210 protein-coding genes, 1 tRNA gene, 1 other RNA gene and 3 pseudogenes (1 of these 215 cut by a window edge) are annotated in these 230,686 nt (G+C 40.9%); 120 read left to right on the top strand and 95 right to left on the bottom strand.

From position 1 onward, the window contains the following. A protein-coding gene (locus tag OFO00_RS01070; RefSeq protein ID WP_270864543.1) for an ammonia-forming cytochrome c nitrite reductase subunit c552 crosses the window boundary here: on the bottom strand, positions 1–1,043 show its 5' portion. It extends 145 nt beyond the left edge of the window; the window shows 1,043 of its 1,188 coding nt (coding positions 1–1,043); it begins with the start codon at positions 1,041–1,043; the stop codon falls past the left edge of the window. 145 nt (positions 1,044–1,188) lie between these two features. Between OFO00_RS01070 and OFO00_RS01065 the strand changes: the two genes are divergently transcribed. The 6 genes from OFO00_RS01065 to OFO00_RS01040 all read left to right on the top strand — a co-directional run bounded on the left by OFO00_RS01065 (position 1,189) and on the right by OFO00_RS01040 (position 4,607). Next, entirely contained in the window at positions 1,189–1,572 is a 384-nt protein-coding gene (locus OFO00_RS01065; RefSeq protein WP_270861882.1) for a CidA/LrgA family protein, read from the top strand. Further along, positions 1,569–2,261 (top strand): LrgB family protein, encoded by a 693-nt coding sequence (locus tag OFO00_RS01060; protein ID WP_270864542.1) that lies wholly within the window; start codon positions 1,569–1,571, stop codon positions 2,259–2,261. The genes OFO00_RS01065 and OFO00_RS01060 overlap by 4 nt, the downstream gene beginning before the upstream one ends. Positions 2,262–2,270: 9 nt before the next feature. Further along, complete coding sequence (locus OFO00_RS01055; RefSeq protein ID WP_270864541.1) at positions 2,271–2,846, top strand: cytidylate kinase-like family protein; 576 nt, start codon at positions 2,271–2,273, stop codon at positions 2,844–2,846. A 217-nt stretch (positions 2,847–3,063) separates the two neighbouring features. Further along, complete coding sequence (gene exbB, locus OFO00_RS01050) at positions 3,064–3,477, top strand: TonB-system energizer ExbB (protein ID WP_270861880.1); 414 nt, start codon at positions 3,064–3,066, stop codon at positions 3,475–3,477. A gap of 1 nt (position 3,478) precedes the next feature. Continuing rightward, positions 3,479–3,862 (top strand): TonB system transport protein ExbD, encoded by a 384-nt coding sequence (gene exbD, locus OFO00_RS01045; protein WP_270864540.1) that lies wholly within the window; start codon positions 3,479–3,481, stop codon positions 3,860–3,862. After that, positions 3,855–4,607, top strand: a complete 753-nt coding sequence (locus OFO00_RS01040) for an energy transducer TonB (RefSeq protein ID WP_270864539.1) — start codon at positions 3,855–3,857, stop codon at positions 4,605–4,607. The genes exbD and OFO00_RS01040 overlap by 8 nt, the downstream gene beginning before the upstream one ends. A 293-nt stretch (positions 4,608–4,900) precedes the next feature. On the opposite strand, the gene OFO00_RS01035 is transcribed toward OFO00_RS01040, so the two are convergent. The 7 genes from OFO00_RS01035 to glmU all read right to left on the bottom strand — a co-directional run bounded on the left by OFO00_RS01035 (position 4,901) and on the right by glmU (position 12,163). After that, complete coding sequence (locus OFO00_RS01035; protein ID WP_270864538.1) at positions 4,901–5,716, bottom strand: hypothetical protein; 816 nt, start codon at positions 5,714–5,716, stop codon at positions 4,901–4,903. Positions 5,717–5,808: 92 nt separating this feature from the next. After that, the gene (gene truA / locus OFO00_RS01030; protein ID WP_270864537.1) at positions 5,809–6,510 is read right to left on the bottom strand and encodes a tRNA pseudouridine(38-40) synthase TruA; all 702 of its coding nucleotides are present in this window, start codon (positions 6,508–6,510) and stop codon (positions 5,809–5,811) included. A 1-nt stretch (position 6,511) separates the two neighbouring features. Continuing rightward, positions 6,512–7,543, bottom strand: a complete 1,032-nt coding sequence (locus tag OFO00_RS01025; RefSeq protein ID WP_270864536.1) for an LptF/LptG family permease — start codon at positions 7,541–7,543, stop codon at positions 6,512–6,514. Then, positions 7,536–8,288: a prepilin peptidase gene (locus OFO00_RS01020; RefSeq protein ID WP_270864535.1), complete on the bottom strand. Its 753-nt coding sequence runs from the start codon at positions 8,286–8,288 to the stop codon at positions 7,536–7,538. Before OFO00_RS01020 ends, OFO00_RS01025 begins: the two co-directional genes overlap by 8 nt. A gap of 718 nt (positions 8,289–9,006) precedes the next feature. Then, positions 9,007–9,684 (bottom strand): polyprenyl diphosphate synthase, encoded by a 678-nt coding sequence (gene uppS, locus OFO00_RS01015; protein WP_270864534.1) that lies wholly within the window; start codon positions 9,682–9,684, stop codon positions 9,007–9,009. 3 nt (positions 9,685–9,687) lie between these two features. Then, the gene (gene coaBC, locus OFO00_RS01010; RefSeq protein ID WP_270859075.1) at positions 9,688–10,869 is read right to left on the bottom strand and encodes a bifunctional phosphopantothenoylcysteine decarboxylase/phosphopantothenate--cysteine ligase CoaBC; all 1,182 of its coding nucleotides are present in this window, start codon (positions 10,867–10,869) and stop codon (positions 9,688–9,690) included. Continuing rightward, positions 10,862–12,163, bottom strand: coding sequence for a bifunctional UDP-N-acetylglucosamine diphosphorylase/glucosamine-1-phosphate N-acetyltransferase GlmU (gene glmU, locus OFO00_RS01005; RefSeq protein WP_270864533.1), 1,302 nt, complete (start codon positions 12,161–12,163; stop codon positions 10,862–10,864). The genes coaBC and glmU overlap by 8 nt, the downstream gene beginning before the upstream one ends. 167 nt (positions 12,164–12,330) lie before the next feature. Between glmU and OFO00_RS01000 the strand changes: the two genes are divergently transcribed. From OFO00_RS01000 to OFO00_RS00930, 15 genes are all read left to right on the top strand, one after another. Beyond that, positions 12,331–13,188 (top strand): EamA family transporter, encoded by an 858-nt coding sequence (locus OFO00_RS01000; RefSeq protein WP_270864532.1) that lies wholly within the window; start codon positions 12,331–12,333, stop codon positions 13,186–13,188. Positions 13,189–13,318: 130 nt separating this feature from the next. Continuing rightward, positions 13,319–14,503 carry an efflux RND transporter periplasmic adaptor subunit gene (locus OFO00_RS00995; protein WP_270864531.1) on the top strand — a complete coding sequence of 395 codons (1,185 nt, stop codon included), beginning with the start codon at positions 13,319–13,321 and terminating at the stop codon, positions 14,501–14,503. A 16-nt stretch (positions 14,504–14,519) separates the two neighbouring features. Then, positions 14,520–16,448 (top strand): MacB family efflux pump subunit, encoded by a 1,929-nt coding sequence (locus tag OFO00_RS00990; protein WP_270864530.1) that lies wholly within the window; start codon positions 14,520–14,522, stop codon positions 16,446–16,448. A 2-nt stretch (positions 16,449–16,450) separates the two neighbouring features. Beyond that, positions 16,451–17,809 carry a TolC family protein gene (locus OFO00_RS00985; protein WP_270864529.1) on the top strand — a complete coding sequence of 453 codons (1,359 nt, stop codon included), beginning with the start codon at positions 16,451–16,453 and terminating at the stop codon, positions 17,807–17,809. Positions 17,810–17,910: 101 nt separating this feature from the next. After that, entirely contained in the window at positions 17,911–18,045 is a 135-nt protein-coding gene (rpmH, locus tag OFO00_RS00980; protein WP_270859069.1) for a 50S ribosomal protein L34, read from the top strand. After that, a complete protein-coding gene (gene rnpA, locus OFO00_RS00975) occupies positions 18,033–18,365 on the top strand; it encodes a ribonuclease P protein component (protein WP_333720327.1) in 333 nt (110 codons plus the stop codon). Before rpmH ends, rnpA begins: the two co-directional genes overlap by 13 nt. Next, positions 18,362–18,691, top strand: coding sequence for a membrane protein insertion efficiency factor YidD (gene yidD / locus OFO00_RS00970; RefSeq protein WP_270859068.1), 330 nt, complete (start codon positions 18,362–18,364; stop codon positions 18,689–18,691). The genes rnpA and yidD overlap by 4 nt, the downstream gene beginning before the upstream one ends. Positions 18,692–18,693: 2 nt before the next feature. Further along, positions 18,694–20,277, top strand: a complete 1,584-nt coding sequence (yidC, locus tag OFO00_RS00965; RefSeq protein WP_442867899.1) for a membrane protein insertase YidC — start codon at positions 18,694–18,696, stop codon at positions 20,275–20,277. Next, a complete protein-coding gene (locus tag OFO00_RS00960) occupies positions 20,267–21,004 on the top strand; it encodes a Jag N-terminal domain-containing protein (protein ID WP_270864528.1) in 738 nt (245 codons plus the stop codon). Before yidC ends, OFO00_RS00960 begins: the two co-directional genes overlap by 11 nt. Beyond that, entirely contained in the window at positions 21,004–22,335 is a 1,332-nt protein-coding gene (mnmE, locus tag OFO00_RS00955; RefSeq protein ID WP_270864527.1) for a tRNA uridine-5-carboxymethylaminomethyl(34) synthesis GTPase MnmE, read from the top strand. Before OFO00_RS00960 ends, mnmE begins: the two co-directional genes overlap by 1 nt. Positions 22,336–22,392: 57 nt before the next feature. After that, positions 22,393–23,274 carry a lysophospholipid acyltransferase family protein gene (locus OFO00_RS00950; RefSeq protein ID WP_270864526.1) on the top strand — a complete coding sequence of 294 codons (882 nt, stop codon included), beginning with the start codon at positions 22,393–22,395 and terminating at the stop codon, positions 23,272–23,274. Further along, positions 23,274–24,167 carry an ELM1/GtrOC1 family putative glycosyltransferase gene (locus tag OFO00_RS00945; protein ID WP_270864525.1) on the top strand — a complete coding sequence of 298 codons (894 nt, stop codon included), beginning with the start codon at positions 23,274–23,276 and terminating at the stop codon, positions 24,165–24,167. Before OFO00_RS00950 ends, OFO00_RS00945 begins: the two co-directional genes overlap by 1 nt. Next, positions 24,164–25,255: a glycosyltransferase family 4 protein gene (locus OFO00_RS00940; protein ID WP_270864524.1), complete on the top strand. Its 1,092-nt coding sequence runs from the start codon at positions 24,164–24,166 to the stop codon at positions 25,253–25,255. The genes OFO00_RS00945 and OFO00_RS00940 overlap by 4 nt, the downstream gene beginning before the upstream one ends. Continuing rightward, complete coding sequence (locus tag OFO00_RS00935; RefSeq protein WP_270864523.1) at positions 25,252–26,448, top strand: O-antigen ligase family protein; 1,197 nt, start codon at positions 25,252–25,254, stop codon at positions 26,446–26,448. Before OFO00_RS00940 ends, OFO00_RS00935 begins: the two co-directional genes overlap by 4 nt. Then, positions 26,445–27,422 (top strand): glycosyltransferase, encoded by a 978-nt coding sequence (locus OFO00_RS00930; protein WP_270864522.1) that lies wholly within the window; start codon positions 26,445–26,447, stop codon positions 27,420–27,422. The genes OFO00_RS00935 and OFO00_RS00930 overlap by 4 nt, the downstream gene beginning before the upstream one ends. A 154-nt stretch (positions 27,423–27,576) precedes the next feature. Here the strand turns inward: OFO00_RS00930 and OFO00_RS08025 are convergent. Continuing rightward, positions 27,577–27,735: pseudogene (locus OFO00_RS08025) on the bottom strand (DapH/DapD/GlmU-related protein); the annotation flags it as partial. Positions 27,736–28,047: 312 nt separating this feature from the next. Here OFO00_RS08025 and OFO00_RS00920 point away from each other — a divergent pair. From OFO00_RS00920 to OFO00_RS00890, 7 genes are all read left to right on the top strand, one after another. After that, complete coding sequence (locus tag OFO00_RS00920) at positions 28,048–29,043, top strand: glycosyltransferase (protein WP_270864520.1); 996 nt, start codon at positions 28,048–28,050, stop codon at positions 29,041–29,043. Then, complete coding sequence (locus tag OFO00_RS00915; protein ID WP_270864519.1) at positions 29,040–29,831, top strand: polysaccharide deacetylase family protein; 792 nt, start codon at positions 29,040–29,042, stop codon at positions 29,829–29,831. The genes OFO00_RS00920 and OFO00_RS00915 overlap by 4 nt, the downstream gene beginning before the upstream one ends. Next, entirely contained in the window at positions 29,828–30,580 is a 753-nt protein-coding gene (locus OFO00_RS00910; RefSeq protein WP_270864518.1) for a glycosyltransferase family 2 protein, read from the top strand. The genes OFO00_RS00915 and OFO00_RS00910 overlap by 4 nt, the downstream gene beginning before the upstream one ends. A gap of 53 nt (positions 30,581–30,633) precedes the next feature. After that, entirely contained in the window at positions 30,634–32,826 is a 2,193-nt protein-coding gene (gene purL, locus OFO00_RS00905) for a phosphoribosylformylglycinamidine synthase subunit PurL (RefSeq protein WP_270864517.1), read from the top strand. A gap of 2 nt (positions 32,827–32,828) precedes the next feature. Next, a complete protein-coding gene (locus OFO00_RS00900; protein ID WP_270864516.1) occupies positions 32,829–33,719 on the top strand; it encodes a DnaJ domain-containing protein in 891 nt (296 codons plus the stop codon). A gap of 34 nt (positions 33,720–33,753) precedes the next feature. After that, positions 33,754–35,286 carry a bifunctional phosphoribosylaminoimidazolecarboxamide formyltransferase/IMP cyclohydrolase gene (gene purH / locus OFO00_RS00895; protein ID WP_270864515.1) on the top strand — a complete coding sequence of 511 codons (1,533 nt, stop codon included), beginning with the start codon at positions 33,754–33,756 and terminating at the stop codon, positions 35,284–35,286. 678 nt (positions 35,287–35,964) lie between these two features. Beyond that, positions 35,965–36,987: an acyltransferase family protein gene (locus OFO00_RS00890; RefSeq protein ID WP_270864514.1), complete on the top strand. Its 1,023-nt coding sequence runs from the start codon at positions 35,965–35,967 to the stop codon at positions 36,985–36,987. 54 nt (positions 36,988–37,041) lie between these two features. Here OFO00_RS00890 and OFO00_RS00885 read toward each other — a convergent pair whose 3' ends face one another. Further along, entirely contained in the window at positions 37,042–38,379 is a 1,338-nt protein-coding gene (locus tag OFO00_RS00885; RefSeq protein ID WP_270864513.1) for a sodium-dependent transporter, read from the bottom strand. 26 nt (positions 38,380–38,405) lie between these two features. After that, the gene (locus OFO00_RS00880; RefSeq protein WP_270864512.1) at positions 38,406–39,758 is read right to left on the bottom strand and encodes a sodium-dependent transporter; all 1,353 of its coding nucleotides are present in this window, start codon (positions 39,756–39,758) and stop codon (positions 38,406–38,408) included. Positions 39,759–39,887: 129 nt separating this feature from the next. On the opposite strand from OFO00_RS00880, the gene thyX reads away from it, so the two are divergent. Beyond that, on the top strand, positions 39,888–40,511 hold the full coding sequence (gene thyX / locus OFO00_RS00875; protein ID WP_270864511.1) for an FAD-dependent thymidylate synthase: 624 nt from the start codon (positions 39,888–39,890) through the stop codon (positions 40,509–40,511). A 478-nt stretch (positions 40,512–40,989) separates the two neighbouring features. Here the strand turns inward: thyX and OFO00_RS00870 are convergent, their stop codons facing one another. The 5 genes from OFO00_RS00870 to radA are packed head-to-tail and all read right to left on the bottom strand — an operon-like array spanning position 40,990 to position 46,113. Next, positions 40,990–41,763 (bottom strand): hypothetical protein, encoded by a 774-nt coding sequence (locus OFO00_RS00870; protein WP_270864510.1) that lies wholly within the window; start codon positions 41,761–41,763, stop codon positions 40,990–40,992. Further along, a complete protein-coding gene (locus OFO00_RS00865; RefSeq protein WP_270864509.1) occupies positions 41,744–42,118 on the bottom strand; it encodes a hypothetical protein in 375 nt (124 codons plus the stop codon). The genes OFO00_RS00870 and OFO00_RS00865 overlap by 20 nt, the downstream gene beginning before the upstream one ends. After that, complete coding sequence (gene ccoS / locus OFO00_RS00860; RefSeq protein WP_270859044.1) at positions 42,115–42,339, bottom strand: cbb3-type cytochrome oxidase assembly protein CcoS; 225 nt, start codon at positions 42,337–42,339, stop codon at positions 42,115–42,117. The genes OFO00_RS00865 and ccoS overlap by 4 nt, the downstream gene beginning before the upstream one ends. After that, positions 42,336–44,720, bottom strand: a complete 2,385-nt coding sequence (locus OFO00_RS00855) for a heavy metal translocating P-type ATPase (protein ID WP_270864508.1) — start codon at positions 44,718–44,720, stop codon at positions 42,336–42,338. Before OFO00_RS00855 ends, ccoS begins: the two co-directional genes overlap by 4 nt. Before the next feature lie 43 nt (positions 44,721–44,763). After that, a complete protein-coding gene (gene radA, locus OFO00_RS00850; protein WP_270864507.1) occupies positions 44,764–46,113 on the bottom strand; it encodes a DNA repair protein RadA in 1,350 nt (449 codons plus the stop codon). Positions 46,114–46,258: 145 nt separating this feature from the next. On the opposite strand from radA, the gene brnQ reads away from it, so the two are divergent. From brnQ to OFO00_RS00825, 5 genes are all read left to right on the top strand, one after another. Next, positions 46,259–47,575 (top strand): branched-chain amino acid transport system II carrier protein, encoded by a 1,317-nt coding sequence (gene brnQ, locus OFO00_RS00845; protein WP_270864506.1) that lies wholly within the window; start codon positions 46,259–46,261, stop codon positions 47,573–47,575. A gap of 162 nt (positions 47,576–47,737) precedes the next feature. After that, complete coding sequence (locus OFO00_RS00840) at positions 47,738–49,426, top strand: acetolactate synthase large subunit (protein WP_270864505.1); 1,689 nt, start codon at positions 47,738–47,740, stop codon at positions 49,424–49,426. Positions 49,427–49,435: 9 nt separating this feature from the next. Beyond that, entirely contained in the window at positions 49,436–49,906 is a 471-nt protein-coding gene (gene ilvN / locus OFO00_RS00835) for an acetolactate synthase small subunit (RefSeq protein ID WP_270859039.1), read from the top strand. Positions 49,907–49,914: 8 nt separating this feature from the next. Then, the gene (lpxD, locus tag OFO00_RS00830) at positions 49,915–50,868 is read left to right on the top strand and encodes a UDP-3-O-(3-hydroxymyristoyl)glucosamine N-acyltransferase (protein WP_270864504.1); all 954 of its coding nucleotides are present in this window, start codon (positions 49,915–49,917) and stop codon (positions 50,866–50,868) included. 9 nt (positions 50,869–50,877) lie between these two features. Then, a complete protein-coding gene (locus OFO00_RS00825) occupies positions 50,878–51,033 on the top strand; it encodes a hypothetical protein (protein ID WP_270859037.1) in 156 nt (51 codons plus the stop codon). Positions 51,034–51,058: 25 nt separating this feature from the next. On the opposite strand, the gene OFO00_RS00820 is transcribed toward OFO00_RS00825, so the two are convergent. The 9 genes from OFO00_RS00820 to OFO00_RS00780 are packed head-to-tail and all read right to left on the bottom strand — an operon-like array spanning position 51,059 to position 58,691. Beyond that, complete coding sequence (locus OFO00_RS00820) at positions 51,059–51,820, bottom strand: TIGR02757 family protein (RefSeq protein ID WP_270864503.1); 762 nt, start codon at positions 51,818–51,820, stop codon at positions 51,059–51,061. Positions 51,821–51,848: 28 nt separating this feature from the next. Continuing rightward, the gene (gene rsmD / locus OFO00_RS00815; RefSeq protein ID WP_270864502.1) at positions 51,849–52,424 is read right to left on the bottom strand and encodes a 16S rRNA (guanine(966)-N(2))-methyltransferase RsmD; all 576 of its coding nucleotides are present in this window, start codon (positions 52,422–52,424) and stop codon (positions 51,849–51,851) included. Beyond that, complete coding sequence (locus OFO00_RS00810) at positions 52,411–52,767, bottom strand: hypothetical protein (protein WP_270864501.1); 357 nt, start codon at positions 52,765–52,767, stop codon at positions 52,411–52,413. The genes rsmD and OFO00_RS00810 overlap by 14 nt, the downstream gene beginning before the upstream one ends. Beyond that, positions 52,767–53,723, bottom strand: coding sequence for an SAM-dependent methyltransferase (locus OFO00_RS00805; RefSeq protein WP_270864500.1), 957 nt, complete (start codon positions 53,721–53,723; stop codon positions 52,767–52,769). The genes OFO00_RS00810 and OFO00_RS00805 overlap by 1 nt, the downstream gene beginning before the upstream one ends. Further along, positions 53,720–54,886, bottom strand: a complete 1,167-nt coding sequence (locus OFO00_RS00800; RefSeq protein WP_270864499.1) for an aspartate aminotransferase family protein — start codon at positions 54,884–54,886, stop codon at positions 53,720–53,722. The genes OFO00_RS00805 and OFO00_RS00800 overlap by 4 nt, the downstream gene beginning before the upstream one ends. Further along, positions 54,883–55,506 (bottom strand): trimeric intracellular cation channel family protein, encoded by a 624-nt coding sequence (locus OFO00_RS00795; protein ID WP_270859031.1) that lies wholly within the window; start codon positions 55,504–55,506, stop codon positions 54,883–54,885. The genes OFO00_RS00800 and OFO00_RS00795 overlap by 4 nt, the downstream gene beginning before the upstream one ends. A gap of 49 nt (positions 55,507–55,555) precedes the next feature. Continuing rightward, positions 55,556–56,146, bottom strand: a complete 591-nt coding sequence (locus OFO00_RS00790) for an NUDIX domain-containing protein (RefSeq protein ID WP_270859030.1) — start codon at positions 56,144–56,146, stop codon at positions 55,556–55,558. Continuing rightward, positions 56,131–57,513, bottom strand: coding sequence for a magnesium transporter (gene mgtE / locus OFO00_RS00785; protein ID WP_270864498.1), 1,383 nt, complete (start codon positions 57,511–57,513; stop codon positions 56,131–56,133). Before mgtE ends, OFO00_RS00790 begins: the two co-directional genes overlap by 16 nt. A gap of 8 nt (positions 57,514–57,521) precedes the next feature. Next, a complete protein-coding gene (locus OFO00_RS00780) occupies positions 57,522–58,691 on the bottom strand; it encodes a peptidoglycan DD-metalloendopeptidase family protein (protein WP_270864497.1) in 1,170 nt (389 codons plus the stop codon). A gap of 129 nt (positions 58,692–58,820) precedes the next feature. On the opposite strand from OFO00_RS00780, the gene OFO00_RS00775 reads away from it, so the two are divergent. The 3 genes from OFO00_RS00775 to OFO00_RS00765 all read left to right on the top strand — a co-directional run bounded on the left by OFO00_RS00775 (position 58,821) and on the right by OFO00_RS00765 (position 61,666). Next, entirely contained in the window at positions 58,821–59,546 is a 726-nt protein-coding gene (locus tag OFO00_RS00775; protein WP_270864496.1) for a plasminogen-binding N-terminal domain-containing protein, read from the top strand. Beyond that, positions 59,539–60,918, top strand: coding sequence for an FAD-linked oxidase C-terminal domain-containing protein (locus tag OFO00_RS00770; RefSeq protein ID WP_270864635.1), 1,380 nt, complete (start codon positions 59,539–59,541; stop codon positions 60,916–60,918). Before OFO00_RS00775 ends, OFO00_RS00770 begins: the two co-directional genes overlap by 8 nt. Before the next feature lie 112 nt (positions 60,919–61,030). Continuing rightward, complete coding sequence (locus tag OFO00_RS00765) at positions 61,031–61,666, top strand: hypothetical protein (RefSeq protein ID WP_270864495.1); 636 nt, start codon at positions 61,031–61,033, stop codon at positions 61,664–61,666. A 532-nt stretch (positions 61,667–62,198) separates the two neighbouring features. On the opposite strand, the gene truD is transcribed toward OFO00_RS00765, so the two are convergent. Further along, the gene (truD, locus tag OFO00_RS00760) at positions 62,199–63,299 is read right to left on the bottom strand and encodes a tRNA pseudouridine(13) synthase TruD (protein ID WP_270864494.1); all 1,101 of its coding nucleotides are present in this window, start codon (positions 63,297–63,299) and stop codon (positions 62,199–62,201) included. 111 nt (positions 63,300–63,410) lie between these two features. Between truD and OFO00_RS00755 the strand changes: the two genes are divergently transcribed. Continuing rightward, positions 63,411–64,451 carry an HdrB C-terminal domain-containing protein gene (locus OFO00_RS00755; protein ID WP_270864493.1) on the top strand — a complete coding sequence of 347 codons (1,041 nt, stop codon included), beginning with the start codon at positions 63,411–63,413 and terminating at the stop codon, positions 64,449–64,451. Between the two features lie 69 nt (positions 64,452–64,520). Next, positions 64,521–64,862 (top strand): LPXTG cell wall anchor domain-containing protein, encoded by a 342-nt coding sequence (locus OFO00_RS00750; protein WP_270864492.1) that lies wholly within the window; start codon positions 64,521–64,523, stop codon positions 64,860–64,862. A 33-nt stretch (positions 64,863–64,895) separates the two neighbouring features. Here the strand turns inward: OFO00_RS00750 and OFO00_RS00745 are convergent, their stop codons facing one another. Next, positions 64,896–67,472: an ATP-dependent Clp protease ATP-binding subunit gene (locus OFO00_RS00745; RefSeq protein ID WP_270864491.1), complete on the bottom strand. Its 2,577-nt coding sequence runs from the start codon at positions 67,470–67,472 to the stop codon at positions 64,896–64,898. A gap of 184 nt (positions 67,473–67,656) precedes the next feature. Here OFO00_RS00745 and OFO00_RS00740 point away from each other — a divergent pair, with 184 nt between their 5' ends. From OFO00_RS00740 to OFO00_RS00700, 9 genes are all read left to right on the top strand, one after another. Next, positions 67,657–69,003: a S41 family peptidase gene (locus OFO00_RS00740; RefSeq protein WP_442867901.1), complete on the top strand. Its 1,347-nt coding sequence runs from the start codon at positions 67,657–67,659 to the stop codon at positions 69,001–69,003. Between the two features lies 1 nt (position 69,004). Then, positions 69,005–69,721 (top strand): phosphoribosylaminoimidazolesuccinocarboxamide synthase, encoded by a 717-nt coding sequence (gene purC, locus OFO00_RS00735; protein WP_270859019.1) that lies wholly within the window; start codon positions 69,005–69,007, stop codon positions 69,719–69,721. Between the two features lie 3 nt (positions 69,722–69,724). Then, positions 69,725–69,961 carry a phosphoribosylformylglycinamidine synthase subunit PurS gene (purS, locus tag OFO00_RS00730; protein ID WP_270859018.1) on the top strand — a complete coding sequence of 79 codons (237 nt, stop codon included), beginning with the start codon at positions 69,725–69,727 and terminating at the stop codon, positions 69,959–69,961. Then, positions 69,958–70,623, top strand: coding sequence for a phosphoribosylformylglycinamidine synthase I (gene purQ, locus OFO00_RS00725; protein ID WP_270864490.1), 666 nt, complete (start codon positions 69,958–69,960; stop codon positions 70,621–70,623). Before purS ends, purQ begins: the two co-directional genes overlap by 4 nt. Next, positions 70,617–71,909 (top strand): hypothetical protein, encoded by a 1,293-nt coding sequence (locus OFO00_RS00720; RefSeq protein WP_270864489.1) that lies wholly within the window; start codon positions 70,617–70,619, stop codon positions 71,907–71,909. Before purQ ends, OFO00_RS00720 begins: the two co-directional genes overlap by 7 nt. After that, on the top strand, positions 71,896–72,663 hold the full coding sequence (locus OFO00_RS00715) for a lysophospholipid acyltransferase family protein (RefSeq protein WP_270864488.1): 768 nt from the start codon (positions 71,896–71,898) through the stop codon (positions 72,661–72,663). Before OFO00_RS00720 ends, OFO00_RS00715 begins: the two co-directional genes overlap by 14 nt. Positions 72,664–72,686: 23 nt before the next feature. Then, positions 72,687–73,760, top strand: a complete 1,074-nt coding sequence (locus OFO00_RS00710; protein ID WP_270864487.1) for a CapA family protein — start codon at positions 72,687–72,689, stop codon at positions 73,758–73,760. Between the two features lie 21 nt (positions 73,761–73,781). Beyond that, on the top strand, positions 73,782–74,543 hold the full coding sequence (locus tag OFO00_RS00705) for a TSUP family transporter (RefSeq protein WP_270864486.1): 762 nt from the start codon (positions 73,782–73,784) through the stop codon (positions 74,541–74,543). 91 nt (positions 74,544–74,634) lie between these two features. Further along, on the top strand, positions 74,635–75,009 hold the full coding sequence (locus OFO00_RS00700; protein WP_270864485.1) for a RidA family protein: 375 nt from the start codon (positions 74,635–74,637) through the stop codon (positions 75,007–75,009). 77 nt (positions 75,010–75,086) lie between these two features. Here OFO00_RS00700 and OFO00_RS00695 read toward each other — a convergent pair whose 3' ends face one another. From OFO00_RS00695 to OFO00_RS00630, 14 genes are all read right to left on the bottom strand, one after another. Continuing rightward, positions 75,087–77,171 carry a pentapeptide repeat-containing protein gene (locus OFO00_RS00695; protein ID WP_270864484.1) on the bottom strand — a complete coding sequence of 695 codons (2,085 nt, stop codon included), beginning with the start codon at positions 77,169–77,171 and terminating at the stop codon, positions 75,087–75,089. A gap of 4 nt (positions 77,172–77,175) precedes the next feature. Further along, positions 77,176–77,820, bottom strand: a complete 645-nt coding sequence (locus tag OFO00_RS00690) for a YggS family pyridoxal phosphate-dependent enzyme (RefSeq protein ID WP_270864483.1) — start codon at positions 77,818–77,820, stop codon at positions 77,176–77,178. Then, on the bottom strand, positions 77,817–78,935 hold the full coding sequence (gene rseP, locus OFO00_RS00685) for an RIP metalloprotease RseP (RefSeq protein WP_270864482.1): 1,119 nt from the start codon (positions 78,933–78,935) through the stop codon (positions 77,817–77,819). Before rseP ends, OFO00_RS00690 begins: the two co-directional genes overlap by 4 nt. Before the next feature lie 3 nt (positions 78,936–78,938). Then, positions 78,939–79,511, bottom strand: a complete 573-nt coding sequence (gene pgsA, locus OFO00_RS00680; protein WP_270859450.1) for a CDP-diacylglycerol--glycerol-3-phosphate 3-phosphatidyltransferase — start codon at positions 79,509–79,511, stop codon at positions 78,939–78,941. A 14-nt stretch (positions 79,512–79,525) separates the two neighbouring features. Continuing rightward, complete coding sequence (locus tag OFO00_RS00675; protein WP_270864481.1) at positions 79,526–80,314, bottom strand: enoyl-ACP reductase; 789 nt, start codon at positions 80,312–80,314, stop codon at positions 79,526–79,528. After that, a complete protein-coding gene (gene dapA, locus OFO00_RS00670) occupies positions 80,314–81,210 on the bottom strand; it encodes a 4-hydroxy-tetrahydrodipicolinate synthase (protein ID WP_270864480.1) in 897 nt (298 codons plus the stop codon). Before dapA ends, OFO00_RS00675 begins: the two co-directional genes overlap by 1 nt. Further along, positions 81,203–82,456 carry a M16 family metallopeptidase gene (locus OFO00_RS00665; protein WP_270864479.1) on the bottom strand — a complete coding sequence of 418 codons (1,254 nt, stop codon included), beginning with the start codon at positions 82,454–82,456 and terminating at the stop codon, positions 81,203–81,205. Before OFO00_RS00665 ends, dapA begins: the two co-directional genes overlap by 8 nt. Positions 82,457–82,463: 7 nt before the next feature. Next, positions 82,464–83,522: a quinone-dependent dihydroorotate dehydrogenase gene (locus OFO00_RS00660; RefSeq protein WP_270864478.1), complete on the bottom strand. Its 1,059-nt coding sequence runs from the start codon at positions 83,520–83,522 to the stop codon at positions 82,464–82,466. A 489-nt stretch (positions 83,523–84,011) separates the two neighbouring features. Then, a complete protein-coding gene (locus OFO00_RS00655) occupies positions 84,012–84,455 on the bottom strand; it encodes a hypothetical protein (RefSeq protein WP_270864477.1) in 444 nt (147 codons plus the stop codon). Further along, a complete protein-coding gene (locus OFO00_RS00650; protein WP_270859456.1) occupies positions 84,452–84,748 on the bottom strand; it encodes an AtpZ/AtpI family protein in 297 nt (98 codons plus the stop codon). The genes OFO00_RS00655 and OFO00_RS00650 overlap by 4 nt, the downstream gene beginning before the upstream one ends. Positions 84,749–84,771: 23 nt before the next feature. Continuing rightward, positions 84,772–86,043, bottom strand: coding sequence for a glutamate-1-semialdehyde 2,1-aminomutase (gene hemL / locus OFO00_RS00645; protein WP_270864476.1), 1,272 nt, complete (start codon positions 86,041–86,043; stop codon positions 84,772–84,774). After that, positions 86,027–86,410 carry a c-type cytochrome gene (locus OFO00_RS00640; protein ID WP_270864475.1) on the bottom strand — a complete coding sequence of 128 codons (384 nt, stop codon included), beginning with the start codon at positions 86,408–86,410 and terminating at the stop codon, positions 86,027–86,029. Before OFO00_RS00640 ends, hemL begins: the two co-directional genes overlap by 17 nt. Before the next feature lie 51 nt (positions 86,411–86,461). Beyond that, complete coding sequence (locus OFO00_RS00635) at positions 86,462–87,697, bottom strand: ArsS family sensor histidine kinase (RefSeq protein WP_270864474.1); 1,236 nt, start codon at positions 87,695–87,697, stop codon at positions 86,462–86,464. A 16-nt stretch (positions 87,698–87,713) separates the two neighbouring features. Then, positions 87,714–88,394: a response regulator transcription factor gene (locus tag OFO00_RS00630; RefSeq protein WP_270862425.1), complete on the bottom strand. Its 681-nt coding sequence runs from the start codon at positions 88,392–88,394 to the stop codon at positions 87,714–87,716. A gap of 254 nt (positions 88,395–88,648) precedes the next feature. Here OFO00_RS00630 and OFO00_RS00625 point away from each other — a divergent pair, with 254 nt between their 5' ends. From OFO00_RS00625 to OFO00_RS00585, 9 genes are all read left to right on the top strand, one after another. Beyond that, positions 88,649–88,945 (top strand): HU family DNA-binding protein, encoded by a 297-nt coding sequence (locus tag OFO00_RS00625; protein ID WP_270859461.1) that lies wholly within the window; start codon positions 88,649–88,651, stop codon positions 88,943–88,945. An 84-nt stretch (positions 88,946–89,029) separates the two neighbouring features. Further along, positions 89,030–89,116 (top strand) — tRNA-Leu (locus OFO00_RS00620). 103 nt (positions 89,117–89,219) lie between these two features. After that, on the top strand, positions 89,220–90,650 hold the full coding sequence (locus OFO00_RS00615) for an acetyl-CoA carboxylase subunit A (RefSeq protein ID WP_270862426.1): 1,431 nt from the start codon (positions 89,220–89,222) through the stop codon (positions 90,648–90,650). 9 nt (positions 90,651–90,659) lie between these two features. Then, entirely contained in the window at positions 90,660–90,884 is a 225-nt protein-coding gene (locus tag OFO00_RS00610; RefSeq protein ID WP_270859463.1) for a hypothetical protein, read from the top strand. Beyond that, positions 90,884–91,600 (top strand): arginyltransferase, encoded by a 717-nt coding sequence (locus OFO00_RS00605; RefSeq protein WP_270864473.1) that lies wholly within the window; start codon positions 90,884–90,886, stop codon positions 91,598–91,600. Before OFO00_RS00610 ends, OFO00_RS00605 begins: the two co-directional genes overlap by 1 nt. A gap of 143 nt (positions 91,601–91,743) precedes the next feature. Beyond that, positions 91,744–92,508, top strand: a complete 765-nt coding sequence (locus OFO00_RS00600; protein WP_270864472.1) for an ABC transporter ATP-binding protein — start codon at positions 91,744–91,746, stop codon at positions 92,506–92,508. Next, positions 92,508–93,428, top strand: a complete 921-nt coding sequence (locus tag OFO00_RS00595; protein WP_270864471.1) for an ABC transporter substrate-binding protein — start codon at positions 92,508–92,510, stop codon at positions 93,426–93,428. The genes OFO00_RS00600 and OFO00_RS00595 overlap by 1 nt, the downstream gene beginning before the upstream one ends. Continuing rightward, positions 93,421–95,286, top strand: a complete 1,866-nt coding sequence (locus tag OFO00_RS00590; protein ID WP_270864470.1) for an iron ABC transporter permease — start codon at positions 93,421–93,423, stop codon at positions 95,284–95,286. The genes OFO00_RS00595 and OFO00_RS00590 overlap by 8 nt, the downstream gene beginning before the upstream one ends. 24 nt (positions 95,287–95,310) lie before the next feature. Further along, a complete protein-coding gene (locus tag OFO00_RS00585) occupies positions 95,311–97,380 on the top strand; it encodes a TonB-dependent siderophore receptor (RefSeq protein ID WP_270864469.1) in 2,070 nt (689 codons plus the stop codon). Between the two features lie 169 nt (positions 97,381–97,549). Here OFO00_RS00585 and lptB read toward each other — a convergent pair whose 3' ends face one another. The 3 genes from lptB to OFO00_RS00570 are packed head-to-tail and all read right to left on the bottom strand — an operon-like array spanning position 97,550 to position 98,922. Then, entirely contained in the window at positions 97,550–98,290 is a 741-nt protein-coding gene (lptB, locus tag OFO00_RS00580; RefSeq protein ID WP_270864468.1) for an LPS export ABC transporter ATP-binding protein, read from the bottom strand. Then, positions 98,283–98,693, bottom strand: coding sequence for a tRNA (adenosine(37)-N6)-threonylcarbamoyltransferase complex ATPase subunit type 1 TsaE (tsaE, locus tag OFO00_RS00575; RefSeq protein WP_270864467.1), 411 nt, complete (start codon positions 98,691–98,693; stop codon positions 98,283–98,285). The genes lptB and tsaE overlap by 8 nt, the downstream gene beginning before the upstream one ends. Continuing rightward, positions 98,677–98,922: an RNA-binding S4 domain-containing protein gene (locus OFO00_RS00570; RefSeq protein WP_270862526.1), complete on the bottom strand. Its 246-nt coding sequence runs from the start codon at positions 98,920–98,922 to the stop codon at positions 98,677–98,679. Before OFO00_RS00570 ends, tsaE begins: the two co-directional genes overlap by 17 nt. 339 nt (positions 98,923–99,261) lie before the next feature. Here OFO00_RS00570 and OFO00_RS00565 point away from each other — a divergent pair, with 339 nt between their 5' ends. After that, positions 99,262–101,427, top strand: a complete 2,166-nt coding sequence (locus OFO00_RS00565; protein ID WP_270864466.1) for a TonB-dependent receptor domain-containing protein — start codon at positions 99,262–99,264, stop codon at positions 101,425–101,427. 61 nt (positions 101,428–101,488) lie between these two features. Here the strand turns inward: OFO00_RS00565 and OFO00_RS00560 are convergent, their stop codons facing one another. Then, entirely contained in the window at positions 101,489–102,466 is a 978-nt protein-coding gene (locus OFO00_RS00560; RefSeq protein WP_270864465.1) for a putative transporter, read from the bottom strand. Between the two features lie 172 nt (positions 102,467–102,638). Between OFO00_RS00560 and OFO00_RS00555 the strand changes: the two genes are divergently transcribed. From OFO00_RS00555 to OFO00_RS00465, 20 genes and pseudogenes are all read left to right on the top strand, one after another. After that, entirely contained in the window at positions 102,639–103,856 is a 1,218-nt protein-coding gene (locus OFO00_RS00555; RefSeq protein WP_270864464.1) for an argininosuccinate synthase, read from the top strand. 18 nt (positions 103,857–103,874) lie between these two features. Further along, on the top strand, positions 103,875–104,318 hold the full coding sequence (rplI, locus tag OFO00_RS00550; RefSeq protein WP_270864463.1) for a 50S ribosomal protein L9: 444 nt from the start codon (positions 103,875–103,877) through the stop codon (positions 104,316–104,318). Next, complete coding sequence (hslV, locus tag OFO00_RS00545) at positions 104,318–104,863, top strand: ATP-dependent protease subunit HslV (RefSeq protein ID WP_270858759.1); 546 nt, start codon at positions 104,318–104,320, stop codon at positions 104,861–104,863. The genes rplI and hslV overlap by 1 nt, the downstream gene beginning before the upstream one ends. After that, positions 104,864–106,180, top strand: a complete 1,317-nt coding sequence (gene hslU / locus OFO00_RS00540; protein ID WP_270864462.1) for an HslU--HslV peptidase ATPase subunit — start codon at positions 104,864–104,866, stop codon at positions 106,178–106,180. Between the two features lie 18 nt (positions 106,181–106,198). Further along, on the top strand, positions 106,199–107,068 hold the full coding sequence (gene era, locus OFO00_RS00535; RefSeq protein WP_270858761.1) for a GTPase Era: 870 nt from the start codon (positions 106,199–106,201) through the stop codon (positions 107,066–107,068). A 63-nt stretch (positions 107,069–107,131) separates the two neighbouring features. Continuing rightward, positions 107,132–108,652 (top strand): hypothetical protein, encoded by a 1,521-nt coding sequence (locus OFO00_RS00530; protein WP_270864461.1) that lies wholly within the window; start codon positions 107,132–107,134, stop codon positions 108,650–108,652. Continuing rightward, positions 108,652–109,308, top strand: coding sequence for a type 4a pilus biogenesis protein PilO (pilO, locus tag OFO00_RS00525; RefSeq protein WP_270864460.1), 657 nt, complete (start codon positions 108,652–108,654; stop codon positions 109,306–109,308). The genes OFO00_RS00530 and pilO overlap by 1 nt, the downstream gene beginning before the upstream one ends. Before the next feature lie 107 nt (positions 109,309–109,415). Then, entirely contained in the window at positions 109,416–109,742 is a 327-nt protein-coding gene (locus OFO00_RS00520) for a hypothetical protein (protein WP_270864459.1), read from the top strand. Beyond that, positions 109,720–111,303 (top strand): pilus (MSHA type) biogenesis protein MshL, encoded by a 1,584-nt coding sequence (gene mshL, locus OFO00_RS00515; protein WP_270864458.1) that lies wholly within the window; start codon positions 109,720–109,722, stop codon positions 111,301–111,303. The genes OFO00_RS00520 and mshL overlap by 23 nt, the downstream gene beginning before the upstream one ends. After that, a pseudogene (locus OFO00_RS00510) lies at positions 111,303–112,134 on the top strand (AAA family ATPase). The gene mshL and the pseudogene OFO00_RS00510 overlap by 1 nt, the downstream one beginning before the upstream one ends. Continuing rightward, the gene (locus OFO00_RS00505; RefSeq protein WP_270864457.1) at positions 112,127–113,149 is read left to right on the top strand and encodes a tetratricopeptide repeat protein; all 1,023 of its coding nucleotides are present in this window, start codon (positions 112,127–112,129) and stop codon (positions 113,147–113,149) included. Before OFO00_RS00510 ends, OFO00_RS00505 begins: the two are co-directional and overlap by 8 nt. Further along, a complete protein-coding gene (locus OFO00_RS00500) occupies positions 113,146–113,685 on the top strand; it encodes a hypothetical protein (protein ID WP_270864456.1) in 540 nt (179 codons plus the stop codon). The genes OFO00_RS00505 and OFO00_RS00500 overlap by 4 nt, the downstream gene beginning before the upstream one ends. Before the next feature lie 5 nt (positions 113,686–113,690). After that, the gene (locus OFO00_RS00495) at positions 113,691–115,439 is read left to right on the top strand and encodes a GspE/PulE family protein (protein WP_270864455.1); all 1,749 of its coding nucleotides are present in this window, start codon (positions 113,691–113,693) and stop codon (positions 115,437–115,439) included. After that, positions 115,436–116,677, top strand: a complete 1,242-nt coding sequence (locus OFO00_RS00490) for a type II secretion system F family protein (protein WP_270864454.1) — start codon at positions 115,436–115,438, stop codon at positions 116,675–116,677. Before OFO00_RS00495 ends, OFO00_RS00490 begins: the two co-directional genes overlap by 4 nt. Positions 116,678–116,836: 159 nt before the next feature. Then, a complete protein-coding gene (locus tag OFO00_RS00485) occupies positions 116,837–118,990 on the top strand; it encodes an FtsK/SpoIIIE family DNA translocase (protein WP_270864633.1) in 2,154 nt (717 codons plus the stop codon). Positions 118,991–119,044: 54 nt separating this feature from the next. Beyond that, on the top strand, positions 119,045–120,211 hold the full coding sequence (locus OFO00_RS00480) for an FtsW/RodA/SpoVE family cell cycle protein (RefSeq protein ID WP_270864453.1): 1,167 nt from the start codon (positions 119,045–119,047) through the stop codon (positions 120,209–120,211). Positions 120,212–120,213: 2 nt separating this feature from the next. Continuing rightward, complete coding sequence (murG, locus tag OFO00_RS00475) at positions 120,214–121,296, top strand: undecaprenyldiphospho-muramoylpentapeptide beta-N-acetylglucosaminyltransferase (protein ID WP_270864452.1); 1,083 nt, start codon at positions 120,214–120,216, stop codon at positions 121,294–121,296. A 90-nt stretch (positions 121,297–121,386) separates the two neighbouring features. Continuing rightward, entirely contained in the window at positions 121,387–123,231 is a 1,845-nt protein-coding gene (gene htpG / locus OFO00_RS00470; protein ID WP_270864451.1) for a molecular chaperone HtpG, read from the top strand. A 290-nt stretch (positions 123,232–123,521) separates the two neighbouring features. Then, a pseudogene (locus OFO00_RS08020) lies at positions 123,522–123,605 on the top strand (IS1/IS1595 family N-terminal zinc-binding domain-containing protein); the annotation flags it as partial. Between the two features lie 30 nt (positions 123,606–123,635). Further along, positions 123,636–123,797 (top strand): hypothetical protein, encoded by a 162-nt coding sequence (locus OFO00_RS00465; protein ID WP_270864450.1) that lies wholly within the window; start codon positions 123,636–123,638, stop codon positions 123,795–123,797. A 442-nt stretch (positions 123,798–124,239) separates the two neighbouring features. Here the strand turns inward: OFO00_RS00465 and OFO00_RS00460 are convergent, their stop codons facing one another. From OFO00_RS00460 to OFO00_RS00445, 4 genes are all read right to left on the bottom strand, one after another. Further along, positions 124,240–126,408 carry a heavy metal translocating P-type ATPase gene (locus tag OFO00_RS00460; RefSeq protein WP_270864449.1) on the bottom strand — a complete coding sequence of 723 codons (2,169 nt, stop codon included), beginning with the start codon at positions 126,406–126,408 and terminating at the stop codon, positions 124,240–124,242. Between the two features lie 6 nt (positions 126,409–126,414). After that, positions 126,415–126,624, bottom strand: a complete 210-nt coding sequence (locus tag OFO00_RS00455; protein ID WP_442867897.1) for a heavy-metal-associated domain-containing protein — start codon at positions 126,622–126,624, stop codon at positions 126,415–126,417. A gap of 64 nt (positions 126,625–126,688) precedes the next feature. Then, a complete protein-coding gene (locus OFO00_RS00450; RefSeq protein ID WP_270864448.1) occupies positions 126,689–129,415 on the bottom strand; it encodes a DEAD/DEAH box helicase family protein in 2,727 nt (908 codons plus the stop codon). Next, the gene (locus tag OFO00_RS00445) at positions 129,409–131,835 is read right to left on the bottom strand and encodes a site-specific DNA-methyltransferase (RefSeq protein WP_270864447.1); all 2,427 of its coding nucleotides are present in this window, start codon (positions 131,833–131,835) and stop codon (positions 129,409–129,411) included. Before OFO00_RS00445 ends, OFO00_RS00450 begins: the two co-directional genes overlap by 7 nt. 198 nt (positions 131,836–132,033) lie before the next feature. Between OFO00_RS00445 and OFO00_RS00440 the strand changes: the two genes are divergently transcribed. From OFO00_RS00440 to OFO00_RS00425, 4 genes are read left to right on the top strand one after another with little or no spacing between them, the layout of a single operon-like run. Then, a complete protein-coding gene (locus OFO00_RS00440) occupies positions 132,034–132,771 on the top strand; it encodes a YebC/PmpR family DNA-binding transcriptional regulator (protein WP_270864446.1) in 738 nt (245 codons plus the stop codon). Positions 132,772–132,780: 9 nt separating this feature from the next. Continuing rightward, the gene (locus OFO00_RS00435) at positions 132,781–133,269 is read left to right on the top strand and encodes a peptidylprolyl isomerase (protein ID WP_270864445.1); all 489 of its coding nucleotides are present in this window, start codon (positions 132,781–132,783) and stop codon (positions 133,267–133,269) included. Further along, entirely contained in the window at positions 133,270–133,626 is a 357-nt protein-coding gene (gene acpS / locus OFO00_RS00430; protein WP_270864444.1) for a holo-ACP synthase, read from the top strand. Next, complete coding sequence (locus OFO00_RS00425; RefSeq protein ID WP_270864443.1) at positions 133,623–134,603, top strand: DUF3137 domain-containing protein; 981 nt, start codon at positions 133,623–133,625, stop codon at positions 134,601–134,603. Before acpS ends, OFO00_RS00425 begins: the two co-directional genes overlap by 4 nt. Here OFO00_RS00425 and OFO00_RS00420 read toward each other — a convergent pair. The 3 genes from OFO00_RS00420 to hcp all read right to left on the bottom strand — a co-directional run bounded on the left by OFO00_RS00420 (position 134,597) and on the right by hcp (position 138,599). Further along, positions 134,597–135,688: an AI-2E family transporter gene (locus tag OFO00_RS00420; protein ID WP_333721406.1), complete on the bottom strand. Its 1,092-nt coding sequence runs from the start codon at positions 135,686–135,688 to the stop codon at positions 134,597–134,599. The two genes, OFO00_RS00425 and OFO00_RS00420, sit on opposite strands and share 7 nt — an antisense overlap. Before the next feature lie 689 nt (positions 135,689–136,377). After that, on the bottom strand, positions 136,378–136,869 hold the full coding sequence (locus OFO00_RS00415; protein ID WP_270864441.1) for an EexN family lipoprotein: 492 nt from the start codon (positions 136,867–136,869) through the stop codon (positions 136,378–136,380). A gap of 98 nt (positions 136,870–136,967) precedes the next feature. Beyond that, positions 136,968–138,599, bottom strand: coding sequence for a hydroxylamine reductase (hcp, locus tag OFO00_RS00410; RefSeq protein ID WP_270864440.1), 1,632 nt, complete (start codon positions 138,597–138,599; stop codon positions 136,968–136,970). Positions 138,600–138,689: 90 nt separating this feature from the next. Here hcp and OFO00_RS00405 point away from each other — a divergent pair, with 90 nt between their 5' ends. Continuing rightward, positions 138,690–139,340, top strand: coding sequence for a Crp/Fnr family transcriptional regulator (locus OFO00_RS00405; RefSeq protein ID WP_270864439.1), 651 nt, complete (start codon positions 138,690–138,692; stop codon positions 139,338–139,340). Between the two features lie 298 nt (positions 139,341–139,638). Here the strand turns inward: OFO00_RS00405 and OFO00_RS00400 are convergent, their stop codons facing one another. From OFO00_RS00400 to panB, 4 genes are all read right to left on the bottom strand, one after another. Continuing rightward, positions 139,639–141,024, bottom strand: a complete 1,386-nt coding sequence (locus tag OFO00_RS00400; RefSeq protein ID WP_270864438.1) for a phosphoethanolamine transferase — start codon at positions 141,022–141,024, stop codon at positions 139,639–139,641. 113 nt (positions 141,025–141,137) lie between these two features. Then, on the bottom strand, positions 141,138–141,386 hold the full coding sequence (locus OFO00_RS00395; RefSeq protein WP_270864437.1) for a hypothetical protein: 249 nt from the start codon (positions 141,384–141,386) through the stop codon (positions 141,138–141,140). An 84-nt stretch (positions 141,387–141,470) separates the two neighbouring features. Then, positions 141,471–142,484: a Holliday junction branch migration DNA helicase RuvB gene (gene ruvB / locus OFO00_RS00390; protein ID WP_270864436.1), complete on the bottom strand. Its 1,014-nt coding sequence runs from the start codon at positions 142,482–142,484 to the stop codon at positions 141,471–141,473. A gap of 9 nt (positions 142,485–142,493) precedes the next feature. Continuing rightward, on the bottom strand, positions 142,494–143,288 hold the full coding sequence (gene panB / locus OFO00_RS00385) for a 3-methyl-2-oxobutanoate hydroxymethyltransferase (RefSeq protein ID WP_270864435.1): 795 nt from the start codon (positions 143,286–143,288) through the stop codon (positions 142,494–142,496). A gap of 103 nt (positions 143,289–143,391) precedes the next feature. Between panB and ssrA the strand changes: the two genes are divergently transcribed. Together ssrA and OFO00_RS00375 are read left to right on the top strand one after the other, a co-directional pair. Beyond that, positions 143,392–143,752: a transfer-messenger RNA gene (gene ssrA, locus OFO00_RS00380) on the top strand. Positions 143,753–143,816: 64 nt separating this feature from the next. Continuing rightward, entirely contained in the window at positions 143,817–144,575 is a 759-nt protein-coding gene (locus tag OFO00_RS00375; protein WP_270864434.1) for a metallophosphoesterase family protein, read from the top strand. A 134-nt stretch (positions 144,576–144,709) separates the two neighbouring features. On the opposite strand, the gene OFO00_RS00370 is transcribed toward OFO00_RS00375, so the two are convergent. The 6 genes from OFO00_RS00370 to OFO00_RS00345 all read right to left on the bottom strand — a co-directional run bounded on the left by OFO00_RS00370 (position 144,710) and on the right by OFO00_RS00345 (position 151,788). Then, the gene (locus tag OFO00_RS00370) at positions 144,710–145,477 is read right to left on the bottom strand and encodes a hypothetical protein (RefSeq protein WP_270864433.1); all 768 of its coding nucleotides are present in this window, start codon (positions 145,475–145,477) and stop codon (positions 144,710–144,712) included. Positions 145,478–145,635: 158 nt separating this feature from the next. Then, positions 145,636–146,454 carry a ferritin-like domain-containing protein gene (locus OFO00_RS00365; protein ID WP_270864432.1) on the bottom strand — a complete coding sequence of 273 codons (819 nt, stop codon included), beginning with the start codon at positions 146,452–146,454 and terminating at the stop codon, positions 145,636–145,638. A gap of 14 nt (positions 146,455–146,468) precedes the next feature. After that, positions 146,469–148,484, bottom strand: coding sequence for an ATP-dependent helicase (locus OFO00_RS00360; protein ID WP_270864632.1), 2,016 nt, complete (start codon positions 148,482–148,484; stop codon positions 146,469–146,471). 203 nt (positions 148,485–148,687) lie between these two features. Beyond that, positions 148,688–150,025 carry a M48 family metalloprotease gene (locus tag OFO00_RS00355; protein ID WP_270864431.1) on the bottom strand — a complete coding sequence of 446 codons (1,338 nt, stop codon included), beginning with the start codon at positions 150,023–150,025 and terminating at the stop codon, positions 148,688–148,690. Positions 150,026–150,037: 12 nt separating this feature from the next. Next, positions 150,038–150,631 carry a LemA family protein gene (locus tag OFO00_RS00350; protein ID WP_270864430.1) on the bottom strand — a complete coding sequence of 198 codons (594 nt, stop codon included), beginning with the start codon at positions 150,629–150,631 and terminating at the stop codon, positions 150,038–150,040. A gap of 65 nt (positions 150,632–150,696) precedes the next feature. Beyond that, positions 150,697–151,788 (bottom strand): D-alanine--D-alanine ligase, encoded by a 1,092-nt coding sequence (locus OFO00_RS00345; protein WP_270864429.1) that lies wholly within the window; start codon positions 151,786–151,788, stop codon positions 150,697–150,699. A gap of 124 nt (positions 151,789–151,912) precedes the next feature. Between OFO00_RS00345 and OFO00_RS00340 the strand changes: the two genes are divergently transcribed. From OFO00_RS00340 to msrB, 9 genes are all read left to right on the top strand, one after another. Further along, positions 151,913–154,453 carry a transglycosylase domain-containing protein gene (locus tag OFO00_RS00340; RefSeq protein WP_270864428.1) on the top strand — a complete coding sequence of 847 codons (2,541 nt, stop codon included), beginning with the start codon at positions 151,913–151,915 and terminating at the stop codon, positions 154,451–154,453. A gap of 72 nt (positions 154,454–154,525) precedes the next feature. After that, positions 154,526–159,679 (top strand): alpha-2-macroglobulin family protein, encoded by a 5,154-nt coding sequence (locus tag OFO00_RS00335; protein ID WP_270864427.1) that lies wholly within the window; start codon positions 154,526–154,528, stop codon positions 159,677–159,679. A 124-nt stretch (positions 159,680–159,803) separates the two neighbouring features. Then, on the top strand, positions 159,804–160,949 hold the full coding sequence (locus OFO00_RS00330; RefSeq protein ID WP_270864426.1) for a hydrogenase small subunit: 1,146 nt from the start codon (positions 159,804–159,806) through the stop codon (positions 160,947–160,949). Positions 160,950–160,951: 2 nt separating this feature from the next. After that, positions 160,952–162,676, top strand: coding sequence for a nickel-dependent hydrogenase large subunit (locus tag OFO00_RS00325; RefSeq protein WP_270864425.1), 1,725 nt, complete (start codon positions 160,952–160,954; stop codon positions 162,674–162,676). A gap of 2 nt (positions 162,677–162,678) precedes the next feature. After that, positions 162,679–163,347, top strand: a complete 669-nt coding sequence (cybH, locus tag OFO00_RS00320) for a Ni/Fe-hydrogenase, b-type cytochrome subunit (protein ID WP_270861780.1) — start codon at positions 162,679–162,681, stop codon at positions 163,345–163,347. After that, positions 163,344–163,892 (top strand): HyaD/HybD family hydrogenase maturation endopeptidase, encoded by a 549-nt coding sequence (locus tag OFO00_RS00315; RefSeq protein ID WP_270858957.1) that lies wholly within the window; start codon positions 163,344–163,346, stop codon positions 163,890–163,892. Before cybH ends, OFO00_RS00315 begins: the two co-directional genes overlap by 4 nt. Then, positions 163,889–165,460 carry a hypothetical protein gene (locus tag OFO00_RS00310; RefSeq protein WP_270864424.1) on the top strand — a complete coding sequence of 524 codons (1,572 nt, stop codon included), beginning with the start codon at positions 163,889–163,891 and terminating at the stop codon, positions 165,458–165,460. The genes OFO00_RS00315 and OFO00_RS00310 overlap by 4 nt, the downstream gene beginning before the upstream one ends. After that, positions 165,450–167,732: a carbamoyltransferase HypF gene (gene hypF / locus OFO00_RS00305; RefSeq protein ID WP_270864423.1), complete on the top strand. Its 2,283-nt coding sequence runs from the start codon at positions 165,450–165,452 to the stop codon at positions 167,730–167,732. Before OFO00_RS00310 ends, hypF begins: the two co-directional genes overlap by 11 nt. A gap of 84 nt (positions 167,733–167,816) precedes the next feature. Next, complete coding sequence (gene msrB / locus OFO00_RS00300; protein ID WP_270864422.1) at positions 167,817–168,848, top strand: peptide-methionine (R)-S-oxide reductase MsrB; 1,032 nt, start codon at positions 167,817–167,819, stop codon at positions 168,846–168,848. 382 nt (positions 168,849–169,230) lie between these two features. Here msrB and OFO00_RS00295 read toward each other — a convergent pair whose 3' ends face one another. From OFO00_RS00295 to OFO00_RS00250, 10 genes are all read right to left on the bottom strand, one after another. After that, positions 169,231–170,217 carry a DUF3137 domain-containing protein gene (locus OFO00_RS00295; RefSeq protein WP_270864421.1) on the bottom strand — a complete coding sequence of 329 codons (987 nt, stop codon included), beginning with the start codon at positions 170,215–170,217 and terminating at the stop codon, positions 169,231–169,233. A 9-nt stretch (positions 170,218–170,226) separates the two neighbouring features. Then, entirely contained in the window at positions 170,227–171,171 is a 945-nt protein-coding gene (locus OFO00_RS00290) for a carbon-nitrogen hydrolase (RefSeq protein WP_270864420.1), read from the bottom strand. Positions 171,172–171,187: 16 nt separating this feature from the next. Beyond that, positions 171,188–172,168, bottom strand: coding sequence for an agmatine deiminase family protein (locus OFO00_RS00285; protein ID WP_270864419.1), 981 nt, complete (start codon positions 172,166–172,168; stop codon positions 171,188–171,190). A gap of 69 nt (positions 172,169–172,237) precedes the next feature. Next, the gene (locus OFO00_RS00280) at positions 172,238–173,029 is read right to left on the bottom strand and encodes a DUF3298 and DUF4163 domain-containing protein (RefSeq protein WP_270864418.1); all 792 of its coding nucleotides are present in this window, start codon (positions 173,027–173,029) and stop codon (positions 172,238–172,240) included. Positions 173,030–173,053: 24 nt separating this feature from the next. Next, entirely contained in the window at positions 173,054–174,763 is a 1,710-nt protein-coding gene (locus tag OFO00_RS00275) for a proline--tRNA ligase (RefSeq protein ID WP_270864417.1), read from the bottom strand. Further along, on the bottom strand, positions 174,753–176,060 hold the full coding sequence (gene hemA / locus OFO00_RS00270) for a glutamyl-tRNA reductase (RefSeq protein WP_270864416.1): 1,308 nt from the start codon (positions 176,058–176,060) through the stop codon (positions 174,753–174,755). The genes OFO00_RS00275 and hemA overlap by 11 nt, the downstream gene beginning before the upstream one ends. Then, a complete protein-coding gene (locus OFO00_RS00265; protein WP_270864415.1) occupies positions 176,060–176,962 on the bottom strand; it encodes a polyprenyl synthetase family protein in 903 nt (300 codons plus the stop codon). Before OFO00_RS00265 ends, hemA begins: the two co-directional genes overlap by 1 nt. 60 nt (positions 176,963–177,022) lie before the next feature. Beyond that, complete coding sequence (locus tag OFO00_RS00260) at positions 177,023–177,643, bottom strand: HAD family hydrolase (protein WP_270864414.1); 621 nt, start codon at positions 177,641–177,643, stop codon at positions 177,023–177,025. Next, entirely contained in the window at positions 177,624–178,337 is a 714-nt protein-coding gene (locus OFO00_RS00255; protein WP_270864413.1) for an SIR2 family NAD-dependent protein deacylase, read from the bottom strand. The genes OFO00_RS00260 and OFO00_RS00255 overlap by 20 nt, the downstream gene beginning before the upstream one ends. Positions 178,338–178,346: 9 nt before the next feature. Further along, a complete protein-coding gene (locus OFO00_RS00250; RefSeq protein ID WP_270864412.1) occupies positions 178,347–178,679 on the bottom strand; it encodes a hypothetical protein in 333 nt (110 codons plus the stop codon). 201 nt (positions 178,680–178,880) lie between these two features. Here OFO00_RS00250 and OFO00_RS00245 point away from each other — a divergent pair, with 201 nt between their 5' ends. From OFO00_RS00245 to OFO00_RS00230, 4 genes are all read left to right on the top strand, one after another. Next, positions 178,881–180,173 carry an O-acetylhomoserine aminocarboxypropyltransferase/cysteine synthase family protein gene (locus tag OFO00_RS00245; RefSeq protein ID WP_270864411.1) on the top strand — a complete coding sequence of 431 codons (1,293 nt, stop codon included), beginning with the start codon at positions 178,881–178,883 and terminating at the stop codon, positions 180,171–180,173. 9 nt (positions 180,174–180,182) lie between these two features. After that, positions 180,183–180,596 carry an RrF2 family transcriptional regulator gene (locus OFO00_RS00240; RefSeq protein ID WP_270858939.1) on the top strand — a complete coding sequence of 138 codons (414 nt, stop codon included), beginning with the start codon at positions 180,183–180,185 and terminating at the stop codon, positions 180,594–180,596. Positions 180,597–180,737: 141 nt separating this feature from the next. Continuing rightward, positions 180,738–181,652 (top strand): cysteine synthase A, encoded by a 915-nt coding sequence (gene cysK / locus OFO00_RS00235; RefSeq protein ID WP_270864410.1) that lies wholly within the window; start codon positions 180,738–180,740, stop codon positions 181,650–181,652. Between the two features lie 411 nt (positions 181,653–182,063). After that, positions 182,064–182,660 carry a hypothetical protein gene (locus OFO00_RS00230; protein WP_270864409.1) on the top strand — a complete coding sequence of 199 codons (597 nt, stop codon included), beginning with the start codon at positions 182,064–182,066 and terminating at the stop codon, positions 182,658–182,660. A 415-nt stretch (positions 182,661–183,075) separates the two neighbouring features. Here OFO00_RS00230 and cmoA read toward each other — a convergent pair whose 3' ends face one another. The 12 genes from cmoA to cmoB form a co-directional block, all read right to left on the bottom strand. Further along, positions 183,076–183,780: a carboxy-S-adenosyl-L-methionine synthase CmoA gene (gene cmoA / locus OFO00_RS00225; protein WP_270864408.1), complete on the bottom strand. Its 705-nt coding sequence runs from the start codon at positions 183,778–183,780 to the stop codon at positions 183,076–183,078. After that, on the bottom strand, positions 183,770–184,690 hold the full coding sequence (locus tag OFO00_RS00220) for a bifunctional riboflavin kinase/FAD synthetase (protein WP_270864407.1): 921 nt from the start codon (positions 184,688–184,690) through the stop codon (positions 183,770–183,772). The genes cmoA and OFO00_RS00220 overlap by 11 nt, the downstream gene beginning before the upstream one ends. Continuing rightward, the gene (locus tag OFO00_RS00215; RefSeq protein WP_270864406.1) at positions 184,672–185,187 is read right to left on the bottom strand and encodes a lipocalin family protein; all 516 of its coding nucleotides are present in this window, start codon (positions 185,185–185,187) and stop codon (positions 184,672–184,674) included. The genes OFO00_RS00220 and OFO00_RS00215 overlap by 19 nt, the downstream gene beginning before the upstream one ends. Further along, entirely contained in the window at positions 185,188–185,892 is a 705-nt protein-coding gene (gene tlyA, locus OFO00_RS00210) for a 23S rRNA (cytidine-2'-O)-methyltransferase TlyA (RefSeq protein WP_270864405.1), read from the bottom strand. Then, on the bottom strand, positions 185,882–187,828 hold the full coding sequence (gene ligA, locus OFO00_RS00205; RefSeq protein WP_270864404.1) for an NAD-dependent DNA ligase LigA: 1,947 nt from the start codon (positions 187,826–187,828) through the stop codon (positions 185,882–185,884). The genes tlyA and ligA overlap by 11 nt, the downstream gene beginning before the upstream one ends. Position 187,829: 1 nt before the next feature. Next, the gene (gene kdsB, locus OFO00_RS00200) at positions 187,830–188,543 is read right to left on the bottom strand and encodes a 3-deoxy-manno-octulosonate cytidylyltransferase (RefSeq protein WP_270864403.1); all 714 of its coding nucleotides are present in this window, start codon (positions 188,541–188,543) and stop codon (positions 187,830–187,832) included. Next, positions 188,540–189,991: a threonine synthase gene (gene thrC, locus OFO00_RS00195; protein ID WP_270864402.1), complete on the bottom strand. Its 1,452-nt coding sequence runs from the start codon at positions 189,989–189,991 to the stop codon at positions 188,540–188,542. Before thrC ends, kdsB begins: the two co-directional genes overlap by 4 nt. Positions 189,992–190,000: 9 nt before the next feature. Then, positions 190,001–190,849 carry an acetylglutamate kinase gene (gene argB / locus OFO00_RS00190; protein WP_270864401.1) on the bottom strand — a complete coding sequence of 283 codons (849 nt, stop codon included), beginning with the start codon at positions 190,847–190,849 and terminating at the stop codon, positions 190,001–190,003. A 14-nt stretch (positions 190,850–190,863) separates the two neighbouring features. After that, positions 190,864–191,805 (bottom strand): tetraacyldisaccharide 4'-kinase, encoded by a 942-nt coding sequence (locus tag OFO00_RS00185; RefSeq protein WP_270864400.1) that lies wholly within the window; start codon positions 191,803–191,805, stop codon positions 190,864–190,866. Next, the gene (locus tag OFO00_RS00180; protein WP_270864399.1) at positions 191,798–192,934 is read right to left on the bottom strand and encodes a DegT/DnrJ/EryC1/StrS family aminotransferase; all 1,137 of its coding nucleotides are present in this window, start codon (positions 192,932–192,934) and stop codon (positions 191,798–191,800) included. The genes OFO00_RS00185 and OFO00_RS00180 overlap by 8 nt, the downstream gene beginning before the upstream one ends. Before the next feature lie 8 nt (positions 192,935–192,942). Next, positions 192,943–193,746, bottom strand: coding sequence for an NAD(+) synthase (gene nadE, locus OFO00_RS00175; protein WP_270864398.1), 804 nt, complete (start codon positions 193,744–193,746; stop codon positions 192,943–192,945). A 163-nt stretch (positions 193,747–193,909) separates the two neighbouring features. Then, complete coding sequence (gene cmoB, locus OFO00_RS00170; protein WP_442867896.1) at positions 193,910–194,803, bottom strand: tRNA 5-methoxyuridine(34)/uridine 5-oxyacetic acid(34) synthase CmoB; 894 nt, start codon at positions 194,801–194,803, stop codon at positions 193,910–193,912. A 135-nt stretch (positions 194,804–194,938) separates the two neighbouring features. Between cmoB and OFO00_RS00165 the strand changes: the two genes are divergently transcribed. The 5 genes from OFO00_RS00165 to OFO00_RS00145 are packed head-to-tail and all read left to right on the top strand — an operon-like array spanning position 194,939 to position 198,174. Next, on the top strand, positions 194,939–196,024 hold the full coding sequence (locus tag OFO00_RS00165; RefSeq protein WP_270864397.1) for a transglutaminase-like domain-containing protein: 1,086 nt from the start codon (positions 194,939–194,941) through the stop codon (positions 196,022–196,024). Beyond that, positions 196,021–196,344, top strand: coding sequence for an aryl sulfotransferase (locus OFO00_RS00160; protein WP_270864396.1), 324 nt, complete (start codon positions 196,021–196,023; stop codon positions 196,342–196,344). The genes OFO00_RS00165 and OFO00_RS00160 overlap by 4 nt, the downstream gene beginning before the upstream one ends. Next, positions 196,337–196,612: a heavy-metal-associated domain-containing protein gene (locus OFO00_RS00155; protein WP_270864395.1), complete on the top strand. Its 276-nt coding sequence runs from the start codon at positions 196,337–196,339 to the stop codon at positions 196,610–196,612. The genes OFO00_RS00160 and OFO00_RS00155 overlap by 8 nt, the downstream gene beginning before the upstream one ends. Before the next feature lie 8 nt (positions 196,613–196,620). Further along, positions 196,621–196,893: a cation transporter gene (locus OFO00_RS00150; RefSeq protein ID WP_270864394.1), complete on the top strand. Its 273-nt coding sequence runs from the start codon at positions 196,621–196,623 to the stop codon at positions 196,891–196,893. Between the two features lie 9 nt (positions 196,894–196,902). Continuing rightward, a complete protein-coding gene (locus OFO00_RS00145) occupies positions 196,903–198,174 on the top strand; it encodes a M20/M25/M40 family metallo-hydrolase (protein ID WP_270864393.1) in 1,272 nt (423 codons plus the stop codon). A gap of 5 nt (positions 198,175–198,179) precedes the next feature. Here the strand turns inward: OFO00_RS00145 and OFO00_RS00140 are convergent, their stop codons facing one another. From OFO00_RS00140 to nth, 4 genes are read right to left on the bottom strand one after another with little or no spacing between them, the layout of a single operon-like run. Next, on the bottom strand, positions 198,180–198,551 hold the full coding sequence (locus OFO00_RS00140; RefSeq protein WP_270864392.1) for a GtrA family protein: 372 nt from the start codon (positions 198,549–198,551) through the stop codon (positions 198,180–198,182). Beyond that, positions 198,548–200,413, bottom strand: coding sequence for a glucosyltransferase domain-containing protein (locus OFO00_RS00135; RefSeq protein ID WP_270864391.1), 1,866 nt, complete (start codon positions 200,411–200,413; stop codon positions 198,548–198,550). Before OFO00_RS00135 ends, OFO00_RS00140 begins: the two co-directional genes overlap by 4 nt. Before the next feature lie 10 nt (positions 200,414–200,423). After that, positions 200,424–201,473, bottom strand: a complete 1,050-nt coding sequence (locus OFO00_RS00130; protein ID WP_270864390.1) for a glycosyltransferase family 2 protein — start codon at positions 201,471–201,473, stop codon at positions 200,424–200,426. A 36-nt stretch (positions 201,474–201,509) separates the two neighbouring features. Then, positions 201,510–202,142, bottom strand: a complete 633-nt coding sequence (nth, locus tag OFO00_RS00125; protein WP_270864389.1) for an endonuclease III — start codon at positions 202,140–202,142, stop codon at positions 201,510–201,512. 77 nt (positions 202,143–202,219) lie between these two features. Between nth and OFO00_RS00120 the strand changes: the two genes are divergently transcribed. The 8 genes from OFO00_RS00120 (at position 202,220) to OFO00_RS00085 (ending at position 212,971) form a co-directional block, all read left to right on the top strand. Further along, positions 202,220–203,029, top strand: coding sequence for a peptidylprolyl isomerase (locus tag OFO00_RS00120; RefSeq protein WP_270864388.1), 810 nt, complete (start codon positions 202,220–202,222; stop codon positions 203,027–203,029). Positions 203,030–203,154: 125 nt separating this feature from the next. After that, the gene (locus OFO00_RS00115) at positions 203,155–203,976 is read left to right on the top strand and encodes a peptidylprolyl isomerase (RefSeq protein ID WP_270864387.1); all 822 of its coding nucleotides are present in this window, start codon (positions 203,155–203,157) and stop codon (positions 203,974–203,976) included. 20 nt (positions 203,977–203,996) lie between these two features. Then, positions 203,997–205,061: a class II fructose-bisphosphate aldolase gene (fbaA, locus tag OFO00_RS00110; RefSeq protein ID WP_270864386.1), complete on the top strand. Its 1,065-nt coding sequence runs from the start codon at positions 203,997–203,999 to the stop codon at positions 205,059–205,061. Between the two features lie 10 nt (positions 205,062–205,071). Beyond that, positions 205,072–206,355 (top strand): MotA/TolQ/ExbB proton channel family protein, encoded by a 1,284-nt coding sequence (locus OFO00_RS00105; protein WP_270864385.1) that lies wholly within the window; start codon positions 205,072–205,074, stop codon positions 206,353–206,355. Then, the gene (locus tag OFO00_RS00100) at positions 206,345–207,355 is read left to right on the top strand and encodes an OmpA family protein (protein WP_270864384.1); all 1,011 of its coding nucleotides are present in this window, start codon (positions 206,345–206,347) and stop codon (positions 207,353–207,355) included. Before OFO00_RS00105 ends, OFO00_RS00100 begins: the two co-directional genes overlap by 11 nt. Next, positions 207,342–208,322 carry a 1-aminocyclopropane-1-carboxylate deaminase gene (locus OFO00_RS00095; protein WP_270864383.1) on the top strand — a complete coding sequence of 327 codons (981 nt, stop codon included), beginning with the start codon at positions 207,342–207,344 and terminating at the stop codon, positions 208,320–208,322. Before OFO00_RS00100 ends, OFO00_RS00095 begins: the two co-directional genes overlap by 14 nt. Further along, a complete protein-coding gene (locus OFO00_RS00090; protein WP_270864382.1) occupies positions 208,323–211,427 on the top strand; it encodes an Eco57I restriction-modification methylase domain-containing protein in 3,105 nt (1,034 codons plus the stop codon). A 341-nt stretch (positions 211,428–211,768) separates the two neighbouring features. Next, the gene (locus tag OFO00_RS00085; protein WP_270864381.1) at positions 211,769–212,971 is read left to right on the top strand and encodes an MFS transporter; all 1,203 of its coding nucleotides are present in this window, start codon (positions 211,769–211,771) and stop codon (positions 212,969–212,971) included. A 464-nt stretch (positions 212,972–213,435) separates the two neighbouring features. On the opposite strand, the gene sdhE is transcribed toward OFO00_RS00085, so the two are convergent. The 3 genes from sdhE to OFO00_RS00070 are packed head-to-tail and all read right to left on the bottom strand — an operon-like array spanning position 213,436 to position 217,135. Beyond that, a complete protein-coding gene (gene sdhE / locus OFO00_RS00080) occupies positions 213,436–214,293 on the bottom strand; it encodes an 8-methylmenaquinol:fumarate reductase membrane anchor subunit (protein WP_270864380.1) in 858 nt (285 codons plus the stop codon). Positions 214,294–214,304: 11 nt separating this feature from the next. After that, on the bottom strand, positions 214,305–215,276 hold the full coding sequence (locus tag OFO00_RS00075) for a succinate dehydrogenase/fumarate reductase iron-sulfur subunit (protein WP_270864379.1): 972 nt from the start codon (positions 215,274–215,276) through the stop codon (positions 214,305–214,307). After that, complete coding sequence (locus OFO00_RS00070) at positions 215,276–217,135, bottom strand: FAD-dependent oxidoreductase (RefSeq protein ID WP_270864378.1); 1,860 nt, start codon at positions 217,133–217,135, stop codon at positions 215,276–215,278. Before OFO00_RS00070 ends, OFO00_RS00075 begins: the two co-directional genes overlap by 1 nt. Positions 217,136–217,273: 138 nt before the next feature. On the opposite strand from OFO00_RS00070, the gene OFO00_RS00065 reads away from it, so the two are divergent. Then, positions 217,274–218,179, top strand: coding sequence for a LysR family transcriptional regulator (locus tag OFO00_RS00065; RefSeq protein WP_270864377.1), 906 nt, complete (start codon positions 217,274–217,276; stop codon positions 218,177–218,179). Positions 218,180–218,354: 175 nt separating this feature from the next. Here OFO00_RS00065 and OFO00_RS00060 read toward each other — a convergent pair whose 3' ends face one another. The 4 genes from OFO00_RS00060 to murJ form a co-directional block, all read right to left on the bottom strand. Beyond that, positions 218,355–219,506: an MFS transporter gene (locus tag OFO00_RS00060; RefSeq protein WP_270864376.1), complete on the bottom strand. Its 1,152-nt coding sequence runs from the start codon at positions 219,504–219,506 to the stop codon at positions 218,355–218,357. 258 nt (positions 219,507–219,764) lie between these two features. Then, complete coding sequence (locus tag OFO00_RS00055) at positions 219,765–221,480, bottom strand: ABC transporter ATP-binding protein (protein ID WP_270864375.1); 1,716 nt, start codon at positions 221,478–221,480, stop codon at positions 219,765–219,767. 19 nt (positions 221,481–221,499) lie between these two features. Beyond that, positions 221,500–222,903, bottom strand: a complete 1,404-nt coding sequence (cysS, locus tag OFO00_RS00050; RefSeq protein WP_270864374.1) for a cysteine--tRNA ligase — start codon at positions 222,901–222,903, stop codon at positions 221,500–221,502. Beyond that, the gene (gene murJ / locus OFO00_RS00045) at positions 222,890–224,287 is read right to left on the bottom strand and encodes a murein biosynthesis integral membrane protein MurJ (RefSeq protein WP_270864373.1); all 1,398 of its coding nucleotides are present in this window, start codon (positions 224,285–224,287) and stop codon (positions 222,890–222,892) included. Before murJ ends, cysS begins: the two co-directional genes overlap by 14 nt. A gap of 81 nt (positions 224,288–224,368) precedes the next feature. On the opposite strand from murJ, the gene OFO00_RS00040 reads away from it, so the two are divergent. Genes OFO00_RS00040 through OFO00_RS00005 form a run of 8 tightly spaced genes read left to right on the top strand, consistent with a single transcriptional unit; the run spans position 224,369 to position 230,294 of the window. Continuing rightward, the gene (locus tag OFO00_RS00040; RefSeq protein WP_270864372.1) at positions 224,369–225,472 is read left to right on the top strand and encodes an MlaE family ABC transporter permease; all 1,104 of its coding nucleotides are present in this window, start codon (positions 224,369–224,371) and stop codon (positions 225,470–225,472) included. Further along, complete coding sequence (locus OFO00_RS00035) at positions 225,469–226,209, top strand: ABC transporter ATP-binding protein (RefSeq protein WP_270864371.1); 741 nt, start codon at positions 225,469–225,471, stop codon at positions 226,207–226,209. Before OFO00_RS00040 ends, OFO00_RS00035 begins: the two co-directional genes overlap by 4 nt. Positions 226,210–226,218: 9 nt before the next feature. After that, on the top strand, positions 226,219–227,124 hold the full coding sequence (locus OFO00_RS00030) for an MlaD family protein (protein ID WP_270864370.1): 906 nt from the start codon (positions 226,219–226,221) through the stop codon (positions 227,122–227,124). A 2-nt stretch (positions 227,125–227,126) separates the two neighbouring features. Next, on the top strand, positions 227,127–227,687 hold the full coding sequence (locus tag OFO00_RS00025; protein ID WP_270864369.1) for a hypothetical protein: 561 nt from the start codon (positions 227,127–227,129) through the stop codon (positions 227,685–227,687). After that, on the top strand, positions 227,684–228,238 hold the full coding sequence (ruvA, locus tag OFO00_RS00020; protein WP_270858847.1) for a Holliday junction branch migration protein RuvA: 555 nt from the start codon (positions 227,684–227,686) through the stop codon (positions 228,236–228,238). The genes OFO00_RS00025 and ruvA overlap by 4 nt, the downstream gene beginning before the upstream one ends. Before the next feature lie 24 nt (positions 228,239–228,262). Beyond that, a complete protein-coding gene (locus tag OFO00_RS00015) occupies positions 228,263–229,300 on the top strand; it encodes a D-alanine--D-alanine ligase (protein ID WP_270858848.1) in 1,038 nt (345 codons plus the stop codon). A gap of 51 nt (positions 229,301–229,351) precedes the next feature. Continuing rightward, the gene (locus tag OFO00_RS00010) at positions 229,352–229,576 is read left to right on the top strand and encodes a prevent-host-death protein (RefSeq protein WP_442867895.1); all 225 of its coding nucleotides are present in this window, start codon (positions 229,352–229,354) and stop codon (positions 229,574–229,576) included. Continuing rightward, positions 229,566–230,294 (top strand): alpha/beta fold hydrolase, encoded by a 729-nt coding sequence (locus tag OFO00_RS00005; protein ID WP_270864368.1) that lies wholly within the window; start codon positions 229,566–229,568, stop codon positions 230,292–230,294. Before OFO00_RS00010 ends, OFO00_RS00005 begins: the two co-directional genes overlap by 11 nt. Positions 230,295–230,686: the final 392 nt, after the last annotated feature.

Raw genomic sequence — 230,686 nt, 5'->3', positions numbered from 1 at the left:
TCCCTGCTCTCCCCAGCGTTTAATCTCGTATCTTCCTTCAAAGTTTTTGCGGCATACGATAGGGTTTCATCGCCTTTGCTGTCTGTATAGATCGCACGAAGTGCGCCTAAATTTTGCGTTGATAAAATTTTACCGAGCCTGTCTTTGAATCTGACATGCACTTCAACCGAGCGTCCGCTAAATCCTGTCGGAACCTTGTGAGTGGTTAAATTTTTTAAATTTATCACCGCTTTATCGCCGCCTAAGCGATTAAATCTAAGCTCAATCGCCTCTTTTAGGATATCTGAATTGCGCGCGCCGTTGAAAAAGTGAGATCTGATATCTCTGATAACCGCGCCCTCCCTAGGTGCGCCAGGGGCGATGATTTTTTTGGTCGATTTGCCCATGTGGCAATCCACGCAAAGTTTGGCGTTTTGCACGCCTGCGCCCTCAGCCTGTGTATTATAAATAGATAGCTTAGATTTACCGCCTTGTCCTTGGTGGCAAGAGTTGCAAAGCTCGTCGTTGTTTTGGAAAAAATCTCGTTTTTGGCTTTGGTGATACAGCGCATCAGCCTCGCTCACATCGTATGGGCCAGTCACATAATCCTCACTCCACGAGAAGCTTTTGTATCCAGAGATGCTTGGATCGCTTTGGTCTGGTTTGATTTTATCGACATTGTGGCAAATGTAGCACGAAATGCCGTTTTTGACATCTTCGCTTTTGGTAAATTCTTTGACCTTTGACTTTTCGTCCAAATCAAGCGACAGCGCCACGCTCATTGACACATCGAGCTCTTTGATTTTCATTTTTGCGTTGTGGCATTGACCGCATGATAGCGTTAGACTCTCTTCTAAATTTCCCGTTTCTTTGGCGATTAATGAAATTGATTTTTTGTAAAGTTCGTTAGAATCCTCGTGTGATAGCGCGTGTAGGGATTTGACCCATGCTTCATGCACATCGCTGTGGCAGGTGGCACAGACATTTGGATCGGCGAAATCAGCCTCGGCGGCAAACAAAAATGAGAAACCTAGTCCCAAAAGCCCTAAAAATTTAAACCTCATAATCTCCCTCCAAGTCGAAATTTGGGCTATTCTAGCAAAAGAATTCTTAAAATATTCTATTAGTTAAATTACACTTTTTAGATAAATTTAATATTTTATTTATCCGAATTGCGCTAAATTTCGACGAATTTTTGGAGGTTGAAATTTGAAATTTTTGGAGCAATTTAGCATTATTTTAGGAATTTCTCTGTGCGCTGAAATTTTATCCAAACTTATCCCGCTTAGCATACCAGCTAGTATTTACGGGCTGATACTTATGCTTTTGGCTTTGATTTTTAGGGTGGTTAAAATCTCGCAAATCAGGGAGAGCGCGTCGTTTTTCATGCAGATAATGCCTGTGATTTTTATCCCGGCAGGGGCTGCTATCATCGTAGCTGGCGATGTTTTGATGGCGAATTTTTGGGCGATAATCGTGATTGTGGTGATTTCTACGATTTTGGTAATGGGTGCTAGCGGATTTGTAACGCAGATTTATTACGAAAAAACGCTAGAAAAAGAGCGCAAAAAGCTCTACGAGGACGAAAAATGAGAGAGATACTCATAAATTCGGCGTTTTTTGGCGTTTTTTTGTGTTTGATTTCGTTTCAGGCTGGAATTTATCTGAAAAAACGCTTCAAACTAGCGATTTTCAACCCGCTTTTGGTGGGGACGATTTTGACGGTTTTGACGCTCGTGATAGTGGATATCCCATACGATAAATTCAACGCCAGCGCCGCGCATGTGAGCTTTTTCCTCACGCCGATTACGGTGTGTTTGGCGGTGCCATTATACGAGCAACTCTCGCTCTTGCGCAAAAATTTTGTTGCGATTTTTGCGGGGCTGTTTGCGGGCGTGCTGGCTGGGACTTGCAGTATTTACGCGCTGGCTTTGATTTTTGGCATTGATCATGCGCTCTATGTGACACTGCTACCCAAATCCGTAACCGCGCCCATTGGTATGGGTATTAGCGAGAGTTTGGGCGGAATCGTAAATTTGACCATGGCGTGCATAATAGCAACAGGGATTTTAGGAAATATATTTGGAGAAGCGATTTTAAGGCTATTTCGCATAAAAAAATCCGTAGCAAAGGGGATTGCGCTTGGGTGCGCAAGCCATGCTATGGGGACAGCAAAAGCCCTTGAAATCGGAGATATCGAGGGCGCAATGGCGTCTTTGGCGATGGCTGTAACTGGGCTTTTTACCGTGGTTGGGGCCAGTATTTTTGCAAACTTTATTTAAGGAAATTTTATGGTAATCACAATCGCTAGACAAACAGGGGCAGGTGGGCGCGAACTAGCCCAAAAATTGGCAGCTAGGCTGGGATACACTTACCTCGAAAAGGCCGATTTGCTCAAACGAGCTGATTCTTTGGGGTGCTTTGAGATGATGTATGAGTTTTACAACGAAATGCCCATAAATATGCTCTTGCACGCCATTTCGCACAACGAAATCGCAAACGAAGAGAAGCGCGAACGCATAGCCAAAATTTATCGCCAAATCGCACATGACGGAAATATCATAATTTTGGGGCGTTGTGCTGGGTATTTTTTGCGCAGTAGGGGGGATTTGCTGCGTGTGTTTTTGCGCGCGGAGGACGAGTTTAAGCTCACTCGCCTTGCTAGCGAAACCAAGGGCGATGTCAGGGAGTTTATGGAAAACTCAGACGCTGGCAGAGCGAGCTTTCACAGGTATTACACGAACGAAATTTGGGGCGCGTCGCAAAACTATGATATCTGCATAAATACATCGTTTTGCGGTGTCGATGGCGCGGCGCAAATCGTGGAAAATTTGATTAAATTTAAAGAAAATTTGGGCGATAAATGATTTAAATTTTCAAAACTTATAGCGCGTAGTATAAAATTTTATACAATCAATTTTGAGAGAATTTATTAAAAATTTTGCTTTCAAAATTGATTGATATTGATAAAAGTTATTGACTTATATTCTAAATTTCGTTAAAATACCCCGATTTTTCGCTATTTTCAAAATCACTGTATTTTTGATAAGCAAAATTTACAAATTTTATCCACGGGGGAAATTTATGGATTTTCTAAAAGACTATATTGATTATATAATTATTTCTATTTTGGTTTTTATGAGCTTTTTGGTCGTTTGGTTTAGCATAGAGCGGGTGCTGTTTTACAAAAGAGTATCGCCAAAAGACTACAAAAGCAAGGCGCTGTATGAGGAGGCGCTGAGCAAAAATCTCACCGCACTTTATATCGTGTATTCTAACGCCCCGTATATCGGGCTTTTGGGCACTGTGGCTGGCATTATGATTACATTTTATGACATGGGCGCTAGTGCCAATATCGACGCGAAGGCTATCATGCAAGGCCTCTCTCTCGCGCTCAAAGCCACTGCGCTGGGGCTTTTGGTCGCTGTGCCTACGCTGATGATTTATAACTGCTTTTTGCGCAAAGTCGATGTTATGCTCAATCGCTACGAGGGCTGAAATGCGACTACCTAGGAAAGAGGGGCTAAATATCGTCCCATTTATCGATATTATGCTGGTTTTGCTAGCAATCACGCTTAGCGTTTCGACCTTTATCGCACAAGGGTTAATCAAGGTCGATTTGCCAAGTGCCAAAAGCGCGCAAAGTCCAAGCGAAGAGAAGAAAATCACCATTAAAATCGACGAGCACTCGCAAATTTTCGTCGATGATATCGCCGTGGATAGCGAGGTTTTGAAGTCAAATTTGGAGCATTTGCAAAAGCATGATTTGATTGTTTTAGAAAACGACAAAAACTCCAAATTCGAGGCTTTCGTCATCGTAATGGACGCCTTAAAAGAGCTAAATCACGAAAATTTCGCAATTGTGACGAAAAAAGATGAATAGTGTAATCGGATTTTTTACTTCGCTGATTTTGCATATTGCCTTGCTTTGCTACGCTTTTGCGAATTTCAGGGCGCCAAATTTGATGCAAGATGAAGCTTTAAGCGTGATTAGAATTGAAAATTTCGTCGCTTTGAGTGATACTGCGCCCGAAAATTTGGAAAATTTAGCCGAGCAAAATTCACAGCCTGAGCCTGCCCCTGAACCTGCCCCAGAACCAGAACCATTGCCCGAGCCTGCGCCCGAGCCTGAACCTGAACCTACACCAGAGCCTACGCCTGCGCCCGAACCGCTACCTAAACCTGAGCCAAAACCAAAACCAAAACCAAAAAAAATCGCAAAAGAAAAGCCTGTAAAAAAGAATTTCGATAGCAACAAAACTAGCTCAAATTTGCCAAATTTAGCCCAAGCTAATGCTAGCGCAGGCGCACCAAAAGCGGGCATGGCAAACATACAAGGCAACGCCAAGAGCGATAATATCGGTGGCATGATACAAAAAATCATCGCAGCCTACGCGCAAAAAAACTACCCAAAAAGCGCGAAAATGCGTAAGCAAACCGGCATGGTAAAGGCGGAGTTTTCGTATTTGCCAGGTGGCGCGGTGCAGGGCGCAAAGATCACGGCTAGTTCTGGTGTGGAGGCGCTCGATGAGGCTGTTTTGAAGGCGATAGAGCGCACGAAATCGAAATTTCCGCCCACGACAAGCGCGCGAACTTTTGTCGTAAATGTGCGCTTTGTGCTGAAATAAATTTCAAAATTTTGCAAATTTAGCGACTTTAAATTTTAAATTTGTAGATTGCCACGCTCGTTTCACTCGCTCGCAATGACAGATTAAGGAAAATTTGCCAGCCATTGTCATTGCGAGCTTTCGCAGAAAGTGAAGCAATCTACGAGATTAAATTATGATTTGGTTTTTTAGTAAAGCTTTGCAAAGCAAAGAAGCTTTATTTAAATGATTATTAAATTATTTTATCTTTTTTTTGTGGGCAAGGACGCCACCCTACGATACTCATAGTTCTCTCCTTTAAAAAAAATTTGTTATTAAAATACTTTGTAACTTTTTGGTAAATTATCAATATTTATATTTTTTTGTAAAAAATATTTTTTTACTTCCTTATAAATTTCATCGTTATATAAATAAATCATAAAATATCTACCTGAAACCGGGGTAGCATACATAGATACAGTAAAGACTTCATTTGATATTCTTATAAAAGGTAATGCCGTAAAACATTTTAAATTTTTATTTATAAATAAGTAAAAGATGAATTTAAACATCAAATTTGAAAGATAGAGCAAAATAAAAGGCAACAGCAATTTACCGCCACCTACAATTAATAAAATGATTGCTATAAAATACACGATTATATGAAAGGTCTCTGTTTTAACACAAGAATTAGAAAAAAATGTTCTGCCTAATTCATCTTCTACAATTTTACATTTTCTTTTTAATTTTCCATAATCATAAAATTCGATATGATGATTTGTAAATTTAATTTTATGATTTTTAAATTTGAATTTTTGCAAAATCGCAACAATAACAATATAACCTATTGGTATCAAACTTAACCAAAGCAACTCTTGTGGCACTTTACCCCAACGCAATTCGTTGAGTATTCCAGCAAATATTCCAGCAAAAACGAAAGATGAAATCCATAGCGTTAGCACAAAAAATTCTTCATAACTTTGTATAATGAGCGGCTCTTTATCATAATCCCTAAAATTTGGATCGGTTTGTTTTTTATTTTCTAGCCATTGTTGATATTTAGCTTCTTTTTCTTTTGCTTGTTGAATTTTCATTTCGGCTTTTTTAGTCATTTGCTCTGCTTTTTCTCGCATTATTTTTTCATTATCCAAATTTAATCCTTTTTATAAAATCCCAGTCAGTATCTGTGATACTGAATTTATCAAATTTTACAAATTCAACCCCGCTTAATCAAATGTAAAATTTAGTAAATCACATTTGCAAGATAAAGTCCATTTGGTGGGGCTGGTATGCGGGTGAGGGCGTGGGAGAGGTCTATGGGGCGATTTGATTTGAGTGAGGCAAGGGCGTTTGCTAGCATTAATCGCACTTGCGCGCGCAAAAAGCCGTTTGCGACGAAATTTACCACGCTGAGATTTCCATGCGAATACGCACGCGCTACGAAAATTTCACGAACCGGGCTTTTTATCTCGCTTCCAACCTTCATAAACTCGCTAAAATCGTGCTCGCCGATAAATTTCGCAAGAATTAAATTTAGCTTTTCGGTGTCAAATTTGGGCATAAAAATTTGAAAATCGCTTAGAAATGGGTTAAATTCGCCGTGGTTGATGATGTATCGATACGCCCTAGCTTTGGCGCTGTATCTTGGGTGAAATTCATCGCTTACCACGCGCAGGTCGCGCACGAAAATATATGGCGCGCAGTGGCGATTGATGAGCTCTTTAAGGCGCGGTAGGCTTTGGTAGAGTTCGCATTTTACGGTGCTTGTTTGGCGCAGGGCATGCACGCCCTTGTCGGTGCGAGAGCTAGTGGTGAGCGCGCCAAAAATCCCGACTCTGCCTAGCGCGATTTTGAGCGCGTCCTCGACGCTACGACCATGTGGCTGGGACTGCGAGCCACAAAATCGCGCGCCGTTGTAAGCGTAGGTAAGAAGTAAATTTTGCATTTTAATATCGCGGTTTGATTTTGAAGTTATAATAAATCCAAGATAGGATAAATGTCAGCAAAAATGTCACGCTAATGGCGATTTGTGGGCGTTTGGCTAGTATCATAATCAGCGCAAAATAGCTAAAAAGCACCCCAAAAATCCCAGCGTAAATAAAGCCCTTTTCGTAGCGGTAAGTTACGATTCCAAAGCTTAGCGCAAAAAGCACGCTTGCTAGCGGAAATAGCGAAACAAGCACATAAATGCTGAAATCTTTTTTGCGTTTGTCGTTTTTGCGCATTTCGCGCCAGTATCCTAGCACATCGCTCCCTGTGCGGATATTGCTCTTAGAAAGTGTGCGTATGATAAGCTCGTCAAACTCAGTAATATGCCACTCGTCGCTATCCACGGTGTAGATTTTGCCATCGCGTAAAAGTGCGGAAAAACTTTGATTTTCGCTTACAAACTCGCCTTTTTTGGCGATGATTATGCGCTCATCTTCGCCCTTTTTGCCGTGGTTGTAAAATACTAAATTTTTATAAATTTTGCCGTTTTCGCCCTCGTCTTCGCCCTCGATGAAAACCATCCACTCCGAAAATTTCTGCCCAAATTCGCTAGCTTTGATATTTAGTGTGGCATTGACTTTTTTGTAGTCGATGAAATTGTCTTTGAGATTTTCGGCGATTGGCATCATTACAAGCGAAATAAAGAGCAAAAGAACCGAAAAAATCGCCGCAATCACGCCGAAAAACACAGCGATTTTGCGCGTAACATAACCGATAGTAAAAAGCACGATTGTCTCGTTCTCTTTTGAAAGGCGGAAAAGCGCCATGCTAAGGGCGACAAAAAAGGCAATCGGCACGGTGAAAATGAGAATTCGCGGCAGCATAAAAAGGTAGAGTTTGATTAGCTCTATCAAATTTATCTCGATAAAAGAGGTAATGCGCGCAATCTGCAAGAAAAACACAATCGACATAATGATAAAAAGCGTGCTAAATAGCGACGCAAACGAGCTTATGAAGTTGCTAAATAGGTATTTTTGAACTCTATCCATAAATCATTTCCAAAAGCTCTAAAATTTGAGCTTTGAATAAAATCGTAAGCAAAAGTCCAGCTGATAAAAACGGCACAAACGGCAGTTCGTAGCCTTTTTTGTTGGCGATTGCGTATGCTGGCAAGGTCAAAATCGCGCCGATATAAATCGCGATACCGCCTAGCTTCCAGCCCAAAATCGCGCCAATGATTATGGCGATAAAAATATCGGCTGAGCCCATGGCTTCGCGCTTTAAAACCTTTGTGATGATGAGGCGAAGCGCGAAAAACGCTAGTCCATACCCAGCGGCTGGATACAGCAAGCTAATGTCAAAATCATAAAGCAAAGGATAGACTAAGCTAAGTGCGGTAGCTGTGAAAAGCAGGCTATCTGGCACGGCCTTGAACTCGAAATCGATCGCCGAAAGCGCTAGTAAAAGTATGAAAAGTAGCGCTAAAATGGCGGCTTTGATGATATCTGGCTCGCAGATGTAGGCGCACAGGGCTAGCGCGCCGGCTAAAAACTCCACTATGGGATAGCGGATAGAGATTTTTTCCTTGCAAAATGCGCATTTTCCGCCCAAAAACAGCCACGAAAACAGCGGGACATTGTGGTAAAATTTCAGCGGAGTGCCGCATTTAGGGCAGTGCGAAGCAGGGAAGTTGATACTCTCGCCACGCGGAAGCCTGTGGATTAAGACATTGCTAAATGAGCCGACACAGATGCCAAAAAGGGCGAAAATCGCCATATAAAGGTAGTATTCCATAAAAATCCATTATTAAATTGATAAATTTTGCAAACGGCTATTTTACAATTTTTTGGCTAAATTTTGGGCAAATTCGGGAGTGAAATTTAAAATTTACGAAATTTGCTGTCATTGTGTAAATTAATAGTGTTGCTAAATTTGTCATTGCGAGGAGCTGTGTGACAGCGACGAAACGAAACAAGCGAAGTACTGGCGTGTGGAGTTGGGTAGATTTGGACAAGCCATAGGCGAAGTCTAATCTGTGAGTTGAAAATTAAAAGCGCAAAATTCTCTGTCATTGCGAGAAATACGAAGTATTTCGAAGCAATCCAGTAAATTTTAAAGCGAATTAAAATTTATCTAAATTCCCACTGGATTGCTTCGTCAAGGCTTCGCCTTTCCTCGCAATGACACGGATTAGAGCGACTGATTATTTGCGCTCGTAGATTGCCACGAATTTTGCTAATGCAAAATTCTCGCAATGACAGTGGCGAGCAAAATTTGTTTAATCTGTCATTGTGATGAGCTGTGTAGCAGCGACGAAGCAACCTACGAGTTAAAAATTTAAAGCATGCAAATTTGCACTCGTTGCGAGCTTTCGTAGAAAACGAAGCAATTTGGAAAATTATCATTTAATTTTGGAATTTTATTTTGGAAATACTGCGCCGAAATTTTAAAATTCAAAATCTTTTAAATTTTCTTAGATTGTTAGAATTTTGTGTATTTTTGTTTTGTGATATTATAAACCACCAAATCTTCGGTTTTTGTTTTTAAATTCGCTGATGATTTGCGACAATTCTGCGTTAGAAAATTCTGGCCACAAAGTATCGCTAAATGCTAGTTCGGCGTAACTTGCCTGCCAGAGCAAGAAGTTTGAAATGCGCTTTTCGCCACCTGTGCGGATTAGCAAATCCACATCGCCACTGCGCGCAGTATCCAAATGCGCTGAAATTTCGCTCTCGCTAAATTCGCTCCCAGAGCGTGAAATTTCACGACACGCTCGCACGATTTCATTACGCGCGCCGTAATTTATCGCCAAATTTAGATTTAAATTCGCACAATTTTGCGTAAAATTTTGCAAATCATAAATTTTGCTTTTCAAATCATCGCTAAATTTCTCTATATCGCCGACGGCTTTGAAATTTATCCCATTTGCCAAAAAACTCTCTTTTTTATCAACCAAAAATTTCGCCAAAAGTTTCATCAAAAACTCAACTTCGCTTTTTGGTCGCTTCCAATTTTCGGTGCTAAATGCGTAAAGAGTTAGATTTGGGATTTTTTCTTTTATGCAAAATTCGCAGATACTCTGCACGACCTGCGCGCCCACTTCGTGCCCGCCAGTGCGCAATAGGGCGCGTTTTTTAGCCCAGCGCCCATTGCCGTCCATAATGATTGCTAAATGGTTTAATTGATTCACGATTTAGATTTTTTTAAGTTCGTTTGCTAGTTTTAGCGCGATTTCATCTTTGCTCGCAGTATCTAGCTCGGTAATAAAATCGTTTGTCAAAAGCGTGATTCTCGTGACATCGCCACCTAGTTTTACCACATCATCTAGCGTATTTAGGCATACTGCGTCAAGATTTTTCTCATCTAGCATGCGTTTTGCTTCGTTTAGTGCGGTCTCTTTGTCAGTTTCTAGCTTGAAGCCGATTTTTTTGATATTTGCATGCACTGAGCTTAAGATATCATCGGTCTTGCCAAGGCGCAGGTTCCACACATCGCCGATTTCTGTCTTTTTGACCTTGCCTTTGTAGCGGACTTTTGGAGTGTAGTCGCTAACAGCTGCTGCCATTATCAGGTATGAGCCATCAGGGAATTTCGTGCTATCAAGGGCTGATTTTAGGCCGATTGTGCTCTCAAAAATCGTAAGTTTATAAGGCAAATTTGGATAATCCACGCTCGAAATCAGCGTTACATTTGCGCCTAGATAATAAAATGCGTCCGCGATTGCCTTTGAGGTTTTTCCGCTAGAAAAATTTGTAATTCCGCGGATATTGTCGATTTTCTCGGTTGTTGGACCGCCTGTGATGACGACATTTTTGCCTTCCCAAAATTTATCCTTATGGATTGCGCGTTTTACGGTTTGAAGTATCGCCTCTGTGGTCGCAAGGCCGCCTTTGCCCTTTTCGCCACAAGCTAGCATTTTTTCGATAGGCTCGACAAACAAGGCTTTGACATTACTTTTTAAAATTTCAATGCAGTTTTGGGTTATGTTGTTTTCAAGTAGCGCAGGATTGGCTGCTGGTGCGATTACGACCTTGGCTTTGGCGAAGGCTGCGTTTATGGTTTGTAAAAATACATTATCACAAACTCCCCAAGCAAGCTTGTTTATCGTATTTGCCGTAGCAGGAGCGATTAAGACTAAATCTACTTTTGAGTAGTTTATGTGATTTACCCCTTTTTGCCAGTCTTCGTTGCCGCTGCATAGCACAGGGTGATCGCACAAAGCCTCGAAAGCCTTGTAGCTCACAAACTCGCTCGCACCCTCGCTAAGTGCGACATAAACATCGAAATTCGCCTTTTTAAGCGCAGAGAGAATTTCAAATGCTTTATAAAAACTAATGCTTCCACAAACTGCTAGTAAAATTTTCTTCTTACTCATTGTTGCTCCTAAAAAATTTATAGAAAAATTCAGCTTTGTTTGTTTGTTTTGATCTAGCTATCGCTAGTGCGCCATTTGGGACATCTGAAACGATAGTTGAGCCCGCTGCTATGATGACATCATTGCCTATTTTAACTGGGGCTACGAACTGCGTATCAGAGCCTACGAAGACATTTTTTCCGATTATGGTTTTGTATTTTTTCTTGCCGTCATAATTGCATGTAATCGTGCCGCAGCCGATATTTGTGCCACTATCAATCTCGCAATCGCCCAAATAGCTTAAATGGCCTGCTTTGATATTATTTACTTTTGCATTTTTTAGCTCGACGAAATTTCCGATATGAGTGCCCACAATCTCGCATTTTGGGCGTATGTGCGCCATAGGGCCAAGGTCGGAATTTTTGATAAGTGAGCTTTCGACTACGCTTGAACTTTTGATTATAGAGTTTTCGATCACACACTCGCCGATGATACTGACATTTTCTTGCAACTCGCACTCGCCGATAAATTTCGCCCTGCAATCGATATAAATCGTGCTAGGAAGGCGCATTAGCACGCCAGCTTTCATCAAGCGCTCTTTTATGCGATTTTGCATGATTTCCTCAGCCACGCTTAGCGCAAATTTATCATTTATTCCCATGAAATTTTGCTCATCAACCCACACGGCAGAGCATTTTAGCCCCATATCCTTGGCGATTTTTATGCTATCTGTGAGGTAATACTCTTTTTGGGCGTTGTTTGGTGTGATTTGAGGCAGTATTTTTTCTAGCACCTTTGTGTTGAAGCAGTAGCACCCAGCATTTGCGTCGCAAACTAGCTTTTCTTCCTCGCTAGCGTCCTTTTGCTCGACGATTTTTAAAATTTCGCCATCTTTTGTGATAACTCTGCCATATCCAAATGGATCTTTTGCGCGAAATACGCTTAGGGCGACATCTGCGTCGCTACTGCAAAGCGAGCGCAAATCTGCGCTGTCGATTAGTGGCATATCGCCACATACGATTAGAGTTTTTTGGCTATCAAATTTGATATCTTTTAGCGCGCCTGCGGTGCCAGGGAAGTTTTCGTGGTCTTGTTTGTAAATTTTGGTGTTTGGATACTCGCTCAAAACTGCCTCTTTGACACGATCAAATTGATAGTGCAAAATCACGCTCACATCATCGCTAATCTCATACGCGCGCTCCAAAACATGGCTTAACATCGACTTTCCGCAAAGCTCAAATAGGACTTTTGGGCGGTCTGACTTCATACGCGTGCCAAAACCAGCGGCTAGAATTACTACTGAAATTTCACTCATAATTTTCCTAAAAAATAAAAATTTAGGGATTTTATCACAGCAAAGATTAATAAAAGATTACTTTTGCGCGCTGAAATTTTAAAATTTGCCATTAATAAAATTTGTAATATAAATTTAAACTCAAATTTTATAAAATCCTTAGAATTTTTAAAATTTTGGGGTAAATTTTGACAAAACTTATCATCGTTACATTTATTTGGGCGTTTAGCTTTTCGCTGATTGGCGAGTTTTTGCGCGGGATTGATAGCGCGTATTTGGCGCTTTCGCGCGTGGCTTTGGCGTTTGTGTGCTTCGTGCCGTTTATGAAAATTAGGGGTGTAAATTTGCGTCTAGCAGGGCAAATTTGCGCGATTGGCGCAGTGCAAATCGGCATAATGTATATTTTTTATTACAAAAGTTTTGCGTATCTCAAAGTCTATGAAGTGGCGCTTTTTACGATATTTACGCCGTTTTATGTAACGCTGATATATGACGCGTTTGCTAGGCGTTTTCGCTCGCTTTATCTGCTTAGTGTTTCGCTTGCGGTTTTGGGGGCATTTGTGATTAAATTTAACGGCATAAACTCTGAGTTTTTAACCGGATTTTTGCTGATTCAAGGGGCGAATTTGTGCTTTGGCGCAGGTCAGAGCGCGTATAAATACCTCTGCGAAAGCAAGGGCCTTGGCGAGCAAAAAGAGCTTTTTGGCTATTTTTTCCTAGGCGCAGTGATTGCTTGCGCGCTTGTGGCGGCGCTTTTTGGAAACGCGGCGAAATTTAATCCAAACGCAGAGCAGGTTGCAATCATAATTTTTATGGGCGTGGTAAGCTCCGCGCTTTGCTATTTTTTGTGGAACAAAGGCGCTTGCGAAGTCGATGCTGGCGTGCTTGCGATTATGAATAACGCTCTAATCCCAGCCGCGATTATCGTAAATTTAGCCCTTTGGCATAAAGACGCCGAGCTTGGCAAATTCCTAATCGGTAGCGTGATAATCGCATTTTCACTAATCCTACACAAAAAAATAATGAAATTTTACGCAAAAGCCTAAATTTGGTTAGTTTTGATTAGCTTTTGTAAAATTTAGAGATAGAATTTGTAATTAAAATTTCGCAAAATTTCATTAGGTTTAAATTTGTTCGCTAAAATTGCGGATTTGAATTTAAAAAAAGTTGGAGAAGATGAAAAAAATAGTCAAAATTTTAGTTATTTTAGCCCTGATTTTGGGCGGATATTTCGCGTATAAAAAGCTTGGCGCAAAAGACGAAGCCCCAAAAATCCTAACCACAAAAATGCAAAAAGGCAATATCCGTGGCACCGTGACAGCCACTGGCGAGGTTTATGCGCAAGAGTTAGTCGATGTGGGTGCGCAAGTAGGCGGTCAGATCAAAAAGCTCTATGTCAAAGTCGGCGATGTGGTCAAGGCTGGCGATATGATAGCCCAAATCGACTCAGTTACCCAAGAAAACAATATCGCCAAGGAAAAGGCGCAGTTAAATATCTATGAGGCAAATTTGGTTTCAGCCAAAATCGCAAGTGATAACGCACAGACGCAGTATAATCGCGAGCTTAAACTCTACAAAGCAAACGCGACTTCGAAAGAAGCCTTAGAAAACGCCAAAAACAATCTCGCTGCAAAAAAGGCAGCCAAAAAACAGATCGAAGCGCAAATCGAGCAGACCAAACTCTCTTTAAGCACAGCTGAGACAAATTTAGGCTACACCAAAATCACAGCCCCTACTAGCGGGACAATCGTATCAGTCCCAGTCGAAGAGGGAAAGACGGTCAATGCCAACCAAACCACGCCAACAATCGCAAAAATCGCGGATTTAAGCAAAATGGAGATAAAAATGGAAGTCGCCGAGGGCGATATTTCTAAAATCAGCGTCGGCACGCCGGTAGAATACTATATTCTCTCAAATCTCAATGATGTGCGCCAAGCCCATGTCTCTCACATAGACCCAGGTCTTACTACGCTAAGTGACGGCAGCTACGACAAGGCTAGCACGAGCGCGAGCTCATCAAAAAGCGCTGTTTATTTTTATGTCAAATCCCTAATAGATAATAGAGATAATTACCTAAAAATCGGCATGACGACAGAGTGCGAAATCATCGTAAATCACGCAGAAGACACAAACTATCTGCCAACTTCTGTGATTAAACGCGATGAAAATGGGGATTATGTCATGGTAAAAAGGGCTTTTGGCTCAGAGAAAACCTATATTAAAAAGGGTATTAGCGATGATTTAAATACCGAAATTTTGGGCGGTTTGAGCGATGATGACGAGATTATTATCGCAGATGGTTCAAACGCCAATCAAATCGGCGATGGCAGAGGCGGACGCGCTCCTAGAATGAGATTTTAAAATTTAAAATTTAGCCATGATAAAGTTAGAAAATATAAACAAAAAATTCAAACTCGGCGACGATGAGGTTCATATCCTAAAAGATATAAATTTGCATATAAAAGCCGGCGAATTCGTATCAATCATCGGTCAAAGCGGTAGTGGAAAATCCACGCTGATGAATATCATCGGCTGTATCGATACCCCAACTAGCGGAAGCTATAAAATCGATGATAAAGAGGTTGCTAAGCTTAGTTCAGATGAGCTTGCAAGCCTTAGAAGCAAGAAATTTGGCTTTGTTTTTCAAAAATACAATCTCATCGCCTCAATCGACGCTACCGAAAATGTCGCCCTACCAGCCGTGTATGCAGGCGTGCCATCTCATGCTAGGATTAAGCGCGCAATAGAGCTTTTAGAAGGTTTAGAGCTAGGTGATCGCACGAAAAATTTGCCAAACAAACTCTCAGGCGGACAGCAGCAACGCGTCTCTATCGCAAGGGCTCTCATAAATGGTGGCGAGATAATCTTGGCTGATGAGCCAACAGGCGCGCTTGATAGCAAATCTGGTGTCATGGTAATGGAGATTTTAAAAAAACTCCACGAAGAAGGTCATACCATAATCGTCGTAACCCACGATAGCAATGTCGCCTCAATCGCTGATAGAATCGTGGAGATTAAAGATGGTCAAATTTTAAGCGATAATGTCAAAATGGGGCGCACCTTTGATTTACATAAAGAAAAGCTAGAAAAAGAAAGCTCGCTTTTTTCTGCCAAAGATCAATTTATAGAGAGCTTTAAAATGTCGGTCAGCGCGATATTTTCGCATAAGTTGCGCTCGATTTTGACAATGCTTGGAATTATAATCGGAATTGCCTCAGTTATCTGCGTCGTTGCCCTAGGAAACGGCTCAGAGGAGAGGATTTTATCAAATATCCGCTCGATTGGCACGAATACCATTAGCGTCTATCCGGGGCGAAATTTCGGCGATATTAGAGCAGGCGGGATAAATACTCTAACCAAAAACGACTCCCTAGCATTAGCGCACCAGCCTTATGTGGATTATTCTACGCCAAATTCGCGCACGAGCGGAACGCTAACTTACGCTAGTATGAGTGCGACGGGGCAGGTTTTTGGCGGTGATGTAAATTCGCTCGCAGTCAGCGGAATAGATGTGGTAGAGGGGCGAAATTTCAACGAAGATGATATAAAATACTCAAATTCTGTCATCATCATCGATCAAAACACCAAAAAAACGCTATTTAAAGGCGTGGAACCACTTGGAAATACGATTTTATTCAACGGCAGGGCTTTGCGCATAATCGGCATAGCTGGCGAGGATAAAAACGCCTTTGGCAGTAGCGAGAGTTTGCGCGTGTATGCGCCATATACGACCGTGATTGATAAAATTTCAGGCGATAGGCAGATTAGCTCGATTACGGTCAAAATCAAAGACGATGTCAGCACCGCAATGGCTGAGGAGAGTATCACACAGCTGCTAATCCAGCGCCACGGCACGAGGGATTTTCACACGCGAAATTCAGATACGATTAAGCAAACGATAGAGAGCACGACAGGCACGATGAAAATTTTAATCGGCTCAATCGCCTTTATTTCGCTAATCGTGGGCGGAATCGGCGTAATGAATATCATGCTAGTCTCAGTTACCGAGCGCACCAGAGAGATCGGAATCCGCATGGCAATCGGTGCCAAAGAGGGCAATATCTTGCAACAATTCCTAATCGAGGCGATTTTGCTATGCTGGTTCGGCGGAATTTTGGGAATTTTGTTTGCGCTTTTAATTGGATTTAGTTTTAATTCGCTAAGCCCTGATTTTTCGATGAAATTTACCATTGCGCCGATAATCGTATCCTTTGCGGCTTCATCTGCTATTGGGATAATTTTCGGGTATTTGCCAGCAAGAAGTGCAAGCAAACTAAACCCAATCGACGCATTAGCACAGGAGTAGAGATGAAATTTAATATATTTGTAAGCGCAGTTTTCGTGGCGTTTTTTGGCGGGTGTGCCGCGATAAATAGCAATCTTGATTACGAAGTGCAAGATAGCTTTATAGACGAAAACGAAACCTATGAAATCGCGCAGGATTGGTATAAGGGATACAATCAGCCATATTTAAATGCCCTTGTTGATGAGGCTTTGGCGAAAAACCATGATTTGCGCGCAGCAGCGTTAAATTTAGAGCGCGCGTATGCGAATTTAGGTCTTAGCAAAGAAGATTTATTCCCCACGCTTGGGGCTTCGTGGGGTGCTAGCGCAAACCGCGATATCAGCAGAAGCGATGAGTGGAGCAAGACTTATAGCTCTGGCTTTAATGTCAGCTATGAGCTAGATCTTTTCGGGCGGATTCGCTCGAACATAAATGCAAGCGAGTGGGACGCGAGTGCGAGTGTGTTTGACTTGCAAAATGCTCGTTTGACGCTGATAAATTCGGTCGTGAGTGGGTATTTTGAGATGCTTTATCTAAATGATGCGCTAAAATGGACGAAGCAAAATTTAAAAGATTATGCGCAAATCGAGCAAATCGTCAAGGCAAAATACGATTATGGCAGATCCGAGCTCATCGAATACAAGCAGGTGCAAAACAGCATTTTGAATCTCAAAAACCGCGTTTTGGAAATCGAGAAAAATATCGAGGATAACCGCAAATTTATGCGTGATTTAATCTCGCCTGAATTGGAGTTTCGCGCAGATTTGCCAAGCATTGAGAGCGTGAAATTTCTAGGCGCAGACCTTAGCGTGCCTTACACTGCTTTGCATAATCGCCCAGACATTAGAGCTGCGATTTCTAGGCTGAATGCGGCGTTTTATGACCACAGACGCGCAAGGCTAAATTTCTTCCCGCGCGTAAATTTGGGCGCAGGGTTAAATTCGGCAAATGCAGATAAATTTAGCGATGGATTTGATTTGAAATTTTTGAGCGGAAATGTCAGCATTAGTCTGCCGTTTTTGGACTATGGACGGCTAAAATCGCAGTTAAGGATAGCTGAGGTGGATTTTTACGCTTACCGAAATTCTTACGAAAAAACCCTAAGCGGCGCAGTAAATGAGACGCTAAATTTGTATAGAATTTACGAAATCAACCGCGCAAGGCTCGCAAATTTAGCCGATACTTACAAAACAGCCAGCGAGATTGAGCGCATTTACCGCGTCAAATACGACGCAGGTGCTAGCGAGCTAAAAGATTTTTTGGAGGCTAGATCGAGTGCGATTTCGGCGCGAATAAATCTACTTGCGCAAAGATATGCGAGTATGCAAAATGAAATTTCAATCTACCGCGCTATGGCTGGTAAATTTCGCCAAAAATTTTAAATTTTAAAATTTGTTTAGCATTGAAAAATTTAGTTTTTCAATGCTTTTTAAGTAAAATTTTTGTAAAATCCACACCTTAAATTTTTTAAAAAAGGAAGAATATGAAAAGAACATATCAACCACACAACACCCCTAGAAAGCGCACACACGGCTTTCGTGTAAGAATGAAAACAAAAAATGGACGCAAAGTTATCAACGCAAGACGCGCCAAAGGTAGAGCAAGATTGGCTGCGTAGGTAGTTTCGCTCCGATAAGCGAAAATCAGGTTTTTTCAGAAGTTTATAAAAGTGCTGCGAAATGGCACTGTGATTGCGCTGTCGTGTATTTTATGGACGGCGAGCGCAGATTTAGTGCGATAGCTAGTAAAAAGATTGGAAATGCGGTTAAGCGAAATCGCACCAAACGCCTGCTAAGAGCGGCGTTTTATAATCAGCAAAATTTATTAAAAGATGGCACTTTTATCATTATCGCAAAAAAACAGATTGAAAACATGAGTTTTAAAGAGATAGAGCGAAGTTTGCGTTGGGCTTTTAAAAAGATAGGTTCGATAAAATGAGAAATTTTTGTGTTTTTTTGATTAAATTTTACAGAGCCTTTATTTCACCTCTTTTACCTGCGAGTTGTCGCTACTATCCCACATGCTCTACTTACGCGCTCTATCAGTTTAAATTTAACCACCCCTTACACGCATTTTTTGCTACATTAATTAGAATTTTAAAGTGCAACCCTTTTTTCAAGGGCGGAATAGATCACCCTATCATCAAGCATAATTTTAAATTTAATTTTTTTTGGGCATGCAAAAACAGTGCTTTGGGCGTAAAACCAAAAATTTGGTTTATACCATATTCAAAAAATCAGTATTATATAATATTTAGGAGATAATCGTGTTAGATCAAATATCCCAACAAAAACGCCTAGGACTAGCTATTTTGCTAGCTTTTTTGTTTTTTGTGGCATACGACCATTTTTATATGTCAAAAGTCAGAGCCGCTATTGAGGCGAACAAAACAGCCACTGCCGCGCAAAGTGCGCAAAGCGTGGCAAAACAAGCCCCAACTAGCGCAAGTGCTAGTATAACTCCAAGCGCAAGCGCGGGTGCGAGCACACAAAATCAGTTAGTCAAAATCGTCGGCAAAGAGGCGAATTTTACGATTGATAATTTTGGTCGCATTAGCTCATACACGCTAAATGATAAAAAATTTACAAAAGAGGGCGAACCGATAAATTTAATCAGCAAAGATGGCGATTCAAAACCACTTGAAATCAGATTTGAAGACGCTAATTTAAATGAGTTAGCATTTTCTACTCCATACACTGCCTCTGCGGATAGGTTAGATATCACAAACGGCGCAGCTAGCGTGGTTTTGACGCAAAATTTAGGCGATTTTGTCGTTAGCAAAAATTTGAAATTTAACCCAAATGGAAGTTACGAAATCGATATCAAATTTAACCGCCCGACTTCGTATTTTATCACACCTGGCTCTCGCCCTGATGTCGAGGTAGATGGATACACAATCCACGGAATCACAGTGGGCAAAAGCGACGATACAGTCGAGATTTTCGAAGACGGCGATGTGAGCGAAAACGAACGCGTCGAAAACGCTATATTTGTGGCTAGCTCAGATAGATACTACACAAGCCTATTTTTTGGCGAAAATTTAAACACCACGATTACTAGCGCAAACGATATTTCGCAAGCCTTCATTAGAGCAAACGGCGATTTTAAGAGCATTGGCTATATTGGACCGAAGGATTATGTAACCCTAAAAGAGGTAGATCCAAAGCTAACTAATGTCATTGAGTATGGCTGGTTCACCTTCATCGCAAGACCTATGTTTAAATTTTTGCGCTGGATTTACAGCCATGTAGGCAACTGGGGCTGGGCGATTGTGATACTTACGCTAATTATTCGCGCAGCACTCTTTCCACTTAGCTACAAGGGTATGTTATCAATGAATAAGCTAAAAGATTTAGCCCCAAAAATGAAAGAGTTGCAAGAAAAATACAAAGGCGATCCGCAAAAATTGCAAATGCACATGATGGAGCTATATCGCAAAAACGGCGCGAACCCAATGGGCGGATGTTTGCCGATACTACTTCAAATTCCGGTATTTTTCGCGATTTACCGCGTGCTTTTAAACGCAATCGAGCTAAAAGGCGCCGAGTGGGCTATGTGGATCCACGATCTATCGCTAAAAGATCCATATTATATCTTGCCGATTTTGATGACAGCACTTATGTTTTTACAGCAAAAAATCACGCCTACTTCATTTACAGACCCAATGCAAGAGAAGGTAATGAAATTCTTGCCACTAATGTTTGGTGTGTTTTTCCTAATGTTCCCAGCTGGCTTGACGCTGTATTGGACTGTGAATAATATGTGTTCGATAGTGCAACAATATGTCATAAACAAAATCTTTGCTCGCCAAAAGCAAGCCCAAATTTCGGAGAAAAAACATGAAAATTGAAGCGATAAATTTAACGCAAGCTTACCAAAAAGCAGCAGATGAGTTTGGGTGTTCGATTACCGAGCTAAATATCAGGGTAATTCAACAGCCAAGTAGCGGATTTTTGGGCTTTTTTAAGAAAAATGCCATTATCGAGGTTGTCAAAAAGGGCGAGAAATTTCCACAAAGCGAAAATTTAAGCCAAAAACCAAATGACGAGAAAAAACCGCAAAATTCGCAAAAAACTAGAAGCGCAAATTCGCACAAAGTCCGCAAAGAAAAGCCAAAAGCTACCATAAATGATGAAATTTGCAAAGATATCGAGCAAAAAATCACAAATTTGATCGCACAAAGCGGATTTAATCTTAGCGTTTGCGAGGTTAAAATTTACGATGAAAACAGCGTCTATATCAAAATCGACGGCGATGATAGCGCGCTTTTAATCGGTAAGGAAGGCCACAGATACAAGGCGTTTTCATATATGATTTATAACTGGATTAGTATGAAATACAATCTCTCTGTCGTTTTCGAAGTGGCTGAATTTTTGCAAAACCAAAGCAAACATATCGACTCGTATGTGGGCGCATTAAAGGCGAACGCAAATGGCTCAAAAATCGTAACCAAGCCATTTGACGGGGCATTTGTCAAAATCGCTAGCGACAAGATTAAAGAAAGCTTCCCAGATCGCACGATCGGTATCAAATCCACTCGTAACGGCAAAATCATCATAATCGACGAAAAAAATTAATGAATCAAACAATCGCTGCTATCGCCACTGCTCATGGAGTCGGTGGAATATCAATCGTGCGCATAAGTGGGGCAGGCGCCCTGCAAATCGCGCGCGAAATTTCGCATAAAAATGACTTCGCACCGCGCCACGCCACACTAGCGAATTTATACGGCACTGACGGGGTGAAATTTGGCGAGGCGATTTTTATATATTTCAAAGCCCCGCATAGCTTCACTGGCGAGGATGTCGTGGAGATCCAAACACACGGCGGACTTATTAGCTCATCTATGGCGCTTGATAGCGTGGTTGCGCTAGGAGCGCGTATCGCTGAGCCTGGCGAGTTTAGCAAAAGGGCGTTTTTAAACGGCAAAATTGATTTAAGCAAGGCTGAGGCGATTAGCGATTTGATACTTTCTCGCTCAGAAAGTGCGGCTAAGATTTTGTCTCGTAACCTGCACGGCGAGCTTGAAGGCTTTGTAAATGACCTGCGCGCTAAGCTTGTCAAAACTCTTGCATTTGCCGAGGTTTGCATAGATTACGCCGAAGAGGATTTGCCACACGATGTGCTTGAAAATTCGCTAAAAATGCTAAATGAAAACATAGAAAATTTAGAAAAAATCACCCAGATTAGCAAGAGCAGAAAAGGGCTAATCGAGGGCTTTAAGGTCGCGATCGTAGGCAAACCAAATGTGGGCAAAAGCAGTATTTTAAACGCACTTTTAAACTACGAGCGCGCAATCGTCAGCGATGAGGCGGGCACTACTAGGGATAGAATCGAAGAGAGCCTTAAAATCGGCACTCACCTAATCCGTATCATTGATACAGCAGGCATTAGGCATGGCGAGAGCAAGACCGAAAATATCGGTATTTCATACTCAATCAAGGCGATTGATGAGGCTGATATTATCCTGGCTGTGTTTGATAGCTCTGCGAAATTTGAGAACGAAGATGAAAAAATCGTCCAAATTTTGGAGCAAAAAAGCGATAAAAAAATATTTTATATCTTAAATAAATCTGATTTAGCGCAAAATTTTGCATATAATTTTGCGCAAAAACCGCTTAAAATTTCGGCCAAAAACGGCGTCGATGAAATTTTAAAAGAGCTTGAAATTTACCTAAATTCGCAGAATTTCGACGGACTTATGCTAAGTAATACTCGCCAAATCAATGCTTGCCAAAACGCACTAAACGCCCTAAAAAGTGCGCGCGAAAAGTTAAACGAGGCCGAGCTTGAAATTTTCGCTTATGAAATGAATCGCGCCATAGAGCAGATTTCGTCGATTTCTAGGCCCTTTGAGAGGGACGAAATTTTAGATGAAATGTTTGGGAATTTTTGCCTAGGAAAGTGATTTTATATCTTATTTAGCCAAAATTTATTATAATCATCCCTTTTAATAAGGGTGAAAATGAGAGAAAAATTTGAATATTTCCTAGTCGTAATTTTAATAAAATTAGCCAAAATTCTACCGACAAATTTCTTATATTTTTTCTTTGATTTCTTGGCGAAATTCGCCTTTTTCGCGCTAAAATCACGCGCAAAAATCGCTATAAAAAACCTTAGCCTTGCCTACCCACAAAAATCAGCTGGCGAGATTAAAACCCTAGCGCGCGAAAATTTCCGCTCTGTGGCCAAAACCCTAACCCAAACCTTGCTTTTCTACCACGAAAGGCTCGATTTTAGCGCGCTTATTGCTAACAAAGACGAGGCACTAGAAAAGGTAAAAGCGCTAAAAGGCGATAGCAAAAACGGCATTTTGTTTTTCACGGCGCATTTTGGAAACTGGGAAGTTTTAGCCCATTTTTACGGCGCGAACGGCTTTCCTGTGGCGGTTGTGGGGCGCAGGGGAAATAACGAACTCATCGAAGACCGCCTAGTTACGCCATTTCGCAAAAAATACGGCAACGAGCTAATCTACAAAGATGACGCCATGCGCGGGCTTGTCGAGTGTCTAAGGGCGGGCAAAAATGTAGGAATCCTGCCAGATCAAAAACCAGGCGGAAAAAACAGCCTAAAAACCACATTTTTTGGGCGCGAGTGTTACACCACAAAGACGATTGCGTCGCTGTATTTGAAATTTAACCCAGTCCTAATCCCCGTTTTCGCGCGTCGCATGAGTGATGGTCGCTACGAAATCGTCATCAAAGATTTCACCCCGCCAAACGCGGATTTGGAAAAATCACAGGCTGAGCAGTTCATAACCCAGCAGTGCAACGATATCTTCGAAGAGGTCGTGCGAAGCGCACCCGAGCAGTGGTTTTGGATGCATAATCGCTGGAAAGTTGATTGATGAGAGCGCTTATCTTTACCGACGGGCGCAAGGGGCATGAGAGCCAAAGCGTGGCGTTTTGCGAATTAAAAGGCTTGGATTTTGAGCTTTGCAAGGTTGGCTATAAAAACAAAATTTTAAAAATTCTCTCATATTTTTTGGATTTTTTGGGGCTAAAATTTAAAATTTTCGAGTGCGAAAACAAAATTTTTGCGAATTTTGACATTTTTGTGGGAGCTGGGTCTGTGACATACTATCCCTTAAAATACTGCGCCGCGAAATTTGGCAAAAAAAGCGTCGCGCTAATGTATCCAAAAGGCTATAAAAAGGACTTTTCGCTCATTTTCGCAAACGCTCACGACACCACGCAAACTGCGCCAAATGTGGTGATTTTGCCGACGAATTTAAACCTTAGCAAAACGGGGAATTTCTACACTCCCAAAAAAAGCGCGATTGGCTTTGTTATCGGTGGGCCAAACGCTTCGTTTGATATGAGTAGCGAAATTTGCGACATTGTAGAAGAGATTAAGGCGAAATTTCCACGCCACGAATACGCCCTGACCACTAGCCCACGCACCCCACGCGATATCGAGGCGCAGTTTGAGCGCGCGAATTTCGATTTTAGCGTGATTTATAGCAAAAATCAGATCAATCCAATCGGCGATTTTTTGGAGGGTTGCGAGTGGATTTTTATCACCCAAGATTCTGTTTCGATGATAAGCGAGGCTGTGTGCAATGGTCGCGCAAATGTCGCTGTTTTGACACTTCCACGCAAAAATTCGCACAATAAATTTGACGATTTTATCGCAAATTTAACGCAAAATGAGTGTTTGCGAATTTACGCTAAAAACAGCGAGTTAAAACCGACAAAAAAGATAAATTTAAGCCAAATTTTACAAGGAATTAGCCTATGAGAGTGGTGCAAATACTGCCCGAACTTAACGAAGGTGGCGTCGAGCGCGGTGTGGTCGAGCTCACGCGCGAATTTGCGAAATTTGGCGTGGAAAGCGTGGTGATTAGCAATGGCGGAAAGCTAGTAAGCGAGCTAGAAAAAAACGGCGTGCGCCACATAAAATTCGATGTTTGCTCCAAAAATATATTCACAGCATTGTCACGCGCTAGTGCGCTAAAAGAAATTTTGCGCGAGATCGCCCCAGATATCGTGCATGTGCGCTCTCGCGTGCCTGCATGGCTAGTGAAATTCGCCAAAGGGGGGCTAAATTTTGGGCTAGTTAGCACCGTGCATGGGCTAAATTCTGTGAATTTTTACAGCAAAATCATGGTAAAAGCCGATAAAATCATCTGTGTCAGCAATGCTACGAAGGATTATGTAGTGCGAAATTTCGGCGCAGATGTCAGCAAAATCAGGGTGATTCCGCGCGGAATTGATTTGGAAAAATTTAATCCTAGCAATTTAGACGCCGAATTTATGGCGAAATTTCGCGCCGAATTTGGGCTAAAAGATAGCGATTTCATCGTCGCAAGTGTGGGCCGTATAACGCAACTCAAAGACTATGAAACGCTCATAAAAGCGGGGCAAATTTTAAAGCAAAGCTTTGGTGAGGGGCTAAAAATTTTAATCGTGGGCGGTGTGCGCGATGATAAAAAAGAGTATTTTTTGGGGCTACAAAATTTAGCGCGTGAGTTAAATTTGGCGCAAAGCGTGATTTTTGCGGGTTCGCAAAGCAAAATCCCTGAGATTTATGCGCTAAGCAATGTCGTCGTGAGTGCGTCGAAAAAGCCTGAGAGTTTCGGGCGAAGCGTGGCTGAGGCGATCGCGCTAAATGCGCCTGTGGTGGCCTCTAATCACGGCGGCGTGCTAGATATAATCAGATCTGGCGAAAATGGCGAGTTTTTTGCTGTGGGCGATGAGAGGGAGCTAGCCGTGGCGATAAATCGTGCGAAGGATTATAAATTTGACGGATACGGCTATATAGCGGAGAATTTCAGTTTAGCGCAAATGGTGGAGAAAACTATGAGTGCCTATAAGGAGATGGTGTGAGTAAAATTTTGGATTTTATCAGATTAAATCCTTGGCAAAGTGCGCTAAAATTTGGGCTTATAATTTGGCTTTGTTCGATTGCATTTGAAAATAGCGTGTATCAAATTTCGACGATTTATATAATAGTTTTGGCGATTTTGCATGTTGTAATTTACAAAAATTTCAGCGTTTTAATCGCAAATTTAAAAGAAGTCAAGCTTTTTTCGTTTTTTGTCTTTTTAATCATTGTTTCTATGGTTATCGCAAATCTCCTAAACCCCGAGCTTTTGACAAAAAAATCGTGGCGAAATATCATTATTTTTGTCACTAGATATGGTTTTGTTTTTATCGCATTGGCTTATTTTTATAAGTTGAAATTTTTCTCCAAAAAAGAGATTATTTTATATTTATTGCTTGGAACATCGATTTTATTGGTATCGGCGATTTATCAGGCGATAAATAATCCAGACTTAATCCTAAGCAAAAAGGTAAATAATATTAAAAAAACAGGTCTAACTGGGCTTTTGGATAATCGCAACAGACTAGGGCTTATGATGGGTATAGGGGCTGTGTTTAGCCTGATTTTTACAAAATACAAGCCAAAGCTTGGCATAGTTTTGTTTTTATTGCATATTAGCGTTTTGGTTTTTACATATTCGCGTTCGTCGTGGGTCGGCGTGAGCGCGGCTATGCTTTTGTGGGTGGCTTTAAATTTGAGAAAAAATATAAAATTTATACTTTTAGTTTTGATTTTATTTAGCCTTATTGTTTTGGGGATTTATTTTTATTTTGACGCCGTTGCGATTAGATTTAATCATCTTTTAACTGGGCACACTAGTTACAGAGATATTATCTGGGAATATACTATTGCTCAAATCCAAAACAATCCTATTTTTGGGCATGGTGTGCAAACTTGGATTAGTTTAGAAAAACCAAAAAAACTTATGAGATTTCTCATGGTGCATAATGCTGAGCTTGAAATTTTGCTTTTCACTGGAATTTTTGGTCTTCTAGCATGGCTTGGGGTGCTGTTTTGCGCTATCAAAGAGATATTTAGAAGTAAAAATTTCATCTATTTTTGCGCTTTGGCATATTTTTGCATTGTAATTCAATTTGATTTTAGTCTGTTTGATACAAAAAGGCTGATGAGCTATCTAAGCTTATTTGCGTTTTTGATTTTTGCTGATAAATTTACACAAAAGGCCGATGCGTGAAAATAGCCTATTTTTCGTGCTCTACAATCTATGGTGGTGTAGAAAAAATCGTTTGCGATAGCATAAATGAGCTATGTCAAAATGACGAAGTGCTTTTAATCGTGCCAAACGGGTGTTTGTATAAAGATAAAATTTCGCCAAAAGTTAGAATTTACGAGTATAAAAACTATGATAAAAGGTGGAATTTACTTTTATATTTTGAAATTTTAAAAGTATTGAAAAAATTTGGCGTCCAAATTTTACACACTCACGGCGCAAAAGCTTCGCAAATGGGATTTTTGCTGAATAAATTTATGGATTTTACGCAGGTTGCGACTAAACACAATGTGCGAAAGGGCAAAATTTTTAATAAAATTTCAAATGTCATTTCGGTATCAAAGAGCGTAGCCCAAACTATAAATCACAAAAGTGAAGTTATATATTTTGGTATTAAACAAAGGCAAATTTCACGAAATTTAGGCGATAAATTTAGCATTATTGCGGTTGGAAGGCTAGATTTTATCAAAGGTTTTGATGAGTTGATAAAATCTGTTAGTAAGCTTGATTTTGACTTTGTTTTGCAAATTGTCGGCGAAGGAAAAGAGAGAAAAAATTTGCAAAATTTAATAAATTCTCTAAATTTGCAAAGCAAAGTGGTGCTCCTCGGATTTAAAGACGATGTCGCGCAAAGGCTAGCAAATTCGCACCTGCAAATCATATCATCTCGTAGTGAGGGGCTTTCGATTAGTTTAATTGAAGGGATTTTTTATGCTAATGTTTTACTTGGCACCAAAGTTGGTGGAATTAGTGAAATTTTAGATGAGGAATTTTTTATCGATTATGAAAATATGAGCGCAAAAATTAGTAAAATTTACAAAAATTACGATATGTATTCGCAAAAATTTAGCGAAAAACACAAAGAGATAAAAAATGGTCTGAAATTTGAAAATTATATATCCACTCTAAAAAATTATTACGAAAACTGCCTAAAATAGGCTAAATTTATACGCTAAACCCCAAGCTAAAATCACTCAATGCTCTTGTTTGCTCTAAAAGCTCATTTTGGCTCATATTTTTTGGGTGTTTTTCGCTTTTGTGTGAGGTTTGTAGCGCTTCTTGCATTTTTTGCATATATTCATCGTATGTGCAAATCAACCTTGCTGGATTTCCGCCGACAACCGAATTTGGGGCTACATTTTTTGTGATTACGCTTCCGGCTGCGATTATGACCTTATCGCCGATTTTTGTGCGTGGTAAAATAATGCTTCCATAACCGATAAAAACATCGCTTCCTATCTCGACTTTGCCGATTTTAGAGTAGCCAAGGGCCTTTTTTGTGCTTGCATCATGGGCTAAAATTGTAGCGTTTGTAATGGTTACATTATCGCCGATACTGATGAGATGACCGAACGCCTCATCGATGCAAGAGTTGATAATATGGACATTACTGCCCATTTTTATATTTTTGTATGTGGGTTTGCCTTTTAGCTTTTTTATCAAATTTTTAAACATAAATTTTCCTTAAATTTTTTGCCCATTATATAGAAAAAATAATTAAATTTAACGAAGTATAAAGCGGTAATATGAGATAATCGCAGGATTTAAAATTTAGGAAATGGTTTGAAAATCTTACACGCTCTTAATTGGATAAAATTTGCAGGAACAGAAAACGCTTGTGTCCAGCTATGCAACGAATTAGTTAAAGAACACAAAATTTATCTAATGAGCGATAAAAATATTTTAAAATACATAGACAAAAATGTAAAATTAATAGAGATAAATTTTAAAAAAAACAGATACAACCCCATTTTTTTGCATAAAATTGCTAAAATTTTAGATGAAATTAGCCCAGATATCATACACGCTCACAATGCAAAAGTGATAGAGATTATCTATAATGCTAGATTTTTTATGAAAAAGAAAATTCCGTTAATCGCCACAAAACACACTTTGGAATTCAAAAAAAATTATAAATTAGCTGATTTGTGTGTGGCAGTGTTAGATGAGACAAAAAAGATTTTACCGCCAAATTCTATAATTATCGAAAATGGAATTTTGTATAAAAAGCCAGAAAAGATTAAAAAACTAGATAAATTTCACATCATTAGCTCTGGCAGATTAAGCGCTATTAAGCAAATGGATGTGGTCATCAAAGCGCTTAGTTTGGTAAAATTTGACTTTGTGTGCGAGATATTTGGTCAGGGCGAGAAGCAAGGTGAGCTAGAAAGGCTAATTAGCGAGCTAAAACTTGATAAAAAGGTCTTTTTGCGCGGTTTCGTGGATAATATAAATGATCATTTAGCAAGCTGCGATTTGCAAATCATCGCTTCGAAATTCGAAGCTTACGGACTTGTGGCGATTGACGGGGTTTATTATTCGCCACTTATGATTTCGACGAATACTGGCATTTGTGAGCGAATTTTGCCTAGTGAGTTAAAATTTAGCGCCACGCCAGAAAATTTAGCTCACAAACTAGATGAAATCCACGCAAACTACGATAAATTCGTGCAAATTTTCGCCCCTATCAAAGCCAAAAAGGACGAATTTAGCGTAGAAAAAATGGCGCAAAATTACATAAATGCTTATAAAAATTTGATAAAGGATTTTAAAAAATGATATATTTTTTCGCAATTTTAGCCGTGGCGATTATAGCCTTTTCGTGCAGGTATAACTGGTGGCGGATCCAGCAGGGCTGGGATAAGGCGCGCGTGCTGATGTATCATAGCATAAGCGAGCATAAGGGCGATAAATTTGATAAATGGCGCGTTCGCCCAGCCGATTTTGAAGCGCAAATCGCGTGGCTAGCCAAAAACGGCTTTACGACTTTCACGCTTAGCGAGTTAGCAAATTTAGCCCAAATCCCGCCAAAATCGGTCTGTATTACCTTCGATGACGGCTTTATGGATAACTACACAAACGCCTTTGAAATTTTGAAAAAATATAATTTCAAAGCCACGATTTTTGTGGTAGCAGGTGCTACACAAAATGATTGGGAGCGCGGAAATACCGAGCATTTAAGCCAAATTTTAACTAGCGATGAGATAAATTTAATGCACCGCTCAAATTTAATCGAGTTTGGCTCGCACACGCTAAGCCACGCGAATTTAGAGCGTTTGTGGGCGAGCGAGCCAGAAAAAGCGCGAGATGAAATCGAAAAATCCAAAAAAGAGTTAGAGAAAATCACCGGGCGAGAGTGCAGGGTTTTTGCCTATCCTTATGGCAAATTTAATGATGAAATTTTGTCATTTACTAGGAGTGTGGGATACTGCGCCGCGGTCGTGGTAAAGCGCGGACTTTACGAAGCGGGCGATGATAAATTTGCCATTAAGCGAATTGGTGTTTTGGGGACGGAGAGTTTTTTTGATTTTTGGCTGAAATTTACGCGCATAAGGAATAAACTATGATAAATGCAAGTGTCTATGCAATCGTGCAAAACGAAGAAAAACATATCGAACGAATGCTAAAAAGTGTCGCGGATTTCGCAGAAATCATCATCGTCGATAGTGGTAGCACCGATAAGACACTTGAAATTGCGCAAAAATACGGCGCGAAAATCCACCACCACGATTGGCAAGGCGAGGGCGTGCAAAAAAACTACGCTTTTTCGCTCTGCTCACACGAGTGGGTGCTAAATTTAGACGGCGACGAGGAAGTAAGCGCTGAGCTAAAAGCTGAAATTTGCGAGTTTATGGAGCAGAGCGAATTCGACGGGCTTGATATTAAATTTCACGAATTTTACATGGGCGGAATCGTCGATGATAGAGTGCGAAAAAACACCCATATCAGATTTTTTCGCAAAAGCTCTGGCGAATACCGAAATTTGGGCGTGCATGCGCAAGTCAGCATAAATGGCAAGGTGCGAAAATCTCGTGGCGTGATTTATCATTTCAGCGATAAACCAATCAAAGAGCTAGTGAGCAAAAACAACAACTATTCGAGCCTGCGCGCACAGCAAAAATTTGAAAAAGGCAAAAAACCGAGCCTAGCCAAACTGCTTTTTATCTTTCCGCTTGTCTTTTTCAAATCGTATTTTTTAAGGCGAAGTTTTTTCGACGGCAAAAAAGGCTTCATAATCGCCGTTATAAACGCATTTTACGCATTTATGAAAGAGGCGAAATTGTATGAAATTTGGCTTAACAAAAAAGGAAATTAAGCAAAATTTAGCTATTATAAAAAGTTATTAAATTCCACTAAAAGGGCGATAAAATGGATAAAAAAACCATTGCGGCACACAAAATCAGCGAAGACGAATATGCGAAAATTTTAGAAATTCTAGGGCGTGAGCCAAATTTGCTAGAACTTGGCATTTTTTCGGCTATGTGGAGCGAACACTGCTCATATAAATCAAGCAAAAAATACCTAAACGGCTTTCCGACCAAGGCTCCATGGGTCATACAAGGTCCCGGTGAAAATGCCGGTGTCATCGACATTGGCGGTGGCATGGCGGCTGTTTTTAAAATGGAAAGCCACAATCACCCTAGCTACATCGAGCCGTTTCAAGGCGCAGCTACGGGCGTGGGCGGAATACTGCGTGATATTTTCACAATGGGCGCAAGGGTCGAAGCAAATCTAAATTCGCTTCGTTTTGGCGATGTCGTGGGAAATTCCAAAACAAATCGCTACCAAAGATATTTAGTCAAAGGCGCAGTTAGCGGTATCGCACACTACGGCAACTGCATGGGAATCCCTACAATTGGCGGCGAAACGACATTTGATAGCAGTTTTAATGGAAATATTTTGGTAAATGCCTTTGCTCTTGGAATTGTAAAAAGTGATGAAATTTTCTACGGCAAGGCAGAAGGCGTGGGCAACTCAGTCATTTATGTAGGCTCAAAAACAGGCAGGGACGGGCTTGGTGGAGCTGTTATGGCAAGTGATAGCTTTAACGATGAGAACAAATCTCTTCGCCCAACCGTGCAAGTTGGCGATCCGTTTGCCGAAAAGCTTTTAATGGAAGCTTGTTTGGAGCTTTTTAAGACTGATTTTGTCGTTGGAATTCAAGACATGGGAGCAGCAGGGCTAACTTCAAGTAGCTTTGAAATGGCAGGGCGAAGCGGAAGCGGTATGAAAATGCACCTTGATCGTGTCCCTATGCGTGAAAGCGGTATGACGCCATACGAGCTAATGCTAAGCGAAAGCCAAGAGCGTATGCTAATTTGCGCGAAAAAAGGTTGCGAAGATAAGATAAAAGAGATTTTTGCGAAGTGGGATTTAGATGCAGAAGTCATCGGCGAAGTAACAAATACTGGTAAAATGGAGCTTTACTGGCATGGCGAGCTAGCTGGCGAGATTCCAATCGAGCCTTTAAGCGAAGCAGCTCCGATTCTAGACCGCCCTACAAAAAGACCAGCATATTTGGACGAAATCGCAAACCAAAATTTATGCACATGCTCTGATAAATTTGACATAAACGCCGATTTTGACAAGGTTTTTTCGCACCCAGATGTGCTAAATAAATCACTCATTTACGATCAATACGACGCAAATGTGGGGTTGAACTCAGCCAAACGCCCGGGCAAACTAGGTGCTGCGGTAATGAGAGTCAAAGAAAATGGCGCAAAACTCGCAATCGCTATGGATTGCAACACCCGCATGAACTATATCGATCCTTTCACTGGCGCAGCACTTGCTGTGGCTGTGAGCGGGCGCAAGGTGGCTCTTAGTGGCGCGACACCGCTAGCCATAACTGACTGCCTAAACTACGGCAATCCGCAAAACCCAGAGGTTATGTGGCAGTTCGCACAGGGCGCAGAGGGTATCAAAGAGGCCTGCAAGGCTCTAAATACGCCAGTTGTGAGCGGAAATGTGAGCTTGTATAACGAAACAGAGGGTGTGAGTATCCAGCCGACCCCAGCTATCGTAACTGTGGGTGTAAATAATGGCGAGATTATCCCTAGCGATTTCACTCAGGCTGATACTAGCGTCTATTTGGTGGGCGATACACACGGCGTGTTTTCAGGTTCGCTGTATCAACAAGCCGTAAAAGGCGCAATCGGAGGCATGCTACCGAAGCTAGATTTAGCCAAAGAGCGCAAACTTTGGGACTTTGCTATTAAAGCGGGCCAGCAGGGCGCATTGCGCTTCGCAAACTCCGTAGGAATCGGTGGCGTGGCAATCACCTTAGCCAAAATGGCGTGTGTGGGTAAAATGGGTGGCGAGTTTAAAATGCCGTGCGATGATGAGAGAGATATTTTTGACGAGAGCTTTACGAGGGCTGTTTTTGGCGTGAGCGACGAGGCGAAATTTGAAAGTTTGGCGCGCGAAGCAGGGTTAAATTTCGTAAAACTAGGCATTACTGGCGGTAAAATTTTCCAAATCAATAGCATTTCACGCGATTTGGGAGAGTTGAGCGAAATTTATTTCAACGAATTTGCAAAAATCATTAGAAGCGAAGATTAATAGTGTCGAGTATTTTTTATCTATTTTTGGCTTTTTTGCTTTATCATTTTATAAAGGGATTTATAAGCGGTATTAGCGGAAATTCCGGCTATGAGAGAAAAGAGCCAAAAATGAGCCTTGAAGAGGCGAAAATTTTAATCACCCTAACTGCAAAGGTCGCCAAAAGCGACGGCGTGGTAAATGAGACAGAAGCCACGATGATAGGCGAGATTTTGGACGATTTGGTTCGTAAAATGGGTGGTGGCGAAAACGAGAGAAAACTTTTGAAGCAAGTTTATAAGATAAACAAAGACAAAGAGCATGATATCTACTCTCTCGCGTTTCATTACAATCAAAAATTTCACCTAAGTTCTAGCCGAAAAGCGGCACTAATTTATTTTTTCTTAAACATAGCCTATATCGATCGTTCATTTAGCGAGCAAGAGCGAGATATAATCGCCAAAATCGCGCGCGGATTTGGTATGCCGTCTCATGTGGTAAGTCAAATTTTTGCTATGTTCGAGGCGAGTTATTATGGCACATACGGCGGTTCTAGCCAAAACTACGACAACCGCGGGCGTGGTAGCTACCAAAATAGCCGAAATTCTAGTGGTTACGGCGATAGTCGCGGTGGCAGTTATGGCGGCGGATATCAAAATTCTAGCTCTGGCGGCGGATATGGTGGCTCTGCGCGAAATACAAGCTCGAAAAAAGACCCTTACGAAGTCTTGGGTGTAGATAAGAGTGCTAGTTTTGGCGAGATAAAGAAAAAATACCGCGAACTAGTCAAAAAATACCACCCAGATATTTTAATGGGCAAGGGCGCAGATGACGAGATTATCCAAGAAGGCACAAAAAAGCTTCAAGAAATCAACGAAGCGTATGAGAGCCTAAAAGAAAAATTCGGCGAGTAAAATTTAAATAAATTTCAATTCATAAGGAGTGAGCATGAGAGCGTTAATCAGCGTTAGCGACAAAGACGGCGTAGTGGAATTTGCAAAAGATTTGGCAAATTTGGGTTGGGAAATTTTAAGCACGGGTGGCACTTATAAGCTACTTTGCGAAAACGGCGTAAATGCTGTGGAAGTGAGTGCTTACACAGGAAGCCCTGAGATGTTTGAAGGCAGAGTAAAAACCCTGCACCCTAAAATTCACGGCGGAATTTTGCACAAAAGAGACGACAAAAATCACGCCGAACAAGCCGTAAAACACGGCATTGGCGGGATTGATTTGGTTTGTGTAAATTTATATCCTTTCAAGCAAACCACGATTCGCACAGATGATTTTGATGAGATTATCGAAAATATCGACATCGGCGGACCTGCCATGGTGCGAAGTGCCGCGAAAAATTTCAAAGATGTTTTGATTGTAACGGACATTTTAGATTATGATTTAGTCATCGAAAAAATCAAAGCAAAAGCCGATGATTTGGAATTTCGCCGAAGCCTTATGATAAAAGCCTACGAGCACACTGCTGCGTATGATAGTATGATAGCAAACTATATGAACGAGCGATTTAACGGCGGTTTTGGCGCTAAAAAATTTATCACAGGCTCAAAAGTCATGGCGACAAGATACGGCGAAAACCCGCATCAAAAGGGTGCTTTGTATGAATTCGAAAACTTTTTTAGTCTAAATTTCAAAGCCCTAAAAGGCGAAGCAAGTTTTAACAATATGACCGATATTCACGGCGCAGTTATGCTAGCAAGTAGCTTTGGCGAAGCCCCAGCAGTAAGTATCTGCAAACACGCAAATCCATGCGGGTTTGCCATAAAATCAAATTTGCTAGAAAGCTATACCGAAGCGCTTAAATGCGACCCTGTTTCAGCCTATGGTGGCGTGGTGGCGATAAACGGCACACTTGATAAAACACTCGCAGAGAAAATCAATGAAATTTTTGTGGAAGTCATAATTGCAGCTAATGTCGATGACGCCGCGCTTGAAGTATTTGCAAACAAAAAACGCATTAAAATTTTCACGCAAGAGAATAAATTTTTAATGCGTGAAAATGATAAATATGACTTTAAATTCATTGACGGGGGATTTGTCTATCAAGAACGCGACTATGTGGGTGCTGATGAGGTTAAAAATGCTAAATGCGTTACGAAGCGTTCGGCGAATTCTGGCGAATTTACCGATTTGCAAATCGCTTGGCAGGTCGCAGCACTAACCAAATCAAACTGCGTTGTGTATGTGAAAAACTCGGCAATGGTGGCGATTGGTATGGGTATGACAAGCCGTGTCGATGCTGCGCGCGCAGCTGTGGCAAAAGCAAGGGATTTGGGCTTAGATTTGCAAGGTTGTGCGCTGGCAAGTGAAGCGTTTTTTCCATTTAAAGATAGCATAGAAATTGCTAATGAAGTGGGCGTAAAAGCGGTGATCCAACCGGGTGGCTCAATTCGTGATGATGAAGTAGTTGCAGCAGCAGATGAGTTTGGTATGGCGATGTATTTTACGGGAATTCGCCACTTTTTGCATTAAAATATTATTTGCAATTAAACGAGCCTAGCTTTTTCACGGCGTGGGCTAGGACAGACGAGCCAGTCTAGTCCGTCGCCCACTCCGCGAAAAATCGTCGGCATTTGGTTATCAAATTTAAGTTGAATTTGCCTAGCTTCTAATTCCCCATACCGGCTAGATTAAATGTTTAAATGTTTCGCATTTCGTGCTCACTACCGACAAGGTAGCAATGCTTGAAATGCGAAATTTACTAAATTTGCTTGATTTGTCATTGCGAGAGCCAACGGCTCGAAGCAATCCAGAGAAATTTAAAGGGCTCTTGAATTTTAAAATTTTTGAATTTAAAAATTTCGGAGCAGTGTTACTGGAATAAAAATTTTAAAATTCAATAGATTATTTTTTGGATTGCTTCGTTTTGTTTGCAATGATAAATTAGAGATTATGGAATTTTACTGGATTGCCACGGCGACAAGTCGCCTCGCAATGACAAACTATGCAAATTTTCGCAATTACAAACCAAACAACTAAGCCCAAATTCCTTATAAATTTATCTCATTTCTAAGCCATAGCATTTCACTACGCTATTAAGTAAATTTAAACTTATAAAAGGCTATAATTTTGGCTTTTTCAAACCAATAAAAAGAGGGTTTTAAGCAGATGAATTTCTTATCATTGCCCAATGCTGGGCGACAAAACGAGTTGGATATAGCGAGGGGTCTTGCTGTAATCTTTATGGTGCTAATCCACTGCGTGGAATACTTCTACAATGGCGAAGATTCCGTGTTTTTCAAGGTCGCAAACTTCCTAGGCTCACCGCCTGCTGCGCCTGTTTTTATGTTTATTTTGGGTTGCGGTATTGTGTATTCTAGGCGTAGTGCGCCGGGGCTACTTTTTAGGCGCGGTGTGATATTTTTGGTGTTATCTTATGTCTTTAATGCGCTTGTGTATGTGCTTCCATACTACATTAGCTCTAAGCTAAACGATGACGCTGAAATTTTCGAAGAAAACTGGACGCAGATTTACGATGCGGACATTTTGCAGTTTGCGGGACTTGCATTTATATTTTTTGCGCTAATGAAAAAGCTAAATTTATCAAATTTAGGCTATCTCATAGTGGGAATCATCTGCTCAGGCGTGGCAATGTATCTAGGCGAGAATTTCGCAGAGTTTGAATCTGACGCAATGTTGGCAGTAACAGGGCTATTTTGGGGCACACACGAGGGAAGCTATTTTCCATTTTTAAGCTGGATTGCCTATCCGATAGCTGGATATTTATTCGCTGATATTTTAATCTACACTCGCCCAGAAGATAAAGGCGCACTATATACAAAACTAAGCCTTATTTGCGCGGTTATCTTTATCGCATCTGCTGTGGTATTGGCTAAGTTTTATGCGTGGGACGATATGATGGACGGCGATCCATACTACCACCAAAACATATTTTTTAACATAATGTTTATCGCCTTTGTTTTGGCGTGGATTGGGCTAATGTATCTGGTAGCCAAAGTGCTTCCAAATCTCATTATGTCGTGTTTAAAAACGATAAGTGTGCTTGTAACGCCGTTTTATGTGTTGCAATACATTTTCATCATTTATATTGCTGTGCTTGTTTTTGGCGACGAAGCAGAGTGGGAGATGACGCCTGTGCTACTAATGTTTGTAGCTGTGAGCGTGCTATCATACATCGTGGCGGTAATCTACTCAAAAATTCGCAAAGCATAAAAAAAGGCTACCGAAATTTCGGTAGCCTAAATTTTAAAATTTTACTCTCCAAATTTAACTAAAAAACAGCAAATTTACCATTATTATGATTATTGCAAATGGTGCGATAAATCTTAGCGAAAAATACCAAAGCTCAAATGCACCATTGCCCATATCTTCGCCAAAAAATTCCGCCAAAATGGATTTTTTCATCACAAATCCGACGAAAATCGCCGAACTTAGCGCGCCAAGAGGAAGCATGATATTTGAGGTCAAAAAGTCTAAAATATCGAAAAATCCCTTGCCAAAAAATGTAAAACTCTCGCCAAATTCCGCGTTCATTGATAGCGTGCAGCACGCTCCTAGCGCGCCTACGACTATGCCTGATAACCCACACGCTCTGTTTCTAGAAATGCCAAAATGATTGACAAGATATAAAATAAATGGCTCTATCATCGAAACTGCGCTCGTAATCCCAGCAAAAAACAGCGACACAAAAAACAAAATCGCTAAAATTTGCCCCATAAAGCCAAGTTTGGCAAACATTGTGGTAAGCGATACAAACACCAATCCTGCACCCTGAGATGGGCTAGCGTTAAATTCAAAGATAAATGTAAATACGATTAGCCCCATCATTAGCCCGATTGCGATATTGATAAATACGATATTTACGCAACTTTTCACTAGCTTTACTCCCTCTCCTAGGCTAGCAGCATACGCAGCGATACAGCCAATCCCGATACAAAGGGTAAAAAGTGAAAGCCCAAGCGCGTCTAGCACGCTAGCGACGGTGATTTTGGAAAAATCAGGCGTGAATAAAAACTTCACCGCCTCGCCAAACCCGTCCATAAAAACCGCATATCCTAGCATTAAAAGCAAAAGCACGAAAAGCAGGGGCATCATTATCAAATTTAGCTTTTCTATGCCACTTTTGATTCCGCGCGATACCACAAAAAGTGTCAGCACAAGCCCTAACGCATAAAATGCAAGATTTGAAAATAGCGAGTGCGAAATCACGCCCCCAAAGAGTGCGCCAGCCTCATCTACTGAGGCAGGAAGTGCGCTAAAACCGATGAAAATATATCTCATAACCCAGCCAAGGATTACGAGATAAAATGACAAAACAAAAATTCCGCCTACTATGAAAATTCCAGCGAATTTCCACTTTTCGCCGTTTTTGGGGTCGAGATATCTATACGCGCTAGGCAAATCGGCTCTGCTAATGCGCCCAATCGCCATTTCGGCTAAAAATAGGCTAAATCCAATCCCGAGTGTGAGCACGAGGTATAAAAGCACAAACGCGCTTCCGCCGTTGCTACCGACTAGGGTTGGAAACTTCCACGCATTTCCAAGCCCCACAGCACCGCCGGCGACTGCTAAAACAAAGCCGATTTTGCTAAATTTATCGTTCATAATCTTTCTTTAAATTTCAAATTTGACTATCCAAAATTTACGATTCCTAGCTCTCTTAGCGCGATTACAAAAATCGCAAGTGGAGATACCACGCGAAGTAGGACGAAGTACCAAATTTTAAATCCGAAATCTCCCATATATGGCGAAAGTAGGGCATAAACGCCGTCTTTTTTGATGACATATCCTACGAAAATGACGATGATTAATCCGCCAAGTGGCATTAAAATTTTAGATGTCAAATAATCCAGCGCGTCGAAAAACGGCTGTCCTGCGATGACGAAATACTCGCTTGTCGCGCCATAGTATCCCAAAATGCAGGCAATCCCTAGCACATAGGTAAATACAAAAACCGCCACGCAAGCTTTCGCGCGAGAAAATGCGCGGGATTTGACTAGGTAATAAACAGCTGGTTCGATCATCGAAATCGCTGAGGTAATGGCGGCGAAAAGTAGGGTTAAGAAAAACGCAAACGCCAAAATATGTCCGATAAAGCCAAGTTTGCTAAATAGCACGGCAAGGGAGACGAAAATCAGCCCAGGACCTGATTGGGCTGGATCGCCGTTAAATTCGAAAATAAATGTGAAAACAACCAAACCCATCATAACGCCAATCATTACATTGATTAAAACGATATTAATGCTCGAAGTTAGGATATTGGTGCGCTCTGGCAGGCTCGCAGCGTATGTCAAAATCGTAGTTACGCCAAGGCTAAGTGTGAAAAACGCTAATCCTAGCGCGTCAAGCACGCTTTGTGAATTTAGCGCGCTAAAATCAGGCAAAAGCAAGAATTTTGCGCTTTGTGCGAATCCGTCGAAGCTAGCCGAATACAAAACCATAAGCACAAGCAGGATAAAAAGGCTAGGCATCATCCAAATATTTAATCTCTCAATTCCGTTTTTAATACCCTTTGAGACGATCAAAAAGCACACAAGCGACATTATCGTAAAGCAGATAATCGCTACGAGCGGTGAATTCGAAATCAAAGCGTTAAACATCGCACCGCTATCGTCTAAATTTTGAGGCAACGAAAAAATCGATGTGGCTGTGTATTTTAGGATCCAGCCCATTACGACGCTGTAAAATGAGTAAATCAAAAGCGCAGTAATCATCAAAAATCCAGCCTTGCTCCAAAGCTCTTTGTTGCTAGGGGCAAGTCTTCGGTAGCTATCGACTGGATCGCTCTCGCCAAGGCGTCCAATGGTGATTTCGCCGATAAAAATGACAAAACTTACCAAAAATGTGAGCAAAAGATAGAGCAAAATAAATGCGCTACCGCCGTTTTGACCTACGAGTGTGGGGAATTTCCAAGCGTTTCCAAGTCCCACGGCTGAGCCTGCGACCGCCAAAATAAAACCAATGCGTGTGAATTTGTCGTTCATACTTTTCCTTTTGGTAAAAAATTTGCCAATTCTATCAGAATTTAGCTTACATTAAGCTATTTAAATTTGATTAAATTTATAAAATTTTGGCTAAAATCACGCGTTATAAAATTTAATCAAGGAAAATTTATGGAAGTTAAACTTTTGAATTTCACGCCACTTTGGGTATGTTCCAACGCCATAAGAACTTGCTGGCAAAGCTTCGAGCGGGGCGATAACGGCGGCGAAAAGGACTTAGCACTAATCAACCGCGTGGGAAATGAAATGAAGCACTCATCTACGCTCGAACATATTTTTTATAATTTTTATATCAAGGGCATTTCGCGCGCGCTTTTGCAAGAGTTAGCAAGGCATCGTATGGCTAGCCTGAGCGTGAAATCGACCCGCTACACGCTAAAAGAGCTAAGAAATGAGCCTGAAATCACAAGCGATAGCGCCGCAAAATACATAGTGCTTACAGGCAACGACGCTGTCGATAGCGCAAGCATAAAAGCCCTAAATAATCTAAGGGAAATTTTAGGCGCAAACACTAGCCTAGATATCGCCAAATACTGCCTGCCAGAGTGCTACAAAACCGAGCTAGCGTGGAGCATAAATGCTAGAAGCCTGCAAAACTTCCTCTCTCTTCGTTCTAGCAAATCGGCACTTTGGGAGATACGCGCACTCGCAAATGCGCTCTTTGCAGCACTGCCAGAAGAGCATAAATTTATCTTTGAGCATTGTATGTATAAGGCAAATCCGCAGGAATTATAAAATTTGTGTCGTTGCAAAGAAATGCGAAGCATTTCAGTAAAAATAAAACCAGCTAAATTTAGAAAAACGCAGTTTTTCTAAATTTAGCCACTTCTAAGGTTTTACAGGGGTGGGGGTTGGTAAGGGGGAGGGTAGCGTCTCCTAAAAAGCGCGCCCTCCCCCTTACAAGAAAAGCAAAATTTCGCCTAAAATTTCAGTGTTCGTTTAATGCTAAATTTAGGTTGAATTTTGAATTTAAATTTCCCTGGATTGCTTCGAAAACTTCGTTTTCTCGCAATGACATTTTATGTAAATTTAATCTCGGTCAGTATTTTAAAATACCGAATTTATCAAATTCGCAAATTTAAACTCAAATTTGATAGTTTGAGTTTAAATTTGCAAAATTTTACCAACTGTTTATATTTATTATTTGTAGCCTTGCTTCTAGCTTGTCTAGCTCGATTTGAGCAACTGTTTCTCTACTCATTGTGTTTCCTTATTAGAAAATTTTTATTCTTTCAAGTTTTTTTATATCTTTATCCAAATTCAGATGAAAAATTGCGAAAAAATATTCTTTCAATAAATCGTGATCGTTTTGATTAAAAAAGCATATTGTTGCACCAGGTGTTACTATCCTTCCGCCATCTTTCCAGCCTATATCAATCACGAATTTCTGTGAATATTCCAAAAAATTTGCCAAATTTTTATTTGATTTTTTATAAACCAACATACGAAATAAAACATCATACATAGTCGCTGAAAATACAACGAATATGCACACAAGCAAGCCTATAATAAAATCACTATCGAAAGTAAATAAAAAGCCAGTTATAGAAAAGATTAAAAATGGATAAACAAATACATTTTTTATTCTATTTATCGCATATAAAAATGATGAAAATTCCTTATTTCCGAGCAAACTATAAATTTTGTATATTTTCAAATCGGCATTATAATAAGTTGCTTTTGTATTAGAAAGCGATACACGGCGTTCTTTTGATAAGAAAATAATCGAATAATCAATCAATAAAAGCACTATAAATATCGTAAGCCAAATAAGAATTTTTTCCATTATATCGTTAAAATCTGCATAATTTTTTATTCCTAAAATAGCCATAAAAATTATCAAAGAAATAAGAAAAAATATAGAATTTAAAATATTATGAAAGGTAATTTCTCTGCTATAATCGCGTAAAATCAATGGCTCTTTATCATAATCTCTCAAATTTCTGTTTTTGTTAAAAAAGTCGTTTTTAGAATTTAAATTTTCCAAAATTTATCCTTTTTATAAAATTTCCGTCATTGCGAGAGTTTGAAAAACTCAAAGCAATCCAGCACGCCGTCAGGCGTTTTAAATTTTGCAATCTCTGGATTGCTTCGGCGATAAATCGCCTCGCAATGACAGCGAATTTAGCGTCTGTGAATTTTAAATTCGTAGATTGCTTCGTCGCTTCGCTTCTCGCAATGACAAATTGAGCGTAAATTTTGCCTAATCTGTCATTGCGAGAATTTTGCGTCAGCAAAATTCGTGGCAATCTACGAGTAAGAAATTTCGGCGCAGTATTTTTGCAAAATTTCGGGGCAGTATTTTTGCGAAATTTAATGTGGAATTTTACTCTAAATTTCAACTATCCAAATTTTCTTTTTTTCGCCTTAACGCCTCTTTGCGTTTTTCTTCCATTTTCACAGCTTCGTTGAGTGCGTCCTCGCCGTCGAATTCCGTCCCGCCAAGAAATTTCGAATAATCATCGAATTGATGATTTTTTAGCGCCCACAAAAGCCCGCCTAACACGCAAAATCCAAGTATTAGCGAAATCGTAACCATAGTCATTAGCACGGCGTTACTCATAGTTTTATCCTTCTTAAAAGCATTGAATTTGCGACCACGATTAGCGAGCTTAGGCTCATCGAGAGTGCCGCAAACAGCGGAATTGCGTATCCCAAAAACGCAAGTGGAATCGTGATTAGGTTGTAAAGTAGCGAAATAGCGATATTTTGGCGGATTTTAGTGTCTGTTTTGCGCGCGATACGCATGGCGCGCACTAGGCTCGTCATATCGTCTTTGATAAGCACTACATCGCTTTTTTGCACGCTAAGATTCGCGCCACTTCCTAGGCAAATCCCAGCATGAGCGAGGCTAAGCGCGGCCGCGTCGTTTATCCCATCGCCTACCATTACCACTTTTTTGCCCATTTTAGCGAGGTTTTGAATATAGCTAGCCTTTTCATCTGGCAAAATTTGCGCGCCAAATTTCGCTATTTCTAGCTCGCGCGCTATCGCACTAACGGCGTTTTGGTGATCGCCACTGATGATATGAAGCTCGTAACCTAAATTTTGTAGCGTTTTTATGGCCTCTTTGCTATCATCTTTAAGTGGCGCAAGAAGCCAAAATTTGGCTAAAATTTGCCCATTTTGCATGAAAAAATACTCGCTTAAATCCCCGCTAGCAACATTTGCGCCAAGCTCGCACATAAATTTCGCACTTCCGCCATAAATTTCATTTTCGCCAAATTTCGCGCTAAGGCCTTTGGCTGGGTGGTTTGTGATATTTTCTAAATTCGCAGGCGCAAATTTTGCAAATTCGCCCGAATTTAAAAATTCAAGCACGGCCTCGGAAATAGGGTGATTTGAGCTTTGCAAAAGCCCTTTTAGCGCGCCGATATCGCAGCGGGGCGAAATTTCGCTTTTTTTGACGATTAGCGCAGAGCTTGTGAGTGTGCCTGTTTTGTCAAAGACGATAGTATCGGCTTCGGAGAGGATTTCTAGCATTTTGGCCTCTTTGAAGATTATGCCATGCCTTAGCGCCACAGAGATCGCGCACAGCGTCGCAATCGGCGTGGCAAGGGCTAGTGCGCAAGGGCAGGCGATGATGATGACGCTAACGCTGATTAGTAGCGCGCTTGCAAAGCCTGCTTTGGCATACCAAAACACAAACGCCACAAACGCCACGGCTATGACAAAAATCGAAAAATAGCCTGAAATTTTATTAGCCAAAATTTCAAATTTTGGTTTTTTTAGATTTGCGTTTTCTAAAAGCTCGACGATTTTGCTAAGCAATGAGCCCTTAAAATCAGCATTTGCGCGGTATTTTAACGAGCCAGATAGGCAGAGCGAGCCTGATTTGATTTCATCGTTTTTGCCTAGCGATACTGGGATACTCTCGCCCGAAATGCCCGAATAATCGAAACTTCCCTCACCGCTGCTTACCACGCCGTCGATTAGGACGCGATCGCCTTGGTTTATGAGAATTTCATCGCCGATTTGCACCTCGTTTGGGGATTTGTTTTCATAGTTTCCGTCAAAGCCAAGTGTGCAAACCTCGCCAAGAAGCATGTTTGAAAGCGAGCTTAAATTTTCGCCAGCCCTTTTTTGGCTTAAAATTTGCAGATATTTTCCAGCAAACACAAAGGTAATTATCATCGCCACGGATTCGAAATAGACCTCGCCATTGCGCGAAAACATAACATAAAGCGAATAAATATAAATTACCAAAGCTCCAAGCCCAACGAGCAAGTCCATATTTGGGGTGCGAGTTTTGAGCGCATAAAATGCACTCTTAAAAAATACTGCCCCGGTATAAAAAAGCACAGGCGTAGCTAGGATAAACTCAGCAAAGTGCAAAATATCCTTCGTGCCCTGCTCGATCCCCGTGAAATACCCGCCATACAGCGCGATTGAGATCCACATTATATTCATCACGCAAAAAATTCCAACCAAAAGCCTAGCGTAAAATTCCCTGCGTTTTGCCGTGTCTTTGGCGTTTTGGGTGTTTGTGTCATAAGGGTAGGCATCGTATCCAATCGAGCGGATTAGATTTAAAATTTCGGCTAGCCCTATTTGCTCTTCGTCCCAGACAATGCGCGCTTTGTGCGAGGCTGCGTTTAGGCTTACTTCGATTATGCCAGTGGCGTTATTTAGGATTTTTTCGTTTAGCCAGACACACGCCGAGCAGTGAATTCCGTCGATTAAAAGCGAAATTTGGTTAAATCCGTCTTTATCTTTGGTGACATAGTTTTTGTAAATACTGCTAGCTGAGCCCTGAATTTGGGCATTTTGTTTGGCTGGGCGCAGGGTATTTTTGCCAAGGCGCTCGTAAAATTCGCCCAAATTTTGCCCCTGCAAAAGATAATAGACATTTTTGCACCCATTACAGCAAAATTTATGCCCCGCCTCATCGCTAAAAAGCTCCGCGCTCTCAAACGAGCCGTGGCAGTGATCGCATTTTTCCATTGAATTTGTCCGTCCAAGAATTTCGCGCGATTATAGCATTTTTTTACATCCAATCAAGGATTTGCGAAATTTCCGTGGCGTGAAAAATTTTAAGCCCAAGCGAATTTTGCGGTTTCATCGGCGAGATTATGTTTTTAAATTTTTGCAAACTAGCCTCTTTTATGCGCGCATCAAGGTTGAAAATTTCGCGAATTTCGCCATTTAGGCTAACTTCGCCAATAAACGCGCTCTCTTTGCTAAGCGGGCGATTTTTAAAGCTACTTACGATCGCAGCGACCACGGCTAAATCGCAGGCGGTTTCGGTGATTTTGACCCCGCCGATGACATTTACGAAGACATCGTATCCGCCAAGACCAATTTCAAGCTTTCTATCCAAAAGTGCTAAAAGCATATCGAGGCGGTTTTTATCATATCCTGTGGCAGAGCGTTTGGGATACGAGCTTTCGCAAACTAGGGCTTGGATTTCGACTACTAGGGCGCGTGAGCCTTCCATAGTCACGGTGATTGCTGAGCCTGAGGCAGGTTTGGTGCGAGTGAAAAATTTACTTGCGACATCCTTTGCGCTAATTAGCCCTTTTTCGCTCATTTCAAAAATCCCAACCTCGCTAGTCGAGCCAAAACGATTTTTAAAACCACGCAAAATTCGAAGTTCCTTGCTCGCATCTCCTTCGAAATACAGCACCACATCAACCATGTGCTCTAAAATCCTAGGCCCTGCGATCGAGCCCTCTTTGGTAATATGCCCGATGATAAAAATGCTAATCCCGCGCTCTTTGGCTAATCGCATTAGCTCAAATGTGATCTCTCGCACCTGCGTGACGGAGCCCGGGGCTGATGAAATTTTGTCGCTATAAAGGGTCTGGATACTATCAATGACGACGCTTTTGTAATTTTTGCTTGAAATTTCATCTAAAATCGTGTTTAAATTTATCTCAGTTAGCAAGAATAAATTTTTATCGATTGCGCCTAGGCGATCGGCTCGCATTTTGATTTGGCTGGCACTTTCTTCGCCGCTGACATAGAGTGCGGGCGAATTTGGGCTGGCTAAATTCGCAGCGATTTTGAGCAAAAGCGTGGATTTGCCAATCCCTGGACTTCCGCCAATTAGCACGAGTGAGCCCTCCACAAGCCCGCCACCTAAAACCAAATTTAACTCAGCGTCTTTGGTGTCTATGCGCACGACATCTTCGATTTGGATTTCATCGATTGCTTTTGCGCCGCTCGCGCCTCTTTTTTGCTCTAATTTTTCTATCTCTTTTAGGGTTTTAATCTGCTCGGCTTTAAGCTCCACGAAACTATCCCATGCGCCACAATCAGGGCATTTGCCAAGCCATCTGGATTGTTGATTTCCGCAGTGTTGGCACTCGAAAAGTGTTGATTTTGATTTTGCCATTTTGTTTTACCTTGATAAATTTATTAAATTTCGCGCGATTATAGCAAAAATTTTTGCCTTAAATTTTTAGTAAAAATAAAATTTAAATGAAATTTAAATTAAATAATGAGAAAATGAACGATTAAATTTTTGATAAGGAGATTTCATGGACAGAAAGCTTACCAAAAAAGAGTTTTTTACCATTGCTTTAATGCTTTTTGCTATGTATTTTGGTGCTGGAAACTTCATTTTTCCGCCGATTGTGGGCAAAAACGCAGGCGATAACTTTTTCGTGGGAATTATGTTTTTTTGCTGTGCCGCGATTTTAATCCCAGTCCTTGGCGTCGCAGCCGTGGCTAAATCAAAGGGTTTGGCAAATTTAGTCGAACGCGTAGATCCAGCTTTTGCGCTGATTTTCACAGTTGCATTGTATTTGACTATCGGACCGCTTTTTGCGATACCGCGTGCTGCAAATATGCCATTTGATATCGTCGTGCGCGAAAATGTCGCCGAAACATCGGTGCAAATGTGGCTTTTGATCTATTCGGCTGCGTATTTTGCGCTAAATTTTGTTTTATGCTTAAATCCATCAAAACTCGTCGATTTGCTCGGACGCTACCTTACGCCTGTGCTTTTGATTTTGATTTTGGGACTTTTCGTATCGTCGTTTTTGACCCCTATGGGCGAATTTGTCGCTCCAAACGAAGCGTATAGAGATCACGCAGTCGCAAGTGGTTTCGTCGATGGATACCAGACTATGGACGCTTTGGCTTCACTAGCCTTTGGTATCATTATCGCAAATGCGATGAGAGCGCGCGGTGTTAGTGATGAGGGGCATATCGTCGTATCTATGATAAAAGCAGGTATGTTTGCGGGCGCGCTTTTAGCCGTGATTTATCTGATGATTTCATATCTTGGTGCGAGTGCGGCTAGCCTTTTCCCTGATGTAACAAACGGCGCACAATACCTTAGCAAAATCAGCCACTATCTTTTTGGCAGTGTCGGCACAGCCTTGCTAGGGCTTGCATTTTTCCTAGCCTGCCTTACTACGACTTTGGGTTTGATTAGCTCATGTAGCCAGTATTTTGAAAATTTGGTCAAAGGCAAAATTCCATACAAAGCGTGGGTTGTGATACTTTGCCTCGTATCATTTGGCGTGGCAAATTTCGGACTTACAACGATTATTAGCGCAAGTATCCCTGTGCTAATCGCGATTTATCCAGCTGCGATTATGCTTATAATTTTATCGCTAATCGATCCGCTAATCGATACAAGCAAGCTGGTTTATAGGGCTTGCGTGTATGCGAGCTTCGCTGTGGGTATCGTAAATGGACTAGATGTCTTAAAAATCAAAATTCCAGGTATTACTAACTGGGTTAGTAGCTTTCCATTTTATGATGCTATGCTTGGCTGGATTGTGCCTAGCGTAGTGGCTTTTGTGATTAGTTTTTTGATACATATCCTTACGAAAAAATCATTTTAACCAAATTTAGGCTTGCGCGCGTTCGCAAGCCTTTTAAATTTTGCCTTAAATTTAATCAAATTCTTACAAAAATATAAAATTTAATCAAATTCTTTAAAAAATTCTTAGAATTTAATCTAAAAAATAATAAAATATCCAGTCATTTCATAATTAGGATTGAACATGGAGAAATTAAACGGTTCGCAGATGATTATCGAGGCGCTTCATCAAGAGGGCGTTGAGGTAGTATTTGGATATCCTGGTGGCGCTGCGCTAAACATATATGATGAAACATACAAACAGACATATTTCAAACATATCCTGGTGCGCCACGAGCAAGCTGCGGCTATGGCGGCTGACGGATACGCGCGCGCTAGTGGCAAAGTAGGCGTAGCTATCGTAACAAGTGGTCCTGGTTTCACAAATGCAATCACAGGCCTTGCCACTGCGTATGCAGATTCTATCCCAATCGTGCTAATTAGCGGACAGGTTGCTGGTTCGCTTATCGGAACTGACGCATTTCAAGAGATTGATGCGGTTGGAATTTCAAGACCATGTGTCAAACACAATTTCCTAGTAAAAACCGTTGAAGAGCTTCCAATGGTGCTAAAACAAGCATTTTATATCGCGCGCTCTGGCAGACCGGGTCCTGTGCATATCGATGTGCCAAAAGATGTAACGGCTAAGCTTGGCGAGTTTATCTATCCAGATGAGATAAAAATGCAAACATATCGCCCGACTTACAAAGGCAATGCAAAACAGATAAAAAAAGTAGCTGAGCTAATAATGGCGGCCAAACGCCCGATAATTTATATTGGTGGCGGCGTGATTTTGAGCGAGGCTAGCGATGAGGTAAGAGAATTAGCTCATATTACGCAAATTCCAGTAGTTGAAACCCTAATGGCGCTTGGTGCGATGAGAAGCGATGATGAGTTAAATTTGGGCTTAGTGGGAATGCATGGAAGCTACGCAGCCAATATGGCGCTTAGCGAAACTGACCTTATAATCTGCCTTGGAGCGAGATTTGATGATAGGGTAACTGGAAAACTCGAAGAATTTGCCAAAAATGCAAAAATTATCCATGTCGATATCGACCCAAGCTCGATTTCAAAAATCGTAAATGCGCATTTCCCAATCGTAGGCGATGTAAAATCGGTCCTAGCAGAGCTAAATCCTAGATTAAAGGACGAAGCAGAGCCTGCAAACTACGCCAAATGGCGCGAACAAATCAAAATTTATAAAGAAATTCACCCGCTAAAATACACAGATAGCGATGAGGTTTTAAAACCACAATGGGTAGTGCAAAAAACTGGCGAGATCGCAAGCGATGACGCTATCATCGTCACAGATGTCGGACAGCACCAAATGTGGGTAGCGCAGTTTTATCCATTTAACCGCCCTCGCACGCTTCTTACAAGCGGTGGGCTTGGCACTATGGGATATGGCTTGCCTGCTGCAATGGGAGCGAAAGCTTACGCTGGCGAGAAAAGGCAGGTTATAAATTTCACAGGCGATGGCTCAATTTTAATGAATATCCAAGAGCTAATGACGCTTAGCGAAAATAATCTTGGTGTCGTAAATATCATACTTAATAACAACTTTTTGGGTATGGTTAGGCAGTGGCAAAGTATGTTTTATGGTGCGAGATTTTCATCGACAGATCTTAGTAAACAGCCAGATTTCGTAAAACTCGTAGAGAGCTTTGGTGGGCTTGGATTTAGCGTTAGCACAAAAGTTGAGTTTGAAAGCGCGCTAAAAACTGCGCTTGAAAGCAATAAGGTTTGCTTTATCGAGGTTAAGGTTGATCGCTTCGAAAATGTTTTCCCAATGGTGCCAGCAGGTGGCGCGCTATATAATATGATATTTGAATAGGATTTGATTATGAATAGTATAAAAAGAATTATTTCAGTCATAGTTTTGGACGAACACGGCGTGCTTTCTCGTATTTCTGGGCTTTTTGCAGGGCGCGGATATAATATCAACTCCCTAACCGTCGCACCTATCCCAAATACAAATTTATCTAGGCTTACGATTGTAACCTTGGGCGATGAGCGCATTATCGAGCAGATTACGAAGCAACTTCACAAGCTAATCCCGATTTATAAAGTAATCGAGGAGGCAAATTTTGTCGAAAAAGAGATGGTTTTAATAAAAATCGCATTAAACGAAAATTTAGCCGGACTTGACGCTTTGCTAAAAGCGTATAACGGCTCTATCGCAAACAGCGACGAAAACCATATCGTGCTTATGGCGTGCGATGACGCTGATAGAATCGAGAGTTTTTTAAAGACCGTGAAAAAATACAACCCAATCGATATCGTCAGAAGCGGTAGCGTCGCACTTGATATGTAGGAGAATATATGAAACTTTCTGAAATTGTTAAAATTTTAAGGATGGATTTTGCTAGTTTGGGGATCGAAGATGCCGAAATCACAGCGATAAATTCATTGCAAAATGCAAGCGGGAGCGAGCTTAGCTACTGCGATAGCGAAAAAAATGAAAAATTCATCGCTGATAGCAAGGCGTGCGCGATTTTGGTAAAAAAGGGCGTAGAGGTTCCAAAAAACATAATCAAAGTCGAGTGTGTCAATCCGCACCTAGCCTTTGCCATACTGAGCAAATATTTCGCAAAACCGCTTATCAGGGAGCCTCGCCCAAGCGCGATTGCTAAAAGTGCGCAAATCGCAAAGGGTGTTTATATCGGCTCAAATACCCAAATCGGCGAGAGGGTTGTAATCTGCGCTGGTGCGTATATCGGCGATGATGTCGTTATCGGCGATGATTGCGTGATACATCCAGGGGTTGTGATTTACAATGACACGATTATAGGGGCTCGCTGCCATATCTTAGCAAACGCAGTTATCGGCTCGGACGGCTTTGGCTACGCGCACAGAAGCGACGGCACGCATGTTAAAATTTATCACAATGGAAATGTCGTGCTCGAAGATGAGGTCGAAATCGGTGCGAATACCACGATAGATAGGGCGGTTTTTGGCTCTACGATAATTTCATCTTGCACCAAAATCGACAATCTAGTCCAAATCGGACACAACTGCGAGCTAGGTCAAAACTGCCTAATCGTCTCACAAGTGGGACTTGCAGGATCGACTATACTTGGTAGAAATGTCGTCCTTGGCGGTCAAGCAGGCAGTGGCGGACATGTCAGAGTAGGGGATTTCGTCCAAGTCGCAGCCAGAGGCGGGATTAGTAAAGACCTGCCAGCTGGTAAAAATTTCGCCGGCCACCCGATAATGGAGCTAAAAGAGTGGTTTAAACTCCAAGCCAAGATTGCGCGATTTTTCAAAGATAAATAAGGATTAAAAATGACGCTAGAAGAGTTAAATGATACAATCGCTAGAATTTTGCTAGAAAGCCCCGAGCTTAGGGGTTGTGAAGTGGAAGTCGTGGGCGAGAAAAAACACGAAATTTTCGCAATCTATGTCGATGAAAACGCCAGAAAAATAGTCGTAGAAATCTAAATTTAGCCCAAAAATGGGCTAAATTTCACTTCAAATTTTTTATTAATTCCTCAATTTCTCTGCTTTGTCCTAGTCTATACAGCGCAAAATCGTATTTTATCGGATCGTGCGGGTCGAACTCACGCAGTTTCGCGCTAAGAGCGCTAACAGCGCGAAAGTCATAAACCTTTCTATCAATCAAACCCAAGGCTAGCGAGACCTTGTGTGTGTGAGTATCGAGCGGTATGAGTAGTTTGGCCGGGCTTATGCGCGAAAACAGCCCCAAATCTATATCGCTTTTGCGCACCATCCAGCGCAAAAACAGATTGTAGCGTTTATACGGCGAGGTAGGTTTGGCGGTGAAATTTTTGCCGAAGAAAAACTCATATCCAGCCGAGCGATACTCTGAAAGCTCGTAAATTTGGGCTATGAGCGCATTTATGCCGTTTATGATTTCGCCATTTTTCATACCATTTAAAATGATTTTTTCTATATCGCACTCGCAAAGCCTGCGAAGCGCGAGAAAAATCTCTGCTACATCGCGCTCGCTTTGAAAGCGGTATTTTTTGCCTTGTAAAGCTGATTTTATCGTCTTTTCATCGCTTCCAAGCAAATCAAAATTTAGCGAATTTAAAAATTTGATTATCTGCCCTGCGTTGCCATAGGCAAAAAGTGCGCAAATTAGCGCGATTATGGGCGCGTGCGGGGTGTGGGCGAGAGGTTTTAGCACTTGCAGTGGATCTGGGGCGCTAAAAAGATTTTCATCAGTATTACTACGCGCCGAATAATACTCCAAAAGTGCCTTCATTTCGGCACCGCTAAGGTTTTTTGAAATTTTATTTTGCATAGTAAGATAGTGTCGTGGCGCCAAATTTTTTGGATTTTAAAAGGCTAAATTTGGCGATATTTGCCTCAAATTTCACCTCACTTGCGTGCTCGATTATCACAAATTTCACCCTCTCACACTCGCAAATTTCGCAGATTAAGCCCACTACGCGCTCGTAAATTCCAGCAAAACCATCTCTGATATCAAATGGCGGATCAAGGTAGATGAAAATTTTTTCGTTGTCTAAATTCGCCAAAATTTGTGGTAAAAGCGCGAAACAATCGCCATTTAGGGCGTTTTTTTCCACGCCAAAAAGGGCGAAGTTGCGCCTTGTGATTTCGTAAGCTTTGCGGTCTTTTTCGATAGCGAAAACCTCTTTTGCGCCGTTGCTAAGGGCTTCGAGCGCCATGCCGCCGCTTCCGCCAAAGCCCTCGATGAAGCAACTGCCCTCTAATTCATACCTAAATGAGTCAAAAAACGAGCCCTTTACGATTGATTTCGTGCTGCGCGTAGTGCCTAGGCTTGGGAGTTCCAAGCTTTTTCCTTTGTAAATTCCGCTTGAAATTTTGCCTCTAAATTTCGCCACTTTGTTTCCTTAAAATTTCTAAAATTCGCGCTTTAAATTCATCAAATACTGCGCCGATTTGCGCTTCTAAATACAAATTTTGCGAAAACTCAAATTTATTATAGCTAGCTTGCACGATCTCGCTTGCGCTAAAATTTTTAAGCGCCAAAACAAGCTGTTCTTTTGAAAACGGCAGTTCTAAATCGCCGTTTTTGGCGATGATAAAGAGCGGTTTGGCACTTGCTCTGGCAGTGTCTGTCACGACAAAATCGGCCTCGCCTAAATTTCGCACGGCAAAATTTGCCAAAAACATTTCGAGGCTTTTTTGCATAATCTCGCATTCGCAATCGATAAAAACTCTCATTAAAATCCTTTTAAAAACTCGATAAATTTGAACTTTTCGCCAAATTCGTGGCGCAGGTGATTAAACTGGGCTAGGGCGTTTTGATAGCCGTTTTGACCCAAATTTTGCGCAAATTGCTCCAAAATTTGTGTCGCGCCAAATTCGATTAAGGCTTTTTCAAAACTCATAAATCTGCCAATTTTCGCGCCAGTATTCTCAAAAGCTCGCGATAAAATTTCAAAATCTACATTGTAAGTAATGTCGCTTACCCCGTAAAATTCGGCCAAATTTTGAATTTCAAAAAAATTATAGACTTGGTGATTTTTGTAAATTCTAAGCGAAATTTCCCCGCTCGCACCCATTTCGCCATAATCAAATGCCAAAAAGGCGAATTTTTGCGCATTAATGCTACTAGCAAATTCCTCGTATCCAAGCGGAATTTCTGCGTCCCTAGCGCTAAATTTTAAAATTTTATTATCGCAAATTTCGCGCCAAATTTGTTTAAAATCCTCGATATAAAGCATTTTGCCATCTTTTACGACCTCGCATTTGAAGGTGTCAAAAAGCTCGTTTGCGATAAAAATCGCCTCGCTAAATTTCACCTCTTTTAGCGAAGAAAGGTGTTTTAGCGTGATTTCATTGCCAAATTTTTTAGCGAAATTTTCGCTTTGGATTTGGCGCAACCTCTGGTGTGGCTCGATGATGACAAACTCAAATTTCGCCAAAGAATTTGGGTCGAAAGTAAAAAGCGCTTGCGCTATATCAGCGAGCAAAAATCCCTCGTTCGCGCCGATTTCGACGAGTGAAATTTTGCCAGCAAAATTCGCACTAAGGCGCAAAATTTCGCGCCCCAAGCAAATCCCAAAAAAGCTTCCCACGCTAACAGCGGTGTAAAAATCGCCCTCTTTGCCGATTTTAACGCCATTTGCGTAGTAGCCTTCATTTAGCCACGCCTCGAAAAAATCGCTAAATTTCAATCTTGAAGCTCTTCAAGAGTCTTGCGCAAAATTTCAAATCCTGCTTTTATCTCTTTTTTCTTTATGTTTAATGGCGGTAAAAATCTTAGCGTTTTGCTACCTGATTTTAGCACCAAAAGTCCGTTTCTTAGGCACTCGGCAAAGAGTATGCTTAGATATGTGCTATCCTTTAAAACCAAGCCTTGCATTAGTCCAAGTCCTGTGCGAGATTCGAAGAAATTTGGGAAATCTTTTAGAATTTTGTCTAAATTTTCCTCAAATTCAGCGATAGTTTTTTTAAGCTCGCCACTTTCGTAGAGGTATTCTAGCTCGCGCAAAACGGCGTTTGCGGTCGATGTGGCTAGGTGGTTGCCGCCAAATGTGCTTCCGTGCTCGCCAGGTGCAAAGATATTTTCCCTAGCCACGCACGCACCGATTGGCACGCCACCTGCTAGCCCTTTGGCAAAGGTGATAATGTCAGGCTCTATGCCATAGAGCTTGCTTGCGACAAACTCGCCCGAGCGATAGACGCCACATTGGACCTCGTCGGTGATTAGAAGTAGGTTTTTTTCTTTCAAAACTTTGGCTAGCTTTTGGACTGATTTTTTATCCAGCGGGCAAATTCCGCCCTCGCCCTGGATTAGTTCTATCATCACAGCGACCGTTTTATCGCTGATATTTGCGATGATTTCATCAATTCCGTCGTAAAATTTAAATCCCTCAATGTATGGAGCGAAAATTTCAGGGTGAAATTTATCCTGTCCTGTGGCACTCAAAGTAGCCATTGTGCGTCCGTGGAAGGAATTTTTGAGGGTCAAAATTTCATATTTTTTGCTCTCAAATTTAGTCGCGCCGTATTTGCGCGCCATTTTTATGGCTGCTTCGTTCGCCTCTGCCCCAGAGTTGCAAAACACAGCGTATGTTTGATAGCCCAAAAGATTGCTGATTTTTTTGGCCAGCACCTCTTGTGGCAGGACTCTATAAATGTTCGAACTATGGATTATCATCGCGCTTTGCGTGTTTATGGCCTCTATCACCACAGGGCTTGCATGCCCTAGGCTACACACCCCGATACCTGCGGCAAAATCAATGTATTTCTCGCCGTTGCTATCCCATAGCTTCGCGCCTTTACCCCTAGTAAAAGCGACATCGACCCTAGAAAAATTACTCATTAAATACTTCATTTGTTATACTCCACTTTTGGCAAATGCCAACCCCTATAATACGCAAACATTCTAACCACAATCCCAGCGAAAAATAGTGCCAAAATCGTGTAGATATTCGCCAAGTCAAGCCAGTCTAAAATAAAATAAACTAGCCCGACACCCATACTTATCGTCCCATAAAGCCCCGTGCGCAAAAACCACGGCACCTCGTTTAATAGCACATCGCGCAAAATTCCGCCCCCAACGCCATTAAAAAAGGCGATAAGTATCGCCCCAAAAACATTTAATCCATACTCGATCGAAACCATAGCCCCGACAATCGAGAAGCAAATCACATCGATTGCGTCGGAGAAAATAAATATAAATCTGCCTTGCAGTTTTTTGGTCTGGGCTGCGAAAATATGCGAGGCGATAAGCACCGCAATGACGATGATTACTGGCATATAGTGCGTGAAGGAATACAGCGGTCTGCCCACCGTGATATCGCGCACAATCCCGCCACCAAGGGCGGTCAAAAACGCAGCCAAAAAAATCCCCAGCCAGTCGCAGTCCCTTTTAACCGCGAATAAAAACCCGCTCAAAGAGGCTGAGGCAATGCCGATGTATTCGATATATAAAATGATATTATGCTGTGTCATCGGCGTGGGTAAATTCTAAAATTTAGTGAAATTTGGGCTAAAATTTGCATTAAATTTCGCCCTTGTTTTGGAAAAACCACAAAAACGCCGCCACTAACCCAGAGGCTCGCACGATTTTTTCATCATACATAAATTTTTTAGCTTCATCTAGTGGCAAAAAATACAGCTCGATATTCTCGCCATCGACCCCGCCACCTGCGCCTTTTTTCATACTCTCATCAATCTCGCCGTAAAATAAAATTTGGCGATTTGCGCCAAAACCAAGCGCGCTGTAAAAACTCGTGATAAACTCTAAATTTTTAAGTTCATATCCAGTTTCTTCGTAAATTTCCTCGATTGCGGTTTGTTCCTCGCTAATACCTTTGTCTAAAATCCCAGCACACAGCTCGTAGGTAAAGCCCTTTTCATCGCAGTTTATCAAATTTTCGTCTTGGTAAAACCACACGCTTGGGCGAAACTGCTTAACGAGCAAAAACGCCTTTTTTTCGCTGTGATAGAGCAGTATTGAGACGCTATCATGCACCTTGACGCAGTCCCACGCTCGCGCCTCGCCGTTTAATTCAAAATTTAGCCTAAATGGCTTAATAAAATTCGAGTGTTCGAGTTTTGAAATTTTAAAATTTTTTATATCAATATCCATGTTGCAAGTCCTAAAAAGCTAAAAAATCCCACTATATCAGTAACTGTGGTCAGCAAAACCGAGCTTCCCACAGCTGGGTCAATTCCAAAACGGCGCAAGGCAATTGGAATAATCGCGCCAAAAAATCCAGCCAAGGTCAAATTTATCACCATTGACATCGCAATCACGACGCCAAGAAGCTTCATACCAAACCATACCCACGCCACAATTCCCATTGCTACGGCAAAAATCGAGCCATTTACTAGCGAAATGGTAACTTCGCGCGTGATTACCGAGCGGATATCGCGCGCCTCGATTTCGCCGAGGGCTAGGCGACGAACCGTAACGGTGAGAGCCTGTGTGCCTGTGTTTCCGCCCATGGAGGCCACGATTGGCATAAGCACGGCAAGGGCGACGAGCTGCTCGATTGTAGCGTCAAAAAGTCCGATGATAATCGAGCTAATAATCGCCGTGCATAAATTCACGCCCAGCCACGATGCACGCGCCTTTCCAGCTGAAAATGCAGTATCTTCCTCCTCAGCCTCATCATTGACACCGGCAAGGTTGTAAATTTGCTCTGTGGCGCGCTCTTGAATCAAATCATGCACATCATCGGCTGTGATTCGTCCAATCAGCACGCCGTTTGCGTCCAAAACAGGGATTACATTTAGGTCAAATTCCTCGAAGTCTTTGATGACATCTTCGATTTTATCGGTATCGGTGGCGAAATGCACCTTTGCGTCTGCGTTAAATTTCTGCGAAATTTCTTTTAGCGTGAGCGAAAAATCGTATAAAATCAAATCCGAGGTCGAAAACGCGCTTAGCATGTGGCCCTTATCATCTAAAACAAAGAGCTGAAAGACATTTTCGATATCGCCGTTTTGGCGCATTACCCTTAGCATATCGACAGCTTCGCCTAGGGTTTGGTTTTCGCGTGCGCTAAAAACCTCGGTTTGCATATACGCGCCAGCTTCGTCATCGTCGTATTTGTTAATCGTCAAAATATCGTGGCGATCGTCCTCATCGAGCCCGTAAAAAAGCTCCTTTGCCTTATCCTCGTCGATTTCTTCGATACTTTGGAGTAGTTCGGCTTGATCATCACTTTCTAGCTCCTCGATAGCTTCGACGATTTTCTCGCTAGGAAGGGTTTCGATGATGTCTTCGAGCATGTGATCTGGCATTTCAAGCGCAGCGTCAGCGAGGTCCTCGGGGTCGAGTTTTTCTAGGAATTCGACATATTTTTCCTCGTCGTGTTTTTTAAGCGCCTTTAAGTGATCTGCAAGGTCCGCTGGGCTTAGCTCTTCTTCTATCGTATCGCCGATATGCGCCTCTAAAAGAGCCTCAGCCTCTTCGTAATCTGTCAAAAATTCTTTATCTTTTGCTTCCATTTTTGCCTCTAATTTATGCTGACTAAATTTTCATAAGGTTCAAATTTCGCTGGGTTTTTCGAGCCGTCTTTAACCGCGTCAAATTTAGCGTTCATATCCTTTACCAACGCCTTAAATTTGCGCTCTTCCTCGCTTACGAAATTTGATTTTGTGATTTTTATGGTTTTTAGGGGATCGACTGGCTGGTTGTTGCGATACAGACCCAAATGCAAATGCGGTCCCGAGCTTAGGCCTGTGGAGCCCACATAGGCGATTAATTGACCCTGTTTTACGCTCATACCAACTTTTAGCCCTTTGGCAAATCCGCTTAAATGCGCATACAGCGTAACTAAACCTCCGCCGTGGTTGATTTCGACGGTGTTTCCATAGCCGTTTTTGCGCCCTACGAAGGTTACTTTGCCATTACCTGCGGCATTTACTTTTGTCCCTTTTGGCGCAGCATAATCCACGCCTAGGTGCGCGCGGTATCGTTTAAGCACCGGGTGGAAGCGTTTAGGCGTGAAACGAGATGAAATTCTAGTATAAACAAGAGGCGTGGTAAGCACGAAATGCTCGACCTTTTTGCCGGTTTCGTTGTAGTATTTGTCATCGAAATAATAAAGCGATTTTGGCTTTTTGGCTTCTTCGATTGTGCCGGCTAGGATTTTAACCCCGCCAAATGGGCGTCCAAGGCGAGTTTTTTGCTCGTATAAAATCGTAAGGCGATCGCCTTTTTGCAGTTTTTTGAAATTTACCTCGTTTTTAAAAACGCTCGAAAATTCGTTTGCTAGCGCGATACTTCCAGTAGCCTTTAAGATATCATTTGAGGGAGATGAAGTAATCTCAATGCTAAGAGCGTAAGAGTGCTGCTCATAAACAATCGGCGTGTAGATAAATTTGTAAATTCCCTTTTTGTCGCGGTAAATTTGGATTTGAAGTTCGTCGTTTATGGGGATTAGGACTTGGACGATTTTGCCAAGCGGGTCTTTTAGCATCATGCACTCGACATCTGCGCGCACTTCGGCGGCTAATTCTTGGTCCTCTTTGTCTAAATCATAATATGTCGAGAGCGGAATAGAGAAATTTTCCATAAATTGTAGCAAGCTCACGCCTGAGGGCCATTTAAATTTTTCCACACTCGAAGAACTGGCAAAAGAAAGGCTAAAAAGTAAAAAAATCAGTGCAAAAATTCTCATCATAAACCGCTTTAAAATTGAAATTAAAACCTCAATTCTAGCCAAATTTGGTTTATATTTGGCAAATATCCCTTGCCGTTTGTTGTAAATTCTTATGTATAATTGGCGAAAATTTTATTTTAGGAGTTAAATTTGAAACGAATTTTACTTGCTTTGGGGCTATTTTTATCATCTGTTTTTGGGGCTGAGTTTTACATGCCACCTTATGAAACGCTGATTTTTGATGTGCAAAATGGCGAAGCCGTAATCGCTGATAATCCCGCTATCATGGTAGGAAGCGCTGGGATTGTAATGCATGATTTCGGCAACGGCGAAAACGCTATCATCGCGCGCGCAGTAGTTAGCGAAAAATCCGGCACAAAGGCAAAAATCAGATTTGAAGTCTTTGGTATGTTGGAGCAAAAAGCCCTGCCACTACCAAAAATTTTGCCAGCTAATGGCGATAAGGTGATTTTAAACTACCTTTATGACCGCGCCCTAATCGTGGCTCCAAATGCCGAAATTTACGCACAAATCGTGCAGGCTTTCCCAAATATCGAGTTTATTCACCCTGACCTTGGCGGAGCGTATTTAAGGCTAAATTCTAAACCAAACCCAAGCCGTGATGATTTCCGCAAAATTTGTGCGAAAAACAGCACTGGGCTAATTTTTATCGCAATGAACGAAAAGAGCGTATTTGCAGACTGCGGCAGTTTCAAACCACTTCGCACTTATGAAAGTGGCAAGGTCGCATACTATACACTTCCATTTTATTCACGCGTAGGGGATATCAAAACCGTGTTTTGGGATTTCACAAATGGTCCTATTAGCGACTATGACAGACACTACTCATATCTTTTGGGCTTAGATGATGAATAATTCTGATATAGAATTTTTCACAAATTTGCTAGGCGAAGAAAACGCATATTTCGACGAAGCGCATAAAATCGCCTACTGCTACGACGCGACTAGAAGGCGCTTTAAGCCAGACGCTGTGCTTTTCCCGCGAGATGAGAGCGATGTGAGCGAGATTTTAAAATACTGCAACGCTCACAATCTGCCAATTATCCCTCGTGGGGCTGGAAGTGGCTTTACGGGCGGTTCTTTGGCGCATGAGGGCGGGATAATTCTAGGCTTTGAAAAGCACATGAATAAAATTTTAGAGATTGATTTGCAAAATTTAGTCGCCGTCGTTCAGCCGGGCGTGATAAACAAAGATTTGCAAAATGCAGTCGCCAAAATGGGGCTATTTTATCCGCCTGATCCTGCGAGTGAAGCATACAGCACGCTTGGTGGCAATGTCGCTGAAAACTCAGGCGGTATGAGAGCGGCGAAATATGGCATTACCAAAGACTATGTCATGGCTCTACGCGCTGTGCTTCCTAGTGGCGAAATCATACGCGCTGGCAAACGCACGATAAAAGATGTCGCTGGGTATAATATCGCTGGAATTTTAATCGCTAGTGAGGGTTCGCTTGCCGTGATTACTGAAATCACGCTAAAACTCATCGCAATGCCAAAATTTAAAAAGACCGCAATGGGAATTTTCCCAAGTGTGAAAAACGCAATGGACGCTGTGTATAAGACAATGGCGAGTGGCGTAACGCCCGTGGCAATGGAGTTTTTGGACAATCTGTGTATAAAGGCTGTCGAGCAGAAATTTCACAAAGGTCTGCCAACTAGCGCTGGGGCGATACTAATCTGCGATGTAGATGGCAATATCGAAGATAGCCTAGAAGCCGATTTGCGCGTGATAAAAGATAGTTTTATGGCAAATGGAGCTAGCGAATTTCGTGTGGCAAAGGACGAGCGCGAGAGTGCGGATATTTGGTTTGCGCGCAGAAACTGCTCGCAATCAATCACCTGCTACGGCTCTTTGAAGTTAAATGAAGATATCACCGTGCCACGCTCGAATTTACCTGCGCTTTTGGATAAAATCGCTGAAATTTCGGCTAAATACGGGCTTGTTACGCCTTGTTTCGGACACACAGGCGATGGCAATGTCCATACAAATGTCATGGCTGATAAAAGCAATGTCGAAGAGGTCAAAAAGGCTCACCTAGCTATCGAGGAAATTTTCGCAGCGACCGTGGAGCTTGGTGGCACGCTAAGTGGGGAGCATGGGATTGGTATTTCGAAGGCTCCGTATATGAAAATGGCGTTTAACGAGGCTGAAATGGAGCTTTTCCGCGCGATTAAAAAGGCCTTTGATCCAAACAATATCCTAAATCCAAACAAAATGGGATTATGAAATTTAGCTCATTTTTATGGGCTAAATTGATTAATAAAATTTTTAAAATCAATAAATTTAATATTTAAATTCAAATTTTATAATTTCTTAAATTTTAAATTTCTGGATTTTTATGAAGGATGTATTATCTGTATTATTTTTTGTATTAATACTTGGGCTTATTATTTGGATTGAAGGGATTAAATTTGTGCTAGTGGTTGGTTTGCCTGGTGCTCTTTATGGTATTTTTGAATTTATTTTTGAAATATATGATATAAATTTTACAAAATTTTTTAAATTAACCACACCTAGATATACTAAAATTTACAGCGATTTTCAAAAATTAACAAGTATGCATGTTTCAGACATCAATAAAGACAATTGTCACAAAGCTATTTTTTATATGTTGAAAGACAAGGAAAAACCAGAAAATATTTTAAAAATCATTGCAAAATTAAGATTAGAGGTTATTTTGGAACAGAAAGGTTATGCTATCCCAATATTAAAAATTGCGAAACAATATGGTCTTATAAATGAAATTTATGACATAAAATTAAGTTATAGAGATACGCTTGCTGTATTATTTTTTTCAAAACATACAATTCCATTGATTATTATGTGTTTAAGTTCAACAATACTTACATATTTCGTTAAAGGTAGCGAAAAGGCATTATGGGTATTTTCTATTTTTGTGGGTTTGTTTGTTTTGGTTATTCCAAGTATTATTATAATAGTAGATAGAATTTTGGAATATAAAGCCAGAATTTAATTTCCTAGCACCGTAGGGTGGGTATCCTTGCCCACCGAATTTTATATTTTTATCAAATTTTATCATTTTTCATCCTTTAAAATTAATTTTTCTATTAATATTTTTGTAACTACATATAATAAAATTGCTATCGTTATATCAATAATTTCTGCTATACCCAAATCTTCTGGTATATTGAAATAATCAATTATTTTGTTTTTCGTTATTTTCATCGTAAAAAATACAAATATAGGGACAATAAGCATAAACACATAAATACTTTTTTTATGTGAAAAACAAGAAATAAACATAAGAACACACAAAAAAACTTATAATGGGTCCGAAGAATATTGCAAAAAAACCAAAAATCTTTTGCTTTATTTCTCCATAATAAATAATATTATCAACCAACCAAAGTAGAAAAACCATACTTACAGAATGTATGATAAATAATATAACGCAAATAAATAATCCTATAAATCCTCTAATAATGGTATTTGAATTTATATTTATCAAGTCAATTCCTTAAATACTGTTTCAAAAAACTCCGAAACTATACAAAATTTTCGAAAATTTCTCTATGCAAAATTTCCTCCAAAATCACCGTCGCATACGAGCCTTTTGGCAGATAAAAGCTAAATCCAAACTGCGCCTTTTCCTCGTCGTAGCTGTGCGAGATATCCTCTATATAGCTCCACGCATAGCGATATGAGCCGTTTGTTTGCGCCAAATACGCCTCAGCCTCGGCGAAAATCTCGCTCTCAAATCCCCTTGCCACGCCACTTGCGCGCAGTTTTTGCGCCCCAGCGATGAGCCCAGCACTCGTGATATCGCGGCGCACAAATCGCTCTACCTCCGCGCCTAAATCCTCGCAGGTAAAAAACGCCCCGTGCGGGAAATGCCCTAAAATCTCGCCCGGAAGTAGCTTGTAAAATTGCGCCTGAGTGGCGATAGATTTGGCAAGGTCTTTGTCAAATCCGTAAATTTTGGCAAACTCGCTCACGCTAAATTCGCTAGCAAATTTTGAAATTTCAACCCTTTTGGCTAGCCAAGCGTTAAATAGCTCGCTTTGATACGCGCTGATTAGGAAGTCGCGCATTTTAGGGTTTTTAATGCGCTTTTCGCCACGCAGTATCGCTAGACCTGCCCTAGCATTGTCGCCAAATTTGCCAAAGCGCTGGAAGCCAAAATAGTTCGCAAACCCCTGCGCGCTGAGTGTTTCAAGAGCTTCGCGCAGTTTTAAAGCGTCAGTTGGCAAAACCTTTTTTAGGCGGATAAAAAAATTATTTCCCTTTAAATGTCCGATTTTTAGCTTGTTTTTGTGGCGATTAAGGCTTAAAATTTTGATTTTTTCGTGCGAAAAACTCTCTAAATTTTGCGCGAATTTGAAAGGAAATGTAACAAACTGGCTAGTTAAGCCCTCTTTGTCTTTAAGCCCTGCATAGCCGAAATCGCGCATCTTAATGCCTAAATGTTCGCTTAAAATTTGCAAGGCTTCCCAGGTGGTAAGGTCCTTTTTTTGCAGATGTATCATCGCGTGCTCGCCATCGCCGCTAGCCTCATACAGCGGGACTTCGCGCACGACGAAATCGTTTGAGTTTTTGCTAAAATGCGCGTTTATGGGCGCGTGGTTTAAGGTATATAAAAATTTCATATTAATTTCACTTTTTGGCTAAAATAAAAGCGATTATTATATAAAATCGCGCCTAAAAATCTAATTATTAGCCAAATTTTAGTAGAATTTCGGGCGCAAAAAGGAGCAGTTATGTTGGAGATCAGGCTTTTTAGATTTGACCCTAAAATCGATGTTTTAAGCTATTTTAAGCCATATATTTTTGAGCGCGAAAATTTCGCTAGCGTGGGCGAGCTTTTAGGCGAGATAAAAGCGGGCGATCCGTATTTTAGCTATGAGGGCGTGAGTTTTGTCAAAATTAATGGCGTAGTCGCAAGCGTGGAGGAGCCATTTGGTGGGATTTTGGCGCGCTTTGGTAGGATTTTATACATCGCGCCACTTAGCCAGAGCGAGGCACGCAAGGATTTGGAGTGTGGATTTGAGAGTTTTTACTCTAAATTTCAGAGTTTTTCTGCTATCGCCTCAGCCGATACTTTCGAGTTTTACAAGGAATTAGCGCCGTATTTTTATAGTTCAAATTTAAGGAAGTTTAGCGAGGTTTTTTTGGGAAACAGCGCCTTTGTTTTTGCGAATTTTCTGCTCGAAAATTTCCCGCAAAAAAGGGGCGAAATTTTAGATTTTATCCGCCCGCAGCTTGTCTATTTTACTCCGTGTAATGCCCTAAATTTGGACTATGATTGCGATTTGATTTATGATAGGCTTTGCGAGCTTTGTTGGATTGACCCAGCGCGCGTGGATAAAATTTATAGCGCACAAAGCCTAGCCGAGATAGACGCAAACACTGCCCCACACCGCTACACGGGCTTTAAAATCGCTGTTTGGGGCGATGAGGGCGCGCGGGATTTGGTGCGCAGATTTGGCGGAGATGTCGTGAGATTTGAGCGCGAAAACGAGGCGTTAAGGGCTGAAATTTACGGCGCCGAAAAGGAGTGCGCGCTAAGGGTGGCTGGGGAAATTCTCTTTGACGCGTTTGATAGCGGAGCTGATTTTTTGCTAGTAAATTCTAAAAGTGCGTTTGGTTTTATCGACGGCAAAAGTGGTGAAATCTGCGCGCTAATGGGGCGCGAGCTAATTGATTTTTACTTGCTTAGCACGGACGAGTTTATCGCCCTTGCTCAGGGCGAAAAACCAAAAACTTTGGCGTCGCATAAACTAAAAGTCGCGTTGGTGTAGAGCGGTTTGTGAATATGAAATTTCAAATGAGAGCTAAGATTTTTTTATTTTTTATAAAAAGAACTCAAAATGATTAATGGAAAAAATTTACTTGCAGTGGTTATGATTATCGCTGGATTTAAAGTGCTTTTTGTTAAACAATTTTGGTCGCAAGGAGCCTTTCACGATTTTTCAAATCCATTATTATACATACCAATAAGTGGATTTTTGATTATTGGTGGGGCAATGTTATTGTTTAGTAAAAAAAGAAAAAATTTAAAAAATAATTTTCATTTTGTAAAACCAAAAAATAAAAAACAACCCAAAAAACCAAAAGGCGAAAAAGTCAAATTTGATAAACCAAAAAATAAGTTAAATTTGAAAAATGTAAAATTTAAAAATCAAAAAGGCAGTATCGATGAAATGGATTAAATTTAAGGCGCAAATTCGCGCCTTAAATTTCACCTATGAAACGACCTTGATCTCGATATCTTCGCCGTTGGCGTCGATTAGGATTGCATTTCCTTCTTTTAGCTCGTCGTTTAAAATCATATCGGCGATCTTATCCTCGACCAAATCATAAAGTGCGCGTCTTAGCGGTCTGGCGCCGTATTCTGCGTCAAATCCAGCCCCAGCAATGAGCTTTTTGGCATTTTCGCTTAGAGTCGCGCTGATACCGCGCTCTTCGAGCAAATGTGCTAGCTCTTTAAACATAATTCCCACGATATCGATGAGATTGTCCTCGCTAAGGGCGTTGAAAATCACAATGTCATCGAGCCTGTTGATAAATTCAGGTCTGAAATAGTTTTTCAGCTCGTCTTTTACGGCATTTTCGCGCTCATTTTCGCCCAGACTCATAATCTTATCCGAGCCGATATTGCTCGTAAGGATTATAATAGTGTTTTTAAAATCCACGACCACGCCCTTGTTATCGGTCGCACGCCCGTCATCGAGTATGCCAAGCAAGATATTAAAGACATCTTTGTGTGCCTTTTCGATTTCGTCGAAAAGTAGCACGCTATATGGGCGGCGGCGCACAGCCTCGCTTAGCTGACCACCCTCATCGTATCCCACATATCCAGGAGGCGCACCAAGCAAGCGTGAGACGCTGTGTTTTTCCATATATTCGCTCATATCAAATCTAATCATCGCTCGCTCATCGTCGAATAAAAATTTCGCTAGCGTCTTTGCACTTTCTGTTTTGCCCACGCCAGTAGGTCCCAAAAACAAAAAGCTTCCAATCGGGCGATTTGCGCTAGCAAGGCCAGCCTTGTTTCGCTTCACAGCGCGCGCTATGGCGTGAAGCGCGGCGTCTTGACCCACGACGCTTTGTTTTAGGTGAGATTCGATATTTAGGTATTTTTCGCGCTCTGATGAGAGCATTTTGCTTACGCTAATTCCTGTCCATTTGCTAAGGATTCCTGCGACCATTTCCTCATCGACGCGGTTTTTTAGCAAAACTCCGCTTTCCTTCATACCCTCCCATTTGGCTTCTAACTCTTTGACTTTGGCGTTTGCGGCTGGGATTTTGCCGTATTCGATCTCGGCAGCCTTGCTTAAATCGCCTTTGCTTCTAGCGTTTGCGGCTTCGATTTTTAGGCTATCTATCGATTTTTTGGCTTCGCTTATGCCGTTAAATACGGCCTTTTCGTTTTCAAATTTGGCCAAAAGCGAATTTTTGGTTTCGTTTAAATTCTCAATCTCTTTGTCGATTTGATTTAGCCTTTTGTCGTTTTTGGCGTCGTTTTCCATTTTTAGGGCTTCTTTTTCGACTTGGAGGGTTAGGATTTCCCTTTTTGCCTTGGCTAGCTCGTAAGGCTCGCTCTCGATTTGCATTTTTAGCTCAGCGGCAGCCTCGTCGATCAAATCGATCGCCTTATCAGGCAAAAATCTATCGCTGATATATCGGTGGCTAAGCTTGGTAGCAGCGACTAACGCGCTATCTGTGATTGTAACATTGTGATGAACCTCTAATCGCTCTTTTATACCACGAAGTATCGCCGTAGCCTCGCTCACGGTCGGTTCAGCCACGATGACAGGCTGGAAACGGCGTTGCAAGGCGGCGTCTTTTTCAAAATATTTGCGGTATTCTTTGAGCGTAGTCGCGCCGATAGTGTGTAGCTCGCCCCTAGCTAGGGCAGGTTTTAGGATATTTGCAGCGTCCATACTGCCTTCACTTGCCCCAGCGCCTACGATAGTGTGAATTTCATCGATGAAAAGTATCACATCGCCAGCTTTTTTGACCTCGTCGATGACGGCTTTTAGGCGGTCTTCAAACTCGCCTCTGTATTTCGCGCCGGCAATAAGCGCGCTCATATCAAGCGCCATTACGCGCTTGTTTTGCAGGCTAAGTGGGACATCTTTTTGCGCGATTAACTGCGCCAAACCCTCGACAATGGCGGTTTTACCCACACCTGGTTCGCCAAGAAGTATTGGGTTGTTTTTTGTTTTGCGGATTAGTATTTGCATCATACGGGTGATGACTTCATCGCGCCCGATAATGGGATCTAACTCGCCATTTATCGCTTTTTGGGTCAAATTTAGCGCAAATTTGCTAAGCGCTTCTAGGGTGTCATCGCCTGTTTTGGTGGTGATATTTTTGCCCGCTCTTAGCATTTCTAGCTCTTTTTTTATCTCGCTAAGATCGGCAAATTTAGCCAAAATTTCTTTTAGCGGAGATTTGTCTAAATTCGCCACTAACCAAGTATCAATAGCGATAAATTTGTCCCCAAGGCTCGTCATTAGGCCTTTTGCGCTCTCTAACGAATTTACCACTTCGCGCGAAATTTTGATATTATCGCGCGTGACATTTGAGCTAGTTGGCAGGGTTTGTAGCGCGCTTTTGATTTCTAATTCTACTGCACTTTTGCTGATGTCAAATTTGTTAAAAATTTGATTTAGCACAGAGGTTGAATCCACGCACAATGCCCACAAAATGTGCAAATTCGCAACCTCGCCATTTTTGGAGTGGATAGCTAGGGAGAGCGAACTTTCGAGTAGTGAGTGCATTTTGTCGGTTAAAATTTCAAGTGTTTCGTTCATAAAAAACTCCTTAAAGTTGATTTTGTCTGTATTATATATATTTAGTCTAATTATGTCAAGGTTTTTTAGTAAATAAATTTAATCTTTCAAATTTTTCACTCTGAATTTTAAAATTTTATCGCTAAAAATGGCTTAAATTTAACTAATATTTAGCGAAATTTTTATAGAATTCCGCCTATTTCAAATTAAGGACAAATTTTTGCAACAAAAACATCTCTTTTTTGGCTTTGGTTTTGTATTTTCACTACTTTTTGGTCTGTTTTTTGTAGGAAATTTGGAGGCGAAAGAGGCAAATTCGACCAAAAAACCTGATAGCGAAAAAACAAGGCTTGAAGCGCTGGCAAAGCTTACTAAAACCCTAGCAATCGTGGAAAATAACTATGTCGAGCAGATGAGCTTTTCGGAGCTTGTGGATAAGACGATTTCTGGTCTTATGGGAAATTTGGACGCCCATTCTAGCTTTATGGATCAAAAAGCTTACAATGATACTAAGGTGCAAACTCAGGGCGAATTCGGCGGTTTGGGCATTCAGGTCGGTATGAAAGATGGCGCACTGACTGTCATTTCGCCGATTGAGGGCACACCAGCGGATAAAAAGGGGCTTAAAGCAAATGATGTGATTTTGCGAATAGACGGAAATACGACACTTGGGATTACAATCGATGAAGCTGTAAGCAAAATGCGTGGCAAACCTAAAACCAAAATCACGCTTACAATCGTTCGCAAAGGCGAGAGTAAGCCCTTTGATGTGGAGATTGTGCGCGATATAATCAAGGTCGAGTCTGCGTATTCGAAAATGATAGATGATGAGAAAATTTTGTATTTGCGCGTAACAAATTTTGACCAGCATGTTACGGCTGATACGGCTAAATTTATAAAAGAACACCCTGAGGCAAAGGGGATAATCCTTGATTTGCGAAATAACCCTGGCGGACTTTTGGAGCAGGCAATCGGGCTTGTGAATTTATTCGTGGATAAGGGCTTAATCGTATCGCAAAAAGGTCGCAACAAATCAGATACCGAGGAGCATAACGCAGATCCTAAGAAAAAGGTAACCGACCTGCCACTCGTCGTGCTAGTAAATGGCGGAAGTGCGAGTGCAAGCGAGATCGTAAGTGGGTCGTTGCAGGATCTAAAACGCGCTGTAATCGTGGGCGAGAATACTTTCGGCAAGGGTAGCGTGCAGGTGATTTTGCCTATCGAAAACAAAGAAGCCTTGCGACTAACAATCGCGCGGTATTACCTTTCTAGTGGTCGCACAATCCAAGCTGTGGGCGTTACACCTGATTTGATTGTAGCAGCTGGCAAGGTGCCTCAAAAGAGCGAAAATGAATTTTCAGTCAAAGAAGCAGACCTTAAAAAACACCTAGAAAGCGAGCTTGCAAAGGTCGAAGAGCCGAAAAAAGAAGAAGAAAAAAAAGAGAAAAAAGATGAGAAAAATTTCATCTCAAAAGAGCAGATTAACGACGATATTCAGCTAAAAACCGCAATTGATGCGATTAAAATTTTAAGACTAAGCAAAGGAGAGTAGCATGGCAAGCAAAAAAGAGCTTATTTACGAGGGCAAAGGCAAAAAAATGTGGTCAGTCGAGGGCAACGATGATTTGCTAATTAGCGAATTTAAAGATTCCCTAACTGCATTTAACGGCGTGAAAAAGGCAGAAGAGGCTGGAAAAGGCGCGCTTAATTGCAAAATTTCAACTCAAATTTTTCATTTATTAGAGAAAAACGGCATCAAAACTGCGCTAGTTGAGACGCTAAACGAAACCGAGCAATTAGTCAAAAAATGCAAAATTTTCCCACTTGAAATCATCGCGCGAAATGTCGCTACTGGCTCACTTACAAAACGCCTTGGTATCAAAGAGGGCACGATTTTGCCATTTACTTTGGTCGAGTTTTGCTACAAAGACGATGATTTGGGCGATCCGATCCTAAACGACGAACACGCCATAATCCTAGGTGCGGTAAAAGATCAAGCCGAGCTTGACGAGCTTAAAGTAATCGCAAAGAAAATAAATGAAATTTTGGTTAAATTTTTCGATGAGAGAAATTTGCGCCTAATCGACTTTAAAATCGAACTTGGCAAAGATAGCAAGGGCGAAATTTTACTAGCTGATGAGATTAGTCCTGATAGCTGCCGTTTTTGGGATAAAGATACAAACCAAAAACTAGACAAAGATGTATTCCGCCAAGGGCTCGGTGATGTAAAAGTCGCTTATGAGGAAGTTTTAAAAAGAATTTTAGGATAAAAAATGAAAGTAATCGTAAATGTAAAATTGAAAAATGGCGTTTTAGATCCGCAAGGCAAGGCCGTCAAACACGCCCTAACTTCGCTTGGTTTTAGCGGTGTAAATTCTGTAAGCGTGGCTAAACAAATCGAGCTTGACATGCAAGGCGAGAACAAAGAGGCGATTTATAAAAATGTAGAGCAAATGTGCGAGGACCTGCTAGCCAACACCGTTATCGAAGATTATGAGATTGTGCTATGAAGGTAGCGGTTATCAATTTCCCGGGCACGAACTGCGAACGCGACACAAAATATGCTTTTGAGCGTCTTGGTTGCGATGTGGATGTGATTTGGCATAAGGATACTACGCTAAATGCCGATTTGGTCGTGCTTCCTGGTGGTTTTAGCCATGGTGATTATCTAAGAACGGCTGCGATTGCGAAATTTAGCCCTATCATGGAGGCTGTGCGCGCTCACGCCAAAAAGGGCGGGTATTTGCTCGGTATTTGCAATGGATTTCAAATGCTTTTGGAGCTCAAACTCTTAGAGGGCGCGATGAACCGCAACATAAATTTGAGCTTTATCTCTAAATACCACTATCTAAAAGTCATTAGTAATGACAATAAATTTCTTGCTTGTTGCAAAAATGGCGAGATTTTAAATATCCCTATCGCGCACGGCGAGGGCAATTACTATGTGGATAGCGAAAATTTGAAAAAAATGTATGATAATGACCAAATTTTGCTTAAATACTGCGACGAAAATGGCAATGATTTAAACCCAAATGGTTCGGTTGATAGCATAGCTGGAATTTGCGATAAAAACAAAAAAATTTTTGGTCTCATGCCACACCCTGAGCGCGCTATCGAGGAAATTCTTGGTGGCACGGACGGCGAAAAAATGCTAAAAGGGCTAGTTTGTTAAGAAGAGTTTTAGCCCTTTTTGGAATTTGCGCACTTGGCCTAGCTGCGCCAGAGGTTAGCATAGATTCGCTTGATGATTTGAGCAAATACGCTCCGAAAAAATCGGAGCAAACTAGCTCTACTGAGGGCGCACAGCGTGATAACTCTCGCGTAATGATGAAATTGAATAAAAACGAGGTTATGAATAAAAACCTTAGCCTTGATGATTTGAAGGCGCTCGCACCGACAAACGAGGTGGATTTGGATATTTCAGATGAGAAAATCTATGAGGATATCAAACCCAAAGAACTCACTCTCAAAGTCGATGGAGCGCCTAAAAAAGCATATTATAATGAAATTTTTAGGATAAATTTCAGCGTGTATTTAGGTCAAAAAGTAACCGTTACGCCAAAGCTAGCAATCGATTGCACGGAGAATTTAATCTGGCTAAACGAGGATAATCTCTCGTGGATACAGGGCGATGAGATGTTTGAAACGACGCTGTATTTTAGCGCAAACGGCGAGGGTGCGAAGATAAATGACATTATTCTAACCTTAGAGCGAAATGGCGAATTTTTCGAAAAAAGCTCGATTAAACCGCGCAATCCTGAGTTTATTAAGCTAGAAAAAAGGGAAAATTTCGTCCATATTTCAGCCGATGATTTGAAGCTGAAAAACTACAAAACCGCCAAATTTGACGATAATTCAAATTTGCTTACCCTAGATTTAAGCGTGCGAAACGGCGCGCTTGCCTCATTTAGCGTGGATAATCCCGCTATTATCAAGCAAGGCGTGGATTCTGTGCGTGGCGGATACGCTAGCCAGAGTGGATATTATTTCGCTGTAATCGATAAAAATGTGAAAAATTTCGATTTTAGCTATTTTAATCTGCAAACGAAAAAATTCGAAAATTTCGGTATCGAGCTAAATCCGCAGGCTGAGGATCTTAGCACGCAAATCGGGCTCAATCCGAAAGAATCAAAATTCGAAGCTTACAAACAAATCGCCATTTACACCCTCGCAGCGGTGCTTTTGGTGATGTTTTTGCTCAGCAAAAATATCACTCCGTTGATTTTTGCGGTGATTATTTTGGCGCTAAATTTGTATTATCAAAACCCTTATGGAAACGGCAAAATCGCCAAAAATACCGCCGTGCATATCCTGCCGATACCGACATCTACGGTGTTTTATGTCACCAAAGAGCCTCAAAAGGTTGAAATTTTGGGCGAAAACAAGGGATTTTATAAAATCATGCTAAGTGGCAGCAAAATCGGCTGGATCAAAAAGGACGAAATTGTCAAGGATTAAGGCGCTTTTTTACTCGTTTTGGTTCGTCGCTACGGTAATGGTCGTAATCGTGCTGATGTGGGCGAAAAACAGCTCGCACCGCACATTTCGCCGTATGTGGGGCAGGTGGCAAAGATACGCCGTGGGTTATGATATCGAAATCATCGGCTCACCAGACCCGCAAGTGGGGCTTTTTATCGCAAATCATCAAAGCATTATGGATATCGTGGTTTTGGAAGAAACGCACCCTGCAAATATCTGCTGGATAGCCAAAAAAGAGATTGGCGAACTGCCGATAATCGGCAAAATTTTAACCCTGCCAAAGATGATTGCCGTCGATCGCAAAAACCCTCGCGAGCTCGTGCGAATCGTGCATGAAGTAGATGATCGCATAAAAAATGGCCGTGCTATCGTGATGTTTCCAGAAGGCACCAGACATCGTGGCACAAAAATGCTCAAATTTCAAAATGGCGCAAAAATGATAGCAAACAAACTAGGCCTTAAAGTCCAGCCTATCGTGCTTATCGGCACTGGGGCGATTGCGGATTCGAAGGAATTTCGCGTGCGAAGCGGACATGTGAAAATCATCTACCTTGACCCCGTCGATACGAGCGATAGCGCATGGCTAGAAAATACCCGCACCAAAATGCAAGCTATCATCGACGAGCATGAAAATTCAGGGCAAAATTCAGGGCAAAATGGCGAAATTTCAGAGCAAAATTCTACGCAAAATTCAGAGCAAAATTTGGCTAGTAATAGTAGCGAGCAGTGTTAAATTTGGCTAAATTTGGGGAAATTTTGAAAATTTTAATTCTGTTTTTTTCATTTTTACTTTTTGGTTGTGCTAGTGAAAACACCCTCTCTCTCATCGCTGTTGGGGACAATCTAATCCACTCCAAGCTAATCGAGGGCGCGCATGATAAAACCGCCAAAAGCCACGATTTTAAGCCGTATTATCGCTTTATCAAAGATGAAATCAAAGACAAAGATATCAAAATCATAAACCAAGAAACAATCCTAATCGAAGATAAAAAAAAGCTCTCTGGCTACCCAAATTTCGGCTCTCCGCTCGAAGTAGGCGAGGCTGTGAGGGACGCTGGGTTTAATCTAATCGCCCATGCTACAAACCACGCGCTCGATAAGGGCGAAGAAGGCATACTAGATAGCGCTAAATTTTGGTCTGGCTTCGAGGATATCGCGTATATCGGCATTTCGCCAGATCAAAATAGCAGTAAAATCGTTAAAATTTTGAAAAAAAACAATGTTAGCGTCGCGTTTTTGAACTACACTTATGGGCTAAACGGCCACATAATGCCAAAAGGCAAAGGGTATTTGGTGGATTTGCTAAGCGACGAGGAAAAAATTTTAAGCGACTTAGAGCTTGCGAAAAAACACGCCGATTTTGTGGTGATTTTGCCACATTGGGGCGTGGAATACACGCACAAACCAACCGCCACGCAGAAAAAGCAGGCGCAGTTTTTGGCAAACTCTGGCGCAGATCTCATCATCGGCACACACCCGCATGTAATCCAGCCATTAGAGCTCATCACCACAGATGATAACAGAAGCGTGCCGTGCTTTTATTCGCTAGGAAACTTCATTTCTAACCAAGACGAGAGCGCGCGCATGCTAGGCGCCATGGCTGATATCGTAATCGAAAAAGAGGGCAACGCAACAAAGATAAAAAGTCTGCGCGCAGTCCCGCTAATCACGCACATTAGCCCATATTCGCACGATTTTTCGGTGCATTTGTTCGCTCGCTACCATGAAATGCTTGCGATGACGCACAGGCTTGGGCGTGTTGGGGACTTTAAAACCGAAAATCTCAAAACGCTTTGGAACAGCGTTTTTCCTGAGTTTGAAATTAAATAAATTTGATTAAAAGGGGAGAGTGTGGAATTTGAAATTTGGCAAATTTTGATTTTAGTTGCCGCGGCGTTTGCTGGTGGATTTATCGACGCGATCGCAGGCGGAGGCGGGCTGATATGCCTGCCAGCACTGCTTGCAGTGGGTATCCCGCCACACCTCGCCCTTGGCACGAACAAGCTTCAAGGCACATTTGGCACATTTTCTGCGGCGCTAAATTTCACGCTCAAAGGGCTAGTCGATCCGCGCAAAATCGCCCTAGCGATAGTCTGCACTCTCATTGGCGCATTTATTGGCACGCGTGTGGTGCTTTTAATCGACGCGAAATTTCTAAACTACATTATCCCGGTTTTGCTTTTAGCACTTTTTATCTACACTGTGCTAAGCCCAAATTTAGGCGAAAGCGAGCGCGTAGCGAAGATGAGCAAAAATTTATTTTATGTTTTGTTTGGTCTGCTTTTGGGATTTTATGACGGATTTTTCGGACCTGGGGCTGGGTCGTTTTGGACTTTTGCGCTAGTTGGCGTGCTAGGACTTCACATGAAAACTGCCGTCGCGCAGACAAAAATTTTAAATTTCGTCTCAAATATCGTATCGCTAGGTGTGTTTATCATCGGCGGACAGGTGCTGTGGATGATAGGTATCATCATGGGTTGCGCGCAGATAATAGGCGGCTGGATGGGGTCGAATTTGGTCGTGAAAAAGGATGTGAAATTCGTGCGCACGATACTACTTTTCGTCGTTGCATGCACGATTTTAAAGCTACTTTATGGATTGATTTTTGGCTAAAATTTGGTAGTTTTATAAAAAAACTTAATTTTATTGGCTCATAAGTTAAAAGTGGCTAGAATTTTTTAATTTTTTTTTGAAAGGATACTGTATGAAGGTAATTTCGACAAAAAAAGCCCCAGGTGCCATTGGGCCGTATTCACAAGCAATCGTTGCAAATGGATTTGTTTTCACTTCTGGTCAGATTGCGCTCACGCCAGAGGGCGAGTTCGCTGGTGGCGATGTGAGGGCGCAAACTACGCAGGTTATGGCTAATTTAAAAGCGATTTTGAAAAAGGCTGGAAGTGACTTTGACCACGCAATTAAAACCACGATTTTTTTGGCTGATATGGGCGATTTCACGGCGGTAAATGAGGTGTATGGCGAGTATTTCAAAGATACCAAACCAGCCCGTTCAACCGTTCAGGTCGCAAAACTCCCAAAAGACGCTCTTGTAGAAATCGAAGTCATCGCAAGCGTGAAATAAATTTATAAATTTTTGTGCTTTGTTTTGCGACGCCAAATTTTTGTCGCGAACAAAGCAGTTTTTTGTTTCAAGTAATTTTAGCTTGGCACGACCGAATTTCGCCTTGCTGTTTTTTGCAGTGAAAACAGACAAAGACCGAGAATTATAGCGTAGATAAAACTGATACATTTTATCGTTTTATCGCGTGAGTTATCGGCGTAAATGGCTTGTTTGAATTTTGCATTTGTGGCGTCGCTATCTTTTAAAATTTCTTTATTTTCAACTATAAATTTTTTGTATTCATTTAGTTCGGAAATACTTAAATTCTCGCTTGAATTTGGATTTTTAGTTGCGTTAAATTCAGGGTTTATTATCGAAGCTAGTTCTATGATTTCGGTTTTGTTTGCTTCTGCAATATTATTTTCTAAATATTTGGTTTTAAATTCTTGCGAATTTAAATTTGCAAAAGGTAATATTGTATTTGGACACCCATAAAGCATAAATAAAAAAATTATGTATGAAATTGCTCTTATTGTAAATATAATAAAATTATGTTTGATAATAAATAACCGATATAGTAAAAATATACTTAGTATGTATAGTAATCCCAATACTATTACTTCTTTATATATTAATAAAGAGCCTGTTGAAGTAATCATTGAACGAATAAAGTTTGTTGCAACAATTAGCGATAATATTAAAAATAATCCAATGCTAGAAATACTAGATAAATTTGATTTTATTATAATGCAAAATATAAATATTATTACAATTGTAAAAATTATATTTACATGCGAAAAGTCTTGTATTTGCGCTACCATATCTTCTATAAACCACATTAATAATCCATAAATAGCAATCATACAGATTGTAAAATTTAGAATTCTAGCAAAATTTGTGTGATGTTCGCTTGTGTTACGATAAATTTTTAGAAGTAGCCAATCTACATAAGGTATAAAATTTATCATTTTGCGTGTTTTGAATTTTGTAAATCTATGTGCTAATTTTGCATAATAAACCCAGTATGCTTTAAAGTATTTATAATTCATCGGTAAAATAGATTTAAAAACAAACCACAAGATATTTTTTATAAAAACTATCAAAAAAGCTGGTAGCATTAAAAAATATACCAAACCAACTATGAAGTAGTATGGAGCTATATTTAGTGCAAAGTTATAACTAAATTTACAAAAATTTGCAATTTTATTATTTGCTTTATGAATGATTTTTTTTACTTTTTGTGCTTGAAAAGCGTAGTTGTTTTTATTAAATTTTGTTTTATCGCTTTCAATCTTGTTTCCCAAATTTGGATTTTCTTTTCCTATTTTATATCCCAACTCTATTTCTTTTGCGTAAAGTTCGAGTTTATGAAAATTTGAAGCTTCTAGGTTATTGTTGGTTTCTATCAGCGAGTGTTTTATAACTCTAAATGAATCTCTAAAATTATTAGCCCATTGTATTTTTGTTTCAAGTTTTTTATAATTTTCAATACTATTTTTTATACTATTAATATCTATTTTTTCTGTATTTAAATTTACAAAATTTGCTTTATTAAAATCTTTAAAAATAACACTTGAAAAATTCATAGGTTTTTCAAATTTAGCACCATAAAAACAAGCTACTGCTTCAAATTCAGCTTCGTGAAAATCAGCATAATCTGAAAATTTAGTATTATTAAAATAGGCGTTTTTTTCAAATTTAGTTGCAGACAAATTTACTCCGTTTTTTACTTCGCAGTTTTGAAAATAAAAAATTTCTGAAAAAGTGCAATGTTTAAATAAAATCGTATCGTTAAATACACAATTGCCAAAAGCTATTGTTTTTTGAAAATTGAAATAATCAAATTTATAGTTTTTAAATTTGCATTTTTGGTAAAGTATATCTAATGTTTCATGTAGTTTAAAAATAAGATTTATCGTTTCTTTATCATCAAAATCTATTGTTTCGAAATTAAAGTTAATAAATTTAATTATAGGTAAATCTTTATATGAGATAATTGTGTTTAAAATTAGCTTTAATTGGGTTATGCCTAATATATATTTTTTATTTTTTTGATGAATTGCTTCTATAAATATTGCATTTGATACCCTTTCGGGTGTGTTGATTTCAATTGTAAAATCATTTATATTTCCTATGATTTTTTTAATTGAATTAATTAAATTTTTTAAATCCAAATCTTCCATTTTCTCACCTATACAAAACCCTACCAAGTCTAACCATATTAGATCCGCATTTTATGGCTAGTTCGAAGTCATCGCTCATACCCATTGAGCAGATTTTTGCGCCATGCGGTCGCAAATTTTCAAAAATTTTGTAAGTGATTTCAAAGCTTTTTTGTATTTCGCGCTCGTCTTCTGAGTGTGCGCCGATACTCATAACACCGCATAAATTTAGATTTTTGCAACTCTCTTTTATCTGCAAAAACTCATCAATCGCGCGCGAAATTTCAAGCCCGCTTTTGCTACTTTCGCCAGCGGAGTTTATCTCTAAAAGCGTATCTAGCGTGAAATTTAGCCGTTTATTTACAGCAGTAGCAAGCTCATAAGAGTTGCAGCTTTGCCACAAGCACGGGCGAAGCGAGAGCAAATGATTTATTTTATTGCTTTGAAGCGAGCCGATGAAGTGCCATTTTAGGGGCAGGTCTCTTAAAATTTCGCATTTTCGCTTCATTTCTTGGACGCGGTTTTCGCCAAATTCGATTTGCCCCTGCGAGTAGAGATTTTCCACCGCGTCAGTATCTACATTTTTGCTCACAGCGATTAGACGCACGCTCTGCACGCCTGATGAAATTTTTGCGCTGTCTATGCGCTCTAAAATTTGCGCTAGATTCATTGATAAAATCCTAGCATGCGCGCGAAGTCATTTACTATCGTAAAAATCATTAGCATTGCCAAAATCGCGATTCCAGCGTAGCTAGCGCCGATGAAAACCTTTTCTGGCACTGGGCGACGAAACACAAGCTCGATTAGGTTAAACAAAATATGTCCGCCATCAAGAGCTGGGATTGGGAAGAGATTTATTATGCCTAAATTCACAGAAATCAGCGCGACAAGGAGCAAAACTACCGAAGCTCCGTAGCTTACGGCCTTAGTCGTGATATCGGTGATAGCGACGATTCCGCCCATTTCTTTGGGAGAAACGACGCCTGAGACGAGCTTTTCGAGCCCAACTAAGATGATTTTGCTCGATTGGATTGTCTCATCTAGCGCGAAGCCAAGCGAGCTAGCGCCCGTGTGATAGAGCGTGATATATTTGGGCTTGTTGCCTGGTGAAATTCCGATTAGCGGGGTTTGGATACGCTCTCGCCAAATGTTTAGTTTCTCGCCCATTTTTGGGGTTAAATTTAGGTTTTTGATTTCGCCTGCGCGCTTGATTTGCAGGTTTAAATCCCCAGCTACGACATTTTTGGAGATATCGTTCCACTCCCTGATTTGCGCGCCATTTATTGATAAAATTTCATCGCCGACCATGATTCCAGCACTTTGTGCGGCTGAGTTTTCGCTCACTGCGCCTACGATTGGCGCGATACGCTCTACGCCGATGTAGCCTAGACTAATGTAGATTAAAAACGCCAAAATTATATTAAACGCAGGCCCAGCCACAAGTATGGCAATGCGCGCTAGCGGGCCTTTGGTGTTGTAGCTATCGGGGTCGAAATTTTTCGCACTTGGGTCTAAATCCTCTTGACCTTTTAGGCTGACATATCCGCCAAGCGGGATTGCGCTTATGCAATATTGTGTCGCGCCGATTTGTTTGGTGTAAATTTTCTCGCCAAAGCCAACGCTAAATACATTTACGCCCACGCCAAGCAGGCGTGCAACGCTAAAATGGCCAAGCTCGTGGAAAAATATCAAAAAGCTAATGGCTAAAATCGTTACAAAAAAATGCAACCCGTAAAAATACAATCCACAAAGCAAAATTCCTATGGTTAAAAGTATGCTTTTCAAACATCACTCCGTTGCTTTTGCATTTTTTTTGTGATTTTTAGCATAAGCTAAAATGTATTCTAGTCCCGAATACAGCGTAAGTGCCACTGCGAGCCATAGCAAGAAATTTCCGCCACTCCACTGCATTGTCAAAAATCCTATGGCAAACATTTGCGACACCGTTTTTACCTTGCCCGCCATTGAGGCTGAGACGCTGATATTTTCGCTGACCATAACCGTGCGAAAACCCGTGATAAAAAACTCGCGGATTAGGATTAGATACACAGCCCATGGGCTCGCTCTATCAATATACATAAGCCCTAAAAATCCAGCTAAGGTTAGCATTTTATCAGCCAGAGGATCGATGATACCGCCAAATTTGGTGATTTGATTCCAGCTTCTAGCTATAAATCCGTCGAAAAAGTCCGTCACAGAGGCGATTACGAAGGTTAGGGCGGCGAAGTAGTTTATCCAGCTGACATGCACCGCGCCAACCATACCGCTACTATCGGCATTGCCAGCAAGCAAAATGAGATAAAAAAACAAAGGCGCCAGTAAAACCCTAAAAATTGCTAATATATTTGGTAAATTCCACATATTTTTTCCAAATTTTATTTAAAAGTCGTTCCGCCATCGACGATAAATGTATGACCTGTAACCCAACTAGCCTTGCTCGAACACAAAAATAGGCACGCACCTGCTAAATCTGTCGGCTGTCCCATGCGATTAAGCGGGCTTAGTTCGGCTGTTTTGTCGCGCACTTCTTCATAATTCGTAAAAGCTCTTAGCGCGTCTGTTTCGATTGGTCCGCCACTTACGACATTTACGCGGATATTTTTCTCGCCAAGCTCGGTTGCAGCGTATCTTGCCATAGCCTCAACTGCCGCTTTTGCAGTGCCGTGTCCTGAGTAATGCTCGATATAGACTAAATTTCCAGTCGAACTTAGGCTGATTATACTGCCGCCGCCTACCTTTTCCATGCGTTTGGCTGCTTCTTGTGAGCCCACGACAAAGGCATTTACGGTCGCGGTAAAGATATTGTTAATCCCGCGTGGTTTTAGCTTCATAAATTTAGTGTATCCACCAGCCACCGCGCGACCCGAAATAATGGCATTTGAGATGAAAAAATCCACTCTATCAAAATCCGCATCGATCTTTTCAAATAGCTCTTTGTAGGTCTCTGGCTCTAAGATATTTAAGCCGTACGCCCTTGCTTTTATGCCAAATTCCTTCTCTAACTCCGCTGCTTGGGTTTTGGCTAACTCTTCGTTTGAGTTGTAGGTAAAGGCGACATTTACGCCAACTTTGGCGAATTCCAAAACAATCGCGCGACCGATTCCGCGCGTTCCACCGCTGATTACTAGGGTTTTTCCTTTAAATTCGTTGATAGTTTCTATCATTAAAATCCTTTGATATTGTATTGTTTCATAACAGCTTCAATTTTAGCTAAATTTTCCTTGCTAGGCTCGCAAAGTGGCAAACGATACTCCAAAGTTGGCATTAGCCCAGCGATATACATTGCCGCTTTTATCGGGATTGGGTTGCTTTCGCAAAAGAGAATTTTGTTTATAGCATACAAATCATCATTAATCTCTTTTGCCTTGATATAATCGCTATTTAGTCCGAAATTTACGAGCTTTGAAATATAATCAGGCAATAAATTTGCAGTTACTGAGATGACGCCCTTTCCGCCGTTTGATAGGATAGGGTAGTTTATCGCATCCTCGCCACTAATCACGCTTAGTTTCGGCTCGTGCGCTAGCAAATCCACGCATTTATCGATACTGCCACTTGCCTCTTTTACGCCGTAAATGTTGTCGCAATCGTTAAAAAGCTTGATTATGGTTTCTGTGTCGATATTACACCCTGTTCTACCCGGGACATTGTATAAAAGCACCGGAATTTCGATAGAGTTTGCAATCTCTTTGTAGTGCAGATACAAGCCTTTTTGAGTCGGTTTGTTGTAGTATGGCGCGACAGAGAGTATTCCATCAGCCCCATGCGCTTGCGCAAATTTAGCTAAATCCACAGCCTCGTGCGTGGCGTTTGAGCCGGCACCCGCTAGGACTTTGACGCCTGTGTTTTTGCAGGTATCGACTGCGATTTCTATGCAGACTTTGTGCTCATCGTGGGTCAATGTGGCGCTCTCGCCTGTGGTGCCGACAGGGACTAGGACATTTATACCGTTATCGATTTGGCGTTTTATGAGTTTGGCGTAGGTTTGCTCGTCAAGTTTGCCATCTTTAAACGGCGTGATTAATGCGGTCATTGAACCGATAATTACATTTTTATTCATCGTCTTCCTTTCGTAAAATCAATGTGGTTGAATTTTTAAATTTGAGATATTTTTTCATAGTTTCGTTTAAATTTTGCGCTGAGATGTTTTCGATATCGCTTTGGAGTCTAAACAGCGCGTCCAAATCACCTCTGATGATATATGAGCCATAAATGCTAGCCACCTTGCTAGCGCTATCCATGGAGTAAATTAGGCTTGATTTGGCTGAATTTTTGAGTTTTGTGATTTCATCATCGCTAATTTGAGAATTTTTGGCATTTTCTAGGATAGCAAAAATTTCATCTCTTAGCCTCTCGCCAGCGACCCCAGCGTTGCAAACGCCGAAAATTATCATTAAATTTTCATGTTTGCTGGCTAGATTATAGACATCGATTTGGTTGGCTAGCTTTTTCTCATCGACTAAAATTCGTTGCAAAAGCGAGCTTTTCATACCGCCAAGATAGTCGCAAAGAGCGTTTATGCTGGCTGCGTCAGCGTGGTTAAATGGCGGGATTTTAAAGGCGGTTGCCACGATTTGGACATGAGAGTCTTTGTGTATGAGATTAAATCTAGCGCCGTCTTGCTCTGGTTCTGGCGCGCAAACATGCGATTTTTCGCAGCGATTTTTGATATGCGAAAAGCTCTTTTTGGCTAGCTCAAACGCGCTTTTTTCGTCGATATCGCCACTGATTAGCAGTGCTGCGTTGTTTGGATTATAAAATTTAGCGTGAAATTCCCTGATATCCTCGATTTTCCAGCCCTCTATATCGCTTCTAAATCCAATCGGCGTCCAGTGATATGGGTGATAAACAAAGGCGCTGTTATACAGCCTAAAAAACAGATACCCGAACGGATCGTTATCCGTGCGCCAAAGCCTCTCTTCTAAAACCACATTTCGCTCTGGCAAAAACTCGCTCTCTTCGAGTTTTAAATTTTCCATAATATCTGCGTATAAATCGAGGCAGGTGGCTAGATTTGAGCGCTCGCATTTGATGAAATAGTGCGTGAAATCAAAGCCTGTGCTTGCGTTATTCACGCCACCAAAACCTTTTACAATGGCGTCAAATTCGCCAGCTTTGCGATTTTTTGTGGATTTGAAATTTAGGTGTTCGAGCATGTGGGCTATGCCACTTTTGCCCATGACTTCGTCCTTTGAGCCCACATCGTAAAATAGATCGACGCTGATGACATCGCTACCTAAATTTACCGGTATGTGATAGACGGCTAAGCCGTTTTCTAGCGTGATTTTATTGAATTTTGCAAACATAAAAACCTCATTTTTTTAAATTTAAACCGATTGCTTCTGTGATATTTGAAAGGCCGTCTTGGCGCAAGAGTGAAGCTAACTCGGAGTTGATATTATAGGCTATTTTAGGGCCTTTGAAAATAAAACTTGTGAAAATTTGCACTAGGCTCGCGCCGTCTTTTATGCGGGTGTAGGCCTCTTTACCGTCGCTGATACCACCACAGCTAATCAGCACTGCTTTGCCAAATAGCTCGCTAGATACTGCGCGGAAAAGTTCGCGCGATTTTTGCGTGATCAACCTGCCGCTAATTCCGCCAAAATCCCTTGCTTTGGGCGTTAGCGAGTAATCAATGCTAGTATTATTTACTAGCAAGGCATCTGCCCCAGCTTCCACGGCGCACGAGCATAGCGACACGGCCTTTTGCGCGCTCATATCGGGGGCGATTTTTAGGATAATTGGTTTTTTGGTAATCTCTCTCATCATAGATAAAATTTCTTTTATGAAACTCTCATCTTGCAAAGCGCGCAAATTTGGCGTATTTGGCGAGCTAATATTGATTTCGAAAATATCGCAAAGCCCCTCAAATTTGCGAGTTAAAATTTCATAATCGCTTAGAGCGTTTTCGTTTGGCGTGATTTTGTTTTTGCCAATGTTTGCGACAAGCGGAAATTTGGCTGGATAAATTTTGCGCACGCGCTCTGCGATAGCCTCGGCACCCTCGTTGTTAAAGCCCATTGCGTTTTGGATACTTTCTTCTTCGATTAGGCGAAAAAGGCGCGGTTTGGCGTTGCCTGGTTGGGGTTTTGGCGTAAATGTCCCAAACTCAGCGTGTCCGAATCCAAGGGCGTAAAGTGGGGCTAGCATGGTTGCGTTTTTGTCAAATCCACCGGCGATTCCGAGCGGATTTTCGAAATTTAACCTCCAGATTTTTTGATTTAGAATTTCATCTTTGTAAGTTGTATTTTTGGCTAAAATTTCCAGTCCAAACGGAACTGCGCTTAGTGTGCGAAGCCCCAATTCTGCGATATGATGTGCAGTTTCTGGCTGAAATTTAAAAAATATTTTTTTTAGCGTGTTGTAATCCATAAAATTCCTTTTCAAAACTCATCATTTTAGCGAAATTTGAATTAATAATTCTTTATATTTTTAGCCAAATTTGTGTAGTTTTGATTGTTTTGAAATGCGAAGCATTTCAGTAAAATAAAACCAGCTAAATTTAGAAAAACAAAGTTTTTCTAAATTTAGCCACTTCTAAGGTTTTACAGGGGTGGGGGTTGGTAAGGGGGAGGGTAGCGTCTCCTAAAAAGCGCGCCCTCCCCCTTACAGAGAATTTCATGGCACAGGTTAAATTCTCAAAATCGTTCAATGCTAAATTCGGGTTGAATTTTGCTTTAAATTTTGCTGGATTGACTTCGCCTATGGCTCGTCCAAATGTCCCTTCGCTTCGCTTGGGTCGCTACGCTCATTTTGCTTCGGCGATAAATCGCCTCGCAATGACAATGGCGAGTATATTGTGGGGCAGTATTTCACAATGGCAAATCAAACGGATACGCCAAGAGCGGCAAAAGCCTAAAATCACTCTTTATTACAAAACGCAAAAACGAGCGTGCCTAGCGGGATTACGCTTACGCCAAGCATTAGTGCAAGCGGGTTTAAAAGTCCAAATTTAGCCAAAAGCCAAATTCCAAAAATTAGCGCAGCGTAAGATAAAATTTTAAATGGCGAAAAAAATGCGGTGGCAAAATTTGATTTGACCGCGCTTTTTTTGGGCTCGGCTAAATTTTCATCATCAAATTCATCATTAGCGATTTTATCGTATTTGCCAGAGCGAATTTCATCTTCGAGGCGCAGCGCGTAGGCTCTGTGCGAAAAAAACACAACCGCAAGCGAGCAGAAAAATCCGAGTTGCGAACTAGCGAAAAATGGGGCAAAATTCGCCCCAAAAGCGCAAAGTAAGCCCCCAAGCGAAAGGACTAGAAAATCAAAAATCAAGTAGATTTTTAAAATTTCTTTTTTCACTCTTTTTCGTCCCAATCATCATCGTCGAAATTCTCTTTTGCAGCCTTGTATTTGGGATCGTCTTCTAGCTCTTTGAGGCTTTCGTTTAGCCCCTTAAACGCCTTATAGACATTTAAAAACGCCGCAGCTATACCAAAGCACACGCAAACCCAAAATACGATTAATGAGCCGGTTAGAGATTTGAGCCACAGCCCAAGTCCCACGCCAATGGCGATTGCGACGACTATCGAAATCCCAAGGCTCACATCGTATGCGACCGGGACGACCTTGTGCAGGTTTTTTGTGTATTTCATAACCTCGCCTTAAATTTCAAAATTTACAAATTTGCCATTGCTTCATCGGCCATTTTTATGGCAAAATCTATATCTTTTTTGCTCATTGCCTCGCAAATAAAGCCAGTTTCGAACTGACTTGGCGCCAAAAATACGCCCCGTTTTATCATTTCGCGGTGAAATTTCGCAAAACGCTTAGTGTCAGATTTGAGCGCGTCATCGTAGTTATTCACCTCATTTTCGTTGAAAAAATACCCAAACATACTTCCTACGCAGGCTGTTTGAAGCGCGATACCATGCTTTTTGGCGGCTTTGCTAAGGCCGTTTATGAAGCGTTTGGCGAGTGAATTTAAATCTTTGTATAAATTTTTCTTAGCATAAATTTTGCTCAAACTTGCAATTCCAGCCGCCATCGCCACTGGGTTTCCACTTAGCGTGCCTGCTTGATAAACACCGCCAAGAGGGCTGATTAGATCCATGATTTCAGATTTTCCTGCAAAGGCTGCCACGCTCATACCGCCACCGATTACCTTGCCAAAGGTTACGATATCGCCCTCTATGCCATACACATCGTAGCTTCCGCGCGCACTAGCGCGAAATCCGCTCATTACCTCGTCCATGATTAGCACGATTTTTTTCTCGTCGCAAATTTTGCGAAGTTCGCTTAAAAATTCGGCTTTTGCAGGCACCAAGCCCATATTTCCAGCGATTGGTTCGATGATTATGGTGCCGATATCATTGGCTTTGACAATCGCTTTGACGCTTTGGATATCGTTATAAACAGCGACAAATGTGTTTTTGGCGATATCTTCTGGCACGCCAGCACTGCTTGAATACCCAAATGTAGTAGCCCCTGAACCCGCCTTGACCAAAAGCGAGTCGCTGTGTCCGTGGTAGCAACCAGCGAATTTTATTATGCCGTCTTTTCCGCTGTAAGCGCGCGCTAGGCGGATTGCGCTCATTGTGGCCTCTGTGCCACTGCTAGTGAAGCGAATTTTATCCAAAAATGGAAATTTATCTAAAACAAGCTTAGCAAGTTTCGTTTCTAGTGGGCTTGGTGCGCCAAAACTTAGTCCAAATTTCGCCGCATCGCAAACCGCTTTTTGGATATCTTTATCGGCATGTCCGAAAATCAGCGGACCCCAACTTTGCACGAAATCAAGGTATTTTCTGCCCTCGACATCGTAGATATATGCGCCTTTGCCCTTTTTTACCATAAATGGCTCACCGCCTACGCTTCCAAATGCGCGAACAGGCGAATCAACGCCACCTGGGATAAATTTCATAGCCTTTGCAAATTCAGTTTTGTTTGTCATTTTCGTCCTTTTTTTGAGTTTGATTTTTGGCTTTTAAATATTTATAAATAATGATAATTTCGTCTTTTGTAAGAAAATAGCTTGGCATAATGTCCTTGCTAGCGCCGATTCCGTCGGCTAATTCTTGCAGTGAAAGGGTGTTGATTTTGGGTGCGAAAAGGGATTTTTCGTAGTAAGTTTCGTTCGAGCGGTTAAATTCCTCATATTTTGCGATGAGCTGTCCCTCGCCACGCTCGCCATGGCACTTATCGCAGCCGATTCCACGGGGATTTTGGTAGAGCATAGCTCCGTATTCTTCATCTGTGATGAAGCTCTCTGCACACAAACAAACACCAAAAAATGCTAGTAAAAATATTAAATTTCGCATAAACTCACTTTTTAAAAAATTTTGCAATCATATATCAAATCGCCTTAAAATTTAGAGTAAAATTTCACTCATATTATCAAAATAAAAGATATTTGTCTCATTTTCTCTGCGGTATTTAAAGGCTAAACCATGCGATTTGGCGATATTATCGACGATGTATAGCCCAAGACCGAAGCTTTGTTTGGCGTTTGAGCCCTTGGAAAATGCCTCTTTGTAATGCTCGAAATCCTGCTCTAACTCTGGCGAATTGCTGATAAAATCAAAGGTTGCTCCGACATTTATGATGACATGGCGGTCGGTGGAGTATTTGATTGCGTTGTCGATTAGATTTTTCACAGCGATTGAAAACAGCTTCAAATCTACATTAAATTTCAAATCCTCTGGCGCATTTATGGTTACTAAATTTTCGCCTATCATTGCGATTTTTAGGGCTTCGTTTATGATTTCTTTGGCTGAGTAAATTCCGCGCTCTCCAAGTGGAATCCCAGAAGTTGCCCTCTCGACTGCGGCAAATTCGTTAATCAAATCTTCGAGCCTTTCAAACACCGATAACAAGCGCTCTTGGTATTTGTTTTTTTCGATCATTTCGACGGTTATGCGGCCTTTGGTAATGGGCGTTTTTAGCTCGTGCATGATATTTCGCAAAAACAGATGGCGCGATTCGTTTAGTTTGTTGATCTGTGTAACTGCGCCGTAAAACGCGCGCGAAACCTCGGAGATTTCGTCTGTGCCTGTGGCGACATTTGCGATATTTAAATCGCCTGTGGCAAATTTATCGATTTGGCGTTTTAGCTTGCGAAGTGGTTTGATTTTGCGTATAATAAAAATGTATGCGAGCAAAATAATCGCCAAAATTCCGCCATAAATCGCCCTAAAAATATCGTAGCGATATGGTTGGTATTCTTTGTCGTTTAAAATTCTAACCTCATTTGCGTGGGTGATTTTGAGGTAGTGCTTGCGGTTATACATTATAATATCAGCCGAGCCGATGTCAGCCGAAATACTATCTAAAATTTCACCATTTTCGGTTAATTGCTTTATAAAATTTTCGTCATTAATGCTAGCAAATTCGAAATTTGCGATTTGTCTTTGGAATTCATTTTGCGAGATGAGCCTACTCATCTGGTATAGGTGCGAGCGCGCGACTATGGAGTATTTTGTGTTTAGCTCTCTGGTGTAGTTTTGTTTATCGTATCCGATGAGCCAAATCAGTGCGAGCGATACGCCAATTGTCGCAAGCGCGAAAATAAATGTAATGGTATAAAAAATCGAAGATCTAAATTTCATATTTAAATTTCAAAATTTATTGCACGAGCTTGTATCCCACGCCCCTGATTGCGTGGATATATTGCGGTGTCTTGGAGGTTTCGCCAAGCTTAACCCTGATACGACCGACGATGACATCTATGCTTTTTGGCGAGGATTCTTCGCTGATTGAGGAGCTGTTGTAAATGAGCTCTTCGCGCGTGATTGCTCCGCCTTCTTTTTTGACTAGATATGAGAGGACATCGTATTCAGCGACCGTCAGCGATAAAGGCTGACCTTTAAAGGTGATAATGTGCGAAAAATCATCTACCACGATGTCTTTGTTGGTTTTTTCACCGGCTTGTTTGATCGAGCCTGTGTTGTAGCGCTCGACATGGCGTTTTATGCGGGCTAGGAGCTCTTGGGGGTTGTATGGTTTTGGTAGATAATCATCTGCGCCGAAATCAAAGGCGTTGATTTTATCGGTCAAATCGTGGCGCGCACTAGAAATGATAATCGGTAAATTCGATGTTTTGCGGATTTCTTTGCAGACTTCAAGCCCGTCCATACCAGGAAGCGTTAGGTCTAAAATCACGAGGTTGAAATTTTCTAATTTAAGCTTCGAAAGTCCGATAAATGGGTCATCTGCGACGGTAATGTCGATTTCGTATTGTTCTAAGTATTCGCTTAAAATTTCAGCCAGCTCCAAATCATCTTCTATCATCAAAATTTTTGTCATATTTTTACCTTAAATTTAAAATTTTGGGCGCATTATATCAAATTTAAGATTATAAAAAATTTTAGCGTCTAAATTTGTGTAAATTTGGGAAAAAATGAAAAATTTATTTTTCAAATAGTGTAAAAATAGGCAAAATTTTGCCAAATTTCGTGAAATTTTGCCAAATTTAGCGAAAAATTCGCAAAATTCTATTGAAATTTTTATCAAAGTATTGTAAAATGGTCGCCGTTACACTTTATCACAAAGGATACTCTATGAAAAAAGCTGATTTTATCAGTATTGTTGCTGAAAAAGCAGGACAAAGCAAAAAAGATACTACAGCAGTAGTAGATAAAGCTCTTGAAACAATTAAAGAGCTATTAGTTAAAGGCGATGAGATTAGTTTCATTGGCTTTGGTTCTTTTAGCATTGCTGAGCGTGCTGCTCGTGAAGGCAAAGTTCCTGGCACAAACAAAACTTACAAATCACCTGCTACAAAAGTAGTTAAATTTAAAGTTGGCAAACAACTTAAAGAGGCTGTTGCTGCTTCAAAAGCTAAAAAGAAAAAATAATTTTTCTTACTCTTTAAGCCCCAAAAATTTGGGGCTTAATTTTATTTTAATCAAATTTTTGTATAATCTCGATTTTTAATTCAAGCCCAGGTGGTGAAATTGGTAGACGCACCAGACTCAAAATCTGGCGGAGGCAACTCCGTGCCGGTTCGATTCCGGCTCTGGGCACCACTAAAATCCTTTAAAATTTTGACTTTTCCCCTAAATTTCAACTTGATATAACATTTTTTATACTATCATACGCGATATTATTTTTACAAAAAGGTGTTTTAGTATGATACACAAAATTCTCATAGCAAATCGCGGTGAAATCGCGGTTAGGGTTATTAGAGCATGTAGAGATTTGCACATAAAAAGTATAGCGATTTACACCGAGCCTGACAAAGACTGCTTGCATGTTAAAATTGCTGATGAGGCCTATGAGGTCGGCACAGAGCCACTTACTGGGTATTTGGACGCCAAAAAAATCGTAGAAATAGCTAAGGCAAGCGGTGCGGACGCTATCCACCCTGGATATGGATTTTTGAGTGAGAATTATGATTTCGCAAAAGAGGTCGAGGACGCTGGGATTATCTTTATCGGTCCAAAACCAGAAGTTATCCGCAAAATGGGTAATAAAAACATCGCTCGCTATTTAATGCGCAAAAATGGTATTCCTATCGTGCCAGGCACCGAAAAATTAAACAACGAATCAATGGAGACTATCAAAGAATACGCCCGCAAAATCGGTTACCCGGTGATTTTGAAATCAAGCGGCGGTGGCGGAGGGCGTGGAATCCGCGAAGTTTGGAGCGAAGAGGATATGGAAGCGGCGTTTGAATCCTGCACCAGAGAGGCGAAGGCGTATTTTAATAATGATGAAGTTTTTATGGAAAAACTCGTCGTCAATCCGCGCCATATCGAGTTTCAAATCATCGGCGATAATTACGGCAACATTATCCACCTTTGCGAGCGCGACTGCTCAATCCAACGCCGTCACCAAAAAATCATCGAAATCGCCCCGTGCCCGTCGATTAGCGAGCATTTGCGCAAAACCATGGGTATCACCGCAGTAGCCGCGGCTAAGGCTGTGAATTACTCAAATGTCGGCACTGTGGAGTTTTTGCTCGATGATTACAACAATTTCTATTTTATGGAGATGAATACCAGAATCCAAGTCGAGCACGGAATCACCGAGGAAATCACCGGTGTGGATATCGTCGTGCGCCAGATCCGTATCGCAAACGGCGAAATTTTAGAGCTCGAACAAAGCGATATCAAACCGCGCGGTTACGCGATCGAGGCGAGAATTACAGCCGAAAATGTATGGAAAAATTTCACCCCAGCGCCTGGCAAAGTCGAGGATTATTACCCAGCTTTAGGACCTAGCGTGCGCGTGGATAGCCATATTTACAAAGGCTATAAAATTCCGCCATTTTACGACTCGCTTTTAGCTAAACTCATTATCAAAACGACAGATTATGACTTGGCGGTAAATAAGCTAGAAAGGGCATTGAAGGAGTTCCGCATAGAGGGTGTGCGCACGATAATCCCATTTTTGCTCTCGATTAGCAAATCGCGTGAGTTTAGACTGGGATTTTTCGATACGAGCTATGTCGAGAAAAATTTGGACAAAATTTTGGCAAACACCAAGGACGATTTCGATACGAAAAAAACCGAAGTCGTCGCCGCAATCGCTTCTGCTATGAGAGAAGCCGAAATTTAGGGAGCGAAAATGGATTTTTTAGAATCGTTAAATAGCATAAAAAAAGATATGATTAAAGAGGAAAAGGCGAAAAATCCACCCAAACCTAAGCCAAAACCAAACCCAAATCGCGATGAATTTAAAGATATTTTCAAAGATGAGGATTTAGGCGATGAGAGCGTAAGTGCGCGCGAAAATCGGCTAAAAGACGAGTTTTTGAAATATATTGAAAACGCAAATATTAGAAAAATTTAATGCTTGAAATTCCATTTTGCACGCTCGATTTTCCCTGCCCGTATTTGCAGGGAAAATCAGCTAGAAATGAATACATTTTTGTCAAAAACGCTTCGTATTCTTATAATTCAAATTTAGTCACTCACGGATACAGACGCTTTGGGAATTACTTCCAAAAGCCCATTTGTGCGGGTTGCGATGAGTGTAAAAGCCTGAGAGTAGATGCGAGAAATTTCAAATTTTCCAAATCGCACCGCAGAGTTTATAAAAAAAACGAAAAAACCACGCTTAGCTTTTCAGCGCCGATTTTAGACGGCGAGCATTTGGAACTTTTCGAAATTTATCACAACTATATGAGCGAAAAAAAGGGCTGGCCGCGCCAAAATATCACGCCTGAGAAATACTATGAAATTTATGTGGAGGGATATGGAAATTTCGGCAAGGAAATTTCGTATTACGATGAGTTTGACAGGCTGATTTGCGTCGATTTGATCGACATTGTCGAAGACGGGATAAGCTCGATTTATTGCTATTACGACCCATACAGAAGCGATCTTAGCCTTGGGAAATTTTCACTTTTAAAACAGATTGAAATCGCGAAAAAATTTAATCTGCGCTGGATATATTTGGGTTATGCAGTGCGTGAGTGCGCGAGCCTAAAATACAAATTTGACTACCAGCCATATCAAATTTTATCTAGCTATACAGACCCACATGAGCCAAGTTTATGGGAGTAGAAGAGGGCAAATTTTGCTATACTTTATCATTTTTAAAATTTTAAATTGATATGGCTTTTGATAATAATTGTTAAATATTTAGTTTAAATTTATTAAATTTTTGATAATATCTATCTTTTATTTTAATAATGGATATTATCATCGTGTTAAAAACTAGTAATCTAAATTACCAAATACAAAATAAAAAAATTTTAAATAATATAAATTTAGAGTTTGCAAAGGGCGAATTTTACGCTCTCGTGGGGCACAATGGCTCTGGCAAATCTACGCTTATCAAACTTTTAGCCGCACAAATCAAAAATCAAAGTGGCGAAATTTCGCTAAATGGCAAAAAAATCGAAGATTACGCAAAAAAAGAATTTGCCAAAAGTGTTGCTTATTTGCCCCAAATTTTACCAGACGCTTCTCATTTGACGGGCTTGGAGCTAGTTATGGCGGGCAGATATGCGCACGGGGGCAGGTATTTTACAGACAAAGAAAACGACGCTAAAATCGCTACCGAGTGCCTAGAAATCACAAATACGCTCAAATTCAAAGACCAGATCGTCTCCACACTAAGTGGCGGCGAGAAATCGCGCATTTTCTTAGCCATGCTACTCGCGCAAGAAAGCGATTTTTTGCTACTTGACGAGCCATTAGCGCCCCTAGATATCGCGCACCAGCTAAGCGTCATGGCGCTAATCAAAAAAATGGCAAAAGAGCTTGGTAAATGCGTCATCATCGTGATTCACGACATAAATTTAGCCTGTTCGCACTGCGATAAAATCATCGCGCTAAAAGGTGGCGAGCTGATACTAAACTGCCCATCTAGCGAGGCTATGAGTGCAGAAAAAATCAAAGAAATTTATGGCGTAAATGCCCATATAATCGCGCACCCAAAGACAAATTTATTAACGGCGATGTTTTAATGAGAGCGATTATTTTTTTGCTGATTTTTTGTGGCGCAGTATTTGGCGATACTAAACCGCGTATAATCACGCTAGATTGGGGCGTAGCGGAGATTTTGGAGTTTTTAGAAGTTGATCCAATCGCAATGGCCGAAAAGCAGAGTTTTATGCTCTGGGGTGGTGGGCTAGGTAGTGGCGCAAATACCCTAGACTTGGGGCTTAGAAACCAGCCGAGTTTGGAGATGATAATAGCTTTGAAGCCTGATTTTGTGCTTTTGCCATCGTTTTTTGCGGGGCACGAAAAAACCATTTCAAAATACGCCAAAACCCGTATTATCGATGTTTATAAAGACGGAAATTTGGAAGACAACCTAAATTTGGCTGTTTTGGAAGTGGCGAAAATTTTGGATTGCGAAGAGAGAGCGAAAATTTTACTTGCCAAAAATAACGAATTTTTCGAAAAAAAGAAAAAAGAGCTAGAAAATTTCGCCACACCTGTTTTAGTCGTGCAGTTTATCGATGTGGCTCACATTAGGATTTATGGCGCAAACAGCCTGTATGGCGTGGTTTTATCAAAGCTTGGAGTGCAAAATTTGGCTTCAAGTAATTTATCATATAATCTCTGGGGTATCGCGAGTGCCCATGTAAGCGCACTTTATGAGGTGGAACAGGGTGCAAAGCTCGTCATAATCGAGCCAAACAGGGTTGATATAAACTCGCAAATCGCCTCAAATGGGATTTATAAAAATTTGCAAATTTTGCAAAACCGCGCGCAAATAGAGGCTGTGTGGAGCGCTGGTGCGTGGCTAAGTATGCAAAAATTTGCAAATTTGCTGAGTGAAATTTTGAAAAATGAGACAAATTTGGCGAATTCCAAAATTTCGCAAAATTTAGAAATTTCGCCAAATTCTAAAATTTCGCAAAAGAGCGCAAATGAATAAAACTTTGTTCGTTTTAACGCTCATTTTTGCGATACTCTGCGCCATTTCACTTCTTGGCGCACACGCGAATTTGGGCGAAATTCGCACCCTTGTGGTGCTAAATTCCACCCTGCCACGCATTTTGACGGCTCTTCTTTGCGGTGCGTTGCTTTCGCTTTCATCGCTTTTGCTCTGCGCTATTACGCACAATCCATTAGCGAGTGATAGCACCAGTGGCGTAAGCGCGTCAAGCGCCTTTGGGGTGCTGTTTTTGGGGCTGTTCGCGCCTGCTCTTGGCACCACGCTAAGTGCGTTTGTGGGCGCGCTCATCGGACTTGGGCTTTTGTTTGCGCTCACAAATACGCGCGAGTTTAGCGCATTTAGCGCGACGCTGTGCGGTCTAATCATAGGGCTAGTCTTTGGCGCACTAAGCGCGCTACTTTTGATATTTTTCAAAGATGAAAGTTATTTTATCACGGTTTGGCTAAGTGGCGATTTAGCCCAAAACGGCTACGCAAACCTGCGCACAATGGCGATTTTATCGCTTCCAGCCTTGCTTTTAACTCTTGCTTTTGCGCGTTCGTTTTGGCTCTTTGGGCTTGGCGATAGCACGGCAAAATCGCTTGGGCTAAATGTCGTTTTGGTGCGAATTATAGGCTTTGTGCTGGGTGCGTATTTTACCGCTGTGGCGGTGGCGCATTGTGGGATTATCGCATTTGTGGGACTTGGGGCGAGTTATCTCGCAAATCAGCTGAAATTTAGCTCGTTTGTCAAAAAAGCCCTTTTTTGCGCCATTTTAGGGGCTTTGATTTTAGGCATTTGCGACAGCGGACTTATAATCTTGCAAAATTTAACCCAAATTTCGCTTCCTGCGGGTGCGATTTGCGCATTTTTGGGTGCGCCGATGTTTTTGTGGCTCATACACTGCGCCACAAAGGACGCAAACGCAGGAAACGGCGCCAAAAACGAAATTCACGAAAGGGCGAAGTATTTAAATTTGCCACTTCTTGGCGGAATTTTGGCTGTTTTCGTGGCGTTTTGTCTATTTTATGGCGAATTCTCGCGCGAAATTTTCGCTCTGCGCATAAACCGCGTTTTTACAGCCTTGCTTTGTGGCGGAATTTTGGCTGTTTGTGGCTATATTTTACAGAGTCTAACCCGCAACGACATGGCCTCGCCTGAGCTTCTTGGCATTAGTTCTGGCGTGAGCCTTGGCGTGCTTGTTTCGATGTTTTTCGCACCTGCGCTTGGCTTTGTTTTTGGCGTATTTGGGGCGTTGGTGGTTTTGGGCTTTATTTTGGCGATAAATGCGAGAAGTGGCATGAGTCCAATGCGCGTGATTTTAAGCGCGATTGCGGTGAGTGCCTTTGTGAGCGCGGTGGAGAAAATTTTGCTTTTTAGCGGGGATAGCAGGATTTATGATTTTATCTCATACAGCGCTGGAAGCACCTACGGTGCGAGTTTTTCGCAGGTTTTGCTTTTGGCGATGCTTTGCGCGATTAGCTTTGGCGTGGTGATGAGATTTCAAAGAGAAATTACGATTTTAAGCCTAGGCGATGTGTGCGCTAGTAGCGTGGGCGTGGATATTTTCAAATTTAAAACTATTTTGTTTGTATTTTGCGCCGTGTTGTCGGCTTTTAGCGCACTTTGCGTGGGGCCAGTGAGTTTTGTGGGGCTTATCGCGCCACATTTGGCGAAATTTTTGGGTTTTCGCAAAACGGGCGCTGGGCTCATGGCAAGTGCGCTAATCGGGGCTTTGATAATGAGCGTGGCGGATTTTTTGGGTAGGAATTTGATTTTTCCTTACGAAATACCTTGTGGCGTGGTCGCTACGATAATCGGAAGCCTTTATTTTTTATGGATTGCAAGAAAAATTTAATAAATTTTAATCAAAGGAGCATTTATGCGAAAAATTTTTGGTAGCGCGTTTGCGCTTAGTTTGTGTGCGGCGGCTGTTTTGGCGCAGGAAGTCTCTGAGACGGCAAACGAGGCGCAGGTTTTAGACGAAATCGCCGTGGTAGGCTCGGTAGGCAAGGGTAGTGGCAAGGTCGATTTCATGAGTGCTGGAAGCTCATCTGTAATCGAAAGCAAAAAAGCAATCGAAGAGCGTGGCGCGACACAGCTAGACGAGGCTGTAAAATATGAAGCAGGTTTTATCGGTCAGCCTTATGGCGCGGATTTGGATACTAGCGACTGGCTTAGACTTCGTGGATTTGAAGCGAGTGTGAGCTTGGACGGCGCTAGTGCGTATAAGGGCGGATATTTTGGTATCAGTCCTGATTTATACGGATATGAGAGTATCGAGGTGGTAAAGGGCGCAAACTCGCTACTTTATGGCTCATCATACGCTGGTGGCGTGATAAATCTAGTCTCTAAGCGTCCAACTCTCACCCCACAAGGCGAAATCGGCGCGAAATTTGGCTCAAATCACCTGCGTGGGGTGTTTTTCGATGTCAGCGACGGATTTAGCGAAAATGTGAAATTTCGCATTGTAAGCGATTATGAGAAAAAGCGTGGCGATATAAATTACACATGGAACGAGCATTTTTTCATCGCGCCTTCAATTTTGTTTTTGCTAGGCGATGATACACAACTCACACTTCTATCTAGCTTCACGCATGACGCAGGCACTGGAAGTAATGGGTTTTTCCCTTATGTAGGCACGATGATACCTGGCGCGCAGGGTAAAATTTCGCCAAGTGCAAATTTGGGCGCATTAAACGATAGCCTATCGCGCGATCAAATTTCGGTTGGATATGAGTTAGCGCATAGCTTTAACGACAAGCTAAAATTCGAATCAAGCTATAAATTTAACCGCGAAAACAAAGACCAAATCGGCGCAAGTGTCGAGTATAATATGATAAACGATACCGATATCGCGCAGGATTTGCTCTTTGTCGATGCGAGTGTGAATTCGCATATATTCGATAACCGCATAAGCTACGAAGACGAGTGGGGAAGTGTGAAAAATCGCCTAACTTTGGGCGTGGATTACAGAGATATCCGCGCTAGGGGGCAGTATTTTTACAACTACTTCGTAGGCACTATAAATGTCTATAATCCAGTGCGCACCCGCCTAACGGCAAATCCGGCGTTGTCGTTTTCAAACCCGAATTATGACTTGGATCAAAGTCAGCTTGGGTTTTATTTAAACGATAAAATTGAGCTGTTTGAAAAGCTAAATTTGACCCTTGGAGTGCGCCACGACAAGGCTAAGGCTACGCTAAATGGCGAGAAAAGCTATGATACAAGCGAAACGACATATCAGGCTGGAATTTTATACGCATTTGATAGTGGATTTATGCCGTATTTCAACTACTCTGAGTCTTTTATGCCACAATCCGGCCGCACGAGTTCGGGCGAGTTTTACAAGCCAACCACGGCTAGACAATACGAAGCGGGTGTGAAATATCTGCCAAGCTTCATAGACGGCGAATTTAGCCTAGCGTATTTTGACATAGAGCAGAGAAATGTCCCATACACCGACGGTTCTAGTTTTTCATCTCAGGCTGGAAAGCAGGTAGCCAAAGGCGTGGAGCTTGGCGCAAATGTGAATTTAAGCGAAAATTTAAACCTAATCGCCGCTTACACGCACTACAACGAAGCCAAAATCAATGTCGATGGCTTTGACTACATGACGCCAACGCCGCTAATCCCAAAAGATATGCTCTCTGGCTTTTTGGTTTATTCTATGGATTTAGGTGGCGGACATGGGCTCAAAATGGGCGCTGGCGTGCGCTATGTGGGCAAAAGCAAGAGCGAGAGTAGCGCATGGACATCGCCTCGCCATGACGCTGTGAGTGTGCCATCTCACACACTAATTGACGCTATGGCAGAGTATTCGTATAAGGACTTTTCGCTTCGTCTAAATGCGACAAATATCGCTGATAAGGAGTATGTCGCAGGGTGCAACTACTGGTGCTATTACGGCGAGGGCGCGAAGGTAACACTAACCGCGAAGTATAGTTGGTAAAATTTTACAGGGATTTTAACGCATAAAATTTCGTAAAATTTTAAGTATAATTTTGCGAAATTTTGAATTTTTGCCAAATTTCGTTAGGTTGAAATTTGGCAAATTTTATTAAAATTTTGGGGTTTAAATTTGGTGAAATTTGTCCAAAATTTGTTAAAGTTTATTCGATTTACTCTACGATTTCACTATCAAATTTAAAATTATCGCCTAAATAGTATTTTCGCACATTTTCGTCGTTTGCGACCTGTTTAGCTGTGCCGCTAGTGAGCAACTCGCCGTCTTTGATGACATAAGCTCTATCGCAAATCGCCAAAGTCTCACGGACATTGTGGTCGGTTATCAAAATCCCGATGTCAAGCTCTTTTAGGCTTCGCACGATGTTTTGTATGTCGCTAACTGCGATAGGATCGACACCCGCAAACGGCTCATCAAGCAGTAAAAATTTCGGCGTTATCATTAGACTTCGTGCGATTTCGCAACGCCTTCTTTCGCCACCGCTTAGGCTCACCCCTTTTCGCTCCCTTATCGGCTCGATATTTAGCAAATTTAGCATTTCATCGACTTTTTCTGCTGCGATTTTTTTGTCTTTGTAGGTAATTTCAGCGGCAAGCATTAAATTTTCTTCCACGCTCAAATCCTTAAAAACGCTACTTTCTTGGGGCAGGTATCCGATGCCAAGCTTGGCGCGTTTGTGAAGCGGGACATTGCTGATATCCTTAAAATCGAGCAAAATCTCGCCACTCGTGCTAGAAATCAGCCCGCAAATCATATAAAATGTCGTGGTTTTGCCTGCGCCATTTGGACCTAGCAAGCCCACGACTTCGCCGTTTTCGACCTCTAATGAAACGCCCTTGATTATCGGGGTGCCTTTGATAGTCTTTTTCAAATCTTTTACTTCTAATCTATGCATAAACTACCTCATATTCGCGTTTGTCGCCCATGACCTTGATATTTACCGCGCAACAATCCAGCTCATATTTTTCAATAAATTTTATCAAATTCTCGTCCGCCCACTCGATGATATGAAGCCCGTCTTCGAATAAATTTTCGATTAAGCCATTACTCATCATCGCCTTGCTACCGCCATTATACAAGTCATAGTGGTAAATTTGGCCGTAATTTTGCATGAGTGAAAATGTCGGCGAACTCACAGCGGCTGGATCTATGCCGTGCGATAGCGCGATAGCCTTCGTTAGCGTAGTTTTGCCACTTGCTAGCGTGCCATTTAGCAAAATCACTCCACTGCGTGGCAAAATTTCAGCGATTTGTGAAATTTCACTCTCTCTTAGCGTGAGTTTAAAGCTCTTTGACATATTTTTCTTGCTCACTTTTTGGCGTGTTTTTGGTGGCGGGAAAGCCCAGAACTTGATAGCTTTTATCTTTTTCTAAAAATTTAATGGTGATTATATCGCCGATTTTTAGGATTTTGCTAGCTTTTGCCACTGCGCCGTTGATATAGACTACGCCACTTTTGCACATATCCTCGCTTATGGCGCGCCTTTTTGTGATATTTACTGAATTTAAAAATTTATCTACTCTCATGGGCGGGATTGTAGCCAAATTCGCCTTAAAATTTGGAAATTTAGGCGAATTTAAAATTTTATAATTAATCAAAAATTTTACTACTATAAATTTGTTTTTATCAATTTTGTTAAAATGCATAAAATTCATAAATTTTAAAATTTTAAACGAAAATAAAACAATAAATTCTCGCAAAATTTTTTAATAAATTTTCCTTAAAATTTTATAAAAACTTCGATAAAAACGAAGTATAATCTCTATTACATTTTATTGATAAAAATTTTCAATATATTTTAAGTTGATAATGAATATAATTTTGCCACGATTTTTAAATACAAATTTAACGAAAGGAAATTCCACATGAAAAAGAGCTTTTATCTTTCTATCGTTGTGGCTAGTGTGCTTTTTGGTGTCGAAAACAACGCAACAAACCCCAAGCATAATGCGGTTGAATTCGATGAGATTATCGTTAGTGCGACCTTGACGGAGGTCGAAAATTTAAAATACGCAGGTTCGGTTGGCGTAGTTGGCGAAAAAGAGTTGAAACAAAAATCAAATGTTATCGATTCTATTATGGATATTCCAGGTGTAGATGGTGGTATGGAAATGGGGCGCGAAAGCGGTAGGCAGTTTCAAATCCGTGGATTTGGCTACCAAAGCGAAAATCGTGTTATCATTAAGCAAGATGGCGTTCCAAGAAGCCCAAGTTTGTATTCGAATATGGTTTCAAGTTTTAGAACCGATAGCGATATTTTAAAAAGAGTTGAGGTTACAAAGGGCGCTAGCTCGATTTTGCATGGTTCTGGTGCTATTGGCGGAATTGTAGAAATGAGCACAAAAGATGCTAGGGATTATCTAAGTGAGGGCAAAGAATTTGGTGCTATGCTTGGTGGCAGATTAGAGTCAAATAATATGAAAAGTGGCAGAGCTGCTGTATATGCTGCACCAAAAGATATTCCGGTGGATGTTTTGGTTTATGGCAAAAAAGCATCGTATGGAAATATGAAATTTGCTGATGGTGGTTCAAAATATGCAGATCCGAACGACCCTACCACAAAAAAATCGTTTGATGATGAGGAAATTAGGACTATATTTGCCAAAGTAGGGGCAAATTTAGGTGATAATCATAGATTGCAATTCAGCCTTTTTGACTACAAACTAGACGCTCTTACTACTTGGCAAACACTTTGGAATAATTATGATAGTTTAGATGTCAAGGGAAATTTAGAGCAAAGAGATTATGTTTTTAACTATTTTTACACTCCACAAAATCCATGGATTGATTTGGAATTGACAGCCTACAAAACAGAGTCTAAATACCATAGAATTTACGAAGAAACCGAGGGTTCTGGGGTTTGGAATAGTATGTATAATAATGATGAAGAGCGTTGGGGCTTAAATTTAAAAAATGTTTCGCGTTTCGAAACTGGTATTATAAATCACAATCTTGTGACTGGATTTGACTATCAAAACAGAGAAGAGGATGCTTTAATGGCGGTTGATGGCGTCTCTACTATGGATTTTTTCTCTCATCCAAATAAATGGCAAGATTTCGGAATTTATCTGCAAGACATTATGCAAATTGGAAATTTTGAGCTTACATTTGGCGGACGATATGATAAATTTAAACGCGAAGTAGGTGTAAATGACGCCGAATTTAGCGACGATAGATTTTCGCCAAGAGTTGCGCTAAGCTATACTTTTTTTGACAAATTTACTCTTCTTGCAGGATATAGTGAGAGTTTTAGAGCGCCAACTCCACATGAGACTTCGCAGGCTGGTTCGATAAATAGGATGTATTATTACATACCAAATCCTGATTTAAAATCAGAGGTTGCAAAAGAGTATGAAATTGGATTTAGCTTTGCAGATGATACTATTTTTAGCGATAATGATAAATTTAGCTTCAAAGGCGTTTATTTTAACGGAAAAATCGAAGATATGATTAATATTGCAAAAAGACCAGATTTAGGAACACCACCGATTAGTGGGCTTAATCCGGCAGGAACTGGATCTCAAGAATATGGACAGTATCAAAATGTCGAAGAGGCAAAAAGACATGGTTTTGAGCTTAGTGCAAACTATGAAATAAACGGATTTAAATTTGGCGCAGGTTACGAACACCTAAAAATTTATGATAGCAAAACAAAAGAGCCTATTACAAACGGCAGACACGCCGATAAACTTATGGCAAGTTTTGGTTACAAACCACTTTCGAATTTGAGTTTGGATTTAAAAATTAGCCATTGGTTTTCGCCTGAAATTTACGGAGATGGTATTTATAGTGTAAATTCAAGGACGGGTGAAGTTACGCATTATGTCGATAAGGACTTTACGATTGCTGATTTTAAGGGCGAATACAAAATAGAAAAAAGCGAAGTTTTGCCTTTTTTAGATGGCGCGACAGTTGGTTTTGGTGTAAATAATATCTTTGATAAACCATACATTAACGCAAATAGAACCAGAGAAACTACTGCGGTAGGTCGTGGGCGAAATTTCTGGGTAGATTTAGAAGTTAAATTTTAAAATTTTCATTGAACTCCTTTTTGCGAATTTGGGTAAATTTCACCCAAATTCGCTATTTTTTTTACTCTAAATTTGGCTTATACCCGATATTTTCCTCAAATTCTTTAAGCCTCATGTGGATTGATCTTAGCTCTGTGATTGTCGTCCAGTTATTCGTAAATACGCTAAAACTCACGCGCACTTTATTAAACGCGTTTGCCGTTTGGATCAGCACGCCAAGCGTGATTGCCTTGGTAAAAAGCCCTGGACCCATGATGAGGTAAGGCACCATGACTAGGATTTGTGAGTATGTATTTAGCCACGCATCGAAATACAAATAGTGCAAAAACAGCTTGTGGTAGTTAAATTTAAGCTTGTCAAAAAGCGAAATAATCTTTGTCTCGCTGCCGTAGTTTTGCTTATCTTCTTCGGCGAATACTAGCTCTTTTCGAAAGGCTGCTTCGACCTTTTGGTTGTTGTATTCTAGGCGTGGCAAATACCTGCCCACAAACCACGAAACCCCAAGCCCTCCGATACTAACGATTAGCGCAATCCAAACAAGCCCGCCTGGGATATTTTCGAGTATTGGTACTTTGACCCCTGAGCTTAAATTCCACAAAATCGGTATGAAGGCAAAGAGCGTCATAAAGGCATAGACGATACGCATGCCGACATCTTCGAGCGTTTTGGTGAAACGATAAATATCCTCTTGGATACGCTGTGAGCTACCCTCGATATCGCGCTCTACCTTGCGCCAAAAGCCGATATATGCAAATGTCATCGCCTCACGCCATTTTAGCACCCATACACGCGTGATATATCGCTCAGCAACCACCGATAGCACGAACCAAACAGCAATCCAGATAAAAAGCAAAATTTGCTGGTAAAATTCATCGATTGTGTGCTTGTCTATCTCGCCACCCATATCGTAAAATGTCCGATACCACTCGTTAAATTTTACATTTAAAATGGTTTGAAACAAATTTATACCTAGTATGCAAAACATACCGCCCCACGCCAAAATTCGCCATTTTTTGCTTTTGAAAAATGATGAAAACATTATCTACCTTTATTGAAAGTTTATTTCAAAATCAATTTTAGCAAATTTGATATTAATTTTTATTTTAACGCCTTAAAATTTTGCAAATTTCCCAAATTTCGCAAATTTCAGAACTTTTAAACCAAAATTTAGCTAAAATCCTTGCCGTTATTTTCAAATCAAAGGAGTGGTTATGCAAAAAAGCGTAAAAAAGGTAGTTCTGGCGTATTCTGGCGGACTTGATACGAGTATTATTTTAAAATGGCTTGGCGATAATTATGGCTGCGAAGTGGTAACTTTCACCGCTGATATCGGTCAAAACGAAGACCTAGCCCCAATCAAAGACAAGGCCCTAAAACTAGGCATTAAACCAGAAAATATTTTTATTGAAGATTTGAGAGAAGAGTTTGTAAAAGAGTATGTTTTCCCTATGTTTCGCGCAAATGCAGTCTATGAGGGCGAGTATTTGCTAGGCACAAGTATCGCTAGACCGCTAATTGCGAAAAAAATGGTTGAAATCGCGCAAAAAACAGGTGCAGACGCTGTTAGCCACGGCGCTACTGGCAAAGGAAACGATCAAGTTCGCTTCGAGCTTGGTGCATACGCATTGCAACCTGATATCAAAGTCATCGCTCCATGGCGCGAGTGGGATTTAAACAGCCGCGAAAAGCTTTTAGCTTACGCGCAAAAGCATGGTATTGATATCACCAAAAAACCAGGCAAATCACCATATTCAATGGACGCAAATTTACTTCATATCTCTTATGAGGGCTTGGTGCTAGAAGATCCAAACCACGCACCAGAAGATGATATGTGGAGATGGAGCAATGATCCTAAAAACGCCCCAGATGAGAGCGAAATCATCGAAATCGAGTATGCTAACGGCAATCCAATCGCGCTAAATGGCAAAAAACTAAAAGCGCATGAAATTTTACACGAATTAAACAATCTCGGCGCTAAACACGGTATCGGCAGACTTGATCTAGTCGAAAATCGCTATGTCGGTATGAAAAGTAGAGGTTGCTACGAAACCCCAGGTGGCACAATCCTTCTCAAAGCCCACCGCGCGATAGAGAGCCTCACGCTAGATCGTGGCGCAGCGCACCTAAAAGACGAGCTTATGCCAAAATACGCTGAGCTAATCTACAACGGCTTTTGGTTTAGCCCAGAGCGAATCATGCTTCAAAGCCTAATTGATAAATCACAAGAGTGCGTAAATGGTGTAGTTCGCATAGAGCTATACAAAGGAAATGTGATTGTAAGAGGCAGAGAGAGCAAAGATAGCTTGTTTAATGTTGAATTTAGCACATTTGAAGAAGACGCTGTATTTAACCAAAAAGACGCAGACGGCTTTATCAAGCTAAATGCGCTTAGATTTATTATCGCAGGAAAAAGCGGTCGAAAATTTTAAAATTTAAAAGGAAATTTAATGAAAGTTTTACTTATAAAAGATGTCAAAGGGCTAGGAAAAGCCGGTGAAATCAAAGAAGTAAAAGACGGATATGGAAATAATTTTTTGATAGGAAAGGGCTTTGCGCTAGCTGCGACTAACGAGGTTTTGCGTAAATACGAGGCTGGCAAACGCAAAGAAGCAGAGCTAGAAAAAGAGGAAATCGACAAAACTACCGAGCTTAAAGAGGCGTTAAAAAATGTCCGATTAAAAATCGCAAAACAAGCAGGTGCAAATGGCGCACTTTTTGGCTCAGTTACAAAAGAAGAGATCGCAACTGCGCTAAAAGAGCAAAAGAATTTCGATATAGATAAAAAGGTCTTGGAAGTAGAAAATATAAAAAGTGTCGGAATTTACGATGTTTCGGCGAAATTTAAACACGGTATTGTGGCGAAATTTGAAATAGAAGTGGTAGCAGAGTAATGTTTGAAGCAACTACGATTTTAGCTTACAAAGGCAAAAGTGGCTCGGTTATCGGCGGAGACGGACAAGTTACATTTGGTAATACTGTCCTCAAAGGCAATGCGACTAAAATTCGCAAAATAGGCAAAGACGGAAGCGTGCTAGCTGGATTTGCAGGAAGCACAGCTGATGCGTTTAATCTCTTTGATATGTTTGAAAAATGCCTTGATAACGCAAAGGGCGAACTTTTGAAAGCTGTGGTGGAATTTAGCAAAGAGTGGCGCAAGGATAAATATTTGCGCAAACTCGAAGCCATGATGCTTGTAGTGGATAGAAAAAATATATTTTTGCTAAGTGGCACGGGCGATGTCGTCGAGCCAGACGACGGTCGCCTAGCGGCCATTGGAAGTGGCGGAAACTACGCACTAAGCGCAGCTAGGGCATTGGATAGGTTTGGAATTTTAAGCGAAGAGGATTTGGTAAAAGAGAGCCTAAAAATAGCTGGTGAAATTTGCATTTACACAAACGAAAACATTAAAACTTACGCAATCTGGGACGATAAATAGATGATGACACCAAAGGAAATTGTTAAAAATTTAGATGATTATGTAATCGGACAAAAGGACGCCAAGCGCACGATAGCGGTCGCACTTCGCAATCGCTATCGCCGTATGAGATTAAGCGATGATATGAGAGGCGAAGTTACCCCGAAAAATATCCTTATGATAGGCTCTACCGGCGTGGGAAAAACAGAAATCGCGCGAAGATTATCAAAAATGTTTGGTTTGCCATTTATCAAAGTGGAGGCTAGTAAATACACAGAAGTGGGCTTTGTGGGGCGAGATGTGGAGTCTATGGTGCGAGATTTAGCAGCTGCGGCTGTAAATTTAGTCAGAAATGAAGAATTTGAAAAAAACAAAGACAAAATCGACGAGTATATCGAGCAAAAAATTTTAGAAAAGCTTATGCCGCCATTGCCTCGCGGGGCTAGTGAAGAGAAAAACGCAGAGTATGCCAAAAGCTACGAAAAAATGCGTGAAAAACTGCTTAGCGGGAGTTTGGACGAGAAATTAATCGAAATCGAAATCAGCGAAAATACGCTAGAATCAAATTCAAATTTACCGCCAGAAATGGCAAATATGCAAGAAAATTTCATTAAAGTCATCGGCATAGCGACGAAAAAAACAAAAAAAGAGCTCAAAATCAAAGACGCCAAAGTCGCCCTTAAAAACGAAGCTAGCGAGAAAATTTTGGATATGGAAAGCGTCAAGGCAGAGGCGATGAGACGGGCTAGGGAAGAGGGCATTATCTTTATCGATGAGATTGATAAGGTAGCCGTTAGCTCTAACGGCTCGCGCCAAGATCCGAGCAAAGAGGGCGTTCAGCGCGATTTGCTTCCGATTGTGGAAGGTTCGAGCGTGAGCACGAAATTTGGCAATTTAGACACCGATCACATTTTATTTATCGCTGCCGGGGCGTTTCACATAAGCAAACCAAGCGATTTGATCCCAGAGCTTCAAGGCAGATTTCCGCTTCGCGTGGAGCTTGAAAGCTTAGATGAAAACGCGCTTTACGAAATTTTAACCAAGCCAAAAAATTCGCTCTTGAAGCAATACTGCGCGCTTTTAGCAACCGAGGGCGTGGAGTTAGAATTTAGCGAAAGTGGCATAAAAGCACTCGCCAAATACGCCGCTCAGGCAAACGCTCAGGTCGAAGACATCGGCGCTAGACGGCTTCATACCATAATGGAAAAGGTGCTAGAAGATATCAGCTTCGAAGCCGATGAGCATAGTGGCGAAAAGGTCGTGATTGATGAAAATTTAGTCAGCGAAAAGTTAGGTGTAATCGTTAATAACGACGATTTGGCAAAATATATTCTTTAAATTTTGCGGGAAATTTCAATGAAAAGCGGATTTGTTACACTTATCGGACGCACGAACGCTGGGAAAAGCTCGTTTTTAAACTATCTTTTGGGTGAGCAAATTTCGCTTGTCTCGCACAAAATCAACGCCACACGCCGTAAAATCAACGGCATAGTTATGCATGGAGATGATCAAATTATCTTTGTCGATACCCCAGGACTTCATGAGAGCGAGAAACTGATGAATAAGCTTATGGTCGAAGTGGCGCTCAAAGCCATTGGGGACGGCGATTTGACGCTGTTTTTAGCGCCTGTGCATGATAGCGTGGAGAACTACGCGAAATTTGTCGAGCTAAATCCCACTGCCAAACATATCGTGATTTTGACTAAAATCGATGAAGTAAATGATGAAAAAATCGTTAAAAAACTGCTCGAATATCAAAAATTTCAAGATAAATTTGAAGCCATAATTCCAGTTAGTATCAAAAAAAATATTTACAAACGCCAAATTTTAGATGAAATTTGCAAATTTTTGCCCGAGCATGAGTATTTTTACGATCCTGAAATTTTAAGCACTACAAATGAAAAAGACATTTACCGCGAATTTATCTTGCAATCTATTTTCGAAAATACCAATAGCGAGGTGCCGTATTCGAGCGATGTTTTAATCGAAAAAGTGATAGAAAAGCCAAATTTAATCTCAATTTATGCCCAGATTATTACCGACACAAACTCTCATAAAGAAATTTTAATTGGCAAAAATGGTGAAACAATTAAGAGAATAGGAATTAGAGGAAAAAAAATAATTTCCGCCTTTAAAAACATTAAAATTTACTTAAAGTTAATAGTTTTGGTAAAAAAAGGGTGGAAAAATGATGAAAATGGCGTAAAAAGGCACTTTATCTATTGACATTTCATTTTATTTTTATTATTATTCGTAGATATTTAATTTCATTTAAAGAAGTGGAGTGTTATGGCAAGAAATAGTAAAAATGCTACTTCGGTTGTTGCAATCAACAAAGTCACGCAAACCATATTCGGTCTAAGTGAAAATGAAGTTTTTGAACACGATTTTTCTAAATCAAATCGTGCGAAAGAGACTTACATTTCTTATGTACCTTATAAGGATGTAATGACAACAACAGTCGAAATAAGCAAGACTGTCGCGGATGACGATTTGTTAGACACTATCGTCGTTAAGGTTTATGAGGAGCTAGGTCTTGACACTGCTCTGGATTATAAAATTACATATAGCGAAGTTATCGGTGCTAACAGCGATGATAGAGTATTTAATGTATTCGTCGTCGATAACACAAAATTAACTGCTGAATTTGATGCTATCGCAGCTCGCACAAATTACATCGATTATGTCGCTATGGCACCGTTTCTTTACGAAAATCTCTATGCTCGTGGAATTTTGACAAGAGACGGAATTGATTGTTTTGTTTATCTGCAAAGAGATGACGCGTTTTTGGTCGTCTATCAAAACGGTGAATATTTTCAATCAAGACAGCTTAGATACAATCTCAAATTCTTGCACGACAAATTTTCTGAATTGGTCGGAAATAGAATGGAAGAGGCTGAATTCTTTAAATTACTTGCAACACAAGGTATAAATTTAGAAAATCCAGCTGAGAGAGATTATATGATTCAAATTTTCGATGATATGTTCTACTATATCAACGATGTTTTGAACGGTATATCTAAGGTCTATAATATAAATATTCAAAGTATTTATATCGGCACAGATATCGGCAAAATCCCTGCTATCGAGGTTTTTGTAGAAAACAATCTAAAAATCGACTACAAAGATTTCAATTTTAGCGTAGCGATTAATGCGAAAGATTATCCGCTTACTCAACTAGATACTTTGATGTTTTTAGCCGGACAGCAATACTTGGCTGAGCCAGATGATGATCACAACTACTCACCATTTATGCGCCCACCACCATTAAATCAAAGATATAGCGGTAAATTGATTGGCTATATTTTAGGTGGTTTGTTGCTTGGTGCTGCTTACCCTGCATATCAATTCGGCTATGGTTATTACAACAATATGATAGCTGATGAGAAAACAGTAGAGTATGAGGGGCTAGAATCAGAGCTTGTCCCTGCAAGAGCGCAAGTCAAAGAAGCCAGAGATAAAACTGCCAAAGTCAAAGAGGAATTTGGCGTAAGAAATAAAGAACTAGGCGATCGCAGTAGTTTGATTAACGAAATTTTTAGTAAGAAAAATGAGTATGCTATGAAGGGTATGTCTGTATTTGATCTTACTAATATGATTGTTAAAAATAGAGGAAAATTGGTAAGAATAGGCAACGATGATAGAAATATCACCGTAGAAGTTCATACTAAAAATGACAAGCAAATGACAGAGTTGCTAGAAGATATAAGCCAAAAAGCAAAATATGGCGTATATACTGAAACAATCGTCTTGCAAGGCAAAGATGATAGTGTCGTTTATGATAGTAATATAAGTGTGGAGGTGCGCTAATGAGAAAAAAAGGTTCATTAGATCAAATTGATGAATGGTTTGCAGCCAAAGGAAATAGCGCCAACACATATTTATATATGGGCTTGGCTTTGGCAGCGGTTATTGCTTACTTTGCGTTGAGCACATACTCTGTGCCATATTTAGAAGAGAGTGAAAGCAATTTAGCTAGCGCGACTGATAAATTGGAAAAATCACAAAGAGAGTATGATACTGACTTTAACGGTAATCCTACTGGCAAAGTTGCACAAGAAAGAGCTGTTTTAAAACGCGAAGAGACAAATTTGGAAAATGCTGTTAATAAAATCAACTATTTAGATGTAAAATTGACAGAGATTTCAAAGCTAACATACAATGAGAAAAACTGGGCTACCTTTATGGATAGTTTAACAACACTGGCCGAGAATAATAATATCAAAATTCATAGCATTACTAGCTCTAAAAAAGAGCCTAGTGCTAAAAATGTATTCAAGCCAGAAGCATTGTTGAATATCGATGTTAAATTTGAAGGTGCTTTTCAAAATGTTGTTAGATATGTAAATTTAATCGAACAATCAGAAATGATTGTAGATGTTAATAAGATGGATATCAATGGCACCGAGGAAGGTAAAATTGGTGGCACGGTTGGTATGTCTATCTGGGGAGTGAATTACAAATGAAAAAGATAATTTTATGTTCGTTTGTTTTGTCTAGTGTGCTTTTTGGAGCAGATGAGCCTAAGGGTCTGTCTGATGAAGTAAGAGCATTTCAAGATAGATATAATGGTATGTTTTCTAACCTAAACAAGCCAAGGGTGGGTCTTAGCGATTCTCAAATCGCATCTTTGCCAGATCCGTTTTATCCGCGCGAGGCTAATACTGGTCCTGTTGAGCCTGTGGTGAAAAAAACAGAAGGTTTAGGTTATCAGTTGCTTGGTATCATGGGCAATAAAGTTAAATTAAATGACAAATGGTATGGACTAGGTGATTATATCGGTTCATATAAGATTGTCCAAATAACTGGCAATAGCGTTATCGTCGCTAATAACGAAGATAATAAAATCGAATTAAAACTAAAACAAGGAAATCAAAATGTCACTATTACATATAAGTAAGAAACTTAGCTTAGCTGCTATGCTTGCATTATCGCTTGGTGTCACAGGTTTATCTGCTGCTTCAAACTGCGATAGAAAGGCTTTGAATATTAAGGTTAATGATGTTGTAACGCTAAATGAAATGCTAACACAATTATCTGATATGTGTAGATTTTCTGTCGTTGCAAAAGATGCTATGGCACAAGAAGAGCTTGCAAAAGAGCTTCAAGGTGTTAGCATTAAAGATATGTCATTAAGAGAGGTTTTTGATTTATTGATTAAAGAAAACAACCTTAGCTATGATTACTCAAACAATGTTCTTAAAATTTCTGCATTAGAGACAAGGACATTTAAGGTAGATTATATCACTTCTGTAAGAGAGGGTGTAGCTACTACAAAAGCTTCTGTTGATTCAGCTCCTATTGAGGTAGGTGATGATATTGATGATGCTAAATTAGATGATAATAAAATCACTTCTACTGAGAAATTTGATTTTTGGGAAAAAATCAGTGATGATATCACTAGTATTTTAAATAACGGCACAGAAAAATATGTAGCCGTAGCTCCTATTATCAATCAAAATGCTGGTTTGATTACCGTAACTGCTACAAAATCTCAAATTGCTCGTGTTGATAGCTATTTGAAAAGTATGCAAAAACGCCTTGGCAGACAGGTTTTGCTTGATGTAAATATTATTTCTGTCGAGTTGCACAATGAATACACAACAGGTATCGATTGGAGTAAATTCCAACTTGGTTTCAATACTTACATAGACAATGCTGGAACAGCTAGTTTGTTTAATTTCGGAAATTCAGTTGGCAGAACTATTACAAATGGCACTGGTGGTAATGCTGCGTTAAATGTCGGAACTACTACTACTGGCAGTACTGCTAATCCATGGTCTGGCAAAACAAGCACTAGCAACGGTGCTTGGGCTATTGGTGCGAACTTGAATTTCAGCATTGATGGTATGATTAACTTCTTGGAGACCAAGGGTAAAACAAAAGTTGTATCTAGCCCTAAGGTAACTACTATGAATAACCAACCAGCGATTATTTCTGTTGGTGATACTATCAACTATTTATTGCTAGAAAGTGCTACTTCTCTAACTGCGGCAAGTGATGGTAGCTCTGTCACATCTGATCAAACACAATACTCTATTTTTATCGGTATTTTGTTAAATATCTTGCCAGAAATTTCAGATGATAATAGAATTATGCTTAGAATCAATCCGTCTTTGAGTAGCTTTAAATATGCAGAAGATGATGTGAAAACTAGCACACCTAGAAATATCGCTCCTGATACACTTCAAAAGAAACTTTCAAGTGTAGTTTGGGTTGATGATGGCGATACTGTAATCCTTGGTGGTTTGATTGGTCAAACAAAATCTAAAAATAATACAAGAGTTCCGATTTTGGCTGAAATTCCTCTTGTAGGAAATTTATTCAAAAGTACAGCTGATATTTTAAGCACAACTGAGCTTATTTTCGTCGTAACTCCGCATATTATCGACAATACAGGCGCTCCTTTGGCTACATCGCTAAAAGAGCTTGGTTACTCAAAATCAATTTATGAAAAATAATGAGTAACACTTATACCTCTATTAAAGAGATATTTATCGAAGATAACGAAGTCTCAGACTTCGTTAATCTCGATAAATCAACTCTTGCATATCATAAAATTTTAAATGCCCTACAAAAACCGCTTAAACTGATTTTGTTTTATGGCAAACCAGGTTGCGGAAAGACCTTTTTGCTAAATAAAATCAAGGTCGATTTGGAAAAAAAGGTTAAGGTCGTATTTGTGCCACAACCTTTTTTTGATGAAAAAGAGTTTTTTTTAGAACTTTATTCTCAAATTTTCCACTCTAACCCAGTTGCGCCAATCGATAACTATGAGAATTTTATGAGAGTTTATCGCGAAAGACTTGGTATTACAGGCGGAGGTGCAGCCGTGGAGCAGGTGGTAATCTTGCTCGATGAAGCTCAGCTTTATCCTGGAAATTTGATTGAAAAAATTAGATTAATGGCGGATTCTAGGTTATTTAAATTTTTATTTACAGTGCATAAAACAGATGAGGAAGATCCGTCTTGCCAAAGATTATTTTAAAACCAGAATTTGGGAGAGTATAGAGCTTCCAAACTCAAATTTAGGCGAGGTGAAGCTGTATATAGAAAAAAAATTAGTTTTTCATGGTTTTCAGCAATATTATTTTATGTTTAGCGATGACAATTTTGATTTAATCCTAAATTTAACTGATGGAAATATGAGAAACATAAACAAATTAATGTATAAAATGTATGAGCTGTTTGAGTATTACGAGGCAAATAAGCCAACGGAGATTAGTTTTGCTCAAATTAATAATAAAATCATAGAAATGGCGGCCATTGGCACGGGGATAATCGATGCTTGAATTTTATGAAGTTAATGAATTAGAAAAAAAATGGGAAGAATACAATAAAAACAAAAAGCAATTTTCCTTTTTGAAATCTAAGCCAAATTTTGTATTTAAATTTGACAAGACGATTTTAGGGCTTTTGGCTTTGATTTCTATCGCGATCGGCGCGATTTTTTGGTTGCTTAAAGACGACGATAAAGTCAGCATGGCTAGCATAAACGAAAATATCCAAAACGAACCTGCTATAAGCGATGTCGTGCCAAACCCTGCGCCGCAGGTCCAGCCTACCATAAATACTGCCTCGCAAACTGAGGTTGCCGCGCAAAATAGTGAAATTTCGCGCGCAGATTATAATATCAGCGCCCCAGCAAACGATAGTAACCGAGTGCAAAATGTAGAACGCCCAAGCTTAAATATCAACGATGTGGGCGTGCTATCTAGCGAGGATTCTGGCGGTTTTAAGATCACAAACACATACGAAAATTCTGCCAATAACCAAAATTTTGCTAACCAAAATTTTGCAAACGGGGGATTTAATCAGGGTTTTAATCAGGCTAACAATGTGCCAAATTTTAACCCAAATGCTCAAAATTTCAACCAACCGATGAAAAACGAGATTATTGATTTTGGTAAGGCTCCATTGCCGCCAAAACAAAATGTCGCTTCTAACGCGCCAGCCCCTGTAAATAGGGCTCCGATTAGTTCTCGCCTTGAAATTCGCACCTCAAATTTAAGCTCTGAGCGACAGAGTTTGGAGAGTAAATTTTATGCGACAAATAAAATCGAATATTCGCTTTCCTTGGCCGAGGAAGCTTATAATAAAAAAGATTATGACAATGCGATAAAATGGGCTTTAACATCAAATGAGATTGATAAAAACAATATTAATAGCTGGATAATTTTCGCCAAAGCTAATTATAAAAAAGGTCGCAAAGATGACGCTATTTACGCGCTAGAAACATTTAATTCTAAGGCTAAAAATGGCGAAATTGCGAATTTAATAAATCAAATCAAAAGCGGTGCGCTATGAGAGTATTTTTATTTTTAACGCTATTTTTTGGCTCTGTTTTCGCTGTCAATGTCGATGATGTGCGAAACTGGGATCAAATTGGTCAATACAATAGAATTTGCCAAGAAAGCGTTAGAAATCTCTTTATCGAGGAGCAAAACGAGGCGCTAGCAAACACTTACGCGAAAGCTTGCCTAAAAATGGATAGGGTAAATGAGCTAGTCGTGCCAATGGTAATGCTGTATAAAACGAAGGAAACTAGGGAAAATGCCTCTTTGTATTCGACCATAGTTTTCCAAAAGAAAATGCTTTATTTAGCGCTTTGCGACGGCGTGGATATTTCGTATATCAGAACGCCGAAGATTAATTATATTTTGTCTGAAATTTTTGATAAATTCGTAGAGAAAACATACACCAAAAAAGGCGATGTGTATGTTTTTACCCTAGATGACGGCGAAAAAGCCGAGCTTTTTATCAAAGAAGAAGAGGAAGTAAAAAAAATGGTGGTGGCAATCTATGCCGGTGAAAAACTTAGCTCGATTAAAATTTATTGGTGATTAATATGACAAAGATAGAAGAGCAGATTGTTTCAATTCTAATAAAAAATAATGTCCTAACCCAAGCTATCGTTCCTGAAATTCAGGAGAAAATGGATATTGGTTTGACCCTTGGCGAAGTTTTGGTCGGCGACAACTATTTAAGTCAAGAAAATTTTTGCTTGATTTTAGCTGAGCTTTACAAACGCAGACAGATTGATTACGAAGATGTTCGTGAGAAATTTTCAATCGATCAAAAAGAATTTTTGCAAGTTTTGGCTAAAAAGCAAAATTTAACCTATATGAATTTAGATGATGTTGATATCGATTTTAAACTATCTGAGCGCGCTCCGATGGCGCAACTTAAAAAATTTGGCGTAATTCCTGTAAGGGCGGACGATTTAAATATCTATGTTGCGTTTTCTGATCCGTTTAATATGGAAGCTCAGGATAGAATTCAAGCGATTTTTAACAAACACCTTCTAAAAATCGTTGTGGCTGATCCAAATCAAGTAAATAAATATATGGCTAAACTCGAACTTTCCGAGAGTATCAAAGATTTGGTCGCTACTATTAGAAAAGAGCTTGCTAGCACAGGCGGTAGTGGCACAGGCGATGATACATCTGCGATTTTACAGCTTATTGAGATGATTGTAAAACAATCAATCATTATGCGCGGTAGCGATATTCACATCGAGCCTACTGAGAATAACTGCGTCGTGCGCACCAGAATTGACGGTATGTTGCAAGAAATTTTTATCTTTGATAAAGACATTTATCCGCCACTTGTGAGCCGTTTGAAATTGCTTTCAAATATGGACATCGCAGAGCGTAGAAAGCCACAAGACGGCCGTTTTTCTATGACGATTTCTGGGCGCGAATACGATTTTCGTATCTCTACACTGCCTATTATCAATGGCGAATCTACCGTTATGCGTATTTTGGATAAATCTAAGGTTATCATTAGCCTTGAAAAGCTTGGTATGCACCCAGAAAGCTTTAAAAAATTTAGCAATGCAATGCACGCACCGTATGGCATTATCTTAGTTACTGGACCAACCGGTAGTGGTAAATCAACCACACTATATGCGGCACTAAACGATGTCAAAAGTGTCGATACAAAAATCATTACCGTTGAAGACCCTGTTGAGTATCAGGTAAATTTAATACAACAAGTCCATGTTAATGAAAAAGCAGGCCTTACATTTGCGTCGGCTTTGCGCTCGATTTTGCGTCAAGACCCTGATATTATAATGATCGGTGAGATTCGTGACCAAGAAACGCTTAGAATCGCGATTCAAGCGGCTCTTACTGGACACTTGGTCTTTTCTACACTACACACAAATGACGCTGTTAGTGCGATACCAAGAATTGTAGATATGGGGATTGAGAGTTACTTAATCAGTGGTGCGCTTATTGCGGTCGAGGCTCAACGCCTTGTGCGCAAGCTATGCCCGCACTGCAAACAACCGACAAATGTGCCAAAATCTATGCTCGATCAGTTAAAAGAATTTTTACCTGAGCAGTATAAATTTTTCAAAGCAGTTGGTTGTGATCAATGTGGTCAGACAGGCTATATGGGTCGTGAGATGATAAGTGAAATTTTGCCTATTACAGATCGTATGCAAAGCCTGATTGCAAATGGTGGCTCGAAAGACGATATGAGAGCTTTGGCGAAAGAGGAGGGCTTTATCGATATGTTTGAAGACGGCATTATTCGTGCGGCTCGTGGAGTAACAAGTATAGAAGAAATTTATAGGGTGGCTAAACAATGAAAGATTTAAATGTAAATATGAACGCTGGTGGAAAACGCCAGCAAATGCGACTAAAAGTCAATAACAAGGTCAATGCGAACAACCTAATGAAACAACGCTCAGGCGGTTCGATTTCTAGACGCGCTCAAACGCAAAATTTGGGTAATATCACAGGCGATTTTAAAACCCAAGTAAGTCGTTTAATGGGCGGTAGTGGCAAGGTAAAAACTCTGCCATTAGTTGCTGCTATTAGACAGCTTTCTGTTATGACAAATGCTGGTATTTCTATCCACGACTCTATTAAAGAGGTCGCAAGAGCGACAGAGGATAAGACACTAAAAGGCATTTTTAGCGCGATGAACGACGACCTTAATGCAGGTCTTAGCCTTACTGAATCAGCGGAGAAATTCCGCTCACAACTAGGCGATGTCGTCGTAGCAATGGTAAGCCTTGGCGAGGCCACAGGTAATATGGCTGAATCACTTGCCAAGCTAGCTTCTATGCTTACTGAACTTTACGAAAACCAAAGAAAATTTAAAAAGGCTATGCGCTATCCGATGACTTTGATGATTGTTATGGCGATAGCATTTACGATTTTGATGATGTATGTTGTGCCTAAATTCCGCGAAATTTTCGAAGAGCTCGGCGCAGATTTGCCACTTCCTACAAGAATTTTGCTAGGAATTGAAAGTGCGCTTAGCAATTATGGTGGCTATATTTTGCTTGGTATCATCGTTACAATCGTGGGTCTTAAATGGCTGTATAAAAACAACGATCAGTTTAAAATCGGCTGGGATAGGGGAATTTTAAAGGTTTATTTGTTTGGTAAGATTATTTTCTACTCTACAATGTCAAGATTTATGCTGATTTTTACCGAGCTAGTTCGCGCTGGTATTCCTATCGCAGACGCCCTTGATACGGCTGTTTTGATGGTCGATAACCACACGCTAAAAGAAAAACTTTCAAGCGTTAAAATCGCTGTTCAACAAGGTGTTAGCCTAACGGAGGCTTTTGAGAATACTGGACTTTACGAGAGTATGCTTATTCAGATGATTAGCGCTGGTGAGCAGGCTGGTAACCTTGATAAAATGCTTGGAAATGTCGCTGATTATTACAAAGAGAAATTTGACGATATTATTGATAATATTTCTAGCTATGTTGAGCCGATTATGCTATTTTTCATGGCTGGTATGGTATTGCTACTCGCTCTTGGTATCTTTATGCCAATGTGGGATTTGGGAAAAGCTGTCAAAAACTAAAAAAAATCCGCGTCCAAATCGGGCGCGGATTTATCACAACTTCGTAAAATTCTAGTTTTCAAATAAAATTTTAACCTTAAATTTGCTAAAATTGCGCTTTTTATTTTCAAAGGATTTATCATAATAAAAGAAGTATATTTTATAATCGTCTCGGCTATAATTTTGTTTTTTGGATTTGCTACGATTGCGCCTGACTCGGCTCTTGTCGGCAGTGCTGGCAATGCGATTCGCTCGGTAAATTTAGGGCTTTTTGGTTATTTTTCATATATTTATCCGCTATTTTTACTCGGGCTTGTCTATATCGCGTATCGCTATTTTAGGGGATTTGATTTTAGATTTTTTGAATTTTGCATAGGCGTGATTTTGCTATTTTTCACCGTGCTTTTTGTGCAATCAAGCATTATCGGCGATAGTGGCGGAATCATCGGTAGCGTGGTCATAAATCAGCTAAGGCAGTTTGTGGGAAGTGTGGGGATTTGGATTTTTAATCTAACGCTTTTTGTCCTTTCACTGGTGCTGATTTTCGAGGATAAGCTTACAAACATAATCAAAAATTCTTTTATCAAAGAGCAAACTAGCGAGGCAAAAAGTGAAATTTCGCGCGAACAAACCCGCCAAAGAGCCACAAGGGCGCAAACCGAGCTAAAACCAAAACCGCTTAAAAAAGACAGAGCCGAATTTAGCGAAAAACAAGAGAGCAAAATCGAAAAATTTCTAACCGAGCAAAGCGATGATTTGGAGGGTGAAAATTTAGATTTCAATTTGGAAAAAGAGCCAAATTTGCAAAATGAAATTTTAGAGCCAAATTCTAAAAAATCAAATTCCAAAAAACCATCTTCGCTAAAAAAAGTCGAGCATTTAAGCGAGGTTGCCGAAAACAAAAAACTTCTTGATGAGTTAGAAAAGGGCAAAATAGACAAACCGCAAAATTTCGCCCTTCCGCCACTTGATTTTTTGGAAAATCCGCCCAAAAAACAAAATATGGTCGATGATAGCGAAATAGATCAAAAAATCTTTGATTTGCTCGATAAACTTCGCAAATTTAAAATCGACGGCGATGTCATTTGCACATACTCAGGCCCCGTGGTTACGACATTTGAGTTTCGCCCAGCAGCGCACATTAAGGTTAGCAAAATCCTAACCCTCCAAGATGATTTGGCTATGGCACTGCGCGCGGAGACGATCCGTATCCAAGCCCCGATTCCTGGCAAAGATGTCGTAGGTATCGAAATTCCAAATAAAAAGGCCCAGACAATCTATTTGCGCGAAATTTTTGAAAGTGAGGTTTTTAAAACAGCTTCTAGTCCGCTTACAATGGCTCTTGGTAAGGATATCGTGGGTCAGCCTTTTGTCACAGATCTAAAAAAACTCCCGCATCTACTCATCGCAGGAGGAACAGGAAGCGGTAAAAGCGTCGGCGTAAATGCTCTTATTTTAAGCCTTTTGTATAGAAATTCGCCAAAAACCCTGCGCCTAATAATGGTCGATCCAAAAATGGTTGAATTTAGGCTTTATGAGGATATCCCACACCTACTAACGCCGATTATTACTGAGCCAAAAAAAGCTATAACCGCCCTTGGAAATGTCGTGGCTGAAATGGAGCATAGATATCGCATAATGGCTGATAATAGGGTCAAAAATATCGAAAGTTATAATGCCAAAATTTCAAAAGAAAATGGCGAAATTTTGCCTTATATTGTGGTTGTGATAGATGAATTTGCCGACCTTATTATGACAGGTGGAAAAGAGGTCGAAACCAACATAGTGCTTTTAGCTCAAAAGGCAAGAGCATGCGGAATCCACCTCATCATAGCAACTCAACGCCCAAGCAAAGAGATTGTAACGGGCCAAATCAAAACAAATATGCCAAGTCGTATTAGCTTTAAGGTTCGCTCATATACAGATAGTCGCATAATCCTCGATCAAATGGGATCTGAAAGCCTGATAGGGAAAGGTGATATGCTCTTTATGCCACCAAGTGGAAGCACTACGATTCGCCTGCATGCGCCATTTAGCACAGAAGATGAGATAAATGCCATAGCTGAGTATTTGCGTTCGCAAGAAAGCGTGGTTTATGATGAGAGATTTTTGGCCGAAAATGATAGTCAAAAAGAGGGCACAGGTATGATGGATCCGCAAAATATGGAGCTTGACGAGCTGTTTGAAGAGGCGAAAAACATCGTTCTAACCGAGGGTAAAACATCTGGTAGCTATCTGCAACGCCGTCTTAAAATCGGCTACAACCGCGCTGCTAGAATCATCGAGCAGTTAGAGCAAATGGGAATTTTAAGCGAAGTTAATACCAAAGGGTGAAGAGATATCATCAAATAAATTTGGCTAAATTTTGAAATTTAAATGGAGTAAAATTTGAGAACAGATCAGTGGCTGTTTTATTTCACGGTTGCATTAATCACCATAGGCATTGTATTTTCGCTATCCTTGACCTCATATACCACGCTTGCAAGCGATACTGAGCCACTATATTTTTTCAAAAAACAATGGATATTTGGTATGTTTAGCATTTTCCTTATGTGGGGGCTTTCACAGTTTAACCCAGATAAGGTTTTGACGCCGTTTTGCATGGTTTTGTGGGTGGTATCTGGGCTAGTGATGATTTCAATGGGCTTCATGCCCAAATCAATCGTATCAGAGGTAAATGGTGCGGCTAGGTGGATAAAAATCGCAGGCATTAGTATCGCTCCGGTGGAATTTTTCAAAGTCGGCTTTATATATTTTTTGGCGTGGAGTTTCTCGCGCAAGATGAACCACACTAAAAAAACGGTTTGGCAAGAGATTAAAATTTGGGTTCCGTATGTCTTTCTTTTCGCGATTTTTGGCATAGTTATCGCCATAGGGCAAAAAGATCTTGGTCAAGTGGCTGTTTTGGCTGCGACGATGATATGTATGTCGTTTTTCGCAGGCACAAGCATGAGGCTAGTTGGCATAGTGGTGGGAATAATCGGCATTTTGGGTTATACCTTTATCGTCACTAGTCCGCACAGAATCGTGAGAATTCGCTCATGGTGGGCTGGCGTGCAAGACACTATCACTCCGTTTCTCTCCCCAGAAACAGCCGCTAAGGTTCGCGTAGATGATGCGAATATGCCTTACCAAGTCGGCCACTCGCTAAATGCCATAAACAACGGCGAGCTTTTGGGCGCTGGGCTAGGGCAGGGAAGCTTCAAACTGGGCTATCTTAGCGAGGTGCATACTGACTTCGTGCTAGCTGGCATTGCCGAGGAAATCGGATTTTTTGGAATTCTTGGCATTGTTTTGCTCTTTGCTGCGATGCTTGCTAGGGTCTTTCGCATAGCCTCAAAATCCGTAAATAGCGTATATTTTCTCTTTGGGCTTGGCATTGCTTTTATGCTATTTTTCTCATTTTGTCTAAATTCTTATGGAATTACTGGGTTAATACCTATGAAGGGTATCGCTGTGCCGTTTCTAAGCTATGGCGGAAGCCATGTCATAGCTGCTTCAATGGCGGTTGGATTTATACTTATGATTAGCAAACGCGCAAATTTAAGGAGCTAAAAATGATAGCAATCAGTGGTGGTGGCACAGGCGGGCATTTAAGTATCGCAAAAAGTTTGGGCACTGAGCTTAAAAATCGCGGAATAGGGGTGATTTTTATCGGTTCGACCAACGGCCAAGACAGAGCGTGGTTCGAAAATAGCGAAATTTTCGAGCGGGCGTATTTTTTGGAAAGCTCTGGCGTGGTAAATAAAAAAGGATTTAGTAAAATTTCATCGCTGATGAATATTTTAAAACTATCTTTGAAATGTCGTAAAATTTTCAAAGAAAACGGCGTAAAAGCCGTAATCAGCGTGGGCGGATACAGCTCGGCTCCGGCTTCGTTTGCGTCTTTGTTTTTTTTCAAGCCACTTTTTATCCACGAACAAAACGCCATTTTGGGGCGGTTAAACGACCTTTTAGAGCCGTTTTGCAAGAAAATTTATAGCCCATATTCTAGGGAAAAATTCGAGCTTCCCACGGCTTGTGGTTGCGTGACGAAATATACGCAGGATAATACCCAGTGCATAAGCGATAAATTCGACTATCCAGTAAGCGACATTTTTTTCGAAAAATCTAGAATTCGAAGTGAGATAAAAACGATAATTTTCTTAGGCGGTTCGCAAGGGGCGAGTTTTATAAATACTCTTGCTTCAAATTTAGCGCCAAAGCTCGTTAAAATGGGCTATGAGATTATTCATCAATGTGGCGAAAAAGAGTTTGAAAAATACAGCGAATTTTACAAAAACGCGAATTTAAATGTCGAGCTTGTGGGATTTAGCAAAAATTTGGTCGATTTGATCTCAAAGGCCGATTTGTGCGTAGGCAGAAGTGGGGCTAGCACTCTGTGGGAGCTCGTGGCAAACGGACTTCCTGCGATTTTCGTGCCGTTTCCGCACGCGGCAGGAGATCATCAATTCTACAATGCGAAATTTTTGCAAGATCTAAATTTATGCAAAATCGTGCGCCAAAATGAGGCTAGCGAGGATAAAATTTTGGATTTAATCCAAAATTTCGACGCTCCAAGTGCAAGTAGAGGGCTAGTAAATTTCAGCTCCAAAAACGGCGCAAAATCCATAATCGACGATATTCTAAGCCAAATTTAAAAACAAAATTTGGCTTAATATTGACAAAACTTAGCACTCGGTGCTATAATGTGCTAATTTTTAAACAAAATTCAATCCAAAGGACATTTTATGGCAAAGAAAAAATTCAAAACAGAGGTCAATGATTTATTAAATTTAATGATTCACTCGCTGTATTCAAACAAGGAAATTTTCCTTCGTGAGCTCGTATCTAACGCCTCAGACGCGCTTGATAAGCTAAATTATCTATGCCTTACCGATGAGGCTTACAAGGCTTTAAGCTACACGCCACGCATTGAAATTTCGCTCGATAGCAAGAATAAAATTTTAAAAATTTCAGATAATGGTATCGGTATGAACGAGGGCGAGTTAGAGACCAATCTAGGCACTATTGCGAGATCTGGCACAAAGGGATTTATGGCGAATTTGAGCGGGGATGCTGCCAAAGATAGCAACCTAATCGGGCAGTTTGGCGTAGGGTTTTATTCGGCTTTTATGGTCGCAGATAGTATCGATGTCATCTCGCGCAAAGCCCTTGAAGACGAGGCTTTCAAATGGTCATCAAACGCCAAAGACTACACGATTATCCCTTGCGAAAAAGATAGCTTTGGCACCGATATAATATTGCATTTAAAAAACGATGAATTTGCGAATTTGGCGCGATTAGAGGGCATTATCAAAAAATACTCCAATCATATCCCATACCCGATTTTTGGGCAAAAAGAGGAATATATCCCTGGCGAGGACGGCGCGCAGGGTCATAGCGAGACCAAGGTCGTGCAGCTAAACTCGGCTAGCGCGCTTTGGCAACTGTCAAAATCATCGCTAAAACAGAGCGATTATGACGACTTTTATAAACAAATCAGCCACGATAGCGCAGATCCGCTATTTCATATACATACCAAAGCAGAGGGTATGCATGAATACACTACGCTGTTTTATGTGCCATCAAACGAGCCGTTTGATTTATACCGCGTGGATTATCAAAGTGGCGTCAAACTCTATGTCAAGCGCGTATTTATCACAGATGACGCCAAAGAGCTTTTGCCTGTGTATTTGCGCTTCGTGCGTGGCGTGATAGATGTGGAGGATCTGCCGCTAAATGTAAGCCGTGAAATTCTGCAAGAAAACCGCATTTTGGCCCATGTCAAGGAACAAAGTGTAAAGAAAATTTTAGGCGAATTAGCTAAAATGCTAAAAAACGACCGCGAAAAATATGAGAAATTTTACGCGCTTTTTGGCAAAGTGCTAAAAGAGGGCTTGTATGGATTCGGCCCTGATAAGGCTGAGATTAGCCACCTAGCGCTATTTAAGTCAAATTTGCGCGAGGGGCTAATCAGCCTAGATGAATACAAGGCGCGTATGAGCGAGCAAAACGCGGAGCAAAAAGAGATTTATTTCATCACCGGCAAAGACGCGAAAATGCTGAAAAACTCGCCACTTTTGGAGGATTTTAACGCTAGGGGCGTGGAGGTTTTGCTTTGTGATGATGAGATCGACGCTGTGGTTATGCCGGGACTTTTCGAGTTTGACGGCACAGCAATCAAGAGCGTAACTAGCGTAAAAAGCGCCGAGCAAAACGAAGAGCAAAGCGCGTGGGCGCTGGAAGTGGCAGCAAAATTTAAAGAGTGTTTGGAGGGTCGCGTAAAAGATGTGAAAATCTCCACTCGTCTGACAAACTCGCTTTCTTGCCTTGTCTTTGACGAGAGCGATCCAGACTACGCCACACAGCAAATTTTGCGTCAAATGGGGCAGACGAATTTGCCTGAGTTTAAGCCGATTTTGGAAATCAACGCAAAGCATGAAATCATCAAAAAGCTAGAAAATAATAAAACTATGATTGCTAGCGTGGCGCGTTTGGCTTTTGATTTGGCTAAACTCGGCGAGACCCAAAGCGTCGATGATCCAGGCGCTTTTATTGCAAATATCAACGAACTAGTCGCAAAAGCTCTGTAAAATTTGATTTGTGATTGAGCGTGGCGCGTGGCTTGGGATTTGGCTGTGCTTTAAGTCGTCGCGCGTGGCTCGGAATTTAGCCACGCTTTAAGCGTGGCTTTTGGCTGGGGGAATACTGCACGCGAGGCGGTAAAAATCTCGCGTGCAGGTGATTTGTGTAAAATTTCGGCTTAATAGTCAAAAAATTAGGATGAAAAGTGCTACAATGCCCCTTGTAATCTATTTTGCAATGGGTTATAAAAAATGACAAAAAGTATGAGTAAAAAAAATACAAATTTTATGGTAACAATAATTTAGTAAAAAATGGAAAAACTAGCAACAAAAAACAACTCTATAAATGCAAAAATTGTGCCAAAAAATCCAGTAAAACTTAGTTTAAAAGAAGTTAGCCCTAAGAGAATTTAATGTTTTTTACTTATGAAAAATTTAGTGTCGCGCCAAACATAAACAATAAGCTAGAAAGAAGTTTTACTGATTTGAAGTCAAAGCTCAGAGAACACAGGGGATTAAATTTGGCAAATAAAGAGAAATTTATATCTTGGTATTTTTGGCTAAAAAATCGATAATCGATTTTAATTTTTTAGTATTATCAATTATTATAAAATAATAGATTATGATAAAATCATCCTAAATTTTGACTATTAAGCCTTTTTCGTAATTTTCTAAAATAAGCAAAACACTCCGATGAAGTCCGATATATTTCTTGTAAAGTGAAGTAAAGTGAAGTAAAGTGAAGTAAAGTGAAGTAAAGTGAAGTAAAGTGAAGTAAAGTGGTGGCGTGCGTAATTGGGTAAGTTTAGACTAGCCGTAGGTTAATCAAACTTGCTTCAACTTCGCCTCGCACCGCCTCGCTTGTTTTCAAGGAAACATCGGCTGACGCCGAGCGCTTCGCTTGTTTTGCGAGACGCTTACAACCCTGCATTTAATTCGCACGCAAAAGCGCTATTTGCGCCTTTTGCGCTGTGCGAGATTTTTCCTGTAAAATCTTAGAAGTGCTTAAATTTATTTCTAAATTTTCGCAAATTTTAGACGGATTGAATTTAGCACTACGGTTACCGAGCTAAAACACATTGCAGCTGCGCCAAACATCGGTTTTAACAAGACACCCCATAAAGGATATAAAATTCCAGCCGCCACAGGTATGCAGATGAGATTGTAAAAAAACGCCCAAAAAAGGTTTTGTTTTATCGTCGTCATGGTTTTTTGCGACAAATTTATCAAATAAGCCAAATTTCGCAAGTCATTTTTGATAAAGATTATATCTCCTGCGCCTTTGGCGATGTCGCTGCCTGAGTTCATCGCGACGCCTATATCTGCGGTTTTAAGAGACGGAGCGTCGTTTATGCCGTCCCCTACAAAAAGGACTTTTTCGCTGTTTTTTAAATTTGCGATAAATTCATATTTTTGACTTGGCAAAACTTCGCTTATGATCTCATCTACGCCTAAACTTTTGCCGATGAAATTTGCTGTTTTGGCGTTGTCGCCTGTTAGCATTATGGTTTTTATGCCTTGATTTTTGAGTGTTTTTATACACTCACTCGCTTCATCGCGCAAAATGTCGCTAAGCGCCACAAAACCCACGAATTTGGCATATATAGCCACAAAAATCACGCCAAAGCCATCGCACAAAAATTCGTCTGCATTTTTTGGAATCTCAAATTCCACGCCGTTTTCATTTAAAAGCTCTTTATTTCCCGCTAGTAGCGTAAATTCGGCGTTTTGCGCCTTTATGCCTCGCCCTAGCAGGCTCTCAAATTCCCCGTCAAATTTAGCAAATTTAAGCCCTTTTTCTTTTGCAAATTTCACAATAGCTTTTGAAATCGGGTGTTCGCTAAGCATTTGCGCACTAGCGATTAGCCCTAGATTTTCATCGCTTAAATTTGTAAAATTCACCGAAATTTCGCCCCTGCTTAGTGTGCCTGTTTTGTCAAAAACGGCGATTTTCGTATTTTTTAGTATTTCTAAAACTTCCGGGTTTTTTACCAAAACGCCGTTTTTAGCGGCATTTGAAATAGCGCAAACTATCGCAATGGGCGTAGCCAAACCCAAAGCGCAAGGGCAAGAGATAATCAAAACGCAAATCGCGCAAAGCAAGCCGATATGGGCTTTTCCTGCGATTAGCCAAATCACAAACACGCAAACGGCGATAAAAATCACGCTTGGCACAAAGATATTTGCGATTTTATCGGCAAAGCGAGAAATCGGCATTTTTTTGCTTCCTGCTTCGCTGAGTAAATTTTTGATTTCAGCCAAAACGCTTTGGTGCGAAAATTTGGTGATTTCCACCTGTAAAATTCCCTCTACACTCACGCACCCCGCATTTACTGTGTCGCCTGCATTTTTAAAAACGGCTAAACTCTCGCCGGTTATCAGGCTAGTATCGATTTCGGCTTCGCCACTTATAACCACGCCATCGCCCGGGATTTGTGCGCCGTTTTTGACTAAAACTTTATCGCCGGGTTTTAGTTCGTTAGCCAAAATTTCGCTTGTCGTGCCGTCTGGGTTGATCAAAATCGCCTTTTTTGGGCTTAAATCTATGAGTTTTTTAATATAATCATTAGCTTTTAGTTTGCTTCGCTCTTCAAGGTATTTTCCTAGCAATATGAAAGCAATTATCATCGCTGATGAGCTAAAATACAAATTCGCCCACTGGCTTTCGCCCTTAAAATGGACGAAAATCGCGCTTCCTAGCGAATACAAATACGCCGCAGACGAGCCAAGAGAGACTAGCACATTCATATCGTAGTTTTTGTTTTTTAGCGACCCGTAGGCATGGTAAAAAAAGTTTTTGCCACAAAAGCCAAGCACAACTGCACCCAAAATCGCGCAAAATAGGGCTTTTACGGCGAAGCTGAAATTTGATTTCATTTCGATTAGCATTATAAAAGACGCTAAAATCACGGCTAAAACGAATTTAAAAAGCATATTTTTTAAATTTTGCGCCTTTTTGGCTTCCAGTTCTTCGTAGTTTGTGGCGATTTCATAGCCTAGTTTTGTGATTTTTGCTTTTACAGCGTCTAGCACGGCTTCATCTGCCACTTCAAACTCGCCGACCCCAGCCGTGAAGCTCACATTTACGCTTTCTACGCCCTCAATCTTGCGCGTAACTCGCTCGATTGCGTTCGAGCAATTCACGCAGGTCATTCCGACTATGTTTAGGTTAAATTTTTGTGACATTTGCGATTAAATTTTGGTTGCGCTAAATCCCAAATCGTCCATTTCGCTAAGAAATTTTTCCACCTCATCTACGCTTAAATTTACACTTACGACCTTGTTTTCTACATCGACGCTAATCTCGCCAAACTCCTCAGCTAAGGCGTTTTTGATAGTGTTTGCGCAGCCGTTGCACATGATTTTTGGTGCGCTAAATTTCATAGTTTGTTTAAAAGACATTTTCGCTCCTTGAAAAAAATTTTTACTGATTATAGTTTAATAAAATTAAATTTTGATAACAATTTTAAAAAAATATCTTTTCAATCTCGTCTTTTCCTATCCAGTAATTTTCATATTCGTCAGCGATGTCCGTGTCTTTCACATTTACCAAAAATAATTTCACTCTATCGTGCGAATTATCTTTTCCAAAAATTTCTTTAAATCCGTCTATTTTAAGGTAGCCTTGTATATGCTCTGTGCCTTTTGGATCGACAAAAACGATTTTTTGTTCGCCGTCATAAGGCTGCAACCAAAAGATAAAATCAGGGCAAAATTTATGCTCATCTGCATTGTTTATATATGGCACAAAAATATCATCTACATTTTCTACAAGCTTACTAAAATACCACCACTCATATTTTTCATCAAATTTATGACAAATTTTTTCTAACTCGTCTAAAAATGTGATTTCGCTTGGCACTTTTACGATATGCCCCAAATCGCTATCGCCTGAGATTAACGGATTATAATAATGCCTTTGCAAATAGCGATATTTTACAGCTTTTATACTTTTTGTGGATTTTGTCGAAAGGCTAAGCTCTACAAACGCCTTTATTTCGTCTTTTTTCTCAGAATTTACACGAATTCTTTTATAATGAATTATCTCATTTTTAAGCTCTTTAAATTCACTCAAAATATTTACTTTTGCAACCATTTTTTTGCCAAATTTTTCAACCAAAATTTTCAAATCCTTAAAATGCACATTTTCATCTACGCAAAAACTAGCACTATCATTTGCCAAAACTCTCATTTTTTCATATTTTTCTTTGTCAAAAATTTCATTATTTAACGCAAACAAACTCACGCTTTGATTATTTATCAAATCCCTTAAATTCTGCATATTTTTCGCACTTATATGAATTTTTGAATTTAGATTTTTTAGTTTATTTGTCGGCACAAATTCGTTTTTATAAACAGGTATTAAAAGCTCTTTATCTTTGATATTTTCGTTTAATTCTAACTCTATAAATTCGCCACTTACTTCCTTTTGTTTTTCTTGAAATTCCAAAATTTCCTTAACAGCCTTTTGGTTTGTGGCGATTATAAATGTAGTTTCTAACGCTTTAACGCTATTAAAATCTACTTCAAATTTCATATATTTTGCCCTTTGGCGAGAGCCGTCGAAGCTTTGCACTCGCATACTTCGCCCCATTGACTGGATTACAAATTTTTTCGCAGCACTATCCATACCGATATTTAAAAACGCCACTACATTTGGTCGCACGCTGTCCCAACCCTCGCTAAACATACGCGAACCTAACAAAATATTAATAGAGCTATCATCGATATTTTCAAACATGCTCTCGCTATCGAATTTTTGAGTGATTTTTATGCCAGTTAGTTTTTCTTTTATCCAGCTACTTATATTGCCTATTCGCACGAGTAAAAACGGCTTTTCAGTGGTATCTAGCTTAAAGGCGATTTCATTTTTGTTTTTTGAGCTTATCAAAGCTTCCAAATTTCCGTTTGCTTCGTAAAAAACAGCTTTTTTAAGCTCATTTAAGCTTATTTCGCCCACAGCATCGCTAAAATTTATAAGATCATCATCGCCGTCGCTGATTAGATAATTTTTTGTTTTTAGCTCATTTTTTAGCGCACTTTTCGCACTCTCAAAAAGCTCTAAATTTTCACTTTTTAAAACCAAATTTAGCGTTTTAAAAAATATCTCAGCGTCTGCATTTTCCACGCTTACAGAGTTTGCAAACACCACCATCATCGGCTCGTGATAGCCTTGCGAAATTCCAGCCTTGTATTTTTTACAAAGCGTTAAAAGTAGCAAAGACTGCATTAAGGATTTTATCTTTGCATTTTCGTTTAAATCATCTTTATTGCGAAATTCTTTCAAATTTGCGTCAAGCAACACAGGCTTTTTACCATATCCTTGTTTTACCCACTCGACTTGGTTTAAGTTATAAATCGTCATTGTTATATCTTGTGGAGAAACAAAAGTCGCGCTAAAATTAAACAAAAATCCATTTTGCGATAAAATCGCCATTATATTTTGTCTTTTGCTATCGTTTTTATCGCCTTTGTGTGCTTCATCTAGTATCACATAGTTTTCGCCACCCGCTAAAATTTCTTTGAAATCAAGCTGTTTTTCTTTGCTTTCATCTGTGAGATTATGTGCCAAATACGCAAAAACTTCGATTTCATCGTCAAATTTAAGGCTATTTTGCGATTTTTCTTTTTCGTAGTCTTTTAGACTTTTTACGCTTATTTTTCCGTTATCTTTGAATTCGTTGTAAATTTCCACTTCGCTTTTAAAACTTTCTAGCAAACTCTCACTTGCCGTGAAAAAGTAGATATTTTTTTTCGGTATTAGCTCACTTTTCATCGCCAAATTTAAAAGCTCGATTAGTTTTATGATGATTATAGTTTTACCGCTTCCCATCGTCATCCAAAAGCACATTTGATTTATCAAATTTGCAAATTCCAGCCTTTTATTTCGCACTTCGTAAAAATCATTTAAAAATGATTTTTCATCTACCTTTAAATCCAAATTTTCAAAAATTTTAAATCTATAAATTTCGTTAAAAAGCCTTTTTTTATCGCCGTTGCATTCATTGAAATAAAAATTTAGCAGCCTAAAAGCATTTTTTAAAGCGCAAATTTGATAATCATACATTTTTTTATTTTCGCTAAAACTCTCAAAGTCAAACTCCGCGCTAAATTCGCCAAGTTCGCTTTCTACGAAATTTTGCAAAACACAACCAAGCCTTATTTTTTCATCACTAAAAAGATTTTTTACCATATCAAATGCCTTTTTATGAGTTTTAGCAAATTCTCTTTTTTGCCACTCTCAAAAATCACTTCATTATCTTTTATCTCTTTAACTTTTAGTTTTGTGGCGTTTTGAATACTCTCTTTCAAATCGATATTTTCATAAATTTTATCTATTTTTAGGTTCAAATTTTCATCCACTGCATAACTTAACTTTTCATCGAACAAAAACGCATCAAATTCGCCAAAAGCGTTTTTGATAATCTCATCAGGCATATCTTTTAAAACGATTTTTTCTAAAATTTGTTCATATCGTTCTAACTCGTAGTATTTTACCACGCCACCGCCTTTATAGTCGCACTCTTTTGAAATTCCACACTCAAAACCACCGATTGCCTTTTTAATGCGTGGGATTATCACACTTTCAAAATGTTCACCCATTTCTATACCGATAAATTTGCGATTTAACTTTAACGCCGCTGTTACAGTCGTGCCACTACCACTGAAAAAGTCCATTACGATTGAGTTTTCGTTGCTACTTGCTTTGATTATCCTTTGAAGCAGAGCTTCTGGTTTTTGGGTAAGGTTTATATTGCTTTCTATTCTTTCTGTTGCCATGGGATTAACAATCGGTATGTCTAGCCAAATATTTGGTATTTCTTGTCCTTCATATTCGTCCAAAAATATTTTTCTATAAATCCTTGAATTTTCATCTTTTGGAATAAGTAATTCACCATTTTCAAAAAATTCTTGCATTTTTTCTTTTGAATATAACCAACCATTTTTTGGCGGTTGTATCCCTTGAAATTCGTATTTTAAATTTGGTCTATATAAAGAATTTACTAATGGCGACTTCATATATTTTCTACCATCGCCATCATCAAACTTAAATCGCTCTTTAATATATTTTTGTGTATTTTCATCATTAAGTGATTTTTGCGTATAAAAAATAGGATTATCGCTTTTTGAATATAATAAAAGTGTATCAATAACTATCCCAAAATAATTATCACCAAAAGAAGTTGCTTGTTTTCTACGCCAAATAATCTCATTTCTAAAATTCTCTTTTCCAAAAATTTGATTTAATAAAATTCTCCCGTAGTAGTTTGCATTGTGGTCAAGGTGCAGATAAAAGCTTCCATTTTCACTTAAAAATTCTTTCGCTAAATTTAGTCGATTTTCCATTAAGGTTAGCCAAGTGCTATCTTGAAATTTATCGATATAAGCAAAATCAGACCCTGTATTAAACGGCGGGTCGATATAAATCAAATCAACGCTATTTTTAAAGCGTGGTAAAATGGTGTTTAGGGCTTGAAAATTTTCACTTTTTATAAGTGTTCCGTTTAGTTCGCTATCACTAAAAAGCGAAAAAATTTCATCTTTTAAATCGCTAAAATGCTTCGTATCAAGTGGCAAATTTTCATTTTCAAATAGCCCGTCAGTGGTCGCTAAACCAAATTCCACCCACTCAGCTTTTTGTGCGTCAAAATTTTTGTGATTTGTGATTTTTGAAATGTCATAGTTTTTGCTTTTTAACAAATTTAAACTCACAATCAAGTTTGAATTTAGCACAAATCGTGGTTTGAGCCAAATTTTTAAGAGCTCATTTTCGAAATTTGATACAAATTTTATTAAGCTATTTGCGATTTCTTTAAAGTCAGTTATTTGCTTTATTCTAACTTCGTTAAAATCAGCATTTTGCGAAAACATATACTGATAAATCCACAAATCAAGCTCGGATTTTAAAAACTGCTCTGCGTTTTTGTTTATGAAAAAATCCACGCTTGATTGTTTACTAAAAACCTTTATCGCACCTTCTAGTTCGTTTTCGCTAACTTCAAAATTTACATTTTTTGCGAATTTTAAAATTTCATCTATTTTGGTTTTTCGCCCTTTTTGCGAGTAACTTACGCTTAAAAAAAGTTTTTCTGAATTTGAAGTGAAATTTTGCAAATTTGAAGCGATTTTTAATGCTTGTTCGTTTGTGTCGCTTGAAAGTTTTACGCTTCCGCTCTCATCAACGCTTAAATTTGCCATAAATTCGTCTGCCATAAACGGCGAAAATACAAGCTCAGCCTTTTGGTTTGCGATTTTTTCTTTTAAATCATAGGTTAAAAAGCAAATTTCTTTTGGTTTAGTCGTATCAAGGCTGATATTTAGGCTAAAATCGCTATAAATTTTGTCGCTTTTTACATAATAAAGCATATTTGTTTTATAAAAAAGCTCCGTGTCCTTGCTACCGATTTTTTCGTAAGTTTTGGTGTAAATGTTATAAAAAAGTGGAGTTTGTGTGTAAAAAATACTTCCTGTGGGACTAAAATATCTGTGGAAAAAGTCATAAAGTTTATCGTAAATTTCAGCCTTAAATTCAGCATTTTTGGCTGATTTTTCGTCTATTTGAGCCTTAAATTCGTTTATAAATTTCTTAAAATACTCACTTTTTGATTTCAAAAGGCGCGTAAGCCCCCCCCCCGTTGCCGATTTTAACATCGCCGATGAAAATATTTTCTAAAATTTCGTAAAATCTTTTTTCGCTTTGTGCCATTTTTAAGCCTTTAAATTTGAAAAATTAATCTTGGATTATATAAAATTTTAAATCAATTTCTGATAAAATTATCAGTTTTTAAATTTAAATTTACAAGGATTTTCATGGGAAGAGCGTTTGAGTATAGACGAGCTTCAAAAGAAGCTAGATGGGGAAAGATGAGCAAACTTTTTCCAAAACTCGGCAAAGCAATCACAATGGCAGCCAAAGAAGGCGGTAGCGACCCTGATATGAACCCAAAACTTCGCACCGCGATCGCCACAGCTAGGGCGCAAAATATGCCAAAAGACAATATCGACGCAGCGATTAAACGCGCAAGTGGTAAAGACAGCGTGGATATAAAAACTATCCACTACGACGGCAAAGCCCCACACGGCGCACTTGTCATCGTCGAGTGTGCCACAGATAACCCTACACGCACGGTTGCAAATATAAAATCGATTTTCAACAAAGCAAAAGGTGAGTTTTTGCCAAGCGGAAGTTTAAAATTTATGTTTTCCAGAAAAGCAGTTTTTGAGACGAAATTCCCAGACGGCGCAGATATCGAGGAGCTAGAACTCGAACTAATCGACTTTGGATTAAGCGAAATCGAGGTAAATGAGTTTGAAAACGACAAAGGCGAGAGCGAAAAAACGCTAATAATTTATGGCGAATACGAAAATTTCGGCACTCTAAATGAGGGTATCGAAAAGCTAGGTTTGGAGCTAATTAGCGGAAATCTAAAATTCATCGCCAACGACAAACACGAATTCAGCGACGAGCAAATCGCCGATATCGACGCGCTACTAGACCGCCTCGAAGACGACGACGATGTGCAAGCAATATATACAAATATCGAATAAGGAGCAAAAATGGAAGAGTTAAAAGTCTATGAAATCGACGAAAGCGCGCTATCGAAGCTAAATTTCGCCATAATCCACACAGACAAAGGCGACATGACACTAGAATTATACGCAGATGAAGCGCCTCAGGCTGTGACAAATTTCGCCACACTTGCAAACTCAGGCTTTTATAAGGGGCTAAATTTCCACCGCGTTATCCCAAATTTCGTAATCCAAGGCGGCTGCCCTTACGGCACTGGCACAGGCGGTCCTGGCTGGCGCATAAACTGCGAGTGCGTAGGTCAAAAACACCGCCACGAGCGTGGTTCGCTAAGCATGGCGCATGCTGGACGCAACACAGGCGGAAGCCAGTTTTTCGTCTGCCACAGCGCGCAACCGCACCTTGACGGCGTGCATACTGTATTTGGCAAGGTCGTGGATAATGCAGGATTAGCCGTGCTTGACGCGATTAGAGCCGGCGATAAAATCCTAGATATCGAGATCAAAGAAACTTTATAAATGCTAAAAATCGGCACGGATATTACCCAAATTTCCCGTATCGTAAGACTTCGCGAAAAATACGGCGCGAAGTTTTTGTGCAAAATTTTGCGCAAGAGCGAGCGGGAAATTTTCGTGCGCGATGAGAGTATCGCTGGGGCGTATGCCGCCAAAGAAGCCCTATCTAAGGCGCTTGGCGTGGGTATTGGAGCGAAATTTAGCTTCAAAGACGCCAAAATTTACAAAGACAAATTTGGCGCGCCAAATTTTAAATTCACAAAAAAACTAAAAAAGAAATTCCGCATAAAAGCTTCGTCGCTTTCGATTACGCACGATAACGGCGTCGCGATTGCCGTAGTAGCAATAAACACAAAATGAAAGCTATTTTAGAGCTTATTGTATGGCTTTGCAAAGCGATAGAATTCGAACTTGATATATTTTCTATCATCAAAAATAATCGCCCAAAATTCGACAAAATTTGGCTAAAAGAGGACTTTGGCGAGGTCTTACGAGCCACTCGCAAAGCGCACAAAAAATGCCAAAAACTCCTTGCAATGGAGTTTTGCTTTTGGCTTTTTACCTGCATAATCGGTCCTTTTTCAACCTTTTATTTCAGTGAAGTCTTCCCAAAAAACTCACTCATATTCGCCGCAATTTTCCCTGTGTTAATTTTTTTATCGTGCGTGCATTTTTGCAGAGCAGAAGTGTTTTTTGGTGATTACAAGGAAATTTTCAAGCAAAATTTCATCAATCAAATCGTAAAAGATATAAACCCAAATTTTAGCTACCGACACGCAAAAATCAACATAACCAACTCGGGCGTTTATCGGTATGATTACACGATGAAGGAAGATTTCATCAGTGGCGAATACAAGGGTGTGAAGTTTGAGCTTGCCGAATTTTGCAAAGATAACACATATACTAGCCTAAAAGGGGCAATTTTTATGTGCGAATTTTACAAAGATTTTAAATTTAATCTAAAAATCGAAAATAAAAAAATCAAACTTTTTCACAACGGCGAAATTTTGGATAATGTCGAATTCAACGATATTTTCACAGTATCTGCCACCGATAAAATCGAAACACGCTATCTACTAAGCCTAAGCTTCATGGAAAGATTAACCCAAATTGCCAAAAATCCCAATTTTGGCATTGTAAGCTCCGCATTTAGCGAGAATAAATTTTATGTTTTTATGGAAAACGGCAAAGATTTATTCGAGCCATATATTTTATACACCCCAGATTTCGACCTTGCCAAATACTACAAAAGCGAAATTTTAGCCTTGCTTTGCATAATCGATGAGCTAAATTTAACGCTAAATATCTATCCTAAAAATCGCAAATTTAATCACTGAAAATCTGCGCTTTTGAGATAATCATACAGGCTTAGCACGCTTAAAAACAGCGTCAGTATCGCAGGGCCTAGTATCACACCCCAAAACCCAAAGGTCGAAATCCCAGCTAGCATTGAGAAAAAGATTAAAATTTCGTTGATTTTGGCAGGATTTTTGACAAGGCGCGAGTTGATAAATTTAATCACAAGTGGCTTTACAAAGCTATCAGCAATCGTCGAAATCATCACCACACAATAAATCAAAATGATAAGCGCACCGCTCGTCGAACCCCCGATAAAGACGATTAGCGCGGTAGGCACATACACGAGCGCACCACCAATCGCAGGGATTAGCGAGCAAAATCCAAAAATCACGCCCATTAGCACAGGGTCAAATCCGTAGCTTCCAGCAATCACCGAAAACAAAAGCCCTTGCAAAACGGCGTTAAAAATCGTCGAGTATAGCACCACGCTCATGGTGTTTGCGGTCTCTGCGAAGATATAATCAAGCTGCTCGGCTTTGACGGGGACGATTTTTTTGATAAAGCCCGCAATATCGGCGCCGTAAAGGTATGAAAAAAAGCAAAAAATGATGATTAGCACCATATCAGCGATAAATTTTAGGCTCGATTTGCCCGCCACAGAAAAGTATGAAAACGCCTGTTTCGCGGTGGCTGCGATGTCTAGATTGCCCAAAAATTCCTTGATTTGCGCCTCAAATCCATTTAGTGCCTTTGGGAGCTGAATATCCATATTTTTGGCGTTTTCGACCATTAAATTTAGGCTAGAAATGTCAAAATGCGCGATATTTTTCGTGATCTGCGTACCAGCATAGATAAATGGCACAAACAGCACCACACACAGCACCAGCGTCGTCAGAAGCGAGCCTAGGACCTTTTTGCCACGCACAAATGAGAGGATTTTGACATGCAAACCAGATGTCGAAATCGAAATCAAAACCCCAATCGCAATCGCCAGCAAAAACGGCGAAAACAGATAAATCACGCAACAAAACAGAAATAAAATTATGCCGATGAAAAAAATCTTGCTCGTTTTTGCGTTTTTCGCCCTAGCTTTGCCTAGCGGTTCGCCCTTAGAATCGACGATATTAGGGCGTGAATGTGAAAGCGCGTCTAAATTTTCGTTATTTGCCAAATTTTATCCTTTAAATTTCAAAAGGGGTATTTTATAAATTTAATTTTTAAATTTCAAATTTTACGCCAAATTCTTTCAAATTCGCTACCACAGACTATAAATACTGCGCCGAAATTTTATTTGTCAAAATTTTGCTTTTAAGTGTCATTGCGAGCGAAGCGAAGCAATCCAGGGAAATTTAAAGGGGTTTAAAATTTAGAATTTTTGAATTTGCAAAATTTTGGTGCAGTATTTTTAAAATGAAATTTGAAAATTTGAAATTCAAAATTCGACGAAATTCTGCCATTTGCTCTATTTTTGAATTTAAACTTTGTAGATTGCTTCGTCGCAAAAAGCGTCTTGACGCTTTTTTCTGCTCCTCGCAATGACACTTATGGGCGAAATTTGGTTTGATTTGTCATTGCGAGCGAACGAAGTGAGCGTGGCAATCTACGAGCAAAAATTACCAAAACATAAAATCGCTGTCATTGCGAGGAAATGTGAAGCATTGACGAAGCAATCTAGAAAAATTTAAATTTTGCTAAAATTTTAAAATTCTTTGGAATTTTTGTAGATTGCTTCGTCGCAATGACATTTAAACAAAATTTAAAAATTTCGGCGCAGTATTGCGAATTTGCGATAGCGAAATTTTAAAATTTTGCCTATTTTACAATGATTTTAGCCGAATTTGCCACTGAAATTTCGCCCTGTCTAAACTCATTATAAATCACGGCGCAAAACTCATCATCTCGGTTTATCACAAGCCACATTTCATCTCCACTTTTGCGCTCAAACTCCGCACAAACCACGCTTCCCACACGCAAAGGAAGCGAGACGCCACTCATAGAAGATGGCGCGCCAAACTCGCCCTGCGCTATATAATGCGTGGTGAAATCCTGCACAATTGCTCCTATGCTAAGCTTGGCACGATTTGCTTCTAAATCCATTTTCGCCGCCACTTGCGAAAGCGCCGTGCTCGCGTTTGCACACTCTTTGGCTGTTTTTTTGGATTTGTTTTTTATGTCTTTGCACTGCGCTACTCGCTCTTTGGCTGCGCTTAAATTTGCCCTGTAATAATCCACGCTTTTTTCGCTTTCGCAGCCTAAAAAAACGGCGCAAAACGCCACAATAGCGCAAAATTTTATAAATTTCATTTTTAGCCTTTTTGTGAAATTTGAAGAAAGATTATAGCGAATTTGGGGTTAAAATTTGCTCGCCAAAACGGCGAGCATAAAAGGAGAACTATTATTATTTATCCAACAAGCAATCTCATATCGGCCTCAACCGAGCTAATGCCCGCAATGCCGAAGTTTTCGACCAATACCTTTGCTACATTTGGCGATAAAAACGCTGGAAGTGTAGGTCCAAGGTGGATATTTTTCACGCCAAGATATAAAAGCGCTAAAAGCACGATAACCGCCTTTTGCTCATACCAAGCGATATTAAATGCTAGTGGAAGTTCATTTATATCATTTAGACCGAAAATTTCTTTTAATTTAAGCGCAATTAATGCTAGCGAATAAGAATCATTGCATTGTCCTGCATCTAGCACTCGCGGAATTCCACCTATATCGCCGAGATTTAACTTATTGTATTTGTATTTCGCACAACCTGCGGTTAAAATCACAGTATCTTTTGGCAAAGCTTTTGCAAACTCAGTGTAATACTCCCTAGATTTCGCCCGTCCGTCGCACCCAGCCATGACGACAAATTTACGGATTGCGCCCGATTTTACAGCTTCTACGACCTTATCAGCTAGGGCGAAAACCTGTGCGTGAGCAAAACCGCCTACGATTTTACCACTTTCGATTTGTGTCGGTGGGGCGCAGGTTTTGGCCTGCTCGATTATAGCGCCAAAATCCTTATTTTCGCCGTGTTCGCCCTTAATGTGGGGGCAACCCTCCACGCCCACAGCACCTGTCGTCCAAAGTCTGTGTTTGTAGCTCTCTGGCGGGATTATGACGCAGTTTGTAGTCATCAAAATAGGGCCATTAAATTTCTCAAATTCCTCTTTTTGCTTCCACCACGCATTACCGTAATTTCCGATGAAATTCGGATATTTTTTGAAAAACGGATAATAGTGGGCTGGAAGCATTTCAGAGTGTGTATAGACATCTACGCCACTGCCTTGTGTCTGCTCTAATAGCATTTCAAGGTCTCTTAAATCATGCCCTGAGATTAAAATTCCGGGATTTTTTTCTACGCCTAAATTTACTTCCGAAATTTCAGGATTGCCGTAAGCGCCTGTATTTGCGCTATCTAGCAAAGCCATGCCAGATACGCCAAATTTGCCAGTCTCCATGGCAAGAGCGATTAGCTCATCAATACTTAGGCTATCATCAAGGGTTTTTGCCAAAGCCTCTTGGATAAAAATATCAATGCTCTCATCTTCCTTATTTAGGGCGTTCGCGTGTTTCATATACGCAGCAAGCCCCTTTAATCCATAAGTGGTAAGCTCTCTTAGGCTTCGTTTGTCCTCATCAGCCGTGCTTAAAACTCCGACTTCTCTTGCTTTTTGTGCAAATTCGCTCTCATCTCCCTCCCAAAGGGCAAAGCTTGGCAAATTTGAACAATCGCCTAAATTTGCGATAAGCGATTTTTTCATTTCTAGGGTTTTTTTGATAATTGCGATAATCGCAGGATTATCGAAATTTGCGTTTGTGATAGTAACGAATAAATTCATCGTTACTCTGTGATTTACCTCTTTTGCTACGCTTTTACCCTGCGCCCTTAGCGCACAAGCTACGCTAGAAAGAGCTTTTGTAACCCACACTAGCAGATCTTGCATAGCTGCAACTTCTGGTTTTTTACCACATACGCCACTGACCGTGCAGCCTGTGTTTTTAGCTGTTTCTTGACACTGAAAACAAAACATATTTTCCATAATTTCTCCTTTGAAATTTGAAATTCAAGGCGCATTATAATATAATGCAAAATTAATTTCTGTTGTTATAACAACAAAAAGGCAAAATTTATGAATTTATCCAAAACCATACTTTTTAACGGCATAAGCGAAGATGAGATTGCAGATTTGCTCCCTTGCTTGGAAGCACAAAGGGCGAAATTCGCCAAAGATGAGATAATCTTTCGCTGTGGGGACAGCACTACAAAAATCGGGCTCGTGCTAAGCGGGAGCGTGGATATTGTCGTAAATTTCTTGCGTGGAAATAGCAATATTTTTGGGCGTATTACCAGAGGCGATATATTTGGCGCAAACTACGCCATAAGCGCAAAACCCCTAGAATGCGATGTCGTAAGCGCAGAGCCAAGTGAAATTTTATTTTTAAATTTGCGCAAAATTCTAACTTCTTGTGCCAAAAATTGCCCCTATCATCACAAAATCATCTATAATCTGTTTAAAATTTCAAGCAACAAAAACCTAAATCTCTCAGCCCGTATGATGCACACTGCGCCCAAGACTATACGAGAGAGATTGCTTTCTTATTTTGGTGAGCAAGCACTCAAAAACGCAAGCACCAGCTTTTGTGTGCCGTTTTCTAGGCAGGGGCTGGCTGATTATCTAGGTGTGGATCGAAGCGCAATGTCAAATGAACTTAGCAAAATGGCGAAAGACGGACTAATAAGCTATGATAAAAACGAATTTCGCCTGAATTTTGATATTTGAAATTTTTTAAAATTTGCAAAATTTTGTGTTAAATTTTGCAAATTTAACGCAATTTAATCAAAAAGTCCCCGTTCATCGGGGCTAGTTTCGTATCCCAGGGCCGATTTTGCGCGCACGCTCATAATGCGCCCTTTGGCTGCGCTTAAATTTGCCCTGTAATAATCCACGCTTTTTTGCTTTCGCAACCCAAAAACACTGCGCCTAGTATCGCTAATGCGCAAAAATTTATAAATTTCATAATTTGCCTTTTAAATTATTTTTGAAAAGACATTATAATATTTTTATGCAAAATTTAAAACTATTCTAAAATTTTTCGTTTTCCATGAAGTGTTTTAAAACGACTTTTATTTGCGTCGTAAAATTCGCCGGAAATATCATTATACGGCTCATCGACTGATGATTTTATCCCCATAATGCCACTTATGAAATTAAATATCAAATCATTTGTAAAATACTCGTTTGCATTGGCTTTGATTTGTGCAAATTTTTGCGAATTTAAAGCTATCCAATCATCGCTAAAATACGCAAAAAACGGGATTTGCGCCATATCCATAGTAAAATTTGAGCTATCGTGCTGATGAAGCATATCTTCGCCGTGATCAGCGCAATACACTAATGCCTTGAAATTTGGCATTTTGCGCACCTTTTCGTAAATTTTTTGCACTATGAAATCATTATAAAACACCGCATTGTCGTATTTTGATTCAAATTTTGCAAAATCTTTTGGATACCTTGCTTCGTATTTCCAGTGTGCGCCCATAAGGTGCAAGATAAGAAGCGTTTTATCCCCGAATTTCATCTCATCGATTTTTGGCAAAATTTTCTCATCATACGGCTCTTCTGGGCGATGAAATCTATCTGTGCCTAGCGCAGTGAGCCAAAATTTTTGATTTGCGCTAGCAAAAAGCATAGAAAGTGGCGAGCCATAAATGCCGTGTTTTGCTTGATTTGAGATATATATGGTTTCAAAATTTGCCATTTTTGCCAGTTCTATTAGGCTAATAGCCTTTTCTTGCGGGATTTCATTGTATTGATTTCGCACTGTCATAAACTGATAAAGCACATGAATTGTAAAGCTATGATTTGAAAAGGCATTTGTGAAAAATACCGAGTTGCCTTGCTTTGCAAATTCGCGCAAAAACGGCGTAGTATCGTGCTTGTAACCATACACACTCATGTGATTTTTGTTTTGGCTTTCGCCGATGACAAGGACATAAAGAGCCTTTTCATCGCTAAATTTTAAATTTTTTACGCCACTAATTCGCTCGTTTTCGTTTTGCTTAAATTTGTCTAGGCTTTGCAAAAATTCATTTGCCTTATCTAACGATATGGCATAAATTTGCATTTTTCTAAAATTAAATTTAGTAAAAATATCAAATGCCAAAAGCGCGCATATAGCTACCTTTAATACTGCACTTAAATCAAATTTAACGAAATTTAATCGCTCAAAGTTAGAAAAAATGACAAAATACGACAAAATAAAAAAAGCAATGATTAAGGGCAAATAAAGGTTAAATTTCGTGTTTAGGTATTCTATGGCTTCGCCTGGTTCGCTTTGGAGTATCGCTATAAGCGAGTATTCGTTAAAAACTCCGCCTGTTTGCGAAAAATACACCAGATAAAATGCACTAGGAATTATCATCAAAACAAAGAGTAAAATTCGCGCTATTTTAAATTTAATCAATCTAAAAACTATAAGTAAAACAAATGCCAAAACAGCGAAAAAAGCGAAATTCAGACTAGGACTACGATTTATTAGCAAAGAAGGTGTGGTAAAATTTAAAAACAGCGGAATGCTTATGAGTAAAAAGATAAAGCAAAATTTCTTAAAAAACGCCCTTTCATCGCGCCAAAGCCCCCCCCAATGGCGATGAAAGCACTCACAAAAATCATATCGATTAAGAAAAATTTAACTGCTACTAATCCTATTGGCATGCCCTTAACTAGGACATACGCAAGCGATACAAACAAAATATACGAAAGCGCAAAAAGCACGAAAAAATTAAGTGAATTTACTCGTAAATTTATAAAATTTAAATCTTTCAATCTCCCTCCTTTTACTAAATTTACAATATTTCGCCGTGTGTAACTTACAAAATGCTATTTATTAAATTTATTCGGATTTTAAATTTAATCAAAAAGTCCCCGCTCATCGGGGCTGGTTTCGTATCCCAGAGCCGATTTCGCACGCACGCTCATAATGCGCCCTTTGGCTGTCTTTTCGATATATCCGTTTGCCAGTAAATACGGCTCGATGACATCTTCGATCGTGCCCTCGTCCTCGCTAAGTGCCGCTGCAATGGTGCTTAGCCCCATGGCTCTCTTGCCCGCTTCGCCCAAAATCGCAAGGTATCGCAAATCCATCTCATCAAATCCGAGCTCATTGACCCCAAGCGCGTCCAAACCCTCGTTCGCGCGCTCTTTGGTGATGATTTTCTCGTCTTTGACCTCAGCAAAATCGCGAATTCGCTTCAAAAGCCGAAGCGCGATGCGTGGTGTGCCACGGCTACGGCGCGCGATCTCGCTACTAGCGTCTTTTTCGCACTCTTTTTCGAGTTTGATCGAGGCGATTTTTACGATTTTGGCAAGCTCTTCGGTGGTATAAAACTGCAAGCGAAACTGCATGCCGAAGCGATCTCGCAAAGGCGCAGAAATCATGCCTGCGCGCGTGGTCGCACCGATGAGTGTAAAGTGTGGAATATCGATTTTAATGGTTTGCGCCGCTGGACCTGAGCCGATGATGATATCGAGGCGGAAATCCTCCATCGCAGAATACAGCACCTCCTCGATAGCCGGGGAGAGGCGGTGAATTTCATCGATAAAAAGCACATCGCCCTCTTCGAGATTTGTCAAAATCGCGGCCAAATCGCCACTTTTTTCTATCATCGGAGCGGCGGTTACTTTGATATTAGCTCCCATTTGCGTGGCGATAATGTGCGCAAGCGTGGTCTTGCCAAGCCCTGGTGGCCCATAAAACAGCACATGATCTAGGCACTCGGCGCGCTTTTTGGCGGCCGTGATTGCTATGTTTAGGTTCGATTTGATTTTTTCTTGCCCGATATAATCCTCAAAATTCGCCGGTCTTAGCGAAATTTCCGACGCTTCATCTAGTTTTAATTTTTCTATTTCTACGATTCTGTCCATTAAATTTACCTATTTCAAATACTCAAATTCTTCGCTTGGGAAAATGCCTTTTTTTACATCATTAGCGTAGTTTTTCACGGCTTCTCGCACGAGTTCGGCGCCATTTAGGTAGTGTTTTACAAATTTTGGCTTAAATTCGTCAAAAAACCCTAGCATATCGCTCCACACTAGCACCTGTCCGTCGCACGACCCTGCGCCGATACCGATAACAGGGACATTTGCGACGCTCATTACTTCGTTAGCCACGCTTGAAATCGTCCCTTCGAGCAGAAGCAAAACCGCCCCCGCATTTTGCACGGCTTTTGCGTCATCAAGTAGCGAATTTAGCGCGTTTTTTTCGCGACCGCTTACCTTGTAACCACCCTGAAAGCGAGAGAGTTGCGGGCGCAGTCCTATGTGGCTCATAACGGCAATGCCGTTTTTGCTAAGAAGCTCGACGGTAGCCGCAAAGTCCTTTCCGCCTTCGATTTTAACGGCGTCGCAACCTGTTTTTTCATAGACTTTGGCGCAGTTTTTAAGAGCAAGTTCGGGCGTGGCGCACGAACAAAACGGCATATCCACGACCAAATACGGGCGAGTTAGACCGCGCCTGACAGCCCTTGCGTGATAAATCATCTCATCGACACTTATGCCGATTGTCTCAGCGTGTCCGCCAAAGCTCATATTTAGGCTATCGCCTACTAGCACCATATCGACTTGGTCGTTAAAAATTTTGGCAAATAAAGCGTCGTATGCTGTGATCATAACGATTTTTTCGCCGTTTTCTTTCATTTTATAAAGGTCATTTATAGTGATTTTTGCCATATTTAATCCTTAAAAATTTTTTGCGATTATAGCCTAAATTTGGCAAATTTAACCCAAATTTGACAATATAAAATTTTTGAAGTAAAATGTGCGACTTCCTTTTGGGGGTGACTTGGCTTCGACAGAAATGGATTGGTCAAGGTGGCATGCCGCTTCGGATATAGCGTATAAAATCCAAATTAAAATTAAACGCAAATAACAAAAATTTTGCTCCTGCTTACGCAAAAGTAGCGTAATCGCAGTCGAGCCCTGCACTGCGCCCATACTATCTAAGCGCGGTAGCGGGTAATCCTAGATAGCGTAGTTTCGCGCTCTGACGAGGCGCGGGGCGAAATTTAGTCTTTGCTTTGGCGATTTGTTTTGGAAAGTGAGCAAGCCGGGGCGAGAATTTCACTTTTGCTAAGCATGTAGAGGCTTTGGTCGTTTGTTTTTGGACTGCGGTTCGATCCCGCACACCTCCACCATTTAAGCTTTTTTTAAGTTATTTTCATAAAATTTACAAAATTTCATAAATTTAAAGGCAAAACAATGGCTAGAATTTTCATCACAGGCGATACACACGGCGGCTGGGGCGGATTTTCGCACGAAATGAAAAGGTTTGAAAAGTTTAGATACAAAACCGAAAAAGAGCTTTGCAAAGATGATTTTCTCATTATCGCCGGAGATTTTGGCTTTATTTGGGAGAGTTCACCAGATAAAGATGAAATTCGTTGGCTAAAATATCTTAACGAGCGAAACTATACCACGCTTTTCATCGACGGCAACCACGAAAATTTCGCGCGTCTAAACGCCTATAAAATCACCAAATTCGCCGGCGGAAAAGTGCATAAAATAAGCGAAAGCGTGTATCATCTTATGCGGGGGCAGGTTTATGAGCTTGCAGGGCACAAAGTCCTTAGTATGGGCGGTGCGGCGAGTATCGACAGGGAGTATCGCACGCAAAACATATCGTGGTGGGAGGGCGAAAATATCAGCAAGGCCGAGTTAAACGAGGCTTACGAAAACCTCGCCAAGCACGATTTTAGCGTGGATTTGGTGCTTTCGCACACTGCGCCGAATTCTATTGCGCCAAAGGTGCTAGCCATAAACGAGTTTGCGCTAGATTTCCACGATCCAAACGGCGATTTGCTAGAAGAAATTTATCGCAAAATCAAATTTAAAAAGTGGTTTTTCGGACACTTTCACGAGGAACTTTTCTGCATAAATAGCCAGTTTGTGACACTTTGGCACGACATAGTGGAGCTGAAATTTGAGAGCGAGAAAATCAAGCATTTGTGCGTGATTTAATCTCGCTTCGCAAATTCTAAACACTGCGCCGAAATTTTACTAACGCAAAATTCTCGCAATGACAGCATTACGCGCACCGCTAATGCGCCATTACGAGAATTTCGCGCCAAATTTCACGCCTTTATCGCAGGCTCTCAGCCTTGCGAGAGTTTCGTTGCGATAAAGTAGTTAAGCTGAGAATACGAAATATTCCCTAGCTCGGGCTTTAATTCTTTTAGTTTGGCACGGATATCCGTGAGCTGGTCGCCGCTAGCTAGCATTTTGCGAATTTCATCTTTGTATGGGCTTAGCAACTCTTCGCTTGTCGGACCTGCGAATTTCGCCTTTATTTCGGCTAGGTATTTTTCGCCAAATTCGCTTTTGATAAAGTTGCTAATCTGCGAATATGTAAGCTCGCTAAGCTCAGGGCGTACTTCTGCCAAATCGCCACCGATCGAGTAGTAGCTATCGCCGTTTTCGAGTTTGGCTTGGATTTCGTCCTTGTATTTGGCGAGCTTGTCCCTAGTCGATGGCGCGGAAAATTGATTTAGCCTTGTCTCTGATATGAAATGGCTGACCTGAGAGTAAGCCACCTCTACGCCTCGTTCTTGCAAAATTTTTGTGATTTGAAGCGGTGTTTTTTCCTTTTTGAGTAGCTCTATGATTTCCATAGTGTGGCCGGCTAAAACCTGCTGTTTAGGGGTATAGACCTCGTCAATTTCTGCCCTTGCTAGGCCCAAGAGCGAAGCCATTGTTTGCACGCTATTATGGAGAGCTTCCCATTTCTCGCTATCCAAAAGGCTATAATTTTTAGCAATTCCTAAGAGTTTTAGAGCTTTTCTGTAACTTTCTCTGCCTCTGATATTTTCTAAAAATTCAGCGTTTTTGATCATTTGTTCGACTTTTATAACATCTGCTGCCATGGGTTTCTCCTTGTTAAAATTTGGCGTTATAATATAATATTAATTCTTAAAAGTCAATAAAAATAGTGAATTTGTAAGTGGATTTTAAGAAAATTTATAATATTAATATTTAAAATTTGATACGCAAATTCACAGCACCTGCCGCGACAAAAATCCTTTTAATTTCCTTGCAACTCTTTGATTTTATCGATTTCGCTTTGCGAGTAGCCAGCTTGCAAGCGGGCGGTTTCGTTTATCGCGCGAGTGGTTTTAAAGGCCTTTGGGTAGTGGCGCATAACGATTTCGAAAAAACACTCCGAGCTAACTCCCAGCCTAGCGCACTCGTATCTAAACCACTTATCGCCTTTGCTCACATGCGAAACTTCCTCGCGCAAAATCATCTCCAAAAGTGGTCGCAATGGCCTTTTATCCGGCATTTCATCGATATGCGAAAGCAGATAAAAATTCGCATCTAGCCCGCTAGCCTCCAAGTGTCTAGGCACCACCGCCATGCGCTCAATTAGCGAGTGCTGAGTTTTTTTCAGCGCCTCAAATAGCCCGTCATGCACGCTAAAATCGCCGTAAGAAAAGCCTGTTTTTTCTAGCTCGGCATTTACGAGCGAAAAGTGCCTCACCTCATCTTCTGCCACTTCTAGCCAATCAGCGTAAAATTCGCGTGGCAGTCCCGCGAAACGATAGCACGCATCGAGCGCTAAATCAATCGCGCTGTATTCGATATGCGCCACAGAGTGCAGAAATAGGGCGTTTTTATCGACATTTTGCTTTTTTAAATTTTTGTTTTGGATTTTTATATCTTTGACCTGTGAAATTTGGGCGAATTTTGCATAGCTAGGATTTTCGAGTGGTTTTGGCTCAAAATTTTGCTCAAATTCTACTTCATTTTTGCAAAATTCTGCGTAAAATTTTGCAAATTTTTCTATTTTTTCGTTTGGACTGCCAGCGTTTAAAATTTCCCAAATTTCTGCGTGAAAACTCATTTTAACCCCCAAATTTACGCCATACCGGCTTCGACTAAAAAACAGCTTGGCTGATAGTTGATTTTGCGAATTTTATCAAATTTCGCGTAGCTTAGATAGAGCTCATTTCGCGCCCTAGTCACCGCGACATAAAATAGTCGTCGCTCCTCATCTAGACTGCCGCCCATGCCCATTAGCTTCAAATTCGGGAAGCGGTTTTGCGCCAAATCCACCAAAAACACGCTATCAAACTCCAAACCTTTGCTGGCATGCACGCTTAGCAGATTTACGCCCTCTCCCTCGCTCATTTCCTTTGCGCCAAGTGTGATGAAGTTATAAAAACTCCCCGCGTCCTTGTATTTGCTCGCAATCCCGCCTAAAATCGCTACTTTGTTGTAAATTTTCTCATTTTCGTTCGTTTTGCGATCGAGATCTATTTTGCCGTTTTTGAGCGTGGCTCTGTGAGTGGCGATATTACCTGCAATTATGGCAAAAAGCTTTGAGGATTTTATCAAATTTACTAGCTCGCCAGCGCCGAAATTTGGGCTAAATTTGCTAAATAGCATGTATAGCTCGTGCAAAATCACAGCCGCGCTCTCGTTTAGTTTGTTGTATTTTAGTACCGGATTTTTGGCGAAATTTTCGCTAAATCCAAGCGTGCTAAACCGCTCCAAACTCGCCTGCAAATCCATATCATCAAAAAGTCCTAGCTGATAATTTCGCTTTTTTTGCTCGTAAATTTTCGCGCTCATATCAGGACGCAAAAAGCCATCTTTGATATTTCCGCCACCAAGTGTGATTAGCGCGTCGAAAATCTCCTTGCTAGTGGCGTTTCCCACACCTTTGGCATACTCTAAAATACCAAGAAATGCCATCATATCCTTTGGGTTTATCAATGCGCCGAAAATATCCATAAACGCCTTTATTTCGCGACTTTCGAAAAAGCTTGTGCTGCCTTTGCGTTTCGCGCCGATTCCTAGCTCTTTGAGCGCGACTTCGATCCCATCAGCCGAGGAGTTGTTGCGAAAAATCACCGCAAAACTCTCAGGCGCGCGCCCGCTTTGCTTGATTTGCTGTGCGATATGGCCGTATTGCGACATAATCTCATCATACACATGCAGTTTTGGCGCGCTAAATTTGCCCGTGCGCCCCACGACTAGCTTTTTGTCATACAGGCGCGGATTGTTTGAAATGACCTTGTTTGCAAGGGCTAAAATTTGGCTAGATGAGCGGTAATTTATGTTTAGCGTGTAAATTTTCGCGTCGCTAAAACGGGTGCCAAAAGAGCCGATTATATCGATATTCGCGCCGTTAAAGGCATAAATGCTCTGGTCGAAATCGCCCACGCAAAAAAGGCTTTTTGTCCTAAATGCGTCGATTAGTGAGCCTTGAAGCGAGTTTGTGTCTTGATACTCATCGACTAAAATTTCATCATAGTATAGTGGCGCGCCCTTGCGCAGTTCGTGGCGCATTTTAAGCAGTATGTCGTTGAAATCGGCGTAATTAAAGCGGGCTTTTTCCTCTTCAAATTCACGCAAAATATCCTCGTAAATTTCGCTAAATTCAGCCTGATCTTCGAAATTTCTAGCAAACCACGAGCCAAAACTCTCGCCTGTTTGTTTGTTTTGAAAAAGCGAGTATATGTCGTATAAATACGCACCGCCATACGGCCTAGTATCGCTGATATGGTAAAATTTGCGGTTTTCTACGATACTTTTTAAAAGCGTTTTTAACTCGCTTGGCTGTTTTAAAATCACACCCTTGCCAAGCTCGCGCAAAAGTGCGTAAGATACCGCGTGGAAGGTGCCTGCGGTGATTTTGGCGGTGATTTTTTTGTCAAAATAGCGATTTAGCCTCGCAATCATTTCGCTAGCTGCCTTGTTTGTGAAGGTTAGAAGCAAAATTTTGCTTGGATTTACGCCAAGGTGCAGTAAATGTGCAATGCGCGCTACAATGGTGCTAGTCTTGCCTGTGCCTGCGCTTGCGATTACGAGATTGTGGCCAAAGGGCGCAGTCGCGGCGGAGTATTGTTCTTGGTTTAAATTTGATATCGCGTTCAAAATTTTCCTTTAAAATCGTAGATTATAGCCTAAATTTATTATAAAAAAATTAGCCCTGCGCCTAAAATTTGGCGTAAATTTGGGCGCTAAATTTAACCAAAATTTGCAAAATTTAAAATTTAATCAAAATTTGCGAATTTTAAAATTTAGCCTAAATTTAACGCGCGAAATTTAGCGCGAAATTTAGCCCAAACTCACGCGCCCATTTCTTTTAGCTTTTTTATCCGTGATTGCAGGCTAGGGTGCGTGGCGAAAAGCCCAGAAAATGCGGGCAAGAAAAACATGTGCGCGCAGGCTCTGGCGTTAGTGTTTTTGATATGAAAATTTGCGAAATTTCTTAGTGGATTTGCGCGAAAATTTCGCATGTCATCTGTGTTTATACTGCCCTTTTGGCGCGTTTTTGAGGAAAAATATCTGTTTAAATTCGGCTTTTTTTCATCTTTTGGGGCTTTAAAATCCTTTTTGCCGATTCCGTCGTGATAGGCTTTGTTGAATTTTTGTATCATAAAAAGCTTATCAAGCGCCTTTTTGATCCCCAAAGGATTGCGCGTGTATTTGGCTGCGCTAGCGTCTGCTAAAAACTCTTTTTGCCTAGAAATCGCGCTTTGGATAAGTTCGGCAAAAACTTTACCCAAAAGCCCGAGTAGCCAAAATATGACGCCTACAAGTATGACTATGGCGATCCCGCTTCCTTTGGAGTTTCTGCCACTTCTACCCCTGCTAAATGCCCTTAAAATCTCATATCCGATGAAGCTTAGCGTTCCAAGTGCGCCAATGACGCTAATCAGCCTGATATTTAGCTCGATATCATCGTGAAATGCGTGCGAAAACTCATGCGCGATTACCCCTTGCATTTCGTCTCGGTTAAATGTCCTCATCGCCCCAGCCGTGACGAAAATCGCGATTTTTTCGCTATCTTTGCCGAAATTTTCCCCGCTTGCCATGGCATTTACGCCATTTTCGTTTTTCATGATAAAAACCCGTGGCATGCCCACACGCGAGGCAATCGCCATTTCTTCGATTATGTTGAGTAGAATTTTTTCGGAATTTTTGGCAGTGTGGGGGTGAATTTCTGTGGCGTCAAGCCCCTTTGCAAGGCTAGAAATGTCTGTCGCCTCAAAATGGCGTTTTTTGATATAGTTAAATAAAATCACGCAGACTAAAAGCGCGGACAAAAGTAGCGGCAGGGCATAATCCGCGCCCTCTCCAAGGGCAAAATTTTTGTAATTTAAAAAATCGAAAAATAGCGCGTATGAGAGCCAAAAAACCTGCACCAAAACGCTTGCAAAGACGAAATTTAGCCACGCAACCTTGCTTTTGGCTAGTTTTTGGTGTTCGTTTATGCTGTGAGATAGTGAGGCTGTTTTGCCAAGGAAAATGCGCGTTATGGCAAACAAAACCGCGCTACACGCCAAAACACACAGATAATACCCGGCCTTTGGCGTGCAGAAAATCTCATTTGCGCTTAAAAAATGGCAAAATTTTTCAGGTAGGTAAAAAATCGCTAAATTTAGCGCAGACAAAGCCTCCACAAAATTTCTCGCTTAAAATTCGATTTTTGGGGCTTTTTGGATATTTTCCTCTCTGAATTCAAGCAGGGCTAAATCTCTGTGAAATTTAGGGAAAAATCCGACTAAAATATTGTTTGGAAAGCTTTGTTTATAGGTGTTAAAGTCCGTCACTGCGTCATTGTAAGACTGCCTAGCAAAGCCGATTTTATTCTCAGTAGAGGTGATTTCCTCGCTTAGTTGCATCATATTTTCGCTAGCTTTTAGCTCAGGATAGGCTTCGACCTGGATATTTAGCCCATTTAGCGCGCTTTTTAGCTCGTTTTCTGCGCTTGCTAAATTTCGCATATCGTTATCATTTAAGCCGTTTTGTTTAATGCGTTCTAGTGCGCTAGTTGCGCGGTTTCTGGCATTTACGACATTTTCTAGGGTCTGTTTTTCGTGCGCCATGTATTTTTTGACAACTTCGATTAAATTTGGGATTAGATCATATCTGCGTTTTAGCTGGACATCGATTTGCGCAAAGGCGTTTTTGGCTTCGTTTAAAAGTGCGACAAGTTTGTTGTAAATACCAATGAGAAAAATTCCGACAAGAATTAAAATAGCTAAAATTACTAGCAAAATACTCATTTTTTATCCTTTTGTTAAATTTGGCTAAATTTCACGCTAAATTTGGAATTTAGCGTGAAATTTGATTATTTGTTTGCTGCGATTTGCGTAACCAAATCGTAGGTTACTGGGATTTTTTTGTATTGTGGCAAAGATGTAGAAAGCCCGTCGATAATCGCGCCAAAATCGTTAAACAAATAGCTTGCAAGAGCCGCTGGGACAGGGTTGATTTCGTTTAGATAGATTTCGTTATTAAACACGAAAAAGTCGCATCTGATGATCGAGCCCTCAAATCCGCTGTTGTAAATTTTAGCAAACGCATCTTTCATCTTATCTGCGATTGAAATACCCACGGTTTGCTCTGTAACGGTGTTTGGTTGGGTAGTGTCGATGTATTTACGACCAAAGTCTAGGAAGTCTTTTTTCACGGCTTGACTGATTTTTGAAAATACAATCTCATTGCCTATTTTGCAGCCTGCTAGGCTGTATTCTTTGACATCTTTGACGAAAGGCTCGACGATGACCTCTCTATCTAGGCTAAATACCTTATCTATGATTTTATCGAGCTCCATATCGCTATTTACGATACTAGCGCCGATACTGCTACCTAGGTGGGCTGGTTTTATGATGACAGGGTAGTTAAAAGACGGCAGACTCGTGCGCTTCAAAACCGCGTAATTAATCGCCTTAACCCCTGCGTTTTTGGCTAAATTTTTGGTTAAAATTTTATTATGGCTTACCGCACTTGCCTCTAATCTAGGGCCGATTTGTGGAATTTCGTAAAATTCTAAAAGTGAAGCTAGCTTGCCGTCGCAACCATCACCGCCGTGGATTGTGTTGATACACACATCGATTTCTAATCTGTTTTTTGAAAACATACCGCTTGTGTAAAATCCGCCATAAGAGAGGGTTAGCTCTTTGACCTTGCTGCCATAAGAAGTTTGAGATGAAAAACCGCCCTCAGCAGCGTCTGTGTTGGCAGAGTGAGACCTAGCAAAATTTCTAGCAAAGTAGCTTGCTACCATATTTCCCTCTTCGATTTCAAAAAATCTGCGGTTAGCGTCGCAGTAGATAAAGACTAAATTTTTGCCTTTTAGTGCGTTTTTTACAGCGATTGCTGTGAGGATACTGACATCGTGCTCGTAGCTTTGTCCGCCAAAAATGATACCATATTTCATAATAACTCCTTTGGGCTCTTTAAAGTGTAATTTAACTCTCGATTTTATAAAATTTATGCTTTATATTCTCTTTTTGTGTGAAAAATTTGAGTAAATTTATAAATTTTATAGATATAATATTTTTATGAAATTTATGGGCTTTGTGAAATTTAGCGCATTTTTGGGCGCATTTTTGCTTTCGTTGTTTTTGATTTTGGATTTTTTATTTCCTCTAAATTTGGCTGGATTAAATAAAGAAAAGTCGTTAGTTTTGTATTCGAGTGAGGGGGAAATTTTAAATATGCAAATTAGCAGTGATGAAATTTGGAGGTTTTATGCCAGTAGTGATGAAATCCCACAGCGCCTAAAACAGAGCGTAGTGCATTTCGAGGACAGGTATTTTTACTACCATTTTGGTGTAAATCCATTTTCGATAGCACGGGCATTTACGCATAATATTTCGCAAAATTTTACGCATAAAAATGCAAATATAGCCAGAGTGGGTGCAAGCACCATTACAATGCAGGTTGCGCGTATGATGAACCCCAAAGAGCGCAGTTACAAAAACAAATTTATCGAAATTTTTAACGCCTTTCAACTCGAATTTCACTACACCAAAGATGAAATTTTGACAATGTATTTCAATCTAGCCCCTTATGGTGGCAATATCGAGGGTGTGGCGAGTGCTAGCTATTTTTATTTTGGCAAAAGCCTAGGCGAGCTTAGCAACGCTCAAATCGCGCTTCTTGCGGTGGTGCCAAAAAACCCGAACAAAAACCGCCTAGACCGCACGAATTTGGATTTAAACTCGCTAAAAAACAGGCTGATTTCTAGCCTTTATAAAGCTAAAATTTTATCGCTTAGCGAATTTGAACGCGCTAGTAGCGAGAAATTCGCCCCCACAAGGCACCCTGCGCCAAATTTCGCTCCGCATTATGCAATGCGCGCCTTTAAAAATGCGAAAAATTTGGGCGTGGCAGGGCGCGCTGGCGCGAGTGAGGCTGTGGGTGCGCGTATGGGCGAAACAGCAAGCAAAACAGCTAGCGTGGCAGAGGGTACGAGTGAAACAGCCACCGAAACAGCTACCGAAACAAAACGCGCGCGCGCAAGTTCTGTGGGGGTAAGTTCTGTGGGGGTAAGCCAAAGCGCGCACTTGGCGCAAAACGGTGCGATAAAGCCCGCAAACACAGACAATCACGGCGCGCGCACAGGCGATACAAAGCACTTGGCACAAAATGGCGCAATCTGGCAAAACAAAGCAGAGCGCATAGCGCAAAACGACGCAAATTTAATCAACTCAAATTTAATCCACTCGAATTTAAACAAAACCTATCAACTCACCCTTGAAAATTTCCTTAAATCAAGGATAAATGACCTAGCCAAATTTGGCGTCAAAAACGGCTCAGCTATCTTAATTGACAACGAAAAAATGGCGGTTGTGGCATACGCAGGTTCGCACGATTTTGGCGGATTTTTGGGACAAAATGACGGCATAGTCTGGGCGAAAAATGTTGGCTCCACGCTAAAACCATTTATCTACGCAAGAGCCCTTGAAGAGGGGCTTATCACGCCACGCCGTGAGCTAATCGACGCTCCGATTAGCTTCAAAAACTACTCCCCACGCAATTACAATCTAGGCTTTATGGGGGTTATTAGCGCAAATGAGGCGCTCGGATATAGCCTAAATATCCCGGCTTTGAAGCTTTTATTATCCCTTGGCGATGACGGGCTTTATGAGCTTTTGCTTCGCGCAAATCTCGCGCCGTATTCCAAAGAGCATTATGGGCTTGGGCTCGGGCTTGGCGGAATTAGCATAAATTTGCTAAATCTCACTCATCTTTACAGCGTTTTTGCAAACTCTGGCGAGCTAAAACCGCTAGAACTAGCAGGGGCGAAAGTCGGTCAGAGCGCGCAAATACTAAGCCCGCAAAGTGCGTATATCATCACGCAAATGCTAAAAAACGCTCCACGAAGCTATCTTGGCTCTGTGTGGCAAAATACCAAAAATATGCCAGCCCTGATGTTTAAAACCGGCACGAGTGCCGACGGGCGCGACCTTTATACGATTGGCGTAACGCCAAAATTTAGCCTTGGGGTTTGGTTTGGCAATTTCAACGGCGAAAAAACGAGCGATATAAGTGGCGGACTTAGTGCTGCGCGCGTGGTTTTTGATATGTTTTCTTACCTTTCAAACACAGGCGCGATAAATGCCGAATTCGCCCGACCTAGCGGTGTTATCGAAAGAGAAATTTGCGCTGATTTTTTCGTAGAAAAAGAGTGTAAAAAAATGGTGCGAGATTTGGTGATAGAGGGTGTAACTTTGCACGATGAGTGCGAATTTTACCGCCCTAGCGAGCTTTTTTATCTTTTGCAAAATGGCATTATTGACGCAAATGCGACCAAAAACGGCAGGTGCAAGGATAAATTTGCTAGTATTGCGCCAGCCCTTAGCGATATAGATGGCAAAATTTACGAAGTGGGCGATAGCGGAGAGATAAATCTTAGCGCCTCTTGCACGGCTGTTTTTGGCGATGAAATCTTTATCAGCGTAAATAATAGCCCATACGAGGCGAAAAAAAATGGCGAGAATTTTATGCTAAATTTGAGCCCGGGCGAATATGAGCTTTCGTGTTTGGACGAAAATGCGAATTTTAGCGTGGCGAAATTTAGGGTAAAAAATAGATAAAATAAAAAATAAAAAATTACCAAAATATAAAAATTTCACAATATAATTACGCGAAATTCTTAGGGGAAAATCATGGAAAAAATTTTAATCAAATTTGGGCTTTGTAGCGCACTTTGCGCCGGGTGGCTCTTTGGCGTGGAAACGCAGATTAATGATGAGAGCTTGGTTTTTAGTGGTGCAAAAATCGCGCCTTTTGGCATAAGCGAGGAGCAAATCGCAAAATGTGAGCCAGGGATTACTGGCGTGTATGAATATAAAAATAGCGACGAAATAGAGTTTTATCCAAAGACTAAGCTAAGTGCTAGCACTCGCTATAACTGCGAGATTGGCGGGCAGAAATTTAGCTTTACGACAGCTGAATTTAGCGCGAGCGAGCTTAAAATACTGCGCCCAGGACTTGCAAAGATTAGCTTTAACGATAGCGTGAGCGAGGAGGGGGCAAAGGCTGGGATTAGGGTGTATTCGCTACAAAATTTAGCCAAAAACGATATTAGCTTTACCATTAGTGCGCAAAATGATAGAAGTTTTTTGATTTCTTATGACGCTAAGCACCAAAATATCGTCATCGAAGCAAACTCTGTAAAATCAAAAAACGGCGCAACGCTAAGCGCGCCAAAAATCCTAAAAGCCGATGAAGAGCCATTTAATGATAGCATAAACGCCTCAAACCTAGATGATGTCAAAATCCGCGAAATTAGCTTTAATGACGGCTCGTTTGGAGCGAGGCTGTATTTCCCTCACTATGTCGATGACGCGAATTTAGCCAAATTTATCCGCGTTAATGGCGTGGGTAAATTTAGCCTTGGCGAGGCTAGATACAGATACTACGAAGATGAGCAAAAATACCCGCAAATCAGTGATAAATACTACTATCATGTAGATATCAAAAGCGCTGAGTTTGCGCCAAATAAAAGCTATGAATTGCGCCTTTTAAAGGGCTTTGGCGATGATTCTAGAATAGTTAGAAATGAAATAAAGCTAAATTTCAAAACTGGCGATAGGAAGCCTTTCGTGCAGTTTAGTGATATGAAAAAATTCGTCCCTAAAAACGCAAATATCGCGATAAAAAGCTCGAATTTAAATGAAATTAGCATTAGCGTCTCAAAAATCAGCGATGAGAATTTCAGATATTTTCTAAATTTCGAAAGCAATTATCCGCACTCGCTAGCTAGCGAGGTTGTGAATAAAAAATTTGACATTGGCGGGGCGAAAAACGAGATTAGCGAGCATAAAATCGCTATGGATTTTAAGGGTTTTGAGGACGGCGTGTATGTGATAGATGTGCATTACAAAGAGGGCACTATAATGCGAACTATCACGCGCACAGCCTATATCAGCGATATTTCGGCTCAGGTCAGCATGGCTGATAGCAGCGCGCTAATCTATACTTCGCGCCTAAGTGATGCGAAGGCTTTGTCGCACGCTATTGTTAAAATTTACAATGACAAAAACGAGATGATTTTAGAAAAACGCACGAATAGTGACGGAATTTTGCTTGTAAATGACGCTAAATTTTTGGATAAAAATCCTAAATCTATCGAGATTACAGACGGCAAAGAGCGCGGATTTGTGATATTTGACGAGGCTGTTTCTAGCAGGGAAGCGACTACAAGCGACGCGCGAGCAATGGTGTATTTCGCTAGCGAGCTAGTAAGCCCAAATGAGGCACTAATCGGCTCTGTGGTGCTCAAAAAGAGCGATTTTACGCCGATTAAAAACACTCCGATAAAATACAAAATCACAGATCCTTACGGCGTGAATATCATCACTCGCGCCCTAAAAACTGACTCTTATGGCGCGTTAAATTTTAAAGAGAATTTGGGCGAAAAAAGCGGAAGTTATACCTTTGAGCTAATCTACGAGGATAAAATCATCGAAACCAAGAAATTTAGCGTCGAAAATTTCATACCAAACCGCGTAAAAAATGAAATTTTAACGAGCAAAGATGAAATTTACAAAGATGAGTTAATAATCGCAAATTTGATTTCAAACTACCTTGTGGGCGCACCAGCTGCGAGCTTAGCTAGCAAACTAGAAGTCAAATCCTACGAAAAAGAGCTTAAAATCAGCGGTTTTGAAGGATACAGCTTCACAAATGCAAGACTTAAAAAAGAGGGCACATTGGAGGTAAAAAGCGAGGAATTTAGGCTAGATAATAACGGCAAAAAAGACCTCGTAATCGCTCCAAAGGCGCAGGGCGTGTCAAATGTGGCAAATTTGATGATGAATTTTAGCGTCCAAGACGGGGGCAAAAATGTCAGCGCGTATAAAATGCTAAGCTACTATCCATACGACAAAATTCTAGGAATTCGCGCTAGCAAGGACTTCATAAGCAGTGGCGAGGAGGTAAAATTCGACCTTGCATTGCTAGATAGCCTTAGCAAAAAAGAGCAAAAAGGCAAGGTTGATTTAGAAATTTATCGCCAAGATTTCACTTACATTTACGACGGCGAGAGATATGTCGAGCAAGAGAACTTTTCGCTTGTGGATAGCATTAGCGCAGAGGGCTCACAGATTGGGTATAAATTCGAAAATGGCGGTTCGTATATCGTAGTGGCAAACGACTACGCAAGCGGGGCAAGTGCGAGCGTGAGAGTCGATGTGAGCGGATATGGATACTATGGCAGGCTAAATGCCAAAGATGTCAATACCGCCCGCATAAATTTAGAAAAATCAAAGCTCAAACCTGGCGAAATGATTAAAGGCGTGATTACTTCGCCTATCGAAAACGGCGTGCTAAATGTGGCTTTGATAGGTGAGGGCGTGTATGATTATAAAATCACGCAAATTCGCGGAAACAGCGCAAGTTTCGAGCTAAGAGTGCCAGAGAATTTCACTGGCGGACACATTAGTGCTAGCATTTCACGCTCTGCCTTTGGCGCTGCTATGCCGCTTCGCACCTATGCAAATGTAGCTGTAAGCCTCGATGTGAGCGAGAAAAAACTCCCTCTTAGCCTGCAAAGCAAGCCGGAGTATAAAAACGGCGAAAAAGCCATAATCGTGGCAAAATCCGCGCCAAATTCTAAAATAACGCTTTACGCTGTGGATTTAGGGATACTAGACGCGATAAATCAAAAAGAGCTAAATGCGTTTTCGTATTTTGATAAGCCGATATATTTTAGACACCGATATTTCGATATTTTCGATGATTTGAGTGTGTATAGCGCAAACGGCAAAGAACTAAGCTTTGGTGGTGATGAAATGCTAAAAAGCGCGAAGCGAAATTTAAGCCCAGTGCAAAACAAAAAAGATAAAAAATTTGTCAAAATGTATGAGGGTATCGCAAACGGCGCAGGCGAGGCTAGATTTGAGGTAGATTTGCCAAAACACTTTAACTCTATGATTCGCCTAAGCGCGCTAGCTCTCGATGATGAAGAAAAAATCGGCTGGGCAAATTCTCAAATCAGCGTCAAAGATGATATCGTCATCAAACCAGCTGATCTTACATATATGGTCAAAGGCGATGATATAAATATCCCGCTAACGCTCATAAATACGACAAATTCGCCAAAATCGCTAAATTTAAAGGCGAATTTTAACGATGCAGTTCAAATTTCGCTTAGTGATGCAAATATCACGCTAGGCGCGCTAGAAGCAAAGAATTTGAAATTTAGAGCAAATGCGTTAGAGCTTGGCGAGGGCGTGGTGAGCTTGGAAGTGAGCGAAGAAAATGGGGAGAAATTTGAGTATGAGTTGAAATTTGATGTCATTTCGCAGTTTCCGCGCTCGAAATTTAGCGCCAGTGCTTATAGCGACGCGCCGATGAATTTTAGTCTGCCAGCTTCGTATAAAGATGTCTTTACATACATAGGCACTAGACCTAGCACTTATACGGTGGCAAGGGAGTTGGAGCGATATCCGTATGGTTGCACAGAGCAGATTAGTTCTAAAATTTTAGCCTATGATTTCTTCTATAAACGCGACCATGACGAGGCGATGAAGAGGGCTGTTTTAGAGCATGCTACGAAAATTTTATCAAGGCTTAAAAATAACGGCGAGTTTGGGTATTGGAGCGCGCATGGCGAGACGAACGCATTTGCGTCGCTGTATGCTAGCGATGTGCTTTTGGATATGGACGCGAAATACAAAATCCTAACCCAAAAACAAAAAGAGCTGATTTTAAGGGCGCTAAAATCGTCGTATTCTAGCGAGCCTAGCTTGCGATTGTATGCGGATTTCGTGCTAGATAGGGTAGGCGCATTAAGCGATGATGAGCTAAATTTCGTCTATGATAAAAAACTCTACGAAGCTAGCCCGCTAGCGACATTTTCTATGCTTGCGATTTTGCAAAAACACAAAATGAGCGCGGAATTTAGTAAAATTTATAGTTCAAATTATAAATTTGATTATGCTAATAAAGATGCTAGTAAAATTTTTGCTAGTGAGGTTAGGGACGCTGGATTTGCTCTGTATGCGCTGGGAAGTGTCGGTATAAAAGATAGTGTTTTGGATACTTTGGCGCAAAATTTAAGCCAAAATTTACAAAATGTTTCTAGCACGCAAGAAAGAGCGTTTGTGTTAAGAGCGCTGGAAGCGTATTTTGGCGAAGATGATAAGGGCGTGGGCGCAGATATCATCGCAAACGGCCTTACGCAAAATATACAAACTCCGTCAAATTCAGTAATTACGCTAAATTCTAACGACAGAGAAATCAAAATTTCGCCAAAAAATGGCGAGAAAATTTTTGCTAATTTGCTTAGCTTTGGTTACGAGCCAGTCGCGCTCAAACACGGCCCGCTTAGTATAAACAACCACACAGGAAATCTGCACGGAATCAAACAGCTAGAAATCGTGCGTGAATTTGTCGATGAGGCTGGTAATGTGGTTTCGCTTGATAATCTAAAAGTAGGGCAGAGAATTTATTCTAAGATAAATTTCCGCTCAAATTTTTACATTAGAAATTTTGTGATTGATGAGGCGGCAAGCACCTGCTTTGAGATCGTCAATGAGCGCATAAATCCGGGATTTATAAGGCCTGAGAATTTGCAGGATAAAACTAGCTTCGAGCACAAAGAGATAATGTTTGATAGAGTGCTAAGCTTCCCGGTTGGTGGGGCGTATTATAAAGATACGAAAAACGGCAATGACTATACCGGCGTATTTTACACACCGCTTAATGTAGTGTATTCTGGTATGTGTGCCTTGCCGGCTGTGAGTATCACTGATATGCAAAACGAAAGCGTAATGGATTATGATTTACCGGCGCTAAATTTCAAAATTAAATAAATTTAACCTTAAAATTTAACTTACTTGTAGAAAATTTAACTACAAGTAAGTTCTTCCTTAACAAATTTTAAACAAAAAAACTATATAATTACGGATTAACGCTATAAGCGTAAAGGAGAACATAATGATTGATTTAGCAAAAGTAGCCGATAGGCTAGAACAAGTCGCTAAACTACCCAAGATAAAAGAGGGCGATAGTATCACTAAACGCCTTGCTGAGCGCGGTTTTTCACGCCGTGATTTTATGAAATGGGCGGGCGCAATGACTGCGGCGATTGGGTTACCTAGCGTATTTGCACCACAAGTTGCACGGGCGGCAGAACTCGCCGATCGCTTACCTGTGATTTGGCTTCACATGGCAGAATGCACAGGTTGTAGCGAAAGCTTACTTAGAATTGATACTCCAACTATCGATTCGTTGATTTTCGACTATATTAGTTTAGAATATCACGAGACGATTATGGCTGCTGCTGGCTGGCAAGCAGAGGAAAATTTAGATGGAGCTATCGAAAAATATAAGGGGCAATATATTTTAATGGTAGAAGGTGGAATTCCAAGCGGAAGTAGCGAATATTTCCTTACAGTAGGACCTGCTGGTAAGACAGGTGCCGAGCATTGCAGACATGCTGCTGCTGGTGCAGCTGCGATTTTTGCTATTGGAACATGTTCGAGCTTCGGTGGTATCCAAGCAGCAAGACCAAACCCAACAAACGCTGTTGCACTTAGCAAACTTACAAACAAACAAGTAATCAATGTCCCAGGCTGTCCGCCAAGCGAGAAAAATATCGTAGGTAATGTGCTTCACTACATACTATTTGGCACACTTCCAGCACTTGATGTTTATAATCGTCCAAAATGGGCTTACGGACTTAGAATTCACGATTTGTGCGAAAGACGCGGTCACTTCGACGCAGGTGAGTTCGTAGAGCAATTCGGCGATCAAGGCGCAAAAGACGGATATTGTTTATATAAAGTAGGTTGCAAAGGCCCATATACATTTAATAACTGCTCACGCGAGAGATTTAACGCTCACACTAGCTGGCCAATCCAAGCAGGTCATGGCTGTATCGGCTGTTCTGAGCCTGATTTTTGGGATCACATGGGACCATTTGAGGAGCCATTGGCAGATAGATTATACAATACCGTATTTAGCGGAGCAGGTGCTGATGCGACAGCCGATAAAATCGGTATAGGAATTTTGGCTGTTACAGGTGTAGCTATCACAGTTCATGCAGCCATTGCATCATTTAAAAAGAATAAGGGAGAGTAGAAATGTCACAAAGATTAGTAATAGATCCGATAACTCGTATTGAAGGACACTTACGCATAGAAGTAGTTGTCGATGATAACGGAGTTGTAACGGATGCGTATTCTGGCTCTACTTTATGGCGTGGATTAGAGACTATCGTTAAGGGTCGCGATCCTAGGGATATCGGCTTTTTTATGCAAAGAATTTGCGGTGTTTGCACATTTTCTCACTATAATGCTGGAATTTCAGCTGTTGAAAATGCTCTTGGCATAACTCCGCCACTAAATGCGATTTTGACTAGAACGTTAATGAATACTGCGCTATTTATGCACGATCACCCAGTGCATTTTTATCAACTACACGGACTTGACTGGGTCGATATCGTAAGCGCACTAAGCGCAGATCCACACGCTGCTAGCCAAGAGGCTTTTAGATACACAGATTTGCCTTATGCTTGCGGTGAGGATCAGCTAAAAGCGGTTCAACAAAGAGTAAAAGCTTTCGTTGAAAAAGGCGCACTTGGACCATTTGCAAACGCATATTTCGGACACAGCACATACAAGCTAACTCCTGAGCAAAATTTGATTGCGCTTAGCCACTATTTAGAGTGCTTGCGTATCCAAAGAACAGCCGCGCAAATGATGGCGATTTTCGGTGGCAAACAACCACACCCACAAACCCTAACAGTCGGTGGCGTAACATGCGTAATGGATATTCTAAGCCCAGCAAGACTTGGTGAGTATATGGTTAAATTCCAAGAAGTCGCTGATTTCATCAACCGCGCATATTATCCAGACTTGCTTATGGCTGGTGGTGCGTATGCTAGTGAAGAAAGCGTATTAAACGATGTCGGTGTCGCAAATCTATGGACACACCAAACTTTCCAATATTCACGCAATGATTTCTTATTCCAAAGCGGTGTGATTTTAGACGGCGATATTAGCAAGGTTCATGAGCTAGATGAGAGCAAGATTACAGAAGAAGCTACTCACTCTTGGTATAAAAATGATAAACCACTTCACCCATACGACGGCGAACAAGAACCAAACTACACAGGATTTAAGGTAGAGCAAACCCTAAATGCCAAAGGTGAAATGGAAGATACAAAAGTCCTAAATACTGAGGGTAAATATAGTTGGATTAAGGCTCCTAGATATGATGGCAAATCGCTTCAAGTTGGACCACTATCAAATATCGTTGTAAATTACGCAAAAGGTAATGAATTTGTAGTAAAAGTAGTAGATAAATTCCTTTCTGATACCGGTCTTCCACTAGAAGCAGTATTCTCTACTCTTGGTAGAACAGCGTGTCGTATGATAGAGGCAAAAGTCGTAGCTGATAATGGACTATTAGCATTTAATAACCTAATCGCTAATATCAAATCAGGCGACACCGAGACTTGCGCTAAATACACAATCGACAAAAAGAAATCATACAAAGGCAGATATATCGGACATGTTCCGCGCGGTAGCCTAAGCCACTGGTGTAGAATCGAAAATGGAGTAATCCAAAACTGGCAAGCAGTCGTTCCTAGCACATGGAACGCTAGTCCAAAAGACGCTCAGGGCAATATGGCATCTTATGAGGCATGCTTGATTGGTCTTAAAATTGCAGATTTAACGCAACCGCTTGAAATTATCCGCAAAATCCACTCTTATGATCCGTGCATTGCGTGCGCTGTTCATGTTATGGATACCAAAGGCAACGAGCTTAGCTCGTATAAAGTAAATCCAAATATCAAGGATTAACCATGAAAAAAAGAGAAGCCGAGTATGAATTTTCGATAGGATTGCGCCTTACCCACTGGATACGCGCTATCGCTATCGTCATACTTGTAATTACTGGATTTTATTTGGCTTATGTTTTCATAGCCCCAGAGATTAGCTCTGAGCCAAATTTATTCTTGCAAGCTAAAATTCGCTTCGTGCATTTAGTGGCAGGTTTCGTGCTAATGGCGGCTATGCTTTACAAATCATATCTGTTTTTGTTCGATAAACACAGCAGAAAAGAGCTAGTTAGTATCAAGGATTTTATTAATCCTAGGGTTTGGATCGAGCAGATCAAATTTTACCTATTTTTAGGCGAACACCCACATTTGCACGGCGTTTATAATCCTTTGCAATTCATTGCGTATTTGGCATTTTACATCATTTTAGCCTTGATTTGTATTACTGGCCTTGTGCTTCATGTGCATATGTATCACGGCGGACTTGGCGGTATGATTTATGATTTAATGCGCCCAATCGAAGCTATGATGGGTGGTCTAAGCGAGGTTCGCACTATCCACCATTTATCGATGAATTTCCTTATTTTATTTATCCCTGTGCATGTTTATATGGCTGTTTTCAACGCTGTAAAAGGACAAGACGGAGCTATGGACGCTATCATTAGCGGCTATAAGTTCAAGGTTCAAAAATGAAATTAGGTGTTATCGGTATAGGTAACATTATGTACTCCGACGAAGGTGTCGGAGTGCATTTTATGCACGCACTGCAACAAAACTACAAATTCACCCCAAACTCACCTGATGATAGTATCGAATTCATCGACGGAGGCACGCTGGCTGCGCTTTTAATGCACATTTTGGTCGAATTCGACGAAATTTTGCTGATTGATTGTATCGACGCAGACGAGGGCAGTATCGGCGATGTGTATTTCTTCGACTACGAGGCTATGCCAAAAAGCGTGAAATGGAGCGGTTCGGCTCACGAGGTGGAGATGCTAGAAACCTTGCAAATGCTAGATCTTTGTGGAGATAGACCACGCACGCAAATCCTAGCCGTGGTGCCAATGCGCATAGAGCCGATGAGTTTTAGCGTGAGCGATGAGGTGCTGAAATCTAGCGAGATTATGGAGCGCACGGCGATAGATTTTATCGCTTCTCGCGGTTTTGTGTGCGAAAAAATTGGGAATTTAAGCGTGCGCGATATCGCTGAAAATTTTGATTCTAAGGGCAAAAATTGATAATTTCTTTTAAATTTGATTATTTGAATAACAACGGCTTAATCGCCTATTTTTTGGATTTTTATGCGCGCAAGGCTGGGCTGAAATACGCCCTAAATTTAGACAAAAATTTAACCACACTCTATGTCGAAGCAGATGAAAAAGAGCTACTCGAATTTAGCGATAAATTCATGGCGCTTATCCCAAATTCTGCGTTTTTGGCAAAATCGAGCGTGGAGGTGGTATCTGGCGAAGGGGATTTGAAGGAAGTTTGCGAGAAAAGCGACGAGATTAAATTTTTGCCTAAATTTTCAAATTTCACCCCAAGCCAAATTCACGAATTTTTGCAAAGTGGCGAATTTATAGAAAACGAATTTGGAGTTTTAAGCGGTGTTAGCATTTTTGACGGCGAGAATTTCGTCGCTGTAAATAAGCAAAATTTTGGCAAGTTAATCGAGTATTCTTACCGCATTTTGCGTCATAATCAAATTTTGCAAATTTCGCTAAATGGTGAGAAATTTAGCCTAAGTGCTGATTTAAATTTCGAAAATTCAGACTTTATGGTCGCTACTGGTCTAAAATCGTTTAATAAAATTTTCATCACCGATGACAAGCAAAAAATCGCCCTTGCGACATACGAAAAGCCAATTTTACGCCTCAAAACAAACAGCGTTTTTCGTAGTTCCTTCCCAAAATCGCCTAAATTTTTCGATGTGAAAATGTGTAGCGATCTCTTTTCGTTCGCGCTTTTTAAACGGCTCGAAGATGATGAAATCTACTATGTCGGCGCAAAAGGCGCACAGGGAAACAAAAATAAATTTTTAAATTTATGTGTGATTGAGGATAGATTTCTTATCACAAAAAACTCTGAATTTATGAGCGAAGCTGAAAAAACGCTCCTTGCTTCTGGCGATGAAATTACGCATTTTGGGCTTATTTGCAAGGAAAAAGAGATTTTTGATTCGCGCGTGATGAGGGTGTTTGTATCGAAAAACTGCGCCGATGAGATTGCGATTTACGAAGCCAAATCCAAGCGCAAACTCCTAAATTTCGCTATGCCTGCGAATTTAGACGCTCTTTTTGATGAAATCAAAAGCGACGAGACAGGCGCGAAACTTTTGGCAAATTTTAGCGCAAAATTTAGCCTAGATTATGCACGCGCAAATGCCGATTTTAGCGAAATCAAACCTAGTTTTTATGGCTATTTTGAACTGCTTTCTCGCGTGATTTTTGGCAAAGACGCGCAGTATTTGTTAGAGTGCGCTGGGGAGTTTTTGGGCGAAAAGGGCATGAAGCTAGACTTCGAGCTTAAAGAAAACGGCGATTTTAACTTCGCTAAAACGCTTCGTTCAGCGATGAGCTACAAGCTAGCAGGCGTCGATGACAAGGTTTTAAGCTACGGCGCAATCGACACGCTGGCTAGATTTATCGGCGATTTGGCTGACGCAAACGAGGCATTATACGATTCTGGCGTGCTTAGCGGTTCGCTCTTTGCCGAGCGCAGGTTCGCAAACATCGCCACACTCGTGCTTGGCAAATCTCGCCTTGATTTCTCGGCGTATTTGGGTTTGCAAGGCTGTGAGCGTTAAAATCGAGATTGCAGGAGCTGTGCAGGGCGTGGGCTTTCGCCCGTTTATCTACCGCATTTGCACCGATTTAGGCATAAAAGGTGAGGTTTATAACGACGGCGAGGGCGTAAAAATCCACGCAAACGCCACGAGCGAGCAAATAGCGCGGCTTAAAGAGCGCATTTATAGCGAGCTTCCGCCACTTGCGCGGATTGATAAACTTGAAATTTATGAAATTTCACCGCGAATTTATAATGATTTTAAAATCGTTTCTTCGCAAAATTCGGCGAAATTTAACCCAATCTTGCCTGATTTTGCCATTTGTAATGATTGCAGGCGCGAATTTTACAACCCGCAAAACAAACGCTACCGCTACCCATTTATCAACTGCACGAATTGCGGACCGCGACTTAGTATTATCAAAAAACTCCCTTATGACCGCGCAAATACGACAATGTCGCAGTTTAAAATGTGCGAGTTTTGCGGTGGCGAATACACTGACCCGCTAAATCGCCGTTATCACGCCGAGCCGATTGCTTGCGCGGAGTGCGGACCTAAGCTCTTTTTGAAAAACAAAAATGGCGAAATTTTGGGTATTGGCGAAAAGGCTGTTATTAGGCTTTGTGAAATTTTATCTCGTGGCGAGATAGTCGCTGTAAAGGGGCTTGGCGGATTTCACATAATGTGTGACGCGACGAACGAAGACGCCGTAGCGACCTTACGAATTCGCAAAAATCGCCCTGATAAGCCATTTGCTATAATGTGTAAAGATGAGAAAATGGCTAAAAAATTTGCCCGGTTTTGCGAGAGTGAAAAAGAGCTTTTAAACTCGCAAATTAAGCCGATTGTTTTGGTTAAAAAATCGAAAAATCCGCAAAATTTAGCCCTTGCTAGGGCGGTTGCGCCAAATTTAGGCAAGGTTGGCATTTTTCTAGCAAATACGGGCATTCATTTGCTACTTTTTGAGTATTTTAATCGCCCGTTAATCGCTACGAGCGCGAATATCAGTGGCGAGCCGATAATTTACGATGAGGCGAGTTTGCGCCAAAAATTGGGCGGTGTGATTGATTTTTATTTGGATAATGACAGAGAGATTATCACGCCAAGCGACGATAGCGTGGGCTTTGTGGTGCGAAATCAGGCGCAGAGTATCGCAGAAATCACGGAGCAAAATTCGCAAAATTTTACGCAATATTTGCGCGCTTCGCGTGGGCTAAATCCGCAAATTTTCAAAAGCAAATTTACTCATAAAGGCTCGTTTCTCGCCCTTGGCGCGGAGCTAAAAAACCAGTTTGCAATATATAAAGACGGGCAAATTTTTATTTCCCCATACATCGGAGATTTGAAAAATATCGCCACAAATGCTCGATTTTTCGCGCTTTTGGATATTTTCATTAAAACTTATGATTTGAAATTTGACGCTGTTTTGGGAGATTTGCACCCGAATTTTTTGCACACGAAACATTTTGAAAATTTGGGCTTTGAAGTGGTGAAATTTCAGCACCATTACGCACATTTGGTTGCGAATTTGGCGGATAATGATCTGCTTGGAAGTGGTAAAAAATACCTTGGATTTAGTTTTGACGGCACGGGTTATGGTGCAGACGGCGCGATTTGGGGTGGCGAAGTGCTGGAATTTGACGAATTTGGCTACAAAAGGGTTTTGCATTTTGACGAATTTGCGCTAATTGGTGGTGAGAGTTCGATCAAAAATATCTACAAACTCGCAATTTCGCTGATTTTTAATTTTGGCATTGAAAGCGAGGCGAGTGAGTTTTTGGCGAAATTTAGCCAAAATGAAATTTCAAATTTAGCCAAAATTTCTCCGCGCTCGCCAAAGACAACCTCGCTTGGGCGCATTTTTGACGCATTTGCAAGCGTGATTTGCGCCCTAAAAAGCGTGAGTTTCGACGGCCAAAGCGGTATGAGTTTGGAAAATCTCTTTGATGAGAGCAAAATCACGAGTGAGAGCGAAAAACGATATAAATTTGAAATCACGGGCGAGAAAATCAGCGTGAAAAACGCCTTTTTAAGCGCGCTAAAAGATGAGCCGGCCGTGGCTGCGTCAAATTTCATAAACGCGCTCGCTAAAATAATGCTTCAAATCGCAAAAGAGCGAAATTTAGAGGTTGTGCTAAGTGGCGGGGTTTTTCAAAACGCCACGCTTTTGGATTTGGTAGTGCGAAAATTTAGCGAGGCTGGGGTGAAATTTCACCTACACAAAACCACTCCGAGTAACGATAGTGGCGTGGCCCTAGGGCAACTCATGTCCTATATCGCTCGCCTGAAATAATCAATAAATTTTATCAACTAACTTAAAATTTTAAAATTTTACGCTAAAATCGCAGGGAATTTTTAATCAAACAAGGCAAAAATGATGAAAATTTTAAAATTTTTACTATGTTTTGCGCTGTTTTTAGGCGCAGATGAAATAAATTTAAAGGGCGAAAGCGTGCAGAGCAAAAATCAAAATTTAAAAGAAATTTATTTAGCAGGTGGCTGTTTTTGGGGTATGGAAGGGTATTTTAGGCGAGTAAAGGGCGTCGCGAGCAGCGAGGTTGGCTACGCAAACGGCAATAGCGAAAAAACGGATTATTATTCGCTCAAAAACACAGGCCACGCCGAAACGCTAAAAATCAAATTTGATGAAAATGTTGTGGCATTTGCCGAGATTTTGGAGCATTTTTTCAGAGTGATTGACCCGGTCAGCGTCGATAAACAGGGCAATGATGTCGGCAGGCAGTATCGCACGGGGATCTATTATACCAACGAGAGCGACAAGGAATTTTTGCAAAATTTCATCGCCTTAAAACAAAAAAAATACAAGGAAAAAATCGCAGTCGAGGTCGCAGTGCTGAAAAATTACGCGCGCGCAGAAGAGTATCACCAAAACTACCTTGGCAAAAACCCAAATGGATATTGTCATATCGACCTAAATTTGGCGAGCAAACCGCTTTATGACGAGAGCAGGTTCGCGCTCCCTAGCCCAGAAGAGATGAAGGAAAATCTAACGCCGTTGCAGTTTAGCGTGACGCAAGAAAAGGCGACGGAGCGCCCATACACGAGCGAATTTGATAAACTCGACGCAAAGGGCATTTATATCGATGTCGTTACGAAAAAACCGCTTTTTAGCTCGACGGATAAATTCGACGCAGGGTGCGGGTGGCCGAGCTTTTCTAAGCCGATTACTACCGACGCGCTGGATTATGCGCGCGATACTAGCCACGGCATGGTGCGCACGGAGGTTAGCTCGCGGCTTGGCGGGGCGCATTTGGGGCATGTTTTTGAGGACGGCATCAAGGAAAAGGGCGGTTTGCGCTACTGCATAAACGGCGCCTCGCTCGAATTTATCCCGCTTGAAAAAATGAGCGAGCGCGGATACGCTGAGTTTATCCTGTATGTGAAATAGTAAAATTCCGCTGTCTGCAAGCTTTGATACTGCGCCGAAATTTCGCCAAATTTTGCTTGCCATTGTCATTGCGAGAAATTTTGCTTTCGCAAAATTTCGTGGCAATCGTCAAATTTTAAATTATCAATCATAAAATGGCAGAATTTTAAAGTTTAAAATTTTGCCATTTACCCTGCGCTTAGTTTGAAATTTAGCGATTGCTTCGCTTTGCTCGCAATGACACTTATGGCAAAATTTATACAATAAAATTTTCGGGTGCAGTATCCAAGTTTGTAGCAAGCTGGATTTGAAAATAAAATTTCTGCATAGTGCCTTGTAATGGGTAAAAAAGCATAACAAGCGAAGTTTAAAATTATTGCTAGATATTTTGCGCCCAAAGTCGTTATGAATTTTCGCTCAAATTTTCGCCCGAATTCCCGCCCAAGCTAGGCTTGAAAACTTTCGAATTTAAATTTAAATCATCTATTATTTTTAAAATTTCTAAAATCATTTTTTTATGCGTTCTGTAAATAATCGGGATTAGCGTCTGCGAGATACCAAAATCTATTTCGAAATTTTCCCGCCTATTGTTGATATAAAGATAGAGATTATCGCGGTAAAAAACGGCGTTTATCTCGCATTTCATCCGCTTAGCTAAATTTAAAAAATCCTCCATAAAACTATGCGATAAAATATAAAAGGCGCTTATCTCATCGTCTGCATAAACATCGTATTGTTCGCTAAATTCGACATTATCGATATTTATCTTTTTCCCGTAGTTTCTCGTATATCCAGTGTCTTTGTTTTTTCGGATGATATAAACGCGAGAGTTAAAGAATTTATAAAATTTCGCGATAAAAACAATTCCTAAAAATAGGTGTTTGGCATAGACGCTTCTGCCCGCGCTTCGAAGCACATAGTAATCGATATCGCTCATCCTAAAATAAACCCCATTATGCCTGCCATCTATAAAATCATCGCCCTTAAACCACCAAGTTTCTTGCGCTCTATTATAAAGATTTGGTTTGAAAAATTCCTTTTCGCCTATGGATGAGGTCGGGCGATATGCGAAATTTGGGTTTATGTCTTTTACGATTTTTTCTATAACGGCGTGTTTAAATTTGGGCTTTATATTCGATACATCCGAGTTTATTAAAGGATATAAAATAGAAAAAACTATAAGAAATATAGGCAAAACTAAAATTAATGTTCTAATAAATCCCAACTCATCAAAAAAATAGCCAAAAAGAAAAGTTAAAATAAAGCTAATAAAAATACTAAAATATAAAATATAACTTAGCTTTTTATTTATGCGCTGTCGCTCGAATTCGAGCTCTTGCATAGTCTCATAAGATATGCCGTTGTAATTATCCTTAGGTGGTTTATGCACTAAATTTCCTTAATCATCAAATCTTTTTAAAAGTGAGCCGTAGCTTTCGATTCGGCGATCGCGCAAGAACGGCCACCACCTGCGCACATTTTCGCACCTTTGCATATCAATCTCCACGACCTCGCACAGCTCGCTCTCGCACTCGCTACGAAATAGCTCCTCGCCTTGCGCACCAAAAACAAAGCTATTTCCCCAAAACAAAATTCCCTCATCATCGCAGGCATTTCCAGCTTTATAAGCTTTTTTGCTATTAGATAAAATTTCTTTTGGCGAAATTTCGCTAAGAGTTGCTTTTTCAAACCCCACACGATTTACAGCGATTACAGGTAGTGAGTTTGCCACAGCATGCCCTCTTTGCACCGCAACCCACGCTTCTAGCTGGCGAATTCTCTCAGCCACATCATCACCCATAAACCAGCCAATCGCAGTCGGATAGATTAGCACCTGCGCCCCACGAAGCGCCATTGCGCGCGCAGCCTCAGGATACCACTGATCCCAGCACACCAGCACGCCCAGCCTTCCCACGCTCGTATCAATCGGCTCAAAGCCCATATCGCCGGGCGTGAAATAGAATTTTTCATAAAAATTCGGATCATCTGGGATATGCATTTTGCGGTATTTTCCCAATACTGCGCCGTCGCGCTCGAAAACCACAGCCGTGTTGTGATACAACCCCGCACTCCTGCGCTCAAAAAGTGAAGCCACAAGCACCACGCCAAATTCTTTGGCGATACTGCCCCAAAATTTCACATCGTCTTCGAAATTTGTCGCATAGTCGAAATTTTCGGTGTTTTCGCGCTGACAAAAATAGTGAGTTTGGTGGAGTTCTTGAAGCACGATTAAATTCGCCCCTTTTTTCGCAGCCTCGGCGATAAGCTCCTTGGTGCGCGCTATCGTGGCTGATTTGGTGCCGTAAAATTTGTGTGAGATTAGTCCTACTTTTAAATTTTTCATTTTTTGCCTTTAAATTTTAAATTTTATCGCTAAATTTATTCATACACGAGCAGTGAAGCGAGCCGTTTTGGCGGATAAAAACCCGCGCATCTACGCCAACGACCTTGCGCCCTGGGCAAGCCTTTGCGAGGCGAGAGAGCGCGATTTCGTCGTTTTTATCGCCATAAGTAGGCACGATAAGTCCTCCATTTACAAATACGAAATTCGCATAAGTCGCCCCCAAACGCCTATTTTCGTAAAAAATCGGCGCTGGAAGCGGAAGCTCGACGACCTCGAATCCATGCGCTAAAATCTGCTCTTTTAGCGAGCGCAGGGCAGGGTAGTGTATGTCGCTAGTATCATCGCACGAAGCCACAGCAACGAGATTTTCGCCCACAAATCTAGCCAGCGTGTCGATATGGCAGTCTGTATCGTCGCCCTGAATAAATCCGCCTTTAAGCCAGATTATTTTTTTTAGCCCAAAAATTTCGCCTAGCTTTTGCTCCAAAATTTCTTTGCTAAGGGCATTTCGGTTGTCATTTAGCAAGCACTCCTCGGTCGTCATCAGCACGCCAGCGCCGTTAAATTCGACACTTCCGCCCTCTAAAATCAAATCGACATCGCGCAGCGCTTTGCCCCAAATTTCATAAAGCGTAGCATTTAGTGCATTATCTTTTTCGCTATCAAATTTCCCGCCCCAAGCGTTGAAGGTGAAATTTAGCGCCTCTACCTTGCCCTCATTTTCGACATCAATCGCGCCATAATCGCGTATCCAAGTGTCATTTGTAGGGATCTGCACGAAATTAACGGCGAATTTTTCGTTTATTTCGCCACAGATTTTGTCGAATACTGCTCGTTTTGGTGCGATAGCTATGAGCGGCTGAAACTGCGCCACAGCGCGGATAAAGTGCGTATAAGCGCTACTAATCTCGCCCAGATACGGCGCCCAGTCGCTGTCCTCATGAGGTAGTGAAACTAAAAGTGCGTTTTGATTTTCCCATTCTGCAAATGCTCTCATTTTCTCTCCAAAATTAAATTTGCGTTGAATTTTATGTAAAATTTAGCGTAAAATTTTACGCTAAATTTGTTAAAATTTTAAAAATTCATCTTTGAAAATGCCTTTTAAATTTTCGTAAGGCACGATGATTTCGGGCTCGCCCATAGCATACGGCGCGATGAAATACGGCGCGAAGACAAACGCCACACCCTCTTTGGCGAAATAAAATTCGCTTTTAAAAACGATATCTTCTGGCAGATTATCCACCCAAAATGTCTTGATAAACTCTGTAATATCGCGCTCTTGGCAGGCTTTGTCGCAGTTTGGCTGCGAGGCTATGATATCTGCACGAAGCATATCCTTGTAACCCTTGAAAATCTCCTTGTATAGGGGCTCCACGCTAACCGCGCCGATTAGGACATTTGTAATGTCGATTTTCTTGTTTGCGAGTAAATCGTAGATGATATAGCTCGTGTGCTCCATGCCGTGCGCTCCGCCAGAATACGAGTATGAAAACTGCTTGATTTGGGCTAGGTTGCCGATTTGCGAGATAAAACTCTGCTCGGCGCTAAATTCGCTATGAAAGTCCAAATCGCCATTTTGAGCCATTTCTTTATCGGCTTGGGCTTTGGATTGTTCTACTAAACTTGTGGCGTATTTTTTCGCGTCCAAGCTTTTTAGCAAAAGCGCGCATCTCTCGTCGATACTCTCGCCCTCGCAAATCCCAAACAGGCGGTTTTTTAGCAAAATGTCTAAATTTTCGTTGCCGGTTTGAACTAGGGTGTAGCTGTGCGCATCGTCCGAATACAGCTCCTGGGACTGCGGGTTAATCTGCGCATAAGAAAACAGCGCAAATAGCGCAATTATGGCAAGTTTTTTCATTTTTTTCCCTTAAATTTACAAAATTTACGCCAACTTTTCTTTAATCAAATCAAAAATTTTATCCACGCTGACGCTTTGTTTTTCTAGGTTTTTGCGCTCGATAAACTCTACTTCGCCATTAGCCAAGCCTTTGCCGACTAGCAGGGCGTATGGAAATCCCATAAGCTCGTAATCGTTCATCTTAACGCCAAATCGCTCATTTCTATCATCAAGCAAGGCGTTAATGCCTAAATTTCGGCATTTCTCGTAAAGCTCAGTCGCAAAATTGACGATATTTTCATCTTTTGCATTTGAAATGATGATTTCTAGCGCAAAAGGCGATAGCTCTTTGCTCCACACGCAACCCTTCTCATCGTGGCTAGACTCGACTGCGACTGCGACTAAACGGCTCACGCCGATACCATAGCAACCCATGAAAAATGGCTGTGTTTTGCCGTTTTCGTCTAAAAATTTCGCTCCCATAGGGTCTGAATATCTCTGTCCTAGCTGGAAAATGTGTCCTACTTCAATGCCCTTTGTAACGCGCAGTTCGCCCCCACAGCACGGGCATTTATCCCCAGCTTTGACCTCGGTTAAATCTTTGAAGCGAGTTTTGTTAAAATTCGTAACCGCGCAACCGATTAAATGGTAGTTTTCTTCGTTTGCCCCAGCTATCATTTCGCGCTCGTTTTCAAGCTCGACATCGATATAAAAATCAATATCTCTTGGCAGACCAAATGGCCCGCAAAATCCAGGCACAAGCCCAGCTTCGCGCACTTCGCTCTCATCTGCGTCGATTAGTTCTAGCGCACCACAAGCGTTTTGTGCCTTTGTCTCTTGCAAATCATCGTCGCCTCGCACGAAGAAAACCACGATTTTTGCGCTATCTTCGTAGATTGCCTTTTTCATCACGGCTTTGATTGTAAAAAATTTATCCACTTTGAAAAATTCAGCCACGCTCTCGATTGTTTTGGTGCCTGGCGTGTGAAATTTCATCATACCCTCGGTTTCTGGCGCTTCGCAAGGGGCTGTGCGTTTAGCGCGGTGCGCTGCTTCGATATTAGCAGCATAAGAGCAGTTAGCGCAGACTAAAATATCGTCCTCGCCGTTATCCGCTAAAACCATAAATTCCTTGCTTCCGCTTCCGCCGATTGCGCCACTATCGGCTTCGACGGCACGGAAATTTAGCCCAAGACGGGTGAAAATTTTGGTGTATGTTTGCTCCATGAGATCAAATTCACGCTTCAAATCAACCTCGTTTGCATGGAAACTATATCCGTCTTTCATAGTAAATTCGCGCCCACGAAGTAACCCAAAGCGCGGTCTTGCCTCATCTCTGAATTTGGTGTTTATTTGGTAGATATGAAGCGGGAGTTGCTTGTAGCTGGTGATTTTGTTCGCCACCATTAGCACGGCGCTTTCTTCGTTTGTCGGGCTTAGGACGAAGTCGTTTTCTTTGCGGTCTTTTAGACGCAAAAGCTCTTTGCCGTATTTGTTATACCTGCCGCTTGCCTTCCACGCATCAGCTGGTGTAACCACGCTAAATGCGACTTCTTGCGCGCCTGCGTTATTCATTTCTTCGCGCACGATTTGCGTGATTTTGTTTAAAACCATTTTCCCTAGCGGCATGAAATTATAAAGTCCGCTGCCTAACTGCTCGATAAATCCTGCCCTAAGCAAGAAAATATGGCTTGGCAAAATGGCGTCTTTTGGCGCTTCTTTAAATGTCGGTGCAAAAAGTTTGCTAAATTTCATTTTTATTCTCCATTGTTTTGCTATTTTCGTAGTCTAAAAATTTTTCGTAATTTTCTTTAAGGGCGAAAATTTCATTTAACGAATTTGTCGCGAAATCAATCTCGTCCTTGCTCTTTAAATTTTTCAAATTTGTCGTTGGTGTGTGCAAAAACGATTTGAAAACTTGGTGAATTAGCTTTCTGGCTTCTTCTTTGTCGCTGTTTTTTAAATAGCCTTTTTTGATAGCTTTTTCTAGCTCGATTTCGGCTATATCCCTGGCTTTGGCGCGTAGGGCCTTGATGAGTGGGGTGGCTGCTTTGGCGTTTTGGCTATCGAAAAACTCGCTGGTTTGTGCCCCAATGATTGCATAGGCGTTGTGAGCCTGCTCCTCGCGCAAGATTAGGTTGTTTTTGACGATTTCTTCTAAATCATCGACGCTATATACGACGATATCCTCGCTTTGGCTTAGCTCTATGTCGCGCGGGACGGCGATATCGAAAAAGTAGCGTTTGAAATTTTTGGCTTCAATGATTTCATCGGTGATTATAGGCGTAGCAGAGCTTGTCGCGCTGAAAAATAGTCTATTGATATTGACATATTTTTTTAGATTCTCTAAGCTATCAAATTTCACGCCTTCCCCTAGGCTTTTGGCTAAAATTTCGGCGTTTTTTAAATTTCGGTTTAAAATTGTAATCTTCGCGCCACTTGCGAGCAGGTGTTTGCACGCTAGCTCGCTCATCTCGCCAGCCCCGCACACTATGGCTTCCTCGCCTTGAAGCGAGCCTAATTTTTCCTTTGCCATGGATACTGCTACGCTTGAAACAGATACTGGGTTTTTGGAAATTTCGGTTTTTGTGCGCACGCTAGCGGCGCATTTTAGCGAAGCGTCGATTGCGCTTTTGATATCCTCGCCTGTGTTGTTGTTTTCAAGCGCAAATTTATACGCATCTTTTAGCTGGCCTACGATTTGCGTTTCGCCGACAACTAGGCTATCGAGCGAGCTTGCGACCGAAAAAAGATGATGAATCGCGCCATCATCATCGTATAAATCAGCCCTGGTTTCTAGCTCGTCTAGCCCCACGCCACTGACGCGAGATAGCGCAAGCAGGGTAAATTTCGACGCAGCCTCATAATCGCTTACACTAGCGAAAATTTCCACGCGGTTACAGGTATTTAGCACCATGCACTCTTTGATACTCGCATTCGAGCACAAAAGTCGCAAAATTTCTTTTTTTCGCACATCGTTTGTGAAAGATAGCTTTTCACGCACTGTAATGTCTGTGTTTTTGTGAGTAAAACTCACACTCATATAAGCCATTAAAACTCCCTATTTATCATATTTTCAGCGATTTGTATAAGTTTTTCGTTTTTGAAATCTTTTATCGCTTCTATTGCGCTAGTGCCTAAAAATTTGGCTTCATTTATGCAACGATCTATTATTTTATGCTCGCTAAATTTTGCCCTAAGCCACGAAATTTCGTCCTCGTTTAGCTCTTTTTTGAAAAGCGATTTTAGTTTTTCTTTGTCATTTTCGCCCAAATTCTCGTATAGATAAATATACGCTAGCGTAGTTTTACCCTCTTTGAAATCCCCTAAATTCGGCTTTCCTAACACTTCGCTTGATTGCGTGATATCCAAAATATCGTCGATTATTTGAAAGGCAAGGCCTAAATTTTTGCCATATTCGCCAAATTTTTCTACCTCGACGCCCTCGCCAAATTTCAAATACGCCGCACTTCTTGCCACTTCCTCGATGAAAACGGCGGTTTTGTAATAAATCATTTGGGTGTATTTTTGGGCGTCAGAGTTAAAATTTTGCGACATTTTTACATCCATCATTTCGCCGATTGCGAGTTTGGTGACGGCCGAGCTTAGCGAAGTAGCGATGAAGCTAGGAAATTTGCAAAGCTCGCTGTAAGCTTTGGAGTAGAGTATGTCGCCGAGCATAACGGCGTTTTTAGAGCCCTGGGTTGCGTTGATTGAGGGTTTGCCGCGGCGCATTACGCTTTCGTCGATGACATCATCATGCAGCAGGCTAGCAGCCTGAATAAGCTCGGTGATAGCGCATAGTCTTAGGCTCTCTTCGCTCTCTCCGGCGATATTTAAAAGCAGTTTTGAGCGCAGTTTTTTGCCTGAACTAAGAGTCAAAAACATTTCGCTAGCCACGCTGTATCCGCAACTAGCGATGAAATTTTGCATAATTTGATCGATTTTGTCCATTATTTCTTTCTTTTTTGATAAAAAATTTAGCGATTATAGCAAAATTAAATTTAATCCAAGCTAGAATTTATCGATAATCTCCCACGCCTGCTCTGGCGTTTTTGCGTTTTTTACGCCCGCACTGAACTCGCCCATGCCCCAGCTTACTTGCAGATACTGGATATTTGCCCTTTTGGCGGCGAATTCGTCCTTTTTGCTATCGCCTAAAAAAATTGCTTTTTTAAATTTGCTATTTTTCAAAACTTCTAAAATCATAGCGGGATCTGGTTTGTGCGGTATGCGCTCGCTCTCGCCCACGATAAAGTCAAAAAACTCGCTTAGCCCCGTAAATTCGGCTATGCTAGCAAGGCTAGCTTGTGGAGCATTCGAGGCTAGGGCGACGAAAAAGCCAGCATTTTTGCATTTTTTTAGCAAATCCAAAATCCCAGGATAGGGCAGGGCGAATTTGCGGTAATTCCCCATATACACAGCCATAAATTCAGCCCCTAGCTCCGCGCTCACACTCTGTGTGCCATACAGCGCGATAAAGGGGTTTTGCGCGGGATCGTTTATCACGCTCATTATGTAATCATGCTCCAAAGGTGCGAGATCAAGGCGGTTTCTAGTGAAATTTATACTCTCGCAAATGGCCTTTTTGCTATCAAGTAGCGTGCCGTCCATATCAAAGATTATCGTTTTCATGCGCCTCGCCTTGCAAAAATTTTCTAATATCGCTCTCCCATTTTGGCGCGGCAGTAACAGCACTTTCGGTGTAGCATTTATCGAAAAATTTATCGATTCGCGAGGCGTCAAGGTTGTTTAAAACGCTGATTTTAAAGTATCTTGTATAGCCTGCTACATCGAGCACTTCCCCGCTCGTGCCGATACAGACGAACATTTCGCACTCTTGCAACGCCTCGTATAAATCGGCGTAGTGTGGGGCTTGCTCGCCAAACATAACGATATTGTGGCGCATTTTAGGGCTTTTACATTTTTCGCAAATTTGCCCCTTAATTGGCGCGTAGCCGATATTTTGGACATGTCCGCACGCCTCACAGCGAATTTCGGGCAAAAATCCGTGCAAATGAATTACACCATCACACCCAGCGCGTTCTAGCAGATCATCGACATTTTGGGTTTGCACGACGATTTTTTCTCCAAATTCTTTTTTTAATTTCGCGATTGTGTGGTGGGCTAAATTTGGCTCGCAACCCGCTAATTGCGCCCTGCGCTCATCGTAAAATTTAAGCACCTTCGCTCTATCTTTTAAAAAACCAGGCACCGAGCAAACCTCTGCCACGCTGTATTGCTCCCAAAGTCCGCCACTCTCCCTAAATGTGCGAAGCCCACTAGCAGCACTCAGTCCAGCCCCACTTAAAATCAATACTTTTTTCATTTTTTTTCCTTAATACTCATCGCTAAATTTGCCCTTGTGCTTCTCTTTTTTGTAAGTTTTTGAATTTTTGAGTTTTTCTAACAAATTTGCCTCTTTTATCAGCTCGTCTTTGCTCTTGTGCGCTAGGACCGATTTGACGAAGTTTTCGAGCGATTTTGTGTAGGGCTGGTCTAAATAAACAGCTTCTACTTTTTTTAAAACTTCGTAGTTTTTTATCACGCGAATTTTAAATAAATTCTCGTCAAAATCATCTCGTTTCAAAATCGAAATCGCCGATTTTGCGAAGCGCTCTAAGGCGCGGATGTATTTGATACGATCGCTTTTTTCATTTATTTGGCTCAAATTTTATCCTTTGAAATCAAAAGTGCGATTATACCAAATTTAGCTTTATTTTTTATTTTACATATTTTTCCTATATATTATTAAAACTATATTTTTTTCAAAACACTTTAAATAGGGAATTTATAAAATATATTTTCTCTATTGACTTGTTTGTAAATAAGTGTTATAATCCCCGAAAATTTTAAAATTTAAGGAGGAGAGATGGCGGAATTTAACTTCGAAACACTAGCGACTCACGCAGGATATAGCTCAAAAGAGGGCTGTGGTTCTATGGCGGTGCCGATTTATCTAACCACAGCGTTTGACTTTGGCACGAGCGAGGAGGCGGCAGCTAGGTTTGCATTGCAAAGCCTTGGTCCCATTTATACGCGCTTAAATAACCCAACGGTCGATATTTTCGAGGCGCGCATTGCAGCCCTTGAAGGCGGAGTTGCGGCGATTGGCACTGCTAGCGGTCAAGCCGCTTCGTTTTATGCGGTCGCAAATGTCGCAAGTGCGGGCGATAATATCATCATGGCGCAAAAGGTCTATGGTGGAACTTCAAATTTAATGCTCCATACGCTTAAAAAATTTGGCATTGAGACGCGTATGTTCGACGCAGATAGCGCGGAGGATTTAGAAAGCTTGATTGATGATAAAACAAAGGCGATTTTCTTCGAAACGCTTTCAAATCCGCAAGTGGCAATTCCAAATTTTTATAAAATCATAGAAATCGCCGATAAATACAGCATTATCAGCATTGTGGATAACACAGTCGCCACGCCAGTGCTGTTTAATCCTATCAAAAAAGGCGCCGATATCGTCGTGCATAGCGCGAGCAAGTATATCAGCGGTCAAGGGCTAACCATCGCAGGCGCTGTCGTAAGCGGGGCTAGCACAAACAAAAAAATCCTAGCTAATCCACGATACGCTGATTTCAACGAGCCTGATGAGAGCTATCACGGGCTAGTTTATACAAATTTGGTAGAAAATTTCGACATTTTCACGCTTAGAATTCGTCTTGGTTTGCTTCGCGATATCGGTGCGACTATGAGCCCATTTAGCGCGTGGCAGTTGATTCAGGGGCTTGAAACCCTAAGCGTAAGGGTCAAAGAACACTCTCGCAAAACGCAAAAAATCGCTGAATTTTTAGAATCTCACCCAGCGATAAAAAGTGTAAATTACCCAGGTCTAAAAAGCTCGCCACTAAATAAATTTGTGAGCGAAAATTTCACCGAGGGGCTATGTAGCGGGCTTTTGTGCTTTGATGCAGGAAGTAGAAAAGTAGCTGATGATATCATGCGAGAGGTGAAAATTTTCGCCGTTGTCGTAAATATCGGCGATAGCAAATCCGTCATCACTCACCCAGCCAGCTCAACTCACTCGCAATCAAGCGATGAGGAATTGCTTAGTGCGGGCATTACTCCGGGGCTAATCAGGCTTAGCGTGGGGCTAGAAGACACTGACGATTTGATTAATGATCTTAAAAACGCAATCGAAAAAGCAACGAAATAAGGGGAATATATGGCACTTTTATCTACAAAAGGCGTTTATGGCTTAATGGCGATTTTAGAAATCGCCAAAGCTAGCGAAATTTCGCCGATTAGCATTAGCGAAATTTCAGATAGAATTTTGGTTTCAAAAAACTATTTGGAGCAGATTTTAAACGGCCTTAGAGGCGGTGGATTGATCGAGAGTATAAAGGGCAAAAACGGCGGATATTATCTCTCGCGCGATATCGAGGATATCACATTTGCCGATGTTTTCAAGGCTATGGAGAAGGACTTTAAGCTTACGAATTTGAAGCTTTTAAACCCAAATTTAGAGTTTTTTTTCAAAGAGTATGATGAAAAACTGCTAGAAATTTTCAACAAATCAATTAGCAAATTTGAAGAATACAAGGAAGAAAGCACTAAATTTTTGGATTTTAGTATTTAGGTGAAACCAGCGCGCAAAGCGCGCCATCTCTAAGGTTTTGCGGGGTGGGGGTGCGGGGGCGGAGTGCCTCCTAAAAAACGCACCGCCCCCGCGTAAAATTTAAAATTGCGAAGCAATTTTACTAAATAAAAAAGGAAAAAAATGAAAATAGCAAACGATGTAACAGATTTAATCGGCAACACTCCGTTAGTTAGGATTAATACCTTTTCAAAAAACGCGACAATACTTGCAAAAGCTGAGTTTCTAAACCCAAGCCACTCAGTCAAAGATCGTATCGCGTGGAATATCATCAAGGTCGCCTTCGTGCAAAATCTCATCAACAAAGACACAATCCTAATCGAGCCAACCAGCGGAAATACGGGCGTAGGACTAGCCATGGTAGCTGCGAAAATGGGGCTAAAACTAATCCTAACAATGCCAAGTTCGATGAGTATCGAAAGACAAAAGCTAATCGCGGCTTTTGGCGCGAAAATCGTGCTCACTGATCCGCAATTTGGCATGAAGGGTGCCGTGGATAAGGCAAACGAACTAGCCGAGGAAAATCCAAATTCCTTTATCCCAAGCCAGTTTGATAACCCAGCCAACCCACAAGCTCACTACGAGAGCACTGGCCCTGAGATTTGGCGCGATACAGACGGCAAAGTCGATATCTTAGTCGCTGGATTTGGCACGGGAGGCACACTGAGCGGGACAGCGAAATATCTCAAAGAGCAAAACCCCGATTTAAAGGTAATCGCGGTCGAGCCTGATTCGTCGCCACTAGCTAGTAGAGGGTGCGCTGGAAGCCACAAAATACAAGGAATCGGCGCAAATTTCATACCGAAAAACCTAAATTTAGATATAATCGATGAGTATATCGCGGTCGCAAATGGCGCAGCTTTCGATACTGCAAAGACTTTGGCGCAAAAAGAGGGCTTGCTAGTGGGCATTTCAAGTGGCGCAAATGTCTATGCGGCAAACATCATCGCCAATCGCTTCGAAAATCGTGGCAAAATCATCGTAACCACGCTAAATGACACCGGTGAGAGATACCTTTCTACCGATTTATTCAAATAAAATTTAATCTCAAATTTGCGAATTTTGTAATTCGCAAATTTGCTTTTTACTACGAAAAATCCAAACGCTAAATTCGCTGTCATTGCGAGGAGCAAAGCGACGAAGCAATCTACGAGTTTAAAATTCCAAACGCTAAATTTGCAAAATTTATAAAATTTTAATAAATTCTGCCAAAATACTGCGCCGAAATTTTAAATTCGTAGATTGCTTCGAATTTGCCATGCAAATTCTCGCAATGACACTAGCGAGCAAATTTGTTTAATTTGTCATTGCGAGCGAGTGTAACGAGCGTGGCAATCTACGAGTTTAAAATTTCAAACGCTAAATTTACGAAATTGAAATTCCATAAATTTACACATTATTATCAAAATTTGCGCTAGAATTTGGCTAAATTTCATAAAAAGGAAAGTTATGAAAAAGCTTTTTGTTTTTTTATTTTTGTGTGCTTCTTTGTGGGGCAAAATCAACATAAACGACGCGACTAGATACGAGCTAATGACCATTGGCGGACTTGATGCGGGCAGGGCGGACATGCTCATAAACTACCGCAAATCGCGCGAAATCACAGATGAAAATCAGCTAAAAAACATAACCGGTTTTGGCGGTTATGATACGACTAGGCTCGCGCAAAATTTTGATTTGCAAGCCCTGCCAAAGCCCCAGCCAGCCCCAGAACCTAAAAAAGAGAGCGAACAAAACATAATCATAATCCAACCAGAAAAAAGGGTCTATGTAAATCACCCGCCAAGATACCGCTACGAACAGAATTTCGGCAATGGTATCACTATCATAGAGGAGGGCAATCTACGACGCAGACCACTACCGCCACGCTACGAGGAGCACCGAGGGCGCCGCTTTGGCGCGCATGAGCAAAACAGAGTCGCCAAACCTGCGCCCGTGCCACAGCACCTCACCACACAAAGAGCTAAGAGCTCCCAAAATAACTGCGTCATGCGAAATGGAATTTGTATAAGTGGCGAAGTGCGCGCCAGAGGCGTGTGGAGATAGGCTATCTGGCTTAAATTTTAAAATCATCGGAATTAAAAAAAAGTTTGAATTTCTTTTTTTTAATTCTAGGTCGCCAAGGTTTTCTTTTCTCGCTTCGTTTAAATTTGGCGTGGTTTTGCCTAAATTTGCTTTTATGATTTTGTCGTTTCGCTCGATTTTCGCCATAGTGTCGCGCTGTAATTTTTCGCTCGTGCTAGAAAATGCGTAAGGTTTGCCACTATGCTTGCGAAATCCAGGCTCTGCGACATTTAAAAGTCGTTTGGTGGTGGGCTTAAAGCCATAGGCGTCTAGCTTGCTATTTTGAAAGTTATTTTATGGATTTAAAGTCGCTTAAATTTTAATTTTTCAGATTGCTACAAATTTTGCAAAAGACAAATTTCGGGGCAGTGTTTGCGAAAATAAAGGCGAAATTTAGCTATTTTCTCGCCATAAAAACGGCAAAATTTGCCCATTTAAAGATAATTTCCACGCTGGCAAATCCAGCATTAAGCGCGAGTGTTTTGTTCTCGCTCTCGGTGTATGGGATTAGCACATTTTCGAGCGCTTTGCGTTTTTGGGCGATTTCGAACTTCGAATAGCCTTGATTTTCTTTGTAATTTTCGTAAATTTCAATCATATTTTTGCTAAGCGTTTTATCCTCATAAACGAGCTTTTCAGCGAAAATCAAAATCCCATTTTCGCCCAAATTTTCATAAATTTTGCGCATAAATTCCGCCCGTTTTATTGGGCGAATAAACTGCAAAGTGTAGTTTAAAATCACGGCGTCAAAGCCCTTAAAATCGCACTCTAAGATATCTTCGCACGAAAATTTTATCTGCGCGCCAAAGGCAGCGGTTTTTGCCGCAGCGATTTCTAGCATTGCCTCGGAGTTATCCACGCCAAAAAGCGCCAAATCAGGGCGCATTTGATACAGGCTAAGCAAAATCCCAGCCGTCGAGCAGCCAAGGTCTATGGCTTTGGCACCATGAGCCAAAATCCGTGCCAAAAGCTCGCAAACAAGCTCGGAGCTTTGTTTGTAAAACGGCACCGAGCGCGAGATCATATCGTCAAAGACGCTAGCGACGCTTTTGTCGAACTCAAACTGCTTTTTTATCGGCGTTTTGAAAATTTCATCTTTCATATTTGTTTCCTAAAATATCCCTAGCAAGGGCGATGTCGCTTGAAATTTGCGCTTTTAATTCGCCCAAATTTGCAAATTTTTTGTTTTCGCGGATAAATTTGATAAATTTCACGCTAGCGCTCTTTGGCGTGAAATTTGCGCCAAACTCCCCTAAAATGTGCGTTTCTATGGCGAAATTGCTATCCGTGCTGACCCTGTGCCCTATAAAAGATACGCTTTTGTAAATTTTGTTTTTTACCCTGCACAGCGTGGCATAAACGCCATGTTTTGGCATATAAAACTCGCTAGCATCTAGATTTAGCGTCGCAAACAGCTCCTTTGCGCCAAGACCCTGACCGCTGATAATTTTGCCAGAGATTTCATACTCCCTCCCCAAAAACTGCGCCGCCTTCTCGCACTCGCCAGCGTTTAAAAACTCTTTGATTAGCCTCGTATGCACGCCCACGCCGTCGATTTTAAACTCGTCGATTATGAGCGTTTCGCCGGAGAAATTCGCGCGCAAAAACTCTGCGTCGCTGGCTCTATTTTTGCCAAATTTAAAATCATTTCCGACTACGATTTTGTCTAAATTTGGAAAATTTGCGTTTAAAAGCGCGATAAATTCGGCTCCGCTTAAATTTTTCACCCTAGCTAAATCGCAGTAAAAAATCTCTTTTTCGCAAATTTGGCTAATTAGGCTAGGTGGCGTGAGTTTGGGCGCAGTATCGGCGATGACTATGATTATGCCGCCATGCTCGCCAAGAGCGTCAAATAGCTTTTGATGAGCTCTGTGAAATCCGTCGAAATTGCCGATAGCAAGGGCTTTAATCTCGCTTTTTTTCGCACCATTTAAATTTAGAAATTTCTCGTTTTCGCCAAATTTGGCTAGGATTGAAATTTCGCTAGGCTCACTCATTTTTGCTTCGTCCATACGATTTTTTGGGTGTCATAGCCACTTTCTTTGGCTTTGTTTAGGTAGATATTTTTGATGAGTTCGGGCATGGTTTTGGTGCGCGAAAGCATATAAAGCTCGCCTGTGTTTTCGCCAAAAACGAGCGCGTAGCTGTAATCCACATCGGTTTGAGCGACGCTAAATTTGGCATTTTTTATCATGCCTTTGCGAACTAAATTTCCCTCGGATTTTTTGCCCACAAAGGCTAGTTCTTCGCTAGATAATTTGATTTTTCCGCTTTGGCTTTGGGCTGATTTTAGCATATTTATCGAACCGTTTTTATCGACGAAAATCTCATAAGCTGTGTTTTCTAACTCGCCTGTAAAGCCCTTGATATGGGCTATCTCATACCAACCACCGCAAAATTTAGCTATGTCAAAATCCCGCGTGATAGGCGCGTTTGGCGAAATGCTTTTGGCGCACGCCCCTAGGAAAAATATAGTTAAAGTTAAAATAAAAATTTGCTTAAATTTCATCTATTCTCCTTTTTTATAATGATAGAAAAACTCCTGATTTCCCTCTTTGCCTTTGATTTGACAAGGGAGTTTTTGTATCATTATAAGCCCCATTTTAGCGCAGTTTAACTCAAATTTCGCCATTGCTTGCTCTACTAGCTTTTGATTTTTTATGACGCCTTTTTTATCTCGTTTTGCGCCCACGCCGACCTCGAATTGCGGTTTGAAAAGCAAGATTATATCGCGCGAAGCAAGGCGCAAAATACTAGGCAAAATTTTCTCAATCCCGATAAAGCTGACATCGCAGGTGATTAGCTCAAAACTCGTTTGGCTCTCAAACTCCCTGATATCGGTGTTTTCGCGCACGATTACACGCGGATTGCAGCGCAAGCTATCATCTAGCTGTGCGCTTCCCACATCAAGGGCTACGACCTCGCTTGCGCCGTATTTTAGCAAAATTTGCACAAATCCGCCCGTCGATGAGCCGATATCTAGGGCGCGCACGCCCGCGATATCAAGCGCGCACTCATCTAAAAATCCCTTTAATTTCAGTGCGCCACGGCTTACGAAAATCTCGTCTGTCGCGCTAATCTCGCCATTTTCTACTTCGGCTGAGACCTTGCCTAAAATCTCGCCATTTAGCAAAATTTTGCCCTCTTTAATGAGATTTTGGGCTTTGTTTCGGCTGATTTTTAGAGCGTCTGCCACGAAACTATCAAATCTCACGCGCCATTTCCTCGAACTCAACTTCGCTTAGCGTGCGCACGCCAAGGGCATTTGCCTTATCTAGCTTGCTTCCAGCCTCGCTTCCATAAATCACAAAATCGGTTTTGGCTGATACTGAGCCCGAAACCTTTGCGCCCATTTGCAAAAGGCGGTTTTTGATCTCGTCTCTGGGGCGCGACATGGTGCCAGTAAGCACGATGGTCTTGCCAGTAAAGGCGGTTTGCGTGGTTTCGTTCTTAGAAATTTGCGGATTTATAATATTGATTAAATTGCGAATTTTCTCTTCGTTTTCGGCGCAAAATTCACAAAAACTCTTCGCCATAGCCTCGCCAAAATTTTCTAAATTTAGCACCTCTTCATAGCTAGCTTCCAGCCATTTCTCGCCAAAACTCTCGGCGATTTTGCGCGCTGCGACCTCGCCTATATGCTCGATACCAAGCCCGCTGATGAAGCGATAAAGCTGCGCGCCCTTGCTCGAATTTATAGCGTTTAAGAGATTTGAAATTTTTTTATCTTTGAAGCCTTCAAGCCCTGCAAAATCAGCCTCGCTAAGCGCGTAAATATCGGCGATTTCGTTAATTTTGCCAAGGCTATGAAGCAAGCTAATCGTAGCCTCGCTTAGCCCTTCGATATTCATACATTTTTTCGAGCAAAAATAGATCAAAGCTCCCACAATCCGTGCTTTGCAACCCAAATTTTGACATTTTATCAAGGCACCCTCATCGAGCAGATTTCCGCCACACACAGGACACGCGCTAGGGCGAGTTATAGGCGTTTGCGAGCCGTCTCTGCGCCAAGCAAAGACGCTTGTGATTTTTGGGATTACATCGCCGCTTCGTATAATTCCCACAAAATCGTTTTTCATCAGCCCTAAACGCTCGATTTCATCGAAATTATGAAGCGTAGCGTTGCTGACATTTGCTCCGTCGATATTGACGCTTTCGACCACCGCCACAGGGGTGATTGCGCCCGTTCTGCCTACTTGCAAAACAATGTCTTTTAGCCTTGTAACCTTTTCGATAGCTGGGAATTTATACGCTACCATGAAACGCGGAAATTTCACGGTGTATCCCAGTAAATCGCACTTTGCGACATCGTTTATGCGAAGCACCATGCCATCTAGCATCAAATCTTTTTTATCGCGCAGGGCGTGCAAATCCTCGTAAGCCTTGCGGATTTCATTTGCACTCGCGCAAATTCGCCTAAAATCGTCCCTCTTAAAGCCAAGACTTCGCACAAACTCCATAATCTCGCTATGTCGCGTGAAATTTAATCTATGCTCACCCACACCCCAAGGTATGAATTGAAGTTTTCGCTTCGCCACGACCGCGCTATCTAGCTGGCGAAGGCTTCCAGCTGCGGCGTTGCGTGGGTTTGAAAACAGCGCTTCGCCATTTTGCGCGCGCTCATCGTTTAGGGCGTCAAAATCGCTTTTAGCAATCAAAACTTCACCGCGAATTTCGATTTTTTCGTTATATGGGATTTGAAGTGGGATAGATTTTATCGCTCTTGCATTGGCGGTTACATTTTCGCCGATTTTGCCGTCCCCGCGCGTGGCAGCCGAGATTAAAATGCCATCTTCGTAGGTCAAATTTAGACTCGCTCCGTCAAATTTCGGCTCGACATAAAATTCTAAATTTGCCTTTTCTCCACGCCCAAGCCACGCCAAAAGCTCGCCGTCGTTAAAGATATCCTCCATAGACCACATTTGCGCGCTGTGAGAGAGCTTTTCGAAACCCTCGCTAAGCTCGCCTCCGATACGCAAAGTAGGGGAGTATGGCAAAATTTGCTCAGGGTGAGCGTGCTCGAAGATTTCGACCTTGCTATATAGCGTGTCGTATTCTTCGTCGCTAGCGATTGGATTATCCTGCGTGTAATACGCTCTCGCCCATAAATTCAGGGTTTGGACGGCATTTTTGTATTCGTTAAAATCCATTTTATTTCCCAAAAATTTTCAGCGCTTTTTCATAATCTTCTTGCGTGTCGATTCCAACGCTGTTTGTCTCTATTTGCAACATTGCGATTTTTTTGCCAGCACTTAGGGCTCGAAGTTGCTCTAATTTCTCGGTATTTTCTAGCACGCTAGGCGGTAGGGCGCAAAATTCGCGCAAGGTTTTTGCGCTATACGCATAAATCCCAATATGCCCCAAATAGTCCTTAAATTCGGCTCTTGGATAAGGTATTGGCGCGCGTGAAAAATAAATCGCAAAGCCGTGGTTATCCAAAATCACCTTGACCAAATTTGGATCTTGCGCGCTTTTTTCGTCGATTTTTTTGTAGCAACTAGCCATAAATGCGCCGTTTTTGATCGCGCTGGTGGCAAATTCTTTAAATTTAATTAAATTTTGCGTCTCAAAAAACGGCTCGTCGGCTTGAACATTGATTAAAATTTCATCATCGCTTAAATTTGCGTTTTTCACAGCTTCGTTTATTCTATCTGTGCCGCTTTGGTGGTTTTCATCTGTCATAACGGCGCGAAATCCGTAATCCTTAGCGATTTGCAGGATTTTTTCATCATCTACCGCGATTAGCACATTATCGACTTGCGCGGCGTTTTGCGCTGTTTTGATAAACATCGGCACACCGGCAAATTCGCATAAAATTTTGTTTTTAAACCTAGTTGAGGCTAGGCGGGCAGGTATTATAATCATAGTTTTATCCAATCAATAATCGTGTTTTTAATCTCGTTTTGCTCGATTATGCTCGTGTGAATTTCAGGGTTGGCAAAAAGGCGTGAAATTTGCGCTGGAATATCGCTTTTGAATTCTTTTGAAAGCGCGATCATATCGGCCTTTTCGTCTTCGCACGGGCGAGATTTTATCGCTTTTATCATCGACGGAGTAAATTTAATCCATTTCGCCGTAGAAACGATAAGCGTCGGTGTATCGCCACCTAAAAGCTTGAAGCAGTTTGCAGTGTGCGGGTCGATGAGACGGCCACTACTGCTAGCTTCTTTGATAAATTTCGAGCACTCGTCATCGCTTGTGAAACCGGCCTCAAATTCGCTTTGAAGCTTAGTAAGCTCATCTTTGCTAAGGGCGTAGAATTTATCTTGCGCAAGGCTAGCCATAAGCTCTTTTGTGCGTTTATCGCCAAATAAATCAGCCAACACACGCTCGACATTTGAACTAATCAAAATGTCCATTGCAGGGCTAATCGTGCTAATTAGCTCCCTGCCACGCAAATCATAAATTCCAGTTTTGATTAGATCAGTTAGGATATTGTTTGCGTTGGAGGCGATTTTGATTTTGCCGATATTTGCCCCCATTTTTTTGGCGAAATACGCACCAAGAGCGTTGCCGAAATTTCCGCTTGGCACGATTACATCAAATTTATCGTGCGCGCTAAATTTTGGATTTTTGCTAAATTGCACGCTAGCGTAAATGTAGTAGATGATTTGAAACAAAATTCTGCCGAAATTTACAGAATTTGCCGCACTTAGGCAAAGATTATTAGCTTTTAGCTCGTTTTTGAAATCATCATCGCTAAGTAACGATTTTAGCGCTCTTTGCGCGTCGTCGAAATTCCCTTTAATGCCTAGAATTTTTAAATTTTTGGCTGATTGTTTTACCATTTGTTGGCGCTGAATTTCACTCGTCCCGCCAGCTGGATATAGACATACGACCTTGATATTTGGGTCGTTTGCAAATGTTTCAAGCGTGGCTGGGCCAGTATCGCCACTAGTAGCGCAGATTATGAGGTATTTTTCGCCTCTTTGCGCCGCTAACTCGCCAAGAAGCGCGCCAAAAGGTTGAAGCGCCATATCCTTAAACGCAAGTGTTGGGCCGTGATAAAGCTCCAAAATATAGGTGTTATCGTTAAATTTAGAAATTTCAAGTGGCAGGGCAGGGTTTTCGAAACTATCATACCTAGCAAGAGCGGTTTTGAAAACCTCTGGTGAAATGTCGAAATCTAGGGCTTTTATAAGCTTTAAAGCTATTTGTTTGTAGCTAAGCTCTTTGCACTCGCTCCAAAATTCAGGTGCAAATTTAGGCAACTCGCGCGGTGTATAAAGTCCGCCAAATGCAGCACTTGGGCTTAGTAGTGCGTCGCTAAGTGTGGCGCTGGCGCTAAAATCTCGTGTGGAAACTAATTTCATAAATTCTCCTTATCTAATCAAACTTCCGATACCAGTATCAGTGAAAAGCTCTAATAAAAGCGAGTGTGGGATTTTGCCATTTATTATGTGAGCGGCCTTGGTGCCTGTGTTTATGCACTCTAAGCAAGCATCGATTTTAGGTATCATACCGCCACTAATCGTGCCGTCTTTTTTCAAAGCCCAGATCAAATTTTCATCGAGTTTGCTAATGAGTTTGCCCTCTTTATCCAGCACGCCGTCGATATCGCTTAGAAAAATCACTTTGTCGGCTTTTAGGTAGCTAGCGATTTTGCTAGCGCAAAGATCTGCGTTTATGTTAAAGCTGATATTTTCGTCATTTTCGCCCCCGGCAAGTGGCGCGATGACTGGCAGATAGTCGCGATCTAGCAAATCATAAATGACTTTTGTATTTACATCTGTGATTTCGCCTACGAAGCCGTATTTTTCGCGGTCTAAAAATTTCGCCCTCAAAAGCGAGCCGTCCTTGCCACTAATGCCTATGGCAGGGGCTCCGTTTTGGTTAAGAAGCGCGGTGATTTCTTTATTTACAAGTCCGCTTAGCACCATTTCGGTTACTTCGATAGCTTCTTTGCTTGTTACGCGCAAACCATCGCAAAATTCGCTTTTGATATCTAGCAAATCAAGGGTTTGGTTGATTTTTTTGCCGCCACCATGCACGACGATGACCTTGATACCAACCATGTGCAAAAGCGTGATATCGCGAGCGAAATTTAGCTTTAAAACCTCGTCGGTTTGGGCTGCGCCGCCGTATTTGATGACGAAAATTTTATCGCGAAATTTGCGGATATAAGGTAGGGCTGAGATGATAATTTCTGCGATTTGACTTGATTTTATCATTGTTTTCTCCAAATTTAGTGGTTTAGTTTGCTAGCAATGTAGGCTTTGATTTGGTTTTTGAAATTTTCGCTAAGCGTGGTTTTAAGCTCGATTACGCTGATATTAAGCCCGAAATTTTCGAGCTTGACGAAATCTTTGGCGGTGCAAATGATATGCGTAGCGCTAGATTTGTGAAGTAAATTCTGAATTTCATCTTTTGTAAAATCATAGTGATCTGGGAAATAAAAACTAGCTTTGGCGTGTTTTTCAAACTCTTTTAGGCGCCATGGCTTGGCGATTGCGCTGATTAAAATCGTATTTTCCTTGTCGGTGTGTAGATTTGGAAAATTTGAAATTTCACTCGTGGATTTTATATCATCTATGCTAGGGATAAAATCTGCGAATTTGTAGAAATTTGGCGGATAGCGATAGCCAGCAACCGGCAGTGGCAAGGGCAAAAGTGGCGAATCGCTAGGGCGCAAAACAATCTCAAATTTTTCTATATGAAATTTAGAAAATCCATCGTCTAAAATCACGAGAGCAAAGCCGTCTTTTTTGGCCTGCATTATGGCATTTTCGCGGTTTTCGCTCACAAGAACGCTTGCGTTTTTTAGGGTTTTGGCATAGAGCATGGCTTCATCGCCACTGGTTTTTATGTCGCATAAAATTTCGCCATTTTTCGCTACATATTGTAGTCCGTGGCTTTTGCGGCCGTATCCGCGCAGTATTATGCAAGTAGGAATCTCGGGGCTAAATTCTGTAAAAATCGCCCCCACAAGCGGAGTTTTACCGCTTCCGCCAAGGGTTAGATTTCCCACGCTTACTACTGCTATGCCATAATCTTTGGGTTTAGTTATGGCGCGCCTAATCATCTGAATAAAGCCAAAAATGATTGAGAGTGGAAGCAAAAAAAATGAAATTATAAGCCAAATAACGCCCGGATCGTATAAATTTTTTTCGAGCCAAATTTTAAACACGGCTTCTCGCAATTTCTATAATTTTTTCGCAGATATACGCCACATCATCATCGCTAAGCGAGGCATAAATCGGCAAAGATAAAATTTGCTGATAATTTTTTAGCGCATTTGGGAAGTCATTGACTTTGTAATTATACTTGGATTTGTAGTAGCTCAGCAGGTGCAGTGGCACATAGTGAAGCCCCACATCAATGCCCCTAGAAATCATTTCGCGCGCAAAATCATCGCGGTTTTTGTCGATTTTGATGATAAATTGTGTATAAATGTGCTCCGCGCTATCGGTAGGAAGCTCGATATGAGGGCAATCTTCCAAAGATTTCCTAAACATTTTTGCGATATTTTGTCGACGCTTGATAAAACTATCTGTTTTTTCTAATTGAGATAGTGCAAATGCCGCATTTATCGAGTTTAAATCGTATTTTTGACCGATACGATCTACATTGTAAGTAAAACCTAAATTTCCGTCTTTATAAAACGCTTCGCCCACGATTCCGTTATTGCGCAAAATTTTGGCAGAATTTGCCAAACCTTCGTTGTTTGTGACGAAAAATCCAGCCGTAGAGATTGCGTCTTGGGCTTGCGGATTTATCTGAAAGCACGAAAACAGCGAGTTTTCAAACGAGCCGATTTTTTTGCCCTTGTATGTAGCACCTGTGGCCCTAGAAGCGTCATCTATGATAGTGATATTTTCTTTTTTAGCGATTTCGTAAATCTCGTCCATATCGGTTACGAGCCCAGCTGTGTGCGAGATAAATGCGCATTTTAGCTTTTTGTGTCTGTTTAGCTCGATAGCTTTTGAAAAGCTTTCAGGGGTGATATTAAAGGTGTTTGTATCGATATCTACGAATATCGGCTCAGCATCAAAATGTCTAATAACCGCCGCTACATGCGGAAATGAATTAACTGAGCATAAAATTCTATCTCCGCGCTTGACACCAAGTGTGCAAAGCGCAAGATGAAGCGCAGTAGTGCCACTAGTAGTGGAGATTGCATAATTCACACCAAAATACTCACAAATTTTGTTTTCAAAAATTTCTGAGTATTTTATTTGTGGATTGTGAAGGGCATTTAGTATAAGCGATTCTTCTTTATCATCAACCTGCGCTTTAAAAAAGGGTATTTGCCTCATGTGAAATCCTAAGCATTAGGATCTACTTGTGCTACATTTGGCATGCGTAATTTAAAGCTATTTTTTATCATTCTATTTGTGATAAATTTGCATAAATCAGCGTTGTGATTCGAATCAAGCAAGTATGCTAAATCATCTTTTGTAATCTCTTTGCCGCTTCTAATTTTTTCGCGAAGTTCAGGGCGAGAGAAGATGTCTCTAAGCACGCTATCAAGGATATCATAGCTATATCCAAGCTCTCTTTCGTCGCTTTGATTTTCCCATAAATCTGCGCTTGGAGTTTTTGCGATTATGTTTTCATTAATTGTAAGTGCTTCGGCAAGTTTGCTTACTTTTGTCTTTAAAATTTCGCCGATTGGGTTAAAGGCACACGCTAAATCACCATAAATCGTGCTATATCCTAGCATTCTTTCGCTCAAATTTGTTGTTCCGACTACGACTGCGCGGTGTTTCGCGCTGTAATCGTATAATAATCCCATGCGAACTCTTGTCGCAAAATTTCCAGTTCTTAGCTTGTCTGCGCCAGTATCAAGCGAAGCGAAAGCCTCCATAAATGGGGCGATTTCTTGGATTTCGTAGTCTATACCAAACATATCGCAGTGCTCGATTGCATCGCCTAAATTTGCTAAATTTGAGCTAGGCATAGGCATGATTAGGGCGTGAGTTGGGATCTCTGTTAGGGCGCATAACGCCGATACTACGGCACTATCAAGTCCTCCACTGACTCCGACTACGAAAGCGTCTGCTCCTGTTTTTTCAAGTTCTGTGGCCAAAAAATCGGTCAAATATGGAATTAAATTTTGAGCGTTCATAGAAAACCTTTGTAAATTATAAACTAAACTTTTAATTCTACCAATATTAAACTAAAATTAAGCTTTAAAAAAGAGAGAAAAATTTGATTAAAATTTATGATTTATTTGCAAATTTTGCCAAATTTGACAAAATACGCAAAATTATTTGTAAAATTTTGCGTATTTATAGGCTGATTTTGACATAGACTCGTTTCGGGGCAGGGTAACCCTCGATAGTGAGATTTGGGTTTTTTGGATCTAGGAAATTTTTCAAGCTTTGGCCGTCAATCCACTCGGTTTTTCGCTGTTCGTTAAAATCAGTTTGTTTGGTTTCTAAAATTTCAAAATTCTTAAATTTCGCCCTTTCGCACCAGTTACTAAGTGCGCCGATAGTGGGCACGAAGTATATATTTGAGATCTTAGAATACCCGCCCTTTGGTGTGAGCGCGAAATCCCCGTCCATATCTATATACATCGTATCTAAAATCACCTCGCCACCGCTATTTAGCGCGGATTTGAGCTGTTTTAGCATAGAGATAGGATCTGAGCGATGATAAATCACGCCAAGGCAGAAAATCGTGTCAAATTTCGCCCCATAAAATGGCAAATGCTCCACGCCAAGCGGCTCGAAAATCGCCTGCGCTCGCATAAAATGTTGCAAAAACAAAAATTGCAGATAAAATAGCGCGCTAGGATCAAAGCCCGTGACGCTACGCGCGCCAAGGCCTAGCATACGATACATATAATAACCATTATTACACCCCACATCCGCGACATTTTTGTCCGCCAAATCAATATGCCCCCTTAAAAGGTTAAATTTGATGAAGCTTTGCCACTCGCTGTCGATAAAAAGCTCATTTAGCGCGAAAGGCCCCTTGCGCCAAGGTTTTAGTGATAGTGCGATTTGCCTGATTTGCTCCATTTGCTCTTCGTTTGCGTCAAATTTCGCACTTATAGCATCGCCAAAACTCACCTCGCAATCAAATTTTGGCAGTGTATTAATCGCGCCTAAAATTTCGGCGTTTTGAGCGTTTTCTAGTTTTTTTAACATTTCATTTTTTATGCTAGCTAAATCCATTTTTTACCCTAAATTTCATAAATTTTGCGCCATTTTATCAAAGCAAATTTAAAAAAGCAATTTTAAAGCGTTAAAAGGATAAAATCTCCGCCTTTTAGAGCCAAGTTTGGTTAGATTATTCAGGAATTTTTTCAAATGAAAAGACGAGATTTTTTCAAATTTAGTAGTATTTTAGGTGTCGCTAGCTTCGCTCCTAGCGTGGTTTTGGCTGATGTGAGTGCCAAAGAAGCCGAGCAAAAAACGCGCAAATTTAGCGTTAGTTTAAAACACGCTATCAAAGAGGTCGGCAAAGAGAGCAGGGTGTGGGTCCCACTCGTGCTTCCTAGCGATTTTCAGCAGGTCATTTCGCACTATAAGGTCGGCTCAAACGCAGTGGAGAAATTTATCACTGAGGGCGAAATTCCGACATATTATGCGAAATTTAGCGGAAGCGAAACTCCGATACTTGATATCAGTTTCGATGTGCAAACCACAGAGCGAAATACCGATTTTTCGAAGGTAAATTTCAACGAAAACGAAAAACTAGCCCCCGAAATCGCTAAATTTTTGCAGCCAACTACGCAAATTCAAATCGACGGCGTGGTTAAACAAAAATCAGATGAAATCGTAGGAAATATCAAGGGCGATTTAGAAAAGGCTAGGGCGATTTACACCTGGGTGGCAAACACCATGGAGCGCGATAACAGCGTGCTTGGGTGTGGGCTAGGCGATGTGAAGCAAATACTTAGTAGCGGTAAATTAAGTGGCAAATGCACCGACATAAACTCAGTTTTTGTGGCTTTGGCGAGGGCTGCTGGGATACCTGCGCGCGAAATGTTTGGTATAAGGGTTGGAAAATCACGATTTTCAGGTCAAATGGGCGCAGCACCCAAGGATGACGGATTTAGCCATATTTCAGGCGGACAGCATTGTAGGGCTGAGTTTTATCTCAAAGGATACGGCTGGATTCCAGTAGATCCTGCCGATGTCACCAAGGTTCGCCTTGGCGAAAAACTCACAAACGACGACCAAAAAATCGCGCAAATCCGCGAATATCTCTTTGGCAACTGGGAGATGTGCTGGATAGGGTTTAATTACGGCAGAGATTTCACGCTAAGTCCGCGCCCAGCGCAATTTCCGATAAACAATTTCGGTTATGTTTATGGCGAAACGGACGGACAAACGCTAAATTACTATGATCCAAAAGAATTTAGCTACGATTATAAAAGTCGTGAAATTTGAGTAGGCTAAAATTTATCGCACTGGCGATTATAAGCGCATTTATGGCGACTTTGTGCTGTTTGCCAGCGCTTTTGTTTTTGCTTTTTGGGGTGAGTTTTTCGGCACTTTCCTTTGCGGACGAGTTGGCGAGATTTCGCCCCATTTTTACGGCGATTTCCATTGTTTTTTACATTGCGAGTCTGTATTTCGTGCTATTTCGTAAAAACTCATGCGTTATCGGCGCAGGTCGCAAAAAATGGTATTTTATTTACATTTTAAGCGGAATTTTGATATTTTTACTTCTATTTTATCCTGAAATTTTAGGGAGATTTTATGCGTAAAATTTTACTTTTATCACTCGTTTGTGGCGCGCTTTTTGCACAGCGCGAAATCGAAATCCAAGTCGGAAAAATCCATTGCAACCTATGCGCAGCTTCGATTAAATTTGCCTTGCAAAAATGCGAGGGGGTAATCAGCGTCGAGGCCAAAGAGGGCGAGAAAAAAGTGGTCGTCATCGCCGAGGATAGCGCCGATACGAACGCTATGATCGAGGCTTTGAAAAACGCAAAATACGAAAAAGCCAAAATTTTAAGTATTAAACAAAAATAAGGAAATTTATGCGTAAAATTTTACTATTATTTGCCCTTGTTAGCGCGGTTTTTGCCGATAGAGAGATTGAAATTTATGTAGAGAAAATACACTGCCCGCTCTGCACGCAAATGGTGAGAAAGGCCCTAAGCGAGTGCGAGGGTGTAATCAGCGCGCGCGTGGAGTTATCGAGTAAAACAGCCAGCGTGCTAGCGCGCGATGATGCCGATACAAAGGCAATGCTTGAAGCGATCGCAAAGACCACTTACGAGGGCAAAATCGTAAGCGATAAGCGAAAATAAGGCGAAAAAATGCAAAAAGTTATGAGTTATTTTAGGCAAATTTGCGAAATTCCACACCTTAGCTATGAAACGGAAAAATTGCGAGATTTTTTAGTAGAATTTGCTAAAAAGCACGAATTTAGCGTGGAAGTTGATAACGCAGGAAATATTTATGCCATAAAAGGTGAGCCAAAAATTTGCTTGCAAGCGCATTATGATATGGTTGGAGTGGGACTTGCGCCGCAAATCGAGCTAGTAGAGCAGGATGGATTTTTAAGCGCGAAAAACTCATCGCTTGGGGCTGATAACGGAATCGGTGTAGCAATTATAATGGCGATGATGAGCGAGTTTGAGAATTTCGAAGCAGTCCTTACAAATAACGAAGAAGTGGGGCTTTGGGGCGTTAGGGAATTTAACGGCACTATAAAAAGCAAAAAAATGCTAAATTTAGACAGCGAAGATGAAAACGAAGTCATAATCGGGTGCGCAGGAAGTGCCGAAATTAGGGCTTTGATAAATACTGAGCGCAAAAATGCGAGCGGAGTTTGCTATGAGCTTTTTATAGATGATTTTGCTGGCGGACATAGCGGGATAGAAATCCACAAGAATATCCCAAATGCGATTAAATTTTTAGCCGAATTTATCGCCAAAAATGGCGGAAAAATCGCTAAATTTAGTGGTGGCGAAAGGGCAAATTCAATCCCCGCAAAGGCTTATATAACGGCAATTTTCGAAAATGAAATTTCAAATTTTCCAAATTTTATAAAACATAAATTTTTAGGGTTTAAAGAGTGCGAAATTTATGAAAATTCGGACAATATTTTAAATCTCATTTGCGAATTTAAACAAGGCGTTAGGGATTTTAACGATGATTTAGGCTTACCTGGGACTAGCATAAATTTATCTTTGGCTGGTGAAAAAAACGGCAAATTTGAACTTTTGTTTTACGCTAGATCGATGAGCGAAAAGGGCTTAAAAGGGGTGAAATATCAAACCAAAATGTTGGCTGAAAATTTTGGCTTGGAATGCGAATTTGGCGAAACTAGCCAGCCGTGGCAACCGCAAATTAGCGAATTTAGCGAATTTATCTTAAAAAATTTGCAAAAATTTGTGCCAACTGCTAGACTGGGTGCCGTCCATGCCGGGTTAGAGTGTGGCGTTTTTATCACAAAAGATAGTGCTATACAAGCAGCTTCGATTGGGCCAAATATCACTTCGCCACACAGCATAAACGAAAAAGTAGAATTTAAATCTGTCGAAAAAATCCTAAACGCAGTGCGAGAGATAATGGATAAATTATAGTATTGCTATTTTTTGAACACCCAAATTTTGCTTAGCAAATACCCTGTGATAGTGTAAATTGCACCTGCGATGATTTGCGAAATATAGGGATTTACGCCAAATTTTAGGCAAATTTTAAGCGTGATAAAATTTAGGCTCCACGCGATCAGCATGGAGCTAACGAATTTCGCAAATTCGGCTAAATTTGCCTTTTTGGAAGCTTGTTTGCTTTGGAAAGTGAAAATTTTATTCATCACAAACGAAAAGCAGATTCCAACGGCGTAACCGATGATGTTTGAAATCTCTGGGCTAAACCCTCGCCACATTAGCAAAAAGATTAGCCCAAAACCGACGATTGTATTCAAAACTCCCACGAGCAGGTATTTTATAAGTGTCATTTTGGCTCTTTTAAATTTATGCTAAATTTGGCTGATGACTTTTTGATTTCGCTGTTGTAAAAAAGAATTAATATCTCGTTTATATCTGTCGTTTCTAACTCTGCTGTGTAAAAATAAGCATTATAGCTTTTTGTAAAATTATGGATATTTTTATTTATAATTTTTCTGCCATCTTTGCCGATAAAGTGAAGTCCTAAAATATTATCATCTTTGTTGGCAAAATTTAAAATATTTTCGCTAAATTTGAAAATATAAATATGTTTTCCAAGCCATTTTTCATCGCTTTTATATATTTTTAAATTTAAATTTTCATTTAAATTTTTATTTATTAGTAAAGTCTTTGGCAACAAACCATTAATAAAAGCATAATTTTCAGAAATATTTACATTTTTAAAATTTATATCTATACATTTATTTTCATATTGTTTTATAGTGTGAAATAAATTTTCACTAGTTTTTACTACTTTGTCTCCTTTGCACTTTCCATTTACTCTGCCAAGTGTTCTTGTAAGCGATTTATATCCGAGTTGATTGGTATTTCTATTATTTAATAATTTGGTTATGACTTTGAATTTGTTTCTAGCATTTTGCGTCGAAGGAGAGATTATGTTTCCGTTAAAATTCACAAATTGCAGATGAATATCATTAAATTTTAATAAATCATTCATAGCTAAATTAGTTCTAAAATCAATATATTTTTCCTGTTCTTGCATAGCAGAACCGAGCGAATTTGATATAAACAAAAGTCCATAAGTGCAATATAATATCAAAAATATTGAAAATACTTTTAGGATATTGTAAGCTTTTAGGCTATTTGCATAACTACTTAGAAATATAAGAATTATGGCAAAATAAACGCCCAGAGTTGCAGTATATCTAAGTTCAAATCTGATTTCTACAAACAGCAAATAAAAACCCATAGAAAAGATAAACCCAAAAATTAAAAATAGGATAAAGCAAAGCAGTGATTTAAGGTTTTTAAATTTTAAAATCACAGCTATTATAGACAAAACTACTAAACTAGCTCCGATATATAAAAACCAAGTCTCGTTCCAATCGCTATATATTTTAGTGGCAAATTTCGCACAATTGCTTACCACACCATTGAATAACTCGCCAATGGCGAAAGTTTCGGTATTTACATGAGTTTTTACAGGTTTATAAATAAATAATTTAAATATAATTATTGCTAAAAAATACGAAAACAGACTTAAAATGGCGAAGTTTAAAAATTTCTTTTTTTGAGAAATTCTTAAAATTAATAAAAACATAACTATTAACAAATATACGAAATTTACGCTTTGATATGTAGTCAGCATAACCAATAAACTAATTACAGAAATTATGCAAAATAAAAATTTTCTTTTCACAAATAAAAACGGAAAAATTGACATAAATAGCCCAAGACACATGTATATATGATCGAATTTAAACAGCAAAGCTTCCAAAAAGTATGGATTAATCCCAATAAATAAAGAAGCGATTAATGCTAAATATGAAATTTTATTATTTATGGTTTTTACTAAAATGATAGAAGCTAGGCTCAAAATGAGTATGCAGATGATAGTTGAAAGTGGCGAAAAATCAACTAGCGGTAGTCCAAAATTCAGAAATTCTGATAAATATACCGTCATATACCTAGATGAATTTGCCCAGAATTGATAATCTCCGCTTATCGCTCTTGTATTATCATCGATATAATAAATGTTCGCTCTAATAATCGCAAACATACCGATAAAATAGAGCGTGAATATAAACCCAAAATATTTCAAAAAATTTTTATCTTTAAAAAACGAGCGAGTTATGGCTAAAAATGCCAAATAATCAAATTTTAGTGTTCTTTTTAAATTTGCTAAATTCATAAATTTACCTTTATATGATTTCTTCGATTATAAAATGCGGTCTGTTTTTGACCTGTTCGTAGATTCGTGCGATGTATTCGCCGATGACGCCAAGCACGATAAGCTGGATACCGCCGATAAATAAAATAAGCACGATAGTAGTAGCCCAACCGCTAATACTAACGCCAAAAATAAGCGTTTTTAAAATGACATAGCTTCCGTATATAAACGCAAGAAAACTAGCCAAAAAGCCCAAAACAAAAGCTACTCTCAGTGGTGCAGTCGAAAAGCTCACAAAGCCCTCAACGGCGTAGTTAAAAAGCTTCCAAAAGCTCCAACTAGTCTCCCCTGCGATTCGCGGTTCATGGTCGAATTCCAAGCATTTTTTCTTAAATCCAACCCAAGCAAACATTGATTTTGAGAAGCGGTGATATTCGTTCATTTTAAGTAGCTCAGCCACCACGCTTTTATCCATTAAACGATAATCCGTTACGCCACTTTCGATTTTTACGCCTGAAATTCTGTTAAAAATTTTATAAAAAGCTTCGCTAAATTTGGCTTTTATAAAGCTTGTTCCGGGGCGACTTTTTCGTTTTGCGTAGATGATTTTATATCCGTCTAAATATCCTTTAATCATATCGTTTATAAGTGTAGGCGGGTGTTCGAGATCTGCATCCATTAGCACTATCATATCGCCATTAGCGTGTTTAAATCCTGCTAAAATAGCCGCTTCTTTGCCAAAGTTGCGTGAAAATTTTACTAAATGAACAGCGTTATCTTTTTCGTGAAGTTCTTTGACTTTTTCTGCCGTGTTATCACGGCTTCCGTCATCGACAAAGATAAATTCATACTCTAAATTTGGTAAAATTTCGGCTTTAATTTGCTTTAAAACGCTTAGCGTAACTTTGTAAAATTCGTCCAAAACAAGTTCTTCATTGTAGCACGGAACAACTATGGATAGAAGTTTTGTAGAATTTTGAGTAGTTTTTTGCGGATTATTTTGCGTAAAATTCTGCTCTAAATTTTGCGAAAATTCGTTTAAATTTTCGCTTTTACTTTCTCTCTCTCTCTGATTTTTCATATAAAATACCTTTTGATTAGATTTATAAATTGGATATTATATCTTTTTATCCTTACTTTTGCAAAGGTGCGACAAAAAGCACTCTTTGCACTGCGGTTTTACAGCTTTGCAAGTGTATCGTCCAAATAGCACCAAAGCTTGGTGCAGATAGTTTAAATCGCTTACAAATGCCTTTGTAAGGTCGTTTTCGGTAAGTTCCGGTGTTTTTGCGCTACTTAGCCCAAGCCTGTGCGAAACGCGAAAAACATGTGTATCCACGGCGATAAAATTTGCCCCGCAATGCTCGATTAGCACGACATGGGCTGTCTTTTGCCCGACTCCTGCAAGGCTTTTTAAATCCTTTTCATTTAGCGGGATTTCGCCACCGAAATTTTCCACCACAGACTTTGCCATTTTGATTAAATTTTGCGCTTTATTGTTAAAAAAACTGCACGAATTTATTAGCATTTTAACTGCGCCCAAATTTGCATTTGCGAGCGAGTGTATGTCAGGAAACTCCCTAAATAGCGCAGGTGTGATTAAATTTACCCGTTTATCGGTGCATTGCGCGCTAAGCATAACGCATACGATTAGCTCGTATAAATTCCTGAATTTAAGCTCGGTTGTTGGCTCACCAAAATGCGATAACAATAAATTTTTGATTTCCAAAATATCTTTTTTCGTTCTCATGCCCTTATTTTACACAAAAATTTTGATTATTAACAGCTTTTTGGCTATAATCTTGCATTTTTTTACAAGGAAATTTAATGAAAAAATTACTATTTTCAGCCCTAAGTTTAGCAGCGGCAGCGAGCCTAAATGCGACAGTTTTCGCCACAGTAAATGGTGCGCCAATCACAGAGGCCGAGGTCGCCCCGCACATAGCAGCACTTGGCAAAGATCCAGCCGCGCTTAGCAATCAAGAAAAACAAATGGTGCTAGCAAGAGCGATTGATATCGAAATTTTAGCCGCTGAGGCTAAAAAAAGCGGCGTTACAAATCTACAAGAATACAAAGACGCCCTAAAAGCAGCACAAGATAGAATCGCAATCGAAATGTATCAACATCAATTATCAAAGCAAATCAAAGTAAGCGACGCTGATATCGCTAAATTTTACAACGAAAACAAATCCGCTTTCGTCGAACCAGCCGCTTTGTTGCTATCTAATATCACAGTGGAGAAAAAGGCCGAAGCTGACGCGATTATCAAAGAGTTAAAAAACACAAAAGCCGACGCTTTGGTGGCAAAATTTGAAGAACTTGCGGTAGCTAAATCAATCGTGCCTGAGGCCAAACAAACCAAAGGTCATCTTGCATGGGTTACCCAAGAAATGATGCCAAAAGCGTTTTGGGACGCTTCAAGCAAGCTTAAAAGAGGTGCTATCACGCAAACCCCTATCAAAACTGATTTAGGCTATCATATCGTGCTTAAAGAAGACGCCAAACTTCAAAAACAGCTTAGCCAAGACGAAGCCAAGCCTTTCATCGAAAATTTAATCAAAGGCCAACAAGCAGGCGCTGTATTAGAGCAAAAACTACAAGAACTTCGCAAAAGCGCGAAGGTAGAAGTAAAATAAATTTCACTTCAATTACACTGACCCGCTCATAGATACGCGAAAATGCGTATCCTAAGGCGGGCAAAATTTTAATCATTAACCAGCTTTGGCTATAATCTTGCGATTTTTTTTACAAAGGAATTTAAATGAATAAATTAGTTTTTTCAGCACTTAGTTTGGCTGTGGCCATGGGCCTAAATGCGACAGTTTTAGCGACTGCTAATGGCAAAAACATCACAGAAAACGATGTTATTCCATTTCTAGTAGCCCAAGGCATAGCTCCACAACAATTCGCTTCACTGCCAGCAAATACCAAAAAAGATATCTTAAACCGCGTTATCGCTAGAAAACTTGTCGTAGAACAAGCTAAAAAAGCAGGCGTTATGAACGACGAAGTTTATAAAAAAGAGTTAGAGTTTCAAAAAGACAACCTAGCTGTGCGCGTATGGCAATCAAAAGAGGCTAAAAAAATCAAAATCAGCGACAAAGAGGTTCAAGACTTTTACAACAAAAATAAAGCCAAATTTGTAAATCCAGAACTTGCCCAAGTTCGCCATATTTTGGTCAAAACAGACGCCGAGGCAAAGGCTGTGATTGATGAACTAAAAGGTCTAAATGGTGGCGCGCTAATCACTAAATTTAGCGAAATCGCAAAAGCCAAATCAATCGAGCCAGCCGCAAAACAATCAGGTGGCGCACTACCAGCATTTCCAAAAGAGGGCGCTATGGTTAAACCTTTCGCAGACGCTGCATTTGCGCTAAAAAAAGGTGAAATTTCAAAAACTCCTGTTAAGACAGAATTTGGCTACCATGTAATCTTAAAAGAGGATCAAATCGCAAGACGCCAAGTCCCAGTTAGCGAGGTAAAACCTCTAATCGAAGGCTCAATCCGCCAAGAAAAAGCAGCCGCAAATTCAGAAAAATTAGCGCAAGATTTGCTTAAAAAAGCAAAAATCGAATACAAATAATCTTAAAAAAGGGGTGCAAAATGGGTGTTTTAGATGTAGTTAAAGCTGGTGTATTATTTGGCGATGATGTTAGCAAGCTCTACAAATACGCGCAGAGCGAGGGTTTTGCAATCCCTGCTGTAAATGTCGTAGGAAGCCACTCTGTAAATGCTGTCTTAGAGAGTGCCAAAAAGGCAAACTCTCCTGTGATTATCCAATTTAGCAATGGCGGAGCGAGTTATTATGCGGGCAAAGAGTGCGAAAACGGCGCTATTATGGGCGCAGTCGCAGGTGCTTTGCAGGTGCATTTGCTAGCTAGGTATTATGGCGTGCCTGTGATTTTACACACTGACCACGCAGCGCGCAAACTGCTTCCTTGGATTGACGGATTATTAGAGGCAAGCGCAGGGTATAAAAAAGCGCACGGCGTGCCACTATTTAGCTCTCACATGCTAGATCTTAGCGAAGAGAGTTTGGAGGAGAATTTAACCACTTGCGAAAGCTATCTTAAAAAGATGAGTGAGCTAGGAATTTCCTTAGAAATTGAGCTTGGCGTAACAGGTGGCGAGGAAGATGGCGTGGATAATACAGGCGTGGATAACGCGCTTTTATACACGCAACCAGAAGATGTCGCGCTTGCGTATGAAAGACTTAAAAAAATCAGCGATAATTTCTCGATTGCAGCGAGCTTTGGCAATGTGCATGGCGTGTATAAACCAGGAAATGTCGTGCTTCGCCCTGAAATTTTGCGAAATTCGCAAAAATTCGTGCAAGAAAAATTTGGCTTAAATGACGCCAAACCTGTAAATTTCGTATTCCACGGCGGTAGCGGTAGCGAGATCAAAGATATCAAAGACGCTGTAAGTTACGGCGTTGTTAAGATGAATATCGACACCGATACGCAGTGGGCGTTTTGGGATGGCGTGAGAGAGTATGAGCTTAAAAACAGAGCATATTTGCAAGGTCAAATCGGCAACCCAGAAGGCGAAGATAAGCCAAATAAAAAATACTACGATCCACGCAAATGGCTAAGATGCGGCGAGGAAAGTATGGTAAAAAGGTTGCTTGTCGCATTTGAAAATTTAAATTGTATAAACAAAAATTAAGGCAAATTTCATGGAAAAAACAACAGAAATTTTAGATTTAACGCTTCCTGAAAATCCAGAGCGCTCACTACTTGGCGTTTATCTGAAAATCGTGTTTGTTCCTGTGGCGATTTTCGCCATATTTTTGTTAGGATTTTTGAAGGTAATCAACTTCAAAGTCGAGCTTCACTCGATCGTAATGATGGGCTTTTTGCTCATCATTGCGCTATTTTTGGCTAGGCATAATGCTGAATTTGGCTGTTTGAAATTTCAAAATAGTATCGAAAATTTTAAAATTCAGCTTAAAAACTACATCGTCGAAAATCTCCTTAGCATAGGGGCTAAGAAAAAGTCCGACGCTAAATTTGAAAATTTCGTAGATGAATACTCGCACTCGCTTCGCAATGACAACTACGCCTCTGTCGCGGTGGGTGTTTTCCCAATGCTGGGCATTTTGGGCACATTTATCAGCATTGCGATTTCTATGCCAAATTTCTCATCATCAAATATCGCAAATTTAGAGACCGAGATTGCTGGGCTTCTAGGTGGCGTTGGCACGGCGTTTTATGTGTCGATTTATGGTATTTTTCTAGCGCTTTGGTGGATTTATTTCGAAAAAAAGGGAATTAGCAAATTCGAAAGATTGCTTTTAAAATACAAAAACGCTACAAAAAACTTTTTTTGGAGCAAAGAGGAAATCACGCAAAGCTACCTTAGCGAGATACTTGATCGCAACGCCGAGGTTTCGCGCTCCTTCATGGCTATGGCTTCAAATACCCTTAGCGATAGCCTAAATGTCGCAATCGATGAAAAAATGCAAACACTTCAAGGCATAATTGACGCCGAACAGCGCGCCCTTGCGCTAACCACAAGTGAATTAGAAAGGGCTAATGAAATGATACTAAATGCCAACCTAACTCACGGCGAAATCAGCAAAAATTTCGACCAAATTCTATCGTCTTTAAAGGCCGTTACGAGCAATATGGTCGAGATCCAAAACGGCATTTCAGCGGGATATTTGAGCTTTTCGAAATCATCTGAGCAAAAGAGCGCAAATCTGCAAACCAGCGCAGACGCCCTAAATCAGGCAATCGTGAATTTTACCTTGCAGATCAAATCCCTAAATGAAAATATGCTAAGCGAGCAAATTAACGCAAGAGAGAGCTTTAAGGCAAGTTTTAAAGAGCTAAATGACGAAATCAAATCGCTTTTTGATTCTAGCCTAGGCAAAAACACAAGCTCAGAGGGTATCATCGACGAGCTACGCAAAACGCTTCAAAGCATAGACGAAAAAGAAAACCAAAATGAAGAGTAAAACCAGCGAAAAAGAGACCTTTTGGATAGCTTACGCTGATTTAATGGCGGGGCTTTTGTTTGTCTTTATTTTACTAATCGGCGGGATTATCGTTAAGTATTATTTGGTGCAAGACGACCTCAAAGCCCAAACCAGCGAGCATGAAAAGACTATGGTCGCTCTGCAATCCTCGCAGAAAAAATCCGCTGAATTAGAGGCTTTAAATAAGATTTTTTCCGAACAGCTTGAAAAGCTAAATGTCGAAAACACCGACCTTCGCAAGCAAAATTCGATCTATTTTATCCAAATCGAAGATCTAAGCGCCATGGCAGAAAAACTCAAAAAAGAGAATTTTGACATTAGCGAGCTTTTGAAAAACACTCGCACCGAGGCTACCGAAAAAGAGATAAAAATCGCGTTTTTGCTCGATCAACTAACCCAAAAAGAGAGCGATTTCAATAAAATTTTGCATGATTTAAATGTCACCAAAAACCGAATTCGCAATCTAACCGGTCAAAAGGTCAAACTAATCGCCGAGCTTAAAGAACGCCTAGGCGGCAAAATCCGCATAGACAGCGAGAGCGGGGCGATGACGCTAAACTCGTCAGTGCTTTTTGATAAAGGTTCGAGCGAGCTTAAAAATGATAGCAAAGAGAGCTTCAAAACCGCGCTAGAAGGGTATTTTAGCGCGCTTATGGATAATGATGAAATCAGAAATAGCCTAGATCAAATCATCATCGAGGGCCACACAGACAGCGACGGCGGGTATTTATACAACCTAGCTCTTTCGCAAGAGCGCGCGCTAGCAGTTATGAATTTCATAAACGAGTGGAACAAAGACGAGAGATTGCAAAAATACCTAATCGCAAGCGGTCGCAGTTATTCTCAGCCTGTGCTAACTGGCGGCGTCGAGGACAAAGACGCAAGCCGTCGAATCGAAATCAAATTTACGCTTAGCAACAAAGAGGCTATGGAAGAAATCCGCAAATTTTTGGAATTTGACGCAAATGCGACAAGATAGCTTTGGCGGGGCGCAATACTCGCGCGAGCTCTCGCAGCGTGCCATAATCTCGCCTGAGTTTGAAGCCCATTTGCGCGAAGTAGAAAAGGCGCAAAAAACAGGCGAAATTTCGCTACAACCTCCACAAATCCAAAAGATAAAAATCGAAAATTTTAGCTTTGCAATTTTGCGTGATGATTTGATTGGGATTTTTAACGGCAATAAAGCAAGGAAGCTTCAATCCTTGCTCGGTGCCGATTTGCAGGGCATTTCAAAGATTGTAAGCTTTGGTAGCTCGCAATCAAACGCTATGTATAACGAAAGCGTTTTTGCCCGCATAAAAGGGCTAAAATTTCAGTTTGTCATCTCGCATTTAAGCGAAAATTTAAGCGCGCGCCCGTGCGGGAATTTCGCCGCCGCACTAGAAAATGGCATGGAGATTTTCGTGGCGCAAAATCGCCGTGAGTTTGCGCTTAGCCTTTGCGATGAGAGCACGATTTTTATCGAAGAGGGAGTTGCACAGGGCGAAGCTGAGGCTGGATTTATCGCGCAGGCTAAATTTATCGAGGAGTATGCGCGCGAAAATGGGCGAGAATTTGACATTTTTTTGCCTAGTGGCACTGGCACGAGCGCGGCGTATCTAGCCAAACACAGCCGTTTTCGCGTCTTTACCACGCCTTGCGTGGGTGATTGCTCGTATCTGAGAGAGCAAATACTAGCCCTAGATCCGCGCTCGGGCGTGCAAATTTTGCCCCCACCACGCAAATTTCACTTTGGCAAACCTTACGCCGAACTTTATGAAATTTGGCAAAAAGCCCGTGCGCAAACCGGCATAGAATTTGATCTCATCTACGACCCCGTGGGACTTCTCACACTTTTGGCTAACCGCGAAAAATTCACAAACGAAGTCCTATATATCCACCAAGGCGGAGTGCTTGGCAATATCTCGCAACTGCAACGATATGAGTATAAATTTAAAAGGAAATAAATGGCACTTTTCAAAGAAAAAATCATCAAAGAACAAAAGCAAGATGAAAAAACTCTAAACGAACGCTACGCAAATTTATTAAAATTTCAAGCTAAAATCGAACTTCTAAAAACCATAAAAGAAGAAGAGTATCAAACGGCTTTTTTGCAAGATATTTTTGAAAACTGCTTGGGCTATACGCTAAAAACGACAAATCCACAAAATTTCAATCTCCAACGAGAGAGCAAAAACGAAACCGACGGCAAAAAAGCAGACGGCGCAATCCTAGGCGCAAACAGCGAAGTCATCGGCGTTATCGAGCTAAAAGACCAAAAAACGCACGATTTGAACAAAATCGAAAATCAAGCCTTTAATTATCACAATTCAAACTCAAAAAGCCGTTATATCATCATCTCAAATTTCGATGAAATTCGTCTATATATCGACAAAAAGACAGCTTACGAAAAATTCAGCCTTTTTACTATGACACGAGATGAATTCGAGCTTTTTCACCAAATTTTTTGCTTCGAAAATATAAATTCGTTTAAAACTATTGATTTGCGGGACAAAAGCGAGAATTCAGATAGAGAAATTTCAAAAAGACTTTACGCTGATTTTAGTGAATTTCGCCTAAAACTCTTTGAAAACGCCGTCCAAGAAAACCCGCAAATTTCGCCAAAAGAAATTTTAAGCCTAGTGCAGAAACTCTGCGACCGCATAATTTTTGTCCTTTTTGCCGAAGATTACGGACTTTTGCGCTCAAATTTCGTTGCCGATATCCACGAGCAGTGGCAAAACCAAAAATTCACCGATTTTAGCCTTTATGAAATTTGGCAAATTTATTTTGACGCTATCGACAAAGGAAACGACAAACTGGGTGTCCTAGCTTACAACGGCGGACTTTTCGCCACCGACGAAGCTCTAAATTCGCTAAGGCTTAGCGATGAAATTTTACAAAGCTATATCGCCAAACTCTCATCTTACGACTTTGCTAGTGAAGTTGGTGTGAATATCTTGGGTCATATTTTCGAGCAAAGCCTAAGCGATTTAGAAGAGTTAAATTCGCAAATAATCGGCGAAAAATTTGAAAAAACAAACTCTAAACGCAAGAAAGACGGCATTTTCTACACGCCTGAATACATTGTGAAATTTATCATTAGCCAAACGCTAGGCGAGATTTGCGAAAACGAAAAGTCAAGGCTAAATTTGCACGAAATTTCACTTCCCAAAAACCCAAAACGCCTTAGCAAAGCAGAAACGCAAACGCTCGAAAATATCCGTGCTTATAAGAATTTTTTGCTAAATTTAAAAATCATCGACCCTGCTTGTGGAAGTGGAGCATTTTTAAACGGGGCTTTGGATTTTCTCATTAACGAACACAAAAACCTAGATAAATTTCGCAAAATTTACGAAAACGAAGCTTTGCCGTTATACGACATAGAACCCCAAATTTTAGAAAACAACCTTTTTGGCGTAGATATTAACGCCGACGCTGTGCAAATCGCCAAACTCTCGCTTTGGCTCCGCACCGCGCAAAAAGGGCGAAAACTGACTGATTTATCAAACAATATAAAATGCGCGAATTCGCTTTTAGATTTCCCTTTTAATTTCAAATTTGACTGCGTCATCGGCAATCCGCCGTATATCAGAGTGCAAGGTTTAAAAGCACACCACGAACAAGAAAGTAAAATTTACGAACAAAAATTTACTTCTGCCACAGGAAATTACGATATTTATGTGCTTTTTATGGAACAAGGTTTTAAGTGGCTTAACAAAAACGGCAAATTAAGCTTTATTTTGCCACATAAATTTTTGATTTCAGATTTTGGAAACGGAATTCGCAAATTTTTAAGCCAAAACAAAGCCCTTGAAAAACTCTATCATTTCGGTAGCCACAGCGTTTTTAGCGACGCTTCGACTTATACTTGTATTTGTATTTTATCGCACGATAACCAAAAGCTTAAATTTACACATTTAAATCCAAATGAACTAACAAATTCGCTAAATTTAAACGAAATTTCATATCAAAATTTAAGTAGCGACAAATGGAATTTAACAGACAACAAAACAGCAAATATTTTAGAAAAGATAAACTCTCAACCGCTAAAAGTAAGCGATGTTTTTGCTAAAATTTTTGCAGGAATTCAAACAAGTGGAGATAATGTTTATTTAGTGCAAATCACCAAAAACGGACTTTATTCCAAAGCATTAGATAAAATCGTCGAAGTCGAAAACGGACTTTTAAAACCGATTTTAAAAGGCGAAGACATTAAACGCTATGCGAATTTAGTTAATCGCTATTTTGTGATTTTTCCATATCTGCTTGAAAACGGCAAAGCAACGCCTATGAGCGAAGAGTATATAAAATCAAATTTTCCAAACGGCTATGAATATTTAAAAGCAAATGAAGCTTTTTTGCGTGGTAGAGAAAAAGGCAAAATGGATAAAGATGGCTGGTTTTTATACATTTATCCAAAAAGTTTAAATTTGATAGATAGTAAAAAATTAGTTGTGCCTGATATAACTTTTGGAATTCAAATCGCCTTTGATAATGTCGGTTATGGTATAAATGGTAGTAGTTACGGAATAGTAATAAATGATGAATTTGGCGAATTTATAAAATTTTATCTTGCAATATTAAATTCAAAACTTTTATGGTTTTATCTAAAAAATATAGGCACAGAGCTAAGGGGCGGATATTTTAGATTTAAGACAAATTATATAAATCCTTTTGGCTTACCAAAACTTGCAAATTTAGACGAACAAAAGCCGTTTATTCAAAAAGTTGATTTGCTTTTAGATTTAAATAAAAATTTGCAAAGCGTAAAAACTGAATTTTTGCGTGAGTTAAATTTAGAAAAAATACCGCAAAAACTAGCCGAATTTGAAAATTTAGAATTCGACGAATTTATCAAAGAATACGCAAAAGCCAAAAAAGAAAAATTCACAGACAAACTCGCCGAAGTGAAATTTAAAAACTACTATCAAGGCTTTTTTGGCGAATACAAATCACAAGTGCTGTCTTTGAAATCGCAAATTTTAAGAAGTGAAAACGAGTTAAATTCACTTGTTTATGCACTTTATGACTTAACCGCCGATGAAATCGCCTTAATCGAAAACTCTTAATTCTCGCAATGCCCAATCTGTCATTGCGAGAAACGGCGCAAGCCGTTTCGTGGCAATCTACGAGCATAAATAATCCAAACGCAAATTTCGTGTCATTGCGAGAGCCGAAAGGCTCGAAGCAATCCAGTAAAATTTATAGAGAATTTCAATTTATTAAATTTTATTTAAATTTCCCTGGATTGCTTCGCTTCGCTCGCAATGACAAATCAATGCGCATTTCGGGGCAGTATTTGCAATGACAAATCAGGGCGAATTTATTCCACTAGCTCGCAATGACAGCAAATCCAAAACACATAATTAAGCCAAATTTGGCTAAAATGCGGGGTTTTTGAAAGGCAAAAATGGTTAGATATTATATTTTACTTCGCAATTTTCGCAACTATCGTTTGCTATTTAGCGCGGGATTTATCTGCATGTTTGGCGTGTGGTTTTCGATCGTAGGTATCGCTACGCTACTAATCGAGCTGGGCGCGCCTGTGTGGGCGATCACCGCTGTGGGCGTGGTGTCGTTTATACCGAATATATTTTTAGCCCCGATTAACGGCATTATCGTGGATAAATTTCGCCCAAAACCCCTAATGGTGAGCATGTTCGCCATAGAGATTGTGACGATTTTCATGCTGATTTTTATCAATGATTTGGCGTATTTGTGGCTGCTTTTGGGCATTGTCGTGGTGCGAAGCGTGGCTGGGACGCTCTTTTATCAAACCGAGTCTTCGACCCTGCCGAAATTTCTACCAAAGCCGTATTTGAAGCTAGCAAACGAGCTAACTAGCATTAGTTGGACGATTACTTATACCCTTGGTATGGCGCTAGCTGGGGTGTTTATACACTATTTTGGGGTTAGGGCGGCGTTTATTTTGGATTTTTGTTTGTATGTTTTTTCGTTTTTTATCCTAATTCGCTTGAATTTTAAAGATATTGCAGGAAGTAGCACGCAAAGCGCGATAAAAATGCTAAAAGAGGGCTTTACTTACATACGCTCGCGCCCTTTGGTGGTGCATTTAATCGTAATTCACGCCTTTGTGGCGGTTACGACTTATGATAATCTCATCGCGCTACTTGCGAAATTTGAGTATAAAGAAATCCTAAGCGCGTCGCTGGTGATTGGGCTGATGAATATGGCTCGCTCAGCCGCGGCGTTTTTTGGGCAGATGTGGCTGACGCGCATTGTAAATTTAAAACGCTATTTTTGGATTTTGCTAGGGCAGGGCGGTGGAATCATGCTCTGGGCGGCGTTGGAGTTTAATTACTGGCTTTCGTTTATCGGTATCGTGATGGCTGGATTTTTTATCACGACGGTGTGGTCGTATTCTTTCACGCAACTCCAAAGCCATGTCGATAGGGAGTTTTTCGGGCGGGTGATTGCGTATAACGATATGGCGTATTTCATCGTCGCAACTCTGACCTCAGCGGCTATCGGTGCGCTGTATTCGCTAGGGCTGGCGCTGTGGCAGATAACATTTCTAATGGGATTTATGTTTATAATCGCTGCGATGTATTATAAATTTATCGTGTATGATAGGTATCTAAGCAAGGAGTGAGGTTTGGCGTAAAATTTGCCTAATTTGTCATTGCGAGAGCCGAAAGGCTCGAAGCAATCTACGAGCATAAATAACCAAAACGCTATAATCCGTGTCATTGCGAGCGTAGCGAAGCAATCCAGAGAAATTCAAATTCAAAATTCTACTTAAATTTTGCAAAAACACTGACCTTAAATTTTGAAGTCGTAGATTGCCACGAATTTTGCTACGCAAAATTCTCGCAATGACAGATTATGCAAATTTTGCTCGCAATGACAATAAAAAACATTTCTCGCAATGCAGGTTGTAAGCATTGCGAGAAAAAGTAAATTGAAAGGAAGGATACTTTGAACTCTCCCGCGTTAGCGGGAGGTTGCTGAAATTTATCAAATTTTAAATTTTGGCAAAATTCAGGGCGAAATTTACTCAAATTCAGGGCAAAATTCAGCCAAATTTATCAGCCAAATTCGCCCCAAATTTCACACTTACGACACTAATTTTGTCGCGTCTTGGATATTTATATCAAGACCTAGTTCTTTATCGCTAAGTCCGAGTGCAAGGCCAACGAGCTGAGATAGGTGGGTAATCGGCTTGCGGATTTTGCTACCTTGCGCGTCTTGATAGCGGTCTTGGTAGATATCAAGCTGCATTTGACACAATGGACATGGGGTTACCACGACATCTGCGCCGTTTTTATCGGCGTCGCCGACGATTTCGCTCGACATTTTTTGCACTGATTTTACAGCTGGATAGCTAGCGTGGAAACCGCAGCAATCAAGTCTTTTTTCAAATGGCACGATTGTAGCTCCAAGCGCACTAACTACGGCTTCGAAGCTTTTTGGGTTTGTTGAGCTCTCTTTTTTAAGCACTCGCTCTGGGCGCAAGCTGTGGCAACCATAAAAAAGCGCTACTTTTAGCCCAGAAAGCGGTTTTTTCACCTTTGATTTGAGATTATCTAAATCCTGATAAAGCTCCCAAAGCAGGCTTGTAACTTCGACCGAGCCTTTATACTCCATATTTCCGACTTTCAAAAACTCGTTTATGCGGTTTTTCGCCCCCATATCTAGGGATTGTTTTGCCTTGCTTAGGGTTAGCATACATGTCGAGCAAGTAGTTAGCACAGGCATATTCATACCCTCTGCTAGGGCTAAATTTCGCGCATTTGCTACGAGTGCGGCTTCTGGATCGACGCATTGTGCCTGAGAAGCGCCACAGCAACTCCAACCCTTAATCTCATTTAGCTTGTATCCTAAAATCGGCGCGATTGCTTCGATTGAAATTTTTGACTCTTTTGCTGCTTGGCTTAAAACACAGCCTGGGAAAAATGCAAATTCTTTACTCATAATTTATCCTTTTATTTGCTTTTGTTTTGTGCCGCGCGTGCAGCTTCTACCATTTTGACTAAATCGTCGTGTCCTTCGATTTTTTCGCCACCAAAGACATGAAGCGGATTCATCTTGCCAGCCATCATCAAATCCACCGCAATGCCTGTTTTGCCGACATTGCCCCAGATACTTTCTGAGCGAAGAGCAAGTTTGATTTCATTTAGGCGTCCATCGCCTTCGACCATATCGAGTAAAAAGGCTTCTGCGTGTCCTGGTCCGCTGACATCTGTCATTACATTTTTTTGCATTGACATAGCACGAAGCATTGAGATATCTTGCCATGCGCTGATTCCCTTCGGACATCTATCCATACACTCTTGGCAATGCACGCAGTTCCAAAGGCCGTTTGTAATGGCTGGTTTTAGGTGATCGAGTGGTTTGGACTCGCGTGAATCGTAAGCCGAGCGAAACGCATGAACAAATACAAATGGTTGCATATAATCGCTTGCGTCCGCGCCTAGTTTGTTACACTCTGACGCACAGCAACCGCATAAAATGCAGTCCCAGGATTTTTTGATGAAATTTATCTGTTCTTGGGATTGCTCTACGCCTTTTTGGCTGTTGTATTCGCTGCCCGGGTTGATTCCTGGGCGAACCTTGCGCAAATTATCAATGCTAGGTTCCCAATCGACTACTAAATCATTAATAACCGTGAAATTCGCAAGTGGTGAAATTCTAAACTCATCAGCGTTGTCGTATTCTTCGAGTAGCTCTGTCATTTTGGTATCACATGCTAGATACGCATGGCCATTTACTCTCACACCACAAGCGCCACATATCGCCATACGGCACGCTGCTGTGAAATTTAGCGTAATGTCTAAATTTTGTTTAATGTATTGAAGTAGCATTAAAAGCGTCATTTCTTTGGCTTTTTCGTTATCTACTTCGTAAGTGCTTACATATTTTTTAGTGCCGTCAAATCTATCAATGATAACTTTCATTAGTATTTCCTTTCTTGTGGTTGAAATTTAGTTATTCTAACCTCGGTGTAATCAACTTGCGGTTCGCCGTCTTTTAGCGTAACTAATGTGTGTTTTAAGAAATTCGCATCATCTCGTTTAGGGAAATCCTCTCTGGTATGCGCCCCACGGCTCTCTTCGCGTCTTAGAGCGCCGATACAAGCACATCTTGCAAGTGTGATTAGGTTGCCAAGCTCTAAATAATCAATAAGTGCTGTGTTGAATTTCAAATTTGGGTTTGCAATTTTTAAATTTGCGTGGCGTTTTTGGAATTCTTTCAAATCCTCAACATGTTTTTCTAGTTTTTCACCAGTTCTGAAAATTCCCATATTATCCCAGTTTGCTTTGCCAAATTCTTCTCTTAATGCGTAAAGTTCGTTTGCGTCACCATTTCCGCTAGTGATATCTTTGATTTTTTCTCGCCAAGCGTTTGCGATTTCTTGCGCTCTTTTTCCTGAGCCAAATGTAGGATTAGCATCTGCATACGCTGCTGCGCCCTCGCCACCGATTTTGCCAGTTACGGCTGCGTCTGTTAGGCTATTTCCTCCCAAGCGGTTTGCGCCGTGAATCGAAGCACAACTTGTCTCGCCCACAGCGAAAAGTCCTGGCATTTGAGTGCTCATTACTTTATAATCAGCGGTTTCGATTCCGCCCATTGAGTAGTGCGCGGTTGGGCGAATTTTGATTGGTTCTTTTACTAAGTCCATGTTTTCAAAAAGCATTCCGACATGGCGAATTTGCGGTAGTTCGTTCATAATCTTTTCTTCGCCTAGGAAGGATACATCTAGCAATACATACGCGCCCATACCCTCGCCAAAGGCTCTGCCTTCGCGAATTTCAGTCTCGATTGAACGCGCTACGATATCGCGTGGGGCCAACTCTTTTTTGGCTGAGTATTTTTCCATAAATCTTTCGCCTTGATTATTTAGCAAAATTCCGCCTAATCCACGGGCTGCTTCTGTGATTAGCGCGCCGCCGTTTCTAACGCCTGTTGGGTGGAATTGAAGCATTTCTGGATCTTTGAAAGCTAGACCTGCGCGAAGTGCTGCTGCTATGCCATCGCCTGAGGCGTTAAATGGCACAGAGGTGCGGTTGAAAAACACCCTAGTATAACCGCCAGTAGCCAAAACTACGGCTTTGGCTAGCACTGGGACTACATCGCCGGTTTTGATATCTAGCAAGACTACGCCCTCGCATTTGTCGTCTTCCACGCTAATGTCTAGCAAATAGTGATCGAGCAAAAATTTTACTCCGCTTGAAATCGCCTGATCTAGGCATGTGTGCATCATACTAGCGCCTGTTTTATCGGCTGCATAGTTGCAGCGCTCGTATTTCGCACCACCTGCGAAACGGCGCGCGACTGTGCGGTCAGCCATGCGGTTAAATGGCATACCTGCGTTGTTTAGCTCATGGATTGCCTCTGTGGCTTTGATAGCGAAATTTTCGATTGCGTCTTGATCGCCTAGGTAGTCGCCACCTTTGATAGTATCAAACATGTGAAGCTCGTGATTATCGCCATGCTCGAAGTCGATAATGCCGTTGATTCCGCCCTCAGCCATACAGGTCGCGTTGCGAGAAGGCATACCTTTATTTACGACGACGACGCCAAGATTTGGGTTTTTCTTGCGGACTGCGACCGCCGCTCTTAGACCTGCGCCACCTGAGCCGATCACCAAAACATCGACGCTTGGTAAGCCATTAGCGTTGCCAAGTGGTTTTGGGTTGCCATTTTCGTCTTTTGGTGCGTCGCTAGCTAGGCCATTGCTTGCCATACCAAGCGCACCAACGCCGATACAGGCGGATTTGATAAAATTGCGTCTGCTGAAATTTTGCTCTTTCATCATCTCTCCTTACAGGGAATTTTAAATCAGTCTTAAAAAATAAAACTAATGGGCGAAATTTAGCCTAATATTTAATATAAGTTAAATATTATTAATGATATAATGTCATAAGATTTTTTATATCACAGGGGGTAGAAAATGAGATTTAGACGCATGGAACTCGTGCTAAAAGTAGCGGAGCTTAGAAGCTTCACCAAAGCCGCAAATGCACTCAAAATCCCGCAACCATCGCTTTCTCAAAGCATAGCAGCACTTGAAAAAGAGTTAGGGATTGAGATTTTTAACCGCAAAGAAAATCCCATAGGATTGACCCAAGCAGGTGAAATTTATCTTGAAAAAACAAGGTTGATTTTGGGAATTTTAGATGATTTACACACTGAAATTTCAAATTTTAACTCTTTAAGAAAAGGTAAAATTTCGCTCGGTTTTTCGCAAAACGGCTATATACTTTTGCCAAATTTGCTTTCAAAATTTGTAAAAAAATACAAAGATATCGACGCCAAAATCACGCAGTATGGCTCGACGCTGAGGATTAGGCAGATGATACTTGACGGCGAATTAGATGTAGGCATGCTGATACTGCCTATCGATACGCAGGGTTTGGAATACACTGAAATTTTGACACAAAATGTCTATTTAGCGCTCCCTAGCACTCACCATTTGTCGCTGAAATTTAGGGACGAAAAATACCCAGAAATTTCGATAAATTTGGTAAAAAATGAGAAATTTATCCTGCCAACGCAAAATTTGCGCTCACGAAAGGGCTATGATGAGCTGTTTGCAAAGTGTGAGATAGAGCCAAAAATTTTGTGCGAAATCGAAACCTTCGATATTGCCAACACTATCGTCGCAAACGGCGTGGGAGCGTGCTTTACAATACCGCAAATGATAAAAAGCGATAAGGCAAATTTGATAAAACTTTTTAAAATTTCAGAATTTAGCGAGAAAAAAACTTTGGTTTTGGCCTATAAAAAAGACAAAAAATTAAGCAAAATCGAAAAAGAATTCATCGCTCTTGCCAAAGAGCTAGCGGGTAAAATTTAAAAAATTTTGCCTTTTTGCTGTCATTGCGAGGCGCGATAACGCCGAAGTAATCCAGTAAAATTTAAATTCAAAATTCTACTTAAATTTTGCAAAAACACTGACCTTAAATTTTAAATTCGTAGATTGCCACGAATTTTGCTACGCAAAATTCGTGCAATGACAAATCTAACAAATTTTAAATTTTAGGGGCGATTTCGGGGCGGAAGTATGCGAAAACGAACAAAAACACCATTGCTACGAAAAATACCGCGCTAAACCCATCTGCACCGAAAACTTTCATCGCCCCGCCTATGATTATGGGCGAAAAAAACGATGAGAGCGAATACGAAAACAAAAGCGAGGCCGAGATTTGCACGCGCGAGATTGAGGAGCTGTTTGTAAAGGAATCGTTCGCGCGCGCGATTGCGAGCGAGTATAGCGGAAAAACGCCAAATCCTAGCAAGAAGGCTAGGGCGCATTTGACCTCGAAATTCCCAGTGGCAAACAGCCCCAGCGCCGAGCATGCGCCGATTGCGCACACTAGCATTATCGCCTTGCGCCTGCCGAAAAAATCAGACACGGGGCTAGCAAAAATCTGCGAAATGAAGCCCCCGACCATGGCTAGCCCCATAAACCAGCCCACTTGGCTGACATTTCCACTTCCAAGCACATACACGCTCGCCATTGAAAAAAATCCGTTTATCAAAATCCCGCCGCAAACTGCCGTCGCAAGCGCAAGTGGCGGCAGAACGGAGATTTTTGGCATGCAGATTGTGGCTTTTTGCGCTTTTGCGGGCGGGTTGAAACGCATAAATTTCAAAGGCACTAGCCCAAAAAGTATGAAAAATCCGCTTAGAAAAAAGATTAAATTCGCGCTTAAATTTAGCGCGATTATCCCCACACCCACGGTAAATGCGCCGTAAAATACGATCTCATACACGGCTAGGACGCGTGAGCGGATAGAGTTTGTGATTTTGGAGTTGATCCAGCTTTCGATTATCATCAAAAGTGCGTAGTAACAAAACCCAAGCCCGAAGCGAAGTATCGCCCAAAACGCCAAATTTGCGCTGATATCGTGGGCTAGGGCGCATAGCGCAAAAATCGTGCTAAAAATATAATACGAGCGCACATGAGCGAAGTGGCCGATGATCGTGGGCGTGAAAAACACGCTAGAAATGGCGCCTAGGAAGAAAAACGATGAGATAATGCCGATGATTAGGTCGCTTTGGCCACGCATTTTAAGTATGACGCCGGCTGATGATAAGGCTAGCGCGTCCCCGATAAACATAAAAAAAATCGCTAGAAATAGCGCACTTAGCGTCCTTGCCGCACGCAGGCTTTTAAACATAAATATCCTAAAAATTGAAATTCAAGCTGATATTTTACTTGAAATTTGAAAAATTCAAGGTTAAATTTGCAAAATTTGCTGTCATTGCTAAATTTAAGTAGAATTTTGCTCTACATTTTTCTGGATTGCTTCGAAAACTTCGTTTTCTCGCAATGACAGCAAATTTAGCTTGGTAATTTTTACTCGTAGATTGTTTCGCTTTCTACGAAAGCTCGCAATGACAAATTGGGCACGAAATTTGGACAAATTTTGCGAAATTTAATCCTTCGCTAGACCCTTTAAAATCCTGTATTCATCGCAATTCGCGCTTAGTGTTTCATCATCGCCCATTGCGATAATCTCGCCGTTTTTGACCACGGCGATTTGGCTGGCGTTTTTGATAGTGGATAAGCGGTGAGCGATGACAATTACGATTTTATCGGCCTTTATCTTTTCGATGACAGATGAGATTTCCTTTTCGCTGGCGTTATCTAGCGCGCTCGTGGCTTCGTCGAAAATGAGAATTTGCGGGTTTTTATACAGCGCGCGTGCAATTGCTATGCGCTGGCGCTGTCCGCCTGAGAGATTCGCGCCAAACTCGCTTAAAAGCGTGTTTATGCCATCTTCCATCTTGGCGACAAATTCATAAGCATTGGCAAGGCGCAGTGCGTTTATGACGCGCTCTTCGTCAAATTTAGCGCCGTAGCTGACATTTGCAGCGATTGTATCGTTAAAAATATAAATGCGCTGGCTCACAAAGCCGATATTATCCCTCAGGCTTGCAATCTCAAATTCGCTAATCTCGTTGCCGTCAAAAAGTATATTTCCGCTTTTGGCGTCATAGTAGCGCATTATGAGATTTACTACCGAGCTTTTGCCACCGCCGCTATTTCCCACAAGGGCTAAAATTTGCCCCTTTTTGACGCTAAAATTTATATCTTTTAGCGCGATTTTTTCATCATAGCTAAGTGAGACATTTTCGAAAGAGAGCGTGGATATATCGCCCATTTTTAGGCTTCCGCCGATTATGGCTGGCTCTAAATCAATTAACTCGAAAGTCCGCTCAGTAGCAGCTGTGGCGTCTTGCATTTTATTATGCAGTGATGAGACCTTTTTTATCGGCGTATAGACCATAAAAAGCGCGGTTAAAAAGCTAAAAAAGCTTCCTATGCTCATCTTGCCCTCGATGACCTCTTTGCCACCTACGATGATAACCACAGCCACGCCAAGTGCGCCAAGCATCTCCATTACGGGGCTTACGAGCGAGTTTGTAATTATTGCCTTTAAATTTAGCTTGAAAAATTTTGAGTTTTCTTCCTCGAAGTGTTTTACTTCGAAATTTTGGGCGTTGCTGGCCTTTACGATTTCGATATTTGTAAAAATTTGATTTAGAGCCGATGTGATATCAGAGGTCTTTTCTAGCGATTGGCGCGAGACCTTTTTCATGCGTTTGGCTAGGCGCGATAGTGGATAAATCGCAGCCGGAAAGACCACGAGCGCAAAAAACGAAAGCTTAGGGCTATTGTAAATCACCACGCCAAGAAGCCCAAAAATGGTGATGATTTGTGTGACGAAATCAGGTATCATGTTTGAAACCACCGTGCGGATTCGCTCGATATCGTTCATCGTCCTAGAAATCAGCTCGCCAGTGCTGTGTGTGTTGAAAAATTTCAAATCTAGCCTAATTAGCTTTGAAACGAGCAAATCGCGCAGTCTGCGCACGGTATCTTGCCCGATAAATGAAGTGTAGTATGTCTGGATAAATGTGCCGGCACTTTTCATCGCAAACACCGCTATAATCGCAAACGCAAGCGGGTAGAGATAGAGAGTGTTTTTCTCGACAAAGATATAATCAAGCACCGGTTTTACCAAATACGCGCTCGCAGATGTCGCAAGCGAGGTCATAATCATACCCAAAAATGCCAGCGCAAACTGGATTTTATAATCAATCAAAAATGGTTTAAATCTTGTTAAAATTGTCTTAAAATCGTTCAAAACTCTTCCTTAAATTTACTTATTGCGCGCTTTTTTCCCAAATCGTGCCACTTGGCGTATCCATAATCTCGATTTTCATCGCTGTAAGTTTGGCGCGAATTTCATCGGCTAGGGCGAAATTTTTCTGCTTTTTAGCTTCGCTTCTTTGCTCGATTAGACGCAAAATTTCGGCTCTTTCATCATCGCTTACGCCAAATTGAAAATAGCTAACCTCGTCCATATAAAGCACGCCAAGGGTATTTTTGACAAATTCTAAATTTGCTAAAATTTGCGCTTTAAAAGCCTTATCTTTTGGGTTTTTATCGAGTGCTTCATTTGCGCAAGACACCATTTCATCGACACAGGCAAGCGCGCCAGATGTGTTTAAATCATCGTTTAAAAACTCTAAAATTTTACCCCTAAATTTGGCTTGCTCGCAAGGCAAATTTTGCGCCATATTCACCCTTTTTTTAAGGCGGTAAATTTTATCAAGGCGTTTTTTGCAGGCGAGCAAATCATCGATTGTGTAGTTGAAATTTGCCCTATAATGCGAACTCATCAAATAAAATCTCAAAGCCTCGCCAGGCACGAGAGCTAGGGCGTCTTTGACAAAAAAGCTATTGCCTAGACTTTTGCTCATTTTTTCGTTATTTACCTGCACGAAGCCATTGTGCATCCAGTATTTAGCCAAGGCTCTATGCTCGCTACATCTGCACTGTGCGGCCTCGTTTTCGTGGTGCGGGAAGAGTAAATCAGCCCCGCCAGCGTGGATATCAATGCAAAATTTGGCGTCATGGCTATCTAAATGGGCTAAAATCATCGCCACACACTCGCTATGCCAGCCTGGTCTGCCACGCCCAAATGGCGCCTCAAACCACGCCTCGTCGAATTTCCACAGCGCGAAATCTTTTTCATTTTTTTTCTGCTCGTTTGAAACCACGCGCGCAAACTCGCTGTTTTGATCCTCTGCTTTTTTGCCGCTAAGGCTTAAATAATCGCTATCTTTGGTGGTATCAAAGTAAATCCCATCGCCTGAAATTTCATACGCATAGCCCAAATTTAGCAAATTTGAAACAAGGGCGCAAATTTCACTGATATTTTCGGTCGCTTTGGGCGAAATGTCGGCGTCACGGACATTTAGCGCGCCCATATCGTCCAAATATCGCTTGGTGTAAAATTCTGTAATCTCGCTTAGAGTTTTTCCGCTCTCGCTCATTTTCTTTAAAATTTTATCGTCGATATCGGTGAAATTTCTAGCAAATTTCACATTTTTGCCCTGCGCTTCTAATGCGCGCCTAAGCAAATCAAAGCTAATCGCACTTTTAGCATGCCCCAAATGCGCGTCATCATACACAGTCGGTCCGCAGACATAAATTTTAATCTCATCTTCGTTAAGCGGGATAAATTCGACCTTTTTTTTACTTGCAGTATCATAAATTACCATAATATAAACCTTTTAAAACATATAAAATTCCTATTTCAAGCGCGCAAAGCCCTAGAATTAGAAGGATTTTTTTAGCCTTGATTATAGCCAAAAAGTTATTAAATCCAAAAAAATAGAGATTGAAAACAAACAAAAATCCCCCTGTAATCGAGCTAGCAAGCGCCAAACCCACAGCCCCAAATGGTTTAAAGAATAGTGCGCACAAAACTACATTTATAAAGACACACCAAAGCGAAATTTTCGCACTTAGCTTTTGTTTCATGTGCGCATACAGCCAGTGCGAAAAAATGCGCGATAGCCCAAATGGCAGCAGTCCTACCATATACGCTGCCAAAACAGCCGCACACTGGGTCGTGTTAGTGGCAGTGAAATTTCCGCGCTCAAATAAAATTTTGGTAATCTCGTGCGAGAGCATGATTCCGCCGATTGTGGAGAGTGCCAAAAGCGTCAAAAGCATGTAAAATCCGCGCTCGATTAAATTTAGCGCCTCTTTTTGGTTGTTTGTTTTGATTTGTTTGGTTAGTCGCGGGAAAATCGCCGTGCTAAGCGCGATCGCAAAAAGTGCGAGCGGAAGCTGAAAAATGCGGTTTGCGTAGTATAGATAGCTGATACTTCCGCTGGCTAAAAAGCTAGCAAAAAATGTATCTATAAATGAGCTAAGTTGCAAAGCGCTAGCCCCTACAACTCCGGCAAAAAAGTTGTTATAAAAGCCCTTAGTTTGCGCTTTTGCGCCGTTTTTTAGCCTAGCAAATCCGCCCAATAGCACTCTTAGCATACCGGTAAATTTCAGCGCATACACATGCACCAAAAACTGCAAAAACCCGCCCGCTACGACGCCACAAGATAGATATAAAACGATACTTCGCTCATCTTTACCACGAGCCAAAAGCAAAGCGGCAATCATAGCTAAATTTAATAAAGCGGTAGAAAACGCCGTAGTGGCGAAATGATCGCGGTATTGAAGCATAGAGGCAAAAAGTGTAACGATAAAAATAAAAGCTAGATATATGAAATTTATGCGCACAAATGGCGTTGCTAGCGTGATTTGCTCGTCTGAAAAACCATAAGCTAAAATTTTAGTAAAAAACGGCGCGAACACCCACACAACCGCGGTTAAAAACAAAATAAAAAGAAAAAATCTAATCAGCACGGAAGCTGCGAAAATCCCCTTTTTTTTCGAAGCGGTAAAATTTGGCAAAAACGCCTGCGTAAAGGCACCCTCGCCAAAAAGTCGTCTAAATAAATTTGGCAGTTTAAACGCCACAAAAAATATATCGCTATATACACCAGCGCCCAAAATAGAAGCCGTCAGCAAATCGCGCACAAAGCCCAAAATGCGAGAAGCTAGCGTTCCGACGCTGTTTGTAAAAAACCCTCTAAACATAATTCCTCGTTAAATTTTATAAAATAAAAAGATAGATTATAATATAATTTCGCCTATTTTTTGATTTTGAAAGAGGATATTTTGCAAAATTTGCCATTTTCGCTCGATACGCAAAACTTCATCAAAACCCTAAAATTTGAGGGTAGCTGGACATATCGAAGCGGAAAAAAACAGCTTGATTTACTTAAAAAAACACTATCAAATTTAGACAATTTCGTAGCAGATTTTTCAAATGTCGAAAAGCTGGATTATTTCATGGCTTATAGCATTAAAAATTTAATGCGTGGCAAAAGCGTGGAATTTAGGAGCCAAAATCCAAAAATAGAGAAAATTTTCGAATTTATTAGCGATGAGAGCATAGACCATAATTTTATGCCAAAAGTGCATAGCATGGGGATTTTGGCTCAAATCGGGCTGTATTTTTGCGCAGGCTGGGCTGGGATTGTAAATCTAGCCACATTTTTGGGCGAGTTTTTTTGCAAGGTATTTTCGCTATTTTTGCACCCGCGCAAATTTCGCCTCAAAGAGACCGTAAATTTCATCAAAGACAACGGCATTGATTCGCTTTTTATCGTGGCTTTGACCGCGTTTTTAATCGGCGTGGTGCTAGCTTACATTGGCGCAGATATGCTATCGCAGTTTGGGGCTAGTATTTATATCATAGATATTATGGGCGCTCTAACCATGCGCGAGATTGCCCCGCTAATCGCAGCGATTGTCATTGCTGGGCGCTCTGCGTCGAGCTTTACGGCGCAAATTGGCGTTATGAAAATCACAGAAGAGATCGACGCGATGAAAACAATGGGCTTTGATCCGTTTTATTTCCTCTCAATGCCACGAATTTTGGCTATGGTGATTTGTATGCCATTTATCATTTTTATCGCAAATTCAATATGTATTTTCGCTCAAATGATAGTTTGCGAGGCGTATTTGGAGATAGGATTTTTGGATTATTTGGATAGATTTAAATCAAATGTCGAAATTCGCCACTTTTTCGCCGGTATGATAAAGGCTCCGTTTTTTGGCGCATTTATCGCAATAATTGGCTGTATGAGAGGATTTGAGGTCAAGGGAAATACCCAAAGTATCGGCGAATACACCACAATCAGCGTGGTAAATGCGATATTTTGGGTCATCGCCATAGACGCGATTTTTGCGATACTCTTCTCGGAGATTGGGCTGTGAGCGAGATAATAAGCGCAAAAAATGTAACCACAGCGTATGGTGCGCGCATAATGCACGATAATGTGAGTTTTAGCGTGAAAAAGGCTGAAATTTACGGCTTTTTGGGCGGAAGTGGAAGCGGAAAAACCACTCTAATGAAAACGCTGATTTATCTAAACCAGCCAAAAAGCGGCGAGATTAAAATTTTTGGCGAGGATATTTGGAGCGTGGGTGAGGATAGACGCAATGAAATTCGCCTAAAATGCGGTGTGATGTTTCAATTCGGCGCGCTGTATAGCTCGATGAATGTGCTAGAAAATGTAGGCGTGCTACTGCGCGAATACTCAAATTTTAGCGACAAAGAGATTAACGAGCTTGCTATGTTTTGGATACAAAAGGTAGGCCTTAAAAAAGAGAGCGCAATGCTAAATCCAAACGAGCTAAGTGGCGGTATGAAAAAGCGTGTTGCGCTCGCTAGGGCATTGGCATTAAGCCCTGAGATTTTATTTTTAGACGAGCCAAACTCAGGGCTAGATCCGCTTAGCTCGCGCGCCCTTGATAGGCTAGTGTGCGAGCTAAGAGATAATCTTGGCGTAACCGTAGTAATGGTAACGCACGATGTGGATAGTATTTTTGATATACTTGATAGATTTTTGATAGTCGATAATAAAAAAATCATCTTTGAAGGGGCTTTGAGCGAAATCGAAAAGCTAGAAAATAACCCGCTTGAAGAGCTATTTAAAATGAGAGCGAAATAGGAGCAAAATTTGGAAAATAGAACCTCATATACAATCGTGGGCGCATTTGTTATGGCGTGTGTGTTTGCGCTTACAGCTTTCGTGTGGTGGATGCTAACTCGCACCGATACTAGGGAGACTTACAGATCGTATTATATCCATACTAAGGAGCTTCCAACTGGAATTCGCGAGAATTCAGATGTCAAATTTATCGGCGTAAATGCTGGAATTATCAAAAAAATAGATTTTGTCGATATCGAAAATGCAATAATCGAAATCGAAGTATCGCTTAAAAGCAAACTCCCTATCTCGCGAGATAGTATCGCCAAGGTCGAAACGCAGGGGATTAGTGGAATTTCGTTTTTAAATATCACAAAGGGAAGTGGCGAGCTATTTAGCGAAAATGAAGAAAAGCCAATCATCGAGCTAGATAAAACCCTGCTCGATAAAATCGGCTCCAAAGCAGAAGTTATCACAGATAGTGTAGGGCAGATGATATTTAAAATCAACTCGCTTTTATCGCAAGATAATATGAAAAAAGTCGATGAAATTTTAACTTCGCTTAACAAATTTAGCGCCGAACTTAGCGATGAGAAGAAATTCAACGAACTAAATGCATTAATGGCGAATTTTAATACCCTAATGACGAATTTAAACGAAAGAGAGCACGAATTAGACGAAATTTTGGATAAATTTAATGCTTTTGCCAGCAGTGCGACGCGCCTTTCAAATTCGCTCGAAAAAACAAGCCAGATTATGTCAAAGCGCGTAGAGCGGGGCGAATACAATCTCAAAGCCATACTAGATCCTACCCTAAACGAGGCCAAAACCACGCTAACCGAGTTTAACAAGGCTTTGCGAGAATTTCAAGGCGCGATGTTTAGGCTAGAAGAAAATCCGTATGAATTCTTTTTTAGAGATACCAAAAAGGACTGAAAATGAGAAAAATTTTATGCGCATTTAGCGTAGTTTTGGCGGGAGCTTTACTGGGAGGCTGTTTGGCAAAGAGTGCCAAGCCATATACTTATTACGAGCTTAAATACGACCAAAAACACTGCGCCGCGAAGTCAAATTCACGCAAAAATATCTATATCGAGAGTGTAACTGCGACAAATTTAGTCGATAGACGCGATATTTTAATCGTGGATTGGAAATCTCGCACGAGATACGCAAGCGACGCTAAATACATAACAATGCCAAGCGAAATGCTTTACAAAGCCCTAATCGACGCGGCGTTTTCGACATGCGCGCTAAATCCGATTTTTGTGCCACAAGAAAGAGATTTGCGCCTAAAAACCACGCTTATCACGCTTCAAGTCGATGGCGATCACGCTAAAATCACGATTGGATACGAGTTTTTAAATGCTGTGCAAAGCATAAAATCTGGCGTGATTACAAAGCGAGTTTTCGTGCCAGATCCAAGCTCACAAAGCATTTATAACGCGACAAATTCAGCGTTAAATTTGGCAATTGATGAAATTTTAAAGGCAATTCAATGATAGTAGGATTAGAAGGAATCATCACGCACAAAGAGCCCACCAAATGCGTGATAAAGTGCGCTAGTGGCGTAAGCTATGCTGTGGCGATTTCGCTAGGGTGCGGTGCTAGGGTAGAGCGGGGCGAGAAGGTGGAGTTTTTGATAACTCAGATTATCAGAGAGGACGCAAATTTGCTCTATGGATTTTTGGAGCCAAAAGAGAAAAATATGTTTGAAATGCTAATCAAACTAAGCGGAATAGGGGCTAGCACGGCAATGGCTGTGTGCTCATCACTTAGTGCGGAGAGTTTTTCTCGCGCGATTATCACGGGCGATAGCGCGCTACTAACGAGCGTGCCAGGGATCGGCCCAAAGACAGCTAGACGCATAATCGCCGAGCTAGGGGACGCGAAACTAATGGAGTTTGGCGAGAGCGAAGTGTATAAATCAGAGGCGATGAGCGCGTTAGAGAGTCTAGGCTTCAAACGCGATAGAATCAGTAAAATTTTGCTTGATTGTATCAGCACAAATACGGCTGATTTGATCAAAGAAGCATTGAAAAAACTAGCATAAATTTAAAATTTACAAGGAGAAATAATGAAATACGGTATAGTTTTTGGTGGTCAAAGTTATGAACACGAGATTAGTATAATCTCTGCAATCGCGGTCAAAGACGCGTTAAAGGGCGAGAGTTTGGCGTTTGTTTTTTGCGATAAAGATAGGAGATTTTTCTTAATCGAAGAGAAAAATATGCGCGCAGTGTATTTCAAAAACGGCGAATACACAAAATCAAAAGAGCTAAATATCTCAAACGGCGGATTTTATATGAGTGGGGGTATGTTTGGCAAAAAAAGCATGCTTGAAGTGAGCGTTTATGTGAATTTGATCCATGGTTGCGACGGCGAGGACGGAAAATTCGCAAGCCTTTTTGAGTTTTTCTCAATCCCTTATATCGGCCCTAGAATCGAGGCTAGCGTGCTAAGCTACAACAAAATTTTAACCAAATACCTAGCGCAAATCGCAGGTGTAAAAACCGTGCCATTTGAAATCGTCAATCGCAACAGCTTGCCGAATTTCAACTTCCCAGTCATCATCAAACCCGCTCATTTGGGTTCTAGTATCGGTATCGGCATAGCAAAATCAGAAAAAGAGTTCGACTACTGCATGGATAAGGTCTATGAGCTAGATGATAGCGCAATCGTCGAGCCATATATGGAAAATATCAAAGAATACAACCTAGCAGGGGCTAAAATCGACGGCAAAATCGAGTATTCCTTCATCGAAGAGCCGAAAAAAGAGGGATATTTGGATTTTGGTAGAAAATACCTTGACTTTTCGCGCACTGGCGTGGTCGAAGAGGCGCAAATCGGTATGTCGATCGAGGATAAGATGAAAGATGCGTTTGCCAAGCTTTATAATGTCGGTGGATTTGAGGGGGCGCTGATTAGGTGCGACTTTTTCGTGCAAAATAACGAAATCTATCTAAACGAGATAAATCCAAATCCAGGAAGTATGGCAAACTACCTATTTAGCGACTTTGCAGAGGTTTTGGGCAAGCTAGCTACTTCGCTTCCAGCCTCTAAGGAAATTCCGATTTCGTATGATTTGATAACAAAAATTTCAGCGAATAAATAAGCTAAATTTAAAAATTTTACGCTAAATTTTGCGTAAAATTTTACATAAGGATTGTTTATGTTAAATAAAGACGAAATTTACACAGCGACGGAAATGGCGAGAAATTTTAGCTCAATTTTAAAAAAACTAAATAGCCAAGAGATTAAAAAGGCTATGATTGTCAAAAATAATAAATTTGAGGCCGTAATGCTTAGCATGAGCGAATACGAGCGCCTAGAAAAGGCAGTCGAGCTACTAAAAGCGATTTATGGTAAAAAGGGTCAAGATGGCCAGTAAAACCATAAAATTCGGTGGCAACGAATACAAAATCAGCTACGAAATCGAAAATTTCAGCGTCGAGCCGTATATTTTGGTTTTGCACGGCTGGGGCGCGAAAAAAGAGCTTATGCAGAGGGTTTTCGAGGCGAAATTTTTCCCAAATTATAGGCTAGTTTTCGTGGATTTGCCCGGATTTGGCGCTAGCTCACAGCCAAAATTCGCGCTTACAAGCGAGGATTATGCCGGGATAATAAGAGAGTTTATCGCTGCGCTTGGAGGCGCACCAGAGGCCATTATGGGGCATAGTTTCGGTGGCAAGGTCGCCACACTGCTTGCGCCAAAAAGGCTGATTTTGCTAAGCTCGGCTGGGATAATCGAGCCAAAGCCTTTGAAGGTGAGGGCGAAAATCGCGGTGTTTAAATGCCTAAAATATGTCGGGTTGGCGAAATTTTGGCGATTTTTTGCTAGCAAAGACGCTTCTGGTATGAGCGAAGAGATGTTTGGGACGCTAAAAAATGTGATTCGCGAGGATTTCGAGCCGATTTTTGCCGAGATTAAACCCGAAAAAACGCTGATTTTTTGGGGTATTAGCGATACAGCCACTGCGCTTGGTAGCGGAGAGAAAATCCACTCGCTCATCAAAAATAGCAAATTTTACCCGCTTGATGGGGATCACTTTTTTTTCATAAAACACGCGAAATTCATCGCAGATACAATCACGGCTGAATTTAAATAATCCAAAATTAGTTATTTCTCATTGTTTGTCATTGCGAGCGAGCACTGCTCGCATGGCAAAGTGGATTTAAATTTGAAATTTTACGCTTTCCATTGTCATTGCGAGCGAACGACAGCGGAAAATTTCCCCTGATTTGTCATTGCGAGCGAGTGTAACGAGCGTGGCAATCTACGAGTTAAAATAACCAAACGCCATAATCCGTGTCATTGCGAGGAGCAAGGCGACGAAGCAATCCAGTAAAATTTAGAGAGAATTTGAATTAATCAAAATTTATCTGAATTTCCCTGGATTGCTTCGCTACGCTCGCAATGACAGCAAAAACACACGCTTTAAATTTTTAAATTCGTAGATTGCTTCGCTTTCTACGAAAGCTCGCAATGACAATAGCGGGC

This window comes from Campylobacter sp. VBCF_04 NA7 (assembly GCF_027737405.1).
In the GTDB taxonomy this organism is placed as follows: domain Bacteria; phylum Campylobacterota; class Campylobacteria; order Campylobacterales; family Campylobacteraceae; genus Campylobacter_B.
Note: the sequence above shows the minus strand (reverse complement) of the source record. Positions and strands in the feature narration are given on the sequence as shown.

What these genes read in the sequence shown, in the direction of transcription:
- OFO00_RS01060 (WP_270864542.1), top strand. Translation starts at nt 1,569, where the DNA reads ATGAGAGAGATACTCATAAATTCGGCGTTTTTTGGCGTTTTTTTGTGT.
- OFO00_RS01055 (WP_270864541.1), top strand. Translation starts at nt 2,271, where the DNA reads ATGGTAATCACAATCGCTAGACAAACAGGGGCAGGTGGGCGCGAACTA.
- exbB (WP_270861880.1), top strand. Translation starts at nt 3,064, where the DNA reads ATGGATTTTCTAAAAGACTATATTGATTATATAATTATTTCTATTTTG.
- exbD (WP_270864540.1), top strand. Translation starts at nt 3,479, where the DNA reads ATGCGACTACCTAGGAAAGAGGGGCTAAATATCGTCCCATTTATCGAT.
- OFO00_RS01040 (WP_270864539.1), top strand. Translation starts at nt 3,855, where the DNA reads ATGAATAGTGTAATCGGATTTTTTACTTCGCTGATTTTGCATATTGCC.
- truA (WP_270864537.1), bottom strand. Translation starts at nt 6,510, where the DNA reads ATGCAAAATTTACTTCTTACCTACGCTTACAACGGCGCGCGATTTTGT.
- OFO00_RS01025 (WP_270864536.1), bottom strand. Translation starts at nt 7,543, where the DNA reads ATGGATAGAGTTCAAAAATACCTATTTAGCAACTTCATAAGCTCGTTT.
- OFO00_RS01020 (WP_270864535.1), bottom strand. Translation starts at nt 8,288, where the DNA reads ATGGAATACTACCTTTATATGGCGATTTTCGCCCTTTTTGGCATCTGT.
- coaBC (WP_270859075.1), bottom strand. Translation starts at nt 10,869, where the DNA reads ATGAGTAAGAAGAAAATTTTACTAGCAGTTTGTGGAAGCATTAGTTTT.
- glmU (WP_270864533.1), bottom strand. Translation starts at nt 12,163, where the DNA reads ATGAGTGAAATTTCAGTAGTAATTCTAGCCGCTGGTTTTGGCACGCGT.
- OFO00_RS00995 (WP_270864531.1), top strand. Translation starts at nt 13,319, where the DNA reads ATGAAAAAAATAGTCAAAATTTTAGTTATTTTAGCCCTGATTTTGGGC.
- OFO00_RS00990 (WP_270864530.1), top strand. Translation starts at nt 14,520, where the DNA reads ATGATAAAGTTAGAAAATATAAACAAAAAATTCAAACTCGGCGACGAT.
- OFO00_RS00985 (WP_270864529.1), top strand. Translation starts at nt 16,451, where the DNA reads ATGAAATTTAATATATTTGTAAGCGCAGTTTTCGTGGCGTTTTTTGGC.
- rpmH (WP_270859069.1), top strand. Translation starts at nt 17,911, where the DNA reads ATGAAAAGAACATATCAACCACACAACACCCCTAGAAAGCGCACACAC.
- yidD (WP_270859068.1), top strand. Translation starts at nt 18,362, where the DNA reads ATGAGAAATTTTTGTGTTTTTTTGATTAAATTTTACAGAGCCTTTATT.
- OFO00_RS00960 (WP_270864528.1), top strand. Translation starts at nt 20,267, where the DNA reads ATGAAAATTGAAGCGATAAATTTAACGCAAGCTTACCAAAAAGCAGCA.
- mnmE (WP_270864527.1), top strand. Translation starts at nt 21,004, where the DNA reads ATGAATCAAACAATCGCTGCTATCGCCACTGCTCATGGAGTCGGTGGA.
- OFO00_RS00950 (WP_270864526.1), top strand. Translation starts at nt 22,393, where the DNA reads ATGAGAGAAAAATTTGAATATTTCCTAGTCGTAATTTTAATAAAATTA.
- OFO00_RS00945 (WP_270864525.1), top strand. Translation starts at nt 23,274, where the DNA reads ATGAGAGCGCTTATCTTTACCGACGGGCGCAAGGGGCATGAGAGCCAA.
- OFO00_RS00940 (WP_270864524.1), top strand. Translation starts at nt 24,164, where the DNA reads ATGAGAGTGGTGCAAATACTGCCCGAACTTAACGAAGGTGGCGTCGAG.
- OFO00_RS00915 (WP_270864519.1), top strand. Translation starts at nt 29,040, where the DNA reads ATGATATATTTTTTCGCAATTTTAGCCGTGGCGATTATAGCCTTTTCG.
- OFO00_RS00910 (WP_270864518.1), top strand. Translation starts at nt 29,828, where the DNA reads ATGATAAATGCAAGTGTCTATGCAATCGTGCAAAACGAAGAAAAACAT.
- purL (WP_270864517.1), top strand. Translation starts at nt 30,634, where the DNA reads ATGGATAAAAAAACCATTGCGGCACACAAAATCAGCGAAGACGAATAT.
- purH (WP_270864515.1), top strand. Translation starts at nt 33,754, where the DNA reads ATGAGAGCGTTAATCAGCGTTAGCGACAAAGACGGCGTAGTGGAATTT.
- OFO00_RS00885 (WP_270864513.1), bottom strand. Translation starts at nt 38,379, where the DNA reads ATGAACGATAAATTTAGCAAAATCGGCTTTGTTTTAGCAGTCGCCGGC.
- OFO00_RS00880 (WP_270864512.1), bottom strand. Translation starts at nt 39,758, where the DNA reads ATGAACGACAAATTCACACGCATTGGTTTTATTTTGGCGGTCGCAGGC.
- thyX (WP_270864511.1), top strand. Translation starts at nt 39,888, where the DNA reads ATGGAAGTTAAACTTTTGAATTTCACGCCACTTTGGGTATGTTCCAAC.
- ccoS (WP_270859044.1), bottom strand. Translation starts at nt 42,339, where the DNA reads ATGAGTAACGCCGTGCTAATGACTATGGTTACGATTTCGCTAATACTT.
- OFO00_RS00855 (WP_270864508.1), bottom strand. Translation starts at nt 44,720, where the DNA reads ATGGAAAAATGCGATCACTGCCACGGCTCGTTTGAGAGCGCGGAGCTT.
- radA (WP_270864507.1), bottom strand. Translation starts at nt 46,113, where the DNA reads ATGGCAAAATCAAAATCAACACTTTTCGAGTGCCAACACTGCGGAAAT.
- brnQ (WP_270864506.1), top strand. Translation starts at nt 46,259, where the DNA reads ATGGACAGAAAGCTTACCAAAAAAGAGTTTTTTACCATTGCTTTAATG.
- OFO00_RS00840 (WP_270864505.1), top strand. Translation starts at nt 47,738, where the DNA reads ATGGAGAAATTAAACGGTTCGCAGATGATTATCGAGGCGCTTCATCAA.
- ilvN (WP_270859039.1), top strand. Translation starts at nt 49,436, where the DNA reads ATGAATAGTATAAAAAGAATTATTTCAGTCATAGTTTTGGACGAACAC.
- lpxD (WP_270864504.1), top strand. Translation starts at nt 49,915, where the DNA reads ATGAAACTTTCTGAAATTGTTAAAATTTTAAGGATGGATTTTGCTAGT.
- OFO00_RS00825 (WP_270859037.1), top strand. Translation starts at nt 50,878, where the DNA reads ATGACGCTAGAAGAGTTAAATGATACAATCGCTAGAATTTTGCTAGAA.
- OFO00_RS00820 (WP_270864503.1), bottom strand. Translation starts at nt 51,820, where the DNA reads ATGAAGGCACTTTTGGAGTATTATTCGGCGCGTAGTAATACTGATGAA.
- OFO00_RS00810 (WP_270864501.1), bottom strand. Translation starts at nt 52,767, where the DNA reads ATGAGAGTTTTTATCGATTGCGAATGCGAGATTATGCAAAAAAGCCTC.
- OFO00_RS00800 (WP_270864499.1), bottom strand. Translation starts at nt 54,886, where the DNA reads ATGAAGTATTTAATGAGTAATTTTTCTAGGGTCGATGTCGCTTTTACT.
- OFO00_RS00795 (WP_270859031.1), bottom strand. Translation starts at nt 55,506, where the DNA reads ATGACACAGCATAATATCATTTTATATATCGAATACATCGGCATTGCC.
- OFO00_RS00790 (WP_270859030.1), bottom strand. Translation starts at nt 56,146, where the DNA reads ATGGATATTGATATAAAAAATTTTAAAATTTCAAAACTCGAACACTCG.
- mgtE (WP_270864498.1), bottom strand. Translation starts at nt 57,513, where the DNA reads ATGGAAGCAAAAGATAAAGAATTTTTGACAGATTACGAAGAGGCTGAG.
- OFO00_RS00780 (WP_270864497.1), bottom strand. Translation starts at nt 58,691, where the DNA reads ATGATGAGAATTTTTGCACTGATTTTTTTACTTTTTAGCCTTTCTTTT.
- OFO00_RS00770 (WP_270864635.1), top strand. Translation starts at nt 59,539, where the DNA reads ATGAATAATTCTGATATAGAATTTTTCACAAATTTGCTAGGCGAAGAA.
- OFO00_RS00765 (WP_270864495.1), top strand. Translation starts at nt 61,031, where the DNA reads ATGAAGGATGTATTATCTGTATTATTTTTTGTATTAATACTTGGGCTT.
- truD (WP_270864494.1), bottom strand. Translation starts at nt 63,299, where the DNA reads ATGAAATTTTTATATACCTTAAACCACGCGCCCATAAACGCGCATTTT.
- OFO00_RS00755 (WP_270864493.1), top strand. Translation starts at nt 63,411, where the DNA reads ATGTTGGAGATCAGGCTTTTTAGATTTGACCCTAAAATCGATGTTTTA.
- OFO00_RS00750 (WP_270864492.1), top strand. Translation starts at nt 64,521, where the DNA reads ATGATTAATGGAAAAAATTTACTTGCAGTGGTTATGATTATCGCTGGA.
- OFO00_RS00745 (WP_270864491.1), bottom strand. Translation starts at nt 67,472, where the DNA reads ATGAACGAAACACTTGAAATTTTAACCGACAAAATGCACTCACTACTC.
- purC (WP_270859019.1), top strand. Translation starts at nt 69,005, where the DNA reads ATGGCAAGCAAAAAAGAGCTTATTTACGAGGGCAAAGGCAAAAAAATG.
- purS (WP_270859018.1), top strand. Translation starts at nt 69,725, where the DNA reads ATGAAAGTAATCGTAAATGTAAAATTGAAAAATGGCGTTTTAGATCCG.
- purQ (WP_270864490.1), top strand. Translation starts at nt 69,958, where the DNA reads ATGAAGGTAGCGGTTATCAATTTCCCGGGCACGAACTGCGAACGCGAC.
- OFO00_RS00700 (WP_270864485.1), top strand. Translation starts at nt 74,635, where the DNA reads ATGAAGGTAATTTCGACAAAAAAAGCCCCAGGTGCCATTGGGCCGTAT.
- OFO00_RS00695 (WP_270864484.1), bottom strand. Translation starts at nt 77,171, where the DNA reads ATGGAAGATTTGGATTTAAAAAATTTAATTAATTCAATTAAAAAAATC.
- OFO00_RS00690 (WP_270864483.1), bottom strand. Translation starts at nt 77,820, where the DNA reads ATGAATCTAGCGCAAATTTTAGAGCGCATAGACAGCGCAAAAATTTCA.
- pgsA (WP_270859450.1), bottom strand. Translation starts at nt 79,511, where the DNA reads ATGTGGAATTTACCAAATATATTAGCAATTTTTAGGGTTTTACTGGCG.
- OFO00_RS00675 (WP_270864481.1), bottom strand. Translation starts at nt 80,314, where the DNA reads ATGATAGAAACTATCAACGAATTTAAAGGAAAAACCCTAGTAATCAGC.
- dapA (WP_270864480.1), bottom strand. Translation starts at nt 81,210, where the DNA reads ATGAATAAAAATGTAATTATCGGTTCAATGACCGCATTAATCACGCCG.
- OFO00_RS00665 (WP_270864479.1), bottom strand. Translation starts at nt 82,456, where the DNA reads ATGTTTGCAAAATTCAATAAAATCACGCTAGAAAACGGCTTAGCCGTC.
- OFO00_RS00660 (WP_270864478.1), bottom strand. Translation starts at nt 83,522, where the DNA reads ATGGATTACAACACGCTAAAAAAAATATTTTTTAAATTTCAGCCAGAA.
- OFO00_RS00650 (WP_270859456.1), bottom strand. Translation starts at nt 84,748, where the DNA reads ATGAAATACACAAAAAACCTGCACAAGGTCGTCCCGGTCGCATACGAT.
- hemL (WP_270864476.1), bottom strand. Translation starts at nt 86,043, where the DNA reads ATGACAAACAAAACTGAATTTGCAAAGGCTATGAAATTTATCCCAGGT.
- OFO00_RS00640 (WP_270864475.1), bottom strand. Translation starts at nt 86,410, where the DNA reads ATGCGAAATTTAATATTTTTACTAGCATTTTTTGGTGTTTGTTTGTGT.
- OFO00_RS00635 (WP_270864474.1), bottom strand. Translation starts at nt 87,697, where the DNA reads ATGAAATTTAGATCTTCGATTTTTTATACCATTACATTTATTTTCGCG.
- OFO00_RS00630 (WP_270862425.1), bottom strand. Translation starts at nt 88,394, where the DNA reads ATGACAAAAATTTTGATGATAGAAGATGATTTGGAGCTGGCTGAAATT.
- OFO00_RS00625 (WP_270859461.1), top strand. Translation starts at nt 88,649, where the DNA reads ATGAAAAAAGCTGATTTTATCAGTATTGTTGCTGAAAAAGCAGGACAA.
- OFO00_RS00615 (WP_270862426.1), top strand. Translation starts at nt 89,220, where the DNA reads ATGATACACAAAATTCTCATAGCAAATCGCGGTGAAATCGCGGTTAGG.
- OFO00_RS00610 (WP_270859463.1), top strand. Translation starts at nt 90,660, where the DNA reads ATGGATTTTTTAGAATCGTTAAATAGCATAAAAAAAGATATGATTAAA.
- OFO00_RS00605 (WP_270864473.1), top strand. Translation starts at nt 90,884, where the DNA reads ATGCTTGAAATTCCATTTTGCACGCTCGATTTTCCCTGCCCGTATTTG.
- OFO00_RS00595 (WP_270864471.1), top strand. Translation starts at nt 92,508, where the DNA reads ATGAGAGCGATTATTTTTTTGCTGATTTTTTGTGGCGCAGTATTTGGC.
- OFO00_RS00590 (WP_270864470.1), top strand. Translation starts at nt 93,421, where the DNA reads ATGAATAAAACTTTGTTCGTTTTAACGCTCATTTTTGCGATACTCTGC.
- OFO00_RS00585 (WP_270864469.1), top strand. Translation starts at nt 95,311, where the DNA reads ATGCGAAAAATTTTTGGTAGCGCGTTTGCGCTTAGTTTGTGTGCGGCG.
- lptB (WP_270864468.1), bottom strand. Translation starts at nt 98,290, where the DNA reads ATGCATAGATTAGAAGTAAAAGATTTGAAAAAGACTATCAAAGGCACC.
- tsaE (WP_270864467.1), bottom strand. Translation starts at nt 98,693, where the DNA reads ATGTCAAAGAGCTTTAAACTCACGCTAAGAGAGAGTGAAATTTCACAA.
- OFO00_RS00570 (WP_270862526.1), bottom strand. Translation starts at nt 98,922, where the DNA reads ATGAGAGTAGATAAATTTTTAAATTCAGTAAATATCACAAAAAGGCGC.
- OFO00_RS00565 (WP_270864466.1), top strand. Translation starts at nt 99,262, where the DNA reads ATGAAAAAGAGCTTTTATCTTTCTATCGTTGTGGCTAGTGTGCTTTTT.
- OFO00_RS00560 (WP_270864465.1), bottom strand. Translation starts at nt 102,466, where the DNA reads ATGTTTTCATCATTTTTCAAAAGCAAAAAATGGCGAATTTTGGCGTGG.
- OFO00_RS00555 (WP_270864464.1), top strand. Translation starts at nt 102,639, where the DNA reads ATGCAAAAAAGCGTAAAAAAGGTAGTTCTGGCGTATTCTGGCGGACTT.
- rplI (WP_270864463.1), top strand. Translation starts at nt 103,875, where the DNA reads ATGAAAGTTTTACTTATAAAAGATGTCAAAGGGCTAGGAAAAGCCGGT.
- hslV (WP_270858759.1), top strand. Translation starts at nt 104,318, where the DNA reads ATGTTTGAAGCAACTACGATTTTAGCTTACAAAGGCAAAAGTGGCTCG.
- hslU (WP_270864462.1), top strand. Translation starts at nt 104,864, where the DNA reads ATGATGACACCAAAGGAAATTGTTAAAAATTTAGATGATTATGTAATC.
- era (WP_270858761.1), top strand. Translation starts at nt 106,199, where the DNA reads ATGAAAAGCGGATTTGTTACACTTATCGGACGCACGAACGCTGGGAAA.
- OFO00_RS00530 (WP_270864461.1), top strand. Translation starts at nt 107,132, where the DNA reads ATGGCAAGAAATAGTAAAAATGCTACTTCGGTTGTTGCAATCAACAAA.
- pilO (WP_270864460.1), top strand. Translation starts at nt 108,652, where the DNA reads ATGAGAAAAAAAGGTTCATTAGATCAAATTGATGAATGGTTTGCAGCC.
- OFO00_RS00520 (WP_270864459.1), top strand. Translation starts at nt 109,416, where the DNA reads ATGTTTTCTAACCTAAACAAGCCAAGGGTGGGTCTTAGCGATTCTCAA.
- mshL (WP_270864458.1), top strand. Translation starts at nt 109,720, where the DNA reads ATGTCACTATTACATATAAGTAAGAAACTTAGCTTAGCTGCTATGCTT.
- OFO00_RS00505 (WP_270864457.1), top strand. Translation starts at nt 112,127, where the DNA reads ATGCTTGAATTTTATGAAGTTAATGAATTAGAAAAAAAATGGGAAGAA.
- OFO00_RS00500 (WP_270864456.1), top strand. Translation starts at nt 113,146, where the DNA reads ATGAGAGTATTTTTATTTTTAACGCTATTTTTTGGCTCTGTTTTCGCT.
- OFO00_RS00495 (WP_270864455.1), top strand. Translation starts at nt 113,691, where the DNA reads ATGACAAAGATAGAAGAGCAGATTGTTTCAATTCTAATAAAAAATAAT.
- OFO00_RS00490 (WP_270864454.1), top strand. Translation starts at nt 115,436, where the DNA reads ATGAAAGATTTAAATGTAAATATGAACGCTGGTGGAAAACGCCAGCAA.
- murG (WP_270864452.1), top strand. Translation starts at nt 120,214, where the DNA reads ATGATAGCAATCAGTGGTGGTGGCACAGGCGGGCATTTAAGTATCGCA.
- htpG (WP_270864451.1), top strand. Translation starts at nt 121,387, where the DNA reads ATGGCAAAGAAAAAATTCAAAACAGAGGTCAATGATTTATTAAATTTA.
- OFO00_RS00465 (WP_270864450.1), top strand. Translation starts at nt 123,636, where the DNA reads ATGTTTTTTACTTATGAAAAATTTAGTGTCGCGCCAAACATAAACAAT.
- OFO00_RS00460 (WP_270864449.1), bottom strand. Translation starts at nt 126,408, where the DNA reads ATGTCACAAAAATTTAACCTAAACATAGTCGGAATGACCTGCGTGAAT.
- OFO00_RS00455 (WP_442867897.1), bottom strand. Translation starts at nt 126,624, where the DNA reads ATGTCTTTTAAACAAACTATGAAATTTAGCGCACCAAAAATCATGTGC.
- OFO00_RS00450 (WP_270864448.1), bottom strand. Translation starts at nt 129,415, where the DNA reads ATGGTAAAAAATCTTTTTAGTGATGAAAAAATAAGGCTTGGTTGTGTT.
- OFO00_RS00440 (WP_270864446.1), top strand. Translation starts at nt 132,034, where the DNA reads ATGGGAAGAGCGTTTGAGTATAGACGAGCTTCAAAAGAAGCTAGATGG.
- OFO00_RS00435 (WP_270864445.1), top strand. Translation starts at nt 132,781, where the DNA reads ATGGAAGAGTTAAAAGTCTATGAAATCGACGAAAGCGCGCTATCGAAG.
- acpS (WP_270864444.1), top strand. Translation starts at nt 133,270, where the DNA reads ATGCTAAAAATCGGCACGGATATTACCCAAATTTCCCGTATCGTAAGA.
- OFO00_RS00425 (WP_270864443.1), top strand. Translation starts at nt 133,623, where the DNA reads ATGAAAGCTATTTTAGAGCTTATTGTATGGCTTTGCAAAGCGATAGAA.
- OFO00_RS00415 (WP_270864441.1), bottom strand. Translation starts at nt 136,869, where the DNA reads ATGAAATTTATAAAATTTTGCGCTATTGTGGCGTTTTGCGCCGTTTTT.
- hcp (WP_270864440.1), bottom strand. Translation starts at nt 138,599, where the DNA reads ATGGAAAATATGTTTTGTTTTCAGTGTCAAGAAACAGCTAAAAACACA.
- OFO00_RS00405 (WP_270864439.1), top strand. Translation starts at nt 138,690, where the DNA reads ATGAATTTATCCAAAACCATACTTTTTAACGGCATAAGCGAAGATGAG.
- ruvB (WP_270864436.1), bottom strand. Translation starts at nt 142,484, where the DNA reads ATGGACAGAATCGTAGAAATAGAAAAATTAAAACTAGATGAAGCGTCG.
- panB (WP_270864435.1), bottom strand. Translation starts at nt 143,288, where the DNA reads ATGGCAAAAATCACTATAAATGACCTTTATAAAATGAAAGAAAACGGC.
- OFO00_RS00375 (WP_270864434.1), top strand. Translation starts at nt 143,817, where the DNA reads ATGGCTAGAATTTTCATCACAGGCGATACACACGGCGGCTGGGGCGGA.
- OFO00_RS00370 (WP_270864433.1), bottom strand. Translation starts at nt 145,477, where the DNA reads ATGGCAGCAGATGTTATAAAAGTCGAACAAATGATCAAAAACGCTGAA.
- OFO00_RS00365 (WP_270864432.1), bottom strand. Translation starts at nt 146,454, where the DNA reads ATGAGTTTTCACGCAGAAATTTGGGAAATTTTAAACGCTGGCAGTCCA.
- OFO00_RS00350 (WP_270864430.1), bottom strand. Translation starts at nt 150,631, where the DNA reads ATGAGTATTTTGCTAGTAATTTTAGCTATTTTAATTCTTGTCGGAATT.
- OFO00_RS00345 (WP_270864429.1), bottom strand. Translation starts at nt 151,788, where the DNA reads ATGAAATATGGTATCATTTTTGGCGGACAAAGCTACGAGCACGATGTC.
- OFO00_RS00340 (WP_270864428.1), top strand. Translation starts at nt 151,913, where the DNA reads ATGAAATTTATGGGCTTTGTGAAATTTAGCGCATTTTTGGGCGCATTT.
- OFO00_RS00335 (WP_270864427.1), top strand. Translation starts at nt 154,526, where the DNA reads ATGGAAAAAATTTTAATCAAATTTGGGCTTTGTAGCGCACTTTGCGCC.
- OFO00_RS00330 (WP_270864426.1), top strand. Translation starts at nt 159,804, where the DNA reads ATGATTGATTTAGCAAAAGTAGCCGATAGGCTAGAACAAGTCGCTAAA.
- OFO00_RS00325 (WP_270864425.1), top strand. Translation starts at nt 160,952, where the DNA reads ATGTCACAAAGATTAGTAATAGATCCGATAACTCGTATTGAAGGACAC.
- cybH (WP_270861780.1), top strand. Translation starts at nt 162,679, where the DNA reads ATGAAAAAAAGAGAAGCCGAGTATGAATTTTCGATAGGATTGCGCCTT.
- OFO00_RS00315 (WP_270858957.1), top strand. Translation starts at nt 163,344, where the DNA reads ATGAAATTAGGTGTTATCGGTATAGGTAACATTATGTACTCCGACGAA.
- msrB (WP_270864422.1), top strand. Translation starts at nt 167,817, where the DNA reads ATGAAAATTTTAAAATTTTTACTATGTTTTGCGCTGTTTTTAGGCGCA.
- OFO00_RS00290 (WP_270864420.1), bottom strand. Translation starts at nt 171,171, where the DNA reads ATGAAAAATTTAAAAGTAGGACTAATCTCACACAAATTTTACGGCACC.
- OFO00_RS00285 (WP_270864419.1), bottom strand. Translation starts at nt 172,168, where the DNA reads ATGAGAGCATTTGCAGAATGGGAAAATCAAAACGCACTTTTAGTTTCA.
- OFO00_RS00280 (WP_270864418.1), bottom strand. Translation starts at nt 173,029, where the DNA reads ATGAAAAAACTTGCCATAATTGCGCTATTTGCGCTGTTTTCTTATGCG.
- OFO00_RS00275 (WP_270864417.1), bottom strand. Translation starts at nt 174,763, where the DNA reads ATGAAATTTAGCAAACTTTTTGCACCGACATTTAAAGAAGCGCCAAAA.
- hemA (WP_270864416.1), bottom strand. Translation starts at nt 176,060, where the DNA reads ATGGCTTATATGAGTGTGAGTTTTACTCACAAAAACACAGACATTACA.
- OFO00_RS00265 (WP_270864415.1), bottom strand. Translation starts at nt 176,962, where the DNA reads ATGGACAAAATCGATCAAATTATGCAAAATTTCATCGCTAGTTGCGGA.
- OFO00_RS00260 (WP_270864414.1), bottom strand. Translation starts at nt 177,643, where the DNA reads ATGAAAACGATAATCTTTGATATGGACGGCACGCTACTTGATAGCAAA.
- OFO00_RS00255 (WP_270864413.1), bottom strand. Translation starts at nt 178,337, where the DNA reads ATGAAAAAAGTATTGATTTTAAGTGGGGCTGGACTGAGTGCTGCTAGT.
- OFO00_RS00245 (WP_270864411.1), top strand. Translation starts at nt 178,881, where the DNA reads ATGGCGGAATTTAACTTCGAAACACTAGCGACTCACGCAGGATATAGC.
- OFO00_RS00240 (WP_270858939.1), top strand. Translation starts at nt 180,183, where the DNA reads ATGGCACTTTTATCTACAAAAGGCGTTTATGGCTTAATGGCGATTTTA.
- cysK (WP_270864410.1), top strand. Translation starts at nt 180,738, where the DNA reads ATGAAAATAGCAAACGATGTAACAGATTTAATCGGCAACACTCCGTTA.
- OFO00_RS00230 (WP_270864409.1), top strand. Translation starts at nt 182,064, where the DNA reads ATGAAAAAGCTTTTTGTTTTTTTATTTTTGTGTGCTTCTTTGTGGGGC.
- cmoA (WP_270864408.1), bottom strand. Translation starts at nt 183,780, where the DNA reads ATGAAAGATGAAATTTTCAAAACGCCGATAAAAAAGCAGTTTGAGTTC.
- OFO00_RS00220 (WP_270864407.1), bottom strand. Translation starts at nt 184,690, where the DNA reads ATGGACGAAGCAAAAATGAGTGAGCCTAGCGAAATTTCAATCCTAGCC.
- OFO00_RS00215 (WP_270864406.1), bottom strand. Translation starts at nt 185,187, where the DNA reads ATGAAATTTAAGCAAATTTTTATTTTAACTTTAACTATATTTTTCCTA.
- ligA (WP_270864404.1), bottom strand. Translation starts at nt 187,828, where the DNA reads ATGGATTTTAACGAATACAAAAATGCCGTCCAAACCCTGAATTTATGG.
- kdsB (WP_270864403.1), bottom strand. Translation starts at nt 188,543, where the DNA reads ATGATTATAATACCTGCCCGCCTAGCCTCAACTAGGTTTAAAAACAAA.
- thrC (WP_270864402.1), bottom strand. Translation starts at nt 189,991, where the DNA reads ATGAAATTAGTTTCCACACGAGATTTTAGCGCCAGCGCCACACTTAGC.
- argB (WP_270864401.1), bottom strand. Translation starts at nt 190,849, where the DNA reads ATGATAAAATCAAGTCAAATCGCAGAAATTATCATCTCAGCCCTACCT.
- OFO00_RS00180 (WP_270864399.1), bottom strand. Translation starts at nt 192,934, where the DNA reads ATGAGGCAAATACCCTTTTTTAAAGCGCAGGTTGATGATAAAGAAGAA.
- nadE (WP_270864398.1), bottom strand. Translation starts at nt 193,746, where the DNA reads ATGAACGCTCAAAATTTAATTCCATATTTGACCGATTTTTTGGCCACA.
- cmoB (WP_442867896.1), bottom strand. Translation starts at nt 194,803, where the DNA reads ATGGATTTAGCTAGCATAAAAAATGAAATGTTAAAAAAACTAGAAAAC.
- OFO00_RS00165 (WP_270864397.1), top strand. Translation starts at nt 194,939, where the DNA reads ATGAAAAGACGAGATTTTTTCAAATTTAGTAGTATTTTAGGTGTCGCT.
- OFO00_RS00155 (WP_270864395.1), top strand. Translation starts at nt 196,337, where the DNA reads ATGCGTAAAATTTTACTTTTATCACTCGTTTGTGGCGCGCTTTTTGCA.
- OFO00_RS00150 (WP_270864394.1), top strand. Translation starts at nt 196,621, where the DNA reads ATGCGTAAAATTTTACTATTATTTGCCCTTGTTAGCGCGGTTTTTGCC.
- OFO00_RS00145 (WP_270864393.1), top strand. Translation starts at nt 196,903, where the DNA reads ATGCAAAAAGTTATGAGTTATTTTAGGCAAATTTGCGAAATTCCACAC.
- OFO00_RS00140 (WP_270864392.1), bottom strand. Translation starts at nt 198,551, where the DNA reads ATGACACTTATAAAATACCTGCTCGTGGGAGTTTTGAATACAATCGTC.
- OFO00_RS00135 (WP_270864391.1), bottom strand. Translation starts at nt 200,413, where the DNA reads ATGAATTTAGCAAATTTAAAAAGAACACTAAAATTTGATTATTTGGCA.
- OFO00_RS00130 (WP_270864390.1), bottom strand. Translation starts at nt 201,473, where the DNA reads ATGAAAAATCAGAGAGAGAGAGAAAGTAAAAGCGAAAATTTAAACGAA.
- nth (WP_270864389.1), bottom strand. Translation starts at nt 202,142, where the DNA reads ATGAGAACGAAAAAAGATATTTTGGAAATCAAAAATTTATTGTTATCG.
- OFO00_RS00120 (WP_270864388.1), top strand. Translation starts at nt 202,220, where the DNA reads ATGAAAAAATTACTATTTTCAGCCCTAAGTTTAGCAGCGGCAGCGAGC.
- OFO00_RS00115 (WP_270864387.1), top strand. Translation starts at nt 203,155, where the DNA reads ATGAATAAATTAGTTTTTTCAGCACTTAGTTTGGCTGTGGCCATGGGC.
- fbaA (WP_270864386.1), top strand. Translation starts at nt 203,997, where the DNA reads ATGGGTGTTTTAGATGTAGTTAAAGCTGGTGTATTATTTGGCGATGAT.
- OFO00_RS00105 (WP_270864385.1), top strand. Translation starts at nt 205,072, where the DNA reads ATGGAAAAAACAACAGAAATTTTAGATTTAACGCTTCCTGAAAATCCA.
- OFO00_RS00100 (WP_270864384.1), top strand. Translation starts at nt 206,345, where the DNA reads ATGAAGAGTAAAACCAGCGAAAAAGAGACCTTTTGGATAGCTTACGCT.
- OFO00_RS00095 (WP_270864383.1), top strand. Translation starts at nt 207,342, where the DNA reads ATGCGACAAGATAGCTTTGGCGGGGCGCAATACTCGCGCGAGCTCTCG.
- OFO00_RS00090 (WP_270864382.1), top strand. Translation starts at nt 208,323, where the DNA reads ATGGCACTTTTCAAAGAAAAAATCATCAAAGAACAAAAGCAAGATGAA.
- OFO00_RS00085 (WP_270864381.1), top strand. Translation starts at nt 211,769, where the DNA reads ATGGTTAGATATTATATTTTACTTCGCAATTTTCGCAACTATCGTTTG.
- sdhE (WP_270864380.1), bottom strand. Translation starts at nt 214,293, where the DNA reads ATGAGTAAAGAATTTGCATTTTTCCCAGGCTGTGTTTTAAGCCAAGCA.
- OFO00_RS00075 (WP_270864379.1), bottom strand. Translation starts at nt 215,276, where the DNA reads ATGAAAGTTATCATTGATAGATTTGACGGCACTAAAAAATATGTAAGC.
- OFO00_RS00070 (WP_270864378.1), bottom strand. Translation starts at nt 217,135, where the DNA reads ATGAAAGAGCAAAATTTCAGCAGACGCAATTTTATCAAATCCGCCTGT.
- OFO00_RS00065 (WP_270864377.1), top strand. Translation starts at nt 217,274, where the DNA reads ATGAGATTTAGACGCATGGAACTCGTGCTAAAAGTAGCGGAGCTTAGA.
- OFO00_RS00060 (WP_270864376.1), bottom strand. Translation starts at nt 219,506, where the DNA reads ATGTTTAAAAGCCTGCGTGCGGCAAGGACGCTAAGTGCGCTATTTCTA.
- cysS (WP_270864374.1), bottom strand. Translation starts at nt 222,903, where the DNA reads ATGGTAATTTATGATACTGCAAGTAAAAAAAAGGTCGAATTTATCCCG.
- murJ (WP_270864373.1), bottom strand. Translation starts at nt 224,287, where the DNA reads ATGTTTAGAGGGTTTTTTACAAACAGCGTCGGAACGCTAGCTTCTCGC.
- OFO00_RS00025 (WP_270864369.1), top strand. Translation starts at nt 227,127, where the DNA reads ATGAGAAAAATTTTATGCGCATTTAGCGTAGTTTTGGCGGGAGCTTTA.
- ruvA (WP_270858847.1), top strand. Translation starts at nt 227,684, where the DNA reads ATGATAGTAGGATTAGAAGGAATCATCACGCACAAAGAGCCCACCAAA.
- OFO00_RS00015 (WP_270858848.1), top strand. Translation starts at nt 228,263, where the DNA reads ATGAAATACGGTATAGTTTTTGGTGGTCAAAGTTATGAACACGAGATT.
- OFO00_RS00005 (WP_270864368.1), top strand. Translation starts at nt 229,566, where the DNA reads ATGGCCAGTAAAACCATAAAATTCGGTGGCAACGAATACAAAATCAGC.